Origin of the sequence: Aeromonas sp. sia0103 (assembly GCF_963895295.1) — a bacterium.
Classification (GTDB): domain Bacteria; phylum Pseudomonadota; class Gammaproteobacteria; order Enterobacterales; family Aeromonadaceae; genus Aeromonas; species Aeromonas encheleia.
On the sequence record NZ_CAWQKG010000044.1, the window covers coordinates 1 to 225,738 of the forward strand.

Sequence of the window (225,738 nt, forward strand, 5' to 3'; positions counted from 1 at the left end):
TGTTCGGCTTGTTATTGCTAACAAGTCGTTTTGGTCACTTCACCAGACATTGAAAATCAAAAATTGTTTTTGATGCTCGATGCTGTGAGTGCCCACACAGATTGCTTGATTCAAATTGTTAAAGAGCAGGGTTTGAAACTATAACCCTCACTGGGTTGCTTTGCAAGCCAGACCAGACGCGCACTGCGCCGTGCTGATGGAGGCGTATTATAGGGATCTGGTTCTTTCTGACAAGCAAAAACTATGTGTTTTTTTGAGAAAGATGTTCAAGTGTTTAATCAACAACCAAATCGTACAAGACACCACCACAAAGGGGCTCATAGGAGGTCGAAGGCGGCGGCAACGGGGTCGAGCAGGCTAGGTGCCAGCCTCTATAAAGAAGGCTCATATATAGGAGAGCTGGATGCGGAAATAGAAAAGGGCCCTATCGGACCCTTTCAAATGCGTGCCACTGACCCATCAGATGGAGAAGCTGGAGCCGCAGCCACAGGTAGTAGAGGCGTTGGGGTTCGTCACGGTAAAGCGGGAGCCTTCCAGACCTTCGGTGTAGTCCACGCTACCACCGACCAGATACTGCAGACTCATGGGATCGATCACCATGATGACGCCGCTCTTCTCGACGACGGTGTCCCCCTCGTTGATCTTCTCGTCAAAGGTGAAGCCGTACTGGAAACCGGAGCAGCCCCCTCCTGTGATGTAGACCCGCAACTTGAGCTCGGGGTTCTCTTCTTCGGTAATCAAGGTCTTGACCTTGTTCGCCGCCGCATCCGTCATCTGGATTGGCAACGGGGCTTCTGTTACTGCACTCATTACTGACCTCACAACCATTACATCCACAAACATGGAAACCGCGAAATTATCCAATACCCGACCATTTAGTTCAAGTATTCACCACTCTACTTACTGCACCACCGGCAGGGGGGCTGGCTGAGCCACCAGCGGCTTGAGCACCTCGCTCCATTCGGTCAGCAGTTCCTGTGCGGGTTGCCTACCCTCCTTGGCGATGGTGATGCGCACCCGATCCGGGATGAAGCCTTCCGGCAACTGCCAGTTCCCTTCCAATAACTGGAAGTAGCGCAAGGCATAGCGCCCCTCACCCGCCTTCATCCCCAGCTCCCGGCCACTGAGCGTCTTGGGTTTGTCTGCCAGGCTGCCCTCCACCCTGATCTGCACCTGGCCGCGGAACAGCTCCCGCTTCTTGGCGGGCTGAGTCAGGGCCAGACGATAGTGGTAGCGACCGGGCACGCTGGTCTCCTGCAGGGTGAGGTTGTCCACCACCACGCCGACCTGCTCGCCGGTGGGTCTCATGATCCGCTCGAAGAAGGCCAGCTGGCGTTTCTGCTCCTGCACCTGCGCCTCCTGATCCTTGAGCGTCTGCTGCAACTGCTCGAAGGCCGCCCTCTGGGTCGCCAGCAAGGTCTCCTTGACCCCCAGATCCGTCTTGAGCTGGCCAATGGCCTTGCTTTGACGCTCCAGAGTCTCCTGCTGCACCGTCAGCAGGCTGCTCTGGGCCAGCTCCTGCCGATTACCGACGAAATACCCGATGAGCGCCCCCATCACCAACACAATCAACAGCTTCACGATTCGGGACATAGGGCCTCTTCTATTACCACGCCATACCACGGCCACTTTCCCTTCACTATACGCGACCTCATCCGATTGATGCGGACAAACAAGGAGTTAACCGACAGTCACGCTGCTCTCTCCCCGCTTTGGACGCGCCGCGAGCCGTAAAGTTCGCTCCAGGATCTGGGAATAGATGGGACGCCCCCCCAGCCATTGCGCCACCAGTGTGGCCCCTATGGTGGTGATCATCATGGGCAGGATCAGCTGATAGTTGTCGGTCATCTCGGTCACCAGCACTATGCCGGTGATGGGAGCACGCACGGTCGCGGCAAACAGCGCCCCCATGCCGGCGATGGCGAAGGCACCCGGCTCTATGCCGAGATCGGGAAAGGCCGCATGGAACAGGTGGCCGAACACCACCCCAAACAGGGTGCCGAGGGCCAGGGTCGGGGCGAAGACACCACCGGGGGCACCGGAGCAGAAGCAGATCAGGGTGGCGATCAGCCGCACCGAGAAGATGAGGAACAGGGTCGCCATCGCATACTCATCGCCCATCAGGTGCGGGATCAGCTCGGTCCCGCCCCCCGTGACTGAGGGAGCAAACAACGACAGCACGCCGAAGGTGCCCGCCACCAGCATGCCGATGGCGACGAAGCGGTGGCGCTTGTTCTGATGCAGGGCCAGATAGCCGTCCTGACAGGCGAGCACCAGCTTGTTGAAGACGAATCCCAGCACGCCGAAACAGCCGCCCATGAAGAGGAACAGCCAGAGTGCCTTCAGGGTTGGCGCATCGTAGTGAGGCAGACTGATCACCGGCGCCTGCCCCTTCATGTTTTGCAGCATCAGGGTCGCCATCACGGCCGAGATCCCCACCGCCTTGATGGCGAGGAAGGAGTAACGGAACTGGGGCCGCATCTCCTCCATCACGAACAGGATCCCCGCCAGCGGCGCATTGAAGGCGGCGGCGAGGCCTCCCGCCGCCCCCGCCGCCAGCAGGGCATGGCCATGTTCCTTGGGCAACCGGAAGATATCGGCCACCATCTTGCCAAGGTTGCCACCAATCTGTACCGAGGGCCCCTCCCGCCCCAACACCATGCCCGAACTCAGGGTGCAGATGCCGCCGAAGAACTTGACCGGCAATACCCGCCACCAGCGCACCGGGCGCAGCTCATCCATGGCCCCTTCGATCTCGGGGATGCCGGAGCCACCCGCTTCCGGGGCGAAGGTGTGGGTGAGGAAATAGCCGACCAAGCCCAGCAGGGCACTGAACCCGAACCCCAGCAGGCCAAGCTGCCACCAGGGGCGATCGGCCAGCAGAGCGAGACGCTGATCGGCCATCCAGTGCACGCCGGATTCAAACAGTCCGCATACCAGCCCGGCCAGTATGCCCACCAGGGCGGCGAGCAGCAGCACCAGCAGCGGCATCTTGTCCTGCTGGATGAGGCGCCGCAGGGCGGGCGGGCGACGCGGCGGCGGAGATTCAGAAGAGGGGGGCACTTGTTGCTGCATGGGAGACCACGTTCATATCTTACCAGTTTCAAGAAACACCCGGCCCATGGCCCGGCTGCCCTGCACAGCGGCTTTCTGCTATAGTCGGCCGGTTTTCCTGTGTCACGGAGCGAGCCAGCGGCCCGGGTAGCGAGAGCGCAAAGCATACTCCTCCCATCCCTGGCTGCCGAGCCGCAATCGGCTACCGCCCCCAGTGTGACATCCAAAATCCCATTAAGGATGATCCATGTCAAAATCAGATCAGCTGTTTGAACAGGCCCGCCAGACCATTCCGGGCGGCGTCAACTCACCGGTCCGCGCCTTCAATGGGGTCGGCGGTACTCCCCGCTTCATCGATCATGCAGACGGTGCCTATCTCTATGATGTGGATGGTCAGGCCTATGTGGACTACATAGGTTCCTGGGGCCCCATGCTGCTCGGCCACAATCACCCCGCCATCAAGGCTGCGGTGATCAAGGCGGTGGAGAAGGGGCTGAGCTTCGGCGCCCCCACCGAGATCGAGGTGCTGATGGCCGAGAAGGTGCGCCAGATCGTCCCCTCCATGGAGCAGGTACGGATGGTGAACTCCGGCACAGAGGCGACCATGAGCGCCATCCGGCTAGCCCGCGGTTACACCAACCGCGACAAGATCGTCAAATTCGAAGGCTGCTACCACGGTCACGCCGACTCCCTGCTGGTCAAGGCCGGCTCCGGCGCCCTCACCCTGGGTCAGCCCAACAGCCCGGGCGTGCCCGCCGACTTTGCCAAGCACACCCTGACCTGCGTGTTCAACGATCTGGCGTCGGTGCGCGAGGCCTTCGAGCAGTACGGCAGCGAGATCGCCTGCATCATAGTCGAGCCGGTGGCGGGCAACATGAACTGCATCCCGCCGGTGCCCGGCTTCCTGGAAGGGCTGCGCGCCATCTGCGACGAGTTCGGCGCCCTGCTGATCCTGGATGAGGTGATGACCGGCTTCCGCGTCTCCCTGCGCGGGGCACAAGGCCACTACAACATAGAGCCGGATCTCACCACCCTCGGCAAGATCATCGGGGCCGGCATGCCGGTCGGCGCCTTCGGTGGCAAGAAGAAGGTGATGCAGTACATAGCCCCGACCGGTCCTGTGTATCAGGCCGGTACCCTGTCCGGCAACCCGGTGGCCATGGCCGCCGGCCTCGCCATGCTGGATCTGCTGCAAGAGCCGGGTCTGTATGAGCAGCTGAGCGCCAAGACCGCCCGGGTGGCCGAGGGGCTGAAGGCCGCCGCCGCTAGGCACGGCATCCCGCTCGCCATCACCCATGTGGGCGGCATGTTCGGCTTCTTCTTCACCGACGAGGCCGAGATCACCCGCTACGAGCAGGTGACCCGCTGCGACATGGAGCGCTTCAAGCGCTTCTACCACCTGATGCTGGCAGAGGGGATCTACCTGGCGCCGAGCGCCTACGAGGCCGGCTTCCTGTCGCTGGCGCACGGTGACAAGGAGATCGAACACACTCTGGCCGCCGCCGATCGCAGCTTCGCCAAGCTGGCAGGCTAAGCCACGCCGAAATAGTAAAGGGCCCTCAGGGGGCCCTTTTTTTCATCCCCCCCCCGGCAAGCCCTCCACGCGCGTCCCTCCCCTTTCTGGTGCGATCTCAGGGCGCCCCACCGCGCTTTGCCACCCCTTGGTGCAACATGCGCCACTCTGGCTGTCATAAAGCGGGCCCACTATTTGCAACAGCTAGTGCAGGAGCCCACTTGACCGAGGTCTATATGGCAGAGATGAGCCCCATCGATGTGCTGCGGCGCTATCAGGAATATGAAGCCGAGCTGGCCCCCCTGTTGCTGGGTCTGCTCACCCTGCCCCAGGATTCCCTCAAGGGCTATCCCTTCGTGCAGAGCATTGGTCAGAGCCAGGCCGCGCCGGCCATACTGGCCCCCGTCCCCGCCCCCCAGGCACAGCTGAGACTGGTGGTGCAGGGCCATGGCCGCGAGCTCGGCATCAACCTGCATCAGCTGATCGCCTGGCTGATGGGGGACAGGGAGCGGCGCCGCGCCATTCCCTGGTTCAGGGCGGTGTACGTGGTGCTGAGCCTGGCGCTATTTCTCATCGTCGCGACCCTGATCTGGCATGGCCTTGAGCAGATCTACCTGCTGCTGTGCGGCACCCAGCCGAACCGGCTCGGCGCCTTCAGCGCCATCATCTTCCTGACCCTGGCGCTGGCGGTGTTCGATCTGGGCAAGACCATTCTGGAGGAGGAGGTGCTGCTGCATAAGGACATCTTCCGCCACAGCGCCATCCGCCGCACCATCACCCGCTTCATCGCCGCCATCCTGATCGCGGTCTCCATCGAGGGCTTGCTGCTGCTGTTCAAGGGATCGCTCGGCCAGATCGAGCTGCTCTGGCCGGCGGTGGGGGTGATGGGTTGTGCGGTGGGGCTGCTGCTGGCGCTGGGGCTCTATGTCTTCCTCGGCGCCAAGGCCGAGGCGGCACTGGTGCAGGCCAGCCTGCGCCGCCCACCCGCGGAGGAGAGCGACGCCGGCCCACTCGCCAGGAGGCGCGGCTGGTCCAGGAGACATAAATGATGGCAGAGACCATCCGCCGTGCCGGCATCCCCTTGACGGGCTGTGTCCATATACCCGGCCAGCCCAGTCCTATACCCCGGCTAGCCTGCGCTCTCGGCCAGCTGGGAGCGGGGCTGATGGCGCGCCGCGCGCCAGGAGGCGTACATGGTCCAGGAGGTATAGATGACGACGAAGGCCACCAGCCATTTCAACATCTCCATGTCCATGGACTGCACCACCATGGCGGCCAGCACCACCCCGAGCGGGCCGAAGATGGCCACCGCCAGCACGGCCCTGGCATCGAAGGCCCCCCGCCGGATGAAGGTGCCCGCCGAGAAGACGCTGAGCACGGCGGTGGAGCCCATCATGATGGGGAAGGCCGCCATGGGGTTCATCCCCAGCAGATAGACCAGGGTCATGCAGGGGGCGAACAGGCCTATGCCGACGTTCATCAACACCCCGAACAGGAAGTTGCCGAGCAGGGCTATGGCCAGCTTGTAGCCCGTCAGCCCCATGGCCTCGCCGCCGAGGGGGAAGAGCCCCAGCAGCCCGGCGAAGATGAGCCCGGCCACCACCAGCAGGGAGACCGCCATCACCAGGCGGATGGTCTGCCGGTCGAAGGCCGCGACACGACTCGCCCCCCAGGCGGCTCCCGCCGCCGCCGCCGCCATCATGCCGATGAGGGTGAGCGGATCCACCTTGACCACGCCGATGAAGATCAGGGACTGGGTCACGGTCGGCAACACGCACTGGCCGTTGAGGGTGCCGGGCAGCAGCCGATCATCGATCAGCTTGAACTGCTTGTAGCAGGCGGTCTTCACCGCGAAGCTGCCAACCCCCAGGGTATCGAGAAAATTGGCGACGAAGCCGATGCCCGCCACCGGCCAGAAGGGGGTGGGCTCGAGCTCGCCCAGGCGCCGCTTGTGCCACCAGGCATGGATCAGCATGAAGATGAAGACCAGGGCGCAGCCGATGAAGAGCAGGCGCAGCAGATTGATTAACATTGGGGTTCTCCAGCAAGGGCGGCGATTCTAAGGCAGCAGAAATAAAAAAATCTTGGTCAGGATCAACCATTCACCCCATGCCAACGATTCAGGGGGCCAGGTCCGGGCAGACGAGTTCGAACGGCTCTGCTAATACTTGTCGATGAGGGCGCAAGCCCGGGGTCATCGGTCGTAATTATGGTCATTTCGCGACGACCACAGTCGCCGATGGTGCATAACCAAAAGAAGGCGGTTTTCAGCTGCCTTCTTTTTTATTGCGCCCCCCTCAACCTCGCAGCCGATGGCCCAGGGGCAACCAGCGGGGCAGCCAGGGCTCGAGGCGGTCGATCAGCCGATCCGAGCAGGGCGTCAACAGCAGCAACGGCAGACAGAGCAGGGCGAGACAGAGCGCACCGACATAGACATCCGTCAGCCAGTGGGCACCGGCGAGAATGCGGGGCGCCGAAAACAGCGGCACCATCAACACCGCAAGGATGCCGGCCCAGCGCGGCAGATAGCGCAGGGCAAACCCGGCGAAGATCATCAGAAACAGCGCATGATCACCGGGGAAGCTGTCACCGGCAGAGTCCTTGGTGGGGATGGCGCTGAGCTCGGTCAGCCGCAGCGCCCCTGCCACCGTCAGGGTGGGACTGGGACGCTTGACCGGCAGCAGATGACCCAGCTGGTTGATCAGCAAGGCCCCCAGCAACATGACGATGCCCATCGCCACCAGGCGACGGCGCTCCTGCCCATAGGCCCGGCCGAAGCAGGTCGCCAGGATAGCGCCCATGCAGGTCAGCGTGGCCAGATCGAACAGACGGTTGTTGGTGATGGCGACCAGATCGGCCCAGCGGGAGTATTGGCCCAGCCAGCCGTTGACCAGCCGGAAGGTGGCCAGATCCCATTGGTCCCATGGACCATGGCCCGGCAGGGCGGCCCAGCTGATGGCGATCAGGCCCCCGACCAGATAGAAAGGTACGAACTTGCTCATGCGAGCCTCCCTTCGAATGCGAAAAAAGGCCCCATGTTAAAACATAAAATTCGTGATTCAAATCACAAATTCGTGGAAGGCAATGGGAGAGGAATACCCTGCGAAATCTTATTCCGGCCACGCCAGCTGACACCCACACCGGATGGAGACACCACCTTGGCTCGCCCCCCCGTTGCGGCTAGTATGACGACTCCCTCTCTTCAGGATGATGACGATGCGCAGTTACCTTCGCATGATGCTGTTTGCGCTCGGTTTGCTGGCGGGTGTGCAGATACCTGGGCTGATCGATCTCTACTACCAGCGGCTGGATGCCCGCCTGCAGCAGGCCGACCTCAGTCTGGCGCCCTTCCAGGGCACCGCGGACAGGCATTTCGGCGGCGATCTGGCGGCCCTGGTCGAGCACTACAGCACCAACCCGGATCCGGTGTTTGCCCAGGATGCCGCCAGCCTGCAGCATCTGGTGAGCCAGCAGCAGCGCCTGCAACAGGAGCGCGCCTTCCAGGGCAAGCCCTGGTACCAGCAGCTGTCCCACCTGCTGCTGCAACCGGATCCCAGGCTCTGGCAGGATACCCTGCACAACTACAGCTATGTGGTGCCGCTCAAGCAGGCCGCCATCTTCTGTGGGGTGGTGGGGGGTCTGCTCGCGGCCCTGCTGGGGGATCTGCTGCTCGGCATCCTCTGGCTGCCCTTCCGCCCACGCCAGCCCGCACCGCGCCATGGCCTGCGCTGAGCCGGCGTCAGTTCAGATCAGCAAGAGGGGCCCCAGGGCCCATCTTGCTTTCCCCCTCCCCCGAGGCGGCTACTCGAAGGGCTCGAGATAGGCCTGAATGGCCTTCTTCAACCAGGCCAGCACCTTGCCATGGTGGGCATTCTCCGACAGATAGACCCCGTAGTCCCGCCACTGCAGGCTGAACTTGTGCTTCAGGGTCAGCAGCTCCCCCTGCCGCAGCTGGCTCTGGATCAAGGGGGAAGGGAGCACGGCCCAGCCGAGCCCGTCCAGCACCGCATCCCGCATCAGCTCGAAGCTCGACAGGCCGATGTGCTGGCCGCCGATGGGCAACAGGCTCTTGACCGAAAACTCGTCGACGTAGGAGAGCGTGACCTGGGTGTGGCCGGTCAAATCCTGCTGCAGGACCCGCTTCAGGCCGGCCAGCGGGTGGCTCGGCGCCACCACCATCAGGGTACGGATCGGATTGAGCACGTCGATATTGAGACCGCTGCGCTCCTGCTCCTCGGTGATGAGGCCAAAGGCGGCATCCACGAAGCCCTCCTCCACCAGGGCGGGCAGCTCGGGGGGCGAGGCCAGCACCAGGGAGATGCTGGTGCCGGGGAACTGGCGACGCAGGTTGCCCAGCAACTCGCGCCAGACCGGCTCGGGGATGGCGTCGTCCCGCGCCACCCGCAGCGCCACTTCGGCGCCTGAGGCGTGATGCTCGCACTTGAGTTTCAGGCTGTTGGCCGCCTGCAGCAACCGCTTGCAGTCGTCCAGCACCTGCTCACCGATCTCGGTCAACCGGCTCTGGTTGGCCCCTCGTTCGAAAAGGTCGACGCCAAGCTCAATCTCCAATGCGGCGATCGCCGTGCTGACGGCGCTGCGACTCTTGCCAAGACGCCTGGCCGCGTTGGCGATCGAGCCGCTGTCTGCTGATTCTACAAAGAGTTGTATCTGATAAAGCTTCATGATCGCGCTCTGATGGCGGAGTGTTCCAGACTCAGATTACCCACCCCCTTTTGGCAAGGCAAACCGTCAGCGTTCGAATAGCCGACGCTCAGCGATTCCTGAGCCCCGCCCCAGCCCGGCTATCCTCTCTCCCGTCGCAGCAACAAAAGGAAATTTTATGTTATTCAGACCGCTGTTTTTAGCGCGCACCTTCTTGACGGGCGCCATCCTGACCGAGGTGGCAGGCACCTCCAGCATGGCCCTGATCCCGGAGAATGACGCCGGTTGGCTCAACTACCTGCCGATGTGGCTGCTCATCTCCTTCTCCTATCTGCTGCTGGCCAAGGCCGCCAAAACAATCTCCATTGGTATTGCGTTCGCGCTCTGGGAAGGGCTGGGGATCGCACTGATCACCACGGTCTCGGTGCTGTTCCTGGGCCATGACCTGAATGCCCAGGAGTGGATCGGGCTGGCGCTGGCAATAGTGGGTATTGTTATGGTGACTATGGGTGAGAGCCACGACGCGCCGCAGGCCCGTCAGGCTGAGTCCACAGGCCCGCTCGGCGGGAAGGAGGCGACATGCACCCCTTGATCATAGTGCTGGGCGCGGCCCTGCTGGATGTGGGGGCCAACATGGCGATCAACCGCTCCCTCGGTTTCCGCCACAAGGGCTGGGGTTTTCTCGGCATACTGCTGGTGCTCTGCGCCTTCACCCTGCTCAGTGAGGCGGTGAGCACAGGCCGGATCGATCTGGCGGTGGCCTATGCCACCTGGGGCGCCATCGGCATACTCGGCACGGCGCTCGGGGGCCTGCTGCTGTTTGGTGAGCGGCTCAAGCCCGTCGGCTGGGCCGGCATCCTGGTCATGGCCCTCGCCGTCGGGCTGCTGACCACGGCCTGACCTTCGCCACTCGCCCAATAAAAAAGCCACCAGGCAACGCCTGGCGGCTTTTTGGGTTTGTGGCAGCCCGCGAGTAGGGCTAGCGGCCCGTCTCGTAGAGCTCAAGCGGCAGGCCATCGGGATCGGCGAAGAAGGTGAAGCGCTTGCCGGTCAGCTCATCGACCCGCACCGGCTCCACCGCGATCTGGTGCCCTTGCAGATGGGCGATGACGGGCTCGAGCGCCTTCACCCGAAACGCCAGGTGCCGCAGGCCACAGGCCTCCGGCCGGGAGGGCCGCGCCGGCGGCGCCGGGAAGCTGAACAACTCCAGCTGGCTACCGTCGGGCAGCGCCAGATCCAGCTTCCAGGAGTGGCGCTCCTCGCGCAGGGTCTCGTTGATGATGGGCAGCCCCAGCACCTCATGATAGAAGTGACGCGAGCGGCCATAGTCGCTGGCGATGATGGCCAGGTGATGGATGCCATCGAAGAGGGAAACAGTCATATCCACTCCAGAGAGACGGGCGGCCAGGCCGCCCGTCGTCGTTAGTTGAAGAAACCGCTGAACCAGTTATCCAGCGCGTTGACCGGGTTGGTCACCGGACTGGCGCAGCTGGCGGGTGCAGGCAATCCTGCCAGCTTGGCCGGCACCTGCAGACTGCCTGGGCAATCGCTGGCGACCCGGGCGCCGCTGGAGCGGGAGAAGTTGGCCCAGCTCACCCCTTCCGGCATCTTCAGCCCCAGGCTGTTGACCCCGCGCTGGCTCATGTAGCCGCTGAACAGCTGCAGGGCACCGCTGGCCCCGGTCAGCCCGGCGGGCTGGTTGTCATCCCGGCCGACCCAGATGCTGACCAGCTCGTTGTTGTCCATCCCGGCAAACCAGGAGTCGCGCAGCTCGTTGGTGGTGCCGGTCTTGGCGGCCATGGTGGCGCCGGGGAACTTGGCGCTCAGGGCGCGGGCCGTGCCCTGGCTCACCGTCTTGGTCATGGCGAACAGGGTCAGCCAGCTGGCCTGCTGGTCCGTCACCCGCTTGGCGGCCTGATCATGCTGATAGAGCTGGCTGCCATCGCTGTTGATGACGGCGCGGATGGCCGACAGCGGCTGGGTCAGCCCCTGGTTGGCGATGGGCAGGTACATCTGGTTCACCTCCATCGGCGACAGTGCCACCGCCCCCAGCACCAGCGACGGATAGGGCTGGATATCCTGATCGACCCCCAGCTTGTGCAGGGTGTCCACCACCTTGTCCAGCCCCACCTGCAACCCCAGGTTGACGGTCGGCACGTTGAGGGAGCTGGCCAGCGCCTCCATCAGCGGCACGCTCTGGCGGAACTTGCGATCGTAGTTCTGCGGCGTCCAGATCTGGCCATCCTGACCACGGATGCGGATCGGCTGATCCTTGAGCGGGGTGCCCAGGGTCAGGCCATTGGAGAGGCCGGTGAGATAGACCGCCGGTTTCACCAGGGAACCTATCTGGCGACGGGCATCCAGCGCGCGGTTGAAACCGGCGTAACGCGGATCCCGGCCACCCACCATGGCGACCACCTCCCCCTTGTGCCAGTCGGAGACCACCATGGCCGCCTCCAGCTTCTTCTTGCCACGCTGCTTCTCGATGAGGGCGAGGCCGGACTCCACTGCCTGCTCGGCGGCGTGCTGGGCGATGGGATCCAGGCTGGTGAAGATCTTGAGGCCGGACTGCTTGAGCAGATCCGGGCCGAAGCGGCTCTGGATCTCGCGCTTGAGCAGCCCCATAAATGCCGGCGTACGGCCATAGCTCATCTGGCCACGGGCGATGATGCCGAGCGGCTGCTTGCTGGCCAGCTCGTATTCGGCCGGTTGCAGGCTACCATGATCCATCAGCAGCTTGAGCACCAGATCCCGGCGCGCCTTGGCTCGCTCGGGGAAGCGCCAGGGATCGTAATAGGAGGGGCCCTTCACCAGACCCACCAGCAGCGCCACCTGATCGATGTCCAGCTCGTTGACCGGGATGCCGAAGTAGAAGTAGGAGGCGAGCCCGAAGCCATAGACCCCCTGGGAGAAGTTCTGCCCCAGATAGACCTCGTTGAGGTAGGACTCCAGGATCTCGTCCTTGCTGTAGCGGTAGTCGATCAACACCGCCATGTAGGCTTCCTGCAGTTTCCGCCACAGGCTGCGCTCCCGGGTCAGGAAGAAGTTCTTGGCGAGCTGCTGGGTGAGGGTACTGCCCCCCTGTACGGTGCGACCGGCCAGCAGGTTGGCCGCCATGGCGCGCATGATGGCCACCGGCGAGACGCCGCCGTGCTGGTAGAAGTCCCGATCCTCGGTGGTGAGCAGGGTGATCAGCAGGCTGTCCGGCACCTCGGCGATGCGCACCAGCAGGCGATCCTCCCGATCCTCGGTGTTGAGTCGGTCCAGCAACACCGGGTCCATCTGGGCATAACCCAGCTGGCGCTGGGTCTCCAGGGACTGGATCCCCTCCAGCCGGGCGCCGTTGAAGGTGAGCCGCAGGCCGCGGGCGCCGTCGGCGCCGTCAGAGAATTCGAACGGACGGCGGACCAGCTCGATGCGATTGCCGTTGATGGCGTACTCGCCCGGGGTATGGGGCTGGCGCACCTGCTTGTAGCTCAGCATGTTGAGCTCGCGCAGCATCTGGGCCTGGGAGATGCGCTGGCTGGGATAGAGCTCCAGCGGACGGCTGTAGACCATCACCGGCAGCTGCCATTTCTCCCCGTCGAAGCGCTCGCGTACCTTGGTATCGAGGTAGATGCCAAATACCACCATGAAGGCGCCCACCACCAGGGAGAGCTTGAAACCAAGCCAGAACAGCTTGCGCCAGATGGTGCGGTTGGGCGCCGCCTTCTTGGGGGTACGCTTGCGTTGTTGCGTTGCCATGAATCCTCTTTGCTATTCGTTATGTCGCCATCGCGGGCGTAGTCATTATCTCATTGGTCTTGGCGAGAGCCGTAGGGCCGATTGCGCTTCGCCAATCGAGCCTGACTTCCTCTACATGCCCATCTTCTTCTTGGTCACCCGGGTCGGCATCGCCTCGAGGGGATTGTCCGGCCAGTAGTGACGGGGATAGCGCCCCTTCATCTCTTTCTTCACCAGCGCATAGGAGCCGGCCCAGAAGGCGGCCAGATCGGCGGTGATCTGCAGCGGCCGCTGGGCCGGCGAGAGCAGCTCCACCACCAGCGCCACCCGGCCATCGGCCACGCAGGGGGTGCTGGCCTGGCCGAACATCTCCTGGATCCGCACCGGGATCACCGGCGCCTGACCCGGCTGATAGCGGATCCGCACCCGGCTGCCGGTCGGTGCGGCAAAGTGACTCGGCAGTGCCTCGTCCAGCCGCCTCGGCAGCGGCCAGGGCAGGGACTGGCGCAATATGTCCACCAGGTTGAGCCGCTTCAGCTGCTCCAGCCGGGTCATGCCACTCAGGGCAGGCAATAACCACTCTTCCAGCCGGGCCAGCAGGCTCTCGTCGTCCATGGCGGGCCAGCCCTCATCCGGCAACCAGTCGGCAGCGCAGCGCAGGCGGGCCAGCAGCCCTTCACTCTGCTCATCCCAGGGCAGCACGTGCAACCCCTTGCGGCGAATGCCCTGCAGCAGGCAGCGCCCCTTCTGCTCGTCCGACAGCTCGGTCAGCGGCCGCTGGCTCAGCACCAGTTCGCCGAGCACCTGCTGGCGCTCGGCCCGCACCCGCGCCTCCCGCTCGTCCCAGTCGAACCACTGGCGCTCGCTCACCAGCTCGGGCAGCAGGCGGACCAGCTCGTCCAGCTCCACTGGCTCGGCGATGAAGATGCGGCTGCCGCGCTCGTTCTGCCCCATCTCGATGGCGATCAGGGCGCCTTGTCCCTGGCATGGATGACCTTCTACCAGATCGCAGCTCACCCCACCACTGAGTTGATAGCGGGTGGCGCTGCGCAACTTGCCGATCCGATCCGGCCAGGCGAGGGCGCACAGCAGCCCCAGCCACTGCCCCTGAGCCTCCCGTGGTGCAGAGCCGGGCCGCACCCCGAGCCGCTCGAACCAGCGGGCGGCGCCCTGACGCAGGGCTCCCAGGCGGCGGTGGAACAGCACCGAGAGGCGCTCGGATCCTCGCAGATCCTCTTCCAGCAGCGCCACCAGATAAGCGGCATCGGCGACAATCCCTGTCAGACCCTCGGCTTCCAGCTCCCGGGCCCGCAGCAGCAGGCGCGCCAGCCGGGGATGAGTGCCGAGCGCCGCCATGGCTCTGCCCTGGGGGGTGAGTTGTTGATCGCTGCCCGGCTGCATGGCCCCGAGGGCCACCAGCAGACGCTGGGCGCCGGCCAGCGCGGCGGCGGGGGGCATATCTAGCAGCGGCAGGCTCTCCACCCTGGCCCCCCACTGGGCGGCATCCAGCAGCAGGCCGGTCAGCTCCTGGGTCAGGATATCCGGCGGGCTCTGCTCGGCGAGGCGCTCCTGCACCTCGCCGCTCCACAGCCGGTAGCAGACACCCGGACCGAGACGACCCGCGCGGCCCGCCCGCTGGGTGGCGGAGGCCCTGGCGATCTGGCGGGTCTCCAGCCGGGTGACACCGCTCTTCAGATCGAAGGTGGCGCGCCGCTCCAGCCCGCTGTCGATGACGACCGAGACCCCCTCTATGGTGAGGGAGGTCTCCGCCACATTGGTGGTGAGCACCAGCTTGCGACTGCCCGCCGGCGCCGGCTCGATGGCCGCCTGCTGCGCCGCCATGTCGAGGCGACCATAGAGCGGTGCCAGGCGCACATCATCCGGCAGCCGCCCCGCCAGCCACTGGGCCAGCCGCTCTATCTCCCCCTGCCCCGGCAGGAACACCAGGGCGCTGCCGGCGTGGCTGGCCAGCGCCTCCAGCACCACGGCGCCCAGCTGGGGCTCCAGCCACTGCTGGCGATTGGCGGGGCGATAGTGGTAGTCGATGGGGAAGCCGCGCCCCTCGGAGCGGATGACGGGGGCGTCCGGCAGCAGGCTCTCCAGCGCCATGCCATCCAGGGTGGCGGACATGATCAGCAACTTGAGATCGTCGCGCAGCCCCTGCTGGCTCTCGATGGCGAAGGCCAGGGCAGTGTCGGCATGCAGGCTGCGCTCGTGGAATTCATCGAAGATGATCAGGGAGACGCCAGGGAGCTCGGGATCCTGCTGCAACATCCGGGTCAGCACCCCCTCGGTCACTATCTCGAGCCGGGTCTGGGCACTGACTCGGCTCTCGCCGCGCACCCGCAGGCCGATGCGCTCCCCCACCTTCTCGCCGAGTTGGCGGGCCAGGAAGGCGGCGATGTTGCGCGCCGCCAGCCGACGGGGCTCCAGCATGATGATGCGACCGGGCAAGCGGGCCTGGCGCACCAGCTCCAGCGGCAGCAGGGTTGACTTGCCCGCGCCGGGCGGCGCCTGCAGGATCACGCTGGCGTGGTGGTCGATGGCATCAAACAGCCCGGACAGCACCGAAACGATGGGGAGTTGGGACAAAGCGGCGAAAACCTTCTGTGATGACCTTAAAAACGGCGTCTATTCTGCCATAGAATGGGGCCATGTTATGAGCGTGAAAAAAAGGCACCATCCCCCGAATGGCCAAACTCTTCTTTGCCCTGCCCCTGCACGAGACTGCCCCCGAGCTGATCGACTGGCGTGACCGACGCCCCTGGCCCGGCCTGCCGGTGCCGGAGATCAACCTGCACCTGACCCTGGCCTTTCTCGGCGAAGCCGACGAGGCCACCCAGGCCAGGCTGATGGCCGCCGCCGAGCGTCAACACTGCCCACCGCTGCGCATCCCGTTGGATCAGACCGGCTGGTTCCACCGCGCCAAGGCCGCCTGGGTGGGACCCAGCGAGTGGCCGAACGAGTTGAATGTGCTGGCCAAAGCGCTGCGGCGCCACGGCGAGAGGCTGGGCCTTGGCAACGGCGAGCAGGGTTATCGCCCCCATGTCACCCTGTCGCGCAAGGCCGGCGAGGCCCCCGCCGAGCTGCCGGCGCCGGATTTCGTGCTGACCGCCGATCACTTCTGCCTCTATCGCTCCGTCAGCACGCCGGACGGGGTCTGCTACCAGCCGCTCGCCTGCTGGCCCCTGCGCGCCCGCGCCAAGGCGGACACGCGAGAAGACCTGGCCTGATGAGCCATCCCCTTTGCAACCCAGCGGGTTGCTCGCCCAGAGAAACAAACAACAAACAATAAGAAAGGACAGCGCCCCATGATTTTCGATCCCCCTCTGCAATCCGGCCTGCTGGTCTCCCGCTACAAGCGCTTCCTGACCGACGTGCTGCTGGACGATGGCGAGCAGATCACCATCCACTGCGCCAATACCGGTGCCATGACCGGTTGCGCCGAGCCGGGCACCCGGGTCTGGTACTCCACCTCCAACAATCCCAAGCGCAAGCTGGCCCACAGCTGGGAGATCGCCGAGAGCCCGGCGGGGCACTTCATCTGCGTCAACACCGCCCGCGCCAACCAGATAGCCCGCGAGCTGATCGAGCAGGGGGCGCTGGCCCCCTTGGCGGGCTATGCCAGGCTGCGCACCGAGGTGAAATATGGCGAGGAGAACAGCCGCATCGATTTGCTGCTGGAGGATGACCACAAGCCCGATTGCTACATAGAGGTCAAGTCCGTCACCCTGCTCGACGAGCGGGCGGCGCCGGAGATGGGCTACTTCCCGGATGCGGTCACCACCCGTGGCGCCAAGCACCTGCGCGAGCTGATGGCCATGAAGGCGGCGGGGCATCGCGCCGTGTTGTTATTCATGGTATTGCACTCCGGAATAGCGCGGATGCGTCCTGCAACCCACATAGATCCGCACTATAGTCAGCTTATTGAGCAAGCCATGGCGGCAGGGGTTGAAATTTTATGCTATCGCCCCCATGTTGGGGTGCAGAGCATGGTGGCCCAAGGCTTTATTCCGTTTGAATCTGGCCACCTGCAACCCGAGGGCAGCGAATAAATGCTGGAATGGGTAACATTATTGGCAAGGCTTGTTTGCCTCCAGTTGACCCTTCTGCTATAGATACCGCCCTCAATTTACGGATGGCACGAGTAGCGTGCTGAATTAGGAGACAGGGCATGCCAACAGGCGAAAACAGGAAATCTCTGGGCCCCCTGGCCATTGCGGGTGTAGAGCCTTACCAGGTGAAAGCCGGTGAGGAGTACATGAATGACCAACAGAAGGTTCATTTCCGCAAAATCCTGGGAGCCTGGCGTAACCAACTGATGCAGGAAGTTGACCGCACCGTTGACCATATGAAGGATGAGGCTGCCAACTTCCCGGATCCAGTCGATCGCGCCGCGCAGGAAGAAGAGTTCGCGCTCGAACTGCGTACCCGCGACCGTGAACGCAAGCTGATCAAGAAGATCGAGAAGACCTTGCTGCTACTCGAAGAAGACGACTTTGGTTACTGCGAACACTGCGGTATCGAAATTGGTATTCGTCGCCTCGAAGCCCGTCCGACCGCCGACCTCTGTGTCGACTGCAAGACACTGGCTGAAATCAAGGAAAAACAGATGGCCGGCTGATGCCGACCCTCGACATAGTCAAAAAAGGGAGCTTGCGGGCTCCCTTTTTTATTGAGCTTTTAGCACTGGCATCCCAGAATGCAGCCTCAATGCATCGTCTACCCGAATCTCCATGGCCCTGACTCCCCTCTCCCGACCCTATGTCGGTCGCTTCGCCCCCTCCCCGTCCGGCCCGCTCCACTTCGGTTCGCTGGTGGCGGCCCTCGGCAGCTTCCTGCAGGCCAGGGCGCAAAGGGGACGCTGGCTGGTGCGCATCGAAGACATAGATCCGCCGCGGGAGATGGCCGGGGCCAGTGAGCTCATCCTCCATACCCTGGAGGCCCATGGCCTGCATTGGGATGGGGAGGTGATCTACCAGAGCCGGCGCCACGCCCGCTATGACGAGATCATCGAGCGGCTCTACCGGGCGGGGGACCTCTACTGGTGCCGCTGTACCCGGCGCGAGATCATGGCCGGCGGCGGCTTCTATGGCGGTCACTGCCGCGAGTTGGGGCTGGCACCGGCAGGCTGCGCCGCCCGCCTGCGCCAGCGGCACCCCGTCTATCATTTCGATGATGCGCTGCAGGGGAGGATAGCCGTGCCCGCCGCCCTGGCGGAGGAGGACTTTATCGTTCGCCGCCGCGACGGGCTCTATGCCTACAACCTGGCGGTGGTGGTGGATGACATGGACAGCGGCATCAGCGAGATAGTGCGTGGCGCCGATCTGCTGGAGCCCACGGTGCGCCAGATCGCGCTCTACCAGACGCTGGGGGCCGGCGTGCCCGACTGGGTGCATTTACCGCTGGCGGTGCTGGCGGATGGCAACAAGCTCTCCAAGCAGAACCACGCCCCGGCACTGTCCCTCGACGAGGTGAGGCCGGCGCTGTGGCAGGCGCTCGCCTTCCTCGGCCAGTGCCCGCCCCCCGAGCTGCGAAGCTGCCGCCTCGAGGAGATCATCGGCTGGGGAATAGAACACTGGCGGCTGGAGCTTGTCCCCCGCCAGCCAAAGATCGCCCTGGCGACCAGCTGAGCAGGTTCAGACTAGAGGAATAGACAGCGCTGTTGCTTGTATGACCAGACCCGAATAAGGGAAGCAGGCCACACCGTTTCTCATTTGGTCAGGCCTGAGCTATGATAGGCCGCTATTTTTTGGCCTCCCGTCAATTTGAAGTCATGAAGAGGTGTACCATTTTTTCCCAGATCGCAAACTTTTGCCGCAAGGTGCTCGGCAAGGACGACGGCGAGCAGTCGGTTGAATCTACCCTGCCGGTCCACGTAGCCGGCCAGCGTCGAACCTTGAGCCGCGACCAGCACCCCATCTCGCGCAAAGAGATCAGCGAGAATGCGCTCAAGGTGCTCTACCGCCTGAACAAGGGTGGCTATGATGCCTACCTGGTCGGGGGTGGTGTCCGGGATATTCTGCTCGGGAAGACACCAAAGGATTTCGACATCGCCACCAACGCGACGCCGGAGCAGATCAAGGCATTGTTCAGCAACTGCCGCCTGATCGGCCGCCGCTTCCGCCTGGCGCACATCGTCTTTGGTCGTGACGTGATCGAAGTGGCCACCTTCCGGGGTCACCACCATCAGGTCAATACCAGCAAACATGTGTCGGCCCAGTCTGATGAAGGCATGCTGCTGCGCGACAACGTCTACGGCACCATCGAAGAGGATGCCGAGCGCCGTGACTTTACCGTCAACGCCCTCTACTACAGCGCCAAGGATTTCACCCTGCACGATTTCGAGGGTGGCATCGAGGATCTCGCCCAGCGCAAGCTGGAGCTGATCGGTGACCCCGAGACCCGCTACCGGGAAGATCCGGTGCGGATGCTGCGGGCCGTGCGCTTCGCCGCCAAGCTGGACATGACCATCAGCCCGCGTACCGCCGCCCCCATCAAGGAGCTGGCGCCGCTGCTGCAGGATATCCCGCCCGCCCGCCTGTTTGAGGAGACCCTCAAGCTGTTCCTGGCTGGCGATGGCCTGGCGACCTACAAGCTGCTGCGCGAATACGGGCTGTTCCAGCCGCTGTTCCCGCAGGTGGCCGCCCTGTTCACCCCCCATGGCAATTCGCCGTTCGAGCAGTTCATCGAGCTGGCGCTGATGGACACCGACACCCGGGTGCGTGAAGACAAGCGGGTCACCCCCGCCTTCCTCTACGCCTCCCTGTTGTGGGGCGCCGTCGAGGCCCGTGCCCGGGTGCTGGAAAACGAGAGCGGCCTGCCCTGGCACGACGCCTTCATGCTGGCCATCAACGAGGTGCTGGATGCCCAGGTACGGATCATCGCCGTGCCGCGCCGCTTCACCACCGACGTGCGCGACATCTGGGCGCTGCAACAGCGGCTGACCCGTCGTCAGGGCCGTCACCCCGAGCGGGCCATGGAGCATCCGAAGTTCCGCGCCGCCTTCGACTTCCTGTTGCTGCGCAACCGGGTCGAGCGTGGCCTCGGCGAACTCGCCAGCTGGTGGGAACGCTATGTGGAATCCAACCCGGATGTGCGCCCGCAACTGCAGCGGGAAGCGACCCGGGGCGGTGAGCGCACCCTGCAGCGGGAAGCGACTCGCGAGGGTGAAGGCGCACCGGCACCGGCTGGCGAGAAGCGCAGCGGCAACAGCAACAGCCGCAATCGTCGTCGCCCCCGTCGTCGCAAACCGAAAGCGGCCGAGTGATAAAAAAGTGATGACCGAGGTCTTCGTTGCCATCGGCTCCAACCTGGGGGATCCCATCGCCCAGGCCAGGCGCGCCGTCACCGCATTGGCGGCGTTGCCACAGACCGAATTGCTGCAGGCCTCATCCCTTTACGGCAGCCGCCCCATGGGCCCTGCCGATCAGCCGGACTACGTCAATGCCGTGGTGCGGCTCAATACCCGGCTCGGCCCCCTGGCCCTGCTGGATCAGCTGCAAAGAATCGAGTTGGAACAGGGACGTGTGCGCAAGGACGAGCGTTGGGGTCCAAGGACCCTGGATCTGGATCTGTTGCTCTATGGGGAGCAGGTCATCCAGCATGAACGCCTGACCGTCCCCCACTACGGCATGAAGGAGCGGGAATTCGTGCTGCTCCCCCTCGCCGAACTTGCGCCCGCTCTGGTACTGCCCTGCGGTACCCCGCTCTCCGAACTGGTCGCCCGCTGCCCGCGCAATGGTCTCGTGATCCTTGCCGACGCCACGGGTGCGTAGACGAGTCGCCGTCATGAGCAAGATTGCCACCACCATCCTGCGCCAATCCAGGCCGACCCGTCAGACATTCACCGCCATCGCGACCCCGAAGATCATTCCCGACCTAGTGGGCGAGTAGGAGCAACCTAATGAGCAAGATCACCACCACCAGCCTGCTGAAGATGAAGCAGGACGGACAAAAAATCACCGCCATCACCGCCTATGACGCCAGCTTCGCCAAGCTGTTCGACGACGAGGGCGCCCAGGTGCTGCTGATCGGCGATTCGCTGGGCATGGTGCTGCAAGGGGGAGAAGACACCCTGGCGGTCAGCATGGACGAGATGGTCTACCACACCCGCTGCGTGGTGCGTGGCACCAGCAAGGCGCTGGTGGTCAGCGACATGCCGTTCATGAGCTACGCCACCCCGGAGCAGACCTACCAGAACGCCGCCCGACTGATGGCCGCCGGTGCCCGCATGGTGAAGATGGAAGGGGGGGACTGGTTGTGTGACAGCATCCGCCACCTGACCCGCAACGGCGTCCCCGTCTGTGCTCACCTGGGCCTGACCCCGCAATCCGTGCACGTGTTTGGCGGCTTCAAGGTGCAGGGCCGCGATGAGTTCCACGCCCAGGAGATCTACCGCCAGGCGCTCGAGCTGCAAGCGGCCGGGATCCAGCTGCTGGTGCTGGAATGCGTGCCGGTCAGCCTGGCCGAGCGCATCACCAAGGCGCTGCGCATCCCGGTTATCGGCATAGGTGCCGGCCCGGCCACCGATGGCCAGATCCTGGTGATGCACGACGCCTTCGGCATCACCTCCGGCTATGTGCCCAAGTTCACCAAGAACTTCCTGGCCGAGACCGGCGATCTGCATGCCGCCGTCCGTCTCTACGTGAAGCAGGTCAGCGAGGGCACCTTCCCCGGTCCCGAGCACTGCTTCAACTGAGCAAGGCCTCATTCATGGCAACGGGGGCATCAGCCCCCGTTTCGCCATCCATATCCAGGCTGATTTAACCCCTCTCTCTTTGATGTATCCGAAGGTAACCGCCGATGTTGGTTGTGAACAATCCCGTCGATCTGCGTGAACAGATCGGTCAATGGCGCCGTGAAGGGCGCACCATCGCATTCGTGCCCACCATGGGCAATCTGCACCAGGGCCATCTCACTCTGGTTGAACAGGCGCGCCGCCACGGCGAGAAGGTGGTGGTCAGCATCTTCGTCAACCCGCTGCAGTTCGACAAGGCCGATGACCTCGCCAACTACCCGCGCACCCTGGAGCAGGATTGTGCCGCCCTGCAAGGGGCCGGCGTGGATCTGGTGTTCACGCCGACCCCCGAGCTGATGTATCCCCACGGCCTGGCCAGCCAGACCTTCGTCGAGGTGCCCGGTCTCTCCGGCCTGCTGGAAGGGGCGCTGCGCCCCGGCCACTTCCGTGGCGTCAGCACCGTCGTCGCCAAGCTGTTCAACCTGGTCCAGCCGGACCTGGCCTGCTTCGGCCAGAAGGATTACCAGCAGCTGGCGCTGATCCGCAAGATGGTGGCCGACATGGCCATCCCGGTCGAGATCGTCGGCGTGCCGACGGTGCGAGCGGAGGACGGGCTGGCGCTGTCATCGCGCAACGGCTACCTCAGCGCCGCCGAGCGGGCCCTGGCCCCCGAGCTGGCCCGCACCATGAACTGGGTCGCCGAGCAGATCGAGGCCGGTGATCACCACCTGCCCTCCCTGGTGGCCCAGGCCAGCCAGCGCCTCGATAACGCCGGCTTCAGGACCGACGCCATCGACATCGTCGATGCCGATACGCTCGAATCGGCCACCGAGGCCAGCGAGCGACTGGTGATCCTGATGGCCGCCTATCTGGGCAAGGCCCGCCTCATCGACAATTGTGTGGTCACGCTCGGGGCCTGACAGGTCACGACAAGGAGAAAGAGATGTCCAAGAAGATTTATTGCATCGCCCAGTTCCAGCCCAAGGCCGGTCAGGAGCAGGCGCTGTTTCAGGTGTTGCAGGGGCTCGAGCCCAACACCCTGCGGGAAGATGGCTGCCAGCAGTACATAGTCACCCGCCACATCCCCAGCCCCTTCGCCGAGGGCGAGAGCTTCCCCATCGCCTTCAACGAGATCTGGCGCGACATGGCGAGCTTCGAGGCTCACTGCCAGCGCGCCGAGATCAAGACCTTCTTCGAGCGCCATTGCCTCGCCGAAGACGGCATAGTTGCCAAGTGGAACGTCTGCATCTACAGCGATGAGCCGGCGCACTACGACGCCCCCGTCTTCTGATCCCTTCAAGTCCAAAACAAAAGGCGCCCGTGGGCGCCTTTTTTCATGGTGCGAGCACTCAGTGCCGCAGCCCGGTGCCACGGGAGATCAGCCACCAGGCCAGGCCGTAGAGCGCGACGATGAAGCCGATGATGATGAGGTAGGCGGTGCCGAGCGGCACGTCGGAGATACCGAGGAAGCCGTAACGGAACGCGTTCACCATGTAGATGATGGGGTTCACCTGGGAAACCCCCTGCCAGAACGGCGGCAGCAGCGTGATGGAGTAGAAGACCCCGCCAAGGTAGGTGAGCGGCGTCAGCACGAAGGTGGGGATGATGCTGATGTCGTCGAAGGTCTTGGCAAACACCGCGTTGATGAGCCCGCCCAGGGAGAACAGGATCGAGGTCAACAGCACGGTGAAGCAGACGCTGAACAGGTGGTGGATCTGCAGCGGCACGAAGAACAGCGACACCAGGGTGACGATGAGGCCGACGCAGAGGCCACGCGCCACGCCGCCGCCCACGTAACCGGCGATGATGATGTAGTTCGGCACTGGCGCCACCAGCAGCTCCTCCACGTTGCGCTGGAACTTGGCGCTGAAGAAGGAGGAGGCGACGTTGGAGTAGGAGTTGGTGATGACCGACATCATGATGAGGCCGGGCACGATGAACTCCATGTAGCTGAAGCCCCCCATGTCACCGATGCGCGAACCTATGAGGTTGCCGAAGATGACGAAGTAGAGGCTCATGGTGATGGCCGGCGGCACCAGGGTCTGCAGCCAGATCCTGGTGAAGCGGACCACTTCCTTGGTCAGTATGCTCTTGAAGGCGATGTAATAGGTGTTGGCGTTCATGCTTTACGGCCCTCTTCCACCAGATTGACGAACAGCTCTTCCAGCCGGTTGGCCTTGTTGCGCATGCTCTGCACCTGCACCCCCTGGGCGGACAGCTGCTCGAACAGGCTGTTGAGGGACTGGCTCTTGTCCAGATCCACCTCCAGGGTGTGCTCATCCTGCATCCGCCCCTGGAATTCGGGCACATGGGGCATGGCACTGCCGGGCGCCAGATCCAGCATGAAGGTCTCGCGCCCCAGCTTGCCGAGCAGCGCCTTCATGCTGGTATTCTCGATGAGGCGGCCCTTGTCGATGATGCCGATGTTGCGGCACAGCATCTCGGCCTCTTCCAGATAGTGGGTGGTGAGTATGATGGTCACCCCCTGCTCGTTGAGCTGCTGCAGGAACTGCCACATGGAGCGGCGGATCTCGATGTCCACCCCGGCGGTCGGCTCATCCAGGATCAACAGCTTGGGCTCATGCATCAGGGCGCGGGCGATCATCAGGCGGCGCTTCATGCCACCGGAGAGGGTGCGGGCCGGCGCGTCGCGCTTGTCCCACAGATCGAGCTGGCGCAGGTACTTCTCGGCCCGGATCTTGGCTTCGCCACTCGGTACGCCGTAGAAGCCAGCCTGATGGATGACGATCTGGCTCACCTTCTCGAACTGGCTGAAGTTGAACTCCTGCGGCACCAGGCCGAGCTGGGCCTTGGCCTGCTCCAGCTGGCCGTCGATGTCGTAGCCGAACACCTTCACCTTGCCGGCGCTCTTGTTCACCAGCGAGCTGATGACGCCTATGGTGGTGGACTTGCCCGCCCCGTTCGGGCCGAGCAGGGCGAAGAAGTCCCCCTGCTTGACGGTAAGATCGATGCCCTTAAGGGCTTCGACGCCCCCCTGATAGGTCTTTTTCAGGCCGCTGATTTCCAATGCGTTCATTGCAACCCCTGTGATGGAATGGCCCATCTCGAGACAGAAAAGGCGGCCGAGGCCGCCTGCAGACAGTCGATGGCGGCGGCCATGCTGCCTATGTCACTGCTGAGCCTTGCTTATTCTTGCGGAACTACCTTGCCGATGAACGGCAGATTACGATACTTCTGGGCGTAGTCGATACCACAGCCCACCACGAATTCGTCCGGAATGGAGAAGCCGATCCAGTCCACCGGCACATGTACCTCACGGCGGGACGGCTTGTCCAGCAGGGTGCAGATGGCCAGGGATTTCGGCTCGCGCAGGGAGAGGATCTCGCGCACCTTGTTGAGGGTGTAACCGGTGTCGATGATGTCTTCGACCAGCACTATGTCCTTGCCCTTGATGTCGTCATCCAGATCTTTGAGGATGCGCACGTCACGGGTGCTGTGCATACCGGAGCCATAGCTGGAGGCGGTCATAAAATCCAGGGTGATGGGCAGTTGGGTCTGACGGCACAGATCGGCCAGGAAGACGCAGGAGCCACGCAGCAGGCCAATCATGACCACTTCATCGGAACCCTGGTAACGGGCGGTGATCTCTTCACCCAATTTGGCGATCCGGGCGGCGACGTCGGCCTCGGAGATCATCACCTCGACAGTGTGTTTCATCACATACTCCATTCATGGCCAAAGGGTTATTGGCCGTTCATTTGCATCAAAACCGAGGATTCTACCATTCCAGCCGGGAGGCGTCAGGCATACGTGATGCTTTTATCGGCTTATTTTAATTGATAGAGTTAGCGGGCCTTTGGGCATTATCGGTGACAATACTATAAACACCATAATCAATAACTATTAGATGAAAAAACTATGGAACCACGCGCAGAAATAAGACGTCGAACCCGGCTTTCGCCGGAGGCTCGCCGTGACCAACTGATGGAGTGTGCCATCGAGGTATTCTCCCGTCGCGGCATTGGCCGTGCGGGACATGCCGAGATCGCGGAACAAGCCAAGGTATCGGTCGCGACCGTATTCAACTATTTCAACACCCGTGAAGATCTGGTCGATGAAGTGCTGGCCGAGATCGAGCGCTTCGTGCAACAGATCCTCGAGCAGGCTTATACCGGCCAGGGTCCGGTCAGCGACAGCATTCACCGTCACGTGAAGCTGTTCGTCGACGCCGCCTACGATAGCCCGGACCATGCCAGCATCTGGCTGGAATGGAGCTCATCGGTGCGGGAAGAGGTGTGGCCCCGCTACACCCGCTTGCTGGACCGGGCGCTGGAACGCATAGCGCCCCACCTGCAGGCCGCCATGGACAGTGGCGAGATCCAGAGCGTGCTGTCGGCGCAGGATCTGGCCCGCTCCCTGACCGGGTTTGGCTACGTCATGATGCAGATGATCAATCAGCCCCAACGCCCATCCCGGGAAGAGGTGACTGATTTTCTGTTCAAGTATGTGACGGCCCCCATTCAGGTCGCCTAACCCGCCTCGCCAATAAAAAAGCGGCGCCGGACTGTTCAGGTCGGCGCCGCTTTTGTTTGCCTGCCGTCTGGCTCAGGGCTGGGCATAGCCCCAGCGCCGGGTCAGCGCATGTTCGACCCCAAGGTGGTCAAGAATGCGCGCCACCATAAAGTCCACCAGGTCCTCGATGCTCTTGGGTTCATGATAGAAACCGGGGGCGGCCGGCATGATGGTCACCCCGAGCCGCGCCAGCTTCAACATGTTCTCCAGATGGATCGCCGAGAAGGGGCTCTCCCTGGGCACCAGGATAAGCTGGCCGCGCTCCTTGATCACCACGTCCGCCGCCCGCTCCAGCAGGTTGTCGGAGGCGCCGTTGGCGATGGCCGAGACTGTGCCCATGGAGCAGGGGCAGACCACCATCTGTTTCGGCGCCGCCGAGCCGGAGGCCACCGGCGAGAACCACTCCTCCTTGCCGCAGGCCACTATCTGCCCCTCCCTGGCGCCATACTGGCGGCAGAGGTAGGCAGACAGCTCCTTTGGCGAGCCGGGCCAATCCTGCTGCTGCTCGGTCTTGAGCACCACCCGGGCGGCGGAGGAGGCCAGCAGATAGACCCTATAGTCCGCCTGCACCAGGCATTGCAGCAGGCGCAGGGCGTAGGGGGCGCCGGAGGCACCGGTCAGCGCCAGGGTGATCTGTTTGCTCATGACTTGCCTTGCTTGAGGCGGGCGAGCAGCTTGTCGTGAATGCCGCCGAAGCCGCCGTTGCTCATGATCAGAATATGATCGCCGGCGCGGCTCTCGGCCACCAGCCGGTCGATCAGGGTCTCCAGCTCGTCGAATACCCGGGCCGGACGGCTCATGTGGGCCGTCACCTCGGCCAGATCCCAGCCGATGTTGGCCGGCTGGAAGAAGAGCACCTCGTCGGCGCCGTCGAAGCAACCAGCCAGCTCCTCCTTGTGCACCCCCAGCTTCATGGTGTTGGAGCGCGGCTCCAGCACCGCCAGAATGCGGGCCTTGCCCACCTTGGCGCGCAGGCCACCGAGGGTGGTTTCGATGGCGGTCGGGTGGTGGGCGAAGTCGTCATAGACGCTGATGCCCGCCACCTCGCCCTTGAGCTCCATCCGCCGCTTCGGCGACTTGAACTGGCACAGGGCTTTGATCCCGTGCTCCACCATGACGCCGGCGTGACGGGCGGCGGCGATGGCCATCAGGCCGTTGCTGACGTTGTGCTCGCCGATGCACTCCCAGTGCACCTCGCCCTGCTTCTGCCCATCCAGCCACACCTCGAAGGCGGAGCCGTCCTCTGCCAGCTTGACCGCCTTCCACTTGGCGTCGTCCTGACCCACCAGTTCGACCTCGCTCCAGCAGCCCATCTCGCGCACGGCACCGAGGTTCGCATCGGCCTGGGGAAACAGCACCCGGCCATTGCTCGGCACTGTGCGCATCAGGTGGTGGAACTGACGCTGGATGGCGGCGAGATCCGGGAAGATGTCCGCGTGGTCGAACTCCAGGTTGTTCATGATCAGGGTGCGGGGATGGTAGTGCACGAACTTGGAGCGCTTGTCGAAGAAGGCGCAGTCATACTCGTCCGCCTCGATGACGAAGAAGGGGGCGTCCCCCAGGCGGGCGGAGACAGGGAAGTTGCCCGGCACGCCACCGATGAGGAAGCCCGGCGCCAGTTTGGCGTACTCCAGCACCCAGGCCAGCATGCTGGCGGTGGTGGTCTTGCCATGGGTGCCCGCCACGGCCAGCACCCAGCGATCCTGCAGCACATGCTCCAGCAGCCACTGGGGGCCTGAGATATAGGGCAGATTGCGATCCAGCACATATTCCACGCAGGGGTTGCCACGGCTCATGGCGTTGCCGATCACCACCAGATCCGGCGCCGGATCGAGCTGGGACGGATCATAGCCCTCGGTCAGCCCTATGCCCTGCTGCTCGAGCTGGGTGCTCATGGGGGGATAGACGTTGGCATCGGAGCCCGTGACTCTATAACCCAGCTGCTTGGCCAGCACGGCGACGCCGCCCATGAAGGTGCCGCAGATACCGAGGATGTGAATATGCATACCGCTTCCCGTTCCTGTAGAGAGAGCGAGCATTCTAGCAAGATGGCGCCAATTTGGCAGACCCAAGCTGACCGGCTGCAGCCAACTCTGTCGCAGTGCCCTCGAAATATGGTCATTTGATTCGACATCGCTATAATATCGGCCTGCAAACTTGACTCCAACACTGAAGGAAACGTCATGAGCCTGAACCTGGTACCGGCTGGCAAGAGCCTGCCTGACGACATCTATGTCATCATCGAAATCCCGCAAAACGCCGACCCGATCAAATATGAAGTCGACAAGGACAGCGGTGCCATCTTCGTTGATCGCTTCATGTCCACCCCGATGTTCTACCCGTGCAACTACGGTTACGTGAACGCCACCCTGTCTCTGGATGGGGATCCGGTCGACGTGCTGGTGCCGACTCCTTACCCGCTGCTGGCCGGCTCCGTCATTCGCTGCCGCCCGGTCGGCGTGCTGAAGATGACCGACGAATCCGGTGAAGATGCCAAGATCGTGGCCGTGCCGCACTCCAAGCTGACCAAGCAGTACGATCACATCCAGGATGTGAACGACCTGCCAGAGCTGCTCAAAGCCCAGATCCAGCACTTCTTCGAGCGCTACAAAGAGCTGGAAGCGGGCAAGTGGGTCAAGGTGGAAGGTTGGGGCGACAAGGCCGCTGCAGAAGCCGAGATCGTCACTTCTGCCGAGCGTTACGCCGCCAAGTAAGCGTATTTCTCGCGATAAAAAGGCGCCTCATGGCGCCTTTTTATTTGCTCTGGGCTGATGACCAGGCGTCAGCCCCGGCGGATCGCCCTGGATATAGATGTCGCGCCCATTCTGGCGGTAGGGCCGGTAATAACTGTCACCACAGTGGTAATCCTCGCCCCGGCCCCCCACCAGCTCGCAGTTGACCGGCAACACCTCCAGCCACTTGACCGCCTGCTGCAGGCGCAGCCACTCCTGCCACTCGTGCTCCCGCGCCAGCTGATCCCGCAAGGCAAAGGTGTCCGCCGTGGACATTCCCTGATTGACGATCACCTGGCCCGCCAGCGCCGGCAGCGTGACCAAGCTCAGCAAGAGCATCGAGATAGGCTTCATGATCGCTCCCTGTGCGACTTATTTTCAGAATTAAATTTAAAGCTTTATCAGGCGATTACCAACTTCAATGCAATTGAAGTAATCCAAAACCGGCCGCCTCACCTAGTTGTTTAGTATCTATCGGCGCGGGATGCAGCATCATGAAACTGGCACAAGGAGTGCTGTGGAGTCTAGTGTTTGCCGCCGCGGCCGGTGCCCAGGAGGTCAACCTCAGCTGGCAATGGCAGTCCGCCGACGGCCAGCTCAAGCATCTGCAACTGAGCACGGATGAGCGCGTCATCTCGGCCAGCCGTCATGAGATGACCCTGCTCGACGCCTCCCTCAACTATCCGCTGGAGACCCTCTACTCCTACATCAGCCCGCGGCTCTACAACAGCATCAACCAGATCAATCAGAGCAGCCCGGAGACCGCCACCAAGTTTCGCAACCTGGAGCAGGCCTTCACCCTGCACGACGACAGCCTGGAGTCGAACCAGTTCTGGCAGGCCTATCAGCAATATCAGGAAGATGCCTTCTACCAGATGCGGGTGCTGCCCTGCGTGCACCCGGCCAATCGCAAGCTGCCCTGCGTGCGGCCCAATTACTCCCAGCTGTTCTATCAATTCAAGGGTGACCTCAAGCCGCTGGCCCAGCAGTTTTCGGCCAAGGATCTGGCCACCAGCGTCAATCTGCTGCAGGAGTGGTTAAACGGCATCCCCACCCCTCCCGAGCAGATGGATCACTTCGCCCCTCCCTTGCAGGCGCTGCAGGACAACAAGGCCGACAGTGACGAGAAGGCGCTGCTGATGGCCAGCCTCTTGGCCGAGCTGGCGCCCCAGTACATGCTCAGCATCATTTACCCCAACATCAGCATCGGCAGCGTCTCCCCGGCCTGGCTCGCCATCACAGCCGACAGCGGGCTGAAAGGTGACACCCTGGTGATCGGCAATCAACGCCACGTGCTGCTGACCGGCTCCCCCCTGCTGGCCCAGCAGATGACCATGGCCCAGATCCCGCTGGTCAGTGAACCCCTCTACTGAACCACACTCCTCAAACCAGTTGATAAGACGTTGATTTTTATCGACTGCGTGCCATCCTAGCCGCCCTTGCCAGCCGCCCCTCCGCGCTGGCGGACGGTGCGATCCTAACGCTCACCACATTATTTAACACTTTTTAAACAGATCCGATCAGTTTAGGATGAGTACTGTCCCATTCCCACAATCATGAAATCGTTATAACATAACAAAGGAGTGTCATCAGGATGAAACATCTCGTACTTACCCTGGCGCTGCTGCCAGGCCTGGTCATGGCCCACAACATCAAGGAATCTGCCCAGGTACCACCGGTCAACATCGGTGACAAGGGTGAGCTGGTGCTGCAGGACAAGGCGATAAGCTATCAGCCCTGGCAGAGCAAGGTGCTGGCCGGCAAGGTCTTCTTGATCCAGCACATCGCCGGTCGCTCCAGTGCCAAGGAGTTGAATGCCCCCATGATCGAGGCGATCAAGGCGGCCAAGTTGCCCCATGATCAGTACCAGACCGTCACCATCATCAACAGCAATGACGCCATCTGGGGCACCTCCGGTTTCGTGAAGAGCAGTGCAGAAGACAGCAAGAAGGAGTTCCCCTGGTCCGTCATGGTACTGGATGCCAAGGGCATGGCCCGCAACGCCTGGGATCTCGCGCCGGAGAGTTCGGCCATCATACTGCTGGATAAAGAGGGCAAGGTGCTGTTCGCCAAAGATGGCCAGCTCGATGCCACCAACATCGCTACCGTGATGGGGCTCATCAAGTCCCATCTCTGAATCAGAGAGTAAGGGCGCTGATGGCGCCCTTTCCATAAGGGTCTATGGGTCGTTTCAAGCTGAAAATCTGGTTGTTGCTGCTGGGCTGGTTGTGGTTGCAACCGGCACTGGCGCAGCATCCGCTGGAAGCGAGCCTGCCTGACCACGGCCACCATTGCCTCATCTGCGCCCTCCATCTGGATGGCAAGCTGGCCCTGACGCCCACTCCGCTTACCCCTGCCCCGCAGTTTTCTACTTTTCCGCCTGTCATCCCCGGTTTCCCCCTGCTCGGCAGCCCTGCCTCGCCTCACTACAGCATCCGCGCCCCGCCGGCCTCCCATCGTTGAACCAACTGAATATTTCTCTTATTAATTGATGGTTTAAAAGGATTAACGATGAAAGCAGTCACCCTGTTACTGGCGGCCGCCGCCTTCGGCGTACAAGCCAATCACGACGACCATGAGAGCCATGGCCACGGGGCCCACGAGCATGGCCACGGCCACCTCAATCTGGTGCTCGATGGCAACCAGCTGATGATCGAGCTGCAGGCGCCTGCCGCCGATCTGGTGGGCTTCGAGCATGCCGCCAGAAGCGATGAGGAGAAGGCGCAGTACGCCAAGGCGCTGGCCCGGCTCCAGCAGCCGGATGCCCTGTTCCGCCTCGATCCTGCCGCCGGTTGCACCCTGACCCGGCAGGAGATCAATGCCGCCAAGGAAGAACACGACCACGATCATGACCATGAAAAGGCGGACGGCGATCAGGATGAGCACCACCATGATGAGGCGGGTCACGCCGACATGGGCGCCATGTACACCTACACCTGCGAGACCCCGGCCAAACTCACTGGTCTTGAAGCCACCCTGTTTGCCGTCTATCCGAGCCTGGAGAAGCTGAGCGTGCAGGGTATCTTGCCCAACGGCCAGACCGCGGCCGAGTTGACCCCATCCGCCTTCCAACTGAGCTGGTGACACCATGAAAAACGCCGTGGTTGAGATCCGCGATCTGGCCTTTGCCTGGCCGGGTCACGAGGCCGTACTCGATCTGCCCGCCCTGTGCATCCAGCAGGGGGAGCGGGTCTTCATCAAGGGACCCTCGGGCTCCGGCAAGTCCACCCTTCTCGGCTTGCTGGCCGGGATCCAGACCGCCAACCACGGCACCCTGGAGGTGCTGGGCCAGCCATTGGCCCAGCTCTCTGGCCGCGCCCGTGATCACTTCCGGGCCGCCAATCTGGGTTACATCTTCCAGCAGTTCAACCTGCTGCCGTTTTTATCTGTATTAGACAATGTCACCGCCGCCCTCAGCTTCTCGCCCCAGAAGCGAGCCCGCCTGCAAGGAAGCCCCGAGCAGGAGGCACGCCGGCTGCTGGGAGAGCTGCAACTGCCAAACGAGGCGCTGCACAGACCCGTCCACGCCCTGAGCATCGGCCAGCAGCAGCGGGTCGCCGCCGCCCGCGCCCTGATCGGCTCGCCACCGCTGGTGATCGCCGATGAGCCCACCTCGGCCCTCGATACCGACAACAGAGCCGCCTTCATCAAGTTGTTGTTCGAGGAGTGCGACAAGCAGGGCAGCACCCTCATCTTCGTCAGTCACGATCCCTATCTCGAGCCGCTCTTCCCCCGGGTAGAGAATCTGCAACAGCTCAACCGGAGGGCCGCATGATGACGCCACATGATCACCGCCACCCGACCGGATCCGCCCCGGCGGACCATTCACCCTCATTGAGCCGGAGGTCGCCATGCTGAAACTTGCCCTGCAGAGTCTATGGGCCCGTCGCCTCACCGCCGGGCTCACCCTGCTGGCCGTGGCCATCAGCGTCACCCTGCTGCTCGGGGTGGAGCGGGTGCGTATGCAAGCCCGCGAGAGCTTCTCCAATACCGTCTCCGGCACCGATCTCATCGTCGGCGCCCGCTCCGGCCAGGTGAACCTGCTGCTCTACTCGGTGTTTCGCATCGGCAACCCCACCAACAACGTCGGCTGGGACACCTATCAGACCATCAAGCAGAGACCGGGAATCGCCTGGACCATTCCCCTCTCCCTCGGCGACTCCCACAAGGGATTCCGGGTGCTCGGCACCAACGGGGACTACTTCCTCCACCTGAAATATGGCCAGCAACAGTCGCTGCAACTGCGTGAGGGGCGGGCATTCGAGACGCCGTTCGAGGCGGTACTCGGCGCCCAGGTGGCCGAGAAGCTGGGCTATCGGCTGAACCAGTCCATCGTCATCGCCCATGGCGCCGGCAACACCTCCTTCAGCCAGCATGACAACCTGCCGTTCAAGGTGGTGGGGATACTGGCACCGACCGGTACCCCCATCGATCGCACCGTGCATGTGCCACTCGCCGGGATTGAGGCCATTCACCTCGGCTGGGACAGCGGCCGTCACAGCAAGAACGTCACCGCCGAGCAGGCGCTGGCGCAGGATCTCACCCCCAAGACCATCACCGCCTTTATGGTGGGCCTCAGCAACCGCATCCTGGCGTTCCAGCTGCAACGGGGCATCAACACCTACCCCGGTGAGCCGCTGATGGCCATTCTGCCCGGCGCCGCCCTGCAGGAGCTGTGGGGCCTGATGAGCGTGGCCGAGACGGCGCTCTCGGTGATCGCCGGCTTCGTGGTGGTGGCGGGCCTCATCGGCATGCTGACCACCCTGCTGGCGGGGCTCAACGAGCGGCGCCGGGAGCTCGCCATACTGCGCTCCCTCGGCGCCGGCCCATCCCACCTGTTCCTGTTGCTGGCGCTGGAGGCGATGGCGCTCACCACGATCGGGATCGCCCTCGGGGTGGCCGCGCTCTACCTGGGGCAGGGGCTTGCCACCCCCTGGCTGCTCGGCCACTATGGCCTGCAATTAAGCTTGGGGCTGCCGAGCGCCTATGAGTGGCAGCTGCTGGGACTGGTCTGGCTGGCCGGCATGGTGATCGGCCTGCTGCCCGCGGCCCGCGCCTACCGCTACAGCCTGAGTGATGGCATGAGTATCCGGATATGAGGATGACGAGGTGGATGAGGCCAATGCTGTGGCTCGCCCGCTACCGGCAGCCCGTGTCCACCATTCGCTACCGCCTGAGCGATGGCATGAGCATTCGCGTCTAGTGACCACACCGGAATAAACACAGAAGGACAGATGATGAAGTGGAAGATAATGGCGCTGCTGGCCAGCCTGCTGGTGCTGCCGGCCCTGGCCGCCGACTACAAGACCATCGACTGGGACATTTTGATCCCGGAAGGTGAAAAACTGCTGCCGCCCCCCCAGGTCAGCCACGATGGCAACCTGGCCTCGGTGCCGCAGCCGGTCGGCGGCGTCAACAAGAAGCTGGATCAGCAGGATGTACGCATCCCGGGCTTCGTGGTGCCGCTGGAAGGCGACGCCAAGACTATCACCGCCTTCCTGCTGGTGCCCTACTTCGGGGCCTGCATCCACGTGCCGCCCCCGCCCACCAACCAGGTGATCTATGTGAGCTATCCCCAGGGCGCCCCGGTGGATGATCTCTGGGACGCCATCTGGGTGAAGGGCAAGATGCGCACCATCAGTTCCAGCCACGAGATGGCCACCGCCTCCTACTCCATGGACGCGGTCGAAGTCAGCGTCTACGAAGAAGAGTGAGTCCGGTCATAAACCGCCGGAAGCAATCAAAAGCGAGTCAGCTCAGCCGTAGTGGCGCTGACCATAGACAACATCGCCATGATGGCCTCCCGCGGGAGGCCATTTTTTATCCCTGTGATCGCCACCATGACGGGCCCCTGCCTGAGGGATTGTTCGTCCGCCCGGTTGGAGTAACATTCAATACCAGCCCTATTCAACCCCTGGATCATGGAGCCAGCATGGCCGATCTGCCGCCCCCCAAGAAAGAGAGTTCCATCCTGAGCAGCCAGGAGCAGACCCTGCGCCTGGCCCGCAGCCGCGGCATAGACGGCATGCTGACCCGCAACAGCGACAGCACCTTCGAGCAGCGCGCCACCTTCCGCCAGCTGGCGGATCAGGCCGCCCGCCAGCGCAACCTGGAAGCCATCATGGTGATGGCGTCCCGCCACTGCGAGGAGACGGCCGCCGGCGGCGAGATGGACAGCGACTGGCTGACCCGCTTCCTGCAACTGGCCGAAGACATCAGCATGGTGCCCATGCAGCAGCTGTGGGGGCGGATCTTCGCGCTGGAGGTGGCGACCCCGGGTCGCTTCTCCATCCGGGCCCTCAGCACCCTCAAGGAGATGACCCAGCGCGAGGCCCAGCTGTTCCAGCGCATCTGCGCCCTCTGCTGCCACTATGAGGGCAGCGAAGAGCAGCGCCTGCTGCTGGGCATGCACAAGGGCGCCAGCCTGCTCAGCCGGGCCAAGGTCACCCGCATGGGGCTTGGCAAGTATCGGGTGCCCTACAGCGCCCTGCTGCTGCTATTCGATCTGGGTCTGCTGCACCGGGGCGAGCTCGAATCCGGCCCGCTGCCCGCGGACGGCGTCGAGCTGGCCTTCGGCAATCAGCGCTGGCGCCTGCGTCAGCGCCAGGGCAACCTCACCCTGCTCTACTACCGCCTCACCCCGGTCGGCAACGAACTCGCCCTGCTGTTGCAGGAGCCTCCGCTGGAGGAGTACCTGCAAGACCTGAAGACCTTGCTGACCACCAACCTGCAGATCGAGACCCTGATGCTGGCCCCGGCCGGCGAGCCTGAGCCCCACCCCTGATACCAACAGGAGCCCGCCTGGGCTCCTGTGGTTCCCCTTGCCAAATTGCGACTGGGCCCCCCTCATTCCCAAAACGGCTCCCAAAAAGCGAATCGATTCAGCAACCCGCCGACGGCCATCCCATTCCCCCTCACCGAGCGGCCGGCTTTCCTCGAACAAAGCCCGCCCAGATCGCTATTTTGACGCCGACCGCGACTCTGGTGCAGGGTTTGCAGACGGGACTCATCGCCACTAGCCCCAGCCGGAACATGCCATGAGAGTCAACCATCCCGTTACCCAGCGTGAGCGTCTCTACCCTGAGCACCAGAACCTGATCTCCACCACGGATCTGGAGAGCCGGATCACGGATGCCAACGAGGAGTTCTGCCAGATCGCCGGCTTTGGACTGGAGGAACTGCAGGGGGCGCCGCACAACCTGGTGCGCCATCCCGACATGCCGACCCAGGCCTTCGCCGACATGTGGGCGCATCTGCGCCAGAACAAGAGCTGGATGGGACCGGTCAAGAACCGCTGCAAGAATGGCGACCACTACTGGGTCAGCGCCTTCGTCACCCCCATTCAGGACGCCAGCGGCAAGACGGTGGAGTATCAGTCGGTGCGCACCGCGCCGGACGAGGCGCTGAAGCAGCGGGCCGAGCGGGTCTATGCCCAGCTGAGGGAAGGCAAGCTCCCCCTGGCCCTGCGCCTGCCCGCCTTCTCCCACAGCCTGCTGCTCAACCTCTGCCTGCTGCTCAGCCTGGTAGCCATGCTCGGGCTCGGTTATCGCCACGAGCTGAGCTGGCAGCTGGTGTGGGCCGCCCTGCCGCTGGCCTGCGCGGCCCTGCTCATCCAGGCCCAGTCTCGTCGGCTGGGCCGGCTCGGCGTGCTGGCACGCCGCCGTTTCGACAATCCGCTGATGCAGTTGCTCTACACAGGCCGGGTCGACAACCTCGCCGCTATCGAGCTCGCCATGCGGATGAACCAGGCCGAGTTCAACGCCGTGCTGGCCCGCACCCAGCAGACCTGCACCCGGATCCTGCGCGCCGCCGAGGGGGATCTGCACAACGCCGAGACTATCACCGACAACCTGCAGCGGCAGCAGGCACAGACCAATCTGGTCGCCACCGCCATCACACAAATGGCGGAATCCATCCGCGAGGTCTCCCACAGCTCGACCGCCTCCTCCGACCGCTTGGATGAGACCGCCGATCTGTTCAGCGAGGGCAACCGCAGCGTGCTGGACACCATGGCCTCGGTGGAGGGGATGCACAGCGAGCTGGTCACCTCCAAGGGGGTGATCAACACGCTCGCCAGCCAATGCCGGGCCATCGACGGCATCCTGGATGTGATCAACAACATCGCCAACCAGACCAACCTGCTGGCGCTCAACGCCGCCATCGAAGCCGCCCGCGCCGGTGAGGCGGGCCGTGGCTTCTCGGTGGTGGCGGACGAGATCCGCTCGCTGGCCATCAAGACCCAGACCTCCACCGGTGAGATCCAACAGATGATCAGCCTGCTGCAACGCAGCGCCGGCGAGGCCGAACAGGCGATGGAGAAAGGGGAGCAGCTCTCGGCCAGCTGCCGACTCAAGGCCTCCGCCACCGGCGACGTCCTGCAACGGATCAACGACATGTTGTTACAGGTGGCCGCCGGCAGCAGCCAGATTGCCCAGGCGGTGCAGGAACAATCCCAGGTCACCATGGACATCAACCGCAACGTGCTCAACATCAAGAGCCTCGCGGATGACTCCAGTCTGGGGAGCCAGCATGCGGTGCAGGGCGTCATCGCGCTGGTGCGCCAGTTGAACGAACTGGAGCGGCTGGTGCGCCAATTCCAGCAACGTCCCGCCCCCCACACAGCCAATGAACCGCAGCCCAGTGGCCGCGCCCTGCTCGCCCGCTGAGCCCTCACGGAGGAAACCAAACCCCAGATAAAGACCGTGCGCTAACACAAAAAAGCATGGGCCCATCTCGTGAGAGACGGGCCCATCGACATTATGGGGCTGGGACAGCACTCTAGATCCAACCCCTCTGTTACAGGGCGGCCAGCCACTTATCCGCCCGCGCCACCATCGGCTTGCCCTTGCCGCTCTCACCATGGCAGTTGAGCAGCACCGCACTCAACAGGGTGATCGCCCCGATTTCACTCCCCCGCCCCGGTGCGCTGTGAGCGTTGGGGGGCGAGATGCCCATCACCACCTGTTATTAATAAATTTGTTGATCTTGCCCGAGAAACAACTATCTCACGCTTCCCTCACCAGCCCCGTTCGGTAACATAGCCATCAGGAATACCTCTCGTCGGAGTCATCCATGAGCCAGACCGGAGCAACACCGCAGGGAAAGCGCAGCAGACTGGAGGCTGAGATTCAGGGGCGGTAGCGTTATCTGAAGATATATAATCAAGTTATGACTGTCGTGCGCTATTAAAAATGATGACTATCACAATTTTATTCCTGCTTGACTTATTCATAAAACATAGAAATTGGTTGCCATCATTATTTGAAATGCTGGCTTATTATGAATATCAACACGACAAGATTTTTTCTATTAGTTATGCTGAAATGTGACATATTTTATCGTATACCCCCTAAGATAGATTTCAGTGCTTTGGGTATCAAAAGGGACAAAGATGAAAAAAAGTGACAGTGGTGGTATCGGCGCGAAGAAAGGCTTTCTTTATCAAGATTATATCGCCGCATACTTAGCTCTACACATGCTCAAAGATAAACGCCTAAAGGCCGTTCGTTGTGAAGTTAGCGATGATATTGATCTTATATATACAAACTACATTGAGTATGTCCAAGTAAAAACAACTAACATTTCAAACAAGTGGAACTTAGAAGAACTTACGAAAGTAACTAAAAAATCAGTGGCAGGAAAGACCAGACAGGTAAAAAACACAGACTCAATACTTCACAAATCTATTAGCTGTGACGCAAATGTTTTATCTCCGAAGTTCAGAATTGTTACACCGATAGATGTTAACAGCACACTAAAATATCTTACGATTCCTTTTGAGGACCGAGAGGATGAAGCTAAAAGAGATGCTTTACTAGTATCGCTAAAAAATAAGGTGAAAAATTTTCATAGTCCAAATGGTAGAGATGTCGAATACTGGTTAGATAACACGACGTGGATGTATATAGCACAAGTTGAATATATAAAGTCAGAATGTAAACTTATGATCATTAGAAGTGCATTTGATGACTTTCGTTTACAAATAAATCCGTCCTCAGATCCAGAAAAGATACTAAATAACTTACTTGTTGCCTTAATCGAAAAAAGTGCAACATCAATTGTATTGTCTTCTGCTGATAAAAAGACTTACTTCAGAGAAGACTTCCTTGATTGGTTTGAAAAACAGCTAAATTCCTACTCGAAGGAAAGCTATAATTTTTCCAAGGTTTACAAACAGAATGAATCCCCTATCCTGTCAAAGTTTTTTGAGTCGCAAGAAGATTATCTAGCTCATGACAAAGAAAAGTTATGTGTAGGAGTTGAAGGGAAATATCACCTTCAAATGTATACATATGACAAAATAGCAAAAGGAATTAAAAAATGGCTACCAGAGGTTCTTTTACGACCAAGAGAGCTGGCAGATAACACTGCGACAAACCTTGAGCAGAAACTTACCTCTTACTCCAAAATGAAGTTGCAAAGCAGCAAAGAACTTATTTCATTGATTCCACAGGTTCTCTTACACTCTATTATTCGCACTACATATGAAAGTCAACCTATTCCAGCACACCTACATATAGATGATGATGAAAATACAACATTCTCAAATGTACATATAGTAATCAATCGTCATTCACCAGACATTTTAGTCATGGGATTTAATTATTTCATACCAAAATTACAAGAATCAGACATTGACAAAATAGTCAGTGACTTCGAAACACTTTTAGAACAAGAATCTTTCGACACCAAGAAAGACAAAATCCTAGAAATAAAAGATGATTCATATCTGATTACTCATGACATTGATGAAATACTAGATGCTAATAGTTCATTGGATGAACATTTAGATAGAATTAAGTTTATATTTTTTATCGGATTTAACTCTCAAAATCTAACATGTAATAAATCAAACATGGATGATGGGTATGAGCATGAACTAAAAGTTGAAATAAAATCAAAATTTATCAGCTTGATTGAAACACTACTGAAACAAAATGCCTTTTATTCAAAAATGAATATCGAAGTGTATTTATATCCAGTACCAAAAATAGAAAAATTGATAGACTCCGTCAGCTGCTGCTTGGAGGGGAAATGAATACAAATATAACAAGCCTCATTGACAAGGTTGAAAGCAATGAAATATCCCCTTTCGGATATTTAAAAAAAACTAATGAATATCTATCCAACCCAATAAGCAACAGTTTAGGGCGTGAATTGGTAATACGGGCTCTGGACAAAAAACATTTATTCTCAGACCGAGAAAAATTACTATTAGAAATGGTAAGGAAATCTGGGTTATATCCTTATATAAACAAATATTTTAACAAAATAGATTCAAATACTGAGCTGGCAATTAATCTTTATAAGAGTAAAGATGGAAATGGATTTATATTCCATACATTACAAGCAAGAGTTTTTAACTATCTTCTTGAAAAGAAAAATGTTGTATTGAGCGCCCCAACCAGCATGGGTAAAAGTGCGATTATAGACTCAATATTATATACCGGTAAGTTTAATAAAATAGTTATAGTTGTTCCCACAATAGCACTAATAGACGAAACCAGAAGGCGAATTCAAAATAAATTCAAAGAAAGTTACCAAATAATATATCACAACACACAAGAACTTTCTTCAAATAAAGCTGTATATGTATTGACTCAGGAACGAGTTAATGAGAGAAGTGACATAAAAAATATAGATCTTTTTGTCATAGATGAGTTTTACAAACTTGCTTTTGGCAAAGAGGAAAAAAGCCGTTCTATAGCACTGAACATTGCAATGAGTAAACTTCTAACAAATTCAAAGCAATTTTATTTAATTGGGCCATACATTGATGAAGTTAGGGGTCTAGAAAAAATTTCAAAGGACTTTATATTCATTCCAACTGATTTTAAAACAGTCGCAGTTAATTTACATTGCTTCAACATAAAGCCAACAAATATAGATGAGAAGATAGATAAAACAACTGAAATAATTAGGCAATATAAAGGGCAAACTATCATATATTGCATGTCCCAGAACTCCATAAGTGATCTTGCCGAAAGATTGATTAGTATAGAAAATTTATTTTACTATGTTGCCGAGGATGTAGTATCGGATATTGTCGAGTGGATAAAGTCAAACTATAGTGAAAACTGGATTTATTTTAAGGCGCTAAGAAGGGGGGTTGCTATACATCATGGAACGTTACCCAGAGCTTTACAACAGTTGAGTCTGGACTTATTTAACTCAGGTAAAATATCAATTTTGCTTTGCACAAGTACAATTATTGAAGGTGTAAATACTGTTGCTCAGAACGTTATTATTTATGACAATAAACGTTCTAAATACCTTGTAGACAATTTTACACATAAAAACATTTCTGGTCGTGCCGGTAGAATGAATCAACACTTGATAGGTAATGTTTTTTGCTTAGAGGCTTTACCAAAAGATGAAAACGACCCGAAAATTGTAGATCTTCCTCTTGGTAATATGGATGATAACACTCCAATAAACCTTCTGGCTGGCATTCAGGATGAGCACCTATCTTCTATAGCGGAAGAAAGAATACGTTTATATTCTGTAAAATCAGATATTCCTATGGAAATCATAAGATCACACACATCATATGATATTGAAATTATTGAAAAAGCCTATGAGGCTCTTAACGAACTATCCACGAAAGAACTAGGGATACTGACAAATTCAGCTAAATCAAACTCAGTTTACTTTGACTTAATAACAAGACTAATTAAAAAGGTAGAATATAATTCATTAATGAGACTTAACCTTCACTATGATGATAACGATGACTTGAAAAATAGAATCATGTGGTATGTATTTGCAAGCAGTCACTCTGAATACATAGAAAGAAGAATTGACTACATAAGTAATAATATACATAAAGATATGCAATCTAAAAAAATTGATACAGAGCTAAAGATATGTAGAAATATATTTAAACACAATATACCTAGAGCACTTTCACTGTATCAAGATTTAATAAACTTCGAATTACATTCTTTAGGAATAGTTAAAGAAGCTGATTATGGATATTTAATCCAAAAATTTGAAAACTCAAATTTACCAACAAACTTCACCGCATTAGAGGAAATGGGCGTACCTATTGAGACCCTTGATAAAGTTAAAAACTCACCACTATCAGAGTTGGAAATAGAACACTTATGTATACAGATGAAAAGACTAGCTGAAACTTACAAAGAATTTAACTCTATTGATAGCTACTTCATAAGAAAGGCATTAAGTTGAAGCTGACTCGCCCACACTATTTCGAGTAGTGCATTACAACGGAAATATAAGTCTGTATATGGTGAACGGTACAATGTTTTGCACTTATTTTTTCTATATTTCAAACACGTGTCAGCAACAATGGAATAGCTGAACTAACAAGGGGGAAAACGCCCCCTTGTTTATTTATGTTCGGTATGAGCAATCGCCCTCAGCCGATCAACCCCCGCTGCCTTAGAGCAGTCAGCAACTCATCCACCAGAGCATCCACCGGCTTGCCGGCGTTAAGCAGGTGAATTTCCGGTTGTTCCGGTGCCTCATAGGCGGAGTCGATGCCGGTAAAGTTGCGAATTTCCCCCGCCCGTGCCTTCTTGTAGAGCCCCTTGGGATCGCGCTCTTCACAGACGGCGAGCGGCGCATCCACAAACACCTCGACAAACTCGTCGGCGCCCAGCAGATTGCGCACCAGCTCCCGCTCGGCGCGGAACGGCGAGATAAAGGCGGTGAGCACGATCAGCCCCGCATCCACCATGAGCTTTGCCACTTCGCCGACCCGGCGGATATTCTCCTGACGGGCGGCATCATCGAAGCCGAGATCCCCGCACAGGCCATGGCGCACGTTGTCCCCATCCAGCAGATAGGTGTGCTTGCCCTCGGCCGCCAGCGCCTGCTCCAGCGCCCCGGCCAGGGTGGACTTGCCTGCCCCGGAGAGCCCGGTAAACCAGATCACCAGCGGCTTTTGTCCCTTCAATTCAGAGCGGCTCTGTTTGTCGACGGCATGGGCATGCCACACGATATTGCTCATTCAAACTCCTTGCGAGGCAGCAGGGCCCCAAAACGAAGAGGGTGGCGCCTCAGAACGGAAACAGCAGGGGCACCATGCAGATCACCCCCAGGCTGTAGGCCAGCGACACCGGCAGCGCCAGCTTGAGGTAGTCCGGCATCTTGTAGTTACCCGCCGCATAGACCATCAGGTTGGTCTGGTAGCCATAGGGCAGTATGAAGCTGGAGCTGGCACCAAACAGCACCGCCAGAATGAACGGCATGGTCGACACGTCCATGCTGAGCGCCAGCTGGTAGCCCATGGGGAAGGCCAAAGCGGCGGCGGCGTTGTTGCTCATCAGCTCGGTCAGCACCAAGGTAAACAGATAGATACCGATAAAGGCGATGAGCGGGCTGGCGCCGTTGAACTCCCCCATCAGCCAGTCGGCGATGACCCGGGCCAGACCGCTGTGCTCCAGCTGATCGGCGATGGCGAGCGCGCCCCCCACCACCAGCCAGATGTCGAGGGGGAAGCGACGACGGATCTCGTCCAGGGTCAGAATGCGGCTGAACAGCAGCACCACCAGCATCACCAGCAGCCCCTTGAACAGCGGCACCAGCTCGAACACCGACAGCGCCAGCACCCCGATAAAGCCCAGCACTACGGCGGCGCTGCGGCTGCCATCGAGCCGGGTGGAGGCTTCCAGCCCGCTCACCACCACGAACTCCCGCGACAGGGACTTGTTGCTGGCAAACTTGGGGCCGGGCGCTAGCAGCAGGGTATCGCCGGCGTGCAGCTCAATCTGGCCGAGGCCGCCGGTGAGCTGGGTCTCGCCACGGCGCACCGCCAGCACCACCGCATCGAAGTGGGTGCGAAACTCGGCATCCTTGATGGATTGCCCCACCAGTCGCGAGCTGTGGCTGACGATCACCTCCACCAGATGCTGGCCATTGAGCCGGTGCTGGCCGTAGAGATCCAGCCCCTTGAGCTCCTGCAGCACACCGACGCTCTCCACGTCGCCGCAAAACAGCAGCATGTCCCCCTCGTGCAGCTCGTGTTCCGGCTGCACCGGGCAGATCACCTGATCGCCGCGAATGATCTCCGCCAGATAGAGGCTCTTGAGGCTGCGCAGGCCGTTCTCCTTGACGCTGCGCCCGGCCAGCGGCGAGCCGGGGCCCACCTTGGCCTCGAGGAAGTAGCCGGACTCCCGGCTCATCTCGGTGTCCTGCTCCGGCAGGTGGCGCGCGAACAGCAGCACGGCCACCAGACCGGTCAGCAGCGTCCCTGCTCCCACCATGAAGAAGTCGAACATGCCGAGCGGCGGGGCCCCCATCTTGATGAGGAAGCTGTTGACGATGAGGTTGGTGGAGGTGCCGATCAGGGTCAGCACGCCGCCGAAGGTGGCGGCGAAGCACATGGGCAGCAGCAGCCGGGAGGGGGCATGGTTGGGGTTGCGTTTGACGGCCCCCAGCATGGAGGCCACCACGGCGGTGTTGTTGACGAAGGCCGACAGGAAGGCGGTGGAGAACCACAGCTTCACCAGCACCTTGTTGAAGGAGCCGGTGCCCACCAGGTTGGCGAACCAGCTCATGACCCGGGTCTTCTCCACCGCCAGCGACACCAGCAGCAACAGCACCAGGGTCAGCAGGGCGCTGTTGGTGTAGCCCGCCACCACGGCGTTGATGTCTGCCAGCCCGCTCAGGTAGGTGATGAGCACGGCGCCCGAGAACAGCAGCGCCGGACGGAGTTTGCCCTGGATCAGCAGGGCCACGAGCGCAGCCAGCAGACCCAGCACCAGGGATTGTTGCCAGGTCATGGGCTCATTCCTTTCCGATGGCGAGGGCTTGCCAGTGCGGGAAGTGCTTGCGCACCAGGGCGTTGAGCTCGATCTCGAACTCGCTGTAGTGCCCTGCTCTGCCAGCAAGAGTCGCCACTTTCGCGGCCAACCCTTCCACTATCATGCCCGCCCCGACGGTGACGTTGGTCAGCCGGTCGATCAGGATGAAGCTGCCGGTGTCGCGGATATCCGTATAGGGATCGTACGCCACCGGGTCGGTGAGGCTCAGCTCGCACAGGCCGATCTCGTTGAGCTTGAGCTCGCTCGCAGGCAACTCGTCCAGCTTGTTGATCTCGATGCGATGGCGGATGGCCTCCACCTGACCGCGGCTCTTCTTGGTGGCCAGCTTGACGTCATAGACCCGGCCCGGTTGCAGGGACTCCTCCCCCATCCAGACGATGTGGGCCAGCAGGTTCTGGGTGACCTGAGGTTGCCGTGCGGCATCCACCAGCAGATCGCCGCGACTGATGTCGATCTCGTCGGCGAAGGTGACCGTGATGGCCTGACCCGGCAGGGCGTAGTCCAGATCCCCGTCGAAGGTGACGATGCGGGTGACAGTGCTCTGCTTGCCGGACGGCAGCACCGCCAGCCGGTCGCCGACCCGCAGGATGCCGGCGGCGAGGGTGCCCGCGAAGCCGCGAAAATCCAGGTTGGGGCGGCTGACATACTGCACCGGCAGGCGCACCGGATGGCGCTCCAGCTCGCGCTCCACCTCGGCATTCTCCAGCAGGGAGAGCAGGGTCTCCCCCTGATACCAGGCCAGCTTGTCGCTCGGGTTGACCACGTTGTCACCGTCCAGCGCCGAGACCGGCACAATCTGGATGTTGTCGACGCTGAGCTTGCTGGCGAACTCCCGATACTCGGCGCTGATGCGCTCGAACACCTGCTGGCTGAACTCCACCAGATCCATCTTGTTGACCGCCACCACGAACTGCTTGATGCCGAGCAGACTGGCGATGAAGCTGTGGCGGCGGGTCTGATCCAGCACCCCCTTGCGAGCATCGATGAGGATGATGGCGAGATCGCAGGTGGAGGCGCCGGTCGCCATGTTGCGGGTGTACTGCTCGTGGCCCGGGGTGTCGGAGATGATGAACTTGCGTTTCGCCGTCGAGAAATAGCGGTAGGCCACGTCTATGGTGATGCCCTGCTCGCGCTCGGCTTGCAGGCCGTCCACCAGCAGCGCCAGATCGAGTTTCTCGCCCGTGGTGCCGAGCTTCTGGCTGTCGGATTCCAGCGCCTTGAGCTGATCTTCATAGATCTGCTGGGAGTCGTGCAGCAGGCGACCGATGAGGGTGCTCTTGCCGTCGTCCACGCTGCCGCAGGTGAGAAAGCGCAGCAGGCTCTTGTGCTGCTGGGCGTGCAGGTAGGCTTCGATGCCCTGTTCGGTGATGGCGGTCTGAATATGGTTGTTCATTCTGTTAGACATGGCGGACTCCTTAGAAATATCCCTGACGCTTCTTCTGCTCCATGGAGCCGGCCTGATCGTGGTCGATCAATCGTCCCTGCCGCTCGCTCGAGGTGGTGAGCAGCATCTCCTCGATGATCTCCGGCAGGGTGGTGGCATTGGACTCGATGGCCCCGGTCAGCGGGTAGCAGCCGAGGGTGCGGAAACGCACCAGCTCCTGCTTCACCTCGTCTTCCGGGCCTATGGGCATGCGCTCGTCGTCCACCATGATCTTGATGCCGCTGCGCTCCACCACGGGACGCACGGCGGCGAAGTAGAGCGGCACTATGTCGATGTTTTCCAGATAGATGTATTGCCAGATATCCAGCTCGGTCCAGTTGGAGAGCGGGAACACCCGGATGCTCTCCCCCTTGTTGACCTGGCCGTTGTAGACCCGCCACAGCTCGGGCCGCTGGTTCTTGGGATCCCAGCGGTGGGACTTGTCACGGAAGGAGTAGACCCGCTCCTTGGCACGGGACTTCTCCTCGTCGCGACGGGCACCACCGAAGGCGGCATCGAAGCCGTACTTGTTGAGCGCCTGCTTGAGCCCCTCGGTCTTCATGATGTCGGTGTGCTTGCCGCTGCCGTGCACGAAGGGGTTGATGTCCATGGCCAGACCGTCCGGGTTCTTGTGGACGATGAGATCCAGCCCGTACTTCTCGGCGGTCTCGTCGCGGAACTTGATCATCTCCTTGAACTTCCAGTTGGTGTCCACGTGCAGCAGCGGGAAGGGGATCTTGCCCGGGTAGAAGGCCTTGCGCGCCAGGTGCAGCATGACGGAGGAGTCCTTGCCGATGGAGTACATCATCACCGGGTTTTCGAATTCGGCAGCCACCTCGCGGATGATGTGGATGCTCTCGGCCTCCAGTTGCTGCAGATGTGTCAGTCTTTCACGATCCATGTCTTGGTCCTCGGTATTGCTGTCACGCCGGGGCGTGGTTCGGGTTCAGTTCGGTGCCGCCATGGCCGCACCGTCAAATCGATTCGTTTCGCTATGCGGACTCAGGCCAGCTTGACCAGCTTCAGGTCACTGCCGTTGAGGTCGGGACCGGTCTGCTCGCCACTCTTCTCCCCAAACCAGGCCAGCTGCTGGCGCAGGGCCACCACCTCGCCGATGACGATGAGCGAGGGGCTCTCGGCCTGAGCGGCCAGGACAGCCAAGTCGGCGAGCGTGCCGGTCAACACCCGCTGGCACGGCTGGGTGCCCCGCTCGATGATGGCGATGGGGGTGGCGGCGCTGCGACCGTGGTTCACCAGCTGCTGCTGGATGTGCTCGGAGCGCATCAGCCCCATGTAGACAACTAAGGTCTGGCTGGTGGCGGCGAGCTGCTGCCAGTCGGGCTCCTTGCCCTCCTGCTGGCAGTGGCCGGTGATGAAGACGGCGCTCTGGGCATGGTCGCGATGGGTCAAGGGGATGCCGGCGTAGGCGGTGGCACCGGCGGCGGCCGTGATGCCCGGCACCACTGAGAAGGGGATCCCTTCTGCGGCCAGCACCTCCAGCTCCTCGCCACCGCGGCCGAACATGAAGGGATCGCCCCCCTTGAGCCGCACCACCCGGTTGCCCGCCTTGGCGTATTGCACCAGCAGGCGATTGGTCTCCTCCTGGGGCACGCTGTGGGCGCCGGCCTTCTTGCCGACCGACACCAGGGTCGCATCCCGGCGCACCAGATCCAGGATCTCCGGGGAGACCAGCTGGTCATAGAGCACCACTTCGGCCTGCTGGATCTGCTGCAGCGCCTTGAGGGTCAGCAGACCCGGATCGCCGGGGCCCGCCCCCACCAGCACCACCTCGCCGACCTCGCTTTGGGCCTTGTCCAGCCCCTCATTGAGCCAGCGTTCGGCACCCTGCCAGTCCTGCTTCTCGATCAAACTGGCGAGGTTGTTGGAGGCGAAGGCCCGCTCCCAGAAACGGCGGCGATCCGAGATGGAGGCGAGCAGCTGCTTGGCCTTGCCGCGCACCCGGCCGGAGAGCTCCGCCAGCCCGCCCAGATGGCGGGGCAGCAGACTTTCGAGCCGCTCGCGCAGCAACCGCACCAGCACCGGTGCCTTGCCGCCGCTGGAGACGGCGACCATCAGCGGGGATCTGTCTATGATGGAGGGGAAGATGAAGCTGGAACGGACAGGGTCGTCCACCACATTGACGAACAGGCCGAGCCGGTTGGCGCTCTGGTAGACCAGGGCATTGACCTCGAGATCGTCGGTGGCGGCCACCACCAGCTGCTGGCCCGCCAGATGCGCTGGGGTGAAACGCTCGGCAAGGTGGGTGAAACGGCCGGAAAATTCGGCAAAGCCAGACTCGAGTTCGGGTGAGATCAGGGTCAGTCTGGCACCCGCCGCCAGCAGCAGGCGCGCCTTGCGCAGGGCCACCTCGCCCCCGCCCACCAGCAGTACCGGGCGGCCTTCCAACTTGGCAAACATAGGTAAATAATCCATTTCGACCCATTCCTCGGCACACGACGACATCTGGGGCGACTATAGGCAGGCTGCTTATTCCTTCAAAATAATAAAAAATGCTCTTTAATGCGTTTTAGTAATTAGCAAAGCCGTGTCATGGCAAAGCCGAGCGAATGTCCTTGTGGTGTTTCCCACCAGACCCTAGGCTAGTGAAAGTGTTTCATAAGGAGCTTGATAATGAATGAGTCATTGATTGTATTGGGGATCTTCGTATTCCTGGTACTCGCTACCCTGAGTGCCGGCATCAAGATAGTGCCCCAGGGTTACAACTGGACAGTGGAGCGCTTCGGTCGCTACACCCGCACCCTGACCCCCGGTCTCAACCTGCTCATTCCCTATGTGGACAGGGTCGGCCACAAGATCATCATGATGGAGCAGGTGCTGGATATCCCACCGCAGGAGGTGATCTCCCGGGACAACGCCAACGTCACCATAGACGCCATCAGCTTCGTGCAGGTGGTGGATGCCCGCAAGGGCGCCTACGAGGTCAACGACCTGACCAGCGCCATCAGAAACCTCACCATGACCAACATGCGGACCGTGCTGGGCGCCATGGAGCTGGACGAGATGCTCTCCCAGCGCGACACCATCAACGAGAAGCTGCTGCGCACCATGGATGCCGCCACCGCCCCCTGGGGCATCAAGGTAACCCGGATCGAGATCAAGGATGTGCGCCCACCGCTGGCGCTGGTGGAGGCCATGAACGCCCAGATGAAGGCCGAGCGGCAGAAACGGGCCGAGATACTGGAGGCCGAAGGGGTGCGTCAGTCCAAGATCCTGAAGGCGGAAGGCGAGAAGCAGTCCCAGATCCTCAAGGCCGAGGGTGAACGTCAGGCCGCCTTCCTCGCCGCCGAAGCCCGGGAACGCGCCGCCGAGGCGGAGGCCAAGGCGACCAACATGGTCTCCAAAGCCATCGCCGAGGGGGATATGCAGGCCATCAACTACTTCGTGGCCCAGAAATACACAGAGGCACTGGCCCGCATCGGTGAAGGCCCCAACAGCAAGATCATCATGATGCCGCTGGAGGCGGGCAGCCTGATCGGCTCGGTGGCCGGCATGGCCGAACTGTTCAACAAGGATGGCAAGGGCAGCAAATCATGACAGCCCTGCTGGAGGGGCTGACCCACTGGCACTGGCTGGGGCTCGGCTGCGTGCTGCTGGCCATAGAGGTGCTGGGCTCGGTGGGCTTCCTGCTCTGGACCGGCATAGCCGCGCTGGAGGTGGGCTTGTTGCTGCTGCTCTGGCCCTTCGGCTGGCAGGCGCAGCTGCTGCTGTTTGCGGCGCAGTCCCTGCTGACCACCTGGGCCTGGTGGCGCTGGCAGCATCAACGGGATCGCTCGGGGCAAGATGCCGCCGCCCCCATCAACGAGCGGATGCAGAGCTATCTGGGGCGGGAGCTGACCCTGCTGGACGCGGTGGAACAGGGCATGAGCCGGGTCCATCTGGACGACACCGTCTGGACGGTGCGCTGCCCGGTCCCGCTGCCGGCGGGCAGCCGGGTCAGGGTGGTGGGGGCCGACTCCCACATCCTGCTGGTCGAGCCGCTGCCCTGATCGCCGCCGCGCTGCCGGCCAGATCGGCTCTTGCCCATAAAAAAACGGGCCCGGCGTTACCGCCGGGCCCGTTTTCAGATGAGGTGCAGGCTTAGTTGGCCTTGGCATCGCTCACTGCAGCTTCCGCCTTGGTGGCTACGTCAGCAGCAGCTTTCTCGACGGTAGCAGAGGCTTCGGAAGCAGCCTTCTCTACGGTAGAAGCAGCTTCGCTAACAGTTGCAGCAACGTCGGCGGCCGGAGTAGCAGCCGGAGCGGCAGCTTCTTCTTTCTGACCACAGGCGGTCAACATCAGACCCAGGATACCGGCTACCAGTACTTTGTTCATGTGCATACCCTCAAAAAAAGTGGAGAGATGGTCTTGATAACCATCACTGTGCGTCCTCACCCCCGGTAAAAGAGCCATACACCGAGGGCCAAGAGGCGCGCGAAATATAGCGCCATATGCCGCCAATGAAAACGCGTATCACAATAATATTTTCTCGTTGCCTGGATGAAAAGAACTACTGCAACGACAACTGTTAATGTAATACGCCACGATTGAGGCGCTCTCCCATGACAAAACAGCGCCATCAGGGCAATTGTTAGCCATCAATTGCCTTTTTATCTCGCCGGTCCGAGCCGACTCAGTCAGACAGCTTCTGACAAATCAGCCGTTTACCCTGGCTATGGCTCTCCTGAGCCAGATCCAGCAGCGCCATCACCGCCAGGGCTTCCGCCGCCGGCACCGGATTGGCCCCCTTGCCGGTGATGGCGGCACAGATACCGCGGTAATAGGCGCCATAGTCACCCGCTTCGCCCGCCACTGCGGTTTGCTGCGGCTGACCATCCAGGATGCGGCTGAGCAGACCCGGCTCGGGATCCCGGCCCCAGTCCGCCAGAGGCGGCCGCAGGCCGAGCTTGAGCTGCTCCTCCTGCACGTCCATTCCGAACTTGATGAAGGAGCCCGTGCTGCCGTGGATCACGAAGCGGGGCATGGTGGCGGACACCAGGCAGCTGCCGTGCAGGATCACCCGCAGCGCGCCATAGCCCAGCACCACGTGGAAGTAGTCATCGCTCAGCGCCCCCGGACGCTGCTGCGCCAGGTCCGCCTGGATCCAGTCTGGCTGACCGAACAGTTGCAGCGACTGATCCAGGATGTGGGGACCGAGATCGAACCACAGACCCGATCCCGGGCCGCCCGCCTCCCGCCAGCGCTGGCGTACCTCGGGACGATAGCGATCGAAGTGGGATTCAAACTGGGCGATCTGCCCCAGTGCCCCCTCCGCCAGCAGGCGGCGCACCGTGAGGAAGTCCCCGTCCCAGCGCCGGTTGTGGAAGATGCTGAGCAGCAACTGTTGTTTATCCGCCAGCGCCACCAGCGCCTCGGCCTCGGCCAGATCCAGGGCGAACGGCTTGTCGATCACCACGTGCTTGCCAGCCAGCAACGCCTTGCGGGCGATGGGGGCATGGGTATCGTTCGGCGTGGCGATCACCACCAGATCGACAGTGCTGTCGGCCAGCACCTCCTCCAGCGAACCCACCAGGCAACCGGGTAACTCGGCCTGCACCTTGGCCGCATCCCGGCTCACCACCCAGCGCAGGGAGAGGCCCGGCGTGCTGGTCAGGAAGGGGGCATGAAAGGTCTGGCCTGCGAAACCATAGCCCACCAGGGCGGCGTTGATTGTCTGACTCATGGGATTCTCCGCTGAACTCTGTCCATTATGATAAGCGTCTGGCGACTGCGCGCCCAAAAAACAAGGGGGCCGAAGCCCCCGCTTGCACTCATCAGAGCACAGGATTTATTGCCAGTACAAGCGCCGTTATCCATCAAGCCGCGGCGCTGTCAGCCCCTGTCATCAGGCGGCAGCGGATCAGGGCTGCAGGCAGAGCCGACGACCGCGCCTGGTCAGCAACAGCAGCAGAGGCGGCAACAGCAGCCACATGTGTAGCGCCAGCTGGTTGAGGGGATCCGGCATCAGCCAACCGGTCAGTCCAACCAAAGCACCGGAGCCGCTCATCTGGAACAGGCCGAGCAGGGCCGCCGCGGTGCCGGCGCAGTGGCCAAAGGGGGCCAGCGCCATGCCAGCCGCCGCTCCCAGCACCATGGCAAAGCCGATGCTGGAGAAGAATACGGGTCCCATCATGGCCAGTGGATGCTCGATGTGCTGCACCAGGGTCAGCGCGATGGCCGACAGGCAGATCACCAGCAGCCCGATGCGCAGGGTGCGCCTCGGTCCCACTCTGGCGATGAAGCGCGGCGCCAGGAAGCAGGCCAGGATGTTCAGCGCCGCATTGGCGGTAAACCAGTAGCTGAAGCCGCTCATGTCGAGGCCGAGCTTCACCATCAACTGCACAGGCGCGGCGGTGACATAGGCCAGGATCACCGCCATCGCCAACATGCAGAGGCTGGCGTTGAACAGGAAGCTGGGGGAGCTCAGCACCGGGCGGTAACGGGACCAGCTGATAAGGGCCCCCTCGCTGCTAGTCTCCTCGGGGCGGGTCTCCGGCATGCGCCACAGCAGCCAGCTGCCGACCACCACCGCATAACCGGCCATGAACCAGAAGTTCGCCGACCAGCCCGCCTTGGCGGTGAGCCAGCCGCCGAGCAGCGGCGCCAGCGCGGGGATGAAGCAGATGGCGCCGTTCAGGTAGGAGATCATCTGGCCGCTCTTCTTGGGGCCATAACTGTCACGCACCACGGAGAAGGCGGCGACCGAGGTGGCGCAGGCCCCGAAGCCTTGCAGCACTCGCGCCAGCATCAGCTCACCCAGGCTGGCGGCGAAGCCAGCGGCCAGGGCGCTCAGGCCATAGAGTAGCACGCCGCCCAGGGCGATGGGCTTGCGGCCGTAGCGGTCGGCGAGCGGCCCCACCAGCAGTTGGCCCAACCCCATGCTGAACAGGAACCAGGTGATGGTGCCCTGCATCAGCGTCACCTCGGCACCGAGCCGCTCGGCCATCTGCGGTATGGCAGGCAGATAGATGTCGATGGCCAGCGGGCTGAACAGCACCAGGAGTACAAGCAGAAGAATCAATGGCATCAGTCACCTCAAGCCTAGGGAATATCGATTGGTGCGCGAGTCTACTGACTCAGAGTAATGAATTGAAATGGTATTTAATCACTTTGGTTATTCCTATATGGAAACATGCATCTCATCCACTCCTCCGAGCAGCCCAGCTGCGATGCGGCATGCTCCCCTGTCGGGGGTAATTGGCGCTTTGACTAAACGCCCGCCCCGCATAGAATGCGCAGATTATTTTTTGCGGAGGTGCGTGATGAGCAAGCTTGTCCTGGCAACAGGTAACCAGAAGAAGGTGAAGGAGTTGGCCGCCATGCTGGCCGATATGAAGATCCAGGTGATCCCGCAGAGCGAATTTGCGGTCTCCGATGCCGAAGAGACCGGCACCACCTTCGTCGAGAATGCCATCATCAAGGCCCGCCACGCCGCCCGCATCACCGGCCTGCCCGCCGTCGCCGACGACTCCGGCCTGGAAGTGGATCTGCTGCACGGTCGCCCCGGCGTCTACTCCGCCCGCTTCGCCGGTGAGCAGGCCAGCGACAAGGACAACATCGACAAGCTGCTGGGGGAGCTGCAGGGTGCGCCCGACTACCTCAAGAGCGCCCGCTTCTGGTGCGTGCTGGTCTACATGCGCCACGCCGACGATCCCACCCCCATCATCTGCCAGGCGAGCTGGGAGGGGATGATCATCGACGAACCCCGCGGCCAGCACGGCTTCGGTTACGATCCCGTGTTCTTCGTACCCGATCACGACTGCACCTCGGCCCAGATGCCGAGCGAGCTGAAGAACCAGCTCAGCCACCGTGGTCAGGCGCTGGCCAAGCTGAAGGCCGCCCTGGCCGCGGCGCACTGAGCCCGGACAAGGCGCCGGGATACGCCGGCAAGCATTTCATCTACAATGGGGGCCGTCAGCCCCCGTTTTGATTTTTGATTATTGGAAACCCCATGTTGCAACTGCCGCCCCTCTCCCTCTATATCCATGTGCCCTGGTGCGTCCAGAAGTGCCCCTACTGCGACTTCAACTCCCACGCCCAGAAGGGGGAACTGCCCCACCTCGAGTACGTGGCCGCCCTGCTGGAGGATCTGGATCTGGATCTGAAGTGGGCCCAGGGGCGAGCGCTCTCCTCCATCTTCATCGGCGGGGGCACCCCCAGCCTGCTGAGCGTGGAAGCCATGCAGACCCTGCTGGACGGAGTGCGGGCCCGCATCGCGCTGACCCCGGATTGCGAGATCACCATGGAGGCCAACCCCGGCACGGTGGAGGCGGACAAGTTCGCCGGCTTCAAGCGGGCGGGTATCAACCGCATCTCCATCGGGGTGCAGAGCTTCCAGCAGGAGAAGCTGAGCCGGCTCGGCCGCATCCACGGCCCGGAGGAGGCACGCAAGGCCGCCGCCCTGGCCCACGCCATTGAGCTGCCCACCTTCAACCTGGATCTGATGCACGGCCTGCCGGATCAGAGCCTGGACGATGCGCTCTACGATCTGCAGCAGGCCATCGACTGCGCGCCGCCCCACCTCTCCTGGTATCAGCTCACCATAGAGCCGAACACGGCCTTCGCCTCCAAGCCGCCGCGGCTGCCGGAAGACGATCTGCTGTGGGACATCTATGAGCAGGGCCACGCCATGCTCACCGCCCAGGGCTACCACCAGTACGAGATCTCGGCCTACGCCAGGGAGGGCTATCAGTGCCGTCACAACCTCAACTACTGGCGTTTCGGCGACTACCTGGGGATCGGCTGCGGTGCCCACGGCAAGGTGACGGATCTCGCCAACCAGCGGATCCTGCGCAGCGCCAAGGTGAAGCATCCCAAGGGCTACCTGGACCCGGCCCGTCCCTACCTGGACAACCAGTGGCAGGTGACCGAGGACGATCTGCCGCTGGAGTACTTCATGAACCGGTTCCGGCTGTTCGAACGAGCCCCCAAGGCGGAGTTCGAGGCCTATACCGGTCTGCCACTGGAGCGGGTGGAAACCATGCTGGCCATCGCCCAGACCAAGGAGCTGATCGAAGACTTGGGGGATTGCTGGCAGCTGACGGCCCTCGGCCACCGCTACCTGAATGTGCTGCTCGAGCTCTTTATGGATGAGTGAGGTGGCTCCGGACCTTCCTCTCTCTCGATAACAAAACAGGGCGTCAATGACGCCCTGTTTTTGATCTGGCCACATCGGCCGGTAGAAACCCGCTCAGCAGCAGACGCGTTGCATCCGCTGTTGGCCGGGCTCCCACCGCTGGCCATGCTTGGCCTTGCGCTGATAACTGCCCTTGCCCTTCTTGCTCTGCTCGACTCTGGCCTGAAACAGCGGTGAGGTCACCAGCGCCTTCAGGTGATTGTCGTGGATGACGCCGCGCTGATGATCGTGCGCGGACTCGGCGGTGGCAGCGGCCACCTTCTGTTGCTTGGCCATATGACCCTCTTTTATTGACGAAGATAACGCCCCCTCTAGTTAACGAGGCGGTCAAAAACGCAGCGATTGTGCCTCCGGGCCCACCGCAGCGCAAGTCCCGCGCGAAGACAGGCAGCCGATGCGTCATGCGGGATGATAAACGACCCGCATCAGGCCACTCGGCAGCAGCTTGCTGCTCTGGGGCACCAGGGCCCCCGGCAACGGTTCGCCCCCGAACAGCGAGACGTCCTTGCCCAGCACCACCGGCACCCAGAACAGAGTCAGCTCGTCCACCAGCCCGGCCTGCAGGCCTTGCCGCACCACGGCGCCACCGTCCAGATAGAGGTGGCGGGTCCCCTCCTGCCACAGCTCCCTCAGCACCTGTGCCAGCTCCCCCTGTCGGAAGGAGACGTTGGCACGGGGCTCGGCGGGCCTGTGCGTCAGCACCACCAGTGGCTTGTCGCCGTAGGGCCAGTCGGGGAAGGCCAGCACAGTCTCGTAGCTGTTGCGCCCCATCAGCAGCACATCCGCGCTCGCCATCAGCGCGCTGTAGCCGGTCTCCTCCTGGGAGTCGCCGTTATAGGGACTCAGCCAGTCCAGATCATTCCCCTCCCCCGCGATAAAGCCATCGAGGGAGAGGGCCAGGAAGGCGGAGACCCTGGGCCGTCTGTGCTCCTTGCTTATGGACTCAGTGCTCATGATCGTGATGCTCATGGCGGGCCGGGGTGCCCGACTCCAGGGTCTCGAGGATGGCGCAGTGTTCGGCCGAGCGCGGCCCGCCGCAGCAGATGTTGGAGAGCTCCCGCAGGTTTTCGCGAAAACGGGTCAGTTCGATGATCTTCTGCTCCACCTGGGTCAGCTTGGCGTCGGCCACTGCCTTCACCTCCTGGCAGGTCACCCTGGCCTTGTTGGTGTCGAGATCCAGCAATTCACCTATATCGGCGAGGGAGAACCCCACCGACTTGGCGCGGATGATGAACTCCAGCCGTCGCCTGTCCTGCTCGCCATAGAGGCGGTAGCCGGACTCGTTGCGCAGGCCCGGCGAGATGAGCCCGTTCTTCTCGTAAAAGCGCAGGGTATCCGCCTTCACCCCGCACGCCTTGGCCAGTTCCCCGATCCGATACATGTCCCTCTCCCACTGGATATGGTACTCAATACAAAGCGGATTCCACTATCGCGCCTTTGCCTGTCGATTGCCAGCCAAAGGCAGGAAAGCGCTAGATAAAGGCGGACGGCAGGGTCATTTCCCGTCAAAACGCTGAAAAGACAAACGTTTCACAAAAAATGATCGGAAAACGTTTAACACCGCACCAGACAAGGCTTTGTCACTTTAAAAAATCCACCACGGCTCACATTTTTTGTGTAGAATACGCGCCCACAAGAGAGCGTCGCGTCAAGCGGGCATTTCCTAAAACGCTTTTGCCAGCATCCGGGCTTTTGGGCGAGAGTGATTTGCGAAATCCCCCACTTCCATTTATTTGGGGACTCTCTGTGCTGGGTGCGGCCAACGTGCGCCTGCCTCCCATAGAAGTTCCCGCATGCTGAGGACGATAGTGTGATGGAACAAGCTCGACCCATTCGCCGTGCACTGCTGAGTGTGTCTGACAAGACTGGCATCCTGGAATTTGCCAAGGCACTCAACGAGCGTGGCGTGGCCCTGCTCTCCACCGGCGGCACCGCCAAGCTGCTCGCCGACGCGGGTCTGCCGGTGACCGAGGTCTCCGACTACACGGGCTTCCCCGAGATGATGGATGGCCGGGTCAAGACCCTGCATCCCAAGGTGCACGGTGGCATTCTCGGCCGTCGCGATCGGGATGACGCCATCATGGCCCAGCACAATATCTCCCCCATCGACATGGTTGTCGTCAACCTCTACCCCTTCGCCGCCACCGTGGCCAAAGCGGGTTGCACCCTGGCCGACGCGGTCGAGAACATCGACATCGGTGGCCCGACCATGGTGCGCTCCGCCGCCAAGAACCACAAAGACGTGGCCATAGTGGTCAAGGCCGCCGACTACAGCCGGGTGATCGCCGAGATGGACGGCAACGGCAACAGCCTGACCCTCGCCACCCGCTTCGATCTCGCCATCGCCGCCTTCGAGCACACCGCCGCCTACGACGGCATGATCGCCAACTACTTCGGCACCCTGGTGCCCTCTTACGGCGACAACAAGGAAGGCGACGCCGAGTCCCGCTTCCCGCGCACCTTCAACAGCCAGTTCATCAAGAAGCAGGACATGCGCTACGGCGAAAACAGCCATCAGGCTGCCGCCTTCTATGTCGAGGAGCAGGCCGCACCGGGCTCAGTCGCAAGTAGCCAACAGCTGCAGGGCAAAGCACTCTCCTACAACAACATCGCCGACACAGACGCGGCGCTGGAGTGCGTGAAGGAGTTCTCCGAGCCGGCCTGTGTCATCGTCAAGCACGCCAACCCTTGCGGCGTGGCCATAGGTGACGACCTGCTGACGGCCTACGATCGTGCCTACCAGACCGATCCCACCTCGGCCTTTGGCGGCATCATCGCCTTCAACCGGCCGCTGGACGGCGCCACCGCCGCCGCCATAGTCGCCCGCCAGTTTGTGGAGGTGATCATCGCCCCGAGCGTCAGCCAGGAGGCCCGTGACGCTGTCGCCGCCAAGCAGAACGTGCGTCTGCTGGAGTGCGGCCAGTGGACGGCACCGGCCCAGGGCTTTGACCTCAAGCGCGTCAACGGCGGCCTGCTGGTGCAGGAGCGCGATCTCGGCATGGTGACCCAGGGTGATCTGAAGGTGGTCAGCAAGCGTCAGCCGACCGAGGCCGAGCTGAAAGATCTGCTGTTCTGCTGGAAGGTGGCCAAGTTCGTCAAGTCCAACGCCATCGTCTATGCCAAGGACGGCCAGACCATAGGCGTCGGCGCCGGCCAGATGAGCCGGGTCTACTCCGCCAAGATCGCTGGCATCAAGGCCGAGGATGAAGGGTTGACAGTGGCGGGCTCCGTCATGGCCTCCGATGCCTTCTTCCCGTTCCGCGATGGCATCGACGCCGCCGCGGCCGCCGGCATCGCCTGCGTCATCCAGCCGGGTGGCTCGATGCGCGACCAGGAGGTGATCGACGCCGCCGACGAACACGGCATGACCATGGTGTTCACCAACATGCGTCATTTCCGTCACTGATGAGTCAGGGCCGCCACTGGCGGCCCTTTTGTTGTCTCTTTTCAACTGGCTATTTTCAACCGCTTGCCCCAAGCGGTGATCACAAATAGAAGCGAGCGATACGATGAAAGTACTGATCATTGGTAACGGCGGCCGTGAGCACGCCCTGGCCTGGAAGGCCAAGCAATCCCCCATGGTGACCCGGGTGTTCGTCGCCCCCGGCAATGCCGGCACGGCCCACGAGGGCAGCATCGAGAACATTGCCATCGAGGCGACCGACATCCCGGCCCTGCTGGCCTTCGCCAAGGCTCAGCAGATAGGTCTCACCATAGTCGGACCGGAAGCGCCGCTGGTGAAAGGCGTGGTGGATGCCTTCCGTGCCGAAGGGCTCGCCATCTTCGGCCCGACCGCCGCCGCCGCCCAGCTGGAAGGCTCCAAGGCGTTCGCCAAGGACTTCCTGGCGCGCCACGCCATCCCCACTGCCGACTACCAGAACTTCACCGAGGTGGAGCCCGCACTGGCCTACCTGCGCGAGAAGGGCGCCCCCATCGTCATCAAGGCTGACGGCCTGGCCGCCGGCAAGGGCGTCATCGTCGCCATGACCCTCGATGAGGCAGAGGAAGCGGTGCGCGACATGCTGTCCGGCAATGCGTTCGGCGATGCAGGCGCCCGGGTGGTGATCGAGGAGTTCCTGGACGGGGAAGAGGCGAGTTTCATCGTCATGGTGGACGGCGAGCACGTGCTGCCCATGGCCACCAGCCAGGATCACAAGCGGGTCGGCGACGGCGATACCGGTCTCAACACCGGTGGCATGGGAGCCTACTCCCCGGCCCCCGTGGTGACCGATGCGGTGCATCAGAGGGTGATGGAGCAGGTGATCATGCCGACCGTGCGTGGCATGGCGGCCGAGGGCAATGTCTACACCGGTTTCCTCTACGCCGGCCTGATGATCGATGGGCAGGGCAACCCCAAGGTGATCGAGTTCAACTGCCGCTTCGGCGACCCCGAGACCCAGCCCATCATGCTGCGCATGCGCTCCGATCTGGTGGAGCTGTGCCTGGCGGCCTGCGCCGGCAAGCTGGATCGGGTCGAAGCCATCTATGATCCCCGCGTCGCCATCGGCGTGGTGTTGGCGGCGGGCGGTTACCCGGGTGACTACCAGCAGGGCAAGCCCATCAGCGGCCTGCCGGTGGAAGAGGCGAGCGGCGAGAAGGTGTTCCATGCCGGCTCCCAGCTGGCGGGAGACACCATAGTCACCGCCGGTGGCCGCGTGCTGTGCGCCACCGCGCTGGGCCACACGGTCGCCGAGGCGCAGCAACGCGCCTATCAGCTGGCGGGCCGCATCCAGTGGGACGGGGTCTTCTACCGCACCGACATCGGCTGGCGCGCCATCGAGCGCGAACAGGCCAAGTAAGCCCGGTCGTTCGTACCCTGATGTGAGTGGGGCCTGCGGGCCCCTTTTTGCGCCTGGGATCCGGGAGCGGGGCTACTGGCCTGTCGCCAGAGCCACAGGCCGCGCAGTCCCCTGCACCAGCTCGCGCTCGCCCCAGTGAGTGCCGACACCGGCAGCTCACGCTACCCCGCCGACGAGCCGAGCTCAGGCCGGCTTGCCTGCTATCCACCCAGCCCCATCAGACCGCCCGTCCCTTCTGTCCTGCTACATGTCGTCAGCACAATGCACACATTTCGTCACAACTAGTCGCTTTTCAGCCATACATTTGACCCATTTTCATGGCATCATGCTAAATTGACCGCACTCAAATGAGTGCCATAAGAACCCACAATGTCGTAGTCCCATAAGGAAATCCCATGTTGAAAACTGTGCGCCCCCTGCTGTTGCCCCTGATGTTTGGCCTGATGACCCTGCCCGCCATGGCAGGCGATCTGGAGCAGCCGATGAAGAAGATCGGCTTCAACTACAAGCAGGCACTCAAGGCCAGCGATGCCGCCACCATGGAGAAGCACATCAAGGAGATGAAGGCCCAGCTCGACATCGCCAAAGAGCAGAACATGCCCACGGCCAAGAAGGAGAAGTTCCTCGAAGGCATGGGCGAGGTGCAGACCGAGCTGGACGCCAGCCTGGCCGCCCTGCAGGCCGGTGATGAGGAGAAGGCCCGCGCGCATCTGGCCAAGATCAACGACCTGAAGAAGGAGTACCACACCTATGCCAAGCAGAAAGGCTGAGCCTTTTCGCTGGGATAGCCTGGTCCGCCTCATTCACTGGGGGGTGGCGGCGGCCTGCGTCGCCAACCTCTGGTTCAACGAGGCGGGAGAGACCTGGCACGAGCGGCTCGGCTATCTGGCCATCATCCTGATCAGCCTGCGGCTGGGGTGGGGACTCTCCTTCGCCAGGGGCCACGCCCGCCTGAGCGCCCTCATCCCGAACCGGGAGGACTTCCGCCAGCAGGCCCTGGCGCTGCGTGAACGCACCCCCGCCGCCCCCGGCCATCACGGCAGCGGCAAGCTGGCGGTCTGGGCACTCTGGCTGCTCATCCTGGCTACCGCGGGCACCGGCTGGTTTCAAAACACCGAGCCGGGGTTTGAACTGGGGGCCGACGACTGGCATGTCTGGTGTACCTGGGCGCTGCAGGGACTGATTGCCCTGCACCTGTGCGCCATCGTCTACACCTCCTGGCGCCAGCGCAGCAATCTGTTGGCCCGCATGCTGCCGATGCGCCAGCGCGCCGCCCCGGTCCGACAGCAAGAACCACACGCCTGATCCCGAGAACCCATGGCGGGGCGATGTGCATTCGCCGCGCCCTGCCATCGCTGACCCGCTAACACCTTCGCCTGCATAGGGGAGCACTCCCCTCCTCTCTCCCTGCTATTCCACTCCTAACCACGACCGAAAACCCATCGGCACTGGTACCGGATGGCGGTGCTGAGCCACCTCGTCCACCCCGCTCTGCCAGGGGCCTGGCAAGTGTCATATGAAAGCATTTTCATTCACAGTTTTTAACTAATTACGCCTGCTCGATTTTCAACCAGCTGGATTTCATCAATGCTACTGAACCGAACGAGAGTTGTTCGTCGTCCGTTCGAGATTCAGGCAGTGAAAACCAATAACAAAATCGAAGGGAAAATCGTCATGCACAACACACTGTTTCGAACCGCCCTGCTCGCCGCGGCGCTTGGCTCATTCAGCCACTCCGCCACCGCCGAAGGCGTCATGGTTCATCTGTTCCAATGGAAGTTCAACGACATCGCCAACGAGTGCGAGACGGTGCTCGGTCCCAAGGGGTTCGGGGGCGTCCAGATCACGCCACCGGCCGAGCACAAGCAGGGAAGCGAGTACTGGTGGACCGTCTACCAGCCGGTCAGCTTCAAGAATTTCAACAGCTTCGGTGGCAGTGAGGCGGAGCTCAGGAGCATGATCACCCGCTGCAACGCCGCCGGGGTCAAGATCTACGCCGACGCCGTCTTCAACCAGCTGGCCTCGGGCACAGGCACCGCCACCGGCGGCGGCAGCTACAACTCCGGCCAGTTCCAGTACCCCCAGTTCGGTTACAACGACTTCCACCACAGCGGTGATATCACCAACTACGGCGACAGCAACAACGTCTGGAACGGCGCCCTCTACGGCATGCCGGATCTGAACACAGGATCCGCCTACGTGCAGGATCAGATCGCCACCTACATGAAGACCCTGCTCGGTTGGGGAGTTGCCGGTTTTCGCGTCGACGCGGCCAAGCACATGGCCCCCAGCGAGGTGAAGGCGATCCTCGACAAGGCAGGCAGTCCCAAGGCCTATCTGGAGGTGATAGGTGCCGGCGGTGAATCCGCCGAGATCCAGCCCAACCGCTACACCTATATCGACAGGGTCACCGACTTCAAATACGGCACCAGTCTCGCCGCCAACTTCAACGGCCAGATCAAGAACCTCAAGACCCTGGGCGAGAGCTGGGGCCTGCTCCCCTCCGACAAGTCCTTCATCTTCGTCGTCAACCACGACCGCGAACGCGGCCACGGCGGTGGCGGCATGCTCACCTTCATGAACGGTGGCCGCTATGAGCTGGCCAACGTCTTCATGATGGCCTGGCCCTATGGCTGGAAGCAGGTGATGTCCGGCTACCGCTTCGCCGACATGGGCAAGTACGAGACCGACAAGGGCGCGCCGGGCAGCACGCCCTGCTCCGACAGCCAGTGGAACTGCGAACAGCGCCGTCCGACCATCATGAACATGGCCCTGTTCCACAACAGGACCGAGGGCACTGCGGTCAACAACTGGTGGGACAATGGCAACAACCAGATCGCCTTCAGCCGGGGTGACAAGGGCTTCGTCGCCATCAACAACGAGAGCGGCAGCCTGGTGGCCTCGGTGCAGACCGGCCTGCCGGCCGGCGAGTACTGCAACATCTTGAGCGGCAACGATTACTGCAGCGGCGCCTATATCCAGGTCGACGGCAGCGGCAAGGCCAGCCTGAACCTCGCAGGCATGAAGGCCGCCGCCATCCTGGCCGGCTGCACCAAGGCCAGCCCCTGTGGCGTGACAACCCTGCCGGGCAACAGGTTCAGCAGCCTGAACCTGCGCGGCACCCACAACGCCTGGGGCAACACCCCCATGCAGGTGGATGCCAACCGCATCTGGTCCGCCATCGTCAACCTGACCGGCGCCGGTGATGCCACCGGGGCCCAGCGCTTCAAGTTCGACGTCTTCGGCAACTGGACCGAAAACTATGGCGACAACGAAGGGGATGGCATCGCCGACAAAGGCAGCACCAAGGACATCTACCTCAGTGGCATCGGCCAGTATCGTGTCTCCCTCAAGGAGAGCGATCTCAGCTACACCCTGACCGCCCTGAACGCCAACCAGGCCCCCGTCGCCGCCCTCTCGCCCAAGGCCATCAGCGTCAAGCTGGGGGAGAGCGTGGTGTTCGATGGCTCAACCTCCAGCGATGATGCCGGTGTGGTGAGCTACGGCTGGTCCACCGGCGGCAGCGCCCAGACCGAGACAGTCCAGTTCGATACCCTGGGCTCCCACACCGTCACTCTGACCGTCACCGACGCAGAGGGGCTGACCGCCAGCGCCAGCGCCACCGTGAACGTCACCGACAGCAACGGCAGCTACACCAGCGTGCTGCCGACCCTGAACTTCCGTGGCACCCCCAACGGCTGGGGCGCACTGGCCATGACCCTGATCGCCGACAATCAGTGGGAGGCGCAAGTCAGCTTCGACGGTCAGACCAACCAGCGCTTCAAGTTCGACGTCAAGGGGGACTGGAGCCAGAACTACGGCGATACCAACAAGGATGGCGTGGCCGAGCAGGCCGGTGCCGACATCACCACCACTGTCACCGGCCTGTACCGCGTGCGCTTCAACGACCAGAGCCTGCAGTACAGCCTGAGCCCGGTCAGCGTCGGCTATGCCAAGAACTTCGCCAGCCTGAACCTGCGCGGCACCCCCAACGGCTGGGGCACCACCCCCCTGACCCTGGTCGGCGACCACCTGTGGCAGGCCAGCGTCACCTTCAGCGGCGCCGGTGATGCCAACGGGGGTCAGCGCTTCAAGTTCGACGTCAAGGGGGACTGGACCCAGAACTACGGCGACAGCAACAAGGACGGCGTGGCCGAGTCGGCAGGGGCCGACATCACCAGCCCGGTGATCGGTGCCTATCTCGTTCGCTTCAACGACCAGACCCTGGCCTACAGCCTGAGCGCCCAGTAAGCCGGCGAGGGGCGGTGACGCCCCGCGCCTGCATGCTCACCAGCAAGGCCTCCTCCCCCTGGGCAGGAGGCCTTTTTTATCCGCGAGGTGCCCCACGCGCTCAGCGTGCGGCCCGGTGGGACTCGCCTCGAGAGCCCTCCTGGCTTGCTCCGTCTCCAGCCGGCCTGACCATCGCCATTGGCGCCCTCCTGCTGTTTGTCTCTGCCTGCACGGCGGATGCATGGCCCCTCTCTTCCCCATTTCCCGGCCGCTGACTCGCAGGCATACTGGAATTACATCCCCATGCAGGAGCGCATATGAAACAGCTGGAAACCCTCAGGGCCGAGGGACGGATTGAAGAGGCTCGCCAACACGGTCTGCTGCAACTCATCGAGCACCCGCAGCACGCCGAGCTGCATTATGAGGTGGCCTGCCTGCACGACACGCTCGGGCGCGAGACCCAGGCCATTCCCCTCTACCAGAAGGCCATAGCGCTGGGACTGAGCGAGGCCTCCTTGCGCGGCGCCTGGCTGGGTCTCGGCAGCTCTTATCGCAGCACTGGGCAGTATACGGAGGCCCTGGCCGCCTTCGAGCAGGGGCTGGCCCGCTTCCCCGACGCCGCCGAGTTCAGGGTGTTTAGGGCCATGGCCTGTTACAACCTGGGCCACCACAAGGAGGGAATGGAGAGCCTGCTGGCCGTGCTGGCCGTCACTACGACAGCTCCCGACCTCACCCCCTATAGGCGCGCCATCGCGCTCTACGCCGAGGATCTTGACCGGCGCTGGTGAACGCCAGAAACGACAAAGCCGCTCATAAGAGCGGCTTTGTCTGAATTTGGTGGCCCCTGCCTGACTTGAACAGGCGACCAATCGATTATGAGTCGACTGCTCTAACCAACTGAGCTAAGGGGCCAGAATCTTGGTTTTGCGGCGTGGATTATAGGGGATGTGGGATAACCCGTCCATAGGCAGATCAACCACTTGGCGAGTTTTTGTCCACCCGCCAGCAAATCTCTCTGCGCCCTGGCTCCCGGATAAAACAAAGCCCCGCATGGCGGGGCTTTTGAGACAGCTCAGGGCAATGCTTCAGGACTATTCGTCCAGGAAGCTGCGCAGCACTTCCGAGCGGCTCGGGTGGCGCAGTTTGCGCAGTGCCTTGGCTTCGATCTGACGAATACGCTCACGGGTCACGTCGAACTGCTTGCCCACTTCCTCGAGGGTGTGGTCAGTGTTCATGTCGATCCCGAAACGCATCCGCAACACCTTGGCTTCACGGGCAGTCAGGCCAGCCAGCACTTCGCGGGTCGCGTTGCGCAGGCTTTCGCTGGTCGCCGCATCCGCCGGCAGTGCCAGGGTGGTGTCTTCGATGAAGTCACCCAAGTGGGAGTCTTCATCATCACCGATGGGCGTCTCCATGGAGATGGGCTCCTTGGCGATCTTCAGCACCTTGCGGATCTTGTCTTCCGGCATGCCCATGCGCATGGCCAGCTCTTCCGGGTTCGGTTCACGACCCATCTCCTGCAGCATCTGGCGGGAGATACGGTTGAGCTTGTTGATGGTCTCGATCATGTGCACCGGGATACGGATAGTACGGGCCTGATCCGCGATGGAGCGGGTAATGGCCTGACGGATCCACCAGGTGGCATAGGTAGAGAACTTGTAGCCACGACGGTATTCAAACTTGTCTACCGCCTTCATCAGACCTATGTTGCCCTCCTGGATCAGATCCAGGAATTGCAGACCGCGGTTGGTGTACTTCTTGGCGATAGAGATAACCAGACGCAGGTTGGCCTCGACCATCTCTTTCTTCGCACGACGGGCCTTGGCCTCGCCGATGCTCATGCGACGGTTGATATCCTTGATCTGGGCGATGGAGAGGCCGGTCTCCTCTTCGATCTGCTGCAGCTTGCCGATGGCGCGCAGCACATCTTCGTCCATCTCGACCAGACGCGGCGACCAGGCTTTGCCTGCCTGCTTCTGATATTCAAACCAGGCGGTCTCGCACTCATTGTTGGTGAAGGCCGCGACGAAGGTCTTCTTCGGCATCTTGGCCTGCTCAACGCAGAGCTTCATGATGATGCGTTCCTGCACCCGCACCCGCTCCATCATCTCGCGCATGTTGTTGACCAGGCGATCGAACTGCTTGGGCATCAGGCGGAATTGACGGAACACATCGGCCAGCTGGGCAATGGCAGCCTGGGTGTCGTCGTGGGCACGACCATTCTTCTGAATGGAGAGACGGGTGACTTCGTACTGGGCACGCAGTTCACCGAACTTCTCACGGGCGACTTCAGGATCCGGACCACCGTCCCCCTCGTCGTCGGAGTTGTCACCGTCTTCGTCTTCGTCTTCGTCTTCGTCTTCGTCTTCGTCAGCCAGATCGTCTTCGCTGAGCTCGGAGCCAATATGAGTGGCGGTCGGCGCCACATCATCGGCCTCGTTGGGATCGATAAAACCGGAGATGATATCGGACAGACGCAACTGCTCGGCTTCGTACTTGTCATACTGTTCGAGCAGGTAAGTGATGGCTTCAGGGTACTCGGCAACGGAGCTTTGTACCTGGTTGATACCGTCTTCGATCCGCTTGGCGATGTCGATTTCGCCTTCGCGGGTCAGCAGTTCGACGGTACCCATTTCCCGCATGTACATGCGGACGGGATCGGTCGTGCGACCAATCTCAGATTCAACAGATGCCAGAGCCTGGGCCGCTGCTTCGGCAGCGTCCTCATCGGCGGTACCACCTTCGGCCATGATCAGGTCATCGGCGTCCGGGGCGTTCTCCACCACCTGAATACCCATATCGTTGATCATCTGGATGATGTCTTCGATCTGGTCAGAGTCGACAATGTCTTGCGGGAGGTGATCGTTCACCTCGGCATAGGTCAGGTAGCCCTGTTCTTTACCTTTGGCAACGAGGAGTTTAAGCTGAGACTGCGGGGTTTGCTCCATAGAACTCATCCGGTTGGTGTTGCTAGGTTGCGCGTACAGTGCGCTGCTGCGCAAATAGCCAATTCTAATAGAAAACCGCCAGACATGCTATGTCTGGTTGCGGCGTCGGTCATGAGAAACCCCTGCCCGCAGTATTGTCGGGGCCAGGCGGTTATACAATATTTGCTTTTAATCCCGTCGATTCGGGCAACGGTATTTATATTGAGACTAAACACTCAAATATCAAGCCCCACTCTCATTTCTTTTCTCAATCTGCACCTCTCTGATCAGCATCATCAGCTCCTGCCTCTCCTCAGAGCTTAGCCCTTCCTGCGCCACCTTGGCCTGCAACTCTTCGATCCGTTGCTTCAGAAACTGGTTGATGAAACCGACGAAGGTATCCTGCAGTTCACCCAGGATATCCGGCTCCTGATCGAGCTTTATCTCTTCAAACAGGTCGTGCATCGCCAGCTGGGCCAGGATCTCTCCCTCCTTGGTGCCGCGCCAATGCTCCAGCAAGATGCCGGTGGTGACAGCCGGCTGGGACAGGATCTGCTGATGCAGCTGCAACAGGAACTTGATGCCCTGCACCCGCAGCCCGGCTAGCTCCGGCATGGGTGGCAACTCGGCCGTTACCGACGGGTACTGGATCATCAGCGCCAGTGCTCGGCGCAGCGGTGTCAACTTGGCGGCCTTGGGTTTGTTGACCTCCCCCTTGGGCTGGCTATTGCGGGCAAACAGCTCGGCGATCCGCTGCTTGTTCTCCCCCCAGCGCATCATGCTGGAGAGCCGGGTGATCAGCCCCTCGCGGGTGAAGCCTTCCGGCACGCGGCGGATCAGCTCGGCGGCCTTGTTGGCCACCTCAAACTTGCCCGCCTCGCCGGAGAGGGCTGCATCCCGTCCGAGACGCTCGAACATGAAGTCGGCGAAAGGCTGAGCCTCATCCAGCAGGGCCTCGAAGCCCTCCTTACCGATCTGGCGCACCAGCGAGTCCGGATCCTCTCCATCCGGCAGGAACACGAACTTGAGTTCGCGCCCGTCCTGCAGATGAGAGAGTGCATTATCCAGTGCCCGCCAGGCCGCCTCACGACCAGCTTTGTCACCGTCGTAGCAGCAGATCACCTCGGCCGTGGTGCGAAACAGGGTGTGGATATGGTCGCTGGTGGTAGCGGTGCCCAGCGCAGCCACCGCATAGTCGATGTCGTACTGGCCGAGCGCCACCACGTCCATATAGCCTTCCACCACCAGGATCCGGCGAGGATCCTTGTGCGCCTGCTTCACCTCGTAGAGGCCGAACAGCTCCCGCCCCTTGTGGAAGATGGGGGTCTCCGGCGAGTTGAGGTACTTGGGAGTGCCGTCCCCCAACACCCTGCCACCGAAGCCGATGACCCGGCCCCGCTTGTCACGGATCGGAAACATGATGCGATCGCGGAAGCGATCATAGCTGCCGGGGCCGCTGTCGCGGGGGATCAGCATGCCGCCGGAGATGAGCAGCTGTTCGTGATCCCGGCTGGCACCAAAGCGCCGCCTGATTTGATCCCAGTCACCCGGGGCATAGCCAATATTGAAGCGTTTGACCACTTCCCCGGTCAGACCGCGCCCCTTCAGGTATTCCACCGCCTGAGGAGCCCCCTTGAGGTTGCTCTCGTAGAAGCGGGCAATCTGGCTCATCAGCTCATAGAGATCCTTGCTGACGGCAGGTTGGGAACTGGCCGAGCCCCCCAGGCTCTGCTCGCGAGGCACCTGCATGCCCTGCATACTGGCGAGCTCTTCGATGGCGTCGGGGAATTCGAGTCCGTCGTACTCCATGACAAAGCCGATGGCGTTGCCGTGGGCGCCACAGCCGAAACAGTGGTAGAACTGCTTCTCCTGGCTGACGGTGAAAGAGGGGCTTTTTTCGTTATGAAAAGGACAGCAAGCCTGATAGTTCTTACCGGCCTTTTTCAGCCGCACTCGCGAGTCGATCAACTCGACGATATCGGTGCGTACGAGCAGATCATCGATAAAGGATTGTGGGATCCTGCCTGCCATAACCGTCCTGTTTCATTACTCGGAAAAATAAAAAAGCCGCGCATTCACAGGGAAGCACGGCTTCTTTCGACTAACAAGAGAAATGCCTGTTACGCCAAGCGGGTTTTCACCTGAGCACTGACGGCGCCGACATCGGCACGCCCCTGAATCTTCGGCTTCAAGACAGCCATGACCTTGCCCATATCAGCCATGACGGCAGCACCACTTTCAGTGATGGCTTGCTCGATCAGTGCGGCAATTTCGTCTGCGGTCAGCTGTTGCGGCAGAAATTCCTGCAACACCAAGATCTCTGCGGACTCTTTGTCGGCAAGATCCTGACGACCGGCAGCTTCAAATTGGCTGATGGAATCGCGGCGCTGTTTGACCATCTTGGTCACGACAGCGAGGATATCCTCATCATTGAGCTCGATACGGGTATCAACTTCACGCTGCTTGATTTCTGCCATCAACAAACGGATCGTCCCCAGGCGAGCCTTATCTCTGGCAAGCATGGCGAGTTTTTGTTGATCCTTGAGTTGATCCTTCAGAGACACGGCATGATCTCCCGATTAGTACAGGCGGATACGACGTGCGTTTTCGCGGGACAGCTTCTTGGCGTGACGCTTAACGGCAGACGCTTTGGCGCGCTTACGGATGGTAGTCGGCTTCTCGTAGAACTCACGGCTACGAACTTCAGACAGGATACCGGCCTTTTCGCAAGAACGCTTGAAGCGACGCAGAGCAACGTCAAACGGCTCATTTTCACGGACTTTGATTACTGGCATGTGCCTTTCACCTCAGTGATATATTGTTAGCTGACCATCAGTCGATCAGCATGTCTTAAAATGGTGCGAAATTATACTCTGGACAGGGAATGAAAGTAAACCCGCAGAGATCGCTCTGGTTTAAAAAACCCGCGAAGGTTACCATAGCCGTCTCATTTTAGCAGTGAAATTTTTTAGCAATGCGTGTATTGGGCATAGAGACATCCTGTGACGAAACCGGGATCGCGATCTTCGACGATCAAAAAGGGATCCTTTCCCATCAATTATACAGTCAGGTCAAGCTGCATGCGGACTACGGTGGCGTCGTCCCCGAGCTCGCCAGCCGGGATCATGTCCGCAAGACGATCCCCTTGATCCAGGCCGCATTGCAAGAGGCGGGACTGGGTAAAGACGACATCGATGGCATCGCCTACACCGCGGGTCCAGGTCTGGTTGGCGCCATCCTGGTCGGCGCCACCATAGGCCGCTCGCTGGCGATGGCCTGGGGTAAACCCGCCATCGCCGTGCACCATATGGAGGGCCACCTGCTGGCGCCCATGCTGGAGGAGCGGGCCCCCGACTTCCCCTTCGTGGCACTGCTGGTCTCCGGCGGTCACTCCATGCTGGTACGAGTCGATGGCATAGGCCGCTATCAGCTGCTGGGCGAATCCATTGATGATGCCGCCGGTGAGGCGTTCGACAAGACCGCCAAGCTGATGGGGCTGGATTATCCAGGCGGCCCCCTGCTCTCCAGACTGGCCGAGAAGGGCACCACGGGACGCTTCATCTTCCCGCGTCCCATGACCGATCGGCCCGGCCTCGACATGAGCTTCTCCGGTCTCAAGACCTTTGCCGCCAACACCATCGCCGCCAATGCCGACGATGAGCAGACCCGTGCCGACATCGCCCGCGCCTTTGAAGATGCGGTAGTCGATACCCTTGCCATCAAGTGTCGTCGCGCCTTGAAGGAGACAGGGCTCAAGCGCCTAGTGGTGGCCGGTGGCGTCAGCGCCAACCGTCACCTACGTGCCCAGCTGGCCGAGCTGATGGAGGGCCTCAAGGGCGAGGTGTTCTACCCGCGTACCGAATATTGCACCGACAATGGCGCCATGATCGCCTACGCTGGCATGCAGCGCCTCAAGGCCGGGGTGTTTGAACCGCTGGCAATCAAGGCGGTGCCTCGCTGGCCGCTGGATACCCTGGATCCGGTCTGATCCTGAGGATCCTGTCGCAATGAAAAGGGGCCAATGGCCCCTTTGTTGTCTCTGTCGGCTGCTCCGCGGCCATCAGTTGGTACGGACTAATTGGTTCTAAACAGGGCCTCGATGGAAAGCCCCTGCCCCAGCAGGATCTCCCGCAGGCGACGCAAGCCTTCCACCTGGATCTGGCGTACCCGCTCCCGGGTCAGTCCGATCTCGGCGCCCACGTCTTCCAGAGTGGCCGGCTCATAGCCGAGCAGGCCGAAACGCCGGGCCAGCACCTCCCGCTGCTTGGGATTCAGCTCCTCCAGCCAGTGGACTATGCTGCTGCGCATATCGTCCTCCTGGGATTCCAGCTCGGGCCCCATACCGCGCTCATCGGACAGGACATCGAGCAGCGCCTTGTCGCGATCGCCGCCGATGGGGGTATCCACCGAGGTGATCTTCTCGTTGAGCTTGAGCATGCGGTTCACGTCATCGACCGAACGATCCAGCGCATGGGCAATGTCCTCGGCGGTGGGTTCATGATCGAGACGGTGCGAGAGCTCGCGGGCGGTACGCAGGTAGACGTTCAGCTCCTTGACCACGTGGATCGGCAGCCGGATGGTGCGGGTCTGGTTCATGATGGCCCGCTCTATGGTCTGGCGGATCCACCAGGTGGCATAGGTGGAAAAACGGAAGCCGCGCTCGGGGTCGAACTTTTCGACCGCACGGATAAGACCGAGGTTGCCCTCTTCGATGAGATCCAGCAGCACCAGGCCGCGGTTGTTGTAGCGTCGGGCGATCTTGACCACCAGCCGCAAGTTGGACTCGATCATGCGCTTGCGGGCGGCTTTGTCACCGCGCAAGGCACGACGGGCGTAATAAACTTCCTCTTCAGCCGTGAGCAAGGGGGAGAAGCCAATCTCCCCCAGGTAGAGCTGGGTGGCATCCATGACCTTGTTCAGTTCCGGCACCATCAATTCGTCGGAGATAGTCTCCTCAACCTCGGCGGCAACTTCCTGAACCTCTTCTTCCTCATGGGTTTCCAGCTCTTCGTCGAACTCTAATTCTGCATCCTGCATTACCAGTTGTTCTTGGCTCATGATATGTCTCCCTGACCTGAACCAGAGTAAGACCTAGCTCTCTGGGTTAACGCTTTGGCAAATAGCTCATCGGGTTAATCGACTTGCCTCTGTACCGGATCTCGAAGTGCAAGCGCACATCCGGTGCGTCCGTGCTACCCATATTGGCGATGACAGTGCCCCCTTTGACGGAGTCACCCTCCTTCACCCGCAACTCATCGTTGTGGGCATAAGCGGAGAGGTAGTCATCATCGTGCTTGAGAATAATCAGCTTGCCATAGCCCCGCAGCGCGCTGCCCGCATAGACAACCTTGCCACCACTCGCGGCGTAGATGGGTTGCCCCTTCTGACCCGAGATATCGATGCCCTTGTTGCCCTGCTCCGCGACAGAGAAACCTTCGACGACCCGGCCTTGAGTCGGCCAGTGCCATGAGAGCTTCGACTGGGAGCTGCTTGTTTTTTGTTCTTTGACCTGAGCGTATGCTGTTGAAGATGATGGAGCAATCGTTTTCTGTGCGATGAACGGAGTGGTCGTACCTGCCGGGGCGGTCGCCATAGGCTTGGGACCCGAACTGGCCACTACCGCCGTCGCCGCCACCATCTGGCTGCCTCCGGTCGCACTCGACCCGACCTTGAGCACCTGCCCCACATTCAGGGCATAGGGCGCCTGCAGGTTGTTGCGCTGCGCCAGGGTCTGGTTCGACACGTTGAACTGACGCCCAATGCTGCTCAGGGTGTCGCCGCGGCGCACCTCATAGGTACCGGCGCCACTGACGGCACTGCTGGTACTGCCGGTGCTGGCCACCGCGGCAGAGGAGCCATCCAGCCTGAGCTGCTGGCCCGGGTAGATGTTGTAGGGGGGGCTGATCCCGTTGAGGCTGACCAAGGACGCGACATCCATGCCCGAACGGAAGGCGATGGAATAGAGGGTATCCCCCTTGACCACTGTGTAACCGCCGCCCTGCATGCCCGGATTGGCCATGTTTTGACGAGTCGGGATGGTCGAGGCAATGGGGTCATTGCCGAGACTCTGTACCGGGGCAGCAGTCTTGCTGGAAGAGCAGGCAAGCAGTAGCCATGACAACACGACGACACTACTTCCTTGCCAAACACGCGAACGCATAGTGGATCCTTAACGACTAAACCAGAAATAGGCCGCAATGGCCAAACCAATACAGAGCCAGCCAAGCACATCCACATAGTGCATCAGCTTGCGCTCCATCTTCTCACCGCCCCAGCGCATCAGGCCCGCCACCAGGAAGAAGCGCATGCCACGACCAATGATGGAGGTCACGATAAAAGGCAGTAGCGCCATATGGAGCAAGCCCGCCGTGACGGTAAACACCTTGTAGGGGATCGGCGTGAAACTGGCAATGAAAATCACCCAGATGCCCCATTGTTCGAACCACTGCTCGGCCAGGGCGATCTTGTCCTCATAGCCGACAGAGACCACCAGCGGCTGCACCACCGGCTCCCACAGGGCGTAGCCCAGCAGGTAGCCAAACACCGCCCCCAGCACCGAGAACAGGGTGGCCAGGCCGGCGTAGTGCCATGCCCGGTGGGGCTTGGCCAGCGCCATGGGCGCCAGCATCACATCCACCGGGATGGGCCAGAATACGGATTCGATAAAGGCGGTGATCGCCAGATAATAAGGCGCGTACTTGTGGCGCGCCCACTGCATCACCAGCACATAGAGGCGGGAAAACAACTTCACTCAACATCTCCGTCAATGAGGGGAACAAAACGCACCGGCTCCAGGATCCGGCTGGTCAGCTGGGAGCCAGAGCGTTCGATAAGCTGCAGCGTCTGTTGGCTGTCGCCCACCGGCAGCACCAGCCGGCCACCCTCGGCCAGCTGATCGGTCAGGGCCTTGGGCACCTCGCTGGCCGCCGCCGTCACCAGAATGGCATCGAACGGCCCCTTGTTGGGCCATCCCAACCAGCCGTTGCCGTGCTTGGCCGAGACATTGTGCAGATCGAGCTGACGCAACCGGCGCCGGGCCAGGAACTGCAGCGACTTGATCCGCTCCACCGTGTAGACATGTTCCACCAGATGAGCCAGCACCGCGGTCTGATAACCGGAGCCAGTGCCGATCTCCAGCACATGGGCCGGATTGTTCTGGATCAGCAGCTCGGTCATCCGCGCCACCATGTAGGGTTGCGAGATGGTCTGGCCGTGGCCGATGGGCAGGGCCGTATTGTCCCAGGCCTTGTGCGCCATGGCCTCGTCCACGAACAGCTGGCGTGGCACTTTCGCAATCGCCGCGAGCACGCGGAAATCGCGAATATCCTGGGCAATCAGCTGATTCAAAAGGCGTTGTACGATCACACCTTCATCCCTGCAGATCTAGCCAGGCTCCCAGACCCGCCAGACTGTTGTAGGCAGTCATGTCGATGGTCAATGGGGTGATGGAGACGTAACCCTGCTCGATGGCCGCGAAATCCGTGCCCTCCCCCGCATCCTGCTGACTGCCCGGGGGGCCGATCCAGTAGATGGGTTGACCACGAGGATCCTCGGTGCGGATCACTGACTCGGCGCGATGGCGGTTGCCAAGGCGCGTCACCTTGATCCCCTTGATCTGACTGAGCGGCAGATCCGGCACATTCACGTTGAGGATCTGATCGGCGGGCAGCGAGTGCAGCATCAGGCCCCGCACCAGCAGGGCGGCATAGTGGGCCGCCGTGGCGAAGTGGGTCCTGCCCACCAGCGAAATGGCCAGGGAGGGAAAACCGAGGTGGCGTCCCTCGGTCGCCGCCGCAACTGTGCCGGAGTAGATGACATCATCCCCCAGGTTGGCGCCGTGATTGATGCCGGCCACCACCATGTCCGGCTCGGGCCGCACCAGCTCGTTGACCGCCAGGTGCACGCAATCCGTCGGCGTGCCCTTGACCGCATAGCTCTCGATCCCATTAAAGCCGGATTCGCTGAGGCGGGTGACCCGCAGCGGCACCTCCAGCGTCAGGGAGTGACTCGCGCCGCTGCGGTTGCGATCCGGCGCCACCACTATGACCTCGCCACAGGCAGTCAGCGCAGTGCTGAGGGCACGAATGCCCTCGGCATGTACGCCATCGTCATTACTGACCAGAATTCGCATCGGTTGGGTTCCTGAAACCGTGATCGGCCTCTTCGGCCTGCATTAACTCGCGCACCACGCTGGTGGCAAAGGCCCCGGCCGGCAGGAAGAACGACAGGGTCAAGGCCTCGGCGTCCAGCGTCCAGCTCATCCCCTCCGGCAGCAGCAGCAGCGGACGTCTATCCTGATCCAGCCCGGCCTTCTCCAACCCGGCACACCAGTCGCCATAAGCCGCCAGCACCCCTTGTTCGAACTCGGCGGCGGCACCCTGACTGGCCAGCCGGCCACGACCCCACTGGGGGGCGGTCAGCTGCACATCGCCGGAGGCCAACCGCGCCTCCAGCTCGGGGGTCAGCGTCTCTTCACTGAAGATGGAGTGACTGCCCTTGAGCATCACGCAGTCGCCGGCCAGCAACTGATGGGCCAGCCCCTGCTCGATGCGGGCACTGACGATGGCGTTGAACAGCATGCTGCGGGCGGCGGAGAGATAGAGGGAGCGCTTGTTGCGATCGTTGATCCGCTTGCCGGCGAACATCGCCTTGGCCGCCTCCAGGTTGTTGCCGCCACGGCCGAAGCGCTGCTCGCCGTAGTAGTTCGGCACCCCCTGGCTGGCGATGGCCTGCAGACGGGGCTCCAACCCCTCGCTCTGCTCCAGCCCGGTCAGGCGCAGGCGGAAGTGGTTGCCCTTGAGGTAGCCGACCCGCAGCTTGCGGTTGTGACGCTTGGCCTGCAGGATCTGGATGCTGTCGCTCTGGATGACCGACAGATCCGGCTCTGCCTTGCCCGGCAGGTGAATGCCGAACCACTGTTCGGTCACCGCGTGGCGATCCTTGAGGCCGGCCCAGGTCACCGCGTTGCGATTGACCCCGGCCGCATCGGCCAGCAGGCCCGCCACCCAGGCGGTGTTCTCGCCGGTCTTGCGCACCCGCACGAAGATATGTTCCCCCTCGCCGCAGGGCTCGAAACCGAGATCCTCATTGACCACGAAGTCGCCGGCCTCGGCCTTGAGGATACCGCGGGCAGTCGGTGCCCCATGCAAATAGCTAAGCTGTTCCAACATCATTGTTTCACCAGTAAGACGACGGCTTCGGTGGCGATCCCTTCCTTGCGCCCCGTGAATCCAAGCTGCTCTGTGGTGGTCGCCTTGACATTCACCCGGTTCAAATCACATTTCAAATCCGCCGCCAGCACGGCGCACATGGCCTCGATATGGGGGGCCATCTTGGGGGCCTGGGCGATGATGGTCACGTCCAGATTGCCGATGGCATAACCCGCCTGCTGCACCCTGGCAAACACGTCCCGCAGCAGAATGCGGCTGTCGATCCCCTTGAACTCGGCGGCGGTATCGGGGAAGTGGCGGCCGATATCACCGGCACCGATCGCCCCCAGCAGCGCATCACTCACCGCGTGCAGCACCACATCACCGTCGGAGTGGGCCAACAGCCCTTGTTCGTACGGCACCGCCACCCCGCCCAGCATGCAGGGGCCAACCCCGCCAAATCGGTGTACATCAAAACCATGTCCAATGCGGATCATGATGGCTCCTTGAACGATGAATCGGGTTGCGCCTGCTGGCGCCCATTCTGTTGATCTAAAAAGAGCCCCGCCAGGGAGAGATCCTCCGGCCGGGTCACCTTGATATTGTCGGCGCGCCCTTCCACCATGCGCACCGGATAACCGGCGCGCTCCATGGCGGAGGCCTCATCGGTGATGGTGGCGCCCAGTGCCAGCCCCTCCTCCAGCGCCCGCCTCAGGGGAGCAGTGGGGAACATCTGCGGGGTCAGGGCATGCCAGAGCTGCTCGCGCTCTACGGTTGCCACTATGTTGCCCTGTTCATCGGTGCGCTTCATGGTGTCGCGCACCCGGCTGCCGAGGATGGCGCCATCGCACACCAGGGCCGCCGCGATCAGCTTGTCGAGATCGCCGTGGCAGAGGCAGGGACGGGCGGCATCGTGCACCAGCACCCAGTCCCCGCTCGCCACATGCAGGGCATTCAGGACCGAATAGGCGCGCTCGCTCCCCCCCTCGACCCGCAGGATACGCGGATCGGCCGCCACCGGCAGGGCATCGAACCAGCCGTCATGGGGGGCCAGCGCCACTATCACCTGAGTGATGGCTGGATGGGACAGCAGCCGGGCGAGGCTGTGCTCCAGAATGGTCTGGCCGGCCAGTTGCAGATACTGTTTCGGACAATCGGCCCCCATCCGGCTGCCAATCCCGGCGGCGGGAACGATAGCGGTCAGCCCGGTGTGGCGATCAGTCATCGTAGGGCGCACCGTCCGGCTCAGTCTCCTGGCCATTATCCTTGGGAATGATCCGGTAGAAGGTCTCACCCTGCTTGATGTAGCCGAGATCGTTGCGCGACAGCTCCTCGATAGCCTCAAGGCCCGAGGTCAGATCGTCAATCTCGCGATAAATCAGGTTGTTGCGGTCCTTGAGAACCAGATTGTCCTGCTGCTGCCGGTGAATGGCATCGGAGAGTTCCCGATAGTCGGAGAGGCCATTCTTCCCCAGCCAGAAGTCATATTGCAGCCCTCCCAACAGGAAGAGCAGGATAAGAGTGAGTAGCCGCATGCACTGAGTCTCCTTCAAGCGGCCTAGTTTCCCATATTCGCAGGCAAGACAAAAGGAAGCCGGTGATCCAGACGGGCAGGGCCGAACAAAAAAGGCGAAAAGACCATGGCCACCACCGAAAACATCTCACCCGACATCTGCTCGGACTGTGGGCAAACCAGTCTGTGGACATAAAAAAACCCCGCCAGGGTGGCGGGGTTTTTCAACAGCTTAAAAAGTGCAGGCAGTAATTACTGGCCTTTCACTTCTTTCAGACCGCGGAACGGAGCCTTGGCACCCAGGGCTTCTTCGATACGGATCAGCTGGTTGTACTTGGCAACACGGTCAGAACGGCTCATGGAACCGGTCTTGATCTGGCCAGCAGCGGTACCCACGGCCAGGTCGGCGATGGTCGCGTCTTCGGTCTCACCGGAGCGGTGGGAGATGACGGCGGTGTAGCCAGCGTCTTTGGCCATCTTGATGGCAGCCAGAGTCTCGGTCAGGGAACCGATCTGGTTGAACTTGATCAGGATGGAGTTGGCGATGCCGTTGTCGATGCCGCGCTTCAGGATCTTGGTGTTGGTTACGAACAGGTCGTCACCCACGATCTGGATCTTGCTACCCAGTTCCTTGGTCTGGTAGGCGAAGCCGTCCCAGTCGGATTCGTCCAGGCCATCTTCGATGGAGACGATCGGGAACTTGGTGGTCAGGTCGGCCAGGTAGTCGGAGAACTCGTTGGAGGTGAAGATACGACCTTCGCCCTTCAGGTTGTACTCTTTCTTCTCGGCGTCGTAGAACTCGGAAGCGGCGCAGTCCATGGCCAGGGTGATATCGGTACCCAGCTTGTAACCGGCAGCAGCAACGGCTTCGGAGATCACTTCCAGCGCTTCGGCGTTGGACTTCAGGTTAGGTGCGAAACCGCCTTCGTCACCCACTGCGGTGGCGTAGCCCTTGGACTTCAGTACCTTGGCCAGGTTGTGGAAGACCTCGGCACCCATGCGGATGGCTTCTTTCAGGGTCTTGGCGCCAACCGGCTGGATCATGAACTCCTGGATGTCGACGTTGTTGTCGGCGTGCTCACCACCGTTGATGATGTTCATCATCGGCAGCGGCATGGAGTAAACACCCGGGGTACCGTTCAGCTCGGCGATGTGAGCGTACAGCGGCAGGCCCTTGGCGGCAGCAGCAGCTTTGGCGTTGGCCAGGGAAACAGCCAGGATGGCGTTGGCGCCGAACTTGGATTTGTTCTCGGTACCGTCGAGGTCGATCATGATCTGGTCAATAGCGGCCTGGTCCTTGGCATCTTTACCCAGCAGAGCCTGAGCGATCGGGCCGTTAACGGCTTCGATGGCTTTCAGCACGCCTTTACCCAGGAAACGGCTCTTGTCGCCGTCACGCAGTTCCAGCGCTTCGCGGGAACCGGTGGACGCGCCAGACGGAGCGGCTGCCATACCAACAAAACCACCTTCCAGATGAACTTCGGCCTCAACGGTCGGGTTACCACGGGAGTCGATGATTTCACGACCGATCACTTTAACGATCTTGGACATGTGTATTTCCTCAGGTTTCGTAAAAAAACAACAAAAATATGCCAAAAAAAGCGGCTGTGGCACAGAGCCTCAACCGCATTTATTTTCAATTACTTCAGATTACGCTTCTGATACTCGCCGGCGGCCTTCACGAAACCGGCAAACAGGGCGTGTCCATCACGGGGAGTCGAGGTGAACTCCGGGTGGAACTGCGCCGCTACAAACCAAGGGTGATCCGGAATCTCGATAATTTCCACCAATTTCTTGTCGGCGGAGAGACCGGTCACCTTCAAGCCGGCCGCTTCGATCTGCGGCAGCAGCTTGTTGTTCACCTCATAACGGTGACGGTGGCGCTCATAAATGGTCGGGCTGCCGTACATCTGGCGCACCTTGGAGCCTTCTACCAGGTGGCAGAGCTGGGAGCCCAGACGCATGGTGCCACCCAGATCGGATTTCTCGGTACGGGTCTCGACGTTGCCTTCTTCATCCACCCATTCGGTGATGAGGCCAACGACCGGGTAGGCGCAATCTTTCTTGAATTCGGAGGAGTGAGCCCCTGTCATGCCGGCCACGTTGCGAGCGAACTCGATCATGGCAACCTGCATCCCCAGGCAGATACCCAGGTAGGGGATCTTGTTCTCACGGGCATACTGGGCGGCCAGGATCTTGCCTTCCACGCCACGCTCGCCGAAGCCACCCGGCACCAGGATCGCATCCAGACCTTCCAGCAGCTCGGAGCCACGGGTCTCGATGTCCTGGGAATCGATGAACTTGATGTTGACCGACAGACGGGTCTTCAGGCCACCGTGCTTGAGCGCCTCGTTGACGGACTTGTAGGCATCCGGCAGGGAAACATACTTGCCGACCATGCCGATGGTCACTTCCGCGGTCGGGTTGGCCTCTTCGTAGACAACCTGTTCCCACTCGGACAAGTCGGCTTCGTTGCACTTCAGGCCGAAACGGGCGATGAAGTAGTCATCCAGATTCTGGGATTTCAGCAGCGCCGGGATCTTGTAGATGGAGTCGACGTCTTTCATGGAGATGACGGCGCGCTCTGGCACGTTGCAGAACAGGGCAATCTTGGCACGCTCGTTGGCCGGAATGGCGCGATCGGAGCGGCAGATCAGCACGTCCGGCTGGATCCCGATGGAGAGCAGCTCTTTGACCGAGTGCTGGGTCGGCTTGGTCTTCACCTCGCCGGCGGCGGCCAGGTAGGGAACCAGGGTCAGGTGCATGAACATCGCATTGTCGCGGCTCACTTCGGCGGCCAGCTGACGAATGGCTTCGAGGAACGGCAGGGACTCGATATCGCCCACTGTACCGCCCACTTCGACGATGGCCACCTGATGGCCTTCGGCACCGGCAATCACCCGCTCCTTGATGGCGTTGGTGATGTGCGGGATGACCTGGATGGTGGCGCCCAGATAGTCACCACGACGCTCTTTGCGCAGCACGTCGGCGTAGATGCGACCTGTGGTGAAGTTGTTGCGACGGGTCATCTTGGTGCGGATGAAACGCTCGTAATGGCCCAGATCCAGATCGGTCTCGGCCCCGTCCTCGGTTACGAACACTTCACCGTGCTGGGTCGGGCTCATGGTGCCCGGATCCACGTTGATATAGGGGTCCAGTTTCATGATGGTCACATCCAGACCACGGGCTTCCAGAATGGCTGCCAGAGAAGCTGCGGCAATGCCTTTGCCGAGGGATGAAACAACGCCACCAGTTACAAAAATATATTTTGTCGTCATGCTGAACCTGAAAGAAGTTTAGGGAATTTTAAGGGGTGCTTCGGGGATGAAGCAGGACGGGGAAACAGTATACCAAAACCCCCTCTCCCAAACAATGAACAAAAATCTATCAGGCTCGCCACTCCCCCGTCTTGCGCCAAATCAACTTTGTTCGGTTTCCTTGGCCTTGTCCCAGGCTGCATCCAGCTTCTCCAGGGAACAATCGGTCATTTTCAGCCCTTCCGCGGCAATAAACTGTTCAACCTGACGAAAACGACGTTCGAACTTGGTGTTGGCGGCCCGCAGCACCTGCTCCGGATCCTTGCCCAGATGGCGTACCAGGTTGACGGTGGCAAACAGCAGATCGCCGAGCTCATCGCTGACCCTCTCTTCGTCAACGTCGACCATCAGCGCCTCCTCCATCACCTCCTCGATCTCCTCGTGGATCTTGTCCACCACGGGGCCGAGCGTCTTCCAGTCGAAACCGACGGTGGCGCAGCGCTTCTGGATCTTGGCGGCGCGGGTCAGGGCCGGCAGCGCGAGCGGTATGTCGTCCAGCACGCTCTCCTTGTCGAGCGCGGCGCGCTCCTTGGCCTTCTCCGCCTCCCAGTTCAACTTGACCGCCTGCTCGTCACCCAGCTCCGCATCGGAGAACACATGGGAATGGCGGCGGATCAGCTTCTCACTCACCGTAGCGACGATATCGGCGAAATCGAACAGCCCCTGCTCCTTGCCCAGCTGGGCGTAGAACACCACCTGGAACAGCAGATCGCCGAGTTCGCCCTTCAATCCTTCCCAATCCCGGGTTTCGATGGCATCGGCCACCTCGTAGGCCTCCTCCAGGGTGTGGGGCACTATGGTCTGGAAATCCTGCTTGAGATCCCAGGGGCAACCCCCTTGCGGATTACGCAGTTGAGCCATGATCTCGAGCAGTTGGGGCAGGTCGTAACGTTGGGACATGGGCTCTTCACTTTCGATTCGTTCAAGAAGGGTCATAAAGAACAACCGGCCACGGGGGCCGGTCACTTTTTATCAGGCATTAGAGGCGCTTGGCGCTGATCACGTCGTTGAGCTGGCTGAGCTTGGCGAGGGCCCGGTTGAAGGCGTTGATGTTGTAGATCTCCAGCTCCATGTCGATCTCCGCGGTCTGCTCGCGCACGTTGGAGCGCGAGCGCACCCCCATCACGTTGATCTTCTCGTTGGCGAGCACAGTGGTGATGTCGCGCAACAGGCCGGATCTGTCGTTGGAGAGAATGCGGATGGTGAGACCATAACCACCGGAGTAGTTCTCCCCCCAGACCGCCTCGATCAGCCGCTCCGGGTTGCGGCGAGACAGCTCCTTGAGCTGCTCGCAGTCCTCCCGGTGGATGGAGACGCCGCGCCCCATGGTGATGAAGCCCTGGATGCCATCCCCCGGAATCGGCTGGCAGCAGCGGGCGATGTGAGTCATCAGGTTGCCGACCCCTTCCACCACTATGTGATCCTTGGGCTTGGGCCGGAACGGCAGATTGGCCTTCTGCTCCAGCTTCTCCAGCAGGCGGCGATCCTCTTCCTCGGCGGTCGGCTTGTTGTAGCGGGTGTCCAGGTAGTTGAGCAGCTGGTTGATGCGGATGTCACCGCTGCCGATGCCGGCCAGCAGATCGTCGAGCTCCTCGGCATGGAAGCGCTCAAGCACCACCTTGTCCACCTTGGAGAGGGTCAGGTTGTGCCTGTCCAGCTCCTTCTCCAGCAGCTCCTTGCCGGCGGCGATGTTCTTGTCCCTATCCAGCTTCCTGAACCAGGTCGCTACCTTGGCCCGCGCCCGGCTGGAGCGCAGGAAGCCGGCGTTCGGGTTCATCCAATCGCGGCTCGGGTTCGGCTCCTTCTGGGTGATCACCTCCACCTGATCACCGGTCTGCAGCGTATAGGTGAAGGGCACTATGCGGCCATCCACCTTGGTGCCGATGCAGCGGTGGCCGATCATGCTGTGCACGTGATAGGCGAAATCGAGCGGGGTGGCCCCCGCCGGCAGGTCGATGACATCGCCCTTGGGGGTGAACACATAGACCCTGTCCTCGAACACCTGGCTGCGCAGATCGTCCAGCAGGGAGCCGCTCTCGGAGAGATCCTCCTGCCAGGCGAGCAGCTTGCGCAGCCACTCGATCTTGTCCTCGAAGGTGCTGGTCTTGGCAGCGGCCTGGGCCCCTTCCTTGTAGCGCCAGTGGGCGGCGACGCCGAGTTCGGCATCCTGGTGCATCTGCTCGGTCCGGATCTGGATCTCGATGGTCTTGCCTTCCGCCCCCACCACCACGGTGTGGATGGATTGATAGCCGTTCGGCTTGGGGTTGGCGACATAGTCGTCGAATTCACGGGGAATGTGGTGGAAGTGGGTGTGGACTATGCCAAGCGCCGCGTAGCAATCCTGCAGCCGCTTGGTCACCACCCGCACCGCACGCACGTCGAACAGCTCGTTGAATTCGAGGTGCTTCTTCTGCATCTTGCGCCAGATGCTGTAGATGTGTTTGGGGCGGCCGTAGACCTCGGCCTCGACCCCGGCCTCGGCAAGCGCATCGCGCAGGGACTGCACGAACTCGCGGATGTAACGCTCCCGATCGAGACGCTTCTCGTCGAGTTGCTTGGCGATCTGCTTGTAGGTGTCCGGGTGCAGGTAACGGAAGGCAAGATCTTCCAGCTCCCATTTGAGCTGACCTATGCCGAGCCGGTTGGCGAGCGGCGCATAGATGTTGGTGATCTCCTGGGCCATCAGCACCCGGGTCTCTTCATCCGCCTTCTTCGCTTCCCGCAGGCAGGCGATCCGCTCCGCCAGCTTGATCACCACGGCGCGCACATCCTCGACCATGGCGAGCAGCATGCGCCGCACATTGTCGACCTGCTCCGGCGAGGTTTCGCTGCGGTGCAGGGTCTGCAGGGAACGGATGGCCTCCATCTCCAGCACCCCTTCCACCAGCTTGGCGATCTTGGGACCGAAGTCCTCGCTCATCCGCTCCTGATTGAGGAGCCCGGCCTCGACGAAGGGATAGATGATGGCGGCCTTGAGGGTGGCAAGATCCATGCTGAGCATCAGCAGGATGCCGACCATCTCGACCCCGCGCACCAGCAGGCGGCTGGTGAGCGCCTCGTCACCGAGCGTCAGACAATACTGGTAAGCGGTTCGCAGTTGATTCTTGTCATTCTCACTCAGAGTCAGTGAACCGACCCACTCCTCCAGAGTGAAATTGTCTTTCAAATGAATATCGCGCACCGCAACCATGGTATCAATCCTTTAAATTGTGGGGCCGAAAGCCGATGCTTCCCGCCCCTCATCTGCTGATGACTGCCTCAAATGGGGATGTGAGAGAGACTTTTCAAGGCATGCCACCTTCCAGGTGACAGGGTTCTCCACACAGCCGGCCAATTTTTGAGGATCTAGATTACCCCAATCATTCCTGCTCAAACAGCGCCATAGGCATCAGAATGCCCCAGCCGCAGGAGCCGGATTACCTTAATCCATGCCTGCTAAAGCAGCGCCATGGGCGTCAGAAGGCCGACATGGCGCAACATCTCTTCCCCCCGAACCCAGCGCCGGATTACCTTAATCAATCCCGCTCAAACAGTGCCATGGACTCCAGGTGGCCGGTGTGGGGGAACATGTCCAGCATCCCCAGGCGGGCCAGTCGATAACCCCCCTTCACCAGCACCTGGCTGTCCCGCGCCAGGGTGACAGGGTTACAGGAAACATAGACCACGCGTTTGGGCGAAAGTGCCACCACATGGCTCATCACCTCCAGCGCACCGGGCCGGGCCGGATCCAGCAGCACCAGATCGAAACCTTCCCGCGCCCAGGACATGCCGACGATGTCACCGCTCAGGTCCGCCTTGTAGAAGCGGGCGTTGTCGATGCCATTGCGACGGGCGTTCTCCTCGGCCCGGGTCACCATGGCCAGATCCCCTTCGACCCCGACCACCTCGCGGGCCTGACGGGCCAGCGGCAGGGTGAAGTTGCCGATGCCGCAGAACAGATCCAGCACCTTGTCCGCCCTGGTCGCCCCGAGCCATGCCAGCGCCTGGGCCACCATGCTCTGGTTGATGGGGCCATTGACCTGAATGAAATCCCCGGGGGCGAATGCAAGAGACAGGCCATCTAATGAGTAAGCGGGCTGGAATTGCTGGCGCAGCGGCTCGATGCGCTCGTCGGCCGCCTGCAGATAGAGATCTATCCCCTGGGCCTCGGCAAACTCGGCCAGCAGCGCCCGATCCGCCTCGTTGGGACGACCGGTATGGCGCAACAGCAGCAGTATCCCCTGCTCGGCCTGGATCAGTTCCGCATGTCCCAGCTCGCGCTGGCTCTTGAGGCGATTGAGGCATTCCCGCAGCGGGCTGATGAGCGCCGACAGCGAGGCGGTCAGGACAGGGCAGCTGGTGATCTCCACCAGATCGTTGGACTGGCGGCGACGAAAACCGACCCGGGTGCAGCGGCCATTCTTGTCAAACTTGATGGCCAGACGGCAGACCCGGCGATAGGCGCGAGCCTCCCCGGTCAGCACGGGTTCGAGGGCCGGCGCCTTGATCTGCCCCAGCCGCTCGAACAGGCTGACCAGCCCGGCCGCCTTGGCCGCCTGCTGATCCGCCTCGCTCAGGTGCTGGGCGTTGCAGCCGCCACACTCGCGATAATGGGCGCAGAAGGGGGCGATGCGATTGTCGGCGGGGGTCACCAGCTGTTGCAGGGCGGCGTGCGCATACTGCTTCTTGTCATCGATGATGCGAGCCTTGACCCGCTCACCGGGCAGCGCCCCCTCGACGAAGATCGCCTTGCCCTGATGACGGCCGATCCCGACACAGTGGTGATCCAGACTGTCTATCGTAAATTCAATACGTTGGGGCTGGGTGGATTTCTTTTGGGGCTTGAAAAACTGGGCCATAAAACTTGGTGCCTATAGGTGGCTATGTCATGATTGTGGAATCTGCTGCAGGCCATTGTCCCACAAGAATAATAGTATGACCAAATACGGCCTGAGGGCTCTCGCTGTGGCATCGACCCCCTTGCCCATTCTGACCCTGGTCGGCGACTTGTGCTTATGACCAGAGACGGCCTCAGAACCCTGGTGGCAGCAACATTTTTATCTTGCCAACCCTCATCGTCGGCGGTTTGTTCTTATGACTAGATACGGCCTCAGAGCCAGAGTGCTGGCATTTACCATATTGCCAACCCTGATCATCGGCGGCCTGATTGCCGGTTACTTCACCTTCCACCGCTATCACCAGCTGGAAAACAACCTGATCGACCAGGGCATCAACATCATCGAGCCCCTGGCCATCGCCAGCGAATACGGCATGACCCAGCACAGCCGCGAGTCCCTCAAGCGCCTGATCGGGCTGACTCACCGCAAGAACTCGCCCTTCATCAAGTCCATCGCCGTCTTCACCCAGGACAACCAGCTGTTCGTCACCTCCAACTACCATCGTGACTTCGGCCAGCTGCGCCTGCCCGATGGCACTGCCATCCCTGAGCTGACCAGCGTCTCCTTCAACGGTGACGACATCATACTGCGCACCCCCATCCAGGCCGAGACCAGTCTGGACGGCTTCCCCTTGCCAAGCGACCTAGAGCCGCCGGTGATCGGCTACATCTCCATGCAGCTCGCCACGGACAGGGCCATAGTCCTGCAGTATCGCGATGCCTTCTTCGCGGTGGTCATGGTGCTCATCGGCCTCGCCGTCAGCACCCTGTTTGGCTTCCGGCTGGTCAAGAGCGTGACCCAGCCCATCACCGATATGGTGCAGGCGGTGCACAGGATCAGGGAGGGGCGGCTCGATACCCGGGTCAGCGGCCAGCTCACCGGCGAGCTGGACATGCTGAAGAACGGCATCAACGCCATGGCCAAGGCGCTCTCCGAATACCATGAAGAGATGCAGCAGAACATCGATCAGGCCACCTCGGATCTGCGGGAGACGCTGGAGCAGATCGAGATCCAGAACGTCGAGCTCGACATGGCGAAGAAGCGGGCGCAGGAGGCGGCCAGGGTCAAGTCGGAGTTCCTTGCCAACATGTCCCACGAGTTGCGTACCCCGCTCAACGGCGTCATCGGCTTCACCCGCCAGCTGCTCAAGACGGCGCTGACCCCGAGCCAGACCGACTACATGCAGACCATAGAGAAGTCGGCGCGCAACCTGCTCGGCATCATCAACGACATACTCGACTTCTCCAAGCTGGAGGCGGGCAAGCTGCAGCTGGAGCACATCCCGTTCAGCCTGCGCGACACCCTCAACGAGACCATGCACCTGCTCGGTCCGAGCGCCCACGACAAGCAGCTCGAGCTGTCGCTACAGGTGGATGCCGAGGTGCCGGACTACCTCACCGGCGATCCCATGCGGCTGCAGCAGGTGCTGACCAACCTCACCGGCAACGCCATCAAGTTCACCGAGCGCGGCAACGTGGACGTGCACATCCAGCAGAGCGGCAGCGCCAGTGGCAACAAGGTGCGGCTCAACGTGCTGATCCGTGATACCGGCATCGGCATCTCGGAGGAGCAACAGCGTCAGCTGTTCCAGGCCTTCAACCAGGCCGACTCCTCGATCTCGCGCCGTTATGGCGGCACCGGCCTCGGCCTGGTCATCACCCAGAAGCTGGTGCAGCAGATGGGGGGCCAGATCCGGTTCGAATCCGAGCTCGGCAAGGGCTCCGTCTTCTCCTTCAGCCTGGATCTGGACATCTCCCCCCTGCCCCAGAGCGAGCGGCTGCCGCTGGATCGCATCCAGGGCAAGCGGCTCTGGTTGCTGGAGCCGGACCCCTTCGCCCACGCCTCCCTGCTCGCCCTGCTGGCCGAATGGCAGCTGGATGTGCAGGCGCTGAGCATAGATGCCGAGTGGCCAGAGATGAGCAGCCAGGACATGGTGATCATCGGCAGCAGCACCCTGCACACGCCACAGCAGGTGATCACCCGCCTCGATGGCTTGAGCGGGCAGCAGAACACCATAGTGCTGCTCAGCAGCCACGAGCCCGCCCTCTATGAGGCCATGCTGGCCCACGGCGCCGAGCACTGCCTCTCCAAGCCCATCAACCATCGCAAGCTGCTGCATGCCCTGCTCTCCCCCGAGGCGACCAAGCGCACCCCGCTGCCCGCCGCCTCCCCCCGCCGGGTGCAGGCGGTCAAGGTATTGGCGGTGGACGACAATGCCGCCAACCTCAAGCTCATCGCCGCCATGCTCAAGGAGATGGTGAGTCAGGTGGTGGTCTGCAAGAACGGCAAGGAGGCGGTCAACCTGGCCCAGAGCCAGCCGTTCGACATCATCTTCATGGACATCCAGATGCCGATCATGGATGGCATCAGCGCCACCCAGGCGATCCGCCGTCACTCCCTCAACACCGAGACCCCCATAGTCGCGGTCACCGCCCACGCCATCCCCGGCGAGCGGGAGCGGTTGATCCGCCAGGGCATGGACGACTATCTGGCCAAGCCCATCGACGAGGGCATGCTGGCCCAGCTCATCACCGACTTCGCCCATCGCCGCCACCAGAATCACGGCGATCAGCAGATAGACTGGCCGTTGGCGGTGCGCCAGGCCGCCGGCAAGACGGAGCTAGCCCAAGAGATGCTGACCATGTTGCTGGCCAGCTTCGATGAGGTGGAGCCGCTGCTGGAGGCGGCGCTGTCCGGCCAGGCGGACGATGCCGAGGTGCTGGCACAGCTGCACCGTCTCAACGGCGGCTGCGCCTACTCCGGGGTGCCCGGCCTGCAGCGCCTGCTCTCCCAGCTCGAGCAGCAGCTGCGCGACGGGGTGCCGGTCGGCGAGCTCGAACCCGAGTTGCTGGAGCTGCAAGATGCGCTGGAGCAGGTGCGTCAGGAGGCGCCCCGCTACCTGGCCTGAAGGCTTTTGATGCAAAATCAGCATCATCGGGTAGCGGCAAGGGGCTCATCGCCACCCGAGCGAGGCGGGCTGACCCGCTTTTTCTGACGAAGAGTCCGGTAAATGGTAAAGTTGCGCCGTTTCTACAGGAGTCAACATGACGAACAACGATATTCTGCGCCGTCTGCGCTACGCCCTCACCATCAGCAATGACCAGATGGTCGACATGTTTGCCAAGGGCAACCTGACCGTCGATCACGCCCAGCTGCACAGCTGGTTGCTGAAAGGCGCCGAGGAAGGGGAAGAGCAGGACCCGGGCTTTGTCGCCTGTCCCGATGCGGCCCTTAGCCAGTTCCTCGACGGCTTCATCATCACGCGCCGTGGCGTGCGGGAAGGGGCGCCGGCCCAGGTGATCCCGAACCGGATCAACAACAACCTGATCCTGCGCAAGCTGCGCATCGGCCTCGACTACAAGGAAGAGGACATGCTTGGCACCCTGAAGCTGGCCGACTTCAACCTGTCCAAGTCCGAGCTGAGTGCCCTGTTCCGCTCCAAGGATCACAAGCACTATCAGGATTGCGGGGATCAGATCCTGCGCAACTTCCTCATCGGCCTGACCACCAAGTACCGCGCCTGAGCCATGGGCCAGCGTGTTCGCCCCCCGTCAGCCCACCCCGAGGTGGCCGGTGGGCGGCGCTGGCCATCGCTCTTCTCCCGCAGCGGGTGGCCATGCCTGCTGTCATGCTGCCTGCTCCTTGGCTTGAGCGCCTGCCAGCCCTCCTCCTATCGGCTCGACTCCCGCTATGCCAGCGCCAACCAGAATGAGCGCATCGCCTTCCTGATCCTGCACTACACAGATGAAGACGACGCCCACTCCCTGCGCCTGCTGACCGAGCCGCAGTACAAGGTGAGCGCCCACTACCTGATCCCCCGCGACACAGACCAGACGCCGCCGCCCGTCTACCAGCTGGTGTCCGACAGCCAGCGCGCCTGGCATGCGGGTCGCAGCCGCTGGCATCAATATGCCGGGCTCAATGCCAGCTCGCTCGGCATCGAGATCGTCAACCTGGGCTACGAGACCGGGCAGGAACTGCTTCCCGTCCAGCTGCGCCACTGGCAGCCCTATACCCAGGCCCAGATCGCCGCCGTCGGCGCCTTGGCGCAGGAACTCATCCGCCGTTACCAGATACCGCAGACCCAGGTGCTGGGTCACAGCGATGTCGCCCCCGAGCGCAAGCAGGATCCCGGTCCGCTCTTCCCCTGGCGCGAACTCGCCCTGCAATACGGCGTCGGCGCCTGGCCGGACGAAACCAGGGTCGAGCAGTTGCGCCGGCAGCCGGCCCCCGCCTGGGATGCCCTCGCCTGGCAGCAACAACTCGCCCGCTACGGCTACGGCATAGCCCCGAGTGGCGACTGGGATGAGCAGAGCCGCACCGTGCTGAGCGCCTTCCAGCTCCACTTTCGCCCGGCCCTCGTCAACGGTGAGCCGGATGCCGAGAGCCAGGCCATTCTCAGCGCCTTATTGGAGCGTTACTTCCCCGAGTCTCGCTGAACTGTGCACATCTCCGGCGCAGCCCCACTCTCGTCCTGCCCTCATCGGCGATGAGCCGAATGCCGGGTGCCAGCAGACATCCCTCAGCGCCCTGCTGGTGCGCTATTTTCCCGAGCCAGGCTGAGTTGAACACATCTCCTGACAACGAAAGAGGGACGCCGCGGCGTCCCTCTTGCTATCTCATCCATCCATCATCAATGACGATCAGATCCCCTGGCGGGCTTCCTGCATCAGCAGGCGCATGTCGCTGACCGCCTTGGCCAGGCCATCGAAGGCGGCACGGCCGATGATGGCGTGGCCGATGTTGAGCTCATAGAGCTCGGGGATGGCGGCGATGGCCTTGACGTTGTGGTAGTGCAGACCGTGGCCGGCATTGACCTTGAGCCCCTTGCCGGCGGCATAGGAGGCGCCGGCGGCGATGCGCTTGAATTCGGCATTGCGCTCGGCATCCGTGGTGGCATCGGCGTAACGGCCGGTGTGGATCTCGATGAAGGGGGCACCGCTGGCGGCGGCCGCATCGATCTGCAGCGGATCCGCATCGATAAACAGCGATACCTGGGCACCGACGGCGGCGAGGCGGGTCACCGCATCGGTGATCTTGTCGAGCTGGCCCGCCACGTCCAGGCCCCCTTCGGTGGTCACCTCGGTACGCTTCTCCGGCACCAGGCAGACGAACTGGGGTTGGATACGGCAGGCGATGCCGATCATCTCCTCGGTCACCGCCATCTCCAGGTTCATCCTGGTCTGGATGGTCTGACGCAGGACCTCCACGTCACGGTCGGTGATATGGCGGCGATCTTCCCGCAGGTGAACCGTGATGCCATCGGCACCGGCCTGTTCGGCCACGAAGGCGGCCTGTACCGGATCCGGGTACTGGGTGCCGCGGGCATTACGCAGGGTGGCGATGTGGTCGATGTTCACACCCAGGTAGATCTCGCTCATTGCTTACTCCTTGATACAGGTCATCTGTTAACTGTGTGGCTGGCGGTGGGCCACCGCCCTCTGATATCCATGATCAGCCTTGTTGGCCGCTCCTGCGTTTCAGGAACAGTTCCCGGCTCTTTAACTGGCGTTTGCCGAGATAGGGCTGCAGTGCCAGCCGGCTGAAACGCTTGGCCGCCTGCAGCAAGGGGGGACTGTCGAAACGCCCCTCGGCGAAGGCCAACAGGTGAGCGCCGAGGAACAGGGTACGGGGATCCGGCGCCCGCTCGCAAGCGACAAAGCCGAGCTCGCGCTCGAAGCCGTACAGCAGCTCGGGTCGGATCGCGGACTCATCGTCGGCGGCATATTCGAAATCCACCGCGTAGCCGAGTGCCTGCAGCAGCAGGAACTCGAAGCGACGCAGGGGCAGCTCGGGGGTCTCGCCATCCGCCAACGCCATCAGGGCACGGGCATAGGCATCGAACACCTCGGGGAAGGGGGTATGGGCTTCCAGCAGGTAGTAGACCAGCTCGTTGAGATAGAGGCCGTAAAACAGGCGGTCGCCGCCGAGACGCAGGGAGTGATCCGGGCATTCGACTTGGGCGAGGTTCTTGAGATCGCCCTTGCCACGCCAACTCAGGGTGAGCAGGGTGAAGGGTTGCAGCAGCCCCTTCAGAGGGGAGCGTGGCCCGCGAGAACCGCGAGCCACCAGGGTAAAGCGGCCACTATCCTGGGTGAATACCTCGACCAGCTGGCTGGTCTCCCGATAGGGCCGACTGTGGATGACGAAAGCCGGACTCAGCAATCGCTCAGCGCCACTTAGTCATCGCCATAGCCGAGACTGCGCAGGGCGCGCTCGTCATCGGCCCAGCCCGATTTGACCTTGACCCACAGCTCCAGGTGCACCTTGTTCTGGAACAGCCGCTCCATGTCGAGGCGCGCCTCTGTGCCTATGGTCTTGATCTTCTCGCCCTTGTTGCCGATGACCATCTTCTTCTGGCCTTCACGTTCAACCAGGATCAAGCCGTGGATATGGTAGAGACCGTTCTCCTCCACCTTGAAGCGTTCGATCTCCACCGTCACCGAGTAAGGCAGCTCCTCACCGGTGAAGCGCATCAGCTTCTCACGGATGATCTCGGAGGCCATGAAGCGGGACGAGCGGTCGGTCACGTAATCTTCCGGGAAGAAGTGGTTGTTTTCCGGCAGCAGATCCTTGGCCCACTCGCGGATCTTCTCCACGTTGGTGCCCTTCTCGGCGCTGATGGGCAGGATGTGGGAGAACTTCATCTGTTGACCCAGCCACTCCAGGTGCGGCAGCAGGTCTTCCTTGTCCTTGACGTTGTCTACCTTGTTGACCGCCAACACCACGGGACAGGGCAGATGGCGCAGCTTGCCGAGCACCATCTCGTCATCCTTGGTCCAGTGGGTACCGTCGACCATGAATACCACCATGGCCACGTCCCCCAGCGAACTGGTGGCGGCGCGGTTCATCAATCGGTTGATGGCCCGCTTCTCCTCGATGTGCAGACCCGGGGTATCCACAAAGATGGTTTGATAGTTGTCCTCGGTGTCGATCCCCAAGATCCGGTGACGGGTAGTCTGGGGCTTCTTCGAGGTGATGCTGACCTTCTGGCCGAGCAGCTTGTTGAGCAGGGTGGACTTGCCCACGTTGGGGCGGCCTACGATGGCGACAAAGCCGCAATAGGTGGTATCTGTATCTGTCATGACAGTCTTTCCAATGCTTGCTGCGCCGCGGCCTGTTCGGCCTTGCGACGGCTGGTGCCGACCCCGACCAGCGGACCATCCAGGCCATCCACGTCACACTGGACGGTGAACTCCTGGTTGTGGGCTTCGCCCTTGACGTTGGTCACTGTGTAGGTCGGCAGGGATTTACGGCTTCCCTGCAAAATTTCCTGCAGCCGGGTCTTGGGATCCTTCTGCTCAATGCCTGGCTTGATCTCGTCCAGGCGGCTGGCATACCAGCTCAGCAGCAGGGTCCGCACCGTCTCCAGATTGGTATCCAGATAGACTGCGCCGATCACCGCCTCGACCGTGTCGGCCAGGATCGACTCGCGGCGAAAACCGCCGCTCTTGAGCTCACCCGGCCCCAGGATCAGGTGATCCCCGAGATCGAACTCCCGGCCGAGCTCGGCCAGGGTCTTCTCCCGCACCAGGGTGGCGCGCATCCGGCTGAGGTCCCCTTCCGCCGCTTGCGGGAAGCGGTGGAACAGGTCGTCGGCAATCACCAGACTCAGGATGGAGTCACCCAGGAATTCCAGTCGCTCGTTGTGACGGGAACCGGCGCTGCGGTGAGTCAGCGCCCGGGTCAATCGGTCTTGATCTTGAAAGACATGCCCGAGACGGGACTGCAGTCTGTTCATCTTGATATTCATTTACTTGATTCCGCCAATGCGGTTGAAGCGCACACCAGTCGGTACCCAGCTTGGCAAACTGGAACCTTCCTCGCGCTCGAATTCGAAACTGATCCAGATGGCGACCGCCTTGCCCACCAGGTTCTGCTCGGGCACGAAGCCCCAGAATCGGCTGTCGGTACTGTTGTCGCGGTTGTCGCCCATCACGAAATACTGGCCTTCCGGCACCACCCACTCATCGGGGTAGGTCCCCGGCTGGCGGTAATAACGGTCGACCAGATCGGGCATCAGGGGGTTGCGCAGGGTCTCGTGAGAGACGCTGCCCAGCTGCTCGGTGTACCGATCCAGCGGGATCCCCATCTGGCTAAATTCGCCCCTTTGTTCAAACTTGACGTCGAGCTTCTTGAAGCCCGGGCACGTTTTCCCTTCCTGCTCCTCGCACTTGGGTCTGATCATCAGCTCCTTGTTGCGATAGATGACCCGATCCCCCGGCATGCCGACCACACGCTTGATGTAGTCCACCCGGGTATCCAGCGGATACTTGAACACCACCACATCGCCACGCTCGGGGGCGCCTGTCTCCAGGAACTTGGTGTTGGTCACGGGATCACGCAGGCCGTAGGCGAACTTCTCCACCAGGATGAAGTCGCCCACCAGCAGGGTGGGCATCATGGAGCCAGACGGGATCTGGAACGGTTCGAAGATGAAGGAACGCAGGATCAGCACCAGCGCAATGACCGGGAAGACCCCGCCGGTCTGTTCGATCCAGACCGGCATGGGGGCCACCTTGGCCAGCGTCTTCTCATCGATGTTCGGGCCGGCATTGGCACGGGCTGCCGCAATCTTGGCCGCCCGTTGCTTGGACCAGACCAGCTTGTCGACGGTCCAGATGATGCCGGTCAGTACGGTGACAATCGCCAGGATCAGGGAAAAGGTGCTAGCCATCGATTAGTCCTTGCCTACGTGGAGGATCGCGAGGAAGGCCTCTTGCGGCACGTCGACACGGCCCAGGGACTTCATCCGCTTCTTGCCTTCTTTCTGCTTGTTCAGCAGCTTCTTCTTCCGGCTCACGTCACCGCCGTAGCACTTGGCGGTCACGTCCTTGCGCAGGGCCTTGACGGTGCTGCGGGCGATGATCTGGTTGCCGATGGACGCCTGAATCGCGATGTCGAACATCTGGCGCGGGATCAGCTCACGCATCTTCTCCACCACTTGGCGACCGCGATACTGGGCGTTCTCCTTGTGGGTGATGATGGCCAGGGCATCGACGCGCTCACCGTTGATCATGATGTCGAGGCGCACCATCTCGGAGGTCTCGAAGCGCTTGAAGCCGTAATCCAGCGAGGCGTAGCCGCGGCTGGTGGACTTGAGGCGATCGAAGAAATCGAGCACCACTTCCGCCATCGGGATCTCGTAGGTCAGGGCCACCTGCTTGCCGTGATAGACCATGTTGGTCTGCACGCCACGCTTCTCGATACAGAGGGTGATGACGTTGCCCATGTACTCCTGCGGCAGCAGGATGTTGCACTCGGCGATGGGCTCACGCATCTCTTTGATGTTGTTGACCGGGGGCATCGCAGACGGGCTGTCGATGTGGATGGTCTCGCCATTGTTCAGCTCGATCTCATACACCACGGTCGGCGCCGTGGTGATCAGATCCAGATCGTATTCCCGCTCCAGGCGCTCCTGGATGATCTCCATGTGCAGCATGCCGAGGAAGCCACAACGGAAGCCGAAGCCGAGCGCGGTGGAGCTTTCCGGCTCGAAGAACAGGGAGGCGTCGTTCAGGGAGAGCTTGTCCAGCGCATCACGGAATGACTCGTAGTCATCGCTGGAGATGGGGAACAGGCCCGCATAGACCTGCGGCTTGACCTTCTTGAAGCCCGCCAGCGCCTTGTCGGCACCGTTCTTGGCTTGCGTCAGGGTATCGCCCACAGGCGCGCCGTGGATGTCCTTGATGCCGCAGACGACCCAACCTACCTCGCCACAGCCCAGACCCTGGGTATCCACCTGCTTGGGGGTGAAGATACCGATACGATCCACGCCCCACACCTGACCGGTGCTCATTACCTTGATCTTGTCGTTCTTCTTGAGCGAACCGTTCTTGATCCGCACCAGGGAGACGACGCCAAGGTAGGAGTCGAACCAGGAGTCGATGATCAGCGCCTGCAGCGGGGCATCCGGATCCCCTTCCGGGGGCGGGATGCGGGCGACGATCTCTTCCAATACCAGATCGACCCCCAGACCGGTCTTGGCGGAGCAGCGCACCGCATCGATGGCGTCGATGCCGACGATGTCTTCGATCTCTTCCGCGACCCGCTCGGGCTCGGCGGCCGGCAGATCGATCTTGTTCAGGATCGGCACCACTTCCAGCTCCATCTCCATGGCGGTGTAGCAGTTGGCCAGAGTCTGTGCCTCAACCCCCTGACCGGCATCCACCACCAGCAAAGCCCCTTCACAGGCCGCCAGGGAGCGGGAAACCTCGTAGGAGAAATCCACGTGGCCCGGGGTGTCGATAAAGTTCAGCTGATAGGTGTTACCGTCTTGTGCCTGGTAGTTCAGGGTCACACTCTGTGCTTTGATGGTAATGCCGCGCTCGCGCTCCAGATCCATGGAGTCAAGCACCTGAGCCTGCATCTCGCGGGAGGACAGGCCGCCACAAGTCTGGATCAGACGGTCCGACAGGGTCGATTTACCGTGGTCGATGTGCGCAATAATCGAAAAGTTACGAATGTGTTTCATCGAGCAAGAATCACTCAAAATTAAGTTAGGGTCGGATATGAGGGCAGGATTTTACTGGATAACCCGGTCGACGGCCAATCTTTAGTCGACGGGCACCAGAAATAGCGCCTTGTCTGGCAGGCGTTAGGCACCATTTCGGGCACAAAGAGGCCCGAAACAGGATCTTGCCACTCAGGAGAGGTGACGGGTATTGAGTACCACGCCGAGCATGCGAGGACCGTATTCCCCTTGCTCGAGCCGAGCAGAAAAGTAACGAACCAGTGAAAAACCTAGGGTGCCGCCCAGCAGGCAGCTGAGAATGGTCACCCCCTCCCCCGCCGACAGCAGCGGTGCCAGCCAGAGCTGGCCGAGCAGGGCCCCCAGCAACAGACAGAACAGCGGCAGCACATAGACCAGGGCGGCTCCCCGCAGGATGCTTGCCTGCGGGATGCCGAGCCGGATCTGCTGACCGACCATGACTTCGGCGGTCAGCGCCACCCGCAGTCGCTGCGACTTCAGAGGAAAGGCCTTGGCGACGGTGCCGGTGCCGCAGTTGGACTGCTGATGGCAACCGCTGCAGGCGGAGCGCCGTTCGCACTCCACCCAGGCATGTTGGCCATCGATGGCCACCACGGTCGCCAGCTCTTCACTCATTTCACTCACCAGAGGGCTCCAGACTAGCAGCAACAGATTTATCCAATCTGAACACGGCCGCCCCGCCCGGGCAAGTGGAATGGCTCAGTCTCATTGCACTGCCTCGTTGCGCGCCAGCGGCTGTACCGACTCGGCGATGCGCTTGGCCGTCTCGGCCGGGACTTCCCCGACCACGGTGATCTCCACCCCGACCTCGTTGACATAGCTCACCAGGGAGGTGGCTCCCTGCCGGATCAGCTGCTGGCGCACCGCCTGCTTGGGATCGACCCTGGCCACATAGACAGAGAGATCCACCAGTCCATCCGACAACATCATGTAGTCCACCGGCAGGCTGGTGCTGACCAGCTGGTGGCGGTCCTGGGACAATACCTTGAAGCCGGCCGGCAGCCAGGTCAGATGCCAGTTCAGGGTCTGCTGGGGGGCAGGATAGGCATCTTCCAGCTCCAGCGCCTCGGGCAGCTTGCTGTTGACCAGGGTCACCAGCCAGGGCGCCGGCGCCGGCTGGCGGTCCAGATCGACCCCCAGCACCTGCTCCACCAGGCTGCCTTCCCGATCCACCATGTCCACCCGCAGCAGCAGGTGGCTCTGTTCATCTATCCAGAGCACGAAACCGTATTTGTCCGTCTCTTTCGGCACCAATCTGACGACCTGCGCCACCAGACCGGCCACCCGGCTGCGACCAGCCAGCACGGGATCATAGCTTTCCAGCACCCGGGGCAGCGGCATCTTCACCAGGGTCGACCACACACCAGGGAAGCGCGCGCCCTTGAGCGTGTAGGGTTCGTGGGTGTTTTCGAAGAAGGTGTATTCATTCTGGCGTTGCAGGTACTCCACCGTCTTGCCATCGAGGTAGCTCAGATGGGCCACCTCTTTGCCGTCGATCACCCCATGACTGAAGCGGATGGGTTCGAGGCGCCCCTGACGGGCCTTGACCATGGATAATTCGAAATTCTGTTGAGAGACGGCACTCTGCATCTGCTGCAACAAGGCCTCGGCCGACAGTTCGTCGGCCGAGGCCTTGGCACAAATTAGCAGGAGAGAGGCCAGCAAGATACGGCTGGACTGGCGCACGATCTGATCCCTAAAAATGCGTTATTCCTGGATCTGCTTGTCTTGTAGCAGACGTTGTTGCAATTGATGATCACGCAGGAAGGCATTGATCCGCTCACGCTGCTCTTGCATCTGTTGCTCGTTCAACCCTTGTTGACGAGTCGTGGCGCGGTTCCCATCTTGCGGATAGTGCACGCTCACCGGCGTCGCACTGCCACCGACGGGTATGGTGTTGAGCACCGGGTTGGCCGGCATACCGTCCTGACCCTGGTATTGCTGAACCCCGAAGATGACGGCAGCGGCAACCGATGCGGCGATGGCATACTGCCCCACCTGCTGGCTGACACGACGCAGCAAGGGCAACACCTTGGCCCTGTGCACCTGTGGCGCGGCTGGCTGTACCGGCTTGGGGGCCAGTATGGTCGGTTCGTCTTCCAGCGCCAGCATGATGCTGTCGCTGAGATCCAGTTGCAGATTGACCGGCAGGTCCCCCCGCATGGCATCACCGATCAGATGGTATCGAGCCCAGGTATCCTGCAGTGCCGGATCCGTTCCCAGCTCATTCAGTACCTCGACATCGCTCAGGTCACCATCCATCAGGGCTGAGAGTTGCTCTTGATTTGCCATAAGTTTGCCTGTCTTTCCCCAGTTTAATTCTCGATCAGAGGTTGCAGCTTTTTGTCGATTGCTTCCCTCGCCCGGAAGATACGGGATCTCACCGTACCCACTGGACAATCCATGATCTCCGCAATCTCTTCGTAGCTCAGCCCTTCCAGTTCACGAAGGGTGATCGCTGTTCTCAAGTCTTCAGGCAAGGCTTCTATGGCGGCAAACACGGTACGCTTGATCTCATCGGTCAGCGCCAGGTTTTCCGGGGTGGCCACCTCTTGCAAGGCTTCACCACCACCATAATATTCAGCCTCGTCTGCTTCGACGTCACTGCTGGGCGGTCTGCGCCCCTGTGAGGTCAGGTAATTTTTGGCCGTGTTGACGGCGATCCGGTACAACCAGGTGTAAAACGCGCTCTCGCCACGGAATGTCGGTAACGCACGGTAAGCCTTGATAAAGGCCTCCTGCGCCACATCCGGCACATCGCCCGGATTGTTGACATACCTGGCCACCAGGTTGACCACCTTATGCTGGTATTTTTTTACCAACAGGTTGAATGCATTTTTATCGCCACGCTGGACCCGTTCAACCAGCTGTTCGTCCAGTAGATTCTGGTCGCTCATCAGAGCCGTAAAACCCCCATCAGGTTATCGTTTTTCTTTTCCGGCCCTTTCTAAGCGCACAAGTTCAGACAGGAGGAATCAGAGAAAGTTCGCTTGCATTGAAAAAAATGTGATGCGAGCTGCATCACAACCCCCCTTGGGCTACCATGGGGCCAGTTCTTTATCCAGGCCAATGATACTTATGAAAGCAAGTGTTGAATACCTTTGCGACGTACTGATCATTGGCAGCGGTGCCGCCGGTCTGTCTCTCGCGTTGCGATTGGCAGATCAGGCCAAAGTCCTGGTTCTGAGCAAGGGGCCCATCAGTGAGGGGGCCACTTTCTATGCGCAAGGAGGCATCGCTGCCGTGTTCGACGAGACCGACAGCATCGAATCCCACGTGAGCGACACGCTCAACGCCGGGGCCGGGTTATGTGACCCCGCCGTGGTGGAGTTCACCGCCCGCAACGCCCGCGACTCCATCCAGTGGCTGATCCAGCAGGGGGTCCCCTTCGATCAGGAGGAGGATGCCGAGGGGGAATCCCACTATCACCTGACCCGGGAAGGGGGCCATAGCCATCGCCGCATCTTCCACGCGGCCGATGCCACCGGCAAAGCGGTGCAGCTCACCCTGATCGATCAGGTACGTGCCCACCCCAACATCCGGCTGATGGAGCGCTTCAACGCGGTCGATCTCATCACCACCCGCAAGCTCAATCTGCCGGGCAACAAGGTGCTCGGCGCCTATGTCTGGAACCGCAACGTAGAGCAGGTCGAGGTGATCCGCGCTCGCTTCGTGGCGCTGGCCACCGGCGGGGCCTCCAAGGTGTATCAGTACACCTCCAACCCGGATGTCAGCTCAGGGGATGGCATCGCCATGGCCTGGCGGGCCGGCTGCCGGGTAGCGAATCTGGAGTTCAACCAGTTCCACCCCACCAGCCTATTCCATCCGGACGACCCCAACTTTCTGCTGACCGAGGCGTTGCGTGGCGAAGGTGCCTATCTGCGCCGGCCCGATGGCAGCCGCTTCATGCTGGACTTTGACGAGCGCGCCGAGCTGGCGCCGCGGGACATAGTCGCCCGCGCCATCGACCACGAGATGAAGCGGCTCGGTGCCGACTGCATGTACCTGGACATCAGCCACAAGCCGGCCGATTTTATCATCAAGCACTTCCCGACCATCCACGAGCGCTGCCTCGCGGTGGGGATCGACATCACCAAGGAGGCCATGCCCATAGTTCCGGCGGCGCACTACACCTGCGGTGGCGTGATGATAGATGGCAGTGGCCAGACCGATATTCCCGGCCTCTACGCCATCGGCGAGGTGACCTACACCGGCCTGCACGGCGCCAACCGCATGGCCTCCAACTCCCTGCTCGAATGCGTGGTCTATGCCCATCAGGCGGGGGCCGACATCCTGGCCAAGCTGCCCATGAGCGTGGAGCCGCCCAAGCTGCCGGCCTGGGACGAGAGCCAGGTGGATGACTCGGACGAACAGGTGGTGATCCAGCACAACTGGCACGAGCTGCGCCTGATGATGTGGGACTACGTGGGGATAGTGCGGACCAACAAGCGCCTCGCCCGCGCCAAGCGCCGCATCGACCTGCTCAAGCAGGAGGTGCAGGAGTACTACGCCAACTTCCGGGTCTCCAACAACCTGCTGGAGCTGCGCAACCTGTTGCAGGTGGCCGAGCTCATCGTCAACTGCGCCCTGCAGCGCAAGGAGTCCCGCGGCCTGCACTACAACCTGGACTACCCGGAGATGCAGCCGGACCCCAAGCCCACGGTACTTACACCGGATCGGGAATAACCCCTCCGCCAGTTGTCACCAAATGACCCCGCTCCGGCGGGGTCATCTATTGATGGGTCATTGGAAAATGCGGTTAACGAGGGGGATTGAGATGAATGGCGCGGGCCAGCGCCCGGTAATGCGCCGGCGCCAGCGCATCCGAGCAGAGCCAGAGTGATAGCTCGGGCAACTCGCCCTCTCGCAGCCGCAACCAGAGCACGCCGGGCAGGATGCGGCAGCGGGCCCCCAGCCGGTAACGCCGCCCTTGCCACTCCAGCCATTCACCATCCCAGATCAGCTCACCACGGATGAGCATGACCCGACGCCAGGCGAGCCAGAGACCCGTCAGCCAGCAAGGCAGAAACAGCCCCCACTGCCAGCCCCGGATCAGGCTGGCGGTGGGCCACAGCAACAACAGAAATAGCATGAGCAGCAGCAGGCGCTGCCGTCGGGAGACGATGACGGGCATCACGACCCGCATCAGGGGACTGGCTGTGGTGACGGGCTGGGCCGCATGTCAGGCGCGGGGGATCAGCTTTGGCGGTCGTGACGGGCCTGGTTGCGCTCCAGGATCAGGGGGATCATGGCGGCGAAGGCAGGATCTTCCGGCACACCGTGGCCCATGCACCACTTGAACAGATCCGGGTCATCGCTCTCCAGCAGGCGGATGAAGGTCTGTTGATCATCCTCGCCGAGGGCATCGAACTCGTGTTCGAGAAAAGGCATAAAGATCACATCCAGTTCGAGCATGCCGCGGCGGCAGGCCCATTTCAGGCGGGACTTTTCAATTGGACTCAACATAGCACTCTCCTTACAAAGACCCGGGGATGGTAGCAGCTGGATTTTCCGGCTGACAAACATTCCTTACGTCTTTACCATGCAGGTCACATACTTTCTGTCTCTGGAATACCATCGTGAGCCTGCTAACGCCTGTTTTTCCTGCCGAGCCAACCCTCTTCCCCCTGACTGACCTCGCCATCACCAGCCTGAGCGGCATCGATCGTGTCAAATATCTGCAAGGCCAGGTCACCTGCGATGTCAATGCGCTGCAACCGGGTCAGAGCACCCTCGGCGGCCACTGCGATGCCAAGGGCAAGCTGTGGAGCGATTTCCGTCTGCTCTGCCTCGAAGAGCATCTGCTGCTGCTGACCAAGTCCTCGGTGCTGGCGCGCCAGCTGCCCGAGCTCAAGAAGTTCGCGGTGTTCGCCAAGGTCGAGATCGCCGCCTATCCGGGTCAGGCGGTCGGTGTGGCCGGCCAGGGAACAGATGCCTGGATGGCGGCGCAGTTCGCCATTGAAACGACGGCCCTGATCCCGGGCGGCATGGCGGTGCGGATCGAAACCGATCGCTGGCTGCTGGTCAGCGAGCCGCCGCTGAGCCTCGGCCTGCCCGCCGGGCAGGAGTCACTCTGGTGGGGACTGGACATCAAGGCCGGCATCCCGCACCTGGAAGCCGTGCACCAGGGGGAATACATTCCCCAGATGCTGAACCTGCAGGCGCTGGACGGCATCAGCTTCACCAAGGGCTGCTACATGGGGCAGGAGATAGTGGCGCGCGCCAAGTATCGCGGCGCCAACAACCGGGCCCTGTTCGTGCTGGCGGGCACCGCCACCGGCCCCGTAGCCAGTGGCGACGCGCTGGAGATCCGGCTCGGTGACAACTGGCGGCGCAGCGGCATGGTGCTGAACGCCTGGCAGCAGGATGGTCAGCTGTGGCTCACCGCCGTGCTGCCAAAAGACACCGAGGCCGACGCCCAGTTCCGCCTCAAGCAGGAAGAAGCCTCCAGCCTCAGCCTGCAAGCCATGCCCTACCCGCTGATCGACTGAGTTCGCGGCCCGGCCACAACAGACACTCAGGAGGCGCGCCCCACCTGCTCACGCCGGGCATGCTGGATCAGCGCCTCCTTCAGCCAGCGACCCGCGGCGCCAAGCGGCTGCGCCCGCTGCCACAGCAGCTCTATCCCCATGCTCCACTCCTGATCCAGAAACGCGACGGGCAGTTTCACCACCTCGCCCCGGGTCAGCGGCCCCTGCAGCAGGTACTCCGGCACCGAGCCCCAGCCCAGTCCCCGCTTGATCAACTCCAGCACGGCACCGTCCCCCTCCACCCACCAGACATTGGGGGAGAAGCGAAACCGCTCCCGCTCCACGCCGCCCCGGCGCCCGGTCACCATCAGCTGGCGGGCGGTCTTCAGCTCGGCGAGTCCGATGGGGCCCTTGCTCGCCAGGGGATGGGTCGGGGCGGCGATGATGGGGAGATTCAGCCGGCCAAGGGAGTGAAAGGCCAGCGCCGGATCTTGCTGCAACCGCTCGTAGCTGATGCCGAGGTGCGCCCGCCCCTCCTGCAGCAGCAGGGTGAGATCCTCGAGCATGGGGAAGAGCAGCTCCAGCTCCAGCATGGGGAACTCGCAGGCGAAGCGCTCAAGCACCTCACCGATCCAGGGCAGCTGGGAACCGTCATCGATGGCCAGGGTGAGGCGGGGCTCCACCCCGCCGTGCAGCTCACGGGCCACCGCCTGCAACTGATCGCTACTGGCCAGCACCGACTGGGCCTCCACCCTGAGTCGCTCCCCCGCCGCCGTCAGCACCGGGTAGCGGCCCGAACGATCGAACAACTCGAGGCCGAGATCGATCTCCAGGTTGGCGATGGCCGTGCTCACCACGGATTGGGCCTTGCCCAGCCGGCGGGCGGCGGCCGAGAAAGATCCCGTCTCCGCCGCCGCCAGCAGCGCCTTGAGTTGTTCCAGTGAAAGGTTCATGTCTCAGTCTCCCTCATCAATGTATCTATTTTAACGATACATACTAACGAGCACCTATGCGTTTTTATGGATAGATTAGCCCCCATCATGTCGTTAGACACATTGCTTAGAGGGAGATGAATATGCGTAACACTCGCGACCGCCTGCGCCATGCCGTTGGTTTTGAACTGATTGGCCTGTTGATCGCCGCCCCCCTGGCAAGCTGGGTCACCGGCGTCGGCCTCAATCACATGGGTCCGCTTGCCCTGTTCTTCTCGGTGGTCGCCACCGTCTGGAACTATGTCTACAACATCGGGGTGGACAAGCTGTTGCTCCGCTATCAGGGCCACACCCACAAGTCGCTGTGGCAACGAGTCCTGCATACCTTCGGCTTCGAGGGGGGGCTGCTGCTGGTTGCCCTGCCGGTGATGTCCTGGTGGCTCGACATCAGCCTGCTGGAGGCGCTGGTGCTGGATCTGGGCTTCGTGCTGTTCTACCTGGTCTATGCCTTCGTCTACAACTGGAGCTATGACAAGGTGTTTCCCATCCCGGGCCAGTCGGCACAGCGGGTCACGGGTTAACAGAGTACGGGGATAAACGAGGCACCATCATGCGGCAGGCATGATGGTGCTGAGAGGGCTGACGGGGAGACCCGTGCTCAGGCCTGGGCCTTCGCCTCTTCGGTGGGGGCCTCGGTCTGGGCCGCTTCCTGGTTCAGCATGGCCTCGAGATCGCTCTGGTACTGGTTCAGCATGCGCTGGGCCGCGACCAGGTCACCCTTGTGCAGACGCTCGAACAGATGGTGCTGCACCACGCCGTTGAGGTACTCCACCGTGATGGGTTGTTCCAGCGCCGACAGCAACTCCTCTTTCTCCAGCTCGGCGTTGATTTCATCGACGCTGGTGCGCAGCAGACCGGCCAGTTGCACCAACATGCGGCGCTCGCCTTCACGCAGCAGGCTCAACATGCGGTTTCTCTGCTGCTCATTCTGTTGGGTCATACATTTCCTTACGTAGAGTGGGAACAAGCCCGCTCATTCTGCCCTGTCCTTTTCACAGCGTCTATCTCAGGCGCATCACTTATTTGTGCACCGGGTGCCGGGCCCGCATCGGGTGCTATTTCCCCCTTTGCTCGGTATAGTAACGGCTGATCCAGAGGGCCGAGTGGCCCCCTCAGACGAGACCTGTCATACCATGACCGAAGCCATTCTGGTGCTCTGCACCTGTCCAGACGAGGCCAGTGCCGACCTCATCTGCGAGCAACTGCTGACCAGGCACCTCGCCGCCTGCATCAATCAACTGCCAGGGCTCACCTCCGTCTATCGCTGGCAGGGGAAAATTGAGCGCGCGCGCGAAATCCAGCTCATCATCAAGTCCAGGGCCCCGCTGTTCGAGCCCCTGCGCCAGTGCATCCTCGAGCATCATCCCTATGAGGTGCCGGAAGTCCTGGCGCTCCCGACAAGCCAGGGCCATCAACCCTATCTCGACTGGTTAACACAGGAAACCTCATGATCGTGCTGCGCCTGCTCTCACCCCTGCTACTCCTGCTGGCCCTGCTGACATCCCCCGCGCAGGCCAGCAGCAACGACCTGCTGAGCTCCCTCGGCATCGAGGCCGGCACCCAACCCAAGTTCCTGAAGGTCGATGAGGCCTTCGTCCTGGACAGCGAACAACAGGGTGACAAGCTGCTGCTGAGCCTGCGCATCGCCGATGGCTACTATCTCTACCGTCATCGCTTCAGCTTCCAGGGACAGAACCTCACCTTCGATGCCCCCGAGTTGCCCGCGGGCACTGAGCACGAGGATGACTTCTTCGGCAAGACCCGGGTCTATTACCAGGAGGTGCAGATCCCCGTCACCCTGACCGAGGTAGGTAAGCAGGCCAGCCTCAAGATCAGCTATCAGGGCTGTACCGATGGCCTCTGCTATCCGCCCACCGACAAGCTGGTCGAGGTGCAGCCCATCGCGGCCACCCCAGCCGTCAGTGCTGCGGGAGCGGCGAGTGCAGACCCCGCCACTGCGCCGGCCAGCAGCCAGCAGGATCGGCTGGCGGCCGCCCTCGGCAGCCAGGGCTTCTGGCTCAGCATCGCCGCCTTCTTCGCACTGGGGCTGGGGCTCGCCTTCACCCCCTGCGTCTTCCCCATGTACCCCATACTGACCGGCATCATCGCCGGCGCGGGCCAGCGTCTCTCCACCCGTCGCGCCTTCCTGCTCTCCTTCGTCTATGTGCAGGGCATGGCGGTCACCTATACCCTGCTCGGGTTGGTAGTGGCCTCGGCCGGGCTCAAGTTCCAGGCCGCGCTGCAGCACCCCTATGTGCTGATCGGCCTCTCCGTCATGTTCGTGCTGCTGGCGCTCTCCATGTTCGGGCTCTATACCCTGCAACTGCCGAGCAGCCTGCAAACCCGGATCTTAGGCCTCTCCAATCGCCAGCAGGGTGGCTCGGTGGCGGGGGTCGGCATCATGGGCATGATCTCCGGCCTGGTCTGCTCCCCCTGCACCACGGCCCCGCTCTCGGGGGCACTGATTTACGTGGCACAGAGCGGCGATCTCTGGCTCGGCGGCGCGGCGCTCTATGCGCTCTCCCTGGGGATGGGGCTGCCACTGCTGCTGCTCGGCACCTCGGGGGGCAAGCTGCTGCCCAGAGCCGGCGCCTGGATGGATGTGATCAAGCAACTGTTTGGTTTTGCGCTGCTGGCGGTGCCCGTGCTGCTGCTGTCCCGACTGTGGAGCGAGCAGGTCACCAGCCTGCTCTGGCTGGGCTGGGGTCTGCTGCTGTGCGGTTACCTCTACCATCATCAGCAGCGTCAGCCCCACTCCATCGGCAGGAGCCTGTGCGGCTTCGTGCTGCTGCTGGCGATGATGGGGGCCGTGGTGGCGGCCAGGGATCTGTTGCTGCCCGACCAGCGGCCCCAGGCCAGCACCCAGACCGAGGCGCCGCCGTTTATCCGCATCAAGACTCTGGATGATCTCAGGACCCGGCTCGCCGCCGCCCGTGGCAAGCCGGTGCTGCTGGATCTCTATGCCGACTGGTGCGTGGCCTGCAAGGAGTTCGAGCACAAGACCTTCAGCGATCCCGCGGTGCGTGCCCGCTTCAACGACATGGTGTTGTTGCAGGCGGATGTCACCGCCAACGACGATGTCGACGTCGAGCTGCTCAACGGCCTGAACGTGTTGGGACTGCCGACCCTGATCTTCTTCGACAGCGCCGGCAATGAGGTCAGCGGCCAGCGGGTGACCGGCTTCATGGGTCCCGCCGAGTTCCTCGGCCAGCTCGACAAGCTGCGCTAACCAGAGGCCGGCTCGGAGCCCCTGAGTCGGTGCTCCCGCCAGCCGGCAGTCACTGATTTTTCTGACCATCCCTTGTATCTGCGGGGCGGCATGGCAAAATTCGCCCTTTCCCGTCTCGTTCGTCCGGAGTTTTGATGAAAAAGTGGTTCATCCCCCTGCTGGCCCTCTGGCTCTCTGGCTGCAATACGGGTCCAGGTGAAGAGGCGATCCAGAGCCAGGTCACCGCCAAGCTGCAGGCCGAAACCGATCCCAATCTGTTTGATATCAGTGACTTTACTGTACTTGGCAAGGAGGAGCGGATGGACGGCGTCTACCTGGTCAAGGTGAGCTACCAGGTGCGCTTCAAGCAGGGACTGGATCAGCTGCAGATACTGCACGATGAGGATCTCGTCTACGACAGGGTCGGCCCCTTTCAGCAGGAGATGGCCCTGATGGAGCTGGAGCGCAAATACGGCGAGTTCGAGGCGGGACAGGCGCTGCCACAAGAAACCGAAGTCTGGATGATGAAGACGGAACAGGGCTGGCGCCTGGCGGTGCCAACCCAGCAAGCAGGTTGATGCCTTACCCTTTATTCTTCCAGGCGACCAGCGAGATGGCGACATCGTTATAATCGCCATCATTCTGGTCTTCGATGGAAATATTATATCCATAGCCAATGACAGAGCCGTCATTGGTCGTAATATTATAAGTGTTGATACTGCTGCTCAATGCTGCGGATTGAGGTTCATCTATCAGCAATTTGACCTGCCCATTCTGAACAAAATCTGCCCCCTGCGCCAGCGGTGGATTAATATCCACGCTCTGCTTCTGATTATCAAAATATACCTTGCTGCCATCATAGAGCTTCGCCTTCACCTGGAATCCAGCCTGAGTCGTCACAAACCAGGACATATAATAACCGGCAGGGAATGAGTCGATATTAAATATTTTACTCGCCATGATATTACCCCTCAGGATTGGGTTGCCGACAAGAAATTCTGCCACTCGAAATTCATGGCCGTGGAGTAGATGTTCTGTGCCTTGTTTTCATCTATGGCTCCGGGATGTGCACGCTGGTATTGATCCAAAAAGTTGCCCATGGCATAGGCACCGGAGGTGCTGTCGTTACCCGTTATCCAGGGGCCATACAGGTTGCCGGGCGATGGTGGCATCAGCTGATTGGCGAGCCAGTACCAGAGGTATTCGCAAGGGATCATCATGATGAGGGTGTAGATGGGATCGGCATGGGAGGCCGTGTCCGACTCGAATTGGGCATAATCACGGCACGCGGGGGTGGGCACCACCCCGCTGGCATCACGGACATGCCATATAGTGGGAAACGCCTCGTTATACGTCTGGTATCTTTTATATTTCTCCAGCAGGAAAAATTTTAATCCCTCATCATCCGTGCGACTCTCCGCCGCCAAGTAACTCTGGGCACCGTTAAAACAATAATAAGCATCACTGACGTTGAATCCACCATAGATAACGGGGTCCAGATTGGCATTCTTGATACCGTTAATATAGGGGGTCACCAGTGTCTTCTGCGCAATAGGCAGACAGGGTTGCCATAAACGCCAGAATAGAGAGTCGACAGGAGGAGGGGCACTGGACAAGCCATGCCTCTCCAGCAACATATTGTCAAACTGGAGCCGTCTTGGGCTGAACATATTATTTTCCTTATATCCCGTGTTATTGCAGGAACGGGTCGCCATGGTGACTCCCGCGCCTTCCGTGCCAGCCACCAACAAGGATTCGTTCGTGAACAAGCCAGATCACTATAGCCAAGGAATAAGGTTTCATATGATGCTTAGCCACCTTTCGGTGATCACACAGATCAGGAGGTTGATTTCCAATATGTTTTTGTTTGCCGGCCCTCCTGCCCATGGAGAGGCCGGCGCGAGATCACATCAGATCCTTCATCCTGTGCCACAGCATCCCCAGCGCCAGCAGGGGAGAGCGCAGGGCCGGGCCGCCGGGGAAGGTCATGTGGGGTACGGTGCTGAACAGATCGAAGCCGCGACTCTCCCCCACGATCGCCTCCGCCACCAGCTTGGCCGCCATGTGGGTGGCGTTGAGGCCATGACCTGAATAGGCCTGGGCGTAGAACACGTTGGGATATTCCTTGAGGCGCCCGATCTGCGGCAAGCGGTTGGCCCCTATGCCGATCATGCCACCCCACTGGAACTCGATGGCGGTGTTGGCCAGCTCGGGGAAGACCCGCAGCAGCTTGGGCAGCATAAAGGCCTTTATATCCTTAGGATCGCGCCCCGAGTAGTTGCAGGCACCGCCAAACAGCAGCCGGCCATCGGCCGACAACCGGTAATAATCGAGCGCCACGTTCTGATCGCACACCGCCATGTTTTGCGGCAGCAGGCGCTGGCGCAGCCGCTTCTCCAGCACCTCGGTGGCGAGGATATAGGAGCCGGCCGGCAGCACCCGGCCACCCAGCTCGGGATTGAGATCGTTGAGGTAGGCGTTGCAGCCGATCACCAGATAGTCGGCACTGACCCGGCCATGGGCCGTGGTGACCTCTACCCGATCGCCATAGTCGATGTCGATCACCCTGGACTGCTCGAACAGCGCCACACCGAGGCTAGCCGCGGCACGGGCCTCGCCGAGCGCCAGGTTGAGGGGATGCAGGTGGCCGGAACCCATGTCGATCATGCCACCAATATAGCGCTCGGAACCGACCACCGAGCCCATCTCGGCCTGGGGCACCAGCCTGGTCTCATGCTGGTAACCCAGGCTGGCCAGATGCGCCATCTCCTCCTCGAATCCGGTCAGATGGCGCGCCTTGGTAGCGAGATCGCAATAGCCCCAGCGCAGGTCGCAGTCGATGTTGAAGCGCTCGATCCGCTCGCGCACCAGCTGCACCGCCTCCAGCCCCATCAGATCCAGCTCGCGTACCCCCTGCTCGCCGATCCAGCGGGCAAACTGGCTGGTGTCGTGGCCGATGCCGCGGATCAGCTGACCGCCGTTGCGGCCCGAGGCGCCCCAGCCGATGCGGTTCGCCTCCAGCAGGGCCACCCTGTAGCCCGCCTCTGCCAGATTGATGGCGGTGTTCAGCCCGGTGAAGCCACCGCCTATGATGCACACATCGGCATCGAGCTCACCGCTGAGCTCGGGCCACTGCTGATGGTCGTTGCGGGTCGCCGCATAGTAGGAGGTGACGTGCTCCTGGTGTCCGTTGTGTCTTCCTGTCTGCATACTCAGCATCCTGCCTTGGTCGCACTCGTTTACTAAATTAAACGATCTGTCATCGATAATACCCACCCAATGGGCACTGATCCAGCCTGTCGGGATCACAGAAATGCAAAAGGTGCCCCAAAAGGCACCTTTTTATCCTCATCTCCTGGCTCAGCCTGCTCCCGGAGTGCTGTAGCACAGCAGGCGCCACTGATAAGAGCGCCTTGTCATCGCCACCAATCCTGACCCCATATGCCTCCGGAGCGCAGCAACGCAAAAGGCGCCCCGAAGGGCGCCTTTTATGCAATCAGCGACGGTAACGAATTACAGTACGTTGATGGCGTTCAGGTCGGAGAAGGCTTTCTCCAGACGAGCGATCATGGAAGTCTGACCGGCACGCAGCCATACGCGCGGATCGTAGAACTTCTTGTTCGGCTTGTCAGCGCCTTCCGGGTTGCCCAGCTGGCCTTGCAGGTAGGCTTCGTTGGTCTTGTAGAAGTTCAACAGACCTTCCCAGGTAGCCCACTGGGTGTCGGTGTCGATGTTCATCTTCACGACGCCGTAGGAGATGGATTCGCGGATCTCTTCCAGGGTGGAACCTGAGCCACCGTGGAACACGAAGTCCAGGGACTTGGCAGGCAGACCAAACTTCTCGGAAACGAATTTCTGGGAAGCGTCCAGGATGGACGGGGTCAGCTTGACGTTACCCGGCTTGTACACACCGTGCACGTTGCCGAAGGAGGCAGCGATGGTGAAACGCGGGCTGATCTTGGACAGACGCTCGTAGGCGTAAGCCACATCTTCCGGCTGGGTGTAGAGGGCGGATTGATCCATGTGGCTGTTGTCCACACCGTCTTCTTCGCCACCGGTGCAACCCAGTTCCAGCTCCAGGGTCATGTTCATCTTGGCCATGCGAGTCAGGTACTCACAGCAGATGTCGATGTTCTCTTCCAGCGGCTCTTCAGACAGATCCAGCATGTGGGAGGAGAACAGCGGCTTGCCGGTCTCGGCGAAGTGCTTCTCGCCCGCGTCCAGCAGACCGTCGATCCACGGCAGCAGCTTCTTGGCGGCGTGGTCGGTGTGCAGGATAACCGGAACCCCGTAGGCGGCAGCAACGGCGTGCACATGCTTGGCACCGGAGATGGCACCCAGGATGGCGGCTTGCTGACCTTCCAGCTTCAGGCCCTTACCGGCGGTGAACACGGCACCACCGTTGGAGAACTGAACGATGACCGGAGCCTTCACATTGGCGGCAGCTTCCAGCACGGCGTTGACGGAGTCGGTACCGACGCAGTTAACGGCTGGCAGAGCGAAGCCGTTTTCTTTGGCGATGGCGAACACTTTTTGAACGTCATCACCAGTGATTACGCCGGGTTTTACGAAGTCGAAAATTTTCTTAGACATGTTAAATCGTCCTGTTCTCGTATGCCGTTAATAAAAAATGGGGGGTTCATCATGAACCGGCACAGCGGTCACATGATAAACGAAACGGGAGGCTTTTGCCCCCCGTCCCGGGTCAATTAGGCCTTGGCGCGCTGTTCCAGCATCGCAACGGCCGGCAGTACCTTGCCTTCTACAAACTCCAGGAAGGCGCCGCCGCCGGTGGAGATGTAGGAAACCTTGTCAGCGATACCGAACTTGTCGATAGCGGCCAGGGTGTCACCACCGCCAGCGATGGAGAAGGCCGGGGAGGCTGCGATCGCTTCGGCGATAACCTTGGTGCCTGCCGAGAACTGGTCGAACTCGAACACACCGACCGGGCCGTTCCACAGAATGGTCTTGGCGTTCATGATGATGTCGGCCAGGGCCTTGGCAGAGTCAGGGCCGATGTCGAAGATCATGTCACCGTCGGTCACGTCAGCGACGGACTTGATGGTAGCCGGAGTGGATTCTGAGAACTCGGTACCCACGACCACGTCGGTGGTCACCGGAATGTTGGTCTCGGCGGCCAGTTTCTTGGCGGTGTCGAGCAGGTCGTGTTCGCACAGGGACTTGCCGACGTTGTGACCGGCAGCGGCGATGAAGGTGTTGGCGATGCCACCACCGACCACCAGCTGGTCAGCGATCTTGGAGAGGGATTCCAGCACGGTCAGCTTGGTGGAGACCTTGGAGCCGCCCACGATGGCAACCATTGGGCGCTCGGGCTTCAGCATGGCCTTGCCCAGGGCTTCCAGCTCACCGGCCAGCAGCGGACCGGCACAAGCTACGGGGGCGAACTGAGCCACACCGTAGGTGGAACCTTCGGCGCGGTGGGCAGTACCGAATGCATCCATTACGAAGATGTCACACAGGGCGGCGTATTTTTTGGCCAGCTCTTCGGTGTTCTTCTTCTCGCCCTTGTTGAAGCGGCAGTTTTCCAGCACAACCAGCTCACCGGCGGCGACTTCTACGCCATCCAGATAATCCTTGGCCAGGCGAACCGGGCAGGACAGAGCGTCTTTCAGATAGTTGACAACCGGAGCCAGGGAGAATTCTTCGTTGTATTCACCCTCGGTCGGACGACCCAGGTGGGAGGTGATCATCAGCTTGGCGCCCTTTTCCAGAGCCAGCTTGATGGTCGGCAGCGTTGCCACGATACGTGCGTCGGAAGTGACCTTGCCGTCTTTTACCGGTACGTTCAGGTCAGCACGGATCAGAACGCGTTTACCCGCCAGATCCAGGTCGGTCATCTTGATAACAGACATATTCAGTCCTCTATATTTTCAGGTAATGTTAAAAACAGTAACCTTGCGCCCGGTGCAGGCTCTCAGCCTGCGGCCATCATGGCCCGGGTGGTATCCAGCATACGGTTGGCGAAGCCCCATTCGTTATCACACCACATCAACATCTTGACGAGGTTGGCATCGCTCACCCGAGTCTGGGTACCATCAATGATGCAGGAGTGTGCATCATGATTAAAGTCTACGGAGACCAAAGGCTCTTCCGTGTAATCCAGGATACCGCTTAATGTACCTCTGGATGCCCGTTGCAGGGCTTGATTTACGTCAGTAACTGTCACTTTTTTACGAACAGTAATACTGAGATCCATCGCCGTTACGTTGATGGTCGGCACCCGCACCGCGATCGCCTCGAACTTGCCGGCGAAGTGCGGCAGGATCCGCTCCAACCCCTTTGCCAGCTTGGTATCCACCGGAATGATGGACTGGCTGGCAGCCCGGGTGCGGCGCAAGTCGCTGTGGTAAGCGTCGATGACTTGCTGATCGTGCATGGCCGAATGAATTGTCGTAATAGTACCACAATTTATCTCGAACTCTCGATGCAATGTTTCGATGACGGGCACCACGCAGTTGGTGGTACAGGAGGCATTGGAGACGATCCGCTCCCTTCCCGTCAGCACCTGATGGTTCACCCCGAAAACGATTGTCGCGTCCACGTCCGCATCCGCCGGATGGGCGAACAGCACCTTGCCCGCCCCCGCGCCCAGATGGCGCTCGGCATCGGCCCGCGAGCCGAACACCCCGGTGCAGTCCAGCACCACATCCACCCCCAGCGCCCGCCAGGGTAGATTGGCCGGATCCTGCTCGGCAAACAAGGGGATGAGATCCTCCCCCACCAGCATGCTGTGACCCGCCAGTTGCACCGGATGGCGGAAACGGCCGTGGCTGGTATCGAAGCGGGTGAGGTGCACCATGGCCTCGGGTGCCGCCAGTTCGTTGATGGCGACTATCTTGATGGTCTTGTCACGGCCGCTCTCGTAGAGGGCCCGCAGCACGTTGCGACCGATGCGCCCGTACCCGTTGATGGCAATCTTGATCATGGAAAATGGGTGTCCTTAGCGACGGCAAAAGAGGGCCTATGGATGACTCACGACAGCAGGGCATCCTGGAAGACGCCCCTGGCCAGCAGCGCAGCCCCGAAGACCCCGGCGCTGTCCCCGAGGGAGGGCGCTATGATGGGGGTGGCGAAGCGGGGGTTGAAGAGGAACGGCAGCACCGTCTGACGACCCGTCGTATAGAGGCTCTGTACGTTGCCGACCCCGCCGCCGATGACGATGACGTCCGGATCCAGGATGTTGATCACGTTGGCCAGTGCCTGACCGAACAGCAGGTGCAGCCGGTCGATGGTGAGCTTCGCCACATGATCGTGGGCGCTGGCCGCCGCAATCTGGGCGAGGGAGAGGTGGCGCTTGGCCTTGGCCTCATACCAGGCCTCCAGCGCGGGGCCACTGATGAAGGTCTCGACGCAGCCGCGCTTGCCGCAGTAGCACTCGGGCCCATCGGGGGAGAGCACGTTGTGGCCCCACTCCCCGGCGATGCCGTGGTGGCCGTTGAGGATCCGGCCGTTGATGACGATGCCGGAGCCGACCCCGGTGCCCATGATGATGCCGAACACCACCTTGGCCTCGGGATGATGCTGGCGCACCGCCCCCAGATGGGTTTCCGCCAGGGCGAAGCAGTTGGCATCGTTGGCGATGAGCACAGGCACGCCGAGCCGGCGCTCCAGATCTTCCTTGAACGGCTTGCCGTTGAGCTCTGTGGTGTTGCAGTTCTTCATCAGCCCGGTCTGGGGATCCCGCGCCCCCGGCGTGCCCATGCCGATGACGGCCGGGCGCTGACCGAGCTTGGCGGCGCACTCGTCCACCAGCTTGGCGATCTGGCCTATCATGTGCTCGTAACCGCCACGGCGCTCGGTGGGGATGCGATGGCGCAACAGTACCTCGTCGCCATCGAGCACCACGCACTCGCACTTGGTCCCGCCCAGATCGATACCCCAATCCCACGACTTCTTGCTCATTCTGCCTCCTGCATGGCGAGCGAGACGGCCGATACGCGGCCTCGCACGCTGTCGCTCATCTTGTGTGTGGCCACCGCCACAGATGGCGCAGTGTAACCCGAGCCGGTGCCGGCGCGCAGTACCCAAAACAGTGCAAGGGCCAAAACGGCGCCTCCCCGGATAACACAACGGGGCCCTGGGGCCCCGTTGTCATGATGCTGATGCTGCGGTTCGACCTCAGCGGCCGTGATACTGAGCGGAGAGCTCGTGCACCGCGTTGACGAAGACGCCGGCGTGCTCCGGATCCACATCCTGATGGATGCCATGGCCCAGGTTGAAGACGTGGCCGTTGCCGCTGCCAAAGCCCGCCAGGATGGTGGCGACCTCTTCGCGGATGCGGGCGGGGGCGGCATAGAGCATGGAGGGATCCATGTTGCCCTGCAGCGCCACCTTGTCACCGACCCGGCGCTTGGCGTCGGCGATGTCGGTGGTCCAGTCCAGCCCCAGGGCGTCGCAACCGGTGGCGGCGATCTGCTCGAGCCACTGACCGCCGTTCTTGGTGAACAGGGTCACCGGCACCCGGCGGCCCTCGTGTTCGCGGATCAGGCCGTCGACTATCTTGTGCATGTACTGCAGGGAGAAGTCGCGGTAGTCGCGCGGGGTCAGCACCCCGCCCCAGGTGTCGAACACCATGACCGACTGGGCACCGGCCTTGATCTGGGCGTTGAGGTAGCTGATGACGCTGTCGGCCAGCTTGTCCAGCAGCAGGTGCAGGGTCATGGGCTCGGCGTACATCATCTGCTTGATCTTGGTGAACGCCTTGGAGCTGCCCCCCTCCACCATGTAGGTGGCCAGGGTCCAGGGGCTGCCGGAGAAGCCGATGAGCGGCACCTCGCCCTTCAGCTCACGGCGTATGGTGCGCACCGCGTTCATCACGTAGCCGAGTTCGTCTTCCGGATCCGGCACGGGCAGCGCCTGCACATCGGCCATGGATTTGATGGGACGCTCGAAGCGCGGGCCTTCGCCGTGCTCGAAGTAGAGGCCCAGCCCCATGGCGTCGGGGATGGTGAGAATGTCGGAGAAGAGGATGGCGGCATCGAGCGGATAGCGGCGCAGGGGCTGCAGGGTGACTTCACAGGCCAGCTCAGCGTTGCGGCACAGGGACATGAAGTCCCCCGCGACGGCGCGGGTCGCCTTGTATTCCGGCAGGTAACGGCCAGCCTGGCGCATCATCCACACCGGGGTCAGGTCCACATCCTGGCGCAGCAGGGCACGCAGGTATCGATCGTTCTTCAGCTCTTTCATCCCAGTTCCTGAGTCATATCCAGCATAAAATGGCGGATATGATACCACTTTGTGCGCGGCTCTGGGCGGTCCAAACTGCCGGCCCGGCCGGTTCGAGTACAAAGATGTGAAGGGGCGCAAACAAGCGCCCCGTTTTTGTCCCGCCAGCGCACTCAGCCGACCCTCACGCCTCCTCGCCGAGACAGAGGGCGATCAGCCGCCGCGCTATGGTGCCGTGAGGGGGCAGCCGTGGCAGCCGATCGGCGCCGAAGAAGTCGGCCGCCACCAGCTCCTCGTCCTGCACCCGGATCTCGCCACCCTCGTAGTCGGCGATGAAGCCCATCATCAGGCTGTGGGGGAAGGGCCAGGGCTGGCTGGCGACGTAGCGCACCTTGCCCACCCGGATGCCGCTCTCCTCGAACACCTCCCGCGCCACGCACTGCTCCAGGTTCTCCCCCGCCTCCACGAAACCGGCCAGCACCGTATACATGGGATCTTCCGCCTGATAGTGACGGCGATGGGCCGCCAGCAGGATGTCGGACCCCTTGCGCACCGCCACTATGATGCAGGGGGAGATGCGCGGGTAGACGACGTGACCCTGCCGGCACTGTTGAGCCCACTCCCCCGCCTTGGGGACCATGGGAGTACCACACTCGCCGCAGAAGCGGTGGCTGCGACGGAAGGTGGCCAGCTGCCAGGCGCGGCCCGCGAGACGAAAGCCCTCCTCATCCCCCGCCACCATCAGCTGGCGCAGCGGCATCATGGCCGATGGCTCGCCGTCGGCCTCCGCCCCCAGATCCAGCAGATAACAGGGCAGATCGTCCCATTGGTCGAAGCGCTCGAACGGGGCCTCATGCAGGTGGGCGGGGAGTTGGGCACGGGGGCCCTGTGGGATCTGTCCCTGTTCATCCAGCAGGACGAGATGATCGCCCCCCAGCACGAACCAGCGGGCCTGTTCGGTTAATGGCATGAGATGAAAACTCTTGTTGAGACTGTGGTGCAGGGCACGGACAAGTGAGGCTCATCTTACGACCGGGCGGCCGTCGTGGCGACCAGATTGCCGCCGCCATGCACAAAAAAAGGGCCGCCATGGCGACCCCTCTCATCCAACCGGCACAGCCGATCAGTTCATCCAGCGTTCGCTGCTCTTGCGACGACGCGGCAGCATGGGCAATAAGATACCAAGCAGGATGCCACCCCCCACCATGGCACCACCGCGGATGAACCAGTCCATCTGCATGTCGTGCTCCTGGTTGTCATAGCTCTGAGTCAGGGCGTCATTCTGCTCCTTGAGACTGCTCATCTCGGCGCTCTGGCTGCCGAGCTGGGTCTTCAGGCTGGCGATCTCCTTGGTCTGTTCGGCGATCTTGCCATCCTTCTCGGCGAAGCGTCGCTCGTTGTCGCCATTGAGGTTCAGCAGGCGGGCCTTGGCCTCTTCCAGCGCGGTTTCAACCTGAGGCAGACGCTCACGCAGGCTGATGTCCGCTTGCAGTTCGCTGTTTTTGATCCAGCCCTCGCGGCCACGGTCGTCTACCACCTGGGTAAAACCGGCCGCATTGTTCACCGCCTTGACCTCCAGCGGTTCACCGGCCTTGACGCTACCGAGGATCCGGTACTGGGTGCCAGGACCGTTGTGGATAAAGGTAAAGATGTTGTCTGAAACATAACGGGTATCGGCCAGGGCCTGTTGGGCACACAAGCAGATCAAAATCCCGAGAAGGGCGCGCATGGTCGATCGATTCTCTTCGTTGAGTTAGGTGACAGGCCGAATGTTAAGCTGCTGGCGGGTCAAAGGACAAGCAAAGAAAAGCGCCTCCCCCCTCGCCGTGAGGCAGGCCGCCCCTTCCCCCGTTTGCCACGCGACCATTCCAGACGCCGAGGCTACTTCTGTTTCAGTGCCTGCACCTCTTCTCGCAGTGCCTTGAGCTCCTGCAGCAACAGCGCCTGCTGTTCAGTCTGCTGGTGCCGCCACTTTGCGGTGTCATCGTTGGTCTTGCCGGGATGGACGAACAGGCTGGCCATGAAGCCGCTGAGGGCACCAAACAGACCCACCCCAAACAGGATCAGCAGACTGGCGACGAAACGCCCCTCCTCAGTCCTCGGCACCAGATCGCCGTAACCCACGGTAGAGAGCGTCACCAGCGTCCACCAGAAGGCGTCATAGGGTGTCTGGATCAGGCTGCCCGGCTTGTCCGCCTCTACCCAGAACATGACGCAGGACCCCACCCCCAGCAGCAGGAAGAACAGGAACAGGATGCCGGAGAGGGTGGTCTCGTTGCGCTCGCGGCGAAACATGCCGAGCAGATCCGGCCTGTCCCGCAGCAGCTGATAGACCCGCCACAGCTGGATCAGCCGCGCCCAGCGCAGCTGTTCCACCATGGGCAGGCTGCCGGGCAGGTAGAACCAGTTCGCCTTGAAGAAGGCCATTCGATCGGGGGCACGAACCCAGCCATAGGCGAAATGGGCGAGGAAGAAGTAGCAGATCAGGCTGTCGATGTCATAGAACAGCTGCAGAGTCATCGGGCTCCACGAACCATACCCCCACCAGCGGGCACAGACCAGAGCGACGGAGATCACCGACAGAAACGCCATCAACAGATCCATGGCGCGCAGGTGAGTTAAGTGATGTCGCATGCATTTTCCTACTTTAGGCACGGAGCTAAGTAATAAAAGTGAAGATAATGCCGATAGTCATGATGACAAAGGGAAAATGGACCTTAGAAGGAGAAAACTATGCAGTTAAATTCGCTGGAACGGCGCATGAGCAACATTCGACTGGTACCCAAGGTGGTGCTGCTCATGGTGTTCAGCACGCTGCTGTTGCTGGCCAAGCTCTGGTTCGATGCCAGCAACCTGGAGGCCACCCTGCTCGGCGAGGGGATCGAGGCCGCCAAGGCCAACGACATCGCCGATCGCCTGCTCTGGAGCGGCCTGATGGAGACGGCGCTGATGGGGGTCATCTTCGTCGTCCTGCTGCTGACCGGCTCCCGCCTCATGGTCAAGCAGGTGCACTACCTGGTGGGACTGCTTGAGCGGTTCGCTCGCAAGGATCTCAGCCACAGCGTCTTGCTCAAGTCCCGCGACGAGTTCGGCGACATCGCCAAGGCGGTCGCCCACTCCCAGGAGAACCTCAAGCAGGTGTTTGGCACCCAGCGCGTCGCCTGCAAGGAGCTCAACGACATCGCCTCCCAGGTCACCCTGTGCATGGAGGAGGCCAACGAGGCGATCAGCGAGGAGTTCGTCCAGATAGAACAGCTGGCCAGCGCCATGAACCAGATGGTCGGCGCCATTCGCGAGGTGGCCAATCATGCGGAGCAAGCCTCCCACGCCACCGCCGACGCCAGCCTGCTGGCCGAGGAGGGCAGTCGCTGCGTGGCGGCCACCGTCAGCACCATAGACACCCTGTCCGGCAACATCCAGCGCTCCTCCGCCGTGGTCAACGAGGTCGAGCACGGCGTCGATCGCATCGGCTCTGTGGTGGACACCATCCGCGGCATCTCGGAGCAGACCAACCTGCTGGCCCTCAACGCCGCCATCGAGGCTGCCCGTGCCGGCGAGGCGGGTCGCGGCTTCGCCGTGGTCGCCTCCGAGGTGCGCGAGCTGGCCAACCGAGCCCAGGCCGCCACCGTCGAGATCCAGAAGATGATCGAGCAGTTGCAGGGCAACGCCCGCCAGGCCGTCGGCCTGATGAGCGAGAGCGTGCAGCAGGCCGACAAGGGGGTGGCGCAGGTGACCCAGGCCGGCGATCAGCTCGCCACCATAGTGCAGCGGGTGCGCGGGGTGGCGGACATGAACCGCCAGATCGCCGCCGCCTCCGAGCAGCAGAGCGCCGTCGCCGAGGAGATGAGCGCCAACCTGGAGCAGGTCAAGCAGGTGGTGGAAGGCTCCGTGGTGGTACTGCGGGAGCTGCAGGAGGCCTCCGAACTGGTGGAGCACCACAGCCAGACCCTGGACACTCATATCCAGGCCTTCAAGCTGGCCTGATGGCATCAACCTGGTACGCACAAGGGCCCCGTCAGGGGCCTTTCTTATTGATATCACAGCAAGGTGTCAGACACAGCTAGACCCTGGACATCCATGCCACCCAGGCCTTCAAGCTGGCCTGATGTCGTGATTTGAGTAAACTGGAAGGCCCCGCGAGGGGCCTTTCTTATTCATGTCACGGCAAGGAGCCAGGATGCAGACAGCACAACACTCTTCCCAACTGGAGATCAGCGACGACAAGGGGCGGCTCGACGTGTCGCTGATCCACAAGTTCCTGTCCGAGGAGGCCTACTGGTGCCTCGGCATTCCGCGCTCGACCCTGCAGCGCGCCATCAATCACTCCCTCTGTTTCGGCGGTTATCTGGCGGGCCAGCAGGTGGCCTTCGCCCGGGTCATCACCGACAGGGCCACCTTCGGCTACCTGGCGGATGTGTTCGTGCTGCCCGAGCATCGTGACCAGGGCCACAGCAAGGCGCTGATCGCCGCCATCCTGGCTCACCCCGAGCTGCAGGGGCTGCGCCGCCTGAGCCTGGCCACCTCGGATGCCCAGGGCCTCTACGCCGGCTTTGGCTTCAAGCCACCGCGCACCCCGGCCAGCCTGATGGAAATCTACGATCCCGAGATCTATCGGCGCCCCTGAGCCCATGCCGCGCCGGCAGCCCATTTTTCCCCGCAGGATCATGCTTCTCGCCCCCGGCCTGTGACGGGCCGGCATGGCAGTGGTAGATTGGCTGCCGGCGTTTTCATTCCCTCTGCAGATCCGTTAACCACAAGGACGGCAACCGTGGCCCAGCATTCACCTTCTCTCCCCTCTGCTCTGCCCCCTATTTTGCAAGATCAGGCCCTGCGCCAGTGGCAACGGCTGCTCGATCTGGCCCCCGTTTATGGCGATCTGCCCGCGGTGGAGCAGCAGACCCTGCTGACCCTGCTCGGCCTCTCCGACTTTGTCTCCGACAGCCTCATCAAGCAGCCGGAGCTGCTGGCACAGACCCTCGCCTCCGGAGATCTGGCGCGCGGCGAGCGCTGGCCCGCCTACCAGCCCGAGTTTGCGGCGCTGCTGGCCGAAGTCCATGACGAGGAGACCCTCAAGCGCGTGCTGCGCCAGTTCAGACGCAGCCGGATGCTGGTGATCGCCTGGCGCGAGCTGCTGGGGCAGGCCGAGGTGGAGGAGAGCTTTATCCATCTGACCAAGCTGGCGGATGCCCTCATCTGCGGCGCCCGTGACTGGCTCTACGCCAGGCAGTGCGTTGAGCTCGGCACCCCCATGGATGGCAATGGCGATCCCCAGCCGCTGCTGATCCTCGGCATGGGCAAGCTGGGGGGCGGCGAGCTGAACTTCAGCTCCGACATCGATCTCATCTTCACCTTCCCGGAGAACGGCTACACGGTCGGCGGACGACGCGAGCTGGCCAATCAGCAGTTCTTCATCAAGCTCGGCCAGCGGCTGATCAATGCCCTGCACCAGCCCACCCAGGATGGTCAGGTGTTCAGAGTCGACATGCGGCTGCGCCCGTTTGGCGAGGCGGGGCCGCTGGCCATCTCCTTCGCCGCCATGGAGGATTACTACCAGCACCACGGCCGCAACTGGGAACGCTACGCCATGGTCAAGGCGCGGGTGCTCGGCACCCAGTGTGAGCAGGCCCAGGCCCTCACCGAGCTGCTGCGCCCCTTCGTGTTTCGCCGCTACATCGACTTCGGCGTCATCGACGGCCTGCGCCAGATGAAGGCGATGATCGCCGCCGAGGTGCGCCGCAAGGGGCTGGAGGGCAACATCAAGCTCGGCTCCGGCGGCATCCGCGAGGTGGAGTTCATCGCCCAGGCGCTGCAGCTCATCCGCGGTGGCCGCGAACCCGCCCTGCGGGTACGCCACCTGCCCGAGGCGCTGGCCGCCATCGCCCGGAGCGGGGCACTCGAGGAGACCCGCTGTCAGCGGCTGCTGGAGGCTTACCGCTTCCTGCGCCGGGTCGAGAACATACTGCAGGAGATAGGCGATCAGCAGACCCAGACCCTGCCCACCGAGCAGCGGGATCGGCTGCGGCTGATCACGGCCATGGGCCTTGATGACTGGCAAGCCTTCATGGCCCGGCTGGACGAGGAGATGGCCGCTGTCCATCAGGAATTCGTCGCCGTGGTGGGGGAAGAGAAGGAGGCCCCGGCCCACCTGGAGCAGCTCTGGCTCGATCTGTGGCGCACCGAGCTCGATGCCGGTGAGCTGGAGCAACTGCTGACCGCCCAGGGGGTCGAGGATCCGGCCCCGCTCTGCGCCGCTCTGCTGCGCTTCAAGGAGGAGTACCGGCGCCGCCAGGTCGGTCCCCAGGGGCGGATCGCCCTGGACTGGCTGATGCCGGAGCTGCTGCGACTGGTGGTGGCGAGCCAGGCGCCGGCCCGGCTGTTCGAGCGGGTCTGCGCCCTGCTGACCCGCATCTTCACCCGCAGCGCCTACCTGCAGCTGCTGGCGGAGAACCCCGCCGCCCTGCGCCAGCTGGTGCGGCTCTGTGACGCCAGCCACCTGGTGAGCGAACAGCTCGCCCGCTACCCCATCTTGCTGGACGAGCTGCTCGATCCCCAGCACCTCTACCACCCGACCCCGCTGGATCAGTACAAGCCCCAGCTGCGCCAGTTCCTGCTGCGCATCCCCGAGGAGGACGTGGAGCAGCAGATGGAGGCGCTGCGCCAGTTCAAGCAGGTGCAGCTGCTGCGCATCGTCGCCGCCGACATCGCCGGCGCCCTGCCGCTGATGAAGGTGAGCGATCACCTCACCTGGCTGGCGGAGGCGATCACCGAGGAGGTGGTCAATCAGGCCTGGCTGCAGATGAGCGAACGCTACGGCGTGCCGCCCGAGGTGACGGCGAGCGGCCAGCGTGGCTTCGCGGTGGTGGCCTACGGCAAGCTCGGCGGCATCGAGCTCGGCTACGGCTCGGATCTGGATCTGGTGTTCCTGCACGGCGGCGATCCCAACCGCTACACCGATGGGCCCAAGTCCATCGACAGCCGCCAGTTCTACCTGCGCCTGGCCCAGCGCATCCTGCACCTGTTCAGCACCCGTACCCCCTCCGGCATCCTGTACGAGATCGATATGCGGCTGCGTCCCTCCGGCGACGCCGGCCTGCTGGTCTCGTCCCTGGCCGCCTACGAGCAGTACCAGCAGAACGACGCCTGGACCTGGGAGCACCAGGCGCTGGTGCGGGCCCGCCCCATCTACGGTGACGACGCCATCCAGGCCGAGTTTGGCCGGGTGCGCCGCGCCGTGCTCGCCAAGGAGCGCGATCTCCCTACCCTGGCCAGGGAGGTGCGCGAGATGCGCCACAAGATGCGGGATCACCTGCTCAAGGCCGGCGAGGGGGAGTTCGATCTCAAACAGTCCCCCGGCGGCATGGTGGACATCGAGTTTATCGCCCAGTACCTGGTGCTGGCCCATGCCAACGGCGAGCCGGACGCGTTGACCCGCTGGTCCGATAACGTGCGCATCTTCGATGAGTGCGTGCTGGCGGGGGTGCTCAGCCTGGAGCAGGCCGAGGGGTTGAAGCAGGCCTACCTGGAGATCCGCAACCTAGGCCATCGCCTCAACCTGTCGGAGATCTCCCGCAAGGTGGACGACGACCAGTTGCTGACCGAGCGCGGCCATGTGCTGGCCGTCTGGCAACAGCTGCTGGGGGAATAAGTCACTGGGGAAGTAATGAGAAGGGGCGCCGCGGCGCCCCTTCTGCTTGCATGGCCTGCCCCTATCGTCCACCGGCCAGATCGATAAAGGTGCCGGTGGCATAGGAGGCCTCGTCCGACAACAGCCAGGCGATGGCGGAGGCCACCTCGGCCGGCTGGCCGCCCCGCTGCAGCGGGATCTGGTTCTTCACCCGCTCCACCCGACCGGGTTCGCCCCCATCGGCATGCATCTCGGTATGGATGAAGCCGGGCCGCACCCCGTTGACCCGGATCCCCTGCGCCGCCACCTCCAGCGACAGGCCTTTGGTCAACACGTCGATGGCCCCCTTGGAGGCGGCATAGTCGACATATTCCCCCGCGGCGCCGAGGCGGGCGGCGGCCGAGGAGACATTGACGATGGCGCCGCCCCTGGCCATGCGGCGCACCGCCTCCCGGCAGCAGAGGAAACAGCTGGTCACATTGGTGGTCAGGGTCTTGTTGATGCGCTCGGCACTCATCTCCAGCACCCTCATCTGTGGCTGCAAGATGCCGGCATTGTTCACCAGATGGGTGATGACACCCAGTCTCGTGTCCATCTCATCGAACAGCCGCACCACCTCGGCCTCGACGCTGACGTCCGCCTGCACGGCGATGCAGGCCACCCCGTGGCGGGCCTGGAGCTCGGCCACCAGCGCCTCGGCCGCCGCCCGCTGCTGCCGGTAGTTGATGCAGAGCCGGTAGCCCTGCCCCGCCAGATGATGGGCCGTCGCCGCCCCTATGCCCCTGCTGCCACCGGTGATCAATGCGTTCCTGTTCATCGCGCCTCCATGCCCATCGCTGTTGCTGGCCCCCGATACTACCCCATGGCCGGGCAACTGCAACGGCCACCCGGACCCGGTCGCGCGCCGCTCAAAAAAGACGCCTTTCCCATGAATGGAAAAGGCCGTGGCGCCGGTCTTGTTGAATACGCGTCGTCAATGCCGTCCGGGATGATCCGGTTGCCCAACCGGTTCGTAAACAGGATCCGTGAGTCACAGCCTCCGTGAGCGCAATGTCGGAGGGCCGCGCCTCACCAAGATGACGTCACACGGACACTCGACCAAGACTGGCCGGGTGCCGGAATGTCCAAGGAGTAGAAGATGCATGCAACCGGTAACACCCTCAGCCGTCTGGCTGGTGCCGCCCTGGCAATGGCGGCTGTTTTCCTGTCTGGTGCGGCGATGGCCGCCAACACGGGGCAACATGGCGAAGATCAGGTCCAGTGTTCGATGGCAAGCAGCTGCAAGGGTCAGAGTGCCTGCGAAGACCAGAGCGTTCGCAGCATGACCCGGGAAGAGTGCAACGCCAAGGGTGGCAAGGTCCGTTAAGCGGATGACGCCGTTCTTGTCATGGCCGGCACCCGCGCAGGGTGCCGGCCTGTTTTTTTATGGCCATTTCCCCCGGGAGCCTGGGCCGCGTTCTCCCTGGTCGGATGAGGGCCGGCCAAACAAAACGGGCCCGATGGGCCCGTTGTCATGAGGATCACCGAGACGGTGAACTTACTTGAACAGCCCCTTGAGCAGCTGATCCGCCACCCCCTTGATCTGCTCATCGTCGGCCTTGTCCCCCAGCAGCTTCTTGAGACCGCGTTCGGCCTCCTTGCGCGCCTTGTCCTCCAGCACCTTGTTGCTGCTGAGCAGCTCCTTCACGTCCAACCGGTAACTGGGGGCCTGCCAGTGGCCGCCGATGCGCACCGGTATGGTGACGTCGTTGAGCTCATCCACCGTCTTGCCGCCCTGGCCCTTGCTGCTCTCGACGATGGAGGTGAGGAACAGGAAATCGAGGCTCTCGGGCACCAGCGCGCTCTGTCCCTGGCCCTTCACCCGCAGGGCGGGGGCGGAGAGCTGGATGTCATCGCTGCTGGCCACGCCGTTCGCTATCTGGAAGCTGGCGCTGAGGTCGCTGAAGTCGGTCTTGCGCACCTCCTTCACCTGCTCGGCCCGCTGCCCCTTCAGGGTCGCCCTCGCCTCGCGGATCATCTCAGCCAGGTTGATGCCATGCAGGGCGCCGTCGCTCATCTTGAGGCTGATCTTGCCCTGCATCTGGTTGCGCAACGCCAGCTGCGACAGCCCGGTGCCCTGCACCTGCACGTCGAGATCGCCCTTGCCTTCCAGCAGATCGCTCTGGGCCAGGGTCTGCAGCAGCGGGCGCACATTCACCCCCAGCACCCGCTTGTGGGCCTGATAGCTGACGGGCTGCTGACGGGCATCGATCACCCCGTTGGCGCTCACCCGGCCACCAGCCACCCCGGCATTGAACTGTTTGAGATCGAGCCGACCGCCCGCCAGCACCAGCTGCAGGTCGACGGCGCTGAGATCCAGCCCCCGCACCCGCAGGTTGCCCAGTTGCAGCCGTCCGGCCAGATCGATCTGCCTGAGGGCGCTCAGGTCCGGCTCCACCGCAGAGAGCGCCTGATCCACCTTGGCGGGGGCTGCCTTGTCGGCCGCGACCGGGGCAGCCGGAGCCGTCGTTGCAGGAGCAGATGCCGTCTTGGCCGGGGTCGCTTTGCCGAGCCAGGCGTCGAGATCCAGCTTGTCACCCTTGAGATCGAACTCGATCTTCGGCAGGGCCCCTAGCTGCACCACGGACTCGCCGCTCAGCAGTGCCTCATCGGCGCTCACCACCAGCTTGCTCAGGCTGATCCTCTGCTTGTCCAGCTCGGCGCGGGCGAAGCCCGCCAGCTTGAGGTTCATCTGCGGGCGTGGCAGGGCGTCGCCCTTGAGATTGGCCGAGAGCACCGCATCCGACAGCTCCACCAGCTTGAGATTCTTGTCGAGCCGCGCCTTGAGGGTTCCCTCCAGCGCACCGGTCAGGGCCGGTTTGTCCCCTTCCCCCTGGCCGCCGTTCAGGCTCACGCTGAGGCTGCTCCACTCCCCCAGCGCCAGTCGATCGGCCTTGAGGGTGAAGCTATCCAGTCGCCGGCCCGGCTCGCTGAGACTGCCGCTCAGGGTCAGATCCTTGAGTGCGCTGGCCAGCGTATCCCGGGCCGGCTTGAGCTCCCCCTGCCCCTTGAGGTCGAAGGCGAGTTGGCCCTGACTCCCCTTGGCGGCCAGGGTCACCGGTACCCACTGCCCCAGGGTCAGCTTGCCCAGGCTGAGATCGAGGCGATCGAGGCGGGAGACTGTGCCCTTGCGATCGTCCCGCACCAGGGCGCTGGCCTGCTCCAGCACCACCCCCTGCAGATCGATCTGCCAGGGCTGGCCGTCGCTCGCGGGGGCCGGGCTCTCGCCGCCCTGAGCGGCAGCCTTGTCAGACGGCGCCGCGGCATCCTTGATCAGGCCGCTCAGGTTGGAGCTGCCATCGGCCCTGGTCTGGATGAACAGATGGGCGCCATTCAGGGTCACTGCCCCGATCTCCAGCCGGTGGGAGAGCAGCGGCAGCAAGGCGACCGAGGCGTCCCCCTGCTCGAAGCGGATGAGATCCGGCTCGGCAAAGCCCGCCGGGTTGCGCAGCGCCACCTTCTCAAGGGAGAGGCCGAGGCTGGGCCAGAAACGCCAGCCGATGTCCCCCTCCATCACCAGCTCGCGGCCGGTGTTCTTCCTGACCTGCTCCGCCAGCTGGGGCTTGAACTGGTTGGGGTCAACCAGCGAAATCAGGGCGGCGATGGCCACCACGGCGGCCAGTGCCAGCCCCAACAGTATGTAGATGATCTTCTTCACGACGAACTCCTCAATGCAGATCCTGTGGCTGACTATACCATCGGCGGCGCGGCGCAGGCTGTACCGGCCCCAAAACGGGCAACCGGCGAGACAGGGATGGTCGCGCCCGCCAGCCTCCATCATAAAAAAAGGGCCCCGCGGGGCCCAGTATCAGGGGCTGACCGGCAACTGCCGGTAGTCCATCTCACATTGGTCATGGTTGGCGAGGCAACTGCCGGTAGCCCATCTCATAGAGAGTGAAGGCGTAGAGATCCGCACTCTGCTCGATCAACTTGGTCACCGGGGTGCCCGCGCCGTGGCCGGCGTTGGTCTCGATGCGGATGAGCTGGGGATGGGGCCCGCCGTTGTCGGCCTGCAGGGTGGCGGCAAACTTGAAGGAGTGGGCCGGCACCACCCGATCGTCGTGATCCGCCGTGGTCACCAGGGTCGAGGGGTAGCTCACCCCCTCGCGCAGGTTGTGCAGCGGCGAGTAGCCCTTCAGGTAGTCGAACATCGCCTCGCTGTCGGCGCTGGTGCCGTAGTCATAGGCCCAGCCTGCCCCGGCGGTGAAGCTGTGGTAGCGCAACATGTCGAGCACCCCCACCGCCGGCAGGGCGACCCGCACCAGATCCGGGCGCTGGGTCATGACGGCGCCCACCAGCAGGCCGCCGTTGGAGCCGCCCCGGATGGCCAGCCTGTCGGTGCTGGTGTAGCCCTCGGCCTTCAAATACTCTGCCGCCGCGATGAAGTCGTCGAACACGTTCTGCTTGTTCTGCCGGGTGCCCGCCAGATGCCAGGCCTGGCCATACTCGCCGCCGCCGCGCAGGTTGGCCACCGCGTAGACGCCCCCCAGATCCAGCCAGTTCGCCACCGAGACGCTGAAGCTCGGGGCCAGGCTCACGTCGAAGCCGCCGTAGCCGTAGAGGATGGTGGGGTTGCCGCCATCGAGCCTGAGCCCCTTGCGGTAGCTGATGATGAGCGGCACCCGGGTGCCATCCTTGCTCTGGTAGAAGCGCTGCTCGGAGACATAGTCCTCCGGCTTGAAGGGCGCCGCCGAGGCGCGATGCAGGCTGATGGCCCCGCTCCTGGGCTCGAACTGGTAGAGGGTCGGCGGCTGGGCGTAGTTCTCGAAGCCGAAGTAGAGCTCGGGGTCACCCCGCTTGCCGTTGAAGCCGCTGACGCTGCCGAGCCCAGGCAACGCTATCTCCCGTACTCGCTTGCCGTCATAGTCGAACTGCTCGACCCGGGCGGTGGCGTCCCGCATGTATTCCGCAAACAGGTAGCCGGCGCCGCTGTGCACCCTCAGCACCTGCGGGCGCTCTGGGATGAGATCACGCCAGTGGGTCGGGCCGGGCTGGCTGGCATCCACCGTCACCAGCCGGCCGTTGGGTGCCCCCCGGTTGGTCAGCAGGTAGAGCATGCTGCCCCTGTTGTCCACCAGGTTCACATCCGCCTCCAGATCCCCCTGCACCGTCAGCAGCGGGGTGCCGTCCTGGGTCAGATCCTTCACATAGAGCCGGTTGCCGGAGGTGGAGTCCGCCGCCGAGATGAGCAGGTAGCGATCGTCCTCGGTCACCCGTGCCCCCACGTAGCGGTGCTGCTGGGCCGGGATGGCACCGAACACCAGCCGATCCTCTTCCTGCGCCGTGCCGAGGCGATGGAAGTAGAGCTTGTGCCGATCCGTCCGGGCCGACAGCTCGCTGCCATCGGGCTTGTCATAGCTCGAATAGAAGAAGCCCTCGTCGCCGAGCCAGCTGATGCCGCTGAACTTCACATCCTTAAGGGGCGTCTCCAGCGGCTGCTTGCTCTCCACGTCCATCAGGTGGATCTCGCGCCAGTCGCTGCCGGCCAGCGACAGGGAATAGGCCAGGGTCTTGCCATCCCGGGAGAAGCTCAGCTTATCCAGCGCCGTGGTGCCGTCGGGGCTCAGGGTATTGGGATCGAGGAACACCTCGGCGGGCTTGCCCGCCTGCTGGCGCCACAGCACGTTCTGATTCTGCAGGCCGTAGTTCTTGAAGAAGTAGTGATAGCGCCCCTCGCGAAACGGCGCCCCCTCCTTGGCGTAGTTCCAGGAGGCCGCCAGCTTGGCCTTGATCGCCTCCCGGAACGGAATGCGGGCGAGATAATCCTGAGTCACGGCGTTCTGGGCCCTGACCCAGGCCTCGGTCTCGGGGCTGCGATCGTCCTCCAGCCAGCGATAGGGATCGGCCACGGCCTGACCGAAGTAGTGATCCACTTGCTCGCCCTGGCGGGTGACGGGGTACTGAAGGCGTTCTTTCCCTGACATGACATCCTCTCGGGTTGGGTCCGACTGGCCGCTGCAGGCACTCAGCAGTGACAGGGCCAGCAGGCTGACAATGGATCGCATCGATGCTACTTCCTGCGGTTCGGGTGAGGCGGGCAGGTTAACAAAGAGTGCCGGATGGCCCAACCCCCCAGCGGGTGCTCGGCCCGCTACCATGCCAACGCCCCTCGTTTCGAGCGGAGTCATATGAATTTTTTCGCTTAGGTTAGCCGCTTTATTTTGTTCGTTATCCAGCACTTGGGTCACAGGATGGCATCACCGACCGACCACAGCGACCCGCTCAGGATAACCCATGCCATACAGCTATCTGTCACATCTGCGCTGCAGCAAGACCGGCGAGATCTTTGATGCCGACCAGCCCCAGCAACTGAGCCGGGTGGGGGCACCGCTGCTGGCCAGCTACGATCTCGAGGCCCTGAAGAAGGCCTGGCATCCGGCCGCCCTGCTGGGGCGCCCCGCCAGCCTGTGGCGCTATCACGAGCTGCTGCCGGTGCGTGACCCAGCCCAGGTGGTGACCCTGGGGGAAGGACTCACCCCGCTGCTGCCGCTGCCCACCCTGGGCAAGCAGATCGGCATCCCGGATCTCTGGATGAAGGATGAGAGCATCATCCCCACCGGCTCCTTCAAGGCCCGCGGCGCAGCGGTCGGCGTCTCCCGCGCCCGGGAGCTCGGCGTCACCCATTTCGCCATGCCCACCAACGGCAATGCCGGCGCGGCCTGGGCGCTCTACGGCGCCCGTGCTGGCCTGCGCAGCACCATCGTCATGCCCCAGGCGGCCCCCGCCATCACCCGGCTGGAAACGTCGCTGGCCGGGGCCCGCCTCTATCTGGTGGACGGCCTCATCAGCGATGCCGGCCGTCAGGTGGCCCAGGCGGTGGCGGAGCAGTCCCTGTTCGACGCCTCCACCCTGAAGGAGCCCTACCGCATCGAGGGCAAGAAGACCATGGGGCTGGAGATCGCCGAGCAGCTCGGCTGGACGCTGCCGGACGTGATCCTCTACCCCACCGGCGGCGGGGTCGGCCTCATCGGCATCTACAAGGCGCTGCGGGAATTGCAGGAGCTGGGCTGGGTCAAGGGTGACCTGCCCAGGTTGGTGGCGGTGCAGGCGAGCGGCTGCGCCCCCATAGTCCAGGCCTGGCAGCAGGGGGCCAGCGAGTCGAGCTTCTGGCCCGACTCCCAGACCCTGGCCTTCGGCATCAATGTGCCCAAGGCGCTGGGGGATTTTCTGGTGCTGGACGCCCTCTATCGCACCCAGGGCTGCGCCATCGCGGTGGACGACAGGGCCATCCAGGCGGAGATCCGCCAGCTCGCCTCCCAGGAGGGCAGCTTCGTCTGCCCGGAAGGGGCGGCCGCCTTCGCCGCCGCCCGCCAGCTGCGCGAGGCGGGCTGGATCCAGGGAGGCGAGCGGGTGGTGGTGCTCAACACCGGCGCCGGCATCAAGTACCCGGACGCCATCACAGTGCTGCCCCAGCGGCTGCGATCCGACGGGAGGATCCCCGCATGACCTTCGACTGGGCCTTCATCCTCGGCACCCTGCCGGCCTTCGGCACATCGGTCTGGGTCACCCTGCAGCTCGGGGTCCTGGTGATCCTCACCTCGCTCACGGTGGCCCTGCTCAACCTGGCGTTGCTCAGCCTGAACAGGCCTTGGCTGAACAGGGTGATCCGCACCTATGTGGAGCTGGCCCGCAACACGCCGCTGTTGATCCAGCTGTTCTTTCTCTACTTTGGGCTGCCGGCGCTGGGGCTGTCGCTGTCCGGTTTCGCTACCGCGGTGATCGCCATGACCTTCCTCGGCGGCGGCTACCTGACCGAGGCGCTGCGGGCCGGGGTGCAGGCGGTGCCTCAGGGCCAGCTGGAGGCGGGCCAGGCCATAGGTCTCTCCCGCTGGCAGCTGCTGTGCCACGTGCAGCTGCCCCAGGCCTGGCTCGCCAGCCTGCCGGCGCTGTTTGCGAACTTCATCTTCCTGCTGAAAGAGACGACCGTGGCCTCGGCGGTGGCGGTGCCGGAGCTGCTCTACACCACCAAGAACTACATCGCCCTCTACTACAAGACCTACGAGATGCTGGCGGTGCTGACCCTGATGTGCGTGCTGATCTTCCTGCCACTGTCCCTCGCCCTGCGTGTGTTGGAGAGGAGGCTGCAACATGGTCAGTTCGGTTACTGAGTCGCTGATGCAGGCGCGGATCCCGATATGGACACTGATCTTTCTGCCGTTGCCATCGTCCACCCTGCACGCATGGGAAAGGAGGGTTCAATATGGTCAGTTCGGTCACTGAGTCGCTGATGCAGGCGCGGATCCCGATGTGGGCACGGATCTTTCTGCCGCTGCCGTCACCGCATGTATTGGAAAGGAGGGATCATGATGGCCACTCCGGTTTCTGAGTTGCTGGGCCAGGCCTTGCCCCTGATGGCGGTGGGCGCGGGCCAGACCCTCGCCATCTCGCTGCTCGCCATCCTGTTTGCCACCCTCGGCGGCCTGGGTTACGGCGTGCTGGCGCAGCAAGGGGGCAAACTGACCCAGGGTGTATTGCGGCTGTATCTCGAGCTGTTTCGGGTGGTGCCGGTGCTGGTGTGGCTCTATCTCTTCTTCTTCGGGCTGCCCATCGTCTTCGGCCTCGACATCCCGGCCTTCTGGTGCGCCGTGCTGGTGCTCTCCCTCTGGGGCGCCAGCGAGGTGGGGGAAGTGGTGCGCGGCGGGCTGGGATCCTTGGCCCGTGGTCAGCAGGAGGCCGGGCTGGCGCTCGGGCTCTCCCGCTGGCAGCTCTATCGCCACGTGCTGCTGCCCCAGGCGCTGCAACGGCTGACGCCGCCCACCATCAACATCCATACCCGCATCATCAAGACCAGTTCGCTGGCGGTGCTGATCGGGGTGGTGGAGGTGATCAAGGTGGGCCAGCAGATCATCGAGCGCACCTATGCCTCGCTGCTCATCTACGGCCTGCTGTTTCTGTTCTTCTTATCGGTCTGCTATCCGCTCTCGCTGGCCTCCCGCCGGCTGGAACAAAAATGGGGTAATGCGGTATGACGCCTCTGCTTGAACTGAGTTCTGTCAGCAAACAATTTGACCAGCGGCTCGTGCTGGACAGGGTCAGCCTCAGGGTAGCCGCCGGGGAGGTGATCGTCATCCTGGGGCCGAGCGGCTGCGGCAAGAGCACCCTGCTGCGCACCCTCAACGGGCTCGAGCCCATCCAGGGTGGCGAGATCCGCTTCGACGGCCAGCGGCTGGACGCAAGCACCGACTGGCAGCGAGTGCGCCAGCGCATCGGCATGGTGTTCCAGAGCTATCACCTGTTCCCCAACCTGACGGTGCTGGAGAACGTGTTGCTCGGGCCCATCCAGGTGCAGCAACGGGAGCGGGAGGAGGCCCTGCTGCAGGCGGAGCAGCTATTGACCCGCATCGGCCTGTGGCAGCGGCGTCACGCCTATCCGCGCGAGCTCTCCGGCGGTCAGCAGCAGCGCATCGCCATAGTGCGGGCCCTGTGCATGAACCCCCAGGTGATGCTGTTTGACGAGGTCACCGCCGCCCTCGACCCCGAGATGGTGCAGGAGGTGCTGGAGGTGATCCGCGATCTCGCCGGCAGCGGCATGACCCTGCTCATCGTCACCCACGAGCTGGCGTTCGCCCGGGCGGTGGCGGATCGCATCCTCTTCATGGAGGAGGGCCAGATCCTGGAGCAGGCCCCTCCCCGCCAGTTCTTCGACAACCCCAGGAGCCCGCGTGCGCGCCAGTTCCTCGCCAAGTTTTCTTATACAACTGTCATCAAACGAAAGGAGTCAGCATGAAAAAAATCACCTCGGTGCTAATGAGCGCCCTGATCGGCCTGGGTATCGCCAGCGGCGCCGCCCAGGCGGCGGACGGTTCCCTCGACAAGATCAAGGCGCGGGACAAGCTGATCGTCGGCGTCTTCACCGACAAGCCGCCCTTCGGCTACGTGGATGAGCAGGGGCGCTACGTGGGCTTCGATACCGATCTCGGCCGCCGCTTCGCCAAGGATCTGCTGGGGGACGAGAACAAGATCGAGTTCGTGGCGGTCGAGCCCGCCAGCCGCATCCCCTTCCTGCAGAGCGACAAGGTGGATCTGATCCTCGCCAACATGACGGTGACCCCGGAGCGGCGCGAGGTGGTGGACTTCACCAACCCGAACCTCAAGGTCGCGGTGCAGGTGCTGGTACCTGAAGGGAGCCCGGCCAAGGGGCTGGACGATCTGGCGAGCAAGACCCTGATCGTCACCACGGGCACCACCGCCGACATCTGGCTGACTCGCAATCACCCGGACTGGAAGCTGCTCAAGTTCGAGAAGAACAGCGAATCCCTGCAAGCCCTGGCCCAGGGCCGGGGCGATGCCTACGCCCAGGACAATCTGGTCTTGTTCAGCTGGGCCAAGGAAAACCCCGGCTACCGGGTGCTGCCCCAGAAGCTGGGCTCGGAAGACCCCATAGCACCGGCGGTGAAGAAGGGCAATGTCGAGCTGCGTGACTGGGTCAACGAGCGCCTCGCCAAGCTGGGGGAAGAGAAGTACCTGCTCAAACTCTACGACCAGTATGTGCGCGACAAGTTGAGCGCCGACACAAATCCCAACGACGTGATAGTGGAAGGAGGCAAGTGGCAGGGCTAAGCCTGCCATGAGGAAGTGCTGAGTGTGAAGTGTGTGGAGTCCAGGTTCCGTTGGTCCGCAAACCGCAAGGTTTGGTTTTCAGGCGTCCCCCTCGGGTGGCGCCTTTTTTTGCCTGTGGGAAAGCGGCGACCCGCGCGCCCGCTCTGTGAGCCGGCTCCCCCTGCACCGGCGTGGCCTGTGCCATCCTGACATGGACAGCAATGAGAGGAGAGCAGCATGTGGATCGAGGCCGAACCCGTCTACGGCGCCCTGGTGTCACTGGCCATCGGCCTCATCATCGGGCTGGAGCGTGGCTGGCAGGTGCGCCAGCTGGGGGACAACCAGCGCATCGCCGGGATGCGAACCTACGGCCTCATCGGCCTGCTCGGCGGTGTCTGCGCCCTGCTGCTGCCGGGCCTCGGCCCCTGGCTGCCGCTGCTCGGCCTGCTGGCGGTGGTGGCAGGCTGCGGCCTCTCGGTCTGGCTGGCCCAGCGCTGGCAGGGGGAGTTTGGCCTCACCAGCTCGGTGGCCATGGTGCTCACCTACCTGCTGGGGCTGATGTCGGTGCTGCTCAGCCCGCGCGAGGCGGTGGCCTGCGCCGTGCTGGCGGCGCTGCTGATGGGGCTCAAGGGCAAGATCCAGCAGGGCATGCTGTTTTTGAGCGAGGCCGAGTTCCACGCCACCCTGCGCTTCCTGCTCATCTCCCTGGTGCTGCTGCCGGTGCTGCCCGACGTCGAGATGGGCCCCCTCAACGCCTTCAACCCCTTCAAGATCTGGCTGATGGTGGTGGTGATCGCCGGCATCTCCTTCTCGGGCCACTTCGCGGTGCGCCTGCTCGGCACCCGCGCCGGACTGGTGCTCACCAGCATGCTGGCGGGGCTCGCCTCCTCCACCGCCCTCACCCTGCAGTTTGCCCGCCTCAACAAGGCGCAGCCCGGGCTGGAGCGGCTGCTGGCCACCGGCATACTGCTGGCCGGTGCCACCATGTGGCTGCGTTTGCTGGTGCTGGTGCTGCTGATCCACAACGAGCTGGCGCTGCGCCTCGCCCTCCCCCTGCTGCTGCTGGCCGCCACCGTCTACGCCTTCGCCTTCTGGTTCTGGCGCCAGCGCGAGGAGATGAGCGACAGCCCGGTGCAGCCGGAAACCAGCAATCCGCTGGATCTCGCGACCGCCATCAAGTTCGGCCTGCTGCTGGCGCTGATCGGCTTCATGGCCACACTGCTGCAGAGCAGGGTGGGCGACTCCGGGGTCTATTTGCTGGCGCTGGTGTCCGGCATCACCGACGTGGACGCCATCACCCTCTCCCTCTCCCAGCTCGCCCACAAGGATCTGGCGCTGGAGGTGGCGGCTAGAGGCATCCTGCTGGCCGGCCTGGTCAACTCCCTGGTGAAGGGGCTGCTGGCCCTGGTGATAGGAGGGCGCCGGCTGGGGATGCGGGTCATGCTGCCCTACCTGGTCTCGGCGCTGCTGATCCTGCCCCTGCTCTGAGCGGCCAAACCTGGCCAAGGGCTCCTGACGGCCCCCGCCAACAGGGGTATACTGGCGCCTCATGGCACAGGAGGAGAGACGAGCATGGCAAGCGATTGGGACAAGGTACTGGCGGGCGGCGCCCTGGACAGCCAGAGCGAGGAGATAGCGAACGACCGCATTCGCGGCCAGGCCCTGCTGGCCAGCCTCAACGCCACCCCGGCGGGGGATTATGAGACGCGCCAGCGCCTGTGCGGCGAGCTGTTCGGCCAGTGCCCTAGCTCCTGCTGGATAAGCTCCCCCTTCATCTGCGAGTTCGGCCGCAACATCCATCTGGGCGAGAAGACCTTCTTCAACTTCAACGTCACCATACTGGACGTCGGCGAGGTGCACATCGGCAACAACGTGCTGTTGGCCCCGAACGTGCAGATCTACACCGCCACCCACAGCATGAACCACCTGGAACGCCGCAACTGGACCGCCTACAACAAGCCGGTCCATATCGGCGATGACTGCTGGATCGGGGGCGGCGCCATCATCTGCCCCGGCGTCACCATAGGGCCACGCTCCATCATAGGGGCCGGCGCCGTGGTGACTCGCGACATCCCCGCGGATTCGCTGGCCGTGGGTAACCCGGCCAGGGTCATCCGCACCCTGAGCCAGGACGAGCCAAGGGATCCGGAGGCCATCCAATGAACCGACCGAGCGACATCCCCCCACCCGGCTCCCTGGCCGTGGGCAGCCCGGCGCGAGTGATCCGCACCCTCAACCCGGATGAGAGCCGGGATCCGGCGCTGCTGTCATGATGCTGCTGGCCCTGCTGCCCCTGATCTGGACCGCCTGGCTCGGCATTGAGGGGGCCAACTGGTGGCCGCTGGCCCTGGTCACCACCATGAGCCTGCTCACCGCGCTCGCCTACGCCCACGACAAGCGCCAGGCCATCCGTGGCGGCTGGCGCATCCCGGAATCCCGCCTGCACCTGCTGGAGCTGCTCGGCGGCTGGCCCGGTGCCCTGGTCGCCCGTCACTGGCTGCGCCACAAGACCCAGAAGGGCAGTTACCGGCTGGTGTTCTGGTTTATCGTGCTGCTACACCTCACCCTGTGGGGGCTCTGGGTCGGCCGGCCGCTCTGGCAGGGGATCTGAGCGGGCAGCCCCCTGGCAATGCCCGCGCGGGCATTGCCGCCAAGGGATCGCTATGAGACAACAAGGCCAGCGGGTTATCCCGCTCAGCGCAAGGAGGCACTTATGACCCTGTGGACAGGCATAGTCCTGATCGTCTTTATCAGCGTGCTGTTTGGCTACCTCGGCAAACGCGCCCGCTACCAGCTGGGGGATGCCCGCATCACGGATCGCCTCGGCAAGCAGGATCTCGTCATCAAGCAGCTACAGGAGCGGGTCGCCAACCTGGAGGCCATCGTGTTGGAGCAGGAGAAGCTCAAGCCATTCAGGGAGCTTTGAGCCGGGCACCCAGTCTCCGTTATCCAGAGAGGAAACAATGAAAATCCGACGATTCAACATCGGGGATGAAGCCGCGTTATTTAAGGTTTTTTTATCGGCAGTGCATGAAGTTGCATCGGCAGACTACACAGCGGAGCAAATTCAGGCATGGGCACCCGAGGATATTTCCCCGACGCTGTGGGCTGACCATATCAGGACATTACGCCCCTTTGTCGCTGAAATTGATGGTGACATCGCCGGGTATGCTGACGTTCAGCCCAATGGCTATATCGACCACTTTTTCGTGTCTGGCTCTCATGCACGACAAGGGGTCGGCACCCGCTTGATGATGTGCCTTCATGAAGAGGCCAGGTTATTGGGTATTGGCGAACTGACGGCTGATGTGAGCAAGACGGCGGAACCCTTCTTCGCACTGCATGGCTTTCATGTGGAGGAGAGAAGGTATCCAGTCCGCCGCAGCGTCGTGATCCCCAATGCATTGATGCGCAAGAAATTGTAGTCCAGGCAGCCAGCCCCATAGCTGGTCGCGGAATGGAAGCTATGGCGCCAGCCACCTGGCCAATGATGCTCTGAACGGACACACCATCAACAACGGCAACCCATGGGTTGCCGTTTTGCTATCTCTCCACATAGTGGAATTTATCGCTATCGCGGCGAGAGTGGTGACTGTTGCATCGCCGCTGCCAGCGCCGTCTGGCCCTTGGCCTGCAAAGCATCGACGGCCCCCAGCTGGTCGCCCTCCTCCTTGTTCTGACTCAGCTTGAACTTGCCCACCAGCTGGCTGACCTCGATCTCTATGCCCACCACGGCCTGCACCATGGCCTCGATATAGTCTCTCGGCGCATCCGCCATCTTCCAGGGCGCGGGCTCGGCAGCCTCATGGACCCGGGTCAGGCTCGCCAGCAGGCGGCGCACGAAGCGGGCATCATCCCGCACCCGGATACGGCCGTGAGCATGGACCACCGCATAGTTCCAAGTCGGCACCTGCTGGTGATGTTCCTGCTTGCTCGGATACCAGCTGGGGGAGACATAGCCGTCGACCGCCTTGAAGATCACCAGCACCTCGTCCCCCTCCTTGACCTCCTGCCAGAGCGGGTTGTTACGGGCAACGTGGGCACGCAGGACGCCATGTTCCCCCTCCCCGGTATCGAACTCGAACGGCAGATGGTTGGCATCCAGCCCATGCTCGCCATGGGTGACCAGGGCCCCCAACGGATGGGCTCGAACAAGCTGATGCAGCGCCTCGGGATCGGCGGCGGCGAAATGGGATGGCAGGTACATGCAGACTCCTTGTGCTGTGGTGGTGCGTCCGTGCAAGGGCACCAGGCTGGATGCCCATTCTCACCCGTTCGAAGGCGACGCGCGATAGCCCAACGAGGAATAAAAAAGAGGGCCTGGGCCCTCTCTTTCTCATCCAGGTCTGCCGTCAGCTGCGCTTGGCCAGCCAGGCTTCGGCGGTGCCGAGGGCCGCATCCACCAGCTCGCGGGCGACGCCGCCCTTGGCGACCCGCTTGGCCAGGGTCGCTTCCAGCTCCAGGTTGGGATAGACATCCTCGCCGACCACCGGGCTGAAACGCTGGAACTCAGGCAAAGAGAGATCTTCCAGCGGCTTCTTCACCGCGATGGCGTGGACCACCACCTCGCCGACGATATGGTGCGCCTCGCGGAACGGGATCCCCTTGGCCACCAGATAGTCCGCCAGCTCGGTGGCGTTGGCGTAGCCGCCCTGGGCCGCCGCCTTGGTGCGCTCGACGTTCACCTTGAGATCGATCAGCACCAGCGCCGCCATGTCGAGGCAGTCGTGCCAGGTGTCGAGGGCATCGAACAGCCCCTCCTTATCTTCCTGCATGTCCTTGTTGTAGGCCAGCGGCAGCGCCTTGAGGCTCATCAGCATGCCCATCTGGGCACCGACCACCCGGCCGGTCTTGCCACGAATGAGCTCAAGCGCGTCCGGGTTCTTCTTCTGCGGCATCAGGGAGGAGCCGGAGGTGACAGCATCGGACAGCTCGACGAAGCCCGCCTCGCCGGTGTTGTAGAAGATGAGATCCTCGGCGAAGCGCGACAGATGGGTCATGGAGAGGGACGCCACATGCATCAGCTCCACCACGTGATCCCGGTCCGACACCGAATCCAGGCTGTTGCGGGTGGCACCGCTAAAGCCCATGTCCAGCGCCAGCGCCTCGCGGTCGATGGCGTAGGCGGTACCCGCCAGCGCGCCGCAGCCGAGCGGGCTGGTATCGAGCCGCTTGAGGGCATCCTGCAAGCGGCTGTAGTCGCGCTCCAGCATCTCCACATAGGCCAGCGCCCAGTGGGCGAAGGTGACCGGCTGGGCACGCTGCAGATGGGTGTAACCGGGCAGCACGGCGGCCTGGTTGGCACGCGCCGAGGCCACCAGCCCCTGTTGCAGGGCGGTGATGGAGCCGAGCAGCAGCTCACCCTGCGCCTTGCACCAGAGCTTGAGATCGGTGGCGACCTGATCGTTGCGCGAGCGGCCGGTGTGCAGCTTCTTGCCCAGGGTGCCGACGGCATCGATGAGCTTGCCCTCGACCCAGGAGTGGATGTCTTCGGCATCCGAGCTCAGGATCTGCTGGGGATCCTGCTGCACCGAGGCGAGCAGCACTTCCATCGCCTGCTGCAACTGCGCCTGCTCATCGGCGGTCAAGACGCCCACTTTCACCAGCGCCTTGGCCCAGGCCATGGAGCCCTGGATATCCTGCTCCGCCAGCCGGTAATCGAACCGCAGCGAATCGTTGAACTGCTTGAACCTGCTATCGGCTCCCTGACTGAAGCGTCCACCCCAAAGTGCCATACTGCTCTCCTTGAATGCGTTGTCGGTAGGCGCCTGCGCCTGCCGTAATTGAAACCTTGCCCTGTGCTTTCCTGCACATGAGGTCTTAACGTTCTATGTTGGAATCCACGCGGCCATGGCTCTGTTCCCTCTCCCTCTGGGAGAGGGCTAGGGTATGGTTGGCTACCAACCCCTCATCCCCAACCCTTCTCCCACAAGGGGAGAAGGGAGCAAAACACACCAACATCATTCGGAAACTGGCCCTGTTATCTCACAGAAGCAGCCGAGGTGCTGCCGCTCTTGTCACAGCTCACCGGTTATCCCTGTGAGAACCAGGTCGCCGCTTAGCCACTTATAAGTGAGGGGGCCAAGCCCCCTCACCGATTTTCTGCGGCTTGAAACCTCAAGGCTTAGCCGTGGGTGTGGTCACCACCGATCGCCTGCTGTTGCTCCTTCATGGCGCGGATCCGGCTGGCCAGGGTGTAGAGACGGATAAACCCTTCGGCGTGGCTCTGGTCATACACCTCGTCGGCGCCGAAGGTGGCGAAGTCTTCGGAGTAGAGGCTGTTCGGCGACTTCTTCTGCACCGCGCTGACCTGGCCCTTGTACATCTTCAGCACCACTTCACCGTCGAGATCCTCGGCGATGGCGTTGGCGGAGGCGACAATGGCCTTGCACAGCGGAGTGAACCAGCGGCCGTCATAGACCAGGTGAGAGAACTCGGCACCCAGCTTCTCGCGCCAGGCGCGGGTCGGTCTGTCCAGCACCAGCTCTTCCACGGCGCGCAGCGCGGCGACCATGACGGTACCACCCGGGGTCTCGTAGCAGCCACGGGACTTCATGCCCACCATGCGGTTCTCGGTGATGTCGATGCGGCCCACGCCGTGCTTGCCGGCACGCTCGTTCAGGGTGGTCAGGATCTGGTGCGGGGTCAGCGGCTGGTCGTCAACGGCGACCACTTCGCCCTGAGCCACGGTCAGCTTGACGTACTCCGGCTCGTTCGGTGCCTGCTCGGCCGGCACAGTCCACTGCCAGACTGCCTCGGATGGCTCGTTCCAGGTGCTCTCCAGCTCGCCACCCTCGGTGGAGATGTGCCAGGCGTTGGCATCACGGCTGTAGATCTTCTTCAGGGTCGCCTTGCAGGGGATGTCGCGGGCTTCCAGATAGGCCAGCAGATCTTCCCGGGAGCGCATGTCCCACAGACGCCAGGGGGCGATCACCTTCAGCTGGGGTGCCAGGGCGGCCACGGCGCCTTCGAAACGCACCTGATCGTTGCCCTTGCCGGTACAGCCGTGGGAGATGGCGTCGGCGCCTTCCGCCAGGGCCGCTTCCACCATGGCCTTGGCGATGATGGGACGGGCCATGGAGGTGCCCAGCAGGTAGGTGCCCTCGTAGACGGCACCGGTCTTCAGGGTCGGGTAGACGTACTCTTTGACGAACTCTTCGCGCAGGTCCTTGACGATGCACTTGGTGGCGCCGGAGGCGATGGCTTTCTGCTCGATCCCGTCCAGATCGTCACGCTCCTGACCGACGTCGGCGACGAAGGCGATGATCTCCGCATCGTAGTTCTCTTTCAGCCAGGGAATGATGGCCGAGGTATCCAGTCCGCCCGAGTAAGCCAGTACGATCTTGTTGATTCCGCTCATTTACTTCTCTCCATGATGATTCGATAAGGTGTTTGATTCAGGGTCGGTCGCCGGCTTATTTGTGACCCAGCAGGGTCAGCAGCACGGCATTCTGGATATGCATCCGGTTTTCTGCCTCATCCATGATGAGGGAGGCTGGTCCGTCCATGACCTCCGAGGTGATCTCCAGCTCCCGGTGCGCCGGCTGGCAATGCAGCACATGCTGGATGCCGGTGCGGTCGAGCAGGGCCTGGTTGATCTGATAAGGCATGAAGATATCTTTTACCTGCTCCATTGGTGTGCTGTCACCCATGGAGACCCAGGTATCGGTGTAAACCACGTCAAAGCCTTCGATGGCGCCCACGTCATCGCTGATATGGATGTGCGAACCGGACTGGGCCGCCAGCGCCTGGGCCTGCAGGAAGATCTGGGTATCCGGGCCGTGGCCCTTGGGGCAGACCAGGGTCACGTCGGTGCCCAGGGTGGCCCCCAGCAGCAGCAGGGAGTGGCTGACGTTGTTGCCATCGCCGAGGTAGGCGAGCTTCACCTTCGACAGATCCGCATACTGCTCGCTGATGGTCATGAAGTCCGCCAGCCCCTGGCAGGGGTGGTAGAGGTTGCACAGGCTGTTGACCACCGGCACGGAGCCATGTTCGGCCAGCTCGACCAGGGTCTGGTGATCAAACACCCGGGCGACGATGGCATCACACCAGCGCGACAGGTTGGCGGCGAAGTCCTTCACCGATTCCCGTTTGCCGAGCGCGCCGTTCTGTTGATCCAGGTAGACGCTGTGGCCACCGAGGCGGGCGATGCCGATGTCGAAGGTGACCCGGGTGCGCAGGGAGGGTTTCTCGAACAGGGTGACCACGCTCTTGCCCGCCAGCGCCTGGCCGTACTTTTTCGGATCCGCCTTGACCGCCTTGCCCAGCGCGATCAGTGCCAGGATCTGGGATTTGTTCAGATCGCTATCTTTCAGAAGATGTTGCATCGGATGTTCCTTTTTCCGGCCAGGGTTAGAGGGTGACTTGGGTGCCGACCGCACCGCCAGCCAGCAGCTTGAGCAGTTGATCCTGGTAGCGCCAGCTGGCGACGCAGACCGGCTTGCCCAGGGTCTCGGCGGCGTGCAGCGCGGCCTTCACCTTGACCGCCATGCCGTCGCTGATCACCCCCTTCTCCATCAGATCCAGCGCGGTCGCCTTGTTCAGCTGCGGCACCAGCTTGCCCTTGCCATCCAGGATGCCGCTCACGTCGGACAACATCACCAGATCGGCGCCGAGCGCCTCGGCAATCGCCGTGGCCGCCTGATCCGCGTTGACGTTCATCAGCTGGCCGGCGGCGGTGATGCCGATGGAGCTCACCACCGGCAGGAAGCCCTGACCGAGGATGCCCTGCACCAGCGCCGGGTTGCCCGGCTGGCAATCACCCACGGCGCCGAGATCCGGGTCGAGCTGGGTCACCTGGCACAGGCCGCCATCGGCCAGACAGAGCCCCACCGCCGGGATGCCGGTGGCAATGGCCTTGGCCATCATCATCTTGTTGGCGGTCCCCGCCAGGGCGCCGGCGATGAAGGGGATCTGCTCGAAGGGGGTGACCCGCAGGCCGTTCTTCTTGGTGGAAGTCAGCCCCAGGCCCTTGAGCAGGTCGTCCACCAGGCAGCCGCCGCCGTGCACCAGCACCAGGGGCCTATGCTGCTCATCCAAGAAGCTTTTGAGGGTGGCGAACAGGGCGGTCAGCGCCTCGTCATTCTCGATCAGCGCCCCACCTAACTTGATTACCAGCGTCTGCTTGTCCATCTTCTCGATCCTTCCTTAAAGCGTTAAATCAGGCCGGTGGCCGGTTCAAAACCAAACTTGATATTTATGCACTGGATGGCCTGGGAGGCGGCGCCCTTGAGCAGGTTGTCGATGGCACAGACTACCACCAGCATGTTGCCCTGCTGCTGCCAGGCGATGTCGCAATAGGGGGTGCTCGCCACGCCGCGGATGGAGGGCATCTGGCCGGTGAGACGCACCAGCGGCTTGCCCTCATAGGCCTTGAGGAAGGCCTGATCCACCTGGGTCGCCGTCACGCCGTCCGCCAGTTGCACATAGATGGTGGCCAGGATGCCGCGCACATAGTTGCCGAGGTGGGGCTGGAACAGCACCTCCTTGCCCAGGTGGTGGCTGATCTCCGGCTGGTGTCTGTGATTGAAGGTGCCGTAAGGATTCAGGCTCACCTCGCAGAAACTGGTGCTGATGGCGGCCTTGCGACCGGCACCGGAGACCCCGGAGACCGCGTTGATGATGGGCTGCCACCCCTTGGCAATCAGCCCGGCCTGCTGCAGCGGCTTGAGGGCGCACAGGGAGGCGGTCGGGTAGCAACCGGGCACGGCGATCAGCTGGGCGGCTTTGATGGCATCGACATTCCACTCAGCCAGACCGTAGGCGGCCTGATCCAGCCACTGCTCGCTCTGGTGGGTGAAGCCGTAGAAGGAGGCGTAGAACTGCTGATCCCTGACCCGGAACGCGCCGGAGAGATCGAACACCGGCAGCCCCTTGGCCAGGAACTTGGGCGCCAGCTCGGCGCTCACCTCGTGGGCGGTGGCCAGCAGCACCAGATCGGCCTGGGTCAGGATCCGGGTCATGCCGTCATCGTCCAGCGGCAGCAGCGGCTGATCCAGCGCACCGACCCACTGGGGATGGAGGGAAGAGAAACGCTTGTGCGCATCCTGGCTGCCGGCCGACACATAGAGGCCGAACAGCTTGAGTTGTGGATGGTTCTGGACCAGTGCGGCCAGTTCGGCTCCCGCGTAGCCACTGGCACCGACGATAACGGTGTTAAGCATTGTTGAATATTCCAAGTCTGAGTTCGAAGTTCACAGCATGGTGCTGCGGTGCAAGGGGTGAGCTATCGCCCCTTTGATGCAACGAGTGCGGAGGGGCAAATCAGGCGGGTGTGTGTCGTCGGTTATAGATCAGGTGACAGAACATTAACTTTCCCTTACAACTAGAAGCCTTGTTGATGAGTACTCGAAAAGAATATTCATGCACTCACTTTGCATTTGTATTTTCTAACAGAAACATTCCGGGGACGCAAGGAGCAGCTGATGGCCAATCTGGATTTTTTTTCACTTTATAAGAATATTATTGCGATTCCCTCTATCAGCAGCACGGATCCCCACTGGGATCAGAGCAACGAGGCGGTGATCCGGCTGCTGGCCGACTGGTTCGGCCAGCTCGGCTTCCACTGTGAGGTGACGGCGCTGCCGGAGCTGCCCGGCAAGTTCAACCTGGTGGCGACCTATGGCCAGGGGGAAGGGGGTCTGCTGCTGGCGGGCCACACCGATACGGTGCCCTTCGATGAGGGGGGCTGGAGCAAGGATCCCTTCAAGGTGACCGAGGAGGGCAACCGCCTGTATGGGCTCGGCACCATCGACATGAAGGGCTTCTTCGCCTTCATCGTCGAGGCGCTGAAAGAGATCGACCTGACCACCCTCAGCAAGCCGCTGCGCATCCTGGCCACCGCCGACGAGGAGACCACCATGGCGGGCGCCCGCGCCATCGCCGCGGCGGCCGAGCTGAAACCGGACTACGCGGTGATCGGTGAGCCGACCGGGCTGGTGCCCGTGGTGGCCCACAAGGGCCACATGTCCGAGGCGATCCGCATCACGGGCAAGAGCGGTCACAGCTCGGATCCCGCCAACGGGGTCAACGCGCTGGAGATCATGCACCAGGCCATGGGCCAGGTGCTCAGGCTGCAACAGAGCCTGAAGGAGAAGTACGCGGATCATCGCTTCGCGGTACCGCAACCAACCCTCAATCTGGGCTACATACATGGTGGAGACAGCCCTAACCGCATCTGTGGCTGTTGCGAGCTGCACATCGACATGAGGCCCACCCCGCAGGTGGGGCCGGACGAGCTGATGGGCATGCTCAAGGAGGCGCTCGCCCCCATCGAAGTTCATCAGCCGGGCTGCCTGCACCTGCAACACCTGCACGAACCTATCCCCGCCTACGCCTGCGCCGATGATTCCGTGCTGGTGCGCGAGGCCGAGAAGGCGAGCGGCCACGCTGCCGAATCCGTGAACTATTGCACCGAGGCCCCCTTTATCCAGCAATTGGGATGCCAGACAATAGTGATGGGACCCGGCCATATCGCTCAGGCGCACCAACCGGACGAGTATCTGGATCTGTCGTTCGTCAAGCCGACCACGGCGGTGCTGCAGCACCTGATCCGGCGTTTCTGCCTCTGAATCGAGGGGAATGTAAGTAAGTTACATGACATGGCGCCCAGGGACAGGTGAGGGAAATACATGTTCTGAATCGGCCTGTTATTTGACCTTGCGCAGACAATCCGAGTAGATTGTCCCCCTAAGATGACGGAGCATATGTTGTAATCACACAACAATAAGTGAGGCTGCCTCTCACCCCGGAAGGTAAGGAGGCACCAACAAAATAAGGATGTGGAATGAACGAAAAGTACGCCGCGCTACGCGCCAACGTAGGCATGCTGGGCCAACTGCTGGGCAAGTCCATCAAGGATCATCAGGGACAGGCCTTCCTCGACAAGATCGAGACCATTCGTCAACTGGCCAAATCCTCTCGCAAGGGCAATGAGGCAGACCGTGAGTCGCTGCTCGAGACCCTGCGCACCCTCTCCGATGACGAGCTGCTGCCGGTGGCCCGTGCCTTCAGCCAGTTCCTCAATCTGGCCAACGTGGCGGAACAGTTCCACACCATCTCCCGCCGCAGCGAAGAGCAGGAGAGCACCCCGGATCCGCTGGAGCAGATGTTTGCCAAGCTCAAGGCCTCCAACCTGTCGCAGGAGGCCATCATCCAGGCCGTGCGCGAGCTGGATATCGATCTGGTGCTGACCGCCCACCCGACCGAGGTGACCCGTCGCACCCTGATCCACAAGCATGTGCAGCTCAACGACTGCCTGGAAGCGCTGGAACTGTCCGATCTGCTGCCCCGTGAGCGGGACAAGATCCTCAATCGCATCGAACAGCTGGTCAATCAGGCCTGGCACACCAACGAGATCCGCGAACAGCGCCCGACCCCGGTGGACGAGGCCAAGTGGGGCTTCGCCGTGGTGGAAAACAGCCTCTGGCCCGCCATTCCCGAATTCATGCGCACCCTGGACGAGCGTCTGCAGCAGCATCTTGGCGTGCGCCTGCCGCTGGATGCCGCGCCGGTCAAGTTCACCTCCTGGATGGGCGGCGACCGTGACGGCAACCCCTTCGTCACCGCCAAGGTGACCGCCGAGGTGCTGGAGCTGGGCCGCTGGATGGCGGTGAACCTGTTCTACAAAGACATCAAGGAGCTCACCTCCGAGCTCTCCATGTCCGACTGCACCGACGCCCTGCGCGAGCGGGTGGGCGATCAGCCCGAGCCCTACCGCGCCCTGGTGCGCGAGCTGCGCGAACAGCTGCGCGAGACCCAGGAATTCCTCACCGCCAAGGTGCAGGGTCAGGTCAGCGAGAGCCGGGATCTGGTCAAGACCACGGCCCAGCTGCGCGAGCCGCTGGAGCTCTGCTACCACTCCCTGCATGCCTGTGGCATGGGCAACATCGCCGACGGCATGCTGCTGGACGTGCTGCGCAAGCTGGCCTGCTTCGGCATCCATCTGGTCAAGCTCGACATCCGTCAGGACGGCGAGCGCCACGGCCAGGTCTTCTCCGAGCTGACCCGTTACCTCGGCATGGGCGACTACGCCGAGTGGAGCGAAGACGACAAGCAGGCCTTCCTGCTCAATGAGCTGAACTCCCGCCGCCCGCTGATCCCGACCGACTGGGAGCCGAGCGCCGAGACCCGCGAGACCATAGACACCTGTCGGGTCATCGCCGAGCACGACCCCGATGCGTTCGGCATCTACATCATCTCCATGGCCGGCGCCCCCTCCGACGTCCTGGCGGTGCAACTGCTGCTGAAGGAAGCCGGTTGCAAGTTCCGCATGCCGGTGGCGCCGCTGTTCGAGACCCAGGAAGATCTGATGGCGGGCACCGCCGTGATGGAGCGCCTGCTGTCGGTGGACTGGTATCGCGGTTACATCCAGGGTCGCCAGTACATCATGATCGGCTACTCGGATTCCGCCAAGGATGCGGGCATGATGGCCGCCGGCTGGGCCCAGTACGCCGCCATGGAATCCCTGGTGGCGCTGGCCGAGGCCAACAACCTGCGCCTCACCCTGTTCCACGGCCGTGGTGGCACCGTCGGTCGCGGCGGCGCCCCCGCCCATCAGGCGATCCTGTCCCAACCGCCGGGATCCCTGCGCGGTGGCCTGCGGGTGACCGAACAGGGCGAGATGATCCGCTTCAAGTTCGGCCTGCCCAAGGTCGCCATCCACAGCCTGAATCTCTACACCAGCGCCGTGCTGGAAGGGAACCTGCTGCCTCCGCCCAAGCCGAAAGAGAGCTGGCGCGCCGTGATCGAACAGGTGGCCGAGGCCTCCTGCGAACACTACCGCTCCATAGTGCGCGGCCATCCTGACTTCGTGCCCTACTTCCGCGCCGCCACCCCGGAGATGGAGCTCGGCAAGCTGCCGCTCGGCTCCCGTCCCGCCAAGCGCAAGCCCAACGGCGGCGTCGAGAGCCTGCGCGCCATCCCCTGGATCTTCGCCTGGACCCAGAACCGGCTGATGCTGCCGGCCTGGCTCGGCGCCCACAAGGGGCTGCAGCAGGCCATAGATGGCGGCCACAAGAGCGTGCTGGACGAGATGAGCCGCCAGTGGCCCTTCTTCCGCACCCGCCTCGAGATGCTGGAGATGGTGTTCCTCAAGGCCGACCTCTGGCTGGCGGAGTACTACGACACCCGTCTGGTGCCGCAAGAGCTGTGGACCCTCGGCAAGCAGCTGCGTCAGGAGCTCTCCGACTCCATCCAGGTGGTGCTGGAGCTGCGCCCGCAGGGTGACTTGCTCGACGACCAGCCCTGGATCAAGGAGTCCATCAAGCTGCGCAACCCCTACACAGATCCCCTCAACGTGCTGCAGGTCGAACTGCTTGGCCGCTCGCGCAACCACGCCGAGATCCTGCACCCCGAGCTGGATCAGGCGCTGATGGTCACCATCGCCGGTATTGCTGCGGGTATGCGTAATACGGGTTGATTCGGGTTCAATCTCCCAAGCAAAAGGGCGCCAATATGGCGCCCTTTTGATGTCCACGAATTGCCTCGCATGATGTCCGCCCCCCTCTCCGTATCGATTGGCGCAGCATAATCAAATGCTCACTAAGCGATTCAAGCAATTAATGGCCAGCCAAGGCCCAAGTCAGCCCAGCTACGAAAGAGCCCCCGAGCCTTGCATCGCTCCCCTTGCAGGAGCAGACTATTTGGCCTTGCTCAGGCTCGAGGAAATCTGATGACCCCCGCTATCAATCTGCTGAAGAAACTCAAGATCCCCCACAAGCTCTACCCCTACGAGTGCGAGGCCCACGACGATTTCGGCAAGCATGCCGCGACTCAGCTCGGCCTGCCGGAGGCCCAGGTGTTCAAGACCCTGATCGCCCATCACGACAAGCAGGCGGTGGTGGCCATAGTGCCGTCATCGGGCCTGTGCAGCCTGAAGCAGCTCGCCAAGGCGGCGGGGCTGAAGAAGGTGGAGATGATGAAGCCGGCGGAGGCCGAGAAGCTGACCGGTTACAAGGTGGGGGGCATCAGCCCGCTGGCCCAGAAGAAGTTGCTGCCAACCGTGCTGGACGACTCCGCCATGGCGTTTGACGAGATCCTGGTGAGCGGCGGCAAGCGCGGCCTCTCGGTCGGGGTGGCGCCGCAAGACATGCTTCGCCTTCTGAAGTGGATCGCCGCGCCCATCGGTGAACACTAAGGGACGAGCACCATGACTAAGCAGCAGAGTACATAGAAGAGGCCCCGCATCCGGGGCCTCTTTCGTTTTGTCGATCGGCGGGTTCGAGTCACGTCATCGGACCTAGGATATGGTGACCCGACAACCCGCTGCCCGCGTCACTCCCCCTCGGGGTGGCAGGCGGCGGTCAGATCCGAGAGCCGCAGCCGCTGGCGCCCTGCCCCATCGAAGTTGTCATCCGCCAGCCAGCGCTCGAAGCAGCCTTGCAGGGCGGGCCATTCCCCATCGATCACCGAGAACCAGGCGGTATCCCGATTGCGGCCCTTGTCCACCCGCGCCTGACGGAAGGTCCCCTCGTAGCTGAAACCGAGCCGCAGCGCCGCCTGACGCGAGGGCCAGTTGAGATCGTTGCACTTCCACTCGTAGCGGCGGTAGCCGAGCGCGAAGGCATTGGCCATCATCAGCGCCATGGCCGCGGTAGAGAGGCGGGTGCGCTGCATGGCCGGCGAGAAGTGCAGCCAGCCCACCTCTATGCTGCCCGCGGCGGGGTCGATGCGCAGGTAGCTGGCGAGCCCGAGCGCCTTGCCGCTCGCCTCGTCGACAATGGCATAGAACTGGGGATCGGCCTTGGCGGCGACCCCTTGCAGCCAGGCCAGCATGGCCGCCTCATCCGCGAAGGGGCCGCTGGTGAGATAGGTCCACATGGCCCCATCATCGGCGCCGAACGCCTGCCAGAGCGAGGTGCCGTGGCTCTCAGGGTCCAGCGGCTCCAGCCGGCAGCCCCAGCCGCGCATGACCTCCTTGGGGGGAAACTCGGCGCCCGCCCAATCCGCCACCTCGGCCCCCAGGGGTTGATTGAATTCGTTGGTGATGTGAGTCGTCACTCGATTAGCAGCCACAGCTGATCCCCCCCTCTTGCAACACACCGGCCTCGCCGCCGGTGGCGACGGCGAAACCGTCCTGCCGCCACCAGTGCAGGCCACCGATCAGCTCCTTGACCCGAAAGCCCAGCGCCGCCAGCTTATAGGCCCCCTGGGTCGAGCCGTTGCAGCCGATGCCGTCGCAGTAACAGACATAGACCTTGTCTCGCGCCAGCCCGGCCGTGGTGGCAGGACTCATGGTGCTGTGGGGGAAGGAGATGGCCCCCGGGATATGGCCCTTCCCATAGTGATCGAAGGAGCGGGTGTCGATGACGACGATGCCGGGCCCACCGGCCAGCAGATCGACGGCGAGATCGGCCGGATCGGTGCGAAACGCCAGCTGGGCCTCGAAGAAGGCGCTGGCCTCCTGCGGACTGGCCACCCCGGTGCTCAATACATGACTCATACGGACTCCTGATATAGCGCGACGTCTGTGGTGATCTCGGTTCTCACCGAGTTGGCGATGAAACACTGCTCGTGGGCCTGATGGTGCAGCCGCTCCAGCTCGGCCAGGCCAGGCTGGCGCTCCCCGCCAAACTGCACCCTGGGGCGCAGGGTGACCCTGGTGATCGACTGGCGACCCCGCTCGTCCGGCTCCATGAGCCCCCATGCCTGATCCCGATAGCTTTCCACCAGATAGCGCTCCCTGGCCGCCAGCCAGAGGAAGGTCAGCATGTGGCAGCTGGAGAGCGAAGCGACGAAAGCCTCCTCCGGATCGACGTTCTCCGCCACCGAAAAGGGCAAGGGCACCACATGGGGGGAGGAGGAGGCGGGCACCCTGACGCCGCCGTCAAACTCCCACTCATGGGCCCGGCTGTAACGCTGATCGACGAAGGCCTCGCCGGCCTCCCGCTGCCAGCTGATGAGGGCACTGAACTCTGACATCCCGACTCCTTGTGGTGGTTGCACTCCATTCTCTGACCCTCAATGTAGCGTCATAATGGCCTTGCCACGCCGACCAATTTTGCCAATATAGGCAGACCAATTTTGCGGGCACAGTGCCCCAATCCGGAGAGCACCATGACCGCCCTGCCCACCCTGTTTGCCGACCAGCAACAGAACGATCTGCCACTGCACGAACAGCTGGTGCGTACCCTGCGGGAAGCCATCCTGGCCGGTCACCTGCCCCAGCACAGCCGGCTGCCCGCCAGCCGCATGCTGGCCCGGGATCTCGGCGTCTCCCGCAGCACTGTAGAGCTTGCCTACGGCCGGCTGGAGGCGGAGGGCTACCTGGTGCGCAAGGTGGGGGCCGGCAGCTTCGTCGCCCTGGCGGCGGTGCGCCCCGCCCCCAGGCCACCCCAGTCGGCGGCGGGGCTGTCGCGCCGTGGCCAGGAGATGGCGGCGGGCGGGGCCTGCCATAACGCGCCCCAGGTGGGTGACTCCTTCGCCTCCAGCCAGCCGGATCCGCGCCTCTTCCCCCAGGCGCTCTGGGGGCGGCTGATGCAGCAACAGTGGCGCCAGCGCGCCAGCGACTGGATGAACTACGGGGATCCACAGGGCTTGGCTCCACTTCGCGCCGCCATCAGCAGCTATCTGGTGCAGTCGCGGGGGGTGGTGTGCGAGCCGGATCAGATCCTGATCCTCACCAGCTCCCAGCAGGGCATCTTGCTGGCGACCCAGCTGCTCATCGATGCCGGCGACAGCGTCTGGGTGGAGGATCCCGGCTACCCGGGGGCGCGCACCGCGCTGGAGAGTGCCGGCGCCCGCGTCCATCCGGTGCCGGTGGACGAGGAGGGTCTCAACCCGGCGGGGGAACATCCGCGGCCAAGGCTCATCTACTGCACCCCGGCCCATCAGTATCCCCTCGGCGTGCCCATGAGCCTGCCGCGGCGGATGGCCTTGCTGGCCGAGGCCGAGCGGCACGGGGCCTGGATTTTGGAAGATGATTACGACGGGGAATATCAGTACGATCAGCGCCCGCTACCCGCCCTGCAGGGGCTGGATGGTCAGGGGCGGGTCCTCTATGTGGGTACCTTCAGCAAGGTGCTGTTTGGTTCCTTGCGCCTCGCCTACCTGGTGCTGCCGCGCCCCCTGATGGAGGCCTTCAGCCGGGCCCGCGCCGCCTTCGACGGTCACAGCAACCAGCTGCAGCAGGCGGTCACCGCAGACTTCATCCGCGCCGGCCACTTCGCCACCCACCTGCGCCAGAGTCGTCTGCTCTACCAGAGCCGGCGGGATCTGCTGCTGAGCGAACTGGCCGAGCACTGCCCCCTGCTCACCCCCATTCACAGCGGCGCCGGGCTGCAGTGCGCCGTGCTGCTGCCGCCGGGCGGCGAGGCCCGCTGGACCGACGCCGCCAACGCCCTGGGGCTGGGCCTGCGCCCCCTCGGCCAGTTCTACCTCGGCGAACCCGGGCTGGAAGGCTGGCTGCTCGGCTTTGGCTGCCTCGACAACCAGACCCTGCGCAGACTATGTCGCCAACTGGGCGCCCTGCTGCGCAGTTGAGTGTTCAGCCGTGGCTCTCGCGGCACAGGGCCAGCCAGGCCTCGGCGGTGCGGGAGAGGTAGCGCCGGCTCGGCCAAATCACCCCGAGTCGCCAGCTCAGCTCCGGCAGCAGGGGGCGCAACACCAGCCCGTCCGGGGTCAGCCGCTGGCAGATGGGCTCGGGCAGGAAGGCGACCCCCATGCCGCTGCGCACCATGGCGGTGAGAAAGTCCCACTGGCTGCTGCGCGCCGCCACCTGGGGCACGAAGCCCGCCTGCTGGCAGGCCTGCTCCAGCCGCTCGCTCAGGGTGAAGGCCTGGGTGTAGAGCAGGAAGGGTTCCTCCTGCAGATCCTCCAACCGGATCTCGCTGCACTCGCGCCAGCGCGGCAGATCCGGTAGCACCACCTGGATCGGGTAGCAATCCAGCTCCAGCGCGCTGAGGGCGCCCCCCTCCCTGGTCGGCAACATGGTGATGGCGAGATCCAGCTCCCCCTCCAGCACCGCCTGCTCGATGCGACGGCCGCCATATTCGACAATGGAGAGCTCCACCTTGGGGTAGCGACTGCGGTAGGTGCGGATCAGATCCGCGTAGACATGGCCCACCATGGGCGGGATGCCGAGCGCGAGGCGCCCGTGCTGCAGGCTCTGCAGATCGGCGAGCTCCGCCTCCAGCTGCTGCATCTGGGCCAGGATCAGCTGGCCACGGGCAAACAGCACCTGGCCGCTGTCGGTCAGGGTGAAGCTGTGCCCCTCCCGGTTGAGCAGGGGCTGGCCCAGCTCCTCCTCCATGTTGCGGATCATCTTGCTGATGGTGGGCTGGGTGACAAACAGCTTCTCGGAGGCGCGGGTGAAGCTCTGCTCCCGCACCAGTTCGACAAAGTAACGCAGGGCTCGGATATCCATGGGGACGCTCGTCGGAGGGGTTCGCTAAATAATGCCAATTTGGCATATTTTTCATAATTTAAATTCATTTTTTGCAGGTTTAGCCCGCCCTTATACTGTGACCAGGTTCACAAAAAGACGCCCATCATGAAAGCCTTCTGCCTTCGCTGGCTACAAACCCCCTTCCAAATCGCCCTGCTGGCCGCCATCTGGCTGCTGGCCGACACCGCGGTGCGCACCTTCCACCTGCCCCTGCCCGCCAACCTCACCGGCATGTTGCTGCTGCTGGTCTGCATCCTGCTGGGGGTGGTCAAGGCGCAGTGGTTCAGCGCAGGTGCCCGCTGGCTGCTGGCGGAGATGCTGCTGTTCTTCGTGCCCGCCGTGGTGGCCGTGGTCAACTATCAGGATCTGCTGCTGCAGGAGGGGTGGCGCATCATGCTGGTGCTGGTGATAAGCACTGTGCTGGTGCTCGGCACCACGGCCCTGGTGGTGGACAGGGTCTATCGGCTCGAGCTGAAGCTGGCCCGCCGGAGCCGCCGCCATGTCTGATACCCTGCTCGGCCTGCTCTGCTTCGCCCTCACCCTGCTGTTCTACTACGCCAGCAAGTGGCTCTATGGCCGCAAGCGCATACTGCCGCTGATGCCGCTGCTGCTGGCGCCGGCCCTGCTGGTGGCGGTGGTGATGCTGTTCCACATCCCCTATCAGGACTACATGGCCCAGTCGCACTGGCTGCTGTGGCTGCTGGGCCCGGCCACCGTCGCCTTCGCGGTGCCGGTCTACGAGAACCGCCAGCTGATGCGCCGCCACTGGCTCTCCCTGTCGGTAGGGGTGCTCGCCTCCGTGCTCATGGCGGTGGGCAGCACAGTGCTGCTGGCGCGCTGGCTGCACCTCTCCGAGCTGCTGCAGCGCAGCATGGCCATGAGATCCATCACCACCCCCTTCGCGGTGGAGGCGACCCGCTCGGTCGGCGGCAACGCCGATCTCACCGCCCTGTTTGTGGTGCTGACCGGGGTGATCGGCATGGCGGTCGGCGAGAGCGTGCTGACGGTGCTCGCCATCCGCAGCCGCCTCGGCAAGGGGGCCGGCTTCGGTGCCTCGGCCCACGGTGCGGGCACCGCCAGGGCCTATCAGATGGGCAACGAGGAGGGGGTGGTCTCCAGCATGGTGATGATGATCGCCGGCATGGCGACGGTGCTGCTGGCCCCCCTGCTGGGCAAGGTGTTCTGGTAATACATTGCGACCACCCAACGAGAAGAGGCGCCCTTGGGCGCCTCTTCTTTTGTTTTATCGACTAGCCCCTCAGAGGCTGGCGCAGATCTGCCAGAGATCGTACTGGATGGCCGCCGCCGTCACCTCGCGCCCCGCCCCCGGCCCCTGGATGACCAGCGGGTTGGTGCGATAGCTGTCGCTCTCGATGGCGAACACGTTGTCGCAGGGCAAGAGGTTTGCGAACGGATGGTGCGGCTCCAGGGTCTCCAGCCCGACCCGCGCCTTGCCGTCGTGCTCGAAGCGGGCGACGTAGCGCAGCACCTTGCCGACCCGGCGGGCCCCCTCGAACGCGCTCTGGATGGGATCATCCAGCTCCTTGAGCCTGTCCATGAACTGATCCGTGCTGGCCTTGCGCAGGGCTCCCGGCACCAGGTTCTCCAGCTCGATGTCGGCGGAGTCGAGCTCGAAGCCCGCCTCCCGCGCCAGGATCAGCAGCTTGCGGCGCACGTCCTGGCCGGAGAGATCCTCGCGGGGATCCGGCTCGGTCAGGCCGTGCTGCCAGGCCTCGTCCACCAGCTCGGAGAAGGGGCGGCTGCCATCGTACTGCTGGAACAGCCAGGAGAGGGTGCCGGAGAAGATGCCGGAGACCCCCTGGATGCGATCGCCGCTCTGGCGCAGCATCTGGATGCTGGACTGGATGGGCAGCCCGGCGCCCACGGTGGCGTTGTAGCGCCACTGCACCTGGTGATCGCGGCAAGTCTGCTTGATGCGCTGGTAGAACTCGCTCTCGGCGGCGCCGGCAAACTTGTTGGCGGCGATGATGTGACAACCGAGCTGGGCGAAGTCAGGGTAATAGCGGCTCACCGTCTCGCTGGCGGTGAGATCGAGCGCGATCAGGCTGTCGAAGCCATGTTGCTCCAGCTGGCCCAGCAGCTCTGGCCAGATCAGCGGCCTGGGATTGAAGTTATCCCGCACCTTGAGCGGATCCAGCCCCTCCTCGTCCAGCACGCCCCCTTGCGAGTTGAACACCCCGTACAGGGTCAGGGTCAGGTTGAGCTCGTGCTCGAGCCGCGCCTTCTCGCGGCCATAGAGGCTCAGCCAGTGGCCGCCGATGTTGCCCTTGCCAAACAGCACCAGGCCGACCCGGGTCGGGCGGCTGAACAGGGCGCCGTGCAGGGCGATAAGCAGCGGCTCCAGCACCACCTGGCGCAGCACCGCCACCAGGCTCAGGCCATCTCTGGCCACCTGCACGAACTCCAGCGGCTGATCCGCCAGCAGCTGATAGAAGCGGTGACACTGCTCGGCGTTGTCGGTCACTCCGGCACCGACCAGGGCCACCAGGCTGTAGCCCTCCTTCTGGATGAGGCCGGTGAAATTGCCCTGCAGCTGGAAGTCGCGCAGGATCTCGAACGCCCCTTCTGCTACTTCGAGCGTGTAGGCGAGGCGCAGCACCCGCCGATCCGGCTGGCGCTGCAGGGTGAGCGGGTGGAGGCGGTGGCGGGCCAGATGCGCTTCGATGGTGGCCACCGTCTGCTCATAGCTGGTCTGGGGCAGCACCTTGAGTTCGATCAGCGCTATCTGATCCACCGAGGAGACGATGCGCGCCCCGCCGGAGCGCGGCGCCCGGCGCAGTATGTGGGTACAGCCCTCGTCCGGGTTGTAGCTGCAGCGCAGGGTGAGGCGCTGACGGCTGTCGGCCACCGGCTGCAGGGTGCGCGAGTGCAGCACCGGGGAGCCGAGGCGAGCCAGCTCGTTGGCCTCGGCCAGGCTGAGTCGCTCCAGCAGGCGCGCCTCCTTCACCCGGCGCGGATCCGCGCTGTAGACCCCGGCCACGTCGCTCCAGATGGTGGTGGATTCCCCGTCCGCCAGCGCCGCCAGCAGGCTGGCGCTGTAGTCGGAGCCGTTGCGGCCGAGCAGCAGGGAGCGCCCCTCCAGATCCGCGGCGATGAAGCCGGTCACCACGATGCGGCCGGCATGGTCGGCCAGGCGCGCCTTGAGCAGCTCGCTGGAGATGGCGGTATCCACCTTGACCAGGGCGCCGTCCTCGGCACGCAGGAAGCTGCGGGCATCGAGCCAGATGGCGGGCTCGCCGCGGCTGCTGAGCAGGGCGGCCAGCAGGCGCGCCGACCACACCTCGCCGAAGGCGAGCAGGCCGTTGCGGGCGAAGCGATCGAACTGTCCCTCCAGGGTCTTGCCGATGAACTGCATGTCATCGGCCAGCTGCCGGCTCAGGTCGAGCTGCCACTCCCCCTCCAGCAGGCCGTCGATCAGGCTCTGCTGATAGGATTGCAGCGCCGAGATGGCCTCACCGGCGGCCTCGTCCCCCGCCTCGGCCAGCTCCACCAGCTGGATCAGGCGGTTGGTGGTCTTGCCCGCGGCGGAGACCACGACCAGCTCCTGACCGCCGACCTGCTGCTCGACTATGGTGGCGACCCGGCGATAGCAGACCGGATCCGCCAGGCTGCTGCCCCCAAACTTGTGCACATGACGCCGCTTCAACCCTGTCTGTACCGCCACCGCGCTCTCTCCTTGCTGCTGTTCCATTACTTCACCGCCTGTTCCGTTTTATTCTGTCTTTGCTGTCTGCGGCCGGGTCATTGCCCGGCCAACTGCGCCTTGGCAAACGCCTGGGCCAGATCGGCCACCAGATCGTCGCCGTGTTCTATGCCCACCGAGAGGCGCAGCAGCTGGGCGCTGATGCCCGCCGCCTGCTGGGCCGCCGGGGTCATGGCCCTGTGGGTCATGCTGGCCGGATGGGCCACCAGGCTCTCCACCCCGCCGAGGGACTCGGCCACCGAGAACAGGGTCAGTGCCTCGAGGAAGGCGCGCAGCCCCGCCTCGTCGCAGTCGAGCTCAAAACTTAGCATGGCGCCGAAGCCGGACTGTTGACGGCGCGCAATCTCGTGACCCGGATGGCCCGGCAGGCTGGGGTGGTAGATCTGTTTGACCAGCGGCTGCTGCTGCAGGAAGGCAAGGATGCGATCCGTGTTCTCCTGATGGGCGCGCAGCCTGGGGGCCAGGGTGCGCAACCCGCGCAGGGTGAGGTAGGAATCGAAGGCCCCGCTGGTCAGGCCGAGGCAGTTGGCCCACCACACCAGGGAGTCGGCGAGCGCGGGCTCCTTGGCGATGGCGACGCCCCCCACCACGTCTGAGTGGCCGTTGATGTACTTGGTGGTGGAGTGCACCACCACGTCCGCCCCCAGCGCCAGCGGTTGCTGCAACAGCGGGGAGAGGAAGGTGTTGTCCACCACCACCTGGGCGCCCACCTCGTGGGCGGCGGCGGCGATGGCGGCCACATCCACCACCCGCAGCAGCGGGTTGGAGGGGGTCTCGACCCACACCAGCGCTGGCTTCTGCGCCAGCGCCGCGGCCAGGGCGGCGGCATCCCCCTGATCGACGAACTGCACCCGGTAGTGGCCCTTGGCCGCCAGATATTCGAACAGGCGCCAGGTGCCGCCGTAGCAGTCGTGGGGGGCCAGCAGCAGATCACCCGCCTTGAGCAGGGCCGTGGTCACCAGGTGCACGGCGCCCATGCCGGTGCCGGTCACCACGGCGCCCGCCCCCCCTTCCAGCGCCGCCAGCGCGTCCGCCAGGTTGGTGCGGGTCGGGTTGCCGGAGCGGGCATAATCGTATTGACGGGGCTCACCGAAGTCGGCAAAGGTGTAGTTGCTGGAGAGGTAAATGGGTGGCACCACGGCGCCGTGCTGTGTGTCTGTCTCAATCCCGGTGCGTACCGCCAGGGTGGCCTTGTGGGTCATCTCACTCTCCTTGATCTGTCTCTGGACGATGGCCGCCTTGACTCTGCCACACCCGTTCCCGCCAGGGCCGGCCCTATCGCCAGCCCATGGTGAACCACCTTACGCCAGCACAAAAAAGCCGTCAACACTTCCAGACGTCTAAATGGCTTTGCCGTTGGATTGCCATTGAATACCTTAAGGGTTAAAATCCGCGCTCACGGCCAAATGAGAACAGGTGAATCATGGGTACAGAGTGGAACGGCGACTACGTCAGCCCCTATGCGGAACACGGTAAGAAGAGTGAACAGGTCAAGAAGATTACCGTCTCGATCCCGCTCAAGGTGCTGAAGGTGTTGACCGATGAGCGCACCCGTCGCCAGGTGAACAACCTGCGTCATGCGACCAACAGCGAGCTGCTCTGTGAGGCCTTCCTGCACGCGTTTACCGGCCAGCCGCTGCCCGGTGACGACGACTTGCGCAAGGACCATCCGGACAGCGTCCCTGCCGAGGCGCGCGCCATCATGGAAGCGCTGGGCAAAGAGATCGAAGATTTCGACGTCGAATAATCCTCTCAGCCTATGCCAAAGAGCGATCTTTCTTCGATGACGCGGCCCCGGGCCGCGTCATTGCCATCTGCCCCACCCCCCTTCAGCCTGCGCCGCTACCAGAGCGACATCAGCAGCCACAGTCACGACTTCGCCCAGCTGGTGATCCCCCTCGACGGCCCCATCGAAATAGAGGTGCAGGGCCAGGGGCGCAGGCTGACGCCCGGCTTCGCCTGCGTGATAGCCCCCGGCGAGCGGCACGACTTCGCGGCCGATCCGGCGCTCTCCTTCCTGGTGCAGGAGAGCCCCTGGCTGCCGGAGGCGCTCGCGGGCCAGCCCTTCATCACGCTGGACGAGCCCCAGCGCCACTACCTCGCCTTCCTGCACCGGATGGTGGCCGAGGGTCGGCAGGTGGCCGGCATGGAGCAGGTCTGGCTCGGGCTGCTGGCCGAGTCACGGGGCATGGGCCCGGCCATGGCGACCCGCATAGCCCCCCGCATCGCGAGGGTGCAGCGCCATATCGAGGCCCACCTCGCCGAGCCGCTCGACAACGAGCGACTCGCCGGCGTTGCCTGCCTCGGCCAGAGCCAGTTCAAGCACGCCTTTCGCCAGCAGCTCGGCATAAGCGTCTCCCATTACATCCGGGGGCGGCGCATGGCGCTGGCGCGCACCCTGTTGAGCCAGAGCGCCCTGCCCATAGGCGACGTCGCCTGCCGGGTCGGTTACCAGAACCAGGGGGCCTTCGCCGAGCGCTTCCTGGCCGAGACCGGGCTGACCCCCTCGGCCTGGCGCCAGCAAAACGGCCGGTTGCCGTAACGCGCCGGCTCTGCGCCGAAGACAAGCCGTGGCGAGATCGGGCATGCTGGCGGACATGGACAACACGCGAGGAGAGCAGATGCAGACCATAAGCTGGCAAGAGTTCGAGATGGTGGAGCTGAGGGTGGGCACCCTGGTGCGGGTCGAGCCCTTCCCCGAGGCGCGCAAGCCCGCCTACAAGGTGTGGGCCGATTTTGGGCCAGAGCTCGGTGTGCGCAAGAGCAGCGCCCAGATCACGGATCTCTACCAAGCGGAAGAGCTGGTGGGGCGCCAGATAGTCGCGGTGGTGAACTTCCCGCCCAAGCAGATAGGTCCCATCCAATCGGAGTTTCTGCTGACCGGCTTCTACCGGGCCGACGGCGCCGTGGTGATGGCCATCCCGGAGCAGGCGGTGGAGAACGGCGCCAAGCTGGGCTGAGCGCTCAATCAGAACGAAAAGAGGCGACCCAGGGGTCGCCTCTTTTCGTTAATGGGCCTACGCGAAACGCGGTACCCCTTACTTCAACAGGCTGAAGATCAGCGCCGACACCGCCAGCGACCCGGTCAGCAGGATGAAGCCGTTCACCCAGCCCTGACGGAAGCGGGCCAGCGCCTCCACCCTGTAGATGGCCACCACCGGCATGATGAACAGGATCATGGCGATGACGGGGCCGGAGAGGGTCTCCATCAGGCCGAGGATGCCGGGGTTGAGCACCGCCGCCCCCCAGATGGCGAAGAACATCAGCGCTATGCCGAGCCTGTCCGCCTTCGCGAGCGACAGGCCGGTGGGCTTGGCGATCAGGCTCTTGAGGCTCTCCCGCGCTCCCAGGAAGTGGCCGAGGAAGGAGGAGCTGATGGCGATGAAGGCGATGAGCGGTCCCAAGGTGATGATCACCGGGTTGTCGGTGATGTTGGCGAGATAGGAGAGCACCGAGACGTTCTGGGCCTTGGCCTCGGCCAGCTGCAGCGGGGAGAGGCTCAGCACGCAGGAGAAGACGAAGAACAGCACGAAGCCCACCAGCATGACGGTGGTGTTGCGCAGGATCAGGCCGCTCTTGGCCTCCGCCTGCTCGCCATATTCACGGCGCTGCACGTTGGCGAAGCCGGAGATGGCGGCGGCGTGGCTGAAGGCGAAGACGGTCACCGGCAGCGCCAGCCAGACGGTGTTGAGGAAGCCGACGCCGTCGAAGGCGGTCACCTCCGGCCAGTGCCACTGGGGGATCAGGTAGCAGGAGAGCGCCGCCAGGATGGCCGCCAGCGGATAGACCATGAAGGCGAAGGCCCGCAGCATCGCCTTCTCGCCGGCCATCATCACTGCGATCATGGCAAACACCAGCAGGCCGGACAGCATCACCCGGTTCGGGGTCGCCATGCCGAGCTGGTTGACCATGAAGCTCTCCACCGTGTTGGTCAGCCCTACCCCGTAGATGAGCAAGATGGGGAAGATGGAGAGGAAGTAGAGCGCCGAGATGAGGCGGCCGGCCATCTTGCCGAAGTGCTCCTCCGCCACCTCGGTGAAGTCGGCCTGGGGACGGGAGGAGGACAACACGAAGCGGGCCAGCCCGCGGTGTGCCAGGAAGGTCATGGGACCGGCCAGCACGGCTACTATGAGCAGGGGCCAGATCCCGCCGAGACCCAGGTTGATGGGCAGGAACAGGATGCCCGCGCCGACGGCGGTGCCAAACAGGCTGATCACCCAGTGGGTGTCATGACGGCGCCAGCTGCTGGTGGCGATGGCTGGCTGGGAACCAGACAGCTCCTTGGTAACCTCTGCAGATAAACTCATCGATAATTCACTTATGGTCAGTATTTTAATCTGCACATATTGTGGTTTATCCGAATTTAATTCTCAAAAAGCGGCGCTGAAACATATCACTACCATTACGGGCTCGGGCCAGTGAGATTGGGAACAGGATCTGGAACACGGAATCCTGTAAAACTACAAATTGGCAATTTTGCGATATATAAAACCAAAATAAGATCCATATCCATTTTTTTCTTTTGACCAAACTTGAGTTTGCAGGATTACCTGAAAAATATGCCAATTCTCATGGCGCCCTTGTGATGATCCACTGTTATCTTCGCGATTTGATAGCGGATATCCCTGCTCATCGCGGATATAACCAGCGGATCACACCAAACAATCAGGCGACCCCGAGGTCGCCTGATTGCTGATCAGCGGTGATTTTTCAGCCGGCTCAGTGCGCCAGTATCTTGCCCCAGTCGAGATCCGGATCCCCCATCACGATGAAGTCAGGGTTCTCCAGCGACTCCGTTTCGTTGTAGCTCAGCGGCTGCAGGGTCAGGCTGAGGATGCGGCCACCGGCCGCCTCGACAATGCACTGGGCGGCGGCGGTGTCCCACTCGCCGGTGGGGCCGAGCCGCACATAGCAGTCGGCAGCCCCCTCCGCCACCAGGCAGGACTTGAGGGAGCTGGAGCCGAGCGGGATCAGCTCGTAGTTGATGGCGGGGTTGAGACGGCGGGTCAGCCTCTCCAGCTTCTGGCGTCGGCTGATGGCCACCACCAGCGCATCCGGCAGGTCGTGTTCATGGTGCATGGCGCTGATGGGATAGATCTCGCCCCCCACCTCCTTGAAGGCGCCGTGGCCGCGCACCGCCCAGTAGAGCACGTCGGATTCCGGGGCATAGATGACGCCGAGCACAGGCACGTTGTCCCGCACCAGGGCGATCAGGGTGGCGAAGTCGCCGCTGCCGGCGATGAACTCGCCGGTGCCGTCGAGGGGATCTACCAGCCAGTACTGCCGCCAGTTGGATCGCTGGCTGAAGGGCACATCGGCCGCCTCTTCGGTCAGCACGGGAACATGGGGAGTGAGCGCCGACAGCGCCCCCTTGAGGTAGGCATCGGCAGCAAGATCGGCACTGGTGACCGGGGTCGCATCCTCCTTCAGCTGACGCTCGAACTGACCGCCGTGATAGATTTCGTGAAGGATCCGACCCGCTTCACGGGCGATCTCCTTGACCCCAGGCACCCAGGCCAACAACTCCTGCATCTTGCTACCCTCTGTTTTTATTACCCTTTATACCCTTATGGGCGCTTCTTCTCCTGCTCCGCCAGCCACTTCTGGGCCAGCAGCAGGGCACTGATGCTGCGCGACTCGGTGAAGTCGGGGCGCGCCAGCAATTCGTCGATGCGGTTGAGCGGCCAGGGGATCACCTCGAGCGGCTCCGGCTCGTCGCCGATGCGCTGCTCGGGGAAGAGATCCCGGGCCAACAGGATATCCATCCGGCTGGAGAAGTAGCCGGGGGCCAGCGACACCTGCTTGAGGGGGATCAGGCTGTGGGCGCCGAAGCCCGCCTCCTCCATCAGCTCCCGGTTGCCCGCCTCTAAGGCGTTCTCACCCGGATCGATCAGCCCCTTGGGGAAGCCGAGCTCGTAAGAGTGAGTGCCCGCCGCGTATTCGCGCACCAGCAGCAGGGTGTGCGCGTCGAACAGCGGCACCACCATGACGGCGCCTCTGTTGCCACCGCGCATCCGCTCGTAGACCCGCTCCTCGCCGTTGGAGAATTTCAGATGCAGGGACTCCACCTTGAACAGGCGGCTCTCGGCCACGATCTCGGCGCTGAGGATGACGGGTTTGCGCTTGTCCTGATCCATCATCTCGGCCTCGAGTCGCTCGGGTTTGCTCTTGTTATGATCCATCGTCGGGCGCTGATTGCCGGTTAAAAAATAGTGCTTCAAGAGTAAACGACTCCCACCCCGAACACCACGGGGCAAGGCGGGGAAAGATGCCGGAAAAATACGTTATAGTGACGCTCCTTTTTCAGCGCCCTGCGTGACACCAAGAGAGCTTCCATGCCGACCCCACTGCCCTGGCACCAGATAGATACCGTTCTGCTCGATATGGATGGCACCCTGATCGATCTCCATTTTGACAGCCACCTCTGGCAGCAGCTGGTGCCACAGCGTTACGCCGAGCGTCTCGGGTTGCCGCTGGCCGAGGCCAAGGCACAAATGGATGCCCACGCTCAGGCGGTCAGCGGCACCCTCGACTGGTACTGCGTGGATTACTGGAGCCGGACTCTGGGGCTGGACATCCGTGCCCTCAAGCAGGAGATCCTGGAGAAGATCCAGTGGCGGCCCAATGCCATTCCCTTCCTGGCCGCCCTGCGCGCGGCGGGCAAGCAGCTGGTGCTGTTCACCAACGCCCACCCCGCCAGCCTCTCGGTCAAGGAGGCGCGGCTCGGACTGGGCGCGCACCTGGATCTGATGGTCAGCACCCACGAGCTGGGCTGGTCGAAGGAGAGTCAGCAATGCTGGCAGGCGCTGGCCGAGCGGCTGGCGTTCGATCCGGCTCGCACCCTGTTCGTCGATGACAGCGAGCGGATCCTGCGGGCCGCCGCCGACTATGGCATCGGCCATAGACTCGCCATCCAGAACCCGGACAGCCGCCAACCCGAGCAGCTGATCACCGCCTTCCCGGCGATCCGTGACTACGCCGAGCTGCTGCCGCTGGCAGTCTGAATCTGCCGGCGATCACGTAGCAACAAGGGCTGCCCAGGCGGCCCTTGTCATGCTCGCGCCGCTGCCGTCTCAGTCCAGCCACTCCACCAGCTGATACTGCTTCTTGCCACGGCGCAGCAGCAGGTAGCGGCCAAACAGCCGATCGCCCTGAGTCAGCCGCTCATCCTGTCTGAGCGACCCGTTGAGGCTGATGGCCCCCGCCGCCAGCAGCTCGCGGGCGATGCGGCGGGAGCCGGCCAGGCCGCATGTCACCAGCAGGCTGATCAGATCCTGCGCCCCCTCCACCCGACAACTCGGCATGCCATCCTGCGCCAGCTGGGCAAGATCACTCTCCCCCAGGCGGGCCACCTCGCCACAAAACAGCAGCTCGCCGATGCGCCGCGCCGCCGCCAGCGCCCCCTTGCCGTGTACCAGCTCGGTCAGCTCGTCCGCCAGCACCTGCTGCGCCCGCTTGCGCCCCTCCCGCCTGGCGTCTTCCGCCTCCAGCGCCTCGATGGTCGCGAGCGGCATCAGGCTGTAGTAGCGCAGGAAGCGATAGACGTCCTCATCCGCTGTGCCGAGCCAGAACTGATGGAAGGCGTAGGGCGAGGTAAGCGCCGGATCCAGCCAGATAGCGCCCCCCTCGGTCTTGCCGAACTTGGTGCCATCCGCCTTGGTGATGAGCGGCAGCGTCATGCCATAGACCTGGGCCCGGTGCAGGCGGCGGCTGAGATCCATGCCGCCGGTGATGTTGCCCCACTGATCGTTGCCGCCGATCTGCAGGGTGCAGCCGAGCCGCTCGTGCAGCACGGCGAAGTCCTGGGACTGCAGCAGGGCGTAGGCGAACTCGGTGAAGGAGATGCCCTGCTCCGGGCGGGCCAGCCGCTGGCGCACCGATTCCCGCGCCAGCATGGCGTTGACCGAGAAGTGCTTGCCGATGTCGCGCAGGAAATCGAGGGCCGACATCTGCCCCGTCCAGTCGGCGTTGTTGACCAGTCTGGGCATCGCCAACCCGTCGCCGGCGGGCAACAGCGCCTCTATCTGGGCCGACAGGCTGGCGACCCAGCCCTGCACCGTCTCGCCGCTGTTGAGGCTGCGCTCGCTCGCCTTGAAGCTGGGATCGCCGATGAGGCCGGTGGCGCCGCCCACCAGCGCCACCGGAATGTGACCGGCGAGCTGGAAGCGGCGCAGCATCAACAGCGGCACCAGATGACCGATGTGCAGGCTGCCGGCGGTGGGATCGAAGCCGCAATAGAGGGTGCGCGGCACGGCCAGATGATCGCGCAGGGCGACGGGGTCGGAATTCTGGGCGACAAGCCCGCGCTGGCTCAGCTCGTCCAGCAGATGGGGGTTGAACATGGGGTCTCCAACGGCAGGGGAAAAGCGGCCATCCTCGCCGTTCGACGTGAGCGCGACCATGTCCCCCAGGGGACAGTTTTGTCACCACCGTGCTAGCATGCCAGCCGAATGGGGTCGCGTGGCCCCCTGCCCCGGAGCCCACTATGACCTGCGCCGCCCTCACCACAGATCTGACCGCCGTCGTCGATGCCCTGCACGGCAGCGCCTTCCCTGCCACGCTGGTGCGCCTCATTCAGCGCCAGGTGGCGTTCGACTGCGCCCTGCTGCTCGGGGTTGGGTCTCGCCCCCTCTATCTCTATGACAACCTGAGCCATCAGCGGGAGCTGCTGTTCGACCGCTATCTCACCGGCCACTTCGGCCAGGATCCCTTTATGCAGGCGCTGGCGCGCGGGTTAAGTGCCGGGGTCTGGACCCTGGCGGAGCTGTCCAACGGTCAGCTGGATCCGGACTATCGCCGGCGCTTCTATCAGGCCACCGGCTGGCAGGAGGAGGTGGGGCTGATCCTGCCGATACGCGAAGGGCTGACGCTGATGCTGTTCCTGGGCCGACTCGGCAAGCGCCGCGCCCTGCGCCCGAGCGAACGGGCCCGACTGGAGGAGCTGTTTCCGCTGATCCACTCCCTCTGCCGCCAGCATTGGCAGCAGCCCCAGCCCCTGCTGACGGAGAGTGCCGCAAAGAGTATTGCGACAAGTGCCGCCGACGGGGATGGAACTGGACCGGACGGCGCCACCCTCAAGGCGGCAATTACCCGGGCGATGGCCAGCGTCGGCGGGGATCTGCTGACCCGCCGGGAGCGGCAGGTCGCCGGCCTGCTGCTGCAGGGGCTGGACACCGAGGCCATCGCCGCCGCGCTCGGCATTGGCAGCGGCACCGTGAAGAATCATCGCAAGCACCTCTACGCCAAACTGCGGCTCGGCTCCCGGGCCGAGCTGTTCGGCTTCTTTCTGAACCACCTGATCACCACGCCGGGACAGGGTCAGATGCCGGCCCCATAACGACATCACCCCGCCGGGGCGGGGTGATGATAGTCAACAGTGACGCTGGCTCAGATCCGGCCCTGATAACGCAGCGGGAAGCGCCCCTGGCCGTCGGGCTGGCCGAGGAAGGGCAGCCCCTGCTTCATCTGATCCGGCAGCTCTGGGCCCGGCTTGAGCGTGCCCTGGAACAGGTACTGGCGATTGGCCTGCAGCTCCAGCTTGCCCAGCACCTGTACCGCCTCCGAGCCCTGCTTGATCTCGGCCACCAGCCGGGAGTCGAGACAGGTCAGCTTGACCTCGGGATCCCCCAGCTGCAGCTTGCCGGCCGGAGTGTCCGCCTCGGCGCCGTACCAGTGCAGGTTGCCGTAGAGCTCCTCACACCAGGGATTGCCCTGGGCAAACTGATCGACCCTGAGCTGCAGCTGGCCCACCGCCGTCAGGGGGAAGGGTGACCGCATGGGCACCCGCTCCAGCACCCAGGGCGCGGGGGCGTTGAGGGTGATGTCACGGCCGAATGCCGCACCGTTCCAGCCGATCACCCCCTGCCCGTTGAGGCCAGAGCGATCGCCGAAGCGCAGAGAGAGCTCGGGGGCGAGGCGCAGCAGCGACCAGCCATTGAGATCCCAGCGCAGCTGGGTGAGCGACTCGCTGGCGTATTGCAGGCGGGCCACCTGACCACTCCAGAGGGTGCCGCTCACCCCTTCCAGCCGCACCTGATTGGCCGGCAGGGGCAGATAACGGACCACCAGGGTGGCGGGCAGTTGCGCCAGCAGGAACCCGAGATAGGTCAGCAGGAACAGGCTGGCAATCAGAACTCTTTGCTTCATTGGGAACGACTCGATGGCAAGGGGTTGACCTTGACCCGCCCCGGCACCAGACCGGGACGAGCCATCAGAAACAGGCCGACAATCAGAACAGCCAGTATCATAGAGGGCGACTCAGTTGCAGGCATCTGACCTTGACCAGGCCCGGTGCCAGATTACCGAGAGAGGCCATCAGAAACAGGCCGGCAATCAGAACAGTCAGCGTCATAGAGGGCGACTCAGCTGCAGGCGTCTGACCTTGACCAGGCCCGGCGCCAGATTTTCACGGGCCACCTCGATGATCTGCACCTGCACCCCGTGCTGATCGGAGAGGGTCGCCAGCCAGAGCAGCAAGTCATCGAAGGGAACCGTATCGATCCACACCTGCAGCTCCTGCCCCTGGGGTTGCAGCCGGGCTATCTTGATCTTCTGGTTGAAGGCGGTGCGGTTCACCACCCCGTCCAGGGTGCCGCTGGTGTCGATCTGGCGGCCGCTGCCGGCCTGCATCGCCAGCACATCCTGCCCCTTCTCCTTCAACCAGGCCAGGGTTTGCTGCTGGTTGATCACCTGCCGCTCACGCTCGGCGATGCGGTTGGCCACCGGCTGCCAGATGAGCCAGTAGCAGAGCCCGATCAGGAAGATACCGCCCCCCACGGCCACCAGCCGCTGCTCGCGGGTGCTGATGCCACGCCACCAGCCTTGCAGTTTGTCCATCATGATGATTTACCCTTGAGTACCAGTGCCCCTTCGACCTTGCCCTCGGTGCTGCGCACCTCCCCTTGCTGCACCTCGAAACGCTTGCCCGCCAGCTCGCGGAAGCGCTCGATCTCGGTGAAACCGGGGGCGGTGACCTGCAACCTCAGCTCGCCACGCGCCGCGTCGAAGCGCAGCACCTCGGGCTTGAGGCCGGGCACCTCGGCGAACACCGGGGCCAGCTCGGTCAGCAGCAGCAAGACCCCATCCTGCGGGGCCTGCCCCATCAGCTTGAGGTGCTGGGCCATCTGGCTGCGGACGTTGACGATGCGGGTCTCCCCCGGGAAGATCCGGGTATAGACCTGCCGGATCTCGGCCTTGAGCGCCTTGTCCTGCTCCGCCAGCTGATAGAGATGCACCCCGCGCTGGGTCAGCGCCACCAGCAGCAGCAGCCCCGCCACCACGGCCACCTTGCGCCACTGCAGCCAGTAACGGGAGTATTCGGTCTGGGGTCGATAGGGCCCCTGCAACAGGTTGGCCTGGCAGCCGAGCGCTCCCTTGGCCAGCAGCAGCATGGGCAGCTCGGGATCCGCAGCCAGCCAGTTGGCGGCCGGGATGGCGGGCGCCGGGGTATGGGTGTGGATGGTGACGGGCTCGGCCTGGGCCGCCAGCAGCATGGCCAGCAGCGACTCCTCAGCCACTATGCCCTGGCAGGGGCCCTGGCGCAGCAGCCACTCCTCCCCCAGTTGCAAGGCCGACCACCCATCGCTGGCGAGCGGCAGTGCCAGCACATCCGGCAGCAGTTGCAGGCTGGTGAGCCCCGCCTGCTGCAGCCAGTCGAGCCAGCCCTGCATCTTCACCTTGTCCACCGCCATCAGGTCCACGTCGTGGCCCTGATGAGCCAGCACCACCAGGTGCAACGCCTCCACATCTGAGGCGATCTGCTCCTCCAGCAGGTATGGCAGGGCCGCCGCGGCCTGACGGTTGTATTTACCCGGCAGGCTGACCCGCCGGAAGATGAGATCGCTGCCCGGCACCAGGGTCACCACGGGGCGGCCACCGGCCCGCTCGCGCAGCTCCCCCAGTCCATGGGCGGATGCCAGGGTGCCGGAGGCGATGATCTCCTGCTCCTGAGTCGACCAGACCAACCAGTGCACCGGCTGCTGCGCATTGGTCCCCAGACGGATGACCAGACTCTCGCTCACAAATAGTTCTCCTGCCATGCCCGCCGGCATCCTTGTCGATGGGCGGGGTCGCAGCCTAGGGCTGCAGTCCAGATTAGGGACGGGCAGACGGCGGCCTGTGGCCACCGTCTGCCCTGTTATGTCGCATCGTCATTGCCGCCAGGGCACGGCGGCCTGTTATTCGGCGCCGTTGTTCAGACGGCGCAGCATCACCAGCTTGTTGTCCTTGCCGCGCTGGAATACCGTCTCCAGCCGGGCCCGTGCATCACCCACCTCGGCCAGCAGGCTGGCCTCGAAGTAATTGCTCTTGATGACCAGTGCGGCGTCGAGTCCAGGGATGGTGCTCGATAGCACCTGGAGTTGATCCGTCAGCTCCTTCTTCTCCTTCCAGCCCTTCTGGGGACGGCCGCTCAGCGCCTGCCTGGCCTCGTCGATCCCGATCCTGCCCTGATAGAGGCCGACCAGCAGGGCCGCCCGCGCCGGCTTGATGGTGTTGATGTTCACCTCCAGCTTGTCATTGGGCAGGGCGCAGACATAGGGCGCCAGCCTCGCATAGAGCGCGCCGCTCACCCCGCGCACGGCCCGCAATTCATCCGTGCTCAGCAGCCACTGGTTGGCCGTCAGATAAGGGGGGTTGAGCCCCTCGTAATAGGCATCCTCGGCCCCCTGGCTGGACACCAGCTGGGTGTCCTTGTCGGTCCAGTCACGGATGGCATCGGTGAGCTGCACCGCCTCGTATTCGTCGACCTCCAGCTCCGCCAGCAGCGCCCGGAATACCTTGGCCGGGTAAGGCTGCTTCTCCAGATCGTCGCCGTCTTCCCCGTCTTTCTTCGGCACGCTCAGGCTGTTGAGATTGAAGCAGGATTGCAGATCCCGCACCCGACCGGACAGGGTACCGTCATCCACCGGGAAGACACCATCCTCTCGGGCCCAGTTCTGACCCAGGTTCACCACCTCGGGGTCGTCCTTGAAGTCCTGGCTGAGCACCTTGATCACCAGCGCCTCGGCCGACATGGCATACCACCAGGCCTGCTTGCCGGTGGTGAGGTTGCTGGTGCGGCGCAGCTCGAGCTGCAGCCGGCCGCTCATGTTGCTGGCGATGATCACCATCACCGACAGGATGAGCAGCACCACCAGCAGCGCCATGCCCCCCTGCCGACCGGGGCGGGATCGACGGTTAGCGCCCATTTTCCGCCCTCTGGCCACCGGCCCCGATCAGGAACTGACGGCGAATGGTGCCGTAATCTTCCAGCTCCAGCTCTACCGCCAGCCCATAGGGCAGCAGATCGCGCTGGGTCCACTCCTCCTTCCAGACCCCACGGTCGTAGAAATAGATCCGCAGCGCCGTCACCCGCGTCAGCACCGGCTGGATGCGCGGCTCTGTGCCGATGGAAGGATCCGGGTAGAGGTAGCTCAGCCGCTCCAGGGTCTGATCCTTGAGCCGCCAGCCCACCCGCTGCAGCCCGGAGCGCGGCAGTATGCCGTCTGGGTTGAGCCAGCCGCCGCGAATGAAGGCCATGCCCCAGTCGTCGCTCTGCTGGCCGAAACGGGACGCCGCCAGCAGCACCTTGTTGTTCTCCCCCTCGCTGCGACCGCTGCGGGGCACCATCTGGCTGACATCCCGCTCCAGCAGGCCGAACGCCAGCTGCAGCTCGGCCAGCCGGGTCTCCTTCTTCTTGGCTACCTCGTCGCTGGTGAGTACCCCCTGCAGCACCTGATAAGCCCCCATGCTCAGGCTGGCGAAGATGGCGATGGCCACCAGCATCTCCAACAGGGTGAAGCCAGTCTCGCGTGTCGACCTCAGCGGATGACGATGGCGGTGCCGCCTCATGGCGGCCGAAGCAAAGTCTGTCATCGGCTGACGATATGGGTGCCGCATCGTGGCGGCCGAAGTGAAGTCTGTCATCGGCTGATATAGGTCCGCATCATGGCCACCGGGCTCTCGGCCTTGGCCTCGGTGCGCACCTCCACGTCCAGCGCCTTGAAATTGTTGTCGGCGGTGGCGACACCACGATAGCGCCAGTACCAGGTCTGCCCGGCCATCTCTTCTTCCCCTGCCACCCAGCTGTCGCCGGGCCACTTGCTCTCGAGTTTCTGCTGCACCAGCTGGTTTTCCACCACCCAGGTCGCCAGCGTCTTCTCTTCCAGATAGTTGAGGCCGGAGAGATGCTCGCTGGCGGTCTTCATCACCGCCAGCCCGGCGATGGCGAACACCGCGAGCGCCACCATCACCTCCAGCAAGGTCATGCCACGGGCCTTCACTCTTCTTCCTCGACTGCATCTTCCAGCAAGGAGAGGTGACCAAATTCGTCCCCCTTGACGGTGCGCAGATACTTTTCATCGTCATTTTGCTGGCTCAGGCTAAGCACGAAGGGGGTGAGCTCGCCACCGGGGAAGATCAGCACCTGGGGGGTGCGCTCCTCTTCATCTCGTCCCTGCTCGGTCTTCTCGTCCGAGTCGGTCTTCCAGCTGAAGCCCTCCAGCGCTATGGTCAGCGTCATCTCCTCCGGCAGTTCTACCTTGCCGAGGATCTTGTCGTCGGTCAGCGCGCGCCACTTGCGATCCTTGGCCGCACGCGTCATGAACTGCCAGCTCCGCTCTTCGACCCTCAGCCCCACCAGGCGGCCATCCATCACCGAATACTCCTGCGCCTGCTGCAGGGTCGCCATGAAACGGCGCGCCTGCTTGTCCAGCTCGCGATCCCCCTTGGCTCCCCCCATGCTGAGGGTGACGGCGGTGGCCACCAGCCCCATCAGCATGGCGACCAGCAAGACTTCCAGCAGGGTAAAGCCCGCCTGACGACGGGTCGACGCCAACCTCACGACAGCCTCGCCAGCAAGATCTGGAGAACGGCGCAGTCAGCCACTTATTGGAAATCCTTCAGGTTCCAGTTGCCGATGTCATCATCGGTACCGGCCTCGCCATCCAGCCCGGTGCTGAAGATGTCGAGCTTGCCAAACTGGCCCGGGCTCAGCAGCTGGTACTGGTTGCCCCAGGGATCCTGCGGCAGGCGCTTGATGTAGCCCCCTTCCCGGTAGCTGCGCGGCTCAGGGGCGGCGGTCGGCTTGTTGACCAGCGCATCCAGGCCCTGCTCCGTGGTCGGGTAGCGGTTGTTGTCCAGCTTGTACATGTCGAGGGCATTCTCCAGCGCGACTATGTCGGAAACCGCCTTCTGCTGATCCGCCTTCTCCTTGTTGCCCATCAGATTGGGCACCACCAGACTGGCCAGGATCCCCAGGATCACGATGACCACCATGACTTCCAGCAGGGTAAAACCGGCTTGACGACGCTTGTGCATTGCTATGACTCCCTAACGAATGAGATGACGTGTGTCATCGGAAAATGATCATGTGATCGTGTTCGGTCCCCCTGGTGGTGACGGCCTTCGCCCTCCCCATCACAGGTTGACCATGTTGTTGAGCTCGAGGATCGGCTGCAGGATCGACATCACGATAAACAGCACCACCCCAGCCATGGAGACCACCAGCATGGGTTCGAACACCCCGAGGGCGATGTTCACCTGGGTTTCGAACTCCCTGTCCTGGTTGTCTGCCGCCCGCTCCAGCATGCTGTCGAGCTCGCCGCTCTGCTCGCCTGAGGCGATCATGTGCAGCATCATGGGCGGGAAAATCTTGGTTTCATTCAGTGCCTTGCGCAGGCTGGTCCCCTCGCGCACCCGCTCGGTCGCCTCGCCGATCCGGTTGCGGGCGAAGTCGTTGGAGAGCACCTCGCCGGCGATCTTCATCCCCTCCAGCAGCGGCACCGCGCTGGCGTTGAGGATGCTTAAGGTGCGGGCGAAGCGGGCGGTGTTGAGGCCGCGGCTGACCCGGCCTATCACCGGCAGGCGCAGCAACACCCCGTGCCAGTGGCGGCGCCGGGTCTCGTCGCTGAGCCACCAGCGCCAGACAAAGCCACCGATAAACAGCAGCAGCAGGAACCAGAGTCCGTAGTGCTGCATCAGCTCGCTGGTACCGATGAGGAAACGGGTGGTCGCCGGCAGCTGCTGGCCCATGTGCTCGAACTGGGCCACCACCTTGGGCACCACGGCGGTGAGCAGTATGGAGATGACCCCCACCGCCACCAGGGTGAGCACTATGGGGTAGATCATCGCCTGCAACAGCTTGGTGCGCATATGCTGGCGCTGCTCGGTGTAATCGGCGAGCCGGTTCAGCACCTTCTCCAGGTGCCCGGACTTCTCCCCGGCCGCTACCATGGAGCGAAACAGCTGATCGAACACATGGGGAAAGGCGCCAAGGGAGTCGGCAAGGGAGTAGCCCTCCACCACCTTGCTGCGCACCGTCGCCACCAGGCTGCGCAGATGAGCCTTCTCGCACTGCTCGGCCACCGCCCGCAGCGCCTCCTCTATGGTGAGGCCGGCTCCCACCAGGGTCGCCAGCTGACGGGTGATCAACGCCAGCTCGGAGGTGGACGCCCCGCGCCGGAACAGCACGAAGCGATTCGCCTCCCGCTTCGCCTTCTCGGTGGTCTCGTTCACCTCGAGCGGGGTCAGCCCCTGCTCGCGCAGCAGCTGGCGTATCTGGCGGGCGGAGTCACCTTCCATCACCCCGGATTTCTGTCTGCCCCGGCCGTCGAGGGCCTTGTATTCAAATGCTGCCAATCCTGTTGCTCTCCTGCGCTGGCGCCGTGATGCTATTCAAATGCCGATGTGCCGGTCAATCTTGCCGGGTCACGCGCAGCACCTCTTCCTGGATTTGGCTCTGCCCCTTGGGCAGCTTGCCTGTGCCGGACGAGATCAATCCTCCCGGGTCACCCGCAATACCTCTTCCAGACTGGTCTGGCCCAGCAGCACCTTGTCGATGCCATCGCGGCGGATGCTGGGGGTATGGCCCCGGATCAGGCGCTCGATGACCAGCTCGCCGCTGGCACCGTGGATCGCCTCGCGCACTGTGTCGTCGATCACCACCAGCTCATGGATACCGGTCCGGCCACGATAGCCGGTATGGTTGCACTGCTCGCAGCCGACCGGGCGCCACATCAGCTGATCCGGCGCCAGCTCGATGCCCATGGCGAGCCGCTCCTGCTCGGTGATGGGGTGCTGGGTGCGGCAATCCGGGCAGAGGGTGCGCACCAGCCGCTGGGCCAGCACCGCCAGCAGCGAGGAGGAGAGCAGGAAGGACTCGATCCCCATGTCCCGCATCCGGGTGATGGCGCCGATGGCAGTGTTGGTGTGCAGGGTCGACATCACCAGGTGACCGGTCAGCGACGCCTGCACCGCTATCTGAGCGGTCTCCAGATCGCGGATCTCCCCCACCATCACCACGTCGGGATCCTGACGCAGGATGGCGCGCAGGCCGCGGGCGAAGGTCATGTCGACCTTGCTGTTGACCTGGGTCTGGCCGACCCCCTCCAGGTCATATTCGATGGGATCTTCCACCGTCAGAATGTTGCGGTCCCGCGAGTTGATCTCGGACAGCGCCGCGTAGAGGGTGGTGGACTTGCCCGAGCCGGTCGGGCCTGTCACCAGGATGATGCCGTGAGGCTTGCGAATGAGCTCGCTGATGATCTTGCGATTGGCCAGCGTCATGCCGAGCTGCTTGAGCTCGAGCCGCACGTTGTTCTTGTCGAGCAGACGCAGCACCACCCGCTCGCCATAACTGGAGGGCATGGTCGAGACCCGCACGTCCACCGCCCGGCCGCCGATACGCAGGGAGATGCGCCCGTCCTGAGGCACCCGCTTCTCGGCGATGTCCATGCGGGACATGACCTTGATGCGCGACACCAGCAGGGAGGCGAGCTTGCGGTGGGGCCGCAGTATCTCCCGCAGTACACCGTCGATGCGGAACCGGATGACCAGCACCCGCTCGAAGGTCTCGATGTGGATGTCGGACGCCTCCTCCTTGATCGCCTCGCTCAACATGGCGTTGATGAGGCGGATGATGGGGGCATCGTCATCGGCGTCGAGCAGATCCTCGCTCTGGGGCAACTCCTCCGCCAGGGCGAAGAAGTCCATCTCGTTGCCGAGATCCTCCATCAGCTGGCGTGCCTCGGAGGAGTCACGCTGGTAATGGGCCGTCAGCAGATCTTCGAATTCGTCGCTGCCCAGCTGCTCTACCGCGAAGTTGCAGCCCGCCACGCGCCGCACCTCCAGCAGAGTCTGCGGCGCGACGCCCTGACGACAGAACAGCAGGGGGGCGCCCTGCCGCTCGGTCAGGATCACCCCGAAGTTGCGGGCGAAGGCAAACGGCAGCTCGGGCAGCGCCGCCGGCAAGTCGGATCCATCGAGTTGGTAGGCCGCCATCAGGGCTGCCCCTGCACGAAGGGTTGCCCCTGGGCCGGCGCCTGTTGCACCTGGGAATGCGCCCCGGTGGCGGTCGCCTGCTGCTGGGCCTTCATCAGCTCTATCTGTTTCTGCACCTCAGGGGAGAGCATCACGTCCTGACCATAGGCGGGCAGCACCTGGCGGGCCGGCGAGGTGGCATAGCCCTCCTCGGCTGCCAGGTTCAGCTGCTCGGCGCGGAACAGGGTGTACTTGTTGCTGGAGACGCCGGAGTAGACGTTGGCATCCCGCAAGATGGTCGGTCGGATAAACACCATCAGGTTGCGCTTGGCGGTGGTGTTGGAGGTGGAGCGGAACAGGTAGCCCAGCACCGGAATGTCCCCCAGCAGCGGGACCTTGGAGACCTGCTCCTTGGTCTGCTCATCCATCAGGCCGCCCAGCACCACGGTTTCGCCACTCTTGACCAGCACCGCGTTCTTGACGGTACGGGTATCGAAGGTCGGACCCAGGTTGGCAGTCCCGGCCGCCTGGGCCTGGGCCACGCTGGAGACCTCCTGCTCTATGTTGAGCAAGACGGAGTCCCCTTCGTTGATCTGGGGCGTCACCACCAGCTTGGTCCCCACCGTCTTGCGCTCTATGGTGTTGAACACCTGATCGCTGGTGGTGGAACTCTGGGAGCCACTCTGCACCGGCACTTCCTGGCCGACGTTGAAGGAGGCTTCGTGGTTGTCCATGGTGACTATGCTCGGGGTCGAGAGGATGTCGTTCTTGGTGTTGGTCGACAGCGCCGTCACCAGCATGGCCCAGTCGCCCTTGTAGAAGCCGGCGGCCATGCCGCTGAAGCTGCCAAGCAGGTTCTCGAGCCCCTCGGTGTTGCCGTTGTCCTTGTAGTCCTTGCCCGCGATGATGGCCGGCCCGATCGGCAGACCGGTATTGGTGAACTGGGTGCCGCCGCCGTTGGCATTGGCCCACTGCACCCCGAGGTTCAGGCCGTCGCCGTCCTGGATCTCGACGATGATCGCCTCCACCAGCACCTGGGCACGGCGGATGTCGAGCTTGGCGATGACCTGCTCCAGCTCGGCCATCACGTCCGGCTGGGCGGTGATCACCAGCGCATTGGTGGTCTCGTCGGCGGAGATGGCCAGTTGGCCGCCACCTATGCTGGCACCGCCGGTGGCAGCCGCCGCAGTACCGCCCTTCTTGTCGGCCGCGATGCTGGAGCTGACCCCCTTGAGCACATCCACCAGATCCTTGGCCTTGCCATATTTCAGGTAGAAGACCCGGGTGTTGCCCTGACTCTGCAGATCCTTGTCGAGCTGACGCACCATCTGGATGATACGGGCCCGCGCCTTGGGCTCACCGCTGATCACCACCGAGTTGGTGCGCTCGTCCGCCACCACCTTGGGAGAGAGCAGTATGGAGGCGTTGGCCCCCTGGTTGTTGCCATCCTTGTTGAGGTTGGTCACCAGCCGCACCATCTCGCCGGCCGAGGCATATCTCAGCTTGATGACGTCCATGTCCTGATCGCCGGCCCGGTCTACCCGGCGCACGACCTCGACCAGACGATTCACCACGGCGGCACGGCCGGTGATCAGCAGCACGTTGGAGGGCTCGTAGTGCACCACGTTGCCGCCGCCGGCGTTGTCGTTGAGCTGGCGCAACAGGGGCGCCAGTTCGCGCACCGAGACGTTGCGCACCGGCACCACCCGGGTCACCATCTCGTCACCCACGCCAGGGTTGCTGTCGTCCACCACCGGGATGGAAGAGGTCTTGGCATCCTTGGAGCGCACCACCTTGAGCACCCCGTTGTTCATGGGCACCACGGCGAAGCCATAGACGTCGAGCACGCTCAGGAAGAACTGGTAGTACTGATCCTCATTGAGCAGATCGTAACTGCGGACATTGATCTTGCCGCGCACCGAGGGCTCTATGATGATGGTCTTGTTCAGGTTCTTGCCGACCGTGTTGATGAACTCTTCGATATCGGCATTCTTGAAACTGGCGGCATACTCGGTGGCCCAGGCGGAGCCTGCCATCATCAAGGCCGCCGCAACCGTGGCCAGACGCCAGCCTTTCCCTTTATTTATCATTCTTGGTGCTACTCCAATTCATTATTCTGACAAGCCGACATACACATCGTAGAGCTGTCCTTGCCGTTCGACGGTGACGGTCATTTCCGTGGCGCCAGCCACTTGTTGCATAGCCTGCATGGCCTGTGCGTTATCCCGCAGATCCAGGCCATTGATACTGACCGCCAGATCGTTGGCGACCAGTCCGAGTTGAGTGAACAGTTCAGGTTTGCTGCCCGGGTTGAGACGATAGCCGACCATGCGGCCATCGACCCGGACCGGGGAGATATTGAGATAATCGGTGATCTTGCCAGGGTTGCTCATCAATTCGCTGCGCACCGAGGAGAGCTGACCAGCCTGGCGCGCCACCTTGGGCAGCGGTTTGCCGTACTCCTCGCCATCCAGCATCAGGGTCTCGTCACGGCCATCGCGGGCAATGATGACCCGATCGGCAAACACCTGCCGGATCTTGGCCTGGGTACCGTCGATGTAATCGCCGATGCCATAGGAGTTTTGCAGACCGTTGTGGGCGATGATGGCGATGGATTTGGTGGAGTCAGAGCTCGCCAATACCCCGTTGAGCTGGGCGTTGAGCTGGGTCTTGGGGGCATCCGCCGCGACGGCCGCGGCCACATCGGCCGCCTGGGCCTGCTGCGGCGCCTTGCCAAACAGGGAGAGCCGGCTGACATTGCTGAGATCGAGGCGGGAGGCTTCGCCTCCCTGACCGGCCACGACCGATGGCTGCCAGGCGGGATTACGCGAAGACTGAGTCAGATCGAACAGACGCCAGGTAAGGCCGGCACACTGATGGGCCAACAGCAGCAGCAGCAACCAGAACAGCGGTTGGCTGAAACGGGAGAGTGGCACGCGGTTGCAACGAGCCAGAAGGGCACTGAATAAATCACCCCTGAACGGTAGCGTCATGTTTCTCAAAATATTCTGGCATCCATATCGATTGGCTATTGTGTACGGCAATGGACCCAGAGACAACCGACCGGATGGGATGACGCGGTGAAAATCCAGATCCCGTCACACCCTGTCCCCCTGTTTCTATCCAGGGGCCTGCCTCTGGTATAATCAAGCTCCCCTTTCAGCCATCCCGGAGTCGATTCATGGCGAATCCAGCAGAAAGCACAATCCAGGTCCGTCTCGACAAATGGTTGTGGGCCGCGCGTTTCTACAAGACCCGCAGCCTGGCCCGGGACCAGATAGATGGCGGCAAGGTGCATTATAACGGCCAGCGCAGCAAGCCGGGAAAGATAGTCGAAACCGGCGCCCTCATCCGCTTCTGGCAAGGCCAGGACGAGCGGGAAGTCAGAGTGCTGCAAGTCAGCGAGCAGCGCAAGTCGGCCCCCCTCGCCCAGCAGCTCTATGAAGAGACCGAGGAGAGCCTGAAGAAACGGGCCCAGAACAACGAGGCGCGGCGTTTCAACAGCCAGTTTGCCCCAAGCCCCGAGCGTCGTCCCGACAAGCAGGAACGGCGCCAGCTGCTCAAGGTCAAACAATATTAGTCCACCTTGATGGCCCTTTTATGACGCCAGGCGGCTAGATAAGTTCCTAACCGCCTGTTTAACAAAATATTTATCAATTTACACCACCGAAGACCCTAGGAATGCATGATGAGTAACCAAGATCTCCTGTATCGCTATCTGTTCGAAGAGTACGAAGTGCGTGGGGAGCTGGTCCAGCTGGACAGCACCTACCGCCACATCGTGGAAGCCCAGAACTACCCGGTGCAGGTGCAAAAGTTGTTGGGTGAACTGCTGGTCGCCACCAGCCTGCTGACCGCCACCCTCAAGTTTGAAGGCTCCATCACGGTGCAGTTGCAAGGGGACGGTCCGGTTCGCCTGGCGGTGATCAACGGCGATCACAACCAGCAGTTGCGTGGCGTCGCCCGCTACGAAGGCGACCTGCCGAGCGATGGCAAGCTGCAGAGCCTGATCGGCAACGGCCAGCTGGTGATCACCATCAGCCCGGAGCAGGGCGAGCGCTATCAGGGCATCATCGCCCTCGAATCCGACACCCTGGCCGGCTGCCTTGAGCAGTACTTCGCTCAGTCCGAGCAACTCGCCACCCGGCTCTGGATCCGCACCGGTCATCATGAGGGGAGCCCCCGCGCCGCCGGCATCCTGCTGCAGGAGCTGCCGGCCCAGAGCGAGGATCACAGCGCCGACTTCGATCATCTAATCCAGCTCACCAGCACCATCAAGGACGCAGAGCTGTTTGGCCTGGAGGCCGAGGAGATCCTCTACCGCCTCTATCACCAGGACAAGGTGCGGGTGTTCGATCCCCAGGCGATCGAGTTCCGCTGCACCTGCTCCCGCGCCCGCTGCGAAGGGGCCCTGCTGCAGATAGAGAAGGAGGAAGCTCTGGCCATGGTGCAGGAGCTCGGCAAGATCGACATGCACTGCGACTATTGCGGCGCAGAGTACCAATTCGATGGAATAGACATCGAAACCCTGTTCAGCAGGGCTCCCGATAATGATGCAAACAAGTTACACTAAATGAAGGCGGGTCAAACCCGCCTTTAACTTAAATAACAAAAAAATACCCTATTTTATAAAGTTTGATGGCGATCGCTAAAATCTACCACCTAGGTGGTAGCATGAAAGCCAGATAGAACCCTACAAACCTCTGAACCCAGGAGAACATAATGACTATCGTGGCAGAACCCACCCTGGCCCAACAATTACAACTAGACCAGTACGGCATCAAAAACAGCCAAGAAATCGTTCGCAACCCCTCCTATGAGCAGCTTTTCGCAGAAGAGACCCGCCCAGACCTGGAAGGATTCGAGCGCGGTGTCGTCACCGAGCTGGGCGCAGTCAATGTCAACACCGGCATCTTTACCGGCCGTTCCCCAAAAGATAAATATATCGTCAAGGACGCCACTACCCAGAACACTGTATGGTGGTCTGACCAGGGTAAAAACGATAACAAGGCACTGAGCCCGGAAGTCTGGTCACATCTAAAATCCCTGGTGACCAAACAGCTCTCCGGCAAGCGTCTGTTCGTGGTGGATGGCTACTGTGGCGCCAACCCGGATACCCGCCTGGCGGTACGCGTCATCACCGAGGTGGCCTGGCAGGCTCACTTCGTCAAGAACATGTTCATTCGCCCGAGCGACGAGGAGCTGAAGGGCTTCAAGCCGGACTTCGTGGTGATGAACGGTGCCAAGTGCACCAACCCGAACTGGCAGGAACAGGGGCTCAACTCCGAGAACTTCGTCGCCTTCAATCTGACCGAGAAGATCCAGCTCATCGGCGGCACCTGGTACGGTGGCGAGATGAAGAAGGGGATGTTCTCCATGATGAACTACTTCCTGCCCCTGCGCGGCATGGCCTCCATGCACTGCTCCGCCAACGTGGGTCAGGACGGCGACGTGGCCATCTTCTTCGGCCTGTCCGGCACCGGCAAGACCACCCTCTCCACCGATCCCAAGCGTCAGCTGATCGGCGATGACGAGCACGGCTGGGACGATGACGGCGTGTTCAACTTCGAGGGCGGCTGCTACGCCAAGACCATCAAGCTCTCCAAAGAAGCCGAGCCGGACATCTACAACGCCATCCGTCGCGATGCGTTGCTGGAGAACGTGACCGTGGCCGCCGATGGCACCATCGACTTCAACGACGGCTCCCGCACCGAGAACACCCGGGTCTCCTACCCCATCTATCACATCGAGAACATCGTCAAGCCGGTCTCCAAGGCGGGTCATGCCACCAAGGTGATCTTCCTGACCGCCGATGCCTTCGGGGTTCTGCCCCCGGTCGCCAAGCTGACCAAGGAGCAGACCAAGTATCACTTCCTGTCCGGCTTCACCGCCAAGCTGGCCGGTACCGAGCGCGGCATCACCGAGCCGACCCCGACCTTCTCCTCCTGCTTCGGCGCGGCCTTCCTCAGCCTGCACCCGACCAAGTACGGCCAGGAGCTGGTAAAACGGATGGAAGCCGCCGGCGCCGAGGCCTACCTGGTCAACACCGGCTGGAACGGCACCGGCAAACGGATCTCCATCAAGGATACCCGTGCCATCATCGACGCCATCCTGGATGGCTCCATCGAGAAGGCGCAGACCAAGACCCTGCCGATCTTCAACCTGGAAGTGCCGACCGCACTGCACGATGTGAACCCGGCCATCCTAGACCCGCGCGACACTTATGCCGACCAGGCCGAGTGGGATGCCAAGGCGGTCGATCTGGCCGAGCGTTTCATCAAGAACTTCGAGCGCTTCACCGACACCGACGAGGGCAAACGCCTGGTCGCCGCGGGCCCGCAGCTGTAACGCCAGCACCCGTCGGTTACTGTCATCCCATACCGGTCAGCCTCGCTGGCCGGTATTTTTTTGACCAATACCCGACCTTTGGCCCCCGCCATGCCTTGCCTTGCCGACGGTTGCGCGTTAGATTCAGCCAACTGTATACAATATACAATTTTGTAACGACGCCCTGTGACCCGAGCATGAACCCACCCTATCAGACCCGCACCCAGATGGTGATGGAGAACCTCCGCGGCCGGATCCTGCGCGGTGAATTTCCCGCCGGCGCCCCGCTGCGCCAGGACGCCATCGCCAAGGAGCTGGCGGTGAGCCGCATTCCGGTGCGGGAGGCGCTGATGCAGCTGGAGGCGCAGGGGCTGGTGAAATTCGAGGCCCATCGCGGCGCCGTGGTCACCATGCTGGAGGCCTCGGCCATCGAGGAGCTCTTTTATTTGCGAGCCCTGCTGGAAGCCGATACCCTGTTCCACGCCGTCGACATGATGACGGAGGAGACCTTCGCCCAGGCGCAAGCCATCCTGGCCCAGTTTGATCAGGCACTCGAATCGGGCACCCAGATAGAACACTGGGCCGAATTGAACCACCGTTTTCACGCCACCCTCTATCAGGCCGCCAATCGCCCCCGGGCACTGGAGCTGATCGCCCAGATCAATCTGAGCTGCGATCGCTATGTGCGCTTCGAGCTGCTGTTTGCTCAGGGCGGCATAGACAAGGCCGAACGCGAACACGCCAAGCTGCTGGAGCTGTGCCGCGCCCGTCGCAAGCACGAGGCCGTGGTACTGCTCAAGCAACACATCGAGGCGGCAGGCCAGTCGGTCAAGCAGATCCTGGCCAACGGCCACCACCAGTGAACACTCACCTCACCACAATCTGGCATTAACGACATGAACCATTTCGAGATTATTGAAACCCGCGTCGCCCAGGTCAGGACCACTCTGGCCACGTTGGAGCTGGACGCCTTCATCGTCCCCCACGACGACGAGCACCTGGGGGAGTACATCCCCGCCTACGCCGAACGTCTGGACTGGATCACGGGTTTCAACGGCTCCGCCGGGCTCGCCATCATCATGGCGCAGCGGGCGGCCCTGTTCATCGACGGTCGTTATACGGTGCAGGCCCGCCTGCAGGCACCGGCCGAGCTGTTTGAGTTTCTTCACCTGAACGAAGATCCCCACGTGCAGTGGCTGGCAGAGCAGCTACCGTCCGGCGCCCGGGTCGGCTTCGACGCCCGGCTGCACAGCCTGGCCTGGTACCAGAACGCCAAGGCGCTACTGAGCGAGCGCGGCATCGCGCTGGTCCGGGTCGAGGAGAACCTCATCGATCTGCACTGGGCCGATCGCCCCGCCCCGACCAAGACCCCGGTCATCCTCTACAGCGAGGAGCTGGCGGGCCAGTCGAGCCAGGCCAAGCGCGAGCTGCTGGCGAGCGATCTGCGCAAGCGCGGCCTGGATGCGGTGCTGCTGACCCAGGCCGAGCCCATCAACTGGCTGCTCAACCTGCGCGGCAGCGACGTGGAGCGTCTGCCGGTGGTGCTGGGCTTTGCCGTGCTCTACGCCAACACCAGCATGGATTTCTTCGTCGACACCGACAAGATCGACTGCGTCGCCTTCTCCCGTCACGTGGGACAGGATGTCTCCGTCTATCCCATCGACAAGCTGGGTGACGTGCTGCAGCGCATCGGGGAAGATCAGCAGAAGGTGCTGGCCGATCCGAACACCGCCAACGCCTGGACCCAGCTCACCATGGAAGAGGCGGGCGCCATCCTGGTGGCCGGTCAGGATCCGACCATGCTGCCCAAGGCGTGCAAGAACGAAGTGGAGCTGGCTGGCATGCAGCGTGCCCACCTGCGCGATGGCGTCGCCGTCACCCGCTTCCTCGCCTGGCTGGATCGCCTGATCGCCGCCGGCGAGTTCGAGGGGGTGGATGAGGGCACCCTGGCCGATCGGCTGGAAGCCTTCCGCCGCGAGCAGGATCACTATGTGGAGCCGAGCTTCGACACCATCTCCGCGCTCGGCCCCAACGCCGCCATGTGCCACTACCGTCACACCAATGGCGTGCCGCGCGCCTTCGGCCAGGACAGCATCTATCTGGTGGACTCCGGTGCTCAGTATCTGGACGGCACCACCGACATCACCCGCACCCTCAAGGTGGGTGAGGTGACGGATGAGCACAAGGCCATGTTCACCCGGGTGCTGCAGGGTCACATCGCCCTGGATCAGGCCCGCTTCCCCCGCGGCACCGCCGGCATCCAGCTCGACGTGCTGGCCCGCATGCCGCTGTGGCAGGCCGGTTACAACTACGACCACGGCACAGGTCACGGCGTCGGCCACTTCCTGAGCGTGCACGAAGGCCCGCAGCGCATCGCCCCCAAAGGCAGCCTGGTGCCGTTGCAGCCGGGCATGGTGCTCTCCAACGAGCCGGGCTACTACCGGGAGAATGCGTTCGGCATTCGCTGTGAGAACCTGGTGGTGGTGACCGAGCAGGAGCAGATCGGTGAGTTGCCGATGCTCGGCTTCGAGCGGCTGACCTATGTGCCGTTCGATACGCGTCTCATCGATCGCAGCCTGTTGAGCCCGGCCGAGTTCCGCTGGATCAACGACTACCATGTGGAAGTCTTCCGCCGCCTGAGCCCGCTGCTGGACGGCGAGGATCTCGCCTGGCTGGAGCAGGCAACCAGCCTCATCTAATCGCAGACAATCGAGGTTGTCTGACGACACAGGGCCCAAGAGCCCTGTTTTTTTGCCCATGGCTTTGACCTGTATCAACACCCGTTGCGAGCAGGTCGGGACAATGGCAGCCATGAACTCCAATCAACCAGGCACTCGTCGCAGTGCCGGTGCCAGCCAGGCACCCGAGCATCCCAGGCTCAGGCGGGAGCAGTTGACGGTCAGCGCCATGATCCGCCTCTACTGCCACCATCACCACCAGGACAGCGACTGCCGGCACTGCCAGCAGTTGCAGGAATTCGCCCACCAGCGCCTGCGGCGCTGCCGTTATGGTCACGGCCACAAACCGACCTGCGCCAAGTGCGACATCCACTGTTATGCCCCCGCCATGCGCAAGCAGATCCAGCTGATCATGAAGTGGAGCGGTCCTCGCATGCTGTGGCATCACCCCTGGCTCGCCCTGCGCCATCTGCTGGACAGCCGCCGCAAGGCCCCCAGGCGCCCCCACGGCAGGCCGCTGCCGCCCTGATCCCTCGATGCCGTCCGCCAGATCGCTTGCATCGTGCGAACGGGCTCACTACCCTGTGGCTCTTTTGACTGCCGAACGGCAGCGCGTACCGGATCCCAGGAGCCAAGATGCACCAGCCCCCCGTTTTGAGAGTGGCCCGCCACACCGACATGCACGCCATCTGGCAGCTCGATGTCAGCGTCTTCGGGGAGGATGTCTATCCCGGCTTCTTCTTCCGCCAGGCCATGGATCTGTGGCCCGAGCTGCTGCTGGTGGCGGAGCTGGATGGCAGGCTGCTTGGCTATGCCCTGGGCGGCCTGGGACAGGATAGCTCGCAAGGCTGGCTGCTCTCCCTGGCCGTGCTGCCGGAGGCGCGCGGTTTTGGCCTGGCCGAACGCATGATGCTGCGGGTCGAGCAGGCGCTGGCAGGGCTGCGGGTCGAGCGGGTCAGGCTGACCGTCGACCCGGTCAATCCGGCCCAGCGCCTCTACTTTCGCCTCGGCTATGTGCAGCTGAGCGAGGAGCGGGACTACTTTGGCCCGGGTGAGGATCGCCTGCTGCTGGAAAAGCGGCTGGGCTGATCCCCGGCCGGGCTGGGCGGTCCCGAAATCACATAATTGGTTACACTTTGCGGGTTTCATGCGCAATCCGGTTGGCGTAAAGTCAGATCCAGCAACCAGATTAACCAGATGCCCGCCCAGGAGGCTCATCATGTTGAAACGCATTACTCTCGTTACCCTGCTGGCCGCGACCACCGCCATCACCGGCTGTGCCAACAGCGACGTCTACTCCGGCGACGTCTACACCAAGGATCGCGCCAAACAGGTGCAGACCGTCAGCTACGGCACCATCCTCTCCACCCGCCCGGTCAAGATCCAGGCCGACGAGAACTCCCTGCTCGGCACCCTGGGTGGCGCCGTGGTCGGTGGCCTGCTCGGCAGCACCATAGGCGGGGGCCGGGGCAGTGACATCGCCGCCGCCGGGGGTGCCATCGCCGGTGCCGCCGCAGGCAAGGCCGCCGGTGACAAGCTCAATCAGGTCGACGGGGTCGAACTCGAGATCAAGAAAGAGAACGGCGAATCCATCGTGGTGGTGCAAAAAGCCAGCCCGACCTTCGTACCCGGTGCCCGCGTGCGCATGACCCAGGGCAACGGCAGCATCAACGTGGCCGTGGTGAACTGACCGCCGGCTACCGTTCGAGCACAAAAAAAAAGGTGAGCCCAGGCTCACCTTTTTGCTATCTGTTTTTTGCTATCTGACTATGGCCTCAATGGCCCAGGTGCAGCCAGGCCGCGATGGCCAGTTGCAGCCCCACGTAATCGGCGCCGTGGAGCAGGGCCGACAGCCGTTCGCCGTCCGCCTCTTGCGCCAGCGAGGCGTGCCGGGCCAGGAGCGGCGGTAGCCAGGATGGCGCCACCGCCAGGGTCGCCGCCGCCTCGCTCAGCAGGGTCACTCCCTGCAAGATCCCCGCCAGTGCCTGCTGCCGCTCGACCCCCTCAGACTCCAGCCAGAGCTGCTCATGATGCTGCCAGTGTTGCAGGCCGAGGGTGATGCAGGCCGCGGCGGCGAGGCCGCCGACATCTGGCAAGGGCTGCACAGCCAGGGGCTTGCCGAGCCCCGCCAGCCGGTAGCCCCGCTGCGCCTTGGACTGTGCCCCCAGCCTGACGCCGCCCAGCCCGGCCAGCCGCGCCGCCAGGGCGAACAGGGCGTTCGCCGTGCCGGACTTGAGCTCCAGCTCCAGCTCATCGATCTCGCTGCGCCCCAGGGAGCCGACGATCTCCCCCCGATCCCAGGCCAGTTCGATCTCGGCGCCCTCGAAGGCGATCAGCCAGTAACGGCGCACGAAGTCGGTCCTGAACTGGGCAACCAGCAGGCCCTGGAGCGCGTCACGCACCTCGAGGCTGGGCCAGATCTCCGTGGGGAAGGCGGCCAGGGTCGGCAGTGCGCCGCTCACGGGGGCATTGTATTCGGGCCTGGCATGCAGTCCGCCGACCACCTGGCCCCGGCATTTGATGGTTTGTTCAGAAAATTTATCGCTGCGGCGGATACGCAATCCCATGTCGAGTCGACGCAAATCCAGCTCGGGCGTATCGAAATAGACATTGCCGAGCTCGACCCGGGAAGACGAGACAATCTCAAGTGAATTCAGAAGGTTGGAGAGGGACTCTTGGATGTCTCTGGCGATGAAAAACTTTATCTCGATCTCAGTTTGCATAGTCATTCCGGGCTGGCAGGCAACTTTGGGGGGCATGATCCGGATCGCGAGGATATAATGCCAGCGATACGTCAGGATTAATTCACGGTTTTATTGATGGCACAGTTCGGTTATCCTGCGCCCCTCATAAAATCGTATCGAGTGTTTTTTCACCGACACAGGTTTGGCCATGCCAGTAAATACTATTTTGGGTCTTTTTGCCAAGTCCCCCATCAAGCCGCTGCAGAAGCATATCGTCAAGGTTCACGTGTGCTGCGAACAGCTCATTCCCTTCTTTGATGCCGTTGCCGAAGACCGCTGGGAAGATGCCGAGAAGATCCGGCAACAGATCGCCCAGTTGGAAAAAGAAGCGGATATCCTCAAACGCGAAATTCGTCTGAAACTGCCGCGTGGCCTGTTTCTGCCTGTCGCTCGTACCGATCTGCTGGAACTGCTGACTCAGCAGGACAAGATTGCCAACCGTGCCAAGGACATCTCCGGCCGCATGCTTGGTCGTCGAATGGAATTCCCCGCCGAGATGCGTGCCGATTTCATGGCCTATCTCAAACGTTGTATCGATGCGACCGCCCAAGCCGAAAAAGCCATCGGAGAACTCGATGAGCTGCTCGAAACCGGCTTTAAAGGACGTGAAGTTGAAATGGTTGCCGAGATGATCCATCAACTGGATCTTATCGAGGACGATACTGACACCATGCAGATCGGACTGCGCCAACAGCTGCAAGCCGTTGAGCAGAAATACAATCCGATCGACGTTATGTTCCTCTACAAGATCCTCGAATGGGTAGGTGACCTGGCTGATCAGGCCGAGCGCGTTGGCGCCCGTCTGGAATTGATGCTGGCTCGTTCGTAATCGACTGACTGGGTAAACACTACTAATGGACATTATCGCAAATTACGGCACCACCCTGGTGCTCGTGGCGGCCTTGTTCGGCTTTTTGATGGCCTGGGGCATAGGTGCGAACGACGTCGCCAATGCCATGGGCACATCGGTCGGCACCAAATCCCTGACCATCCGTCAGGCGATCATCATCGCCATGATCTTCGAGTTTGCCGGTGCCTATCTGGCCGGTGGCGAGGTCACGGCGACGATCCGTAACGGCATCATAGATACCAATGCCTTCACCGATACCCCGGATCTGCTGGTGCTCGGCATGATTGCCTCCCTGCTGGCGGCGGGTCTCTGGTTGATCCTGGCCTCCTATTTCGGCTGGCCCGTCTCCACCACCCACTCCATCATAGGTGCCATCGTCGGCTTTGCCGTGGTGAGCGTCGGTCCGGAAGCGGTGCAATGGAGCAAGTTTGGCGGCATCGTCGGCTCCTGGATCATCACGCCGGCCATCTCCGGCATCATCGCCTACTTCATGTTCATCAGCGTGCAGAAGCTCATCTTCAACACCGATGATCCGCTGGCCAACGCCAAGCGCTACGTGCCGTTCTACATGTTCCTGACCGCGCTGGTCATCTGCCTGGTGACCATCAAGAAGGGACTGACCCACGTCGGTCTGCACCTGAGCGATGGCGAGGGCATCATGCTCTCCATCGCCATCTCGGTGGCACTCGCCATCGCGGGCTGGTTCTATATTCGCGGTCAGCAGTACAACCCGCAGGATGACAACAAGATGCACTTCGCCAACGTGGAGAAGGTCTTCGGCATCCTGATGGTGATCACCGCCTGCGCCATGGCCTTCGCCCACGGCTCCAACGACGTGGCCAACGCCATAGGCCCGCTCTCCGCCGTGGTCTCCACAGTGCAGAGCGCCGGCCAGATCAGCGGCAACTCCGCCATCGCCTGGTGGATCCTGCCGCTCGGCGGCATCGGTATCGTCATCGGTCTCGCCACCATGGGCGAGAAGGTGATGGCCACCGTCGGCACCGGCATCACCCACCTGACCCCGAGCCGTGGCTTCGCCGCCCAGCTGGCCACCGCCGCCACCGTGGTGATCGCCTCGGGTACCGGTCTGCCCATCTCCACCACCCAGACGCTGGTGGGTGCCGTGATGGGGGTGGGTCTGGCCCGCGGTATCGCCGCCCTGAACCTCGGCGTGCTGCGCAACATCGTGGTCTCCTGGGTCATCACCCTGCCCGCCGGTGCCATCCTTGCCATCGTCATCTTCTACATACTGCAGGCCTGCTTCTCTTAAGGCAGGACGCAGCAAAAAGCCCGGGTCATTGACCCGGGCTTTTTTTTACGCTCCCTCGCTGCCTCAAACGGCCGATCACGCTGCACCAATCGACCCTACAGAGGCACTTACTCCTCGATAAAGGTCCACTCGTCACGCACCCGGCTGATGGCATCGAGCCGGCGCTTGGCCAACTGCTCGCGGATCTCCTCCCCCTTGAAGCCCGCCGCCACTATCTCCTTGACCGGCACCGCCTGGGCCGCGCCGAGCGCCTGCGCCACATAGTCCGGCTCGGCATAGACCCGCTCCTCGAACCCGGTGCGACCGTGGAAGTCGGCGCGGCAGGTGTCCAGCAGCTGGGCGAAACGCTCGGGCCTGCGCCAGGCATCGGCCTTGTCGAACAGCTTGAGCAGGGTCGCCGGCTTGAGTTCGAACGCGATGTGAATATGGGTGTGCAGATCGCTCACCAGCAGGGCCAGATCGCGGCAGTCGTTCGGCACCCGGAATCGCTCACAGAAATCCCGGATCAGCGGCAGCCCTTTCTGGCCGTGGCCGTGATGGCTCGGCCAGAACTCGGGCGGGGTCAGCCCCTTGCCGAAGTCGTGACAGAGGGCGGCAAAGCGCACCGGCAGATCCGGGGAACGCAGACAGGCCTGATCCAGCACCATCAGCGTGTGGATGCCGGTGTCGATCTCCGGGTGCCACTTGGCGGGCGCCGGCACACCGAACAGGGCATCCAGCTCGGGGAACAGCGCCTTGAGGGCGCCGCACTCGCGCAATACCTCGAAGAAGACCCTGGGGGTCTGCCCCAGCAGCACCCTCTCCAACTCCTTCCAGACCCGCTCGGGGGTCAGGTGGGCGAGCTCACCGGCCTGGGTCATCTCCCGCATCAGCGCCAGCGTCTCAGGCGCCACGGTGAAACCCTGGGCATGGAAGCGGGCGGCGAAGCGCGCCACCCGCAGGATGCGCAGGGGATCCTCGGCAAAGGCCGGTGAGACATGGCGCAACAGCCGCGCCTCCAGATCGGCCATGCCGCCGTAGGGATCGTGCAGTTGTCCGTGCTCGTCTTCGGCGATGGCGTTGATGGTGAGATCCCGGCGCAACAAGTCTTGTTCGAGCGTCACCTCGGGGGAGGCGTGGCACACGAAGCCGGTGTAACCCTGCCCCTGTTTGCGCTCGGTGCGGGCCAAGGCATACTCCTGCTGGGTCTTGGGGTGGAGAAACACCGGGAAGTCGCGGCCGACCTGGGTGAACCCCAGCGCCAGCATCTGCGCCACAGTGGCGCCCACCACCAGGTGATCCCTGTCGCCCTGCGGCAAGCCCAGCAGGCGATCCCGAACCGCCCCCCCAACCAGATAAGTCTGCACGCGCAATCTCCCTCGATTAACCTGTCTCGATGATACCGCTTTTGCGCGCCGTACACGACGACCCCCTGCATGCGGTTCACCTCTTTCCCTCGCTAACCCGGCCCCGATCCACGGGGCGCTTTGGGTCGCCGGGTCTGATGACACCCTTATGGTATCCGGGTCTTTGACATCCCTGTGGGGAGGCTTTAACCTGCCGCCATAACAATGGAATGGATCCTTATGTACACACAGTTCTTCGGTCTGTCGGAGCCCCCGTTCTCCATCTCGCCCAACCCCAAATATCTCTACATGAGCGAACGCCATGCAGAGGCCCTCGCCCACCTCAACTACGGGTTGCAGGATGGGGGTGGCTTCGTGCTGCTCACCGGCGAGGTGGGGACGGGCAAAACCACCGTCTCCCGCTGTCTGTTGCAGCAGTTGCCCGCCGAGACCGAGATCGCCTACATCCTCAATCCATCCCTGACCGAGCGGGATCTGCTGGCGGCCATCTGCGACGAGTTCCAGTTGCCCTATGCCCAGGATGCCAGCCTCAAGCTGTTGTTCGATCTCATTCGCGATCACCTGCTGGCCAATCTGGCGGCGGGCAAGCGCAGCGTGGTGCTGGTGGATGAAGCCCAGCACCTGCTGCCCGGCGTGCTGGAGCAGTTGCGGTTGCTCACCAACCTGGAGACCGACGAGAAGAAGCTGCTGCAGGTGGTGCTCATCGGCCAGCCCGAGCTGCAGCAGATCCTCCGCCAGCCCCTGCTGCGCCAGCTGGCCCAGCGCATCACCGCCCGCTATCACCTGCTGCCGCTCTCCAGCCAGGACGTGGACGCCTATGTGCGCTTCCGGCTGCAGGTGGCCGGTTGCGTCCAGCCCATCTTTACCCCCAAGGCGATCCAGACCCTGCATCGCCTCTCCGGCGGCATCCCGCGTCTCATCAACCTCATCTGCGATCGCGCCCTGATCGCCGCCTTCGCCCGAGTCAGCCACAAGATAGTGCATGGCGACATCAGCCTGGCGGCCTATGAGGTGAGCGGCATTCGCGACGAGGGCAGCTGGCAATCCGGCCTCACGGTCGCGCTGGCGGGCGCCCTGCTGGTCGCCGCCGGCTGGTGGGGCTGGCAGCTGTTCGGCGTCTTCCCCGCCAGACCTGTGGTCAAGGTGGAGGTGCCGGTCAAGGTGGACGACACCCCGGAGCAGCAGGAGCAGCTGACCCGCGCCATCAATCAGGCGCTGGAGCCGGACACCGCCATGCAGAATCTCTACAAGGTGTGGGGCTACCAGGCCGAGCTGGAGGAGGCGACCTGCGACGACGCCCCCCGTGCCGGTCTGCGCTGCCAGGAGGGCACTGCCTCGCTGACGGAGCTGCAGGCGTTGCAGTACCCGGCCCTCATCAGCCTGACCGACGAGACGGGCGGTCTCTATTACGCCACTCTGGTGGGCCTGGGGGCTGACAAGGCCAGCCTGCTCATCGGCAACCAGAGCTGGCTGGTGGACCGGCAGTGGCTGTCTGATGCCTGGGGTGGCAGCTACACCCTGCTGTGGCGCATGCCCAAGGGCGGCGTGACCCTGATCGGCAGCAATGCCAACGCGGCCCAGGTGCAGTGGCTGGACAGCGCGCTCAACCGCGCCATGCAGCAACCGGATCGCAAGGTGAGCCGCTTCGATGCCGAGCTCAAGAACAAGCTGCAACAGTTCCAGCGCGAGCAGGGGCTGACCCCGGATGGCATCGCCGGCAGCAACACCCTGCTGCGCCTGAACGTGATGGCCGGTGAGCCCATGCCCAGACTGGAGGATCAGTCCCTGCGCGCCAGCGCACCGGTCGATCTGGATACCGTGGTCGATGAGGCCATGATCACCCTGCCGGAGGAGGCCTCCTGATGTCTACCCTGCTCAAAGCCCTGCGCCGGGCGGATCAGCCCCAGTTCACGCCCCACATGCCGCTCATGGGCCTGCCCGTGAGCCAGGAGGAGGAGCCGCACCGCCGCTGGATCTGGTGGCTGCTGGCCCCGTTGGCCCTGATCATGGGGGCCGGCGCCAACTACGGCTGGCACCTCTACCACCTCAAGCCCCTCGAACAGCAGATCGAGGTGAAGGAGGTGGTGACGCCGCCCTTCGTGCGGGTCGAGCCCAAGCCGATGATCACCCGTCCGTTGCCCCCGCCGCTGCCAGTGCCCGTGGTGCAGCCCAAGCCTGCCGCCGCGGCCCCCGCGACGGCGACCGCCAACAATGGCACCCAGAGCCTGGCCGAGCGCATCATGCTGGCCCTCAACAACACCCCGCTGCAGGAAGAGCCGGCGGCGCCACAGGCCCAAGCCCAGAGCCAGGCCATGCCGCTCAGCGCCCTGGACCCGGCCCTGAAACAGCAGGTGCCCCCCCTGACCTATGGCGCCCACAACTTCTCCTCCGACCCGGCCAAACGGGCCGTGGTGCTCAACGGGCGGGAACTGCGCGAGGGCAGCGAGGTCGCCCCCGGCGTGCTGCTGGTCGCCATCGCCCAGGATTACATCATCCTGCAGGTTGGCGGGCAGCATGCCAGCCTCAAGGCGCTGCAAGACTGGCGCGGTTAGCCGAGTCCATCCAACCGGCCAGCCACCCTGGCCGGTCGCTTATTCAAGAGGGAGCCCGAGAGCTCCCCTTTTTAATCAATAACATGAGAACAATGTGAGCAACCCAAGCGACACCACCTTCGCCACCCGGATCCTGGATTGGTACCAGATCCACGGCCGCAAGACCCTGCCCTGGCAGCAGGACAAGACCCCCTATCGGGTCTGGATCTCCGAGATCATGCTGCAACAGACCCAGGTCGCCACCGTCATTCCCTATTACCAGCGCTTCATGGCGCGCTTCCCCGACGTGCTGGCACTGGCCGATGCCCCCATCGACGAGGTGCTGCACCACTGGACCGGGCTCGGCTACTACGCCCGCGCCCGCAACCTGCACAAGGCGGCCCAGCAGATCCGCGATCTGCACGGCGGCCTGTTCCCGGAGCAACTGGAGGAGGTGATGGCCCTGCCCGGCATAGGTCGCTCCACCGCCGGTGCCGTGCTCTCGCTCTCGCTCGGCCAACCCCACGCCATCCTGGACGGCAACGTGAAGCGGGTACTCACCCGCTGGCTGGCGCTGCCGGGCTGGCCCGGCCAGAAGCAGGTGGAAAACGATCTGTGGGAGCTGGCGACCCGCCTCACCCCGCGGCTCGGGGTGGCCCACTACAACCAGGCGATGATGGACATGGGCGCCACCGTCTGCACCCGCAGCAAGCCCGCCTGTGTGCGCTGCCCGGTGCAGGCCGATTGCCAGGGGCTGTCGCAGGGCAATCCCACCGCCTACCCCAACAGCAAACCGAAGAAGAGCATCCCGGCCCGCACCGGCATCATGCTGCTCATTCGCCACGGCGATCAGTTGTTGCTGGAGAAGCGCCCCCCCCAGGGGATCTGGGGCGGGCTCTACTGCTTCCCGCAGGTGGAGTCAGAGGCCGAGATCGAAGGACGCTTGCAGGCGCTGGGGGTGAGCGGGCACGACTATCGGGAACTGTCTGGCTTTCGTCACACTTTCAGTCACTTCCACCTCGATATCCGGCCCTTGCTGATCGAAATGGCTGCCCCCCCGCCCCCGCTGCTCATGGAAGCGGATTCTCGACTCTGGTATAACTTACGCCATCCTGCCGAGGTGGGGTTGGCGGCCGCCACGGCCCGCCTGCTCGCCTACCCGGACTTACAACCACAGAGGTCAACATGAGCCGTACCGTATTTTGTCAGCGTCTGAAGAAAGAGGGGCCCGGCCTGGATTTCCAGCTCTATCCCGGTGAACTCGGCAAGCGGATCTTTGACAACATCAGCAAGGAAGCCTGGGCCGAATGGCAGAAGAAGCAGGTGATGCTGATCAACGAGAAGAAGCTGAACATGATGAACCTCGAGCATCGTCAGCTGCTGGAAAAAGAGATGGTGAACTACCTGTTTGAAGCGGGTGAAGTGGCCATCGACGGTTACACCCCTCCCAGCCAATAAAGTTGTAGCTGTGGGCAAGGAAGAGCATGCCAAGACGTGGCCCGCCTCTCCTGGCTCACAGCCAATGAATGACGGACGGCCCCGCCGCCCAGTTTGAGGATCTTATGGGTCGAATTTTTTGGCTGCTGTGCGCTCTGCTGTTTCTCTCTGCCTGCTCCTCTTCCCCCAAACCCAGCGGTGAAGACGAGGAGCTGGTCAACGGCAAGGACATTCGCGGTTTCGAACACATGATCAGTGCACTCTCCCATAACGTGAACGAGATATGGGGGCGCGAGGCGCTGTTCGCAGGCAAGTTTGACTACGTCAAATACACGGATCAGTACAAGAGCCGGGCCCACATTGACTTCGCCAGCGGCCACATCATGGTGGAGACCGTCTCCGGGATCGAGCCCAGCGCCCACCTGCGCCGTGCCATCATTGAGACGCTGCTGACCCCGGACGATCCGGCGGAAGTGGATCTTTACTCCGACCGGGAGATCCTGCCCGGTGGCGAGCCCTTCCTCTACGGCCAGGTGCTGGACAACCAGGGCCAGCCGATCCGCTCCGACTGGCGCGCCGAGCGCTATGCCGACTACCTGCTCAGCACGGCGATGAAGAAGCGCACCCTCGGGATCCGCACCATCTTCTTCGTCGACATTCCCATGGTGGCGAACCATGAGGACAGGCGCGGCTACAAGTACGCCGGCATCATCCGTGATGCCTCCCGCAAGTACGGCGTCGCCGAGAGCCTGATCTATGCGGTGATCAAGACCGAGAGCAGCTTCAACCCCTACGCGGTCAGCCATGCCAACGCCTATGGCCTGATGCAGGTGATCCCGGCCACCGCCGGACGGGATGTCTATGTGCGGGTCAAGGGCAAGAACGGCCAGCCGACCCGGGAGGATCTGTTCAACCCGGCCTACAACATAGACGTGGGCACCGCCTATCTGCACCTGCTGCAGACCGTCTACCTTGCGGACATCCAGGATCCGCAATCCCGTCGCTATGCGGTGATCTCCGCCTACAACGGCGGCGCCGGCGGGGTGCTCAACACCTTCTCCAGCAACCGCAAGGCCGCCCCAGGCATGATCAACCGGCTCTCCCCCGAGGCGGTCTATCAGGTGCTGACCGAGCAACACCCCAAGGCGGAGGCGCGCCGCTACCTCTACAAGGTCAATCAGGCCGAGAAGGGATTCAAGCGCACCGTCGCCAGCCGGGCGGGTTAGGCTGACAGCATGAAAGAGGGCGCTTGATATCAAGCGCCCTCTTCACATCTGGCCAGCGGGTGTCGGGATTGGCCTTATTTGGCGATGAAGCCACCCTGGCTCTGCGCCGCCGCGCCCACCTTCTCCAGGCTCTCGACCTCCACTTCGGTCTTGTTCCAGCTGTGGTCAACCTCGCCACGGATACGGATCAGATCGTCCGGGCCCACTTCGGTGCCCCGCCACACCTTCTGATCCACCTCCACTTCCACCTCGCCACTGCTGTCCTTGAACAGGTAATTCTCGCCGCCAAGATGCTTGACCAGCTTGCCTTCCAGGGTGACCCACTGGTCATCCGCCACGTCTTTCAACTGCGCGACGGACACCTTGTTCTGCTCCTGCGGGCCTGTGTAGGCCGCCATGGTGTAAGAGGAGACGGACATCAGGGCCAACAGACCTATTACGCTTGCTTTGTTCATTTTCATGCTCCTGTCATTGGGGTATGAGGGCATCTTGCCTCGGATTGCGTGAAACAAACGTGAAGCGTCCCCCATCTGGGGGAGTCGAGTGTGACCGTAATCGATTTAATGGGCATGGCTTGCTGCAGAATTTTATTCGGCTGGATACCGTATGACCTGGCAAAACGGGTCCCCAGCCCGCGTTGTCCCATCGAGGAACAGCCTGCAGGCACCCCTGCTTAGACGCAACGAGAACAACGACATGAAGAAATGGTTTGTCTGTTTATTGGGATTATTCGCGCTGACGGCGCAGGCCGCCGAGAGCCGCCCCGCCTTCTCCCGCATAGTGATGTTCGGCGACAGCCTGTCCGATACCGGCAAGATGTACGACAAGATGCGCGGTTATCTCCCCTCCAGCCCGCCCTACTACCAGGGCCGCTTCTCCAACGGGCCTGTCTGGCTGGAGCAGCTGCCCCAGCAGTTCCCGGGACTGAAGATCGCCAACGAGGCGGAGGGCGGCGCCACCGCGGTGGCCTACAACAAGATCTCCTGGAATCCCAAGTATCAGGTCATCAATAACCTGGACTACGAGATCACCCAGTTCCTGGAGAAGGACAGCTTCAAGCCGGACGATCTGGTGATCCTCTGGGTCGGAGCCAACGACTATCTGGCCTATGGCTGGAACACGGAGCAGGACGCCAAGCGGGTGCGCGACGTCATCAGCGACTCGGCCAACCGCCTGGTGCTGAACGGGGCAAAACAGATCCTGCTGTTCAACCTGCCTGATCTGGGCCAGAACCCCTCGGCCCGCAGCCAGCAGGTGGTGGATGCCGCCAGCCATGTCTCTGCCTACCACAACCAGCTGCTGCTTAACCTGGCGCGCCAGCTGGCCCCCACCGGCCTGGTGAAGCTGTTCGAGATCGACAAGCAGTTCGCCGAGATGCTGAGCGAGCCGCAAAACTTCGGCCTGAGCGACACCGAACATGCCTGCTACGGTGGGAGTTATGTGTGGAAGCCGTTCTCCTCCCGCAGTGCCGGCACCGACAGCCAGCTCTCCGTCTTCAATCCGCAGGAGCGTCTCGCTATCGCCGGCAACCCATTGCTGGCCCAGGCCGTCGCCAGCCCGATGGCCAGTCGCAGCGCCAGCGAGCTCAACTGTGAGGGCAAGATGTTCTGGGATCAGGTACACCCGACCACGGTCGTGCACACCGCCCTGAGCGAGCGGGCGGCCGCCTTCATCGAGCAGGAGTACGAATTCATCCCCCAGTAATGACCGCCATGATGCGAAGGGCCGACATCCCGTCGGCCTTTTTTGATCTGCCCCCCCTGCTTGTAAAACGAACAGCCCATATGACACCCGTCACAAATCGGAGCCATACTGGCCCCTTCTCCCCGCAACTCCACTATGATGCGCATAGTTATCACAATATGTTTTATATCAGTTGCTTGTAGTTCAAAAAAAAGTGACTACGTTTAAACATGTTGCGGCTGGATACAGGCCCAACCCATGAGGTGAGGCGACACAAGGTTCGATCTCCCCCACAAACAAAATTGCAGAGGCTTCATATGAACAAAACACTGATTACCTTGCTGGTTTCAGGCTTGCTTGCGGCCAACGCTCAGGCAGCCGGACAAGACAATACCTGGTATGGCGGTGCCAAACTGGGTTGGTCCAACTTCTACGGCGTCGACGAGAGCAACAGCATCTCCACGGAAGACAAGGACGACGATGAAGTGGGCGCCGGTGTCTTCGGGGGTTACCAGATCAACCAGAATCTGGGGATTGAACTGGGTTACGACTACCTCGGCAAGCTCAAGTACAACGGCACCAGAAATTCCGCCGTCTTCAACGACTCCGTTGAGGCGCAACTGGCCCAGTTGACCCTGAAGCTCGGCTTCCCGGTGGCTGAGAACCTGGATCTCTATGGTCGCATCGGTGGCGGCTATGGTTGGACCAGCAGCGACAACCTGGACAGTGACAACGACTTCACCTTCGTCGGTGCACTCGGTGCCGAATACGCCTTCAACCTGGATTGGGCTGCCCGCCTCGAGTACCAGTACAGCTCTCCTTATGGCAGCCGTGACGACACCGGCCTGCGCATGGACAACGGCCTGCTCTCGCTGGCCGCCGTCTACCGCTTCGGTCAGGTAGCGGAAGCGATGCCGGTCGCCGCCCCGGCACCGGCGCCGGAACCCGTAGTGGTCGACAAGCAGTTCACCCTGAGCTCGGATGTGCTGTTTGACTTCAACAAGGCGACCCTCAAGCCGGAAGCCGGTCAGGCGCTGGATACCCTCTACAACGATATCGAAGCGGCCAGACCCAAGGATGGCTCGGCCACCGTCATCGGCTACACCGATCGCCTCGGCTCGGACGCCTATAACCAGAAGCTGTCCGAGCAGCGCGCACAGACCGTCGCCGACTATCTGGTTGGCAAGGGACTGCCAGCCGGCAAGGTCAACGTGGAAGGTCATGGCGAGAGCTCACCGGTCACCGGCGACAGCTGCAGCAGCGGCACCAAGAACGAGCTGATCGTCTGCCTGGCCCCGGATCGCCGGGTTGAGGTCAAGGTGCAAGGGGTCTCCGAGGTTCAGCAATAACCTCACCCCATCTGCAATGGATAACAAAACGGGAGGCCCAGGCCTCCCGTTTTTCATTCCATCATCCGGCGATCAGGCGCGCTTGCGCAGATCCGCCGCGATCTGATCGAGCAACTGTTGCCAACCCTGTCCCAGTTCGTCGACCAGCGGCCCGTAGCCATCATCAGGCAGTACTCGCACCTGCTGGAAGGGCATGTCCCGCAGCACAGTGCCCTCTTCCGTCAGCAGCCGCCAGCGACCGCTCAACACGGCACGACCATCGTGCCGGCCCTGGAAGCGCTCCACCGAGATGGTCAGGACGGGTCCCTTACGGGCCCCATCCTGCCGTATCACCCAGCCCGGCAGCCGGCTGGAGAGGCCGTTCAGGGTCAGCTGGTTCAGCTGACCGTCGAGGGAGCCCGCCCAGCGATGGTATTCGGCGAAATGCAGCTCGTTGCCAGCCAGCTGATAGACCAGGCTGGCCTTGTCCAGCTGCCCCGACAGGGCCACGGGACGCAGCACCAGCTGGTGCTGCGGCTGTGCCGCCACGGTCGGGGCCGGCTGATTATCCGTGTCGAGCGAGTAGTAATGCAGGCTGGTGGGGGCCGAACCACAACCCGCCAGCAGGCCCAGCAAGGCCAGGCTCATCATCCGTTTCTTCATCATTTTCCTCGCTTGGGCTCAGGATCCTGGGGATGGGCGCGATCGAAGATCAGCGAACTCGGCTGCTCATTCAATGAATGCACCAGGGGTTGCAACTCACCCATCAGCTGATTGAGTGACTGCACCGATTGGCGCAGCTCCTGATTGGTCTGGGAGCCGGCGTCATAGGCCTGCAGGGTATCCTGCAACTGCTTGAGACTCTGGTTGAGAGAGACAGGCAACTGCTGGGTCGCACTCTGGCCGGTGAACTGCTCCAGATTGGCACTCACGGCCTTGATGTGCTTGAGCGTCTTGTCCAGGGTCACCAGAGTGCTGTTGACCTGAGTCAGGGTGGTGCTCATGTCCATGTCGACGAACTTGTCGAGGATGAGGTTCACCTTGCGTTCGATCTGATCCAGCCCGGCCTGCTCGGTCGGGAACACCTGATAGCCCGCCAGCTTTATCGGCTGATAGGGGGGGGCATCCGGGTAGAAGTTGAGATCCACCACCTTGCCACCGGTCAGCAGACTGGAGGTCTTGAGGGTCGCCCTCAGCCCCTCCTTGAACTGCTTGCTGAACAGGGCACGCCACTGCTCCTTCTCCGCATTGGCATAGCGATGGGAGAGCCGCTGCACCTCGATCCGCGCCAACACGGGGATCTGGCGATTCTGGAAGATCTGCACGCCCTTGTCGTCGATGAGATAGGGGGCCGAGATGACAGTGCCGACCCGGATGCCGCGATACTGCACCGCCGCACCGGGGTGCAGGCCACCCACGTCACCCTCGAACAGGAAGACGTAGTCGATGAACTGATCCAGGCTACCCGCCAGCACGCTCGCCTCATCCTGGAACAGGACGAACTCATCCTGCTGCTTGACCGGCTCGCCGGGCGTCCAGCCGGGGGGCAGCCCCATGGTGATGCCGCCATCGAGCAGGCTCTCCAGCGAGTCCATCTTGACCTTCATCCCCTCGCTGCTCATGGAGACCTCGAAGCCCGGCGTCAGCCAGAAGCGGGAGTTGCTGCTCACCAGGATGTCGTAGGGGGCATTGATGAAGAGCTGGTACTTCATCTCGCTCTTCTCGGGCAGGAACTTGGCCTCCTCTACCTGGCCTACGGTGAAGCCCTGATAGCTGATGGGCGAGCCCACACCCAGTGCCCGTGCATCACGGCTGGTGAGGGAGAGCCGCAGCCCCTTGGCATCCAGCGAGGCCAGCGGCGGTATGTCCAGCATGGCATATTCACCGCGCGCCCTGCCCTTCTTGCCGGGGGAAAGCTCGATGTAGGCGCCGGAGAGCAGGGTGCCGAGGCCGGAGACCCCTTCCCGCCCGACCCTGGGCTTGACCACCCAGAACTGGCTGTCCTTCTTGAGCATGCCGGCCGCGCCATTGGTCAGGCGGGCCTTCAGCACGGCATGGCTGTAATCCTTGCTGAGCTCCACCGCCTCGATGCGGCCCACCTCCACCTCGCGGGAACGGATCACCGTCTTGCCCGCCACTATGCCCTCGGCGGTGGCCACGGTCAGGGTGAAGCTGGGGCCCTGCGAATACCAATGCTGGAACAGCATCCAGGCTCCGATGAACAGGGCCAGCATGGGCACCATCCAGATAGCGGCGGCCGAGCTCAGGAAGTCCGAGCCGGGTTTCCACCTTTTCTTACGCTCACTCACGTTCGCGTTCTCCTTGTTGTAAATCCCAGATCAGGCGGGAATCGAAACTCATGGCGGCCACCATGGTGATCAACACTACCCCGGCAAAGGCGACGGCCGCGGGGCCCGGATAAATGGTCATCAGATTATCGAGCCGGATGAGGCCTGCCAATATGGCCACCACGAAGACGTCGATCATCGACCAGCGCCCCACAAATTCGGTCATGCGATAGAGTTTCAGCTTGCGCAGCGGCGAGTCACCCTGACCGCGCTGCACCATGTAACAGAGCCACAGCAGCGCCAGGATCTTTACCAGCGGTACCACCACGCTGGCGATGAAGATGATGGCGGCTATGGGATAGGAGCCCATGCCCCACAGCAAAATCACCCCGCCCAAAATGGTCGAGGGGCTGTCGTCCCCCAGGAAGACGGTGTCCATGATGGGATAGAGGTTGGCGGGGACATAAAGGATCACCGAGGTGATGAGCAGCGCCCAGGTGCGGTTGAGGCCACCGGGCTTGCGTTGATGCAGACGGTCGCCACAACGGGAGCAGGTGTCGGCATCGGCGTCGCTCAGGGCGCCGCAGATGTGGCAGCCCACCAGCCCGGACTCCATGGCACCGGCCTCGGGATCCAGCTCCCGCGCCTCGGTCGGGCCAAACAACCGCTGCCACAGCCACATCCGATCCAGCGACGAGATCATCTTGATGAGCAGCAGGGTGTAGCCAACGAAGGCCCAGAACGACAGCCCCATCTTGATATCCGCCATGCCCATCAGCTTGACCAGGGAGATGAGCACCCCGATCAGGAAGACATCCACCATCAACCAGGGCTTGATCCGGCACAGCAGGCGGCCGAGGGAGCGCAGGGCATTGCTGTGCATCTCTTTATCTAGGCGCCACAGCACCAGCATGATGGAGCCGACATAGACCAGCGGCAGGCCGATCAGGGTCAGGCTCAGCACGGCCCCCAGAAACAGGTAGCCCTGCGCCACCAGGGTGGTGATGCACTGCAGGAAGGTCATCTCCTGCCCCACCCCGTGGGATGAGAACGACATGAAGGTGAAGGCGTTGGAGAGCCCGAACATGATGAGGGCAGCGAAGCCATAGGCCAGCGGCCTGCGCTCCTGCTGTGGCAGATGCTGACTCAGGGTATGACCGCAGCGCGGGCAACTGCTCGCCTCCCCCACCGCCAGCGTGGTCGCCGGCACCAGCAAGTCGCACTCTTCGCAGGCCGTCGCGTCATGGGTATAGGTGATTGGGTGTTGGTGTGAAACCGGATGCAAGATAGGACCCCAGCATGAGGCCGCAAACGGCCAGAGGCGCCAATTATTGCAGCCACCGCCATTAACCACCAGCCCTGTTCATGTACAGAACCTTAAGCGCCGCGAGATACATGCCAATACTGCGCTACGGGGCAAAGGTGGCGTTTGAACCAGTTCGGCCCGGCATCAAGGGCTCAAAGGGGCATATTTATCTGCCGTTTTGCTAAAGCACCCGCACATCCAGCCCTGTTCACCGGCGCTTTCGTGGTGGGGTAGAGAATGACTTTGACAAGCCAGTGGCCATTTAGCACAATCAAACGCCACTTTTTTTCCGCGGGACAATAATTTATGACAACTGAATCCCCAAGCTACTCTACGATTGAGCAAGCCTTCTCCCTTGGGAACGGGCAAGATTCTGCCCTTAACTGGTTGCGCAAGAACCGCAGTCAGGTCGCCATCTTCCTGGTGAGCGGCATCAAGCTGGAAGGGACCATCAGCGGCTTCGATCAGTACAGCGTGCTGCTGACCGATGCCCATGGCAACCAGCAGCTGGTCTACAAGGCCAAGATCTCCACCATCGCCATGCACTCCGGTCGCCCGGCGGTCAGCATCCAGCGGGCTCGCAAGCCACGCGTTTCCATGGCGCCGCGCCCCCATGGCGCCCCGAGTCGCTATGACGACAATCAGGGCGGCAGCAGCGAGCAGTGATGCTCGCCCCATCGCCATCCTGAGCCAGCTCCTCGCTACGTCAGCCAGTGACGAAGCGCATGTCCACTCTCATGTTTATCGCCTGTCCCGTATGAGAGTGGACTTTTTCCATGCCTTGACCGGGCAATAGCCCCATCCACTCAGTAGCTCAAGCCGACCGGTTCTCCTTCCCTGATCATGCAAACCTGCATCCCTGCGGCCTCACCGGCCTGGGCACCTATGCCCGTATCCTCGAACACCAGACAGCTGCCCGGCTCGACCCCGAGTCGCCGTGCCACCAGCAGGAAGGTGTCCGGATGAGGTTTATGCAGATCCACGTCATCGGCGGTGACCACCACGGGGAAGTAGCGATCCAGCCCGGTGTTGCGCAGCACGGCCTCGGCGTTGATGCGGGGAGAGCCCGTGCCTATCCCCATGGGGATCAGGCCGTGATAACGCTTGACCAGCTCCAGCATGGCCGGGAAGGGGGTCGCCTTGTGCAGATTGGCTACGTAATGCTCCGTCTTGCAGCGGGTCACGATCAGCGGATCCAGCGCTATCTGCTGCACCTCGGCCACCAGCAGCGCGATCTTGCGGCTGGGCATGCCACCCAGCTCATAGAACCAGTCGGCATCGAACTGGAAGCCAAACTCGCGGGCGCAGTGCTCCCAGGCGGCCAGGTGCAATGGCATGGAGTCCACCAGGGTACCGTCGAGGTCGAAAACCAGGCCTTGAAATCCGGATAGGGTCATGGTGCAGGATCTGTCTTGTGAAAATGGGCCCCCATTCTAGCCAGAGCCGCACCTCATCGCCATGAGCCAGATGACGGGAAACGCTTGCTCCCACATTTCTGTGACGGCAGGCCCAATCACTTGCCATAAGCGAGCTGAGGGCGGCGATAAAGAAGGCCGGCCTGAGGGCTCAGCGATAGGCCAGGGTGCAGGCCCGTCCCTGTGACTTGGCATCATAGAGCGCCCGATCCGCCTGCTCGGTCAGCGTCTGCCAGCCCTTGTCCGATGAGGGGATCAGATAGCTGAAACCAATGCTGACCGTGAGTGTCGCCGTCACCCTGGAGGCCGGATGCGCGATCTGCAACCGATCGAGCCCCTGGTGGATCTGCTCCGCCAGCAGCTCCGCCTCCCCCGCCTGCGGGGCACACAGCAGGATGACGAACTCCTCGCCACCATAGCGGGCCACCAGGTTGGTTCGGCGCCGCTCCGTCTCCTGCAGCAGGGCCGCCACCTGTTGCAGGCATCTATCCCCCTTGCCGTGGCCGAAGTGATCGTTGTAGGACTTGAACTCATCCACGTCGATCATCAGCACCGCCAATACCCCCTGATGGCGGCGAGCCCGCTCCCACTCCCGCTCCATGGTGATGTCCCACTGCCGGCGGTTGGCGATCCCGGTCAGGGGATCTTCCAGCGACAGCAGGGAGAGCCGCCGGTTCGCCTCCTCCAGCTCCCGGTTGGTGTCGGCCAGTTGCCGGGTCCGTTCCAACACCCTGAGCTCCAGCTCCCGGTTGAAATGCTCCAGCTTGGCCTGGGTGCGCTGACGGATCAGCAGTTGGGAGAGCACGGCGGCATACTGCTTGAAGATCTCGCTCTGGTAGGTCTTGAGCGGGCGGCGCCAGAGCAGGTTGTCGGCGGCGATCCAGCCGATCGGGGTAGTGCCGTCCCACAACGACACCATGGCATTCCAGCCGCGCCCCACCACCTGCTTCTCGTAATAGAGCGGGGCATCCTCCAGCACCAGCACATAATCCTTGCGCCGCAGCGCCTCCTGCACGGTGGGATGCTCCGGAATGGGGCTGACAAAGTGGTGCTCATCGATGAGCTCACCCGCCTCGTTGGTGCCCCAGGTGCCGTGCATGGTCTTGAATTCCTTGTCGATCAAGAAGATGGCGATACGATCGAACTGCAGTTCCTGCCGTGCCAGCGCCACCGCATCGTGCAGCAGCCGCTCCTCGCTGTCGCAGCTGGAGAGCTTGACCCCCACCTGATGCAGCGCCTGCAACATGCTGAGGAAGGAGTCCTGCAGGGCCTGGCTGCGGACGAGATCGGCCTGGGTGTGCCGCCGTTGATCCCGCTCCAGATCGACCTGACCGGCCAGCCGCCTGCTCTCCAGCTCGGCGGCGAGGTAGTGCATCAGCAGCTGGATGCTCTGCTGCTGGCGCCGCGGCAGGCGATCGAGGCGGCGCCGGGTCTCCAGATAGAGCACGGCCTCCAGCCCCTGGTGACGCTTGAGCGGGAAGCAGGCACGCAAACGGGGAGCTTCCGGCTCGACGCTGTCCCAGACCGCCTTGGTGGGGGCTATCTGCTCCACCAGCAGCTGGCCGAGATCGAGGGAACGTTCGATGAAGAGGATAGGGAGATCGAGGGAGGTGAGCGAGTCGGCATTCAGGCAGAGCAGCCCCAGTTCGGGCCGGTAGCAGTAGAGCTGGGGCGTGGGTGCCCGCAGCCACAAATAGAGCTGCTCGGCTTCGGTCTTTTCTCTGACCGCCGCCAGCGTCACTTCACAGAGGTGTTCAAAACTGGTGAAGTGCTCCGGATCCCATTCCTGCATGCCTGCTCATCCTTGGTTGTATCCAAGCGAGTATATCGGCAAAGCCAGGCCATTAACTGACCTGGCACTCAAAGCGCGATCCAGAGCCCAGTTTTACAACAAGTTCAAGGCCTGCATGGCCTCGCGGATGCGGGCACGGGTCGCGTCCGACAGCGGCATCACCGGCAGACGGCACTCCTCGCTGCACAGACCCAGCAGGGAGACGGCGTATTTGGCGCCGGCCGGGCTGGGCTCGGCGAACATGGCCTGATGCAGCGGGATCAACTTGTCCTGCAGCTCGCGCGCCGCCTGCCAGTCACCGGCCAGGGTCAGGTTCTGCACCTCGGCCACCAGCTTGGGGGCCACGTTGGCCGTCACCGAGATGCAACCCTGGCCACCGCCGATGTTATAGGCCACGGCGGTGGCATCCTCGCCGGAGAGCCAGGCAAATGGCGTCTTGATCAGCTGACGCTCAATCCAGGGACGGGCCAGATCACCGGTGGCATCCTTCACCCCGGCGATGCGCGGCAACTCGGCCAGCCGGGCCAGGGTCGCCGGTTGCACGTCGACGATGGCGCGCGGCGGTATGTTGTAGACGATGATCGGCTTGCTGGTGGCGTCATGGACCGCCTTGAAGTGGTGGAACAGCCCTTCCTGATTGGGGCGATTGTAGTAACCGGCCACGTGCAGGGTGGCATCCGCCCCGGCCCGCTCGGCATGCAAGGTATATTCGATGGCCTCGACCGGGTTGTTGGAGCCGGCACCGGCGATGACAGGCACGCGTCCCGCCACCTGCTTGACCACCAGCTCCACCACCCGGCAGTGCTCATCGTGGGTCAGGGTCGGGCTCTCCCCCGTGGTGCCGACCGGCACTATGCCGTGCGTTCCCTGCTCTATGTGCCACTCCACCAGACGAGCCAGTGCGGCCTCATCCAGCTGGCCCTGACGAAATGGGGTGATCAGGGCAACTATCGAACCTTGAAACATGGGATTTCCTTCTCCTAAACGTATGGATTGGCCAATAAAAAGCCCCGGTACTGGGGTCGCTACCGGGGCTGGAATCGTCTCAGGGATGAGAGGTTACGCGCGCACGTCAGCAGGCCCGGGGGTCAGGCTTTGTTTATGCTTTCGTTTCGATACGCGCAGCCGCATTGCATCATCTCTGGGTAAATAAGGTGTCTTGGCATATTTCGGGAACACGGCATAAATGTCAAGGCGAAAGCGGCCATGTATAATGGCCGCCCAAAATTGCGTGGAGAGACCCAATGAGCCGTCCTATCAGTGCCGTCAGCCAGATGCTGGAACGTAACCAAGCCCTCTTTGTCGGCAAGCGGCTGTTGATCTGCGGCGCCCTGGAGGATGACTATCCTCGCCAGCTGGCCGAACTGGCCGCTAGCCTGACGGTCTTCACGACGGATTATTGCTACTACCTCAGCCAGCAGGCCGCCCTGGGTGACGACATCCTGTTCGATCACCAGCTCGGCGGCGCTCCCCGCTTCGATGCCCTGCTGCTGCTGATGCCCAAGGCCAAGGCCGAGGCGCAGTACCTGCTGGCCATGATGACCCCCTTGCTGGAGGCGGGTGCCGATCTGCTGCTGGCGGGCGAGAACAGAGGCGGCATCAACGGGGCCGACAAGCTGCTGGCGCCCTATGGTGACCGGCCCATCAAACGGGACTCCGCCCGCCGCTGCTCCCTCTATCATGCCGAACTGAGCAAGCCGGTCGCCCCGTTCGAGCTGGACGCCTGGTTCAGTCGCTATGAGTGCCGGGCCGGGGCAACGGATCTGACCGTCATGGCCCTGCCCGGGGTGTTCAGCGCCGACGGGCTGGATCTCGGCAGCCAGATGCTGCTGGCCAGCCTGCCCCCCATGCGGGGCAAGCTGCTCGACTTCGGCTGTGGTGCCGGCGTCATCGGCTCGGTGCTGGCCAAGCGCAATCCCGAGTTGAGCGTCAGCATGGTGGACATCAGTGCCCTTGCGCTGGAATCCAGCCGCCGTACCCTGGCCGTCAACGGCCTGCAGGGACAAGTCTATGCCTCCGATGTCTATTCGAATATTGCCGAAAAATTCCAACATATCGTCTCGAATCCCCCCTTCCATGCCGGGCTCAAGACCTTCTATGCCGCCACCGAAACCTTCCTGGCCGAGGCACCGGCCTTCCTGACCGCCAACGGCTCCCTGACCATAGTCGCCAATGCCTTCCTGCGATACCAACCTATACTGGATACGCACTTCAAACGGACCGAGGTGATCGGCAGCGATGCCAAATTCAGGGTGTATCTGGGCAAAGCGTAAATAAGTCTAACTGTTGTAATAAAACCAGTAGAGAGTGCCAGATGGGATCTGATAAGGTATCAGGAAAACGATTTCCACCCCTTTAGGGGTGTTTTTTTGCAGCAAGTTGAAAACCTTTTCAAGCAGGGAGATAGAGAAGATGGCAGGCATATTGACCATGATTCTGGCGGGGGGAGAAGGCACTCGCCTCCAGCCGTTGACCACCACTCGCAGCAAGCCTTCTGTGCCCTTTGGCGGCAGTTATCGCTTGATCGACTTCGTCCTCAACAACTTCGTCAACGCCGACTTCCTGCGCATCTATGTGCTCACCCAGTTCAAGTCCCAGTCCCTCTACCTGCACATGAAGAAGGGCTGGAACATCGTCGGCATCACCGACCGCTTCATCGACCCCATTCCGGCCCAGATGCGAATGGGCAAGCGCTGGTATGACGGCACGGCAGACGCCATCTATCAGAACCTGCGCTTCATCGAGACCTCGGATCCCGAGCATGTCTGCATCTTTGGCTCCGATCACATCTACAAGATGGACGTGAGCCAGATGGTCACCTTCCACAAGCAGAAGGCTGCCGCCATGACGGTGGCGGCGCTGCGCATGCCCATCGCGGAGGCGAGCGCCTTCGGGGTGATCGAGGTGGATCAGGAGGGGCGGATGATCGGCTTCGAAGAGAAGCCCAAACATCCCAAGCACATCCCCGGGGATCCGAGCCAGGCCCTGGTCTCCATGGGCAACTACATCTTCGAAACCGAGACCCTCTACCGCGAGCTGAAGCGGGATGCCGCCGAGGAGAACTCCAGCCACGACTTCGGCAAGGACATCATCCCCAGCCTCTACCCGCGCACCCCTGTCTATGTCTACGACTACAGCACCAACGTGATCCCGGGCGAGAAGCCCAATGTCTACTGGCGTGACGTGGGCACGCTTGACTCTTATTGGCAGGCGCACATGGACCTGGTCGCCGACGACGCTCCCTTCTCGCTCTACAACCGCAAGTGGCCGCTGCACACCCATTATCCGCCCCTGCCGCCCGCCACCTTCATCGACACCGATGAGTGCAAGGTCAAGATCGCCAACTCCCTGATCGCCGGCGGTTGTTTCATCCAGGGCAGCCAGATCCAGCGCTCCATCCTGGGGTTCAGCTGCAACATAGGGCCCTGCAGCCACATCAGCGAATCCGTGCTGTTGGGGGATGTGAAGATAGGTGAGGGCTGCTCAATTCGGCGCGCCATCATCGATAAAAACGTTGAAATTGCACCCGGCACCGTGATCGGTGAGAATCTGGACCATGATCGAGAGAGGTTTACCGTATCCGAAGGCGGTATCGTCGTGGTACCTAAGGGAGCAAGAGTTGGCTATTAACCCACTGAAAATCCTGTTTGTTGCCTCGGAGGTTGAGGGGCTGGTGAAGACCGGGGGCCTGGCGGATGTGGCCAGAGCCCTGCCACTGTATCTGGCCCGGCAGGGCCACGACGTCCGTATCATCCTGCCCTTCTACAAGACACTCAAGCGCCGGGACGAGGCCAAGCTGATCGCCTCGCGCTGGCTGCCGACGCCGCCGGATCGGGCCGACATCAGCTACCGCATCTATCAGCTGGAGCTGGACGGGATCTGTGTCTATCTGCTCGACTGCCCGCAATATTTCGAGCGGCCCCAGCTCTATGCCGAGAACAACCAGGCCTATCCCGACAACGGCGAGCGTTTCGCCTTCCTGGCGGCGGCGGCCCTGCACGCCTGCGAGCAGCTCGACTTCGCCCCCGACATAGCACACTGCAACGACTGGCATACCGGCCTGCTGCCGCTGCTGCTCAAGACCCGGCACGCCCATAATCCCTTCTTCCAGCACACCCGCTCGGTGATCAGCATCCATAATGCGGCCTTTCAGGGAGTGTTCGATCGCCCGCAGTTCTGGGCCGTGCCCGAGATCACCGACTACGAGCAGCGCATCAGCTACGACTACGGTCACATCAACCTGCTCAAGTGCGGGGTGCTCTATGCCGACAAGATCAATGCGGTCAGCCCCAATTACGCCAGCGAGCTGCTGACCCACCTGGGTGCCCATGGCATGGCCAGTGTGTTCCAGCAGCGGGCGGCCGACCTGCGCGGCATCCTCAACGGCTGCGACTATCAGGATTGGGATCCGGCGTTCGATGAGCTGCTGCCCGCCACCTATGATGGCGACAACCTCGCCGGCAAAGCCGTCTGCAAGCAGACCCTGCAGCAGGAGACCGGCCTGCCCGTCGCCGAGCTGCCCATCTATGGCATGGTGTGCCGCCTGACCGAGCAGAAAGGGGTGCACCTGCTGATCCCGACCCTGGACAAGTTCCTGCAACACCAGGTGCAGATGGTGATCGTGGGTTCTGGTGATCCCTCCCTCGCCGCCCAGCTGCAAGCCATAGCCGCGCAACACCCGGACAAGTTCGCCTTCATCAACGCCTATGATGATCGGTTGGCCCACCTGGTGGAGGCCGGTGCCGACTTCTTCCTGATGCCCTCCCTGTTCGAGCCCTGTGGTCTCAACCAGATGTACAGCCTCGCCTACGGCACCCTGCCGCTGGTGCGGGCGGTCGGCGGCCTGAAAGACACAGTGGTGGACTGGGCGGCCGATCCTGCACTGGCCACCGGTTTCTGCTTCAACGATCCCACCGCCAGCACCCTGCTCGATGCCATGCGCCGCAGCCTGCTCCATTACCTGCAGGATCCCGTGCGTTTCGCCCAGGTGCAACGCAATGCCATGCACACCCGCTTCAACTGGGCGGACTCGGTGACCCAGTACGAACAGATGTACCGGGATGCACTGGCCCCTGTTCGACGCTGATTTGCTGAAGTTTTGTGCCCTTAACACGGCTTTACCCGTCAACAGCGAAAAAAGTCACCTTTGGCTGTTGACGCCCCCCCAAAACTCTATAAAATCCCCCACCGCAGTGATGCGAAGGTGGCGGAATTGGTAGACGCGCTAGCTTCAGGTGTTAGTGTCCCACGGATGTGAGGGTTCGAGTCCCTCTCTTCGCACCATACTGCAACATGCTTCATCGGTGGCATGTAAAATAAGATTGATGACCCAATGTGCGAAGGTGGCGGAATTGGTAGACGCGCTAGCTTCAGGTGTTAGTGTCCCACGGATGTGAGGGTTCGAGTCCCTCTCTTCGCACCATGCTTTTATCGGACAGCATGTAAATCCAGACTGATAACCCAAGATGTGCGAAGGTGGCGGAATTGGTAGACGCGCTAGCTTCAGGTGTTAGTGCCCCCCGGGTGTGAGGGTTCGAGTCCCTCTCTTCGCACCATGATTCTGACATGTAAAAACAGAGCGATGCGTTCCAACCGCATTTAAAAATAAGCTGGAGAAAAAAACAGTGTGCGAAGGTGGCGGAATTGGTAGACGCGCTAGCTTCAGGTGTTAGTGTCCCACGGATGTGAGGGTTCGAGTCCCTCTCTTCGCACCATCTATTATGCAAAAGGCCCATCACGCAAGTGATGGGCCTTTTGTTTTTGGCCTCGCCGTGGCTATGCTCTTGCTAGTCCAACACCATCAACAAGGACGCCCGATGATCCTGGATACCGACATTCACAACTTCTATGAGCAGCTGGTGCTCAAGGAGATAGAGAAACAGGGACTGAGTCAGACGCTGAGCTCCCACCAGCTGGCCGATCTCTGCTGCCTGACCCTGAACCAGCTCCCCTCTCACTACATCCGCCACAACGTCGACATGATCTACTTCATGACCGAGGCCCAGCGTGCCGAGATGGAGCAGAAGGTCATCGCCTCGCTTCAGCAGGCGCACGAAAAAATCCAGGCAGTCCCCTCTCGCTGACTAGGACCAGGACTGCTGCCAGAGCAAGGCCACGACCCCGGTCATGCCGGCGACTGGCAGCAGGATCAGCACCGGCCTCAGTTTGGGTTCCAACATGACCCAGGCCGCCAGCACAAAGCCCAGGCTCCACACCCCGTACGCCTTGTCCTGACCCCAGCCCAGTACCGCCAGCAAGCCCGCCAACAGCAGGCACCTCACTATCCAGATCATGGTGAACATCCCTTTCGCATCATTCGATAACGATTATCATTTGTATTTTAGCATAGTGCTATCGGACTTTTCTATCGGCGTCGGATGTCTCATCGGGGCAAACAGGGCACTCAAAAACGGGTCATGAGATCAACTAATTTGTAAGTTTTTCAATCAAAACTGCATTTTTGCTAAATGTGTTGGGATTTTAGACCCTGAGTTTGTGGTAGATTGCGGCCTCTTTTTGGGTTGCCCCCTCGGGATACAAGTATCCACAGGACGAGAGGGAGCGACCTTGGCGAGCAAGAGTTTAGGAAGTATCTATGCAAAACCAACATAACCACATTCGACTGCCTAACATGCCACAGGTGTTTGCCTGCCTGGCCATTTTCCTGGCCCTGGCCTTCTCCTTCACCAGCGTGCTCGACTTGCCAATCCAGTTGGCACTGTTCATCGCCTGGTTCGTCATCATGGGACTCGGCATCCGGCTCGGCCATGATTACAAATCCTTGGAGCAGGCCGCCGTCGACGGTGTCGCCAAGGGCATGGGCGCCATCCTGATACTGGTCTCCGTCGGTGCCCTGGTCGGCACCTGGATCGCGGGCGGCATAGTCCCCAGCATCATCTACTTCGGGCTCAAGGTGATACACCCGTCCATCTTCCTGCTGGCGACCCTGATCATCTGCTCCCTCACCTCCCTTGCCACCGGCACCTCCTGGGGCTCGGCGGCCACCGCCGGCATCGCCATGATGGGCATAGGCCACAGCCTGGGCGTGCCTGCACCACTGGTGGCCGGTGCCGTACTCTCCGGCGTCTATTTTGGTGACAAGCTCTCCCCACTCTCCGACTCCGTGGTGCTGGCCTCCACCATGTCCAACGTCGACGTGGTGGAGCACATCAAGGGCATGCTGCCCATCAGCCTGTTCTCCTATGTCATCACGGCGGCCCTGTTCACCGTGGTCGGCATGCAGTACTCGGGCAACGTCAGCCTGGAGCAGGTCAACCTGGTGATGGAGGCGCTCGACAAGCAGTTCAACATCACCCCGCTGGCCATAGTGCCCGTGATACTGGTGCTGGGGCTGCTGGCCAACCGCAAGCCCGCCTTCCCGGTGATCAGCTTCGGCGCCCTGCTCGGCCTGGTCTGGGCCATCGCCTTCCAGGACATGGATCCGGTCAAGGCCATGCACTCCGCCTACAGCCCGTTCGCCATCACCTCGGGGGTCGACTTCATCGACAACATCCTGGGCCGCGGCGGCATGGAGTCCATGCTGGGCTCGGTGGCGGTCATCATCTTCGGGCTGGGCTTCGGCGGCCTGCTGGAGAAGGTCGGCATCCTGGCGGTGATCGCCAGCGCCTTCGAGAAGCGCATCAACAGCGTCGGCAGCCTGACCAGCCACACCATAGCCACCGCCTTCCTGGCCAACGTGTTCGGCTCGGCCATGTATGTGTCGCTGATCCTGACCCCCAAGATCATGGCCAAGAACTACGACCGGCTGGGGCTGGAGCGCAAGAACCTCTCCCGCAACGCCGAGTTCGGTGGCACCCTCACCTGCGGCATGGTGCCCTGGAGCGACAACGGCATCTTCATGGCCGGGGTGCTGGGGGTGGCGACCCTGGATTACCTGCCCTACATGTGGCTCAGCTTCACCTGCATCCTGGTGACCATCACCCTCGCCTACCTGGGCAAGGCGGTGAACCGGATCCCGGTGATCGAGGCGGCCAGTTCTCGCTAAGCATTCAAAAACAATGACAAAGGCGCCTGCGGGCGCCTTTTGTTTGGACGGGATTCGAGGTTAAGCTGGCAACCAACCTCGTCGCTCGTGGCAGGATGCCCAGATGAACTTTACCTTTCGCCAGATCCGCTATTTCGTGGCCGTGGCCGACAGCTTCTCGGTGAGCCGCGCCGCCGCCGAGCTGCACATCTCCCAGTCGGCGGTCACCAGCGCCATCCGCGAGCTGGAGACCGAGCTCGGCGCCGCCCTGTTCGAGCGCAACCCCCGTGGCGTCAGCCTCACCGCCCAGGGTCACCAGTTCCTGCTCCATGCCAGACGCATCCTGGGCGCCATGACGGAGGCGGGCCAGTCCCTCAAGGCGGTGGCACAGCAGGATCAGGGCCAGCTCACCATAGGGGTAACCACGCTGGTAGCCGGTTACTACCTGTCGGAGGCGCTCGGCCGCTTCCGGCGCGCCTTCCCGGCGGTGCGCATCGAGGTGAAGGAGGACGAGCAGCCGTTTCTCGAGCATCAGATCGTCAACGGCGAGGTGGACGTGGGGATCCTGATGACCAACCGCACCATCCGTCAGGAGGCGTTCGATACCGAGCTGCTGACCCGCTCGCCGCTGCGGCTCTGGCTCGCCGCCAATCACCCCCTCTGCGCCGAATCGACCCTCTCCCTCAAGGCGCTGAGCGAGGAGCCCATGATCTCCCTCACCGCCGATCAGCTGGATCAGATCATCGGCTCTGGCCTGCGCCGCTACGGCATCCAGCCCCGCATAGTGCTGCGCACCGCCTCGGTGGAGGCGGTGCGCAGCCTGGTGGCCAGCCAGCTCGGCGCCGCTCTGCTGCCGGACTTCGCCTACCGCCCCTGGTCGCTGGAACAGGAGCGGGTCGAGGCCCGCGCCATCAAGGAACCCATCCCCGCCATCGACATCGGCCTGGTGTGGCGGCGCGGCTCACACCTGAGTTGGACCGCCCGTGAATTCATCGACATAGTGCGGGATCAGAGCCGGCTGCGGGCCCGCCAGACGGCCTCCCGCTAGGAGCATCCCCCCGAACGCCACGAAAATTCAGATTCATATGCACTCGATATCGATTTAGTAGATACCTGGGCGATTAAAAATTGAAATTCTCATTACTGCTCGCTTCTCCTACGCTCATGACTGGTTAACAGGATGTTAATGCCATCGTGGCATCGCCATGGTTCAAGTTGATGCAAGGAGAGCAAGATGAAACTGACCCCCCTGACCCTGGCCCTGATCCCGGCGCTGCTGGCAGGCCAGACCCAGGCCGCCCCGACCGAACTCGGCAAGGGTGAAGGCCAGCTCAACATCGTGGCCTGGGCCGGCTATGTCGAGCGCGGCGAGACCGACAAGAACTACGACTGGGTCACCGGCTTCGAGAAGGAGACCGGCTGCAAGGTCAGCGTCAAGACGGCCGCCACCTCGGACGAGATGGTGGCCCTGATGAACGAGGGGGGCTTCGATCTGGTGACCGCCTCCGGCGACGCCAGCCTGCGCCTCATCGCCGGCGGCAAGGTGCAAGCGCTCAACCTGGCGCTCATCCCGAGCTATGGCAAGATAGATCCCCGCCTGCAGAGCGCCCCCTGGCACACGGTGGAAGGCAAGCACTACGGCGTGCCCTACCAGTGGGGCGGCAACATCCTGATGTACAACACCAAGGTGTTCCCCAAGGCGCCAGACTCCTGGAGCCTGGTGTTCGAGGAGCAGACCCTGCCGGACGGCAAGTCCAACAAGGGTCGGGTGCAGGCGTTCGACGGCCCCATCCACATCGCCGATGCCGCCCTCTATCTGATGACCCACCAGCCGGCGTTGGGGATCAAGGACCCCTACGAGCTGAACGAGGATCAGTACAAGGCCTCCCTCGAGCTGCTGCGCAAGCAGCGTCAGCTGGTCGGCCGCTACTGGCACGACGCCTTCGTCCAGATCGATGACTTCAAGAACGAGGGGGTGGTCGCCTCGGACTCCTGGCCGTTCCAGGCCAACACCCTGATCGCCGACAAGCAGCCCATCGCCACCACTGTACCCAAGGAAGGGGTCACCGGCTGGGCCGACACCAGCATGGTGCACAGCGAGGCCAAGAACCTGACCTGCGCCTACCAGTGGCTGGAGCACTCCCTCAACAACAAGCTGCAGGGGGATCTCGCCTCCTGGTTCGGCTCTGTGCCCGTGGTGCCCGCCGCCTGCGAGGGCAATGCCCTGCTGGGCAAAGAGGGCTGCAAGACCAACGGCATAGAGAACTTCGACCGGGTGCACTTCTGGCGTACCCCCGTCTCCCAGTGCAAGAGCCAGGGGACTTGCGTGCCCTACTATCGCTGGGTGTCTGACTATATCGCCATTCTGGGCGGTCGCTGAGTCCCGCCGAGACAACGCCGTTGTGGGCCGGGTGGAGACCCGGCCCTGTTCGATGACAAGGATGTACCATGACAGCCGTACAATTTGACCGGGTCAGCCGCCACTACGGCGAGGTGAAGGCGGTCGACGACATCTCCTTCCAGATCCCCTCCGGTGAATTCTTTACCCTGCTGGGCCCAAGCGGTTCCGGCAAGACCACCTGCCTGCGGATGATCGCCGGCTTCGAATACCCGAGCGCGGGGGAGATCCGCCTGTTCGGCGAGCCCTGCTCCCGGGTGCCGCCCTACGATCGCAACCTCAATACCGTCTTCCAGGACTACGCCCTCTTCCCCAACATGGATGTGCGCGACAACATCGGCTACGGCCTGATGATCAGGGGCGTGCCCAAGGCGGAGCGCCATCGCAAGGTGGACGAGATGCTGGAGCTGGTGCGCCTGCCCGGCGTCGGCAACCGCAGGCCGGGCCAGCTCTCAGGCGGTCAGCGCCAGCGCATCGCCATCGCCCGTGCCCTCATCAATCAACCGCGCATCCTGCTGCTGGACGAGCCGCTGGGGGCGTTGGATCTCAAGCTGCGCGAGCAGATGCAGCTCGAGCTCAAGGCGCTGCAGCGCCAGCTCGGCATCACCTTCATCTTCGTCACCCACGATCAGCAGGAGGCGCTCTCCATGAGCGACCGCATCTGCATCTTCAGCCAGGGCAGGATCGAGCAGATCGCCGCCCCGGATCAGGTCTACGACGCCCCCGCCACCCCCTTCGTCGCCCGCTTCGTCGGCACCGTCAACCTGTTCGAGGGGGAGCAGGCCAGGCGGCTGTGCGGCGACAGTCAGCAGATGATGGTGCGCCCGGAGCGGATCCGGCTGAGCGAGGCCGGCAGCCCCGGCTGGTCCGGCGAGATCCGTGAGGTGGAATACCTGGGTGCCTTCGTGCGCTATAGAGTCGACCTGGGGGAACGGCTCGAGATCATCGTCAATCACCCCAACGAGGGTCAGGCCCGCCTGGCCCGTGGCGCCCAAGTCAGCCTCAGCTGGCCGGAGCAGGCGATCCATCGCCTGAGCACCGCCGAAACGGGGGCTCAATCATGAGCCTCCCCCACAGTGCGAGCCTGACCATGAGCCACGCCACCACCCACACCAGACCCCGCCCGCTGCGGCGCCTCTCCACCCTGCTGTACGGCCGCCCCGGCCTGCTGCTGGGGATACTGCTCGGCCCACCCCTGCTCTGGCTCGGCATCATCTATGTGGGCTCCCTGCTGATGCTGCTCTCCAACGCCTTCTTCGGGCTGGACGAGTTCAGCGGCCAGGTGCGCCACGAGCTGGGGCTGCAAAACTTCGTCGCCCTGCTGCGGGCAGAAAACTTGGACGTCATCGCCCGCACCGCCGGCATGTCGCTTGCCGTAACCCTGGCCTGCGCCCTGCTCGGCTTTCCCATCGCCTACTACATGGCGCGCTACACCAGCGGCAAGACCCGGGCCCTGTTCTATCTCGGCATCATGCTGCCGCTCTGGTCCAGCTACCTGGTGCGGGTCTATGCCTGGAAGCTGATCCTGGCCAAGGAGGGGGTCATCAGCTGGCTGGCGGACAGCCTGGGGTTGGACTGGCTGCTGGACGGCATCCTCTCACTGCCCATGATCGGCGGCCCCTCCCTGTCGTTCTCGCGGCTCGGCACCTTCATCGTCTTCGTCTATGTCTGGCTGCCCTTCATGATCCTGCCGATCCAGGCGGCGGTGGAGCGGATCCCGCGCTCCCTGATCGAGGCGAGCAGCGATCTCGGCGCCACCCCGGCGCAGACCTTTCGCACCCTGATCCTGCCGCTGGCATTGCCGGGGGTGGTGGCGGGTTCCATCTTCACCTTCTCCCTGACGCTCGGGGACTACATCATCCCCGGCATCATAGGCAACTCAACCATGTACATAGGGCAGGTGGTCTACATGCAGCAGGGCACGGCGGGCAACCTGCCGTTCGCCGCCGCCTTCTCGCTGGTGCCTATCCTGATCATCGCCATCTACCTCACCATCGCGAAACGCTTGGGGGCTTTTGATGCACTCTAATCCCTCTATGAATCAGGATCAGGGTCAGCGCCCCTCCGGCCTGCTCAAGTACGCCGCCATCGGCGGGCTGCTGTTCCTGCATATCCCCATCCTGTTTATCTTCCTCTACGCCTTCACCAGCGAGAGCAAGAGCTACCAGTTTCCACCGCCTGGGCTGACCCTGAAGTGGTTCGAGGTGACGCTAAACAGACCCGATGTGTGGCGCGCCATCCAGCTGTCGCTGGAGGTGGCGGGGCTCGCGACCCTGGCCGCCATGGTGCTCGGCACCCTGGCGGCGGGGGCCATCGCCCGCAGCCGCTTCTTCGGCCAGGAGGCGGTGTCGCTCTTGCTGGTGCTGCCCATCGCCCTGCCCGGTATCGTCACCGGCATCGCACTGCGCTCCGCCTACGGCCTGCTGGAGATCCCGTTCAGCTTCTGGACCATCGTCATCGGTCACGCCACCTTCTGCGTGGTGGTGGTCTATAACAACGCCCTGGCGCGCTTTCGCCGCACCAACCAGTCGCTGATCGAGGCCTCGATGGATCTCGGCGCCGACGGCTTCCAGACCCTGCGTTATGTGATCCTGCCCAACCTCGCCACCGCCCTGCTGGCGGGGGGTATGCTGGCGTTCGCGCTCAGCTTTGACGAGGTGATAGTCACCACCTTCACCGCGGGCCAGCAGACCACGCTGCCCATCTGGATGTATCAGGAGCTGATCCGCCCCCGCGATCGGCCCGTCACCAACGTGGTGGCACTCATCATAGTGGCCTTCACCACTATCCCCATTCTGCTTGCCTACTACCTCACCCGCGACGGCCAGGACGTCGCCGGCAGTGGCAAGTGATGACTCAACGCCTGCGCAAGGATGCAACATGAAGCTCTCTACCCAACTCTTGATCGACGGCCAGTTTGTCACCGGTGATGGCCAGGCCGAGCCCATCCTCAACCCGGCCACCGGCGAGCTGCTCGCCTCGGTGCCTGAAGCCTCGTTCGAGCAGGTCAGCCGGGCGGTGAACGGGGCCCAGCGCGCCTTCGCCCAGTGGAGCCGCACCACCCCGGCCCAGCGCAGCAACCTGCTGCTGCGCCTCGCCGATGCCATAGAGCGTCACGCCGAGGAGTTCGCGGCGCTCGAATCTCTCAACTGCGGCAAGCCCTATATGGCGGTGCTCAATGACGAGCTGCCGGCGGTGGTGGACTGCTTCCGCTTCTTCGCCGGGGCGGCCCGCTGCCTGCAGGGGCCGCTGGCCGGGGAGTACATAGAGGGCCACACCAGCATGATCCGCCGGGATCCCATCGGCGTGGTGGGCAGCATAGCCCCCTGGAATTACCCGCTGATGATGGCCGCCTGGAAGATGGCGCCGGTACTAGCCGCCGGCAATACCGTGGTGCTCAAGCCCTCGGAGCAGACCCCGCTCACCGCCCTGCGCCTGGCCGAGCTCGCCAGCGAGATCTTCCCCCGCGGCGTCATCAACGTCATCTGTGGCCGGGGCGAGAGCGTGGGGGCGCCGCTGGTGGAGCACCCGCTGGTGCGCATGGTGTCGCTGACCGGCGATATCGCCACCGGCCAGAAGATACTGCAGAGTGCCGCCCGCACCATGAAGCGCACCCACCTTGAGCTGGGGGGCAAGGCGCCTGTCATCATCTTCGACGACGCGGATCTGGAGGCCGTGGTGGCGGGCATTCGCACCTTCGGCTTCTACAACGCCGGTCAGGACTGCACCGCCGCCTGCCGTATCTATGCCCAGGGCAAGATCTACGACAAGTTCGTCACCACCATGACCGAGGCCGTGGCCTCCATCAGGGTGGGCAGCCAGCGCGAGGAAGGGGTGGAGATGGGGCCACTCATCTCGGACCGGCAGCGCAACAGAGTCGCCAGCTTCGTGGAGCGGGCGGTGAGCAGCGGCCATGTGGAGGTCACGGCTGGCGGCAAGATCCGCCCCGGCAACGGCTTCTTCTTCGAGCCGACCCTGATCGTCGGCGCCCGCCAGGAGGATGAGATAGTGCGACGCGAGGTGTTCGGCCCCGTGGTCTCGGTGACCCGCTTCAACGACGCCGAGCAGGTGGTACAGTGGGCCAACGACTCGGACTATGGCCTTGCCTCCTCGGTCTGGACCCGGGATCTCGGCCTCGCCAGCAAGGTGGCCAGCCACCTGCAATATGGCTGCACCTGGATCAACACCCACTTCATGCTCTGCTCAGAGATGCCCCACGGCGGCATGAAGATGTCCGGCTACGGCAAGGATCTCTCCCTCTACGCGCTGGAGGACTACACTGTGCCGCGCCACATCATGGTCAAGCTCTGACAAACGACAAGGCTGGCCCCGGGGCCAGCCTTGCTGCATGGATCCGCATTCCAATCCTCACCTCAGCCCGACATCCCCCAGACACAACCTCCACTCCTTATGACAGTCGCCATAGCCAGTGATGATCCAGGATCAGCAGGCCGAACAGCAGCATCAGGTGGTAGATGGAGAAGCGGAAGGTGCGCATCGCCTGGCCGGGCCGGTCCGCAAACTTCAATAGCCATGCGTGCCAGCAGAACAGCAGGTTCAGTGCCAGGCTGCCGATCAGGTAGAGCAGGCCCGACATGCCGATCAGGTAGGGCAGCAGGCAGATCAGGCTCAGGATCAGCAGGTAGAACAGGATCGCCGTCTTGGTAAACTCTATGCCGTGGGTGACCGGCAACATGGGAATGTTGGCACCGGCATACTCATCGCGCCTGTGGATCGCCAGCGACCAGAAGTGGGGCGGCGTCCAGGCGAAGACGATCATCACCAGCAGCCAGGGCTCGGCCGAGAGCTGCCCTGTGATGCTGGTCCAGCCCAGCAGAGGCGGCATGGCCCCCGCCAGCCCGCCGATGACAATGTTCTGCGGCGTGGCCCGCTTCAGCAACAGGGTGTAAACCACCGCGTAACCAAACAGGCTGGCCAGGGTCAGCCAGGCGGTCAGCGGGTTCACTCCCCAATAGAGCAGGACAAAGCCCAGCAGGGCCAGCCAGAGTGCAAAGGTCATCGCCTGCCGCGACCCGATCCGCCCTCTGGCGACCGGGCGCCAGCGCGTCCTGCGCATCTGGGCGTCGATGCCGCGATCCAGGGTATGGTTCATGGCCGCCGCCGCTGCCGCCAATAACCCGATTCCCACCAGGCCCAGCATCATGCGATCCAGCGAAGCGACCGTCGGCTCGGCCAGCAGCATGCCGACCCAGGCCGTCAGCAACAGCAAGGCCACCACCCTGGGCTTGGTCAGCTGGTAATAGTCCCGCAGCAGTCGGGGATCGATGAAGTGAGCCAAGGGCTTGCTGTTCATGTCTGACTCCTGATCGCCTCGGGCGACAGCGAAAGGGAAGGCCGGGGACGAGAGAGCCGCCCACGGGCCAGCACACAACACACCAGCAGGTGCGCCGCCACCAGGTTGTGCGCGAGTGCATTCGCCAACGGCAGGGCCAGGTGGACGTTCGCCAGCCCCAAGGCAATTTGCACCAGCAGCAGGGTCAGCAAGAGCCCCCCCAGGAAGCGCAACGGGGCTCCCTGGCGGATCAGGGCGAGGGCAAAGCCCCCCACCAGAAGGGCGGTGGCAAGGGCCCCCAGACGATGGGCGATATGTATGGTCTGGCGCGCCTCCTTGCTCAGCACCCCGAACTCATAGCTGGCGTGGCCGAGTGGCAGATGAAAGGCCTCCTCCCAGTTCAATTGCGCCTGCCAGCTCCCCTGGCAGAGAGGCAGCTCGACGCAGGCCATCGCCGCATAGTTCGCCGACGTCCAGCCACCCAGCGCTATCTGCACCAGCAGCACGCCGCAGGCCGCATTGCCGAGCCTGGGCAAGCCCTGACCGCGGCAGACGGGCGGGTTCGCGGGGGAGCGCGCAAGCTCGGTCCGATAGAGCCAGAGCAGGGTCAGGATGGCGAACCCACCCAGCAGGTGGATGGTCACCACCAGAGGGTGCAGCGCCAGCGTCACAGTCCACATGCCCAGCGCCGCCTGCCCAACTACCAGCACCAGCAAAGCCCCCGAGAGGCGACGCAGACGGCCGCCTGCGCGCCAGCTCAGCACGAACAGCAGCGCAATCACACCACCCAGCACACCGGCGAAGTAGCGGTGCACCATCTCGCTGCGCGCCTTGTGGGGCTCCAGCGGCGTGTCCGGGTAGAGCTGGGCCGCCCGCTCCATATGTGCGGACTGGGGGACTGTCAGGGAGCCGTAACAGCCGGGCCAATCGGGGCAGGCCAGCCCGGCATCCGTCAGTCGGGTATAGGCCCCGAGCACGATGACCAGCACCGCCAGCGCGATGGCGATCGATGCCAGCTGCTTCTGTATCTTCATACGGCACCTCGCTGACGCCTGCATCCGGATAATGGCGACATGACACACAACACAGGCCTCATGTGCGCTTTCATTGCACACCTCGCTGATACTTGAGCAACTGCTGCAGATCCGACAGCACGCCCTTGCCAAACAGCGGCCACTCGGTCGTGCTGGCCGGCACCTCATAGCGCAGTATGGCCAACCCCTGCGGGTCGACCAGCATCAGATCCCCCGCTTGCATCTCGGCGCGGGCCTCGGGTCCGGACTCGGCGGCCAGTTGCACCAGCGCCAGCTTGTCCAGGTTGCGGCCAAGGGCACTCCGGATCCGCTGCATCAAGACCGGCACCTGCCGGCATTCGGCCTCACAGCGCCCGGCCTCCAGGTACACCAGTCGCCATTTGACCTGACTCGAGGGAAGCGGTTGCAACAGATAGATGTCCCGGCTCAGCCACTGCCCCTTGCTGCGGGTACCGGGCTCATACCAGCCCTGGCGCAGGATCAGCGCCGCCAACAACACCGGCAGCAGGATCACCAGCGCAAAGAGGGCAGGCACCTTCCATCTTGACCATCTGTTCATGGGGACAACCTCCTTGTCAGCACCAGCCCGCCCACCAGCATCACCAGCGCCAGTCCGAGCCACTGCAGCGCATACGCCCTGTGCTTCTCCGGCGGCATGACATTCTGTTGGTAGTGATAGAGGAACGGGGAACTCTTCTGATAGAACACGGCATCGACGAGCTGCGAGCCCAGGATCTGGCTCAGGGCATCCACCCTGATGGACTGCAGCCGGTTCGGATAGGGGCCAGCCTCGATGTTCTGACCCAGCAAGATGCCACCGGGCCGGATACGCAGCAGGCCATCGAGTTCGAGGGTGGGGGGAATCGCCGGCTGTGGCAGCCGTTGCCGCTCGGCAGGGGCCGGCAGCCAGCCCAGATTGACCAACAGCAGGGGAGAGTGGGCATCGGCACGCACCGGGATGATCACGTCATAGCCGACTTGCTGCTCAACCAGCTGATTGTCCAGCAGCCACACATAGGGAGCGACCCACGCCACCCGCCCCCGCAGTGGCATCCCATCGAGGCGATCAGGATGACGCCAGTCGAGTTCCGCCAGCGTCAAGGGATCGGCCAACTGCATTGTAGCCACGTGCCCTAGCCAGGCCTCCTTCTCGGCCGCCCGCTGCCATTGCCAGAGGGCCAGCTTGCACAAACAGGCCGACACAACCAGAGTGAATATCAGAACAAACCAGCGCCTGTGATGGAACGGTCGCTGCTTATGCCATGTCGCCATGTCGCGCATCTTGTGGAGGGCCCTAACATGTTGATCAAGATAGTGCTGGTGCTCATGTTGCTGCTCATCATCGGGCAGCTGTTTCACGCCCTCTGGCTGATGCTGAGTACCGGCCAGGCCGGGCAGAAAATGTCGGCCCCACTGGGTCGCCGCGTGCTGCTCTCCCTGCTGGTGGTCGTAATCCTGCTGCTCTCGCTGGCGATGGGCTGGCTGGAGCCCAATCCTCGCCCCTATTAAGCCTCATAGCAGGTAGACAAATACGAAGAGGCAGAGCCAGACCACGTCAACGAAGTGCCAGTACCAGGCGGCGGCCTGGAAAGCGAAGTGACGCTCGGCGGTGAAGTGATCCTTCAGCACTATCCGCAGCCAGATGATCAGGAGGAACACAGTCCCCAGGGTGACATGCAGGCCGTGGAAGCCGGTCAGTATGAAGAAGGTATTGCCGTAGATGCCAGAGTCAAACTTCAGGCCCAGCTCCCGGTATGCATGAATGTATTCATAACCTTGCAGCCACAGGAAGCTCAGCCCGAGCAATACGGTACCGAGCAACATCCACTTGAGTCGACTGCGTTTGCCATTCTCCAATCCCATATGTGCGAACAGCAGGGTGACGGAGGAGCTGAGCAGGATCAGGGTGTTGACGAGGGGGATCCCATGCCAGGGCATGGCCTGGGTCGTGGTGCCTCCCGGCGTCTTGAGCATGGGCCAGTGCGCCGAGAAATCCGGCCACAGCAGCTGGGCCGTCATCGCCTTGTTGCCTGCCCCATCCAGCCAGGGCATGGCGAGCTGGCGGGCATAAAACAGCACCCCGAAAAATGCCAGGAAGAACATCACCTCGGAGAAGATGAACCAGACCATGCCCTGTCGGAAGGAGCGATCCATCTGGGCGCTGTACAACCCTGTCATGGACTCGTGGATGATGTGGCGAAACCAGCCAAACAGCATGTATACCAGCAGGGCAACCCCCGCCGTCATCAGATAGGGGCCCACGCCGGCTTGCTTGCTCGCGATTTCATTGACCAGATGGCCCGCCCCGAAGGCCAGGAGGAACAGCGCCATGGCACCTATGATCGGCCAGCGACTCTGCTCAGGAACATAATAATGCTGGTTCACCTTGGCCATGATTATTTCCTCTGTGCGAGCGCCGGGGCCGGCTTGGACTGAGTGATGTCATAGAGCGAATAGGAGAGCGTGATGGTGTTGATATCTTCGGGCAGGGCCGGATCGATATAGAACTTGAGCGGCATCGACTTGCTCTCCCCCGCCTGCAGCTCCTGACGGTTAAAACAGAAACATTCCACCTTCTTCAAATAGGCCGCGGCAGGGCCGGGGGAGACCGAGGGCACAGCCTGACCGATCATGGTACGGTCGGTCGGATTGAACACCCGATAGTTGACCTGCATCATCTCGCCCGGTCGCACCGATAGCCGCTTCGTCTCCTCGCTGAATTGCCAGGGCATCTGAGTGTCTGCATGAGCCAGAAACTCGACCTGGACGGTACGTTTGGAGTCGATCACCGCACGCT

Annotated in this window: 218 protein-coding genes, 5 tRNA genes and 1 pseudogene (1 of these 224 only partly in view); 106 read left to right on the forward strand and 118 right to left on the reverse strand. The window is 62.5% G+C overall.

Annotated features, from left to right (window positions below):
• Positions 1–459: 459 nt before the first annotated feature.
• From erpA to clcA, 3 genes are all read right to left on the reverse strand, one after another.
• The gene (gene erpA / locus AACW18_RS13950) at positions 460–810 is read right to left on the reverse strand and encodes an iron-sulfur cluster insertion protein ErpA (protein ID WP_042652973.1); all 351 of its coding nucleotides are present in this window, start codon (positions 808–810) and stop codon (positions 460–462) included.
• Positions 811–900: 90 nt separating this feature from the next.
• Entirely contained in the window at positions 901–1,593 is a 693-nt protein-coding gene (locus AACW18_RS13955; RefSeq protein ID WP_218389009.1) for a DUF6776 family protein, read from the reverse strand.
• A gap of 87 nt (positions 1,594–1,680) precedes the next feature.
• A complete protein-coding gene (gene clcA / locus AACW18_RS13960) occupies positions 1,681–3,075 on the reverse strand; it encodes a H(+)/Cl(-) exchange transporter ClcA (RefSeq protein WP_218389010.1) in 1,395 nt (464 codons plus the stop codon).
• Positions 3,076–3,301: 226 nt separating this feature from the next.
• Here clcA and hemL point away from each other — a divergent pair, with 226 nt between their 5' ends.
• Complete coding sequence (hemL, locus tag AACW18_RS13965) at positions 3,302–4,588, forward strand: glutamate-1-semialdehyde 2,1-aminomutase (RefSeq protein ID WP_218389011.1); 1,287 nt, start codon at positions 3,302–3,304, stop codon at positions 4,586–4,588.
• A gap of 215 nt (positions 4,589–4,803) precedes the next feature.
• Positions 4,804–5,616 (forward strand): hypothetical protein, encoded by an 813-nt coding sequence (locus AACW18_RS13970; RefSeq protein ID WP_042653308.1) that lies wholly within the window; start codon positions 4,804–4,806, stop codon positions 5,614–5,616.
• Between the two features lie 80 nt (positions 5,617–5,696).
• On the opposite strand, the gene AACW18_RS13975 is transcribed toward AACW18_RS13970, so the two are convergent.
• Entirely contained in the window at positions 5,697–6,599 is a 903-nt protein-coding gene (locus AACW18_RS13975) for a sulfite exporter TauE/SafE family protein (protein ID WP_218389012.1), read from the reverse strand.
• Between the two features lie 265 nt (positions 6,600–6,864).
• The gene (locus AACW18_RS13980; protein ID WP_218389013.1) at positions 6,865–7,569 is read right to left on the reverse strand and encodes a phosphatase PAP2 family protein; all 705 of its coding nucleotides are present in this window, start codon (positions 7,567–7,569) and stop codon (positions 6,865–6,867) included.
• 214 nt (positions 7,570–7,783) lie between these two features.
• Here AACW18_RS13980 and AACW18_RS13985 point away from each other — a divergent pair, with 214 nt between their 5' ends.
• Complete coding sequence (locus tag AACW18_RS13985; RefSeq protein WP_218389014.1) at positions 7,784–8,299, forward strand: DUF2937 family protein; 516 nt, start codon at positions 7,784–7,786, stop codon at positions 8,297–8,299.
• Positions 8,300–8,368: 69 nt separating this feature from the next.
• On the opposite strand, the gene AACW18_RS13990 is transcribed toward AACW18_RS13985, so the two are convergent.
• Entirely contained in the window at positions 8,369–9,250 is an 882-nt protein-coding gene (locus AACW18_RS13990; RefSeq protein WP_042652980.1) for a LysR family transcriptional regulator, read from the reverse strand.
• 157 nt (positions 9,251–9,407) lie between these two features.
• On the opposite strand from AACW18_RS13990, the gene AACW18_RS13995 reads away from it, so the two are divergent.
• Both AACW18_RS13995 and AACW18_RS14000 read left to right on the forward strand, forming a co-directional pair.
• Positions 9,408–9,821, forward strand: a complete 414-nt coding sequence (locus AACW18_RS13995) for a DMT family transporter (protein WP_218389015.1) — start codon at positions 9,408–9,410, stop codon at positions 9,819–9,821.
• Entirely contained in the window at positions 9,809–10,129 is a 321-nt protein-coding gene (locus AACW18_RS14000) for an SMR family transporter (protein ID WP_218291683.1), read from the forward strand. The genes AACW18_RS13995 and AACW18_RS14000 overlap by 13 nt, the downstream gene beginning before the upstream one ends.
• A 79-nt stretch (positions 10,130–10,208) precedes the next feature.
• Here the strand turns inward: AACW18_RS14000 and gloA2 are convergent, their stop codons facing one another.
• The 3 genes from gloA2 to hrpB all read right to left on the reverse strand — a co-directional run bounded on the left by gloA2 (position 10,209) and on the right by hrpB (position 15,544).
• Positions 10,209–10,610 carry an SMU1112c/YaeR family gloxylase I-like metalloprotein gene (gene gloA2, locus AACW18_RS14005; protein ID WP_218389016.1) on the reverse strand — a complete coding sequence of 134 codons (402 nt, stop codon included), beginning with the start codon at positions 10,608–10,610 and terminating at the stop codon, positions 10,209–10,211.
• A 41-nt stretch (positions 10,611–10,651) separates the two neighbouring features.
• Positions 10,652–12,973 carry a penicillin-binding protein 1B gene (gene mrcB, locus AACW18_RS14010; RefSeq protein WP_218291681.1) on the reverse strand — a complete coding sequence of 774 codons (2,322 nt, stop codon included), beginning with the start codon at positions 12,971–12,973 and terminating at the stop codon, positions 10,652–10,654.
• A gap of 111 nt (positions 12,974–13,084) precedes the next feature.
• The gene (hrpB, locus tag AACW18_RS14015; RefSeq protein WP_218389017.1) at positions 13,085–15,544 is read right to left on the reverse strand and encodes an ATP-dependent helicase HrpB; all 2,460 of its coding nucleotides are present in this window, start codon (positions 15,542–15,544) and stop codon (positions 13,085–13,087) included.
• Between the two features lie 98 nt (positions 15,545–15,642).
• Between hrpB and thpR the strand changes: the two genes are divergently transcribed.
• From thpR to AACW18_RS14060, 9 genes are all read left to right on the forward strand, one after another.
• Entirely contained in the window at positions 15,643–16,185 is a 543-nt protein-coding gene (gene thpR, locus AACW18_RS14020) for an RNA 2',3'-cyclic phosphodiesterase (protein ID WP_218389018.1), read from the forward strand.
• 78 nt (positions 16,186–16,263) lie between these two features.
• Positions 16,264–17,007 (forward strand): DNA/RNA nuclease SfsA, encoded by a 744-nt coding sequence (sfsA, locus tag AACW18_RS14025; RefSeq protein ID WP_218389019.1) that lies wholly within the window; start codon positions 16,264–16,266, stop codon positions 17,005–17,007.
• 119 nt (positions 17,008–17,126) lie between these two features.
• Positions 17,127–17,576: an RNA polymerase-binding protein DksA gene (gene dksA, locus AACW18_RS14030; RefSeq protein WP_005329052.1), complete on the forward strand. Its 450-nt coding sequence runs from the start codon at positions 17,127–17,129 to the stop codon at positions 17,574–17,576.
• Between the two features lie 112 nt (positions 17,577–17,688).
• Positions 17,689–18,585: a tRNA glutamyl-Q(34) synthetase GluQRS gene (gluQRS, locus tag AACW18_RS14035; RefSeq protein WP_218389020.1), complete on the forward strand. Its 897-nt coding sequence runs from the start codon at positions 17,689–17,691 to the stop codon at positions 18,583–18,585.
• A gap of 143 nt (positions 18,586–18,728) precedes the next feature.
• Positions 18,729–20,222: a polynucleotide adenylyltransferase PcnB gene (gene pcnB, locus AACW18_RS14040; RefSeq protein WP_218389021.1), complete on the forward strand. Its 1,494-nt coding sequence runs from the start codon at positions 18,729–18,731 to the stop codon at positions 20,220–20,222.
• Positions 20,223–20,232: 10 nt separating this feature from the next.
• Positions 20,233–20,730: a 2-amino-4-hydroxy-6-hydroxymethyldihydropteridine diphosphokinase gene (folK, locus tag AACW18_RS14045; RefSeq protein WP_042652989.1), complete on the forward strand. Its 498-nt coding sequence runs from the start codon at positions 20,233–20,235 to the stop codon at positions 20,728–20,730.
• 128 nt (positions 20,731–20,858) lie between these two features.
• On the forward strand, positions 20,859–21,653 hold the full coding sequence (gene panB / locus AACW18_RS14050) for a 3-methyl-2-oxobutanoate hydroxymethyltransferase (protein WP_042652990.1): 795 nt from the start codon (positions 20,859–20,861) through the stop codon (positions 21,651–21,653).
• Positions 21,654–21,757: 104 nt separating this feature from the next.
• A complete protein-coding gene (gene panC / locus AACW18_RS14055) occupies positions 21,758–22,612 on the forward strand; it encodes a pantoate--beta-alanine ligase (protein ID WP_218291674.1) in 855 nt (284 codons plus the stop codon).
• 23 nt (positions 22,613–22,635) lie between these two features.
• A complete protein-coding gene (locus AACW18_RS14060) occupies positions 22,636–22,983 on the forward strand; it encodes a putative quinol monooxygenase (protein ID WP_218389022.1) in 348 nt (115 codons plus the stop codon).
• Positions 22,984–23,041: 58 nt separating this feature from the next.
• Here the strand turns inward: AACW18_RS14060 and AACW18_RS14065 are convergent, their stop codons facing one another.
• The 3 genes from AACW18_RS14065 to hpt all read right to left on the reverse strand — a co-directional run bounded on the left by AACW18_RS14065 (position 23,042) and on the right by hpt (position 25,370).
• On the reverse strand, positions 23,042–23,815 hold the full coding sequence (locus AACW18_RS14065) for an ABC transporter permease (protein ID WP_042652993.1): 774 nt from the start codon (positions 23,813–23,815) through the stop codon (positions 23,042–23,044).
• Complete coding sequence (locus AACW18_RS14070; protein ID WP_042652994.1) at positions 23,812–24,729, reverse strand: ABC transporter ATP-binding protein; 918 nt, start codon at positions 24,727–24,729, stop codon at positions 23,812–23,814. The genes AACW18_RS14065 and AACW18_RS14070 overlap by 4 nt, the downstream gene beginning before the upstream one ends.
• A 110-nt stretch (positions 24,730–24,839) precedes the next feature.
• The gene (gene hpt, locus AACW18_RS14075; RefSeq protein WP_042653310.1) at positions 24,840–25,370 is read right to left on the reverse strand and encodes a hypoxanthine phosphoribosyltransferase; all 531 of its coding nucleotides are present in this window, start codon (positions 25,368–25,370) and stop codon (positions 24,840–24,842) included.
• Positions 25,371–25,571: 201 nt separating this feature from the next.
• On the opposite strand from hpt, the gene AACW18_RS14080 reads away from it, so the two are divergent.
• The gene (locus AACW18_RS14080) at positions 25,572–26,186 is read left to right on the forward strand and encodes a TetR/AcrR family transcriptional regulator (RefSeq protein ID WP_042652995.1); all 615 of its coding nucleotides are present in this window, start codon (positions 25,572–25,574) and stop codon (positions 26,184–26,186) included.
• Positions 26,187–26,258: 72 nt separating this feature from the next.
• Here AACW18_RS14080 and AACW18_RS14085 read toward each other — a convergent pair whose 3' ends face one another.
• On the reverse strand, positions 26,259–26,870 hold the full coding sequence (locus tag AACW18_RS14085; protein ID WP_042652996.1) for a flavin prenyltransferase UbiX: 612 nt from the start codon (positions 26,868–26,870) through the stop codon (positions 26,259–26,261).
• Positions 26,867–28,231, reverse strand: a complete 1,365-nt coding sequence (gene mpl / locus AACW18_RS14090; protein WP_218389023.1) for a UDP-N-acetylmuramate:L-alanyl-gamma-D-glutamyl-meso-diaminopimelate ligase — start codon at positions 28,229–28,231, stop codon at positions 26,867–26,869. The genes AACW18_RS14085 and mpl overlap by 4 nt, the downstream gene beginning before the upstream one ends.
• Positions 28,232–28,408: 177 nt before the next feature.
• Between mpl and ppa the strand changes: the two genes are divergently transcribed.
• On the forward strand, positions 28,409–28,939 hold the full coding sequence (gene ppa, locus AACW18_RS14095) for an inorganic diphosphatase (RefSeq protein WP_218389024.1): 531 nt from the start codon (positions 28,409–28,411) through the stop codon (positions 28,937–28,939).
• Between the two features lie 27 nt (positions 28,940–28,966).
• On the opposite strand, the gene AACW18_RS14100 is transcribed toward ppa, so the two are convergent.
• On the reverse strand, positions 28,967–29,311 hold the full coding sequence (locus tag AACW18_RS14100) for a hypothetical protein (protein WP_042652998.1): 345 nt from the start codon (positions 29,309–29,311) through the stop codon (positions 28,967–28,969).
• 140 nt (positions 29,312–29,451) lie between these two features.
• On the opposite strand from AACW18_RS14100, the gene AACW18_RS14105 reads away from it, so the two are divergent.
• From AACW18_RS14105 to AACW18_RS14145, 9 genes are all read left to right on the forward strand, one after another.
• Positions 29,452–30,330 (forward strand): hypothetical protein, encoded by an 879-nt coding sequence (locus AACW18_RS14105; RefSeq protein ID WP_042652999.1) that lies wholly within the window; start codon positions 29,452–29,454, stop codon positions 30,328–30,330.
• Positions 30,331–30,551: 221 nt separating this feature from the next.
• The gene (locus tag AACW18_RS14110) at positions 30,552–31,094 is read left to right on the forward strand and encodes a YtfJ family protein (RefSeq protein ID WP_042653000.1); all 543 of its coding nucleotides are present in this window, start codon (positions 30,552–30,554) and stop codon (positions 31,092–31,094) included.
• A 44-nt stretch (positions 31,095–31,138) separates the two neighbouring features.
• A complete protein-coding gene (locus AACW18_RS14115) occupies positions 31,139–31,420 on the forward strand; it encodes a hypothetical protein (RefSeq protein ID WP_218389025.1) in 282 nt (93 codons plus the stop codon).
• A 48-nt stretch (positions 31,421–31,468) separates the two neighbouring features.
• Positions 31,469–32,041, forward strand: a complete 573-nt coding sequence (locus AACW18_RS14120) for a DUF2796 domain-containing protein (protein WP_218389026.1) — start codon at positions 31,469–31,471, stop codon at positions 32,039–32,041.
• Positions 32,042–32,045: 4 nt separating this feature from the next.
• Complete coding sequence (locus tag AACW18_RS14125) at positions 32,046–32,732, forward strand: ABC transporter ATP-binding protein (protein WP_218389027.1); 687 nt, start codon at positions 32,046–32,048, stop codon at positions 32,730–32,732.
• Between the two features lie 76 nt (positions 32,733–32,808).
• Entirely contained in the window at positions 32,809–34,056 is a 1,248-nt protein-coding gene (locus tag AACW18_RS14130; protein WP_218389028.1) for an ABC transporter permease, read from the forward strand.
• Positions 34,057–34,191: 135 nt separating this feature from the next.
• Complete coding sequence (locus AACW18_RS14135; RefSeq protein WP_218389029.1) at positions 34,192–34,671, forward strand: DUF3299 domain-containing protein; 480 nt, start codon at positions 34,192–34,194, stop codon at positions 34,669–34,671.
• A 218-nt stretch (positions 34,672–34,889) separates the two neighbouring features.
• Positions 34,890–35,741, forward strand: coding sequence for a TIGR03899 family protein (locus tag AACW18_RS14140; protein ID WP_218389030.1), 852 nt, complete (start codon positions 34,890–34,892; stop codon positions 35,739–35,741).
• A gap of 253 nt (positions 35,742–35,994) precedes the next feature.
• The gene (locus tag AACW18_RS14145) at positions 35,995–37,623 is read left to right on the forward strand and encodes a methyl-accepting chemotaxis protein (protein WP_218389031.1); all 1,629 of its coding nucleotides are present in this window, start codon (positions 35,995–35,997) and stop codon (positions 37,621–37,623) included.
• A gap of 130 nt (positions 37,624–37,753) precedes the next feature.
• On the opposite strand, the gene AACW18_RS14150 is transcribed toward AACW18_RS14145, so the two are convergent.
• A complete protein-coding gene (locus AACW18_RS14150; protein ID WP_218389032.1) occupies positions 37,754–37,912 on the reverse strand; it encodes a hypothetical protein in 159 nt (52 codons plus the stop codon).
• 436 nt (positions 37,913–38,348) lie between these two features.
• Between AACW18_RS14150 and AACW18_RS14155 the strand changes: the two genes are divergently transcribed.
• Entirely contained in the window at positions 38,349–39,995 is a 1,647-nt protein-coding gene (locus AACW18_RS14155; RefSeq protein WP_218389033.1) for a dsDNA nuclease domain-containing protein, read from the forward strand.
• Complete coding sequence (locus AACW18_RS14160) at positions 39,992–42,148, forward strand: DEAD/DEAH box helicase (protein ID WP_218389034.1); 2,157 nt, start codon at positions 39,992–39,994, stop codon at positions 42,146–42,148. Before AACW18_RS14155 ends, AACW18_RS14160 begins: the two co-directional genes overlap by 4 nt.
• 190 nt (positions 42,149–42,338) lie before the next feature.
• Here the strand turns inward: AACW18_RS14160 and cysC are convergent, their stop codons facing one another.
• The 5 genes and pseudogenes from cysC to cysG all read right to left on the reverse strand — a co-directional run bounded on the left by cysC (position 42,339) and on the right by cysG (position 48,604).
• Positions 42,339–42,932 carry an adenylyl-sulfate kinase gene (gene cysC, locus AACW18_RS14165; RefSeq protein ID WP_218389035.1) on the reverse strand — a complete coding sequence of 198 codons (594 nt, stop codon included), beginning with the start codon at positions 42,930–42,932 and terminating at the stop codon, positions 42,339–42,341.
• Positions 42,933–42,981: 49 nt separating this feature from the next.
• Complete coding sequence (locus tag AACW18_RS14170) at positions 42,982–44,706, reverse strand: SLC13 family permease (protein WP_218389036.1); 1,725 nt, start codon at positions 44,704–44,706, stop codon at positions 42,982–42,984.
• A 4-nt stretch (positions 44,707–44,710) separates the two neighbouring features.
• Positions 44,711–46,141, reverse strand: coding sequence for a sulfate adenylyltransferase subunit CysN (cysN, locus tag AACW18_RS14175; RefSeq protein ID WP_218389185.1), 1,431 nt, complete (start codon positions 46,139–46,141; stop codon positions 44,711–44,713).
• Between the two features lie 22 nt (positions 46,142–46,163).
• Positions 46,164–47,078: pseudogene (gene cysD / locus AACW18_RS14180) on the reverse strand (sulfate adenylyltransferase subunit CysD); the annotation flags it as partial.
• A gap of 95 nt (positions 47,079–47,173) precedes the next feature.
• Entirely contained in the window at positions 47,174–48,604 is a 1,431-nt protein-coding gene (gene cysG / locus AACW18_RS14185; RefSeq protein ID WP_218389037.1) for a siroheme synthase CysG, read from the reverse strand.
• 198 nt (positions 48,605–48,802) lie between these two features.
• On the opposite strand from cysG, the gene AACW18_RS14190 reads away from it, so the two are divergent.
• Together AACW18_RS14190 and AACW18_RS14195 are read left to right on the forward strand one after the other, a co-directional pair.
• A complete protein-coding gene (locus tag AACW18_RS14190; protein WP_042653014.1) occupies positions 48,803–49,726 on the forward strand; it encodes an SPFH domain-containing protein in 924 nt (307 codons plus the stop codon).
• Positions 49,723–50,178, forward strand: a complete 456-nt coding sequence (locus AACW18_RS14195) for an NfeD family protein (protein WP_218389038.1) — start codon at positions 49,723–49,725, stop codon at positions 50,176–50,178. Before AACW18_RS14190 ends, AACW18_RS14195 begins: the two co-directional genes overlap by 4 nt.
• Before the next feature lie 91 nt (positions 50,179–50,269).
• On the opposite strand, the gene AACW18_RS14200 is transcribed toward AACW18_RS14195, so the two are convergent.
• From AACW18_RS14200 to AACW18_RS14210, 3 genes are all read right to left on the reverse strand, one after another.
• A complete protein-coding gene (locus AACW18_RS14200) occupies positions 50,270–50,503 on the reverse strand; it encodes a hypothetical protein (RefSeq protein ID WP_025328222.1) in 234 nt (77 codons plus the stop codon).
• 298 nt (positions 50,504–50,801) lie between these two features.
• The gene (locus AACW18_RS14205) at positions 50,802–51,851 is read right to left on the reverse strand and encodes an oxidoreductase (protein ID WP_042653016.1); all 1,050 of its coding nucleotides are present in this window, start codon (positions 51,849–51,851) and stop codon (positions 50,802–50,804) included.
• Positions 51,852–52,028: 177 nt separating this feature from the next.
• Positions 52,029–53,195: a multidrug effflux MFS transporter gene (locus AACW18_RS14210; RefSeq protein WP_042653017.1), complete on the reverse strand. Its 1,167-nt coding sequence runs from the start codon at positions 53,193–53,195 to the stop codon at positions 52,029–52,031.
• Between the two features lie 235 nt (positions 53,196–53,430).
• Between AACW18_RS14210 and AACW18_RS14215 the strand changes: the two genes are divergently transcribed.
• Together AACW18_RS14215 and hemW are read left to right on the forward strand one after the other, a co-directional pair.
• Entirely contained in the window at positions 53,431–54,027 is a 597-nt protein-coding gene (locus AACW18_RS14215; RefSeq protein ID WP_042653018.1) for an XTP/dITP diphosphatase, read from the forward strand.
• Between the two features lie 92 nt (positions 54,028–54,119).
• Positions 54,120–55,265 (forward strand): radical SAM family heme chaperone HemW, encoded by a 1,146-nt coding sequence (gene hemW, locus AACW18_RS14220; RefSeq protein WP_218291654.1) that lies wholly within the window; start codon positions 54,120–54,122, stop codon positions 55,263–55,265.
• Positions 55,266–55,358: 93 nt separating this feature from the next.
• On the opposite strand, the gene AACW18_RS14225 is transcribed toward hemW, so the two are convergent.
• The 3 genes from AACW18_RS14225 to zntR all read right to left on the reverse strand — a co-directional run bounded on the left by AACW18_RS14225 (position 55,359) and on the right by zntR (position 56,685).
• Positions 55,359–55,580, reverse strand: a complete 222-nt coding sequence (locus tag AACW18_RS14225; protein ID WP_218330128.1) for an alternative ribosome-rescue factor A — start codon at positions 55,578–55,580, stop codon at positions 55,359–55,361.
• Between the two features lie 123 nt (positions 55,581–55,703).
• Positions 55,704–56,243 (reverse strand): dihydrofolate reductase family protein, encoded by a 540-nt coding sequence (locus tag AACW18_RS14230; protein ID WP_218389186.1) that lies wholly within the window; start codon positions 56,241–56,243, stop codon positions 55,704–55,706.
• Positions 56,244–56,247: 4 nt separating this feature from the next.
• Positions 56,248–56,685: a Zn(2+)-responsive transcriptional regulator gene (gene zntR, locus AACW18_RS14235; protein ID WP_218330127.1), complete on the reverse strand. Its 438-nt coding sequence runs from the start codon at positions 56,683–56,685 to the stop codon at positions 56,248–56,250.
• Positions 56,686–57,117: 432 nt separating this feature from the next.
• On the opposite strand from zntR, the gene purH reads away from it, so the two are divergent.
• From purH to AACW18_RS14265, 6 genes are all read left to right on the forward strand, one after another.
• Positions 57,118–58,710 carry a bifunctional phosphoribosylaminoimidazolecarboxamide formyltransferase/IMP cyclohydrolase gene (purH, locus tag AACW18_RS14240; RefSeq protein ID WP_218291651.1) on the forward strand — a complete coding sequence of 531 codons (1,593 nt, stop codon included), beginning with the start codon at positions 57,118–57,120 and terminating at the stop codon, positions 58,708–58,710.
• Positions 58,711–58,813: 103 nt separating this feature from the next.
• The gene (gene purD, locus AACW18_RS14245; protein ID WP_042653024.1) at positions 58,814–60,103 is read left to right on the forward strand and encodes a phosphoribosylamine--glycine ligase; all 1,290 of its coding nucleotides are present in this window, start codon (positions 58,814–58,816) and stop codon (positions 60,101–60,103) included.
• A gap of 395 nt (positions 60,104–60,498) precedes the next feature.
• A complete protein-coding gene (locus AACW18_RS14250; protein ID WP_042653025.1) occupies positions 60,499–60,873 on the forward strand; it encodes a cytochrome b562 in 375 nt (124 codons plus the stop codon).
• On the forward strand, positions 60,854–61,408 hold the full coding sequence (locus AACW18_RS14255; RefSeq protein ID WP_218389039.1) for a cytochrome b/b6 domain-containing protein: 555 nt from the start codon (positions 60,854–60,856) through the stop codon (positions 61,406–61,408). The genes AACW18_RS14250 and AACW18_RS14255 overlap by 20 nt, the downstream gene beginning before the upstream one ends.
• Before the next feature lie 369 nt (positions 61,409–61,777).
• The gene (locus tag AACW18_RS14260) at positions 61,778–64,354 is read left to right on the forward strand and encodes an alpha amylase C-terminal domain-containing protein (protein WP_218389040.1); all 2,577 of its coding nucleotides are present in this window, start codon (positions 61,778–61,780) and stop codon (positions 64,352–64,354) included.
• Positions 64,355–64,650: 296 nt separating this feature from the next.
• Entirely contained in the window at positions 64,651–65,121 is a 471-nt protein-coding gene (locus AACW18_RS14265) for a tetratricopeptide repeat protein (protein ID WP_218389041.1), read from the forward strand.
• A 47-nt stretch (positions 65,122–65,168) separates the two neighbouring features.
• Here the strand turns inward: AACW18_RS14265 and AACW18_RS14270 are convergent.
• The 5 genes from AACW18_RS14270 to rpsU form a co-directional block, all read right to left on the reverse strand.
• Positions 65,169–65,245 (reverse strand) — tRNA-Ile (locus AACW18_RS14270).
• 179 nt (positions 65,246–65,424) lie between these two features.
• Positions 65,425–67,320: an RNA polymerase sigma factor RpoD gene (gene rpoD / locus AACW18_RS14275; protein ID WP_305729942.1), complete on the reverse strand. Its 1,896-nt coding sequence runs from the start codon at positions 67,318–67,320 to the stop codon at positions 65,425–65,427.
• Between the two features lie 183 nt (positions 67,321–67,503).
• Positions 67,504–69,291: a DNA primase gene (gene dnaG / locus AACW18_RS14280; protein WP_218389042.1), complete on the reverse strand. Its 1,788-nt coding sequence runs from the start codon at positions 69,289–69,291 to the stop codon at positions 67,504–67,506.
• An 89-nt stretch (positions 69,292–69,380) separates the two neighbouring features.
• A complete protein-coding gene (locus AACW18_RS14285) occupies positions 69,381–69,824 on the reverse strand; it encodes a GatB/YqeY domain-containing protein (protein ID WP_042653031.1) in 444 nt (147 codons plus the stop codon).
• A gap of 15 nt (positions 69,825–69,839) precedes the next feature.
• A complete protein-coding gene (gene rpsU / locus AACW18_RS14290) occupies positions 69,840–70,055 on the reverse strand; it encodes a 30S ribosomal protein S21 (protein WP_005309452.1) in 216 nt (71 codons plus the stop codon).
• Positions 70,056–70,234: 179 nt separating this feature from the next.
• Between rpsU and tsaD the strand changes: the two genes are divergently transcribed.
• Positions 70,235–71,248 carry a tRNA (adenosine(37)-N6)-threonylcarbamoyltransferase complex transferase subunit TsaD gene (gene tsaD / locus AACW18_RS14295; protein WP_218389043.1) on the forward strand — a complete coding sequence of 338 codons (1,014 nt, stop codon included), beginning with the start codon at positions 70,235–70,237 and terminating at the stop codon, positions 71,246–71,248.
• Positions 71,249–71,334: 86 nt separating this feature from the next.
• Here the strand turns inward: tsaD and rpoS are convergent, their stop codons facing one another.
• From rpoS to rlmD, 14 genes are all read right to left on the reverse strand, one after another.
• Complete coding sequence (rpoS, locus tag AACW18_RS14300) at positions 71,335–72,318, reverse strand: RNA polymerase sigma factor RpoS (protein ID WP_218291645.1); 984 nt, start codon at positions 72,316–72,318, stop codon at positions 71,335–71,337.
• Between the two features lie 46 nt (positions 72,319–72,364).
• Positions 72,365–73,420 carry a LysM peptidoglycan-binding domain-containing protein gene (locus AACW18_RS14305; protein WP_218389044.1) on the reverse strand — a complete coding sequence of 352 codons (1,056 nt, stop codon included), beginning with the start codon at positions 73,418–73,420 and terminating at the stop codon, positions 72,365–72,367.
• 9 nt (positions 73,421–73,429) lie between these two features.
• Positions 73,430–74,011: a YqaA family protein gene (locus AACW18_RS14310; RefSeq protein ID WP_218329342.1), complete on the reverse strand. Its 582-nt coding sequence runs from the start codon at positions 74,009–74,011 to the stop codon at positions 73,430–73,432.
• Positions 74,008–74,625: a protein-L-isoaspartate(D-aspartate) O-methyltransferase gene (locus AACW18_RS14315; protein ID WP_042653036.1), complete on the reverse strand. Its 618-nt coding sequence runs from the start codon at positions 74,623–74,625 to the stop codon at positions 74,008–74,010. Before AACW18_RS14315 ends, AACW18_RS14310 begins: the two co-directional genes overlap by 4 nt.
• A 4-nt stretch (positions 74,626–74,629) precedes the next feature.
• Positions 74,630–75,391 (reverse strand): 5'/3'-nucleotidase SurE, encoded by a 762-nt coding sequence (gene surE, locus AACW18_RS14320; RefSeq protein ID WP_218389045.1) that lies wholly within the window; start codon positions 75,389–75,391, stop codon positions 74,630–74,632.
• The gene (truD, locus tag AACW18_RS14325; RefSeq protein WP_218329344.1) at positions 75,372–76,430 is read right to left on the reverse strand and encodes a tRNA pseudouridine(13) synthase TruD; all 1,059 of its coding nucleotides are present in this window, start codon (positions 76,428–76,430) and stop codon (positions 75,372–75,374) included. Before truD ends, surE begins: the two co-directional genes overlap by 20 nt.
• Positions 76,430–76,906, reverse strand: coding sequence for a 2-C-methyl-D-erythritol 2,4-cyclodiphosphate synthase (gene ispF / locus AACW18_RS14330; RefSeq protein ID WP_042653038.1), 477 nt, complete (start codon positions 76,904–76,906; stop codon positions 76,430–76,432). The genes truD and ispF overlap by 1 nt, the downstream gene beginning before the upstream one ends.
• Positions 76,903–77,634, reverse strand: a complete 732-nt coding sequence (ispD, locus tag AACW18_RS14335) for a 2-C-methyl-D-erythritol 4-phosphate cytidylyltransferase (RefSeq protein WP_218389046.1) — start codon at positions 77,632–77,634, stop codon at positions 76,903–76,905. The genes ispF and ispD overlap by 4 nt, the downstream gene beginning before the upstream one ends.
• Entirely contained in the window at positions 77,627–77,944 is a 318-nt protein-coding gene (ftsB, locus tag AACW18_RS14340) for a cell division protein FtsB (protein ID WP_042653040.1), read from the reverse strand. Before ftsB ends, ispD begins: the two co-directional genes overlap by 8 nt.
• Positions 77,945–78,174: 230 nt before the next feature.
• Positions 78,175–79,473 (reverse strand): phosphopyruvate hydratase, encoded by a 1,299-nt coding sequence (gene eno, locus AACW18_RS14345; RefSeq protein WP_042653041.1) that lies wholly within the window; start codon positions 79,471–79,473, stop codon positions 78,175–78,177.
• Between the two features lie 89 nt (positions 79,474–79,562).
• Positions 79,563–81,200, reverse strand: coding sequence for a glutamine hydrolyzing CTP synthase (gene pyrG / locus AACW18_RS14350; RefSeq protein ID WP_042653042.1), 1,638 nt, complete (start codon positions 81,198–81,200; stop codon positions 79,563–79,565).
• A 141-nt stretch (positions 81,201–81,341) separates the two neighbouring features.
• Entirely contained in the window at positions 81,342–82,139 is a 798-nt protein-coding gene (gene mazG, locus AACW18_RS14355) for a nucleoside triphosphate pyrophosphohydrolase (RefSeq protein ID WP_218389047.1), read from the reverse strand.
• Between the two features lie 79 nt (positions 82,140–82,218).
• Positions 82,219–84,429 carry a GTP diphosphokinase gene (gene relA / locus AACW18_RS14360; RefSeq protein ID WP_218291638.1) on the reverse strand — a complete coding sequence of 737 codons (2,211 nt, stop codon included), beginning with the start codon at positions 84,427–84,429 and terminating at the stop codon, positions 82,219–82,221.
• Positions 84,430–84,754: 325 nt separating this feature from the next.
• Positions 84,755–86,077, reverse strand: a complete 1,323-nt coding sequence (rlmD, locus tag AACW18_RS14365) for a 23S rRNA (uracil(1939)-C(5))-methyltransferase RlmD (RefSeq protein WP_218389048.1) — start codon at positions 86,075–86,077, stop codon at positions 84,755–84,757.
• A gap of 235 nt (positions 86,078–86,312) precedes the next feature.
• Here rlmD and barA point away from each other — a divergent pair, with 235 nt between their 5' ends.
• The 3 genes from barA (at position 86,313) to AACW18_RS14380 (ending at position 90,555) form a co-directional block, all read left to right on the forward strand.
• The gene (gene barA, locus AACW18_RS14370; protein ID WP_218389049.1) at positions 86,313–89,024 is read left to right on the forward strand and encodes a two-component sensor histidine kinase BarA; all 2,712 of its coding nucleotides are present in this window, start codon (positions 86,313–86,315) and stop codon (positions 89,022–89,024) included.
• Between the two features lie 136 nt (positions 89,025–89,160).
• Positions 89,161–89,640, forward strand: coding sequence for a YehS family protein (locus tag AACW18_RS14375; protein WP_218291635.1), 480 nt, complete (start codon positions 89,161–89,163; stop codon positions 89,638–89,640).
• Between the two features lie 3 nt (positions 89,641–89,643).
• The gene (locus tag AACW18_RS14380; RefSeq protein WP_218389050.1) at positions 89,644–90,555 is read left to right on the forward strand and encodes an N-acetylmuramoyl-L-alanine amidase; all 912 of its coding nucleotides are present in this window, start codon (positions 89,644–89,646) and stop codon (positions 90,553–90,555) included.
• 204 nt (positions 90,556–90,759) lie between these two features.
• Here AACW18_RS14380 and pdxJ read toward each other — a convergent pair whose 3' ends face one another.
• The 10 genes from pdxJ to rpoE all read right to left on the reverse strand — a co-directional run bounded on the left by pdxJ (position 90,760) and on the right by rpoE (position 99,505).
• A complete protein-coding gene (gene pdxJ, locus AACW18_RS14385; RefSeq protein ID WP_218389051.1) occupies positions 90,760–91,497 on the reverse strand; it encodes a pyridoxine 5'-phosphate synthase in 738 nt (245 codons plus the stop codon).
• Between the two features lie 73 nt (positions 91,498–91,570).
• The gene (gene recO / locus AACW18_RS14390) at positions 91,571–92,281 is read right to left on the reverse strand and encodes a DNA repair protein RecO (RefSeq protein ID WP_218389052.1); all 711 of its coding nucleotides are present in this window, start codon (positions 92,279–92,281) and stop codon (positions 91,571–91,573) included.
• A gap of 14 nt (positions 92,282–92,295) precedes the next feature.
• Positions 92,296–93,201 (reverse strand): GTPase Era, encoded by a 906-nt coding sequence (gene era / locus AACW18_RS14395; RefSeq protein ID WP_042653051.1) that lies wholly within the window; start codon positions 93,199–93,201, stop codon positions 92,296–92,298.
• On the reverse strand, positions 93,198–93,869 hold the full coding sequence (rnc, locus tag AACW18_RS14400) for a ribonuclease III (protein ID WP_042653052.1): 672 nt from the start codon (positions 93,867–93,869) through the stop codon (positions 93,198–93,200). Before rnc ends, era begins: the two co-directional genes overlap by 4 nt.
• Positions 93,870–94,793, reverse strand: coding sequence for a signal peptidase I (gene lepB / locus AACW18_RS14405; RefSeq protein WP_042653053.1), 924 nt, complete (start codon positions 94,791–94,793; stop codon positions 93,870–93,872).
• Between the two features lie 3 nt (positions 94,794–94,796).
• On the reverse strand, positions 94,797–96,590 hold the full coding sequence (gene lepA, locus AACW18_RS14410; RefSeq protein WP_042653054.1) for a translation elongation factor 4: 1,794 nt from the start codon (positions 96,588–96,590) through the stop codon (positions 94,797–94,799).
• A gap of 171 nt (positions 96,591–96,761) precedes the next feature.
• Positions 96,762–97,223 carry a SoxR reducing system RseC family protein gene (locus AACW18_RS14415; protein ID WP_218291698.1) on the reverse strand — a complete coding sequence of 154 codons (462 nt, stop codon included), beginning with the start codon at positions 97,221–97,223 and terminating at the stop codon, positions 96,762–96,764.
• Positions 97,224–97,313: 90 nt separating this feature from the next.
• On the reverse strand, positions 97,314–98,294 hold the full coding sequence (locus AACW18_RS14420; RefSeq protein WP_218389053.1) for a MucB/RseB C-terminal domain-containing protein: 981 nt from the start codon (positions 98,292–98,294) through the stop codon (positions 97,314–97,316).
• Between the two features lie 21 nt (positions 98,295–98,315).
• The gene (locus AACW18_RS14425; RefSeq protein WP_042653057.1) at positions 98,316–98,900 is read right to left on the reverse strand and encodes an RseA family anti-sigma factor; all 585 of its coding nucleotides are present in this window, start codon (positions 98,898–98,900) and stop codon (positions 98,316–98,318) included.
• Positions 98,901–98,923: 23 nt separating this feature from the next.
• Positions 98,924–99,505: an RNA polymerase sigma factor RpoE gene (gene rpoE / locus AACW18_RS14430; RefSeq protein ID WP_042653058.1), complete on the reverse strand. Its 582-nt coding sequence runs from the start codon at positions 99,503–99,505 to the stop codon at positions 98,924–98,926.
• Positions 99,506–99,686: 181 nt separating this feature from the next.
• On the opposite strand from rpoE, the gene nadB reads away from it, so the two are divergent.
• The gene (gene nadB / locus AACW18_RS14435; RefSeq protein ID WP_042653059.1) at positions 99,687–101,294 is read left to right on the forward strand and encodes an L-aspartate oxidase; all 1,608 of its coding nucleotides are present in this window, start codon (positions 99,687–99,689) and stop codon (positions 101,292–101,294) included.
• Positions 101,295–101,367: 73 nt separating this feature from the next.
• Here the strand turns inward: nadB and AACW18_RS14440 are convergent, their stop codons facing one another.
• Complete coding sequence (locus tag AACW18_RS14440) at positions 101,368–101,742, reverse strand: protein YgfX (protein ID WP_218291697.1); 375 nt, start codon at positions 101,740–101,742, stop codon at positions 101,368–101,370.
• Between the two features lie 62 nt (positions 101,743–101,804).
• The gene (locus AACW18_RS14445; RefSeq protein ID WP_042653061.1) at positions 101,805–102,074 is read right to left on the reverse strand and encodes an FAD assembly factor SdhE; all 270 of its coding nucleotides are present in this window, start codon (positions 102,072–102,074) and stop codon (positions 101,805–101,807) included.
• A 113-nt stretch (positions 102,075–102,187) separates the two neighbouring features.
• On the opposite strand from AACW18_RS14445, the gene ygfZ reads away from it, so the two are divergent.
• Positions 102,188–103,099, forward strand: coding sequence for a tRNA-modifying protein YgfZ (ygfZ, locus tag AACW18_RS14450; protein WP_218389054.1), 912 nt, complete (start codon positions 102,188–102,190; stop codon positions 103,097–103,099).
• Between the two features lie 26 nt (positions 103,100–103,125).
• Here the strand turns inward: ygfZ and AACW18_RS14455 are convergent, their stop codons facing one another.
• Positions 103,126–104,031 carry a LysR family transcriptional regulator gene (locus AACW18_RS14455; RefSeq protein WP_218291631.1) on the reverse strand — a complete coding sequence of 302 codons (906 nt, stop codon included), beginning with the start codon at positions 104,029–104,031 and terminating at the stop codon, positions 103,126–103,128.
• A gap of 122 nt (positions 104,032–104,153) precedes the next feature.
• On the opposite strand from AACW18_RS14455, the gene AACW18_RS14460 reads away from it, so the two are divergent.
• Positions 104,154–104,591, forward strand: a complete 438-nt coding sequence (locus AACW18_RS14460; RefSeq protein ID WP_042653064.1) for a PACE efflux transporter — start codon at positions 104,154–104,156, stop codon at positions 104,589–104,591.
• Positions 104,592–104,668: 77 nt separating this feature from the next.
• Here AACW18_RS14460 and AACW18_RS14465 read toward each other — a convergent pair whose 3' ends face one another.
• A complete protein-coding gene (locus AACW18_RS14465) occupies positions 104,669–105,010 on the reverse strand; it encodes a hypothetical protein (RefSeq protein WP_042653065.1) in 342 nt (113 codons plus the stop codon).
• A gap of 193 nt (positions 105,011–105,203) precedes the next feature.
• Here AACW18_RS14465 and cutA point away from each other — a divergent pair, with 193 nt between their 5' ends.
• The 3 genes from cutA (at position 105,204) to AACW18_RS14480 (ending at position 107,856) form a co-directional block, all read left to right on the forward strand.
• A complete protein-coding gene (gene cutA / locus AACW18_RS14470; RefSeq protein WP_218389055.1) occupies positions 105,204–105,521 on the forward strand; it encodes a divalent-cation tolerance protein CutA in 318 nt (105 codons plus the stop codon).
• Entirely contained in the window at positions 105,518–107,299 is a 1,782-nt protein-coding gene (locus AACW18_RS14475) for a protein-disulfide reductase DsbD (protein ID WP_218389056.1), read from the forward strand. The genes cutA and AACW18_RS14475 overlap by 4 nt, the downstream gene beginning before the upstream one ends.
• Before the next feature lie 134 nt (positions 107,300–107,433).
• The gene (locus AACW18_RS14480; RefSeq protein ID WP_042653068.1) at positions 107,434–107,856 is read left to right on the forward strand and encodes a hypothetical protein; all 423 of its coding nucleotides are present in this window, start codon (positions 107,434–107,436) and stop codon (positions 107,854–107,856) included.
• A 4-nt stretch (positions 107,857–107,860) separates the two neighbouring features.
• Here the strand turns inward: AACW18_RS14480 and AACW18_RS14485 are convergent, their stop codons facing one another.
• From AACW18_RS14485 to AACW18_RS14535, 11 genes are all read right to left on the reverse strand, one after another.
• Entirely contained in the window at positions 107,861–108,283 is a 423-nt protein-coding gene (locus AACW18_RS14485; protein ID WP_126623402.1) for a hypothetical protein, read from the reverse strand.
• Entirely contained in the window at positions 108,250–108,993 is a 744-nt protein-coding gene (locus AACW18_RS14490) for a hypothetical protein (RefSeq protein WP_218389057.1), read from the reverse strand. The genes AACW18_RS14485 and AACW18_RS14490 overlap by 34 nt, the downstream gene beginning before the upstream one ends.
• 190 nt (positions 108,994–109,183) lie before the next feature.
• Positions 109,184–110,488: an NAD(P)/FAD-dependent oxidoreductase gene (locus tag AACW18_RS14495; RefSeq protein ID WP_126623403.1), complete on the reverse strand. Its 1,305-nt coding sequence runs from the start codon at positions 110,486–110,488 to the stop codon at positions 109,184–109,186.
• Positions 110,489–110,791: 303 nt separating this feature from the next.
• Positions 110,792–111,871, reverse strand: a complete 1,080-nt coding sequence (gene fbaA, locus AACW18_RS14500; protein ID WP_042653072.1) for a class II fructose-bisphosphate aldolase — start codon at positions 111,869–111,871, stop codon at positions 110,792–110,794.
• Between the two features lie 116 nt (positions 111,872–111,987).
• A complete protein-coding gene (locus tag AACW18_RS14505) occupies positions 111,988–113,151 on the reverse strand; it encodes a phosphoglycerate kinase (RefSeq protein ID WP_042653073.1) in 1,164 nt (387 codons plus the stop codon).
• A gap of 62 nt (positions 113,152–113,213) precedes the next feature.
• Positions 113,214–114,224, reverse strand: coding sequence for an erythrose-4-phosphate dehydrogenase (gene epd / locus AACW18_RS14510; RefSeq protein WP_218389058.1), 1,011 nt, complete (start codon positions 114,222–114,224; stop codon positions 113,214–113,216).
• Positions 114,225–114,271: 47 nt separating this feature from the next.
• The gene (locus tag AACW18_RS14515) at positions 114,272–115,201 is read right to left on the reverse strand and encodes an ROK family protein (protein ID WP_218389059.1); all 930 of its coding nucleotides are present in this window, start codon (positions 115,199–115,201) and stop codon (positions 114,272–114,274) included.
• A gap of 216 nt (positions 115,202–115,417) precedes the next feature.
• Positions 115,418–116,485: a uroporphyrinogen decarboxylase gene (hemE, locus tag AACW18_RS14520; protein WP_218389060.1), complete on the reverse strand. Its 1,068-nt coding sequence runs from the start codon at positions 116,483–116,485 to the stop codon at positions 115,418–115,420.
• A 163-nt stretch (positions 116,486–116,648) separates the two neighbouring features.
• The gene (gene nudC / locus AACW18_RS14525; protein WP_218389061.1) at positions 116,649–117,434 is read right to left on the reverse strand and encodes an NAD(+) diphosphatase; all 786 of its coding nucleotides are present in this window, start codon (positions 117,432–117,434) and stop codon (positions 116,649–116,651) included.
• Between the two features lie 153 nt (positions 117,435–117,587).
• Positions 117,588–118,193, reverse strand: coding sequence for a TIGR04211 family SH3 domain-containing protein (locus AACW18_RS14530; protein ID WP_042653078.1), 606 nt, complete (start codon positions 118,191–118,193; stop codon positions 117,588–117,590).
• A 152-nt stretch (positions 118,194–118,345) separates the two neighbouring features.
• Positions 118,346–119,098: a potassium channel family protein gene (locus tag AACW18_RS14535; RefSeq protein ID WP_218291622.1), complete on the reverse strand. Its 753-nt coding sequence runs from the start codon at positions 119,096–119,098 to the stop codon at positions 118,346–118,348.
• A 99-nt stretch (positions 119,099–119,197) separates the two neighbouring features.
• Between AACW18_RS14535 and AACW18_RS14540 the strand changes: the two genes are divergently transcribed.
• The 3 genes from AACW18_RS14540 to glnE all read left to right on the forward strand — a co-directional run bounded on the left by AACW18_RS14540 (position 119,198) and on the right by glnE (position 124,109).
• Positions 119,198–120,448, forward strand: coding sequence for a methyl-accepting chemotaxis protein (locus AACW18_RS14540; protein ID WP_042653080.1), 1,251 nt, complete (start codon positions 119,198–119,200; stop codon positions 120,446–120,448).
• 193 nt (positions 120,449–120,641) lie between these two features.
• Positions 120,642–121,088 (forward strand): GNAT family N-acetyltransferase, encoded by a 447-nt coding sequence (locus tag AACW18_RS14545; protein ID WP_218389062.1) that lies wholly within the window; start codon positions 120,642–120,644, stop codon positions 121,086–121,088.
• Between the two features lie 144 nt (positions 121,089–121,232).
• Positions 121,233–124,109 carry a bifunctional [glutamate--ammonia ligase]-adenylyl-L-tyrosine phosphorylase/[glutamate--ammonia-ligase] adenylyltransferase gene (gene glnE, locus AACW18_RS14550; RefSeq protein ID WP_218389063.1) on the forward strand — a complete coding sequence of 959 codons (2,877 nt, stop codon included), beginning with the start codon at positions 121,233–121,235 and terminating at the stop codon, positions 124,107–124,109.
• Positions 124,110–124,170: 61 nt separating this feature from the next.
• Here the strand turns inward: glnE and AACW18_RS14555 are convergent, their stop codons facing one another.
• Positions 124,171–124,905 (reverse strand): SDR family oxidoreductase, encoded by a 735-nt coding sequence (locus AACW18_RS14555; RefSeq protein WP_218389064.1) that lies wholly within the window; start codon positions 124,903–124,905, stop codon positions 124,171–124,173.
• A gap of 321 nt (positions 124,906–125,226) precedes the next feature.
• Here AACW18_RS14555 and AACW18_RS14560 point away from each other — a divergent pair, with 321 nt between their 5' ends.
• Positions 125,227–125,454, forward strand: a complete 228-nt coding sequence (locus tag AACW18_RS14560; RefSeq protein WP_218389065.1) for a hypothetical protein — start codon at positions 125,227–125,229, stop codon at positions 125,452–125,454.
• A 171-nt stretch (positions 125,455–125,625) separates the two neighbouring features.
• Here AACW18_RS14560 and AACW18_RS14565 read toward each other — a convergent pair whose 3' ends face one another.
• Together AACW18_RS14565 and AACW18_RS14570 are read right to left on the reverse strand one after the other, a co-directional pair.
• The gene (locus AACW18_RS14565) at positions 125,626–127,785 is read right to left on the reverse strand and encodes an AsmA family protein (RefSeq protein WP_218389066.1); all 2,160 of its coding nucleotides are present in this window, start codon (positions 127,783–127,785) and stop codon (positions 125,626–125,628) included.
• Positions 127,786–127,978: 193 nt separating this feature from the next.
• On the reverse strand, positions 127,979–130,132 hold the full coding sequence (locus AACW18_RS14570) for a prolyl oligopeptidase family serine peptidase (protein ID WP_218389067.1): 2,154 nt from the start codon (positions 130,130–130,132) through the stop codon (positions 127,979–127,981).
• A gap of 229 nt (positions 130,133–130,361) precedes the next feature.
• On the opposite strand from AACW18_RS14570, the gene AACW18_RS14575 reads away from it, so the two are divergent.
• The 10 genes from AACW18_RS14575 to AACW18_RS14620 all read left to right on the forward strand — a co-directional run bounded on the left by AACW18_RS14575 (position 130,362) and on the right by AACW18_RS14620 (position 138,091).
• Positions 130,362–131,573 (forward strand): threonine synthase, encoded by a 1,212-nt coding sequence (locus AACW18_RS14575; RefSeq protein WP_218291614.1) that lies wholly within the window; start codon positions 130,362–130,364, stop codon positions 131,571–131,573.
• Positions 131,570–132,235, forward strand: a complete 666-nt coding sequence (locus AACW18_RS14580) for an amino acid ABC transporter permease (protein ID WP_218389068.1) — start codon at positions 131,570–131,572, stop codon at positions 132,233–132,235. The genes AACW18_RS14575 and AACW18_RS14580 overlap by 4 nt, the downstream gene beginning before the upstream one ends.
• A 198-nt stretch (positions 132,236–132,433) precedes the next feature.
• Positions 132,434–133,096 (forward strand): amino acid ABC transporter permease, encoded by a 663-nt coding sequence (locus AACW18_RS14585; protein ID WP_042653313.1) that lies wholly within the window; start codon positions 132,434–132,436, stop codon positions 133,094–133,096.
• Positions 133,093–133,854: an amino acid ABC transporter ATP-binding protein gene (locus tag AACW18_RS14590; RefSeq protein ID WP_218389069.1), complete on the forward strand. Its 762-nt coding sequence runs from the start codon at positions 133,093–133,095 to the stop codon at positions 133,852–133,854. Before AACW18_RS14585 ends, AACW18_RS14590 begins: the two co-directional genes overlap by 4 nt.
• On the forward strand, positions 133,851–134,687 hold the full coding sequence (locus AACW18_RS14595) for a transporter substrate-binding domain-containing protein (protein WP_218389070.1): 837 nt from the start codon (positions 133,851–133,853) through the stop codon (positions 134,685–134,687). The genes AACW18_RS14590 and AACW18_RS14595 overlap by 4 nt, the downstream gene beginning before the upstream one ends.
• 216 nt (positions 134,688–134,903) lie before the next feature.
• Positions 134,904–136,154, forward strand: coding sequence for an MgtC/SapB family protein (locus AACW18_RS14600; protein ID WP_218291610.1), 1,251 nt, complete (start codon positions 134,904–134,906; stop codon positions 136,152–136,154).
• Between the two features lie 84 nt (positions 136,155–136,238).
• Positions 136,239–136,829 carry a sugar O-acetyltransferase gene (locus AACW18_RS14605; protein ID WP_218389071.1) on the forward strand — a complete coding sequence of 197 codons (591 nt, stop codon included), beginning with the start codon at positions 136,239–136,241 and terminating at the stop codon, positions 136,827–136,829.
• Between the two features lie 106 nt (positions 136,830–136,935).
• A complete protein-coding gene (locus AACW18_RS14610) occupies positions 136,936–137,277 on the forward strand; it encodes a DUF1294 domain-containing protein (protein ID WP_218291608.1) in 342 nt (113 codons plus the stop codon).
• 102 nt (positions 137,278–137,379) lie between these two features.
• Positions 137,380–137,592 (forward strand): hypothetical protein, encoded by a 213-nt coding sequence (locus tag AACW18_RS14615; protein ID WP_218291607.1) that lies wholly within the window; start codon positions 137,380–137,382, stop codon positions 137,590–137,592.
• A 37-nt stretch (positions 137,593–137,629) separates the two neighbouring features.
• Positions 137,630–138,091: a GNAT family N-acetyltransferase gene (locus AACW18_RS14620; RefSeq protein ID WP_218389072.1), complete on the forward strand. Its 462-nt coding sequence runs from the start codon at positions 137,630–137,632 to the stop codon at positions 138,089–138,091.
• Positions 138,092–138,237: 146 nt separating this feature from the next.
• On the opposite strand, the gene AACW18_RS14625 is transcribed toward AACW18_RS14620, so the two are convergent.
• The 6 genes from AACW18_RS14625 to argC form a co-directional block, all read right to left on the reverse strand.
• A complete protein-coding gene (locus AACW18_RS14625; protein WP_218389073.1) occupies positions 138,238–138,873 on the reverse strand; it encodes an FMN-binding negative transcriptional regulator in 636 nt (211 codons plus the stop codon).
• 145 nt (positions 138,874–139,018) lie between these two features.
• Entirely contained in the window at positions 139,019–140,401 is a 1,383-nt protein-coding gene (gene argH, locus AACW18_RS14630) for an argininosuccinate lyase (RefSeq protein WP_218389074.1), read from the reverse strand.
• A 389-nt stretch (positions 140,402–140,790) separates the two neighbouring features.
• Positions 140,791–142,026 (reverse strand): argininosuccinate synthase, encoded by a 1,236-nt coding sequence (locus tag AACW18_RS14635; RefSeq protein ID WP_042653098.1) that lies wholly within the window; start codon positions 142,024–142,026, stop codon positions 140,791–140,793.
• 55 nt (positions 142,027–142,081) lie between these two features.
• On the reverse strand, positions 142,082–142,993 hold the full coding sequence (locus tag AACW18_RS14640; RefSeq protein ID WP_218329376.1) for an ornithine carbamoyltransferase: 912 nt from the start codon (positions 142,991–142,993) through the stop codon (positions 142,082–142,084).
• Between the two features lie 25 nt (positions 142,994–143,018).
• Positions 143,019–143,798, reverse strand: a complete 780-nt coding sequence (gene argB / locus AACW18_RS14645; RefSeq protein WP_042653100.1) for an acetylglutamate kinase — start codon at positions 143,796–143,798, stop codon at positions 143,019–143,021.
• Between the two features lie 23 nt (positions 143,799–143,821).
• Positions 143,822–144,829 carry an N-acetyl-gamma-glutamyl-phosphate reductase gene (gene argC / locus AACW18_RS14650; protein WP_218389075.1) on the reverse strand — a complete coding sequence of 336 codons (1,008 nt, stop codon included), beginning with the start codon at positions 144,827–144,829 and terminating at the stop codon, positions 143,822–143,824.
• A 261-nt stretch (positions 144,830–145,090) separates the two neighbouring features.
• On the opposite strand from argC, the gene argE reads away from it, so the two are divergent.
• From argE to ybaK, 3 genes are all read left to right on the forward strand, one after another.
• Entirely contained in the window at positions 145,091–146,236 is a 1,146-nt protein-coding gene (gene argE, locus AACW18_RS14655) for an acetylornithine deacetylase (protein ID WP_218389076.1), read from the forward strand.
• A 215-nt stretch (positions 146,237–146,451) separates the two neighbouring features.
• Positions 146,452–149,085: a phosphoenolpyruvate carboxylase gene (gene ppc / locus AACW18_RS14660; protein WP_218389077.1), complete on the forward strand. Its 2,634-nt coding sequence runs from the start codon at positions 146,452–146,454 to the stop codon at positions 149,083–149,085.
• A gap of 252 nt (positions 149,086–149,337) precedes the next feature.
• Positions 149,338–149,802, forward strand: coding sequence for a Cys-tRNA(Pro) deacylase (ybaK, locus tag AACW18_RS14665; protein WP_033128898.1), 465 nt, complete (start codon positions 149,338–149,340; stop codon positions 149,800–149,802).
• A gap of 137 nt (positions 149,803–149,939) precedes the next feature.
• Here the strand turns inward: ybaK and AACW18_RS14670 are convergent, their stop codons facing one another.
• The 3 genes from AACW18_RS14670 to AACW18_RS14680 are packed head-to-tail and all read right to left on the reverse strand — an operon-like array spanning position 149,940 to position 151,586.
• Positions 149,940–150,680 (reverse strand): GNAT family N-acetyltransferase, encoded by a 741-nt coding sequence (locus AACW18_RS14670; RefSeq protein WP_218389078.1) that lies wholly within the window; start codon positions 150,678–150,680, stop codon positions 149,940–149,942.
• Entirely contained in the window at positions 150,670–151,107 is a 438-nt protein-coding gene (locus AACW18_RS14675; protein ID WP_218389079.1) for a rhodanese-like domain-containing protein, read from the reverse strand. Before AACW18_RS14675 ends, AACW18_RS14670 begins: the two co-directional genes overlap by 11 nt.
• Entirely contained in the window at positions 151,104–151,586 is a 483-nt protein-coding gene (locus tag AACW18_RS14680) for an OsmC family protein (protein WP_218389080.1), read from the reverse strand. Before AACW18_RS14680 ends, AACW18_RS14675 begins: the two co-directional genes overlap by 4 nt.
• A gap of 135 nt (positions 151,587–151,721) precedes the next feature.
• Between AACW18_RS14680 and pdxR the strand changes: the two genes are divergently transcribed.
• Positions 151,722–153,146 (forward strand): MocR-like pyridoxine biosynthesis transcription factor PdxR, encoded by a 1,425-nt coding sequence (gene pdxR, locus AACW18_RS14685; RefSeq protein WP_218389081.1) that lies wholly within the window; start codon positions 151,722–151,724, stop codon positions 153,144–153,146.
• Between the two features lie 4 nt (positions 153,147–153,150).
• Here the strand turns inward: pdxR and AACW18_RS14690 are convergent, their stop codons facing one another.
• Positions 153,151–154,029: a LysR family transcriptional regulator gene (locus AACW18_RS14690; RefSeq protein ID WP_218389082.1), complete on the reverse strand. Its 879-nt coding sequence runs from the start codon at positions 154,027–154,029 to the stop codon at positions 153,151–153,153.
• Between the two features lie 126 nt (positions 154,030–154,155).
• Here AACW18_RS14690 and AACW18_RS14695 point away from each other — a divergent pair, with 126 nt between their 5' ends.
• Together AACW18_RS14695 and AACW18_RS14700 are read left to right on the forward strand one after the other, a co-directional pair.
• Positions 154,156–154,557, forward strand: coding sequence for a CidA/LrgA family protein (locus AACW18_RS14695; RefSeq protein WP_218291593.1), 402 nt, complete (start codon positions 154,156–154,158; stop codon positions 154,555–154,557).
• A complete protein-coding gene (locus AACW18_RS14700) occupies positions 154,550–155,239 on the forward strand; it encodes an LrgB family protein (RefSeq protein ID WP_218389083.1) in 690 nt (229 codons plus the stop codon). Before AACW18_RS14695 ends, AACW18_RS14700 begins: the two co-directional genes overlap by 8 nt.
• A 69-nt stretch (positions 155,240–155,308) precedes the next feature.
• Here AACW18_RS14700 and AACW18_RS14705 read toward each other — a convergent pair whose 3' ends face one another.
• A complete protein-coding gene (locus tag AACW18_RS14705) occupies positions 155,309–157,762 on the reverse strand; it encodes a bifunctional aspartate kinase/homoserine dehydrogenase II (RefSeq protein WP_218389084.1) in 2,454 nt (817 codons plus the stop codon).
• 50 nt (positions 157,763–157,812) lie between these two features.
• Positions 157,813–158,976, reverse strand: coding sequence for a cystathionine gamma-synthase (metB, locus tag AACW18_RS14710; protein WP_218389085.1), 1,164 nt, complete (start codon positions 158,974–158,976; stop codon positions 157,813–157,815).
• A 221-nt stretch (positions 158,977–159,197) separates the two neighbouring features.
• On the opposite strand from metB, the gene metJ reads away from it, so the two are divergent.
• The 3 genes from metJ to AACW18_RS14725 all read left to right on the forward strand — a co-directional run bounded on the left by metJ (position 159,198) and on the right by AACW18_RS14725 (position 160,734).
• Positions 159,198–159,521: a met regulon transcriptional regulator MetJ gene (gene metJ / locus AACW18_RS14715; RefSeq protein WP_033128908.1), complete on the forward strand. Its 324-nt coding sequence runs from the start codon at positions 159,198–159,200 to the stop codon at positions 159,519–159,521.
• A 36-nt stretch (positions 159,522–159,557) separates the two neighbouring features.
• Complete coding sequence (locus tag AACW18_RS14720) at positions 159,558–160,316, forward strand: AraC family transcriptional regulator (protein WP_218389086.1); 759 nt, start codon at positions 159,558–159,560, stop codon at positions 160,314–160,316.
• A 79-nt stretch (positions 160,317–160,395) separates the two neighbouring features.
• Positions 160,396–160,734: a tRNA-binding protein gene (locus AACW18_RS14725; RefSeq protein WP_218291589.1), complete on the forward strand. Its 339-nt coding sequence runs from the start codon at positions 160,396–160,398 to the stop codon at positions 160,732–160,734.
• A gap of 78 nt (positions 160,735–160,812) precedes the next feature.
• Here AACW18_RS14725 and AACW18_RS14730 read toward each other — a convergent pair whose 3' ends face one another.
• The 3 genes from AACW18_RS14730 to nudE form a co-directional block, all read right to left on the reverse strand.
• Positions 160,813–162,081, reverse strand: a complete 1,269-nt coding sequence (locus AACW18_RS14730; RefSeq protein ID WP_218389087.1) for an aromatic amino acid transport family protein — start codon at positions 162,079–162,081, stop codon at positions 160,813–160,815.
• A gap of 412 nt (positions 162,082–162,493) precedes the next feature.
• Complete coding sequence (gene cysQ, locus AACW18_RS14735) at positions 162,494–163,306, reverse strand: 3'(2'),5'-bisphosphate nucleotidase CysQ (protein WP_218329391.1); 813 nt, start codon at positions 163,304–163,306, stop codon at positions 162,494–162,496.
• A gap of 35 nt (positions 163,307–163,341) precedes the next feature.
• Entirely contained in the window at positions 163,342–163,956 is a 615-nt protein-coding gene (nudE, locus tag AACW18_RS14740; protein ID WP_218291586.1) for an ADP compounds hydrolase NudE, read from the reverse strand.
• A gap of 153 nt (positions 163,957–164,109) precedes the next feature.
• Between nudE and yrfG the strand changes: the two genes are divergently transcribed.
• Positions 164,110–164,778 carry a GMP/IMP nucleotidase gene (gene yrfG / locus AACW18_RS14745; protein ID WP_218389088.1) on the forward strand — a complete coding sequence of 223 codons (669 nt, stop codon included), beginning with the start codon at positions 164,110–164,112 and terminating at the stop codon, positions 164,776–164,778.
• 69 nt (positions 164,779–164,847) lie between these two features.
• On the opposite strand, the gene tyrS is transcribed toward yrfG, so the two are convergent.
• Positions 164,848–166,116 (reverse strand): tyrosine--tRNA ligase, encoded by a 1,269-nt coding sequence (tyrS, locus tag AACW18_RS14750; RefSeq protein ID WP_218389089.1) that lies wholly within the window; start codon positions 166,114–166,116, stop codon positions 164,848–164,850.
• A 143-nt stretch (positions 166,117–166,259) separates the two neighbouring features.
• Between tyrS and AACW18_RS14755 the strand changes: the two genes are divergently transcribed.
• Entirely contained in the window at positions 166,260–167,111 is an 852-nt protein-coding gene (locus AACW18_RS14755; protein ID WP_218389090.1) for a helix-turn-helix transcriptional regulator, read from the forward strand.
• Positions 167,112–167,161: 50 nt separating this feature from the next.
• Here the strand turns inward: AACW18_RS14755 and exeN are convergent, their stop codons facing one another.
• The 12 genes from exeN to exeC form a co-directional block, all read right to left on the reverse strand.
• The gene (gene exeN, locus AACW18_RS14760; protein WP_218389091.1) at positions 167,162–167,920 is read right to left on the reverse strand and encodes a GspN family type II secretion system protein ExeN; all 759 of its coding nucleotides are present in this window, start codon (positions 167,918–167,920) and stop codon (positions 167,162–167,164) included.
• A 201-nt stretch (positions 167,921–168,121) separates the two neighbouring features.
• Positions 168,122–168,613 (reverse strand): GspM family type II secretion system protein ExeM, encoded by a 492-nt coding sequence (gene exeM, locus AACW18_RS14765; RefSeq protein WP_042653123.1) that lies wholly within the window; start codon positions 168,611–168,613, stop codon positions 168,122–168,124.
• On the reverse strand, positions 168,610–169,794 hold the full coding sequence (gene exeL / locus AACW18_RS14770) for a GspL family type II secretion system protein ExeL (protein ID WP_126623407.1): 1,185 nt from the start codon (positions 169,792–169,794) through the stop codon (positions 168,610–168,612). Before exeL ends, exeM begins: the two co-directional genes overlap by 4 nt.
• A 156-nt stretch (positions 169,795–169,950) precedes the next feature.
• A complete protein-coding gene (gene exeK / locus AACW18_RS14775) occupies positions 169,951–170,961 on the reverse strand; it encodes a type II secretion system minor pseudopilin GspK (RefSeq protein ID WP_218291580.1) in 1,011 nt (336 codons plus the stop codon).
• A complete protein-coding gene (gene exeJ / locus AACW18_RS14780) occupies positions 170,951–171,604 on the reverse strand; it encodes a GspJ family T2SS minor pseudopilin variant ExeJ (RefSeq protein ID WP_218389187.1) in 654 nt (217 codons plus the stop codon). The genes exeK and exeJ overlap by 11 nt, the downstream gene beginning before the upstream one ends.
• 71 nt (positions 171,605–171,675) lie before the next feature.
• The gene (gene exeI / locus AACW18_RS14785; RefSeq protein WP_084228322.1) at positions 171,676–172,035 is read right to left on the reverse strand and encodes a GspI family T2SS minor pseudopilin variant ExeI; all 360 of its coding nucleotides are present in this window, start codon (positions 172,033–172,035) and stop codon (positions 171,676–171,678) included.
• Positions 172,032–172,595 carry a GspH family T2SS minor pseudopilin variant ExeH gene (gene exeH, locus AACW18_RS14790; protein WP_218389092.1) on the reverse strand — a complete coding sequence of 188 codons (564 nt, stop codon included), beginning with the start codon at positions 172,593–172,595 and terminating at the stop codon, positions 172,032–172,034. Before exeH ends, exeI begins: the two co-directional genes overlap by 4 nt.
• Before the next feature lie 44 nt (positions 172,596–172,639).
• Positions 172,640–173,071, reverse strand: coding sequence for a GspG family T2SS major pseudopilin variant ExeG (exeG, locus tag AACW18_RS14795; protein ID WP_042653128.1), 432 nt, complete (start codon positions 173,069–173,071; stop codon positions 172,640–172,642).
• Between the two features lie 99 nt (positions 173,072–173,170).
• A complete protein-coding gene (gene exeF / locus AACW18_RS14800; protein WP_042653129.1) occupies positions 173,171–174,391 on the reverse strand; it encodes a GspF family T2SS innner membrane protein variant ExeF in 1,221 nt (406 codons plus the stop codon).
• A 135-nt stretch (positions 174,392–174,526) separates the two neighbouring features.
• Complete coding sequence (gene exeE, locus AACW18_RS14805) at positions 174,527–176,032, reverse strand: GspE family T2SS ATPase variant ExeE (RefSeq protein WP_042653130.1); 1,506 nt, start codon at positions 176,030–176,032, stop codon at positions 174,527–174,529.
• Positions 176,032–178,101 carry a GspD family T2SS secretin variant ExeD gene (exeD, locus tag AACW18_RS14810; protein ID WP_218389093.1) on the reverse strand — a complete coding sequence of 690 codons (2,070 nt, stop codon included), beginning with the start codon at positions 178,099–178,101 and terminating at the stop codon, positions 176,032–176,034. Before exeD ends, exeE begins: the two co-directional genes overlap by 1 nt.
• A 21-nt stretch (positions 178,102–178,122) precedes the next feature.
• Positions 178,123–179,004 carry a GspC family type II secretion system variant ExeC gene (gene exeC, locus AACW18_RS14815; protein WP_305730700.1) on the reverse strand — a complete coding sequence of 294 codons (882 nt, stop codon included), beginning with the start codon at positions 179,002–179,004 and terminating at the stop codon, positions 178,123–178,125.
• Between the two features lie 188 nt (positions 179,005–179,192).
• Here exeC and hslR point away from each other — a divergent pair, with 188 nt between their 5' ends.
• The 8 genes from hslR (at position 179,193) to AACW18_RS14855 (ending at position 186,706) form a co-directional block, all read left to right on the forward strand.
• Positions 179,193–179,591 (forward strand): ribosome-associated heat shock protein Hsp15, encoded by a 399-nt coding sequence (hslR, locus tag AACW18_RS14820; protein ID WP_218389095.1) that lies wholly within the window; start codon positions 179,193–179,195, stop codon positions 179,589–179,591.
• 108 nt (positions 179,592–179,699) lie between these two features.
• Positions 179,700–180,584, forward strand: coding sequence for an Hsp33 family molecular chaperone HslO (gene hslO, locus AACW18_RS14825; protein WP_042653134.1), 885 nt, complete (start codon positions 179,700–179,702; stop codon positions 180,582–180,584).
• A gap of 149 nt (positions 180,585–180,733) precedes the next feature.
• Positions 180,734–182,359 carry a phosphoenolpyruvate carboxykinase (ATP) gene (gene pckA, locus AACW18_RS14830; protein ID WP_218389096.1) on the forward strand — a complete coding sequence of 542 codons (1,626 nt, stop codon included), beginning with the start codon at positions 180,734–180,736 and terminating at the stop codon, positions 182,357–182,359.
• Between the two features lie 176 nt (positions 182,360–182,535).
• Positions 182,536–183,201: a GntR family transcriptional regulator gene (locus tag AACW18_RS14835; protein WP_042653136.1), complete on the forward strand. Its 666-nt coding sequence runs from the start codon at positions 182,536–182,538 to the stop codon at positions 183,199–183,201.
• Between the two features lie 33 nt (positions 183,202–183,234).
• On the forward strand, positions 183,235–185,037 hold the full coding sequence (locus AACW18_RS14840; RefSeq protein ID WP_218389097.1) for an aminopeptidase P family protein: 1,803 nt from the start codon (positions 183,235–183,237) through the stop codon (positions 185,035–185,037).
• A 103-nt stretch (positions 185,038–185,140) separates the two neighbouring features.
• Positions 185,141–185,545: a nitrous oxide-stimulated promoter family protein gene (locus AACW18_RS14845; RefSeq protein ID WP_218329403.1), complete on the forward strand. Its 405-nt coding sequence runs from the start codon at positions 185,141–185,143 to the stop codon at positions 185,543–185,545.
• 107 nt (positions 185,546–185,652) lie between these two features.
• Entirely contained in the window at positions 185,653–186,105 is a 453-nt protein-coding gene (locus tag AACW18_RS14850; protein ID WP_042653139.1) for a GNAT family N-acetyltransferase, read from the forward strand.
• A 130-nt stretch (positions 186,106–186,235) separates the two neighbouring features.
• Positions 186,236–186,706, forward strand: coding sequence for an outer membrane lipoprotein (locus tag AACW18_RS14855; RefSeq protein ID WP_042653140.1), 471 nt, complete (start codon positions 186,236–186,238; stop codon positions 186,704–186,706).
• A gap of 85 nt (positions 186,707–186,791) precedes the next feature.
• Here the strand turns inward: AACW18_RS14855 and AACW18_RS14860 are convergent, their stop codons facing one another.
• Positions 186,792–187,739, reverse strand: a complete 948-nt coding sequence (locus AACW18_RS14860) for a CYTH domain-containing protein (protein ID WP_218389098.1) — start codon at positions 187,737–187,739, stop codon at positions 186,792–186,794.
• A gap of 169 nt (positions 187,740–187,908) precedes the next feature.
• Between AACW18_RS14860 and AACW18_RS14865 the strand changes: the two genes are divergently transcribed.
• Together AACW18_RS14865 and AACW18_RS14870 are read left to right on the forward strand one after the other, a co-directional pair.
• Positions 187,909–188,589, forward strand: a complete 681-nt coding sequence (locus AACW18_RS14865; RefSeq protein WP_042653142.1) for a TIGR00153 family protein — start codon at positions 187,909–187,911, stop codon at positions 188,587–188,589.
• 25 nt (positions 188,590–188,614) lie between these two features.
• The gene (locus AACW18_RS14870) at positions 188,615–189,880 is read left to right on the forward strand and encodes an inorganic phosphate transporter (protein WP_042653143.1); all 1,266 of its coding nucleotides are present in this window, start codon (positions 188,615–188,617) and stop codon (positions 189,878–189,880) included.
• Positions 189,881–189,987: 107 nt separating this feature from the next.
• Here the strand turns inward: AACW18_RS14870 and AACW18_RS14875 are convergent, their stop codons facing one another.
• Positions 189,988–191,226: a multifunctional CCA addition/repair protein gene (locus AACW18_RS14875; protein ID WP_218389099.1), complete on the reverse strand. Its 1,239-nt coding sequence runs from the start codon at positions 191,224–191,226 to the stop codon at positions 189,988–189,990.
• Positions 191,227–191,445: 219 nt separating this feature from the next.
• Between AACW18_RS14875 and AACW18_RS14880 the strand changes: the two genes are divergently transcribed.
• From AACW18_RS14880 to mltC, 5 genes are all read left to right on the forward strand, one after another.
• Entirely contained in the window at positions 191,446–193,089 is a 1,644-nt protein-coding gene (locus tag AACW18_RS14880) for an ExeA family protein (RefSeq protein WP_218389100.1), read from the forward strand.
• On the forward strand, positions 193,089–193,778 hold the full coding sequence (gene exeB, locus AACW18_RS14885; RefSeq protein WP_218389101.1) for a GspB family T2SS assembly factor variant ExeB: 690 nt from the start codon (positions 193,089–193,091) through the stop codon (positions 193,776–193,778). Before AACW18_RS14880 ends, exeB begins: the two co-directional genes overlap by 1 nt.
• Before the next feature lie 94 nt (positions 193,779–193,872).
• Complete coding sequence (gene mutY / locus AACW18_RS14890; RefSeq protein WP_218389102.1) at positions 193,873–194,946, forward strand: A/G-specific adenine glycosylase; 1,074 nt, start codon at positions 193,873–193,875, stop codon at positions 194,944–194,946.
• Positions 194,943–195,215: an oxidative damage protection protein gene (locus AACW18_RS14895; RefSeq protein ID WP_042653148.1), complete on the forward strand. Its 273-nt coding sequence runs from the start codon at positions 194,943–194,945 to the stop codon at positions 195,213–195,215. Before mutY ends, AACW18_RS14895 begins: the two co-directional genes overlap by 4 nt.
• A 104-nt stretch (positions 195,216–195,319) precedes the next feature.
• Entirely contained in the window at positions 195,320–196,420 is a 1,101-nt protein-coding gene (gene mltC / locus AACW18_RS14900; RefSeq protein WP_218389103.1) for a membrane-bound lytic murein transglycosylase MltC, read from the forward strand.
• Positions 196,421–196,494: 74 nt separating this feature from the next.
• Here mltC and AACW18_RS14905 read toward each other — a convergent pair whose 3' ends face one another.
• Positions 196,495–196,875, reverse strand: coding sequence for a YgiW/YdeI family stress tolerance OB fold protein (locus AACW18_RS14905; protein WP_218291566.1), 381 nt, complete (start codon positions 196,873–196,875; stop codon positions 196,495–196,497).
• Positions 196,876–197,116: 241 nt separating this feature from the next.
• Here AACW18_RS14905 and AACW18_RS14910 point away from each other — a divergent pair, with 241 nt between their 5' ends.
• The gene (locus tag AACW18_RS14910; RefSeq protein WP_218389104.1) at positions 197,117–198,124 is read left to right on the forward strand and encodes an SGNH/GDSL hydrolase family protein; all 1,008 of its coding nucleotides are present in this window, start codon (positions 197,117–197,119) and stop codon (positions 198,122–198,124) included.
• Positions 198,125–198,420: 296 nt separating this feature from the next.
• On the forward strand, positions 198,421–199,452 hold the full coding sequence (gene ompA, locus AACW18_RS14915) for a porin OmpA (RefSeq protein WP_042653152.1): 1,032 nt from the start codon (positions 198,421–198,423) through the stop codon (positions 199,450–199,452).
• A gap of 72 nt (positions 199,453–199,524) precedes the next feature.
• Here ompA and AACW18_RS14920 read toward each other — a convergent pair whose 3' ends face one another.
• Genes AACW18_RS14920 through AACW18_RS14930 form a run of 3 tightly spaced genes read right to left on the reverse strand, consistent with a single transcriptional unit; the run spans position 199,525 to position 203,004 of the window.
• On the reverse strand, positions 199,525–200,094 hold the full coding sequence (locus tag AACW18_RS14920) for a PqiC family protein (RefSeq protein ID WP_218389105.1): 570 nt from the start codon (positions 200,092–200,094) through the stop codon (positions 199,525–199,527).
• Complete coding sequence (gene pqiB, locus AACW18_RS14925; protein ID WP_218389106.1) at positions 200,094–201,740, reverse strand: intermembrane transport protein PqiB; 1,647 nt, start codon at positions 201,738–201,740, stop codon at positions 200,094–200,096. Before pqiB ends, AACW18_RS14920 begins: the two co-directional genes overlap by 1 nt.
• Entirely contained in the window at positions 201,733–203,004 is a 1,272-nt protein-coding gene (locus tag AACW18_RS14930) for a paraquat-inducible protein A (RefSeq protein ID WP_218389107.1), read from the reverse strand. The genes pqiB and AACW18_RS14930 overlap by 8 nt, the downstream gene beginning before the upstream one ends.
• Positions 203,005–203,331: 327 nt before the next feature.
• On the opposite strand from AACW18_RS14930, the gene hfq reads away from it, so the two are divergent.
• On the forward strand, positions 203,332–203,691 hold the full coding sequence (hfq, locus tag AACW18_RS14935; protein ID WP_010675750.1) for an RNA chaperone Hfq: 360 nt from the start codon (positions 203,332–203,334) through the stop codon (positions 203,689–203,691).
• A 140-nt stretch (positions 203,692–203,831) separates the two neighbouring features.
• On the opposite strand, the gene AACW18_RS14940 is transcribed toward hfq, so the two are convergent.
• From AACW18_RS14940 to dapA, 3 genes are all read right to left on the reverse strand, one after another.
• The gene (locus tag AACW18_RS14940; RefSeq protein WP_218389108.1) at positions 203,832–204,422 is read right to left on the reverse strand and encodes an HAD family hydrolase; all 591 of its coding nucleotides are present in this window, start codon (positions 204,420–204,422) and stop codon (positions 203,832–203,834) included.
• A gap of 169 nt (positions 204,423–204,591) precedes the next feature.
• Positions 204,592–206,232, reverse strand: coding sequence for a sensor domain-containing diguanylate cyclase (locus tag AACW18_RS14945; RefSeq protein WP_218389109.1), 1,641 nt, complete (start codon positions 206,230–206,232; stop codon positions 204,592–204,594).
• A 93-nt stretch (positions 206,233–206,325) separates the two neighbouring features.
• Complete coding sequence (dapA, locus tag AACW18_RS14950) at positions 206,326–207,198, reverse strand: 4-hydroxy-tetrahydrodipicolinate synthase (protein ID WP_042653158.1); 873 nt, start codon at positions 207,196–207,198, stop codon at positions 206,326–206,328.
• Between the two features lie 278 nt (positions 207,199–207,476).
• On the opposite strand from dapA, the gene rsmC reads away from it, so the two are divergent.
• From rsmC to AACW18_RS14990, 8 genes are all read left to right on the forward strand, one after another.
• Positions 207,477–208,505 (forward strand): 16S rRNA (guanine(1207)-N(2))-methyltransferase RsmC, encoded by a 1,029-nt coding sequence (gene rsmC / locus AACW18_RS14955; protein WP_218389110.1) that lies wholly within the window; start codon positions 207,477–207,479, stop codon positions 208,503–208,505.
• Between the two features lie 139 nt (positions 208,506–208,644).
• Positions 208,645–209,862, forward strand: a complete 1,218-nt coding sequence (gene glgC / locus AACW18_RS14960; RefSeq protein ID WP_042653160.1) for a glucose-1-phosphate adenylyltransferase — start codon at positions 208,645–208,647, stop codon at positions 209,860–209,862.
• Positions 209,852–211,318 carry a glycogen synthase GlgA gene (glgA, locus tag AACW18_RS14965; RefSeq protein ID WP_218389111.1) on the forward strand — a complete coding sequence of 489 codons (1,467 nt, stop codon included), beginning with the start codon at positions 209,852–209,854 and terminating at the stop codon, positions 211,316–211,318. The genes glgC and glgA overlap by 11 nt, the downstream gene beginning before the upstream one ends.
• A 111-nt stretch (positions 211,319–211,429) precedes the next feature.
• A tRNA-Leu gene (locus tag AACW18_RS14970) sits at positions 211,430–211,515 on the forward strand.
• Between the two features lie 53 nt (positions 211,516–211,568).
• Positions 211,569–211,654: transfer RNA gene (locus AACW18_RS14975), tRNA-Leu, on the forward strand.
• A 47-nt stretch (positions 211,655–211,701) separates the two neighbouring features.
• A tRNA-Leu gene (locus AACW18_RS14980) sits at positions 211,702–211,787 on the forward strand.
• A gap of 73 nt (positions 211,788–211,860) precedes the next feature.
• Positions 211,861–211,946, forward strand: a tRNA-Leu gene (locus AACW18_RS14985).
• Between the two features lie 102 nt (positions 211,947–212,048).
• Positions 212,049–212,315, forward strand: a complete 267-nt coding sequence (locus tag AACW18_RS14990; RefSeq protein WP_218389112.1) for a late competence development ComFB family protein — start codon at positions 212,049–212,051, stop codon at positions 212,313–212,315.
• On the opposite strand, the gene AACW18_RS14995 is transcribed toward AACW18_RS14990, so the two are convergent.
• On the reverse strand, positions 212,316–212,525 hold the full coding sequence (locus AACW18_RS14995) for a hypothetical protein (protein WP_218389113.1): 210 nt from the start codon (positions 212,523–212,525) through the stop codon (positions 212,316–212,318).
• A gap of 302 nt (positions 212,526–212,827) precedes the next feature.
• Here AACW18_RS14995 and nhaC point away from each other — a divergent pair, with 302 nt between their 5' ends.
• The 7 genes from nhaC to AACW18_RS15030 all read left to right on the forward strand — a co-directional run bounded on the left by nhaC (position 212,828) and on the right by AACW18_RS15030 (position 220,925).
• Positions 212,828–214,237 carry a Na+/H+ antiporter NhaC gene (gene nhaC, locus AACW18_RS15000; protein ID WP_218389114.1) on the forward strand — a complete coding sequence of 470 codons (1,410 nt, stop codon included), beginning with the start codon at positions 212,828–212,830 and terminating at the stop codon, positions 214,235–214,237.
• Positions 214,238–214,340: 103 nt separating this feature from the next.
• Positions 214,341–215,264: a LysR family transcriptional regulator gene (locus AACW18_RS15005; protein ID WP_033129455.1), complete on the forward strand. Its 924-nt coding sequence runs from the start codon at positions 214,341–214,343 to the stop codon at positions 215,262–215,264.
• Between the two features lie 186 nt (positions 215,265–215,450).
• Positions 215,451–216,596 (forward strand): ABC transporter substrate-binding protein, encoded by a 1,146-nt coding sequence (locus AACW18_RS15010; protein WP_218389115.1) that lies wholly within the window; start codon positions 215,451–215,453, stop codon positions 216,594–216,596.
• Positions 216,597–216,664: 68 nt separating this feature from the next.
• Positions 216,665–217,678 carry an ABC transporter ATP-binding protein gene (locus tag AACW18_RS15015; RefSeq protein WP_218389116.1) on the forward strand — a complete coding sequence of 338 codons (1,014 nt, stop codon included), beginning with the start codon at positions 216,665–216,667 and terminating at the stop codon, positions 217,676–217,678.
• Positions 217,675–218,643: an ABC transporter permease gene (locus AACW18_RS15020; protein ID WP_052445692.1), complete on the forward strand. Its 969-nt coding sequence runs from the start codon at positions 217,675–217,677 to the stop codon at positions 218,641–218,643. The genes AACW18_RS15015 and AACW18_RS15020 overlap by 4 nt, the downstream gene beginning before the upstream one ends.
• Positions 218,633–219,466, forward strand: a complete 834-nt coding sequence (locus AACW18_RS15025) for an ABC transporter permease (protein WP_218389117.1) — start codon at positions 218,633–218,635, stop codon at positions 219,464–219,466. The genes AACW18_RS15020 and AACW18_RS15025 overlap by 11 nt, the downstream gene beginning before the upstream one ends.
• A gap of 28 nt (positions 219,467–219,494) precedes the next feature.
• A complete protein-coding gene (locus tag AACW18_RS15030) occupies positions 219,495–220,925 on the forward strand; it encodes a gamma-aminobutyraldehyde dehydrogenase (RefSeq protein WP_218389118.1) in 1,431 nt (476 codons plus the stop codon).
• 97 nt (positions 220,926–221,022) lie between these two features.
• Here the strand turns inward: AACW18_RS15030 and cyoE are convergent, their stop codons facing one another.
• The 4 genes from cyoE to AACW18_RS15050 form a co-directional block, all read right to left on the reverse strand.
• The gene (cyoE, locus tag AACW18_RS15035; RefSeq protein ID WP_218389119.1) at positions 221,023–221,928 is read right to left on the reverse strand and encodes a heme o synthase; all 906 of its coding nucleotides are present in this window, start codon (positions 221,926–221,928) and stop codon (positions 221,023–221,025) included.
• Positions 221,925–222,941, reverse strand: a complete 1,017-nt coding sequence (locus AACW18_RS15040; RefSeq protein ID WP_218389120.1) for a COX15/CtaA family protein — start codon at positions 222,939–222,941, stop codon at positions 221,925–221,927. Before AACW18_RS15040 ends, cyoE begins: the two co-directional genes overlap by 4 nt.
• A gap of 70 nt (positions 222,942–223,011) precedes the next feature.
• Positions 223,012–223,500: a hypothetical protein gene (locus AACW18_RS15045; RefSeq protein WP_218389121.1), complete on the reverse strand. Its 489-nt coding sequence runs from the start codon at positions 223,498–223,500 to the stop codon at positions 223,012–223,014.
• Positions 223,497–224,222, reverse strand: coding sequence for an SURF1 family protein (locus AACW18_RS15050; protein WP_445206811.1), 726 nt, complete (start codon positions 224,220–224,222; stop codon positions 223,497–223,499). The genes AACW18_RS15045 and AACW18_RS15050 overlap by 4 nt, the downstream gene beginning before the upstream one ends.
• Positions 224,223–224,240: 18 nt before the next feature.
• Between AACW18_RS15050 and AACW18_RS15055 the strand changes: the two genes are divergently transcribed.
• Positions 224,241–224,450 carry a DUF2909 family protein gene (locus AACW18_RS15055; RefSeq protein ID WP_033129464.1) on the forward strand — a complete coding sequence of 70 codons (210 nt, stop codon included), beginning with the start codon at positions 224,241–224,243 and terminating at the stop codon, positions 224,448–224,450.
• Between the two features lie 3 nt (positions 224,451–224,453).
• Here the strand turns inward: AACW18_RS15055 and AACW18_RS15060 are convergent, their stop codons facing one another.
• Positions 224,454–225,335 (reverse strand): cytochrome c oxidase subunit 3, encoded by an 882-nt coding sequence (locus AACW18_RS15060; protein ID WP_033129465.1) that lies wholly within the window; start codon positions 225,333–225,335, stop codon positions 224,454–224,456.
• A gap of 2 nt (positions 225,336–225,337) precedes the next feature.
• Positions 225,338–225,738: the 3' portion of a cytochrome c oxidase assembly protein gene (locus tag AACW18_RS15065; protein ID WP_218389122.1), read on the reverse strand. 154 nt of this gene lie beyond the right edge of the window; only the last 401 of its 555 coding nucleotides appear in the window; its start codon lies off the right edge, out of view — the gene reads right to left on this strand; the stop codon is at positions 225,338–225,340.

Coding starts and splice junctions, on each gene's coding strand:
- erpA (WP_042652973.1), bottom strand. CDS start 810: ATGAGTGCAGTAACAGAAGCCCCGTTGCCAATCCAGATGACGGATGCG.
- AACW18_RS13955 (WP_218389009.1), bottom strand. CDS start 1,593: ATGTCCCGAATCGTGAAGCTGTTGATTGTGTTGGTGATGGGGGCGCTC.
- clcA (WP_218389010.1), bottom strand. CDS start 3,075: ATGCAGCAACAAGTGCCCCCCTCTTCTGAATCTCCGCCGCCGCGTCGC.
- hemL (WP_218389011.1), top strand. CDS start 3,302: ATGTCAAAATCAGATCAGCTGTTTGAACAGGCCCGCCAGACCATTCCG.
- AACW18_RS13970 (WP_042653308.1), top strand. CDS start 4,804: ATGGCAGAGATGAGCCCCATCGATGTGCTGCGGCGCTATCAGGAATAT.
- AACW18_RS13975 (WP_218389012.1), bottom strand. CDS start 6,599: ATGTTAATCAATCTGCTGCGCCTGCTCTTCATCGGCTGCGCCCTGGTC.
- AACW18_RS13980 (WP_218389013.1), bottom strand. CDS start 7,569: ATGAGCAAGTTCGTACCTTTCTATCTGGTCGGGGGCCTGATCGCCATC.
- AACW18_RS13985 (WP_218389014.1), top strand. CDS start 7,784: ATGCGCAGTTACCTTCGCATGATGCTGTTTGCGCTCGGTTTGCTGGCG.
- AACW18_RS13990 (WP_042652980.1), bottom strand. CDS start 9,250: ATGAAGCTTTATCAGATACAACTCTTTGTAGAATCAGCAGACAGCGGC.
- AACW18_RS13995 (WP_218389015.1), top strand. CDS start 9,408: ATGTTATTCAGACCGCTGTTTTTAGCGCGCACCTTCTTGACGGGCGCC.
- AACW18_RS14000 (WP_218291683.1), top strand. CDS start 9,809: ATGCACCCCTTGATCATAGTGCTGGGCGCGGCCCTGCTGGATGTGGGG.
- gloA2 (WP_218389016.1), bottom strand. CDS start 10,610: ATGACTGTTTCCCTCTTCGATGGCATCCATCACCTGGCCATCATCGCC.
- mrcB (WP_218291681.1), bottom strand. CDS start 12,973: ATGGCAACGCAACAACGCAAGCGTACCCCCAAGAAGGCGGCGCCCAAC.
- thpR (WP_218389018.1), top strand. CDS start 15,643: ATGGCCAAACTCTTCTTTGCCCTGCCCCTGCACGAGACTGCCCCCGAG.
- sfsA (WP_218389019.1), top strand. CDS start 16,264: ATGATTTTCGATCCCCCTCTGCAATCCGGCCTGCTGGTCTCCCGCTAC.
- dksA (WP_005329052.1), top strand. CDS start 17,127: ATGCCAACAGGCGAAAACAGGAAATCTCTGGGCCCCCTGGCCATTGCG.
- gluQRS (WP_218389020.1), top strand. CDS start 17,689: ATGGCCCTGACTCCCCTCTCCCGACCCTATGTCGGTCGCTTCGCCCCC.
- pcnB (WP_218389021.1), top strand. CDS start 18,729: ATGAAGAGGTGTACCATTTTTTCCCAGATCGCAAACTTTTGCCGCAAG.
- folK (WP_042652989.1), top strand. CDS start 20,233: ATGACCGAGGTCTTCGTTGCCATCGGCTCCAACCTGGGGGATCCCATC.
- panB (WP_042652990.1), top strand. CDS start 20,859: ATGAGCAAGATCACCACCACCAGCCTGCTGAAGATGAAGCAGGACGGA.
- panC (WP_218291674.1), top strand. CDS start 21,758: ATGTTGGTTGTGAACAATCCCGTCGATCTGCGTGAACAGATCGGTCAA.
- AACW18_RS14060 (WP_218389022.1), top strand. CDS start 22,636: ATGTCCAAGAAGATTTATTGCATCGCCCAGTTCCAGCCCAAGGCCGGT.
- AACW18_RS14065 (WP_042652993.1), bottom strand. CDS start 23,815: ATGAACGCCAACACCTATTACATCGCCTTCAAGAGCATACTGACCAAG.
- AACW18_RS14070 (WP_042652994.1), bottom strand. CDS start 24,729: ATGAACGCATTGGAAATCAGCGGCCTGAAAAAGACCTATCAGGGGGGC.
- hpt (WP_042653310.1), bottom strand. CDS start 25,370: ATGAAACACACTGTCGAGGTGATGATCTCCGAGGCCGACGTCGCCGCC.
- AACW18_RS14080 (WP_042652995.1), top strand. CDS start 25,572: ATGGAACCACGCGCAGAAATAAGACGTCGAACCCGGCTTTCGCCGGAG.
- AACW18_RS14085 (WP_042652996.1), bottom strand. CDS start 26,870: ATGAGCAAACAGATCACCCTGGCGCTGACCGGTGCCTCCGGCGCCCCC.
- mpl (WP_218389023.1), bottom strand. CDS start 28,231: ATGCATATTCACATCCTCGGTATCTGCGGCACCTTCATGGGCGGCGTC.
- ppa (WP_218389024.1), top strand. CDS start 28,409: ATGAGCCTGAACCTGGTACCGGCTGGCAAGAGCCTGCCTGACGACATC.
- AACW18_RS14100 (WP_042652998.1), bottom strand. CDS start 29,311: ATGAAGCCTATCTCGATGCTCTTGCTGAGCTTGGTCACGCTGCCGGCG.
- AACW18_RS14105 (WP_042652999.1), top strand. CDS start 29,452: ATGAAACTGGCACAAGGAGTGCTGTGGAGTCTAGTGTTTGCCGCCGCG.
- AACW18_RS14110 (WP_042653000.1), top strand. CDS start 30,552: ATGAAACATCTCGTACTTACCCTGGCGCTGCTGCCAGGCCTGGTCATG.
- AACW18_RS14115 (WP_218389025.1), top strand. CDS start 31,139: ATGGGTCGTTTCAAGCTGAAAATCTGGTTGTTGCTGCTGGGCTGGTTG.
- AACW18_RS14120 (WP_218389026.1), top strand. CDS start 31,469: ATGAAAGCAGTCACCCTGTTACTGGCGGCCGCCGCCTTCGGCGTACAA.
- AACW18_RS14125 (WP_218389027.1), top strand. CDS start 32,046: ATGAAAAACGCCGTGGTTGAGATCCGCGATCTGGCCTTTGCCTGGCCG.
- AACW18_RS14130 (WP_218389028.1), top strand. CDS start 32,809: ATGCTGAAACTTGCCCTGCAGAGTCTATGGGCCCGTCGCCTCACCGCC.
- AACW18_RS14135 (WP_218389029.1), top strand. CDS start 34,192: ATGATGAAGTGGAAGATAATGGCGCTGCTGGCCAGCCTGCTGGTGCTG.
- AACW18_RS14140 (WP_218389030.1), top strand. CDS start 34,890: ATGGCCGATCTGCCGCCCCCCAAGAAAGAGAGTTCCATCCTGAGCAGC.
- AACW18_RS14145 (WP_218389031.1), top strand. CDS start 35,995: ATGAGAGTCAACCATCCCGTTACCCAGCGTGAGCGTCTCTACCCTGAG.
- AACW18_RS14150 (WP_218389032.1), bottom strand. CDS start 37,912: ATGGGCATCTCGCCCCCCAACGCTCACAGCGCACCGGGGCGGGGGAGT.
- AACW18_RS14155 (WP_218389033.1), top strand. CDS start 38,349: ATGAAAAAAAGTGACAGTGGTGGTATCGGCGCGAAGAAAGGCTTTCTT.
- AACW18_RS14160 (WP_218389034.1), top strand. CDS start 39,992: ATGAATACAAATATAACAAGCCTCATTGACAAGGTTGAAAGCAATGAA.
- cysC (WP_218389035.1), bottom strand. CDS start 42,932: ATGAGCAATATCGTGTGGCATGCCCATGCCGTCGACAAACAGAGCCGC.
- AACW18_RS14170 (WP_218389036.1), bottom strand. CDS start 44,706: ATGACCTGGCAACAATCCCTGGTGCTGGGTCTGCTGGCTGCGCTCGTG.
- cysN (WP_218389185.1), bottom strand. CDS start 46,141: ATGAACAACCATATTCAGACCGCCATCACCGAACAGGGCATCGAAGCC.
- cysG (WP_218389037.1), bottom strand. CDS start 48,604: ATGGATTATTTACCTATGTTTGCCAAGTTGGAAGGCCGCCCGGTACTG.
- AACW18_RS14190 (WP_042653014.1), top strand. CDS start 48,803: ATGAATGAGTCATTGATTGTATTGGGGATCTTCGTATTCCTGGTACTC.
- AACW18_RS14195 (WP_218389038.1), top strand. CDS start 49,723: ATGACAGCCCTGCTGGAGGGGCTGACCCACTGGCACTGGCTGGGGCTC.
- AACW18_RS14200 (WP_025328222.1), bottom strand. CDS start 50,503: ATGAACAAAGTACTGGTAGCCGGTATCCTGGGTCTGATGTTGACCGCC.
- AACW18_RS14205 (WP_042653016.1), bottom strand. CDS start 51,851: ATGAGTCAGACAATCAACGCCGCCCTGGTGGGCTATGGTTTCGCAGGC.
- AACW18_RS14210 (WP_042653017.1), bottom strand. CDS start 53,195: ATGCCATTGATTCTTCTGCTTGTACTCCTGGTGCTGTTCAGCCCGCTG.
- AACW18_RS14215 (WP_042653018.1), top strand. CDS start 53,431: ATGAGCAAGCTTGTCCTGGCAACAGGTAACCAGAAGAAGGTGAAGGAG.
- hemW (WP_218291654.1), top strand. CDS start 54,120: ATGTTGCAACTGCCGCCCCTCTCCCTCTATATCCATGTGCCCTGGTGC.
- AACW18_RS14225 (WP_218330128.1), bottom strand. CDS start 55,580: ATGGCCAAGCAACAGAAGGTGGCCGCTGCCACCGCCGAGTCCGCGCAC.
- zntR (WP_218330127.1), bottom strand. CDS start 56,685: ATGTATCGGATCGGGGAACTGGCCAAGGCGTGCGGGGTGAAGGCGGAT.
- purH (WP_218291651.1), top strand. CDS start 57,118: ATGGAACAAGCTCGACCCATTCGCCGTGCACTGCTGAGTGTGTCTGAC.
- purD (WP_042653024.1), top strand. CDS start 58,814: ATGAAAGTACTGATCATTGGTAACGGCGGCCGTGAGCACGCCCTGGCC.
- AACW18_RS14250 (WP_042653025.1), top strand. CDS start 60,499: ATGTTGAAAACTGTGCGCCCCCTGCTGTTGCCCCTGATGTTTGGCCTG.
- AACW18_RS14255 (WP_218389039.1), top strand. CDS start 60,854: ATGCCAAGCAGAAAGGCTGAGCCTTTTCGCTGGGATAGCCTGGTCCGC.
- AACW18_RS14260 (WP_218389040.1), top strand. CDS start 61,778: ATGCACAACACACTGTTTCGAACCGCCCTGCTCGCCGCGGCGCTTGGC.
- AACW18_RS14265 (WP_218389041.1), top strand. CDS start 64,651: ATGAAACAGCTGGAAACCCTCAGGGCCGAGGGACGGATTGAAGAGGCT.
- dnaG (WP_218389042.1), bottom strand. CDS start 69,291: ATGGCAGGCAGGATCCCACAATCCTTTATCGATGATCTGCTCGTACGC.
- rpsU (WP_005309452.1), bottom strand. CDS start 70,055: ATGCCAGTAATCAAAGTCCGTGAAAATGAGCCGTTTGACGTTGCTCTG.
- tsaD (WP_218389043.1), top strand. CDS start 70,235: ATGCGTGTATTGGGCATAGAGACATCCTGTGACGAAACCGGGATCGCG.
- rpoS (WP_218291645.1), bottom strand. CDS start 72,318: ATGAGCCAAGAACAACTGGTAATGCAGGATGCAGAATTAGAGTTCGAC.
- AACW18_RS14305 (WP_218389044.1), bottom strand. CDS start 73,420: ATGCGTTCGCGTGTTTGGCAAGGAAGTAGTGTCGTCGTGTTGTCATGG.
- surE (WP_218389045.1), bottom strand. CDS start 75,391: ATGCGAATTCTGGTCAGTAATGACGATGGCGTACATGCCGAGGGCATT.
- truD (WP_218329344.1), bottom strand. CDS start 76,430: ATGTTGGAACAGCTTAGCTATTTGCATGGGGCACCGACTGCCCGCGGT.
- ispF (WP_042653038.1), bottom strand. CDS start 76,906: ATGATCCGCATTGGACATGGTTTTGATGTACACCGATTTGGCGGGGTT.
- ispD (WP_218389046.1), bottom strand. CDS start 77,634: ATGACTGATCGCCACACCGGGCTGACCGCTATCGTTCCCGCCGCCGGG.
- ftsB (WP_042653040.1), bottom strand. CDS start 77,944: ATGCGGCTACTCACTCTTATCCTGCTCTTCCTGTTGGGAGGGCTGCAA.
- eno (WP_042653041.1), bottom strand. CDS start 79,473: ATGTCCAAGATCGTTAAAGTGATCGGTCGTGAAATCATCGACTCCCGT.
- pyrG (WP_042653042.1), bottom strand. CDS start 81,200: ATGACGACAAAATATATTTTTGTAACTGGTGGCGTTGTTTCATCCCTC.
- mazG (WP_218389047.1), bottom strand. CDS start 82,139: ATGTCCCAACGTTACGACCTGCCCCAACTGCTCGAGATCATGGCTCAA.
- relA (WP_218291638.1), bottom strand. CDS start 84,429: ATGGTTGCGGTGCGCGATATTCATTTGAAAGACAATTTCACTCTGGAG.
- rlmD (WP_218389048.1), bottom strand. CDS start 86,077: ATGGCCCAGTTTTTCAAGCCCCAAAAGAAATCCACCCAGCCCCAACGT.
- barA (WP_218389049.1), top strand. CDS start 86,313: ATGACTAGATACGGCCTCAGAGCCAGAGTGCTGGCATTTACCATATTG.
- AACW18_RS14375 (WP_218291635.1), top strand. CDS start 89,161: ATGACGAACAACGATATTCTGCGCCGTCTGCGCTACGCCCTCACCATC.
- AACW18_RS14380 (WP_218389050.1), top strand. CDS start 89,644: ATGGGCCAGCGTGTTCGCCCCCCGTCAGCCCACCCCGAGGTGGCCGGT.
- pdxJ (WP_218389051.1), bottom strand. CDS start 91,497: ATGAGCGAGATCTACCTGGGTGTGAACATCGACCACATCGCCACCCTG.
- era (WP_042653051.1), bottom strand. CDS start 93,201: ATGACAGATACAGATACCACCTATTGCGGCTTTGTCGCCATCGTAGGC.
- rnc (WP_042653052.1), bottom strand. CDS start 93,869: ATGAATATCAAGATGAACAGACTGCAGTCCCGTCTCGGGCATGTCTTT.
- lepB (WP_042653053.1), bottom strand. CDS start 94,793: ATGGCTAGCACCTTTTCCCTGATCCTGGCGATTGTCACCGTACTGACC.
- lepA (WP_042653054.1), bottom strand. CDS start 96,590: ATGAAACACATTCGTAACTTTTCGATTATTGCGCACATCGACCACGGT.
- AACW18_RS14415 (WP_218291698.1), bottom strand. CDS start 97,223: ATGAGTGAAGAGCTGGCGACCGTGGTGGCCATCGATGGCCAACATGCC.
- AACW18_RS14425 (WP_042653057.1), bottom strand. CDS start 98,900: ATGGCAAATCAAGAGCAACTCTCAGCCCTGATGGATGGTGACCTGAGC.
- rpoE (WP_042653058.1), bottom strand. CDS start 99,505: ATGAGCGACCAGAATCTACTGGACGAACAGCTGGTTGAACGGGTCCAG.
- nadB (WP_042653059.1), top strand. CDS start 99,687: ATGAAAGCAAGTGTTGAATACCTTTGCGACGTACTGATCATTGGCAGC.
- AACW18_RS14440 (WP_218291697.1), bottom strand. CDS start 101,742: ATGCCCGTCATCGTCTCCCGACGGCAGCGCCTGCTGCTGCTCATGCTA.
- AACW18_RS14445 (WP_042653061.1), bottom strand. CDS start 102,074: ATGTTGAGTCCAATTGAAAAGTCCCGCCTGAAATGGGCCTGCCGCCGC.
- AACW18_RS14455 (WP_218291631.1), bottom strand. CDS start 104,031: ATGAACCTTTCACTGGAACAACTCAAGGCGCTGCTGGCGGCGGCGGAG.
- AACW18_RS14460 (WP_042653064.1), top strand. CDS start 104,154: ATGCGTAACACTCGCGACCGCCTGCGCCATGCCGTTGGTTTTGAACTG.
- AACW18_RS14465 (WP_042653065.1), bottom strand. CDS start 105,010: ATGACCCAACAGAATGAGCAGCAGAGAAACCGCATGTTGAGCCTGCTG.
- cutA (WP_218389055.1), top strand. CDS start 105,204: ATGACCGAAGCCATTCTGGTGCTCTGCACCTGTCCAGACGAGGCCAGT.
- AACW18_RS14475 (WP_218389056.1), top strand. CDS start 105,518: ATGATCGTGCTGCGCCTGCTCTCACCCCTGCTACTCCTGCTGGCCCTG.
- AACW18_RS14480 (WP_042653068.1), top strand. CDS start 107,434: ATGAAAAAGTGGTTCATCCCCCTGCTGGCCCTCTGGCTCTCTGGCTGC.
- AACW18_RS14490 (WP_218389057.1), bottom strand. CDS start 108,993: ATGGCGACCCGTTCCTGCAATAACACGGGATATAAGGAAAATAATATG.
- AACW18_RS14495 (WP_126623403.1), bottom strand. CDS start 110,488: ATGCAGACAGGAAGACACAACGGACACCAGGAGCACGTCACCTCCTAC.
- fbaA (WP_042653072.1), bottom strand. CDS start 111,871: ATGTCTAAGAAAATTTTCGACTTCGTAAAACCCGGCGTAATCACTGGT.
- AACW18_RS14505 (WP_042653073.1), bottom strand. CDS start 113,151: ATGTCTGTTATCAAGATGACCGACCTGGATCTGGCGGGTAAACGCGTT.
- epd (WP_218389058.1), bottom strand. CDS start 114,224: ATGATCAAGATTGCCATCAACGGGTACGGGCGCATCGGTCGCAACGTG.
- AACW18_RS14515 (WP_218389059.1), bottom strand. CDS start 115,201: ATGAGCAAGAAGTCGTGGGATTGGGGTATCGATCTGGGCGGGACCAAG.
- hemE (WP_218389060.1), bottom strand. CDS start 116,485: ATGAAAGAGCTGAAGAACGATCGATACCTGCGTGCCCTGCTGCGCCAG.
- nudC (WP_218389061.1), bottom strand. CDS start 117,434: ATGCCATTAACCGAACAGGCCCGCTGGTTCGTGCTGGGGGGCGATCAT.
- AACW18_RS14530 (WP_042653078.1), bottom strand. CDS start 118,193: ATGCGCGCCCTTCTCGGGATTTTGATCTGCTTGTGTGCCCAACAGGCC.
- AACW18_RS14535 (WP_218291622.1), bottom strand. CDS start 119,098: ATGCGACATCACTTAACTCACCTGCGCGCCATGGATCTGTTGATGGCG.
- AACW18_RS14540 (WP_042653080.1), top strand. CDS start 119,198: ATGCAGTTAAATTCGCTGGAACGGCGCATGAGCAACATTCGACTGGTA.
- AACW18_RS14545 (WP_218389062.1), top strand. CDS start 120,642: ATGCAGACAGCACAACACTCTTCCCAACTGGAGATCAGCGACGACAAG.
- AACW18_RS14555 (WP_218389064.1), bottom strand. CDS start 124,905: ATGAACAGGAACGCATTGATCACCGGTGGCAGCAGGGGCATAGGGGCG.
- AACW18_RS14560 (WP_218389065.1), top strand. CDS start 125,227: ATGCATGCAACCGGTAACACCCTCAGCCGTCTGGCTGGTGCCGCCCTG.
- AACW18_RS14570 (WP_218389067.1), bottom strand. CDS start 130,132: ATGCGATCCATTGTCAGCCTGCTGGCCCTGTCACTGCTGAGTGCCTGC.
- AACW18_RS14575 (WP_218291614.1), top strand. CDS start 130,362: ATGCCATACAGCTATCTGTCACATCTGCGCTGCAGCAAGACCGGCGAG.
- AACW18_RS14580 (WP_218389068.1), top strand. CDS start 131,570: ATGACCTTCGACTGGGCCTTCATCCTCGGCACCCTGCCGGCCTTCGGC.
- AACW18_RS14585 (WP_042653313.1), top strand. CDS start 132,434: ATGGCCACTCCGGTTTCTGAGTTGCTGGGCCAGGCCTTGCCCCTGATG.
- AACW18_RS14590 (WP_218389069.1), top strand. CDS start 133,093: ATGACGCCTCTGCTTGAACTGAGTTCTGTCAGCAAACAATTTGACCAG.
- AACW18_RS14595 (WP_218389070.1), top strand. CDS start 133,851: ATGAAAAAAATCACCTCGGTGCTAATGAGCGCCCTGATCGGCCTGGGT.
- AACW18_RS14600 (WP_218291610.1), top strand. CDS start 134,904: ATGTGGATCGAGGCCGAACCCGTCTACGGCGCCCTGGTGTCACTGGCC.
- AACW18_RS14605 (WP_218389071.1), top strand. CDS start 136,239: ATGGCAAGCGATTGGGACAAGGTACTGGCGGGCGGCGCCCTGGACAGC.
- AACW18_RS14610 (WP_218291608.1), top strand. CDS start 136,936: ATGATGCTGCTGGCCCTGCTGCCCCTGATCTGGACCGCCTGGCTCGGC.
- AACW18_RS14615 (WP_218291607.1), top strand. CDS start 137,380: ATGACCCTGTGGACAGGCATAGTCCTGATCGTCTTTATCAGCGTGCTG.
- AACW18_RS14620 (WP_218389072.1), top strand. CDS start 137,630: ATGAAAATCCGACGATTCAACATCGGGGATGAAGCCGCGTTATTTAAG.
- AACW18_RS14625 (WP_218389073.1), bottom strand. CDS start 138,873: ATGTACCTGCCATCCCATTTCGCCGCCGCCGATCCCGAGGCGCTGCAT.
- argH (WP_218389074.1), bottom strand. CDS start 140,401: ATGGCACTTTGGGGTGGACGCTTCAGTCAGGGAGCCGATAGCAGGTTC.
- AACW18_RS14635 (WP_042653098.1), bottom strand. CDS start 142,026: ATGAGCGGAATCAACAAGATCGTACTGGCTTACTCGGGCGGACTGGAT.
- AACW18_RS14640 (WP_218329376.1), bottom strand. CDS start 142,993: ATGCAACATCTTCTGAAAGATAGCGATCTGAACAAATCCCAGATCCTG.
- argB (WP_042653100.1), bottom strand. CDS start 143,798: ATGGACAAGCAGACGCTGGTAATCAAGTTAGGTGGGGCGCTGATCGAG.
- argC (WP_218389075.1), bottom strand. CDS start 144,829: ATGCTTAACACCGTTATCGTCGGTGCCAGTGGCTACGCGGGAGCCGAA.
- argE (WP_218389076.1), top strand. CDS start 145,091: ATGGCCAATCTGGATTTTTTTTCACTTTATAAGAATATTATTGCGATT.
- ppc (WP_218389077.1), top strand. CDS start 146,452: ATGAACGAAAAGTACGCCGCGCTACGCGCCAACGTAGGCATGCTGGGC.
- ybaK (WP_033128898.1), top strand. CDS start 149,338: ATGACCCCCGCTATCAATCTGCTGAAGAAACTCAAGATCCCCCACAAG.
- AACW18_RS14675 (WP_218389079.1), bottom strand. CDS start 151,107: ATGAGTCATGTATTGAGCACCGGGGTGGCCAGTCCGCAGGAGGCCAGC.
- AACW18_RS14680 (WP_218389080.1), bottom strand. CDS start 151,586: ATGTCAGAGTTCAGTGCCCTCATCAGCTGGCAGCGGGAGGCCGGCGAG.
- pdxR (WP_218389081.1), top strand. CDS start 151,722: ATGACCGCCCTGCCCACCCTGTTTGCCGACCAGCAACAGAACGATCTG.
- AACW18_RS14690 (WP_218389082.1), bottom strand. CDS start 154,029: ATGGATATCCGAGCCCTGCGTTACTTTGTCGAACTGGTGCGGGAGCAG.
- AACW18_RS14695 (WP_218291593.1), top strand. CDS start 154,156: ATGAAAGCCTTCTGCCTTCGCTGGCTACAAACCCCCTTCCAAATCGCC.
- AACW18_RS14700 (WP_218389083.1), top strand. CDS start 154,550: ATGTCTGATACCCTGCTCGGCCTGCTCTGCTTCGCCCTCACCCTGCTG.
- AACW18_RS14705 (WP_218389084.1), bottom strand. CDS start 157,762: ATGGAACAGCAGCAAGGAGAGAGCGCGGTGGCGGTACAGACAGGGTTG.
- metB (WP_218389085.1), bottom strand. CDS start 158,976: ATGACCCACAAGGCCACCCTGGCGGTACGCACCGGGATTGAGACAGAC.
- metJ (WP_033128908.1), top strand. CDS start 159,198: ATGGGTACAGAGTGGAACGGCGACTACGTCAGCCCCTATGCGGAACAC.
- AACW18_RS14720 (WP_218389086.1), top strand. CDS start 159,558: ATGACGCGGCCCCGGGCCGCGTCATTGCCATCTGCCCCACCCCCCTTC.
- AACW18_RS14725 (WP_218291589.1), top strand. CDS start 160,396: ATGCAGACCATAAGCTGGCAAGAGTTCGAGATGGTGGAGCTGAGGGTG.
- AACW18_RS14730 (WP_218389087.1), bottom strand. CDS start 162,081: ATGAGTTTATCTGCAGAGGTTACCAAGGAGCTGTCTGGTTCCCAGCCA.
- cysQ (WP_218329391.1), bottom strand. CDS start 163,306: ATGCAGGAGTTGTTGGCCTGGGTGCCTGGGGTCAAGGAGATCGCCCGT.
- nudE (WP_218291586.1), bottom strand. CDS start 163,956: ATGGATCATAACAAGAGCAAACCCGAGCGACTCGAGGCCGAGATGATG.
- yrfG (WP_218389088.1), top strand. CDS start 164,110: ATGCCGACCCCACTGCCCTGGCACCAGATAGATACCGTTCTGCTCGAT.
- tyrS (WP_218389089.1), bottom strand. CDS start 166,116: ATGTTCAACCCCCATCTGCTGGACGAGCTGAGCCAGCGCGGGCTTGTC.
- AACW18_RS14755 (WP_218389090.1), top strand. CDS start 166,260: ATGACCTGCGCCGCCCTCACCACAGATCTGACCGCCGTCGTCGATGCC.
- exeN (WP_218389091.1), bottom strand. CDS start 167,920: ATGAAGCAAAGAGTTCTGATTGCCAGCCTGTTCCTGCTGACCTATCTC.
- exeM (WP_042653123.1), bottom strand. CDS start 168,613: ATGATGGACAAACTGCAAGGCTGGTGGCGTGGCATCAGCACCCGCGAG.
- exeK (WP_218291580.1), bottom strand. CDS start 170,961: ATGGGCGCTAACCGTCGATCCCGCCCCGGTCGGCAGGGGGGCATGGCG.
- exeJ (WP_218389187.1), bottom strand. CDS start 171,604: ATGAGGCGGCACCGCCATCGTCATCCGCTGAGGTCGACACGCGAGACT.
- exeG (WP_042653128.1), bottom strand. CDS start 173,071: ATGCACAAGCGTCGTCAAGCCGGTTTTACCCTGCTGGAAGTCATGGTG.
- exeE (WP_042653130.1), bottom strand. CDS start 176,032: ATGGCGGCCTACCAACTCGATGGATCCGACTTGCCGGCGGCGCTGCCC.
- exeD (WP_218389093.1), bottom strand. CDS start 178,101: ATGATAAATAAAGGGAAAGGCTGGCGTCTGGCCACGGTTGCGGCGGCC.
- exeC (WP_305730700.1), bottom strand. CDS start 179,004: ATGACGCTACCGTTCAGGGGTGATTTATTCAGTGCCCTTCTGGCTCGT.
- hslR (WP_218389095.1), top strand. CDS start 179,193: ATGGCGAATCCAGCAGAAAGCACAATCCAGGTCCGTCTCGACAAATGG.
- hslO (WP_042653134.1), top strand. CDS start 179,700: ATGAGTAACCAAGATCTCCTGTATCGCTATCTGTTCGAAGAGTACGAA.
- pckA (WP_218389096.1), top strand. CDS start 180,734: ATGACTATCGTGGCAGAACCCACCCTGGCCCAACAATTACAACTAGAC.
- AACW18_RS14835 (WP_042653136.1), top strand. CDS start 182,536: ATGAACCCACCCTATCAGACCCGCACCCAGATGGTGATGGAGAACCTC.
- AACW18_RS14840 (WP_218389097.1), top strand. CDS start 183,235: ATGAACCATTTCGAGATTATTGAAACCCGCGTCGCCCAGGTCAGGACC.
- AACW18_RS14845 (WP_218329403.1), top strand. CDS start 185,141: ATGGCAGCCATGAACTCCAATCAACCAGGCACTCGTCGCAGTGCCGGT.
- AACW18_RS14850 (WP_042653139.1), top strand. CDS start 185,653: ATGCACCAGCCCCCCGTTTTGAGAGTGGCCCGCCACACCGACATGCAC.
- AACW18_RS14855 (WP_042653140.1), top strand. CDS start 186,236: ATGTTGAAACGCATTACTCTCGTTACCCTGCTGGCCGCGACCACCGCC.
- AACW18_RS14860 (WP_218389098.1), bottom strand. CDS start 187,739: ATGCAAACTGAGATCGAGATAAAGTTTTTCATCGCCAGAGACATCCAA.
- AACW18_RS14865 (WP_042653142.1), top strand. CDS start 187,909: ATGCCAGTAAATACTATTTTGGGTCTTTTTGCCAAGTCCCCCATCAAG.
- AACW18_RS14870 (WP_042653143.1), top strand. CDS start 188,615: ATGGACATTATCGCAAATTACGGCACCACCCTGGTGCTCGTGGCGGCC.
- AACW18_RS14880 (WP_218389100.1), top strand. CDS start 191,446: ATGTACACACAGTTCTTCGGTCTGTCGGAGCCCCCGTTCTCCATCTCG.
- exeB (WP_218389101.1), top strand. CDS start 193,089: ATGTCTACCCTGCTCAAAGCCCTGCGCCGGGCGGATCAGCCCCAGTTC.
- AACW18_RS14895 (WP_042653148.1), top strand. CDS start 194,943: ATGAGCCGTACCGTATTTTGTCAGCGTCTGAAGAAAGAGGGGCCCGGC.
- mltC (WP_218389103.1), top strand. CDS start 195,320: ATGGGTCGAATTTTTTGGCTGCTGTGCGCTCTGCTGTTTCTCTCTGCC.
- AACW18_RS14905 (WP_218291566.1), bottom strand. CDS start 196,875: ATGAACAAAGCAAGCGTAATAGGTCTGTTGGCCCTGATGTCCGTCTCC.
- AACW18_RS14910 (WP_218389104.1), top strand. CDS start 197,117: ATGAAGAAATGGTTTGTCTGTTTATTGGGATTATTCGCGCTGACGGCG.
- ompA (WP_042653152.1), top strand. CDS start 198,421: ATGAACAAAACACTGATTACCTTGCTGGTTTCAGGCTTGCTTGCGGCC.
- AACW18_RS14920 (WP_218389105.1), bottom strand. CDS start 200,094: ATGAAGAAACGGATGATGAGCCTGGCCTTGCTGGGCCTGCTGGCGGGT.
- hfq (WP_010675750.1), top strand. CDS start 203,332: ATGACAACTGAATCCCCAAGCTACTCTACGATTGAGCAAGCCTTCTCC.
- AACW18_RS14940 (WP_218389108.1), bottom strand. CDS start 204,422: ATGACCCTATCCGGATTTCAAGGCCTGGTTTTCGACCTCGACGGTACC.
- AACW18_RS14945 (WP_218389109.1), bottom strand. CDS start 206,232: ATGCAGGAATGGGATCCGGAGCACTTCACCAGTTTTGAACACCTCTGT.
- dapA (WP_042653158.1), bottom strand. CDS start 207,198: ATGTTTCAAGGTTCGATAGTTGCCCTGATCACCCCATTTCGTCAGGGC.
- rsmC (WP_218389110.1), top strand. CDS start 207,477: ATGAGCCGTCCTATCAGTGCCGTCAGCCAGATGCTGGAACGTAACCAA.
- glgC (WP_042653160.1), top strand. CDS start 208,645: ATGGCAGGCATATTGACCATGATTCTGGCGGGGGGAGAAGGCACTCGC.
- AACW18_RS14990 (WP_218389112.1), top strand. CDS start 212,049: ATGATCCTGGATACCGACATTCACAACTTCTATGAGCAGCTGGTGCTC.
- AACW18_RS14995 (WP_218389113.1), bottom strand. CDS start 212,525: ATGATCTGGATAGTGAGGTGCCTGCTGTTGGCGGGCTTGCTGGCGGTA.
- nhaC (WP_218389114.1), top strand. CDS start 212,828: ATGCAAAACCAACATAACCACATTCGACTGCCTAACATGCCACAGGTG.
- AACW18_RS15005 (WP_033129455.1), top strand. CDS start 214,341: ATGAACTTTACCTTTCGCCAGATCCGCTATTTCGTGGCCGTGGCCGAC.
- AACW18_RS15010 (WP_218389115.1), top strand. CDS start 215,451: ATGAAACTGACCCCCCTGACCCTGGCCCTGATCCCGGCGCTGCTGGCA.
- AACW18_RS15015 (WP_218389116.1), top strand. CDS start 216,665: ATGACAGCCGTACAATTTGACCGGGTCAGCCGCCACTACGGCGAGGTG.
- AACW18_RS15020 (WP_052445692.1), top strand. CDS start 217,675: ATGAGCCTCCCCCACAGTGCGAGCCTGACCATGAGCCACGCCACCACC.
- AACW18_RS15025 (WP_218389117.1), top strand. CDS start 218,633: ATGCACTCTAATCCCTCTATGAATCAGGATCAGGGTCAGCGCCCCTCC.
- AACW18_RS15030 (WP_218389118.1), top strand. CDS start 219,495: ATGAAGCTCTCTACCCAACTCTTGATCGACGGCCAGTTTGTCACCGGT.
- cyoE (WP_218389119.1), bottom strand. CDS start 221,928: ATGAACAGCAAGCCCTTGGCTCACTTCATCGATCCCCGACTGCTGCGG.
- AACW18_RS15040 (WP_218389120.1), bottom strand. CDS start 222,941: ATGAAGATACAGAAGCAGCTGGCATCGATCGCCATCGCGCTGGCGGTG.
- AACW18_RS15045 (WP_218389121.1), bottom strand. CDS start 223,500: ATGAACAGATGGTCAAGATGGAAGGTGCCTGCCCTCTTTGCGCTGGTG.
- AACW18_RS15050 (WP_445206811.1), bottom strand. CDS start 224,222: ATGCGCGACATGGCGACATGGCATAAGCAGCGACCGTTCCATCACAGG.
- AACW18_RS15055 (WP_033129464.1), top strand. CDS start 224,241: ATGTTGATCAAGATAGTGCTGGTGCTCATGTTGCTGCTCATCATCGGG.
- AACW18_RS15060 (WP_033129465.1), bottom strand. CDS start 225,335: ATGGCCAAGGTGAACCAGCATTATTATGTTCCTGAGCAGAGTCGCTGG.